General features: G+C 52.0%; 218 protein-coding genes, 1 tRNA gene, 2 other RNA genes and 3 riboswitches (1 of these 224 running past the window's edge). Of the genes, 138 read left to right on the top strand and 83 right to left on the bottom strand.

Annotated elements, in window-relative coordinates; translation table 11 throughout:
* The first annotated feature begins 224 nt into the window (after nt 1-224).
* Both AC6CHM_RS06665 and AC6CHM_RS06660 read left to right on the top strand, forming a co-directional pair.
* Nucleotides 225-446, top strand: a complete 222-nt coding sequence (locus tag AC6CHM_RS06665; protein ID WP_115052488.1) for a hypothetical protein — start codon at nt 225-227, stop codon at nt 444-446.
* Between the two features lie 69 nt (nt 447-515).
* The gene (locus tag AC6CHM_RS06660; RefSeq protein WP_115052489.1) at nt 516-1,118 is read left to right on the top strand and encodes an isochorismatase family protein; all 603 of its coding nucleotides are present in this window, start codon (nt 516-518) and stop codon (nt 1,116-1,118) included.
* A 2-nt stretch (nt 1,119-1,120) separates the two neighbouring features.
* Here AC6CHM_RS06660 and AC6CHM_RS06655 read toward each other — a convergent pair whose 3' ends face one another.
* On the bottom strand, nt 1,121-1,333 hold the full coding sequence (locus tag AC6CHM_RS06655) for a hypothetical protein (protein WP_115052490.1): 213 nt from the start codon (nt 1,331-1,333) through the stop codon (nt 1,121-1,123).
* Between the two features lie 230 nt (nt 1,334-1,563).
* Between AC6CHM_RS06655 and AC6CHM_RS06650 the strand changes: the two genes are divergently transcribed.
* Complete coding sequence (locus AC6CHM_RS06650; protein ID WP_498172446.1) at nt 1,564-2,016, top strand: hypothetical protein; 453 nt, start codon at nt 1,564-1,566, stop codon at nt 2,014-2,016.
* A gap of 373 nt (nt 2,017-2,389) precedes the next feature.
* On the opposite strand, the gene AC6CHM_RS06645 is transcribed toward AC6CHM_RS06650, so the two are convergent.
* Nucleotides 2,390-4,522, bottom strand: coding sequence for a sensor histidine kinase (locus AC6CHM_RS06645; RefSeq protein ID WP_307279335.1), 2,133 nt, complete (start codon nt 4,520-4,522; stop codon nt 2,390-2,392).
* Nucleotides 4,523-4,742: 220 nt separating this feature from the next.
* Between AC6CHM_RS06645 and AC6CHM_RS06640 the strand changes: the two genes are divergently transcribed.
* Both AC6CHM_RS06640 and AC6CHM_RS06635 read left to right on the top strand, forming a co-directional pair.
* Nucleotides 4,743-5,246 carry a peptide deformylase gene (locus AC6CHM_RS06640; protein ID WP_336439753.1) on the top strand — a complete coding sequence of 168 codons (504 nt, stop codon included), beginning with the start codon at nt 4,743-4,745 and terminating at the stop codon, nt 5,244-5,246.
* A gap of 134 nt (nt 5,247-5,380) precedes the next feature.
* Complete coding sequence (locus AC6CHM_RS06635; protein ID WP_498172445.1) at nt 5,381-6,772, top strand: GGDEF domain-containing protein; 1,392 nt, start codon at nt 5,381-5,383, stop codon at nt 6,770-6,772.
* On the opposite strand, the gene AC6CHM_RS06630 is transcribed toward AC6CHM_RS06635, so the two are convergent.
* Complete coding sequence (locus AC6CHM_RS06630) at nt 6,765-7,781, bottom strand: LacI family DNA-binding transcriptional regulator (protein WP_498172444.1); 1,017 nt, start codon at nt 7,779-7,781, stop codon at nt 6,765-6,767. The genes AC6CHM_RS06635 and AC6CHM_RS06630 overlap by 8 nt on opposite strands.
* Nucleotides 7,782-7,962: 181 nt before the next feature.
* Here AC6CHM_RS06630 and AC6CHM_RS06625 point away from each other — a divergent pair, with 181 nt between their 5' ends.
* From AC6CHM_RS06625 to AC6CHM_RS06610, 4 genes are all read left to right on the top strand, one after another.
* Nucleotides 7,963-8,991, top strand: coding sequence for an extracellular solute-binding protein (locus AC6CHM_RS06625; RefSeq protein WP_115053235.1), 1,029 nt, complete (start codon nt 7,963-7,965; stop codon nt 8,989-8,991).
* An 81-nt stretch (nt 8,992-9,072) separates the two neighbouring features.
* Nucleotides 9,073-11,292 carry an ABC transporter permease gene (locus AC6CHM_RS06620; protein WP_307279321.1) on the top strand — a complete coding sequence of 740 codons (2,220 nt, stop codon included), beginning with the start codon at nt 9,073-9,075 and terminating at the stop codon, nt 11,290-11,292.
* Complete coding sequence (locus AC6CHM_RS06615; protein WP_498172443.1) at nt 11,292-12,356, top strand: ABC transporter ATP-binding protein; 1,065 nt, start codon at nt 11,292-11,294, stop codon at nt 12,354-12,356. The genes AC6CHM_RS06620 and AC6CHM_RS06615 overlap by 1 nt, the downstream gene beginning before the upstream one ends.
* A 31-nt stretch (nt 12,357-12,387) precedes the next feature.
* Nucleotides 12,388-13,185 (top strand): inositol monophosphatase family protein, encoded by a 798-nt coding sequence (locus AC6CHM_RS06610; protein WP_498172441.1) that lies wholly within the window; start codon nt 12,388-12,390, stop codon nt 13,183-13,185.
* 15 nt (nt 13,186-13,200) lie between these two features.
* Here AC6CHM_RS06610 and AC6CHM_RS06605 read toward each other — a convergent pair whose 3' ends face one another.
* Nucleotides 13,201-13,347: a hypothetical protein gene (locus AC6CHM_RS06605; RefSeq protein WP_307279315.1), complete on the bottom strand. Its 147-nt coding sequence runs from the start codon at nt 13,345-13,347 to the stop codon at nt 13,201-13,203.
* A 300-nt stretch (nt 13,348-13,647) separates the two neighbouring features.
* On the opposite strand from AC6CHM_RS06605, the gene AC6CHM_RS06600 reads away from it, so the two are divergent.
* Entirely contained in the window at nt 13,648-15,462 is a 1,815-nt protein-coding gene (locus tag AC6CHM_RS06600) for an acyl-CoA thioesterase (RefSeq protein WP_307279312.1), read from the top strand.
* 52 nt (nt 15,463-15,514) lie between these two features.
* Here AC6CHM_RS06600 and AC6CHM_RS06595 read toward each other — a convergent pair whose 3' ends face one another.
* Together AC6CHM_RS06595 and AC6CHM_RS06590 are read right to left on the bottom strand one after the other, a co-directional pair.
* Complete coding sequence (locus AC6CHM_RS06595) at nt 15,515-17,806, bottom strand: putative bifunctional diguanylate cyclase/phosphodiesterase (RefSeq protein WP_307279308.1); 2,292 nt, start codon at nt 17,804-17,806, stop codon at nt 15,515-15,517.
* Between the two features lie 397 nt (nt 17,807-18,203).
* The gene (locus tag AC6CHM_RS06590; protein ID WP_115052498.1) at nt 18,204-18,512 is read right to left on the bottom strand and encodes an ArsR/SmtB family transcription factor; all 309 of its coding nucleotides are present in this window, start codon (nt 18,510-18,512) and stop codon (nt 18,204-18,206) included.
* An 85-nt stretch (nt 18,513-18,597) separates the two neighbouring features.
* Between AC6CHM_RS06590 and AC6CHM_RS06585 the strand changes: the two genes are divergently transcribed.
* From AC6CHM_RS06585 to AC6CHM_RS06570, 4 genes are all read left to right on the top strand, one after another.
* On the top strand, nt 18,598-19,698 hold the full coding sequence (locus tag AC6CHM_RS06585; protein WP_498172439.1) for an NADH:flavin oxidoreductase/NADH oxidase: 1,101 nt from the start codon (nt 18,598-18,600) through the stop codon (nt 19,696-19,698).
* 333 nt (nt 19,699-20,031) lie between these two features.
* Complete coding sequence (locus tag AC6CHM_RS06580) at nt 20,032-21,072, top strand: methionine ABC transporter ATP-binding protein (protein WP_162802500.1); 1,041 nt, start codon at nt 20,032-20,034, stop codon at nt 21,070-21,072.
* Nucleotides 21,062-21,727, top strand: coding sequence for a methionine ABC transporter permease (locus AC6CHM_RS06575; RefSeq protein ID WP_115052501.1), 666 nt, complete (start codon nt 21,062-21,064; stop codon nt 21,725-21,727). Before AC6CHM_RS06580 ends, AC6CHM_RS06575 begins: the two co-directional genes overlap by 11 nt.
* Before the next feature lie 23 nt (nt 21,728-21,750).
* The gene (locus tag AC6CHM_RS06570) at nt 21,751-22,533 is read left to right on the top strand and encodes a MetQ/NlpA family ABC transporter substrate-binding protein (protein ID WP_498172437.1); all 783 of its coding nucleotides are present in this window, start codon (nt 21,751-21,753) and stop codon (nt 22,531-22,533) included.
* Between the two features lie 57 nt (nt 22,534-22,590).
* Here the strand turns inward: AC6CHM_RS06570 and AC6CHM_RS06565 are convergent, their stop codons facing one another.
* The 9 genes from AC6CHM_RS06565 to AC6CHM_RS06525 form a co-directional block, all read right to left on the bottom strand.
* Nucleotides 22,591-23,661 (bottom strand): sn-glycerol-3-phosphate import ATP-binding protein UgpC, encoded by a 1,071-nt coding sequence (locus AC6CHM_RS06565; RefSeq protein ID WP_307279296.1) that lies wholly within the window; start codon nt 23,659-23,661, stop codon nt 22,591-22,593.
* A gap of 1 nt (nt 23,662) precedes the next feature.
* The gene (gene ugpE / locus AC6CHM_RS06560; RefSeq protein ID WP_498172435.1) at nt 23,663-24,511 is read right to left on the bottom strand and encodes a sn-glycerol-3-phosphate ABC transporter permease UgpE; all 849 of its coding nucleotides are present in this window, start codon (nt 24,509-24,511) and stop codon (nt 23,663-23,665) included.
* Between the two features lie 14 nt (nt 24,512-24,525).
* Nucleotides 24,526-25,416: a sn-glycerol-3-phosphate ABC transporter permease UgpA gene (ugpA, locus tag AC6CHM_RS06555; RefSeq protein ID WP_115052504.1), complete on the bottom strand. Its 891-nt coding sequence runs from the start codon at nt 25,414-25,416 to the stop codon at nt 24,526-24,528.
* Between the two features lie 66 nt (nt 25,417-25,482).
* Nucleotides 25,483-26,793, bottom strand: a complete 1,311-nt coding sequence (gene ugpB / locus AC6CHM_RS06550) for a sn-glycerol-3-phosphate ABC transporter substrate-binding protein UgpB (RefSeq protein WP_115052505.1) — start codon at nt 26,791-26,793, stop codon at nt 25,483-25,485.
* Between the two features lie 146 nt (nt 26,794-26,939).
* On the bottom strand, nt 26,940-27,539 hold the full coding sequence (pncA, locus tag AC6CHM_RS06545) for a bifunctional nicotinamidase/pyrazinamidase (protein WP_336439760.1): 600 nt from the start codon (nt 27,537-27,539) through the stop codon (nt 26,940-26,942).
* A 51-nt stretch (nt 27,540-27,590) separates the two neighbouring features.
* Nucleotides 27,591-28,751 (bottom strand): N-acetylglucosamine-6-phosphate deacetylase, encoded by a 1,161-nt coding sequence (nagA, locus tag AC6CHM_RS06540; protein ID WP_498172433.1) that lies wholly within the window; start codon nt 28,749-28,751, stop codon nt 27,591-27,593.
* Nucleotides 28,748-29,758 (bottom strand): SIS domain-containing protein, encoded by a 1,011-nt coding sequence (locus AC6CHM_RS06535; protein WP_336440194.1) that lies wholly within the window; start codon nt 29,756-29,758, stop codon nt 28,748-28,750. The genes nagA and AC6CHM_RS06535 overlap by 4 nt, the downstream gene beginning before the upstream one ends.
* Nucleotides 29,759-29,772: 14 nt before the next feature.
* Complete coding sequence (locus AC6CHM_RS06530) at nt 29,773-30,561, bottom strand: GntR family transcriptional regulator (protein WP_115052508.1); 789 nt, start codon at nt 30,559-30,561, stop codon at nt 29,773-29,775.
* Nucleotides 30,554-31,441 (bottom strand): BadF/BadG/BcrA/BcrD ATPase family protein, encoded by an 888-nt coding sequence (locus AC6CHM_RS06525; protein ID WP_115052509.1) that lies wholly within the window; start codon nt 31,439-31,441, stop codon nt 30,554-30,556. Before AC6CHM_RS06525 ends, AC6CHM_RS06530 begins: the two co-directional genes overlap by 8 nt.
* 198 nt (nt 31,442-31,639) lie before the next feature.
* On the opposite strand from AC6CHM_RS06525, the gene AC6CHM_RS06520 reads away from it, so the two are divergent.
* The 8 genes from AC6CHM_RS06520 (at nt 31,640) to AC6CHM_RS06485 (ending at nt 40,503) form a co-directional block, all read left to right on the top strand.
* Complete coding sequence (locus AC6CHM_RS06520) at nt 31,640-32,551, top strand: N-acetylmuramic acid 6-phosphate etherase (RefSeq protein WP_498172431.1); 912 nt, start codon at nt 31,640-31,642, stop codon at nt 32,549-32,551.
* Nucleotides 32,552-32,605: 54 nt separating this feature from the next.
* Nucleotides 32,606-33,865, top strand: a complete 1,260-nt coding sequence (locus AC6CHM_RS06515; RefSeq protein ID WP_498172430.1) for an ABC transporter substrate-binding protein — start codon at nt 32,606-32,608, stop codon at nt 33,863-33,865.
* Between the two features lie 143 nt (nt 33,866-34,008).
* Complete coding sequence (locus tag AC6CHM_RS06510) at nt 34,009-34,959, top strand: carbohydrate ABC transporter permease (RefSeq protein WP_336439766.1); 951 nt, start codon at nt 34,009-34,011, stop codon at nt 34,957-34,959.
* 10 nt (nt 34,960-34,969) lie between these two features.
* A complete protein-coding gene (locus AC6CHM_RS06505) occupies nt 34,970-35,809 on the top strand; it encodes an ABC transporter permease subunit (RefSeq protein WP_115052512.1) in 840 nt (279 codons plus the stop codon).
* On the top strand, nt 35,806-36,867 hold the full coding sequence (locus AC6CHM_RS06500) for a Gfo/Idh/MocA family protein (protein WP_115052513.1): 1,062 nt from the start codon (nt 35,806-35,808) through the stop codon (nt 36,865-36,867). Before AC6CHM_RS06505 ends, AC6CHM_RS06500 begins: the two co-directional genes overlap by 4 nt.
* 27 nt (nt 36,868-36,894) lie before the next feature.
* Complete coding sequence (locus AC6CHM_RS06495) at nt 36,895-37,896, top strand: ABC transporter ATP-binding protein (protein WP_115052514.1); 1,002 nt, start codon at nt 36,895-36,897, stop codon at nt 37,894-37,896.
* 101 nt (nt 37,897-37,997) lie between these two features.
* Entirely contained in the window at nt 37,998-39,059 is a 1,062-nt protein-coding gene (gene mgrA, locus AC6CHM_RS06490) for an L-glyceraldehyde 3-phosphate reductase (protein ID WP_307286163.1), read from the top strand.
* A gap of 133 nt (nt 39,060-39,192) precedes the next feature.
* On the top strand, nt 39,193-40,503 hold the full coding sequence (locus tag AC6CHM_RS06485; RefSeq protein WP_498172428.1) for a UDP-glucose dehydrogenase family protein: 1,311 nt from the start codon (nt 39,193-39,195) through the stop codon (nt 40,501-40,503).
* Nucleotides 40,504-40,511: 8 nt separating this feature from the next.
* Here AC6CHM_RS06485 and AC6CHM_RS06480 read toward each other — a convergent pair whose 3' ends face one another.
* The 4 genes from AC6CHM_RS06480 to AC6CHM_RS06465 form a co-directional block, all read right to left on the bottom strand.
* The gene (locus AC6CHM_RS06480; RefSeq protein ID WP_115052516.1) at nt 40,512-40,832 is read right to left on the bottom strand and encodes a lipid-A-disaccharide synthase N-terminal domain-containing protein; all 321 of its coding nucleotides are present in this window, start codon (nt 40,830-40,832) and stop codon (nt 40,512-40,514) included.
* A gap of 82 nt (nt 40,833-40,914) precedes the next feature.
* Complete coding sequence (locus tag AC6CHM_RS06475) at nt 40,915-42,564, bottom strand: thiamine pyrophosphate-binding protein (RefSeq protein WP_498172427.1); 1,650 nt, start codon at nt 42,562-42,564, stop codon at nt 40,915-40,917.
* A complete protein-coding gene (locus tag AC6CHM_RS06470; RefSeq protein WP_498172426.1) occupies nt 42,561-43,748 on the bottom strand; it encodes a CaiB/BaiF CoA transferase family protein in 1,188 nt (395 codons plus the stop codon). The genes AC6CHM_RS06475 and AC6CHM_RS06470 overlap by 4 nt, the downstream gene beginning before the upstream one ends.
* Entirely contained in the window at nt 43,745-44,686 is a 942-nt protein-coding gene (locus tag AC6CHM_RS06465) for an alpha/beta fold hydrolase (RefSeq protein ID WP_498172425.1), read from the bottom strand. Before AC6CHM_RS06465 ends, AC6CHM_RS06470 begins: the two co-directional genes overlap by 4 nt.
* 484 nt (nt 44,687-45,170) lie before the next feature.
* Between AC6CHM_RS06465 and ettA the strand changes: the two genes are divergently transcribed.
* The 3 genes from ettA to bluB all read left to right on the top strand — a co-directional run bounded on the left by ettA (nt 45,171) and on the right by bluB (nt 48,537).
* A complete protein-coding gene (gene ettA, locus AC6CHM_RS06460; protein WP_115052520.1) occupies nt 45,171-46,820 on the top strand; it encodes an energy-dependent translational throttle protein EttA in 1,650 nt (549 codons plus the stop codon).
* 99 nt (nt 46,821-46,919) lie between these two features.
* On the top strand, nt 46,920-47,528 hold the full coding sequence (locus AC6CHM_RS06455; protein WP_498172670.1) for an MOSC domain-containing protein: 609 nt from the start codon (nt 46,920-46,922) through the stop codon (nt 47,526-47,528).
* A 26-nt stretch (nt 47,529-47,554) separates the two neighbouring features.
* Nucleotides 47,555-47,747, top strand: a riboswitch (cobalamin riboswitch).
* A gap of 46 nt (nt 47,748-47,793) precedes the next feature.
* Entirely contained in the window at nt 47,794-48,537 is a 744-nt protein-coding gene (gene bluB / locus AC6CHM_RS06450) for a 5,6-dimethylbenzimidazole synthase (protein ID WP_498172423.1), read from the top strand.
* Here bluB and AC6CHM_RS06445 read toward each other — a convergent pair.
* Nucleotides 48,470-48,787, bottom strand: a complete 318-nt coding sequence (locus AC6CHM_RS06445) for a DUF2293 domain-containing protein (protein WP_115052523.1) — start codon at nt 48,785-48,787, stop codon at nt 48,470-48,472. The genes bluB and AC6CHM_RS06445 overlap by 68 nt on opposite strands.
* Before the next feature lie 128 nt (nt 48,788-48,915).
* On the opposite strand from AC6CHM_RS06445, the gene AC6CHM_RS06440 reads away from it, so the two are divergent.
* Both AC6CHM_RS06440 and metF read left to right on the top strand, forming a co-directional pair.
* Nucleotides 48,916-49,923 carry an ArsR/SmtB family transcription factor gene (locus AC6CHM_RS06440; protein ID WP_115052524.1) on the top strand — a complete coding sequence of 336 codons (1,008 nt, stop codon included), beginning with the start codon at nt 48,916-48,918 and terminating at the stop codon, nt 49,921-49,923.
* A complete protein-coding gene (metF, locus tag AC6CHM_RS06435; protein ID WP_115052525.1) occupies nt 49,923-50,849 on the top strand; it encodes a methylenetetrahydrofolate reductase [NAD(P)H] in 927 nt (308 codons plus the stop codon). The genes AC6CHM_RS06440 and metF overlap by 1 nt, the downstream gene beginning before the upstream one ends.
* A 493-nt stretch (nt 50,850-51,342) precedes the next feature.
* On the opposite strand, the gene AC6CHM_RS06430 is transcribed toward metF, so the two are convergent.
* Nucleotides 51,343-52,239: a DMT family transporter gene (locus tag AC6CHM_RS06430; RefSeq protein ID WP_337354781.1), complete on the bottom strand. Its 897-nt coding sequence runs from the start codon at nt 52,237-52,239 to the stop codon at nt 51,343-51,345.
* Nucleotides 52,240-52,418: 179 nt separating this feature from the next.
* On the opposite strand from AC6CHM_RS06430, the gene AC6CHM_RS06425 reads away from it, so the two are divergent.
* Nucleotides 52,419-53,654, top strand: a complete 1,236-nt coding sequence (locus AC6CHM_RS06425; protein WP_115052526.1) for an alanine racemase — start codon at nt 52,419-52,421, stop codon at nt 53,652-53,654.
* Here AC6CHM_RS06425 and AC6CHM_RS06420 read toward each other — a convergent pair.
* From AC6CHM_RS06420 to AC6CHM_RS06385, 8 genes are all read right to left on the bottom strand, one after another.
* Nucleotides 53,649-54,860 (bottom strand): lytic murein transglycosylase, encoded by a 1,212-nt coding sequence (locus AC6CHM_RS06420; protein WP_307279239.1) that lies wholly within the window; start codon nt 54,858-54,860, stop codon nt 53,649-53,651. The two genes, AC6CHM_RS06425 and AC6CHM_RS06420, sit on opposite strands and share 6 nt — an antisense overlap.
* 114 nt (nt 54,861-54,974) lie before the next feature.
* Nucleotides 54,975-55,793: a glycoside hydrolase family 25 protein gene (locus tag AC6CHM_RS06415; protein ID WP_498172422.1), complete on the bottom strand. Its 819-nt coding sequence runs from the start codon at nt 55,791-55,793 to the stop codon at nt 54,975-54,977.
* Nucleotides 55,794-55,901: 108 nt separating this feature from the next.
* Complete coding sequence (locus tag AC6CHM_RS06410; RefSeq protein ID WP_307279235.1) at nt 55,902-56,561, bottom strand: class I SAM-dependent methyltransferase; 660 nt, start codon at nt 56,559-56,561, stop codon at nt 55,902-55,904.
* A gap of 3 nt (nt 56,562-56,564) precedes the next feature.
* Complete coding sequence (locus AC6CHM_RS06405; protein WP_498172420.1) at nt 56,565-57,830, bottom strand: BtaA family protein; 1,266 nt, start codon at nt 57,828-57,830, stop codon at nt 56,565-56,567.
* Between the two features lie 166 nt (nt 57,831-57,996).
* Entirely contained in the window at nt 57,997-59,037 is a 1,041-nt protein-coding gene (locus AC6CHM_RS06400; protein WP_115052531.1) for an HlyD family secretion protein, read from the bottom strand.
* Nucleotides 59,038-59,044: 7 nt separating this feature from the next.
* Nucleotides 59,045-60,688 carry an MFS transporter gene (locus AC6CHM_RS06395; RefSeq protein WP_370878723.1) on the bottom strand — a complete coding sequence of 548 codons (1,644 nt, stop codon included), beginning with the start codon at nt 60,686-60,688 and terminating at the stop codon, nt 59,045-59,047.
* A 5-nt stretch (nt 60,689-60,693) separates the two neighbouring features.
* Nucleotides 60,694-61,140: a MarR family transcriptional regulator gene (locus AC6CHM_RS06390; RefSeq protein WP_115052533.1), complete on the bottom strand. Its 447-nt coding sequence runs from the start codon at nt 61,138-61,140 to the stop codon at nt 60,694-60,696.
* Between the two features lie 78 nt (nt 61,141-61,218).
* A complete protein-coding gene (locus tag AC6CHM_RS06385; protein WP_498172419.1) occupies nt 61,219-61,719 on the bottom strand; it encodes a GNAT family N-acetyltransferase in 501 nt (166 codons plus the stop codon).
* Between the two features lie 172 nt (nt 61,720-61,891).
* Between AC6CHM_RS06385 and AC6CHM_RS06380 the strand changes: the two genes are divergently transcribed.
* From AC6CHM_RS06380 to lpxC, 22 genes are all read left to right on the top strand, one after another.
* Nucleotides 61,892-62,248 (top strand): antifreeze protein, encoded by a 357-nt coding sequence (locus tag AC6CHM_RS06380; RefSeq protein WP_115052535.1) that lies wholly within the window; start codon nt 61,892-61,894, stop codon nt 62,246-62,248.
* Nucleotides 62,249-62,369: 121 nt separating this feature from the next.
* Nucleotides 62,370-63,089: a TerB family tellurite resistance protein gene (locus AC6CHM_RS06375; protein WP_337354508.1), complete on the top strand. Its 720-nt coding sequence runs from the start codon at nt 62,370-62,372 to the stop codon at nt 63,087-63,089.
* Nucleotides 63,076-63,840 carry an N-acetylmuramoyl-L-alanine amidase gene (locus AC6CHM_RS06370; protein ID WP_115052537.1) on the top strand — a complete coding sequence of 255 codons (765 nt, stop codon included), beginning with the start codon at nt 63,076-63,078 and terminating at the stop codon, nt 63,838-63,840. The genes AC6CHM_RS06375 and AC6CHM_RS06370 overlap by 14 nt, the downstream gene beginning before the upstream one ends.
* A 214-nt stretch (nt 63,841-64,054) precedes the next feature.
* Complete coding sequence (locus tag AC6CHM_RS06365; protein WP_115052538.1) at nt 64,055-64,813, top strand: transglycosylase SLT domain-containing protein; 759 nt, start codon at nt 64,055-64,057, stop codon at nt 64,811-64,813.
* Nucleotides 64,814-64,901: 88 nt separating this feature from the next.
* Nucleotides 64,902-65,335, top strand: an RNA gene (gene rnpB, locus AC6CHM_RS06360) — RNase P RNA component class A.
* A 363-nt stretch (nt 65,336-65,698) separates the two neighbouring features.
* Nucleotides 65,699-66,142: a division/cell wall cluster transcriptional repressor MraZ gene (mraZ, locus tag AC6CHM_RS06355; RefSeq protein ID WP_115052539.1), complete on the top strand. Its 444-nt coding sequence runs from the start codon at nt 65,699-65,701 to the stop codon at nt 66,140-66,142.
* Nucleotides 66,142-67,179 (top strand): 16S rRNA (cytosine(1402)-N(4))-methyltransferase RsmH, encoded by a 1,038-nt coding sequence (gene rsmH / locus AC6CHM_RS06350; protein ID WP_115052540.1) that lies wholly within the window; start codon nt 66,142-66,144, stop codon nt 67,177-67,179. The genes mraZ and rsmH overlap by 1 nt, the downstream gene beginning before the upstream one ends.
* Before the next feature lie 3 nt (nt 67,180-67,182).
* Complete coding sequence (gene ftsL / locus AC6CHM_RS06345; RefSeq protein ID WP_498172417.1) at nt 67,183-67,596, top strand: cell division protein FtsL; 414 nt, start codon at nt 67,183-67,185, stop codon at nt 67,594-67,596.
* Nucleotides 67,596-69,335, top strand: a complete 1,740-nt coding sequence (locus AC6CHM_RS06340; protein ID WP_115052542.1) for a peptidoglycan D,D-transpeptidase FtsI family protein — start codon at nt 67,596-67,598, stop codon at nt 69,333-69,335. Before ftsL ends, AC6CHM_RS06340 begins: the two co-directional genes overlap by 1 nt.
* A 72-nt stretch (nt 69,336-69,407) precedes the next feature.
* Nucleotides 69,408-70,877 (top strand): UDP-N-acetylmuramoyl-L-alanyl-D-glutamate--2,6-diaminopimelate ligase, encoded by a 1,470-nt coding sequence (locus tag AC6CHM_RS06335; protein ID WP_307279210.1) that lies wholly within the window; start codon nt 69,408-69,410, stop codon nt 70,875-70,877.
* A complete protein-coding gene (locus tag AC6CHM_RS06330; RefSeq protein WP_307279209.1) occupies nt 70,874-72,307 on the top strand; it encodes a UDP-N-acetylmuramoylalanyl-D-glutamyl-2,6-diaminopimelate--D-alanyl-D-alanine ligase in 1,434 nt (477 codons plus the stop codon). Before AC6CHM_RS06335 ends, AC6CHM_RS06330 begins: the two co-directional genes overlap by 4 nt.
* A 32-nt stretch (nt 72,308-72,339) precedes the next feature.
* A complete protein-coding gene (gene mraY, locus AC6CHM_RS06325; protein ID WP_115052545.1) occupies nt 72,340-73,422 on the top strand; it encodes a phospho-N-acetylmuramoyl-pentapeptide-transferase in 1,083 nt (360 codons plus the stop codon).
* 10 nt (nt 73,423-73,432) lie between these two features.
* Entirely contained in the window at nt 73,433-74,845 is a 1,413-nt protein-coding gene (gene murD / locus AC6CHM_RS06320; protein ID WP_307279203.1) for a UDP-N-acetylmuramoyl-L-alanine--D-glutamate ligase, read from the top strand.
* Nucleotides 74,845-76,002 carry a putative lipid II flippase FtsW gene (gene ftsW / locus AC6CHM_RS06315; RefSeq protein ID WP_307279196.1) on the top strand — a complete coding sequence of 386 codons (1,158 nt, stop codon included), beginning with the start codon at nt 74,845-74,847 and terminating at the stop codon, nt 76,000-76,002. Before murD ends, ftsW begins: the two co-directional genes overlap by 1 nt.
* Before the next feature lie 3 nt (nt 76,003-76,005).
* Nucleotides 76,006-77,133 (top strand): undecaprenyldiphospho-muramoylpentapeptide beta-N-acetylglucosaminyltransferase, encoded by a 1,128-nt coding sequence (murG, locus tag AC6CHM_RS06310; protein ID WP_498172414.1) that lies wholly within the window; start codon nt 76,006-76,008, stop codon nt 77,131-77,133.
* Entirely contained in the window at nt 77,130-78,530 is a 1,401-nt protein-coding gene (gene murC / locus AC6CHM_RS06305) for a UDP-N-acetylmuramate--L-alanine ligase (RefSeq protein ID WP_498172413.1), read from the top strand. The genes murG and murC overlap by 4 nt, the downstream gene beginning before the upstream one ends.
* 45 nt (nt 78,531-78,575) lie before the next feature.
* The gene (murB, locus tag AC6CHM_RS06300; protein ID WP_115052550.1) at nt 78,576-79,550 is read left to right on the top strand and encodes a UDP-N-acetylmuramate dehydrogenase; all 975 of its coding nucleotides are present in this window, start codon (nt 78,576-78,578) and stop codon (nt 79,548-79,550) included.
* A gap of 405 nt (nt 79,551-79,955) precedes the next feature.
* Nucleotides 79,956-80,882, top strand: coding sequence for a D-alanine--D-alanine ligase (locus AC6CHM_RS06295; protein WP_440805691.1), 927 nt, complete (start codon nt 79,956-79,958; stop codon nt 80,880-80,882).
* On the top strand, nt 80,870-81,811 hold the full coding sequence (locus AC6CHM_RS06290) for a cell division protein FtsQ/DivIB (protein ID WP_115052552.1): 942 nt from the start codon (nt 80,870-80,872) through the stop codon (nt 81,809-81,811). The genes AC6CHM_RS06295 and AC6CHM_RS06290 overlap by 13 nt, the downstream gene beginning before the upstream one ends.
* Nucleotides 81,808-83,130 carry a cell division protein FtsA gene (gene ftsA / locus AC6CHM_RS06285; protein ID WP_115052553.1) on the top strand — a complete coding sequence of 441 codons (1,323 nt, stop codon included), beginning with the start codon at nt 81,808-81,810 and terminating at the stop codon, nt 83,128-83,130. Before AC6CHM_RS06290 ends, ftsA begins: the two co-directional genes overlap by 4 nt.
* A 67-nt stretch (nt 83,131-83,197) precedes the next feature.
* On the top strand, nt 83,198-84,886 hold the full coding sequence (gene ftsZ, locus AC6CHM_RS06280; RefSeq protein WP_115052554.1) for a cell division protein FtsZ: 1,689 nt from the start codon (nt 83,198-83,200) through the stop codon (nt 84,884-84,886).
* Nucleotides 84,887-85,031: 145 nt separating this feature from the next.
* Nucleotides 85,032-85,952 (top strand): UDP-3-O-acyl-N-acetylglucosamine deacetylase, encoded by a 921-nt coding sequence (gene lpxC / locus AC6CHM_RS06275; RefSeq protein ID WP_498172411.1) that lies wholly within the window; start codon nt 85,032-85,034, stop codon nt 85,950-85,952.
* A 1-nt stretch (nt 85,953) separates the two neighbouring features.
* On the opposite strand, the gene AC6CHM_RS06270 is transcribed toward lpxC, so the two are convergent.
* Complete coding sequence (locus AC6CHM_RS06270) at nt 85,954-86,844, bottom strand: LysR substrate-binding domain-containing protein (protein ID WP_440805697.1); 891 nt, start codon at nt 86,842-86,844, stop codon at nt 85,954-85,956.
* Between the two features lie 108 nt (nt 86,845-86,952).
* On the opposite strand from AC6CHM_RS06270, the gene AC6CHM_RS06265 reads away from it, so the two are divergent.
* The 8 genes from AC6CHM_RS06265 (at nt 86,953) to AC6CHM_RS06230 (ending at nt 96,569) form a co-directional block, all read left to right on the top strand.
* Nucleotides 86,953-87,342 carry a tautomerase family protein gene (locus AC6CHM_RS06265; RefSeq protein WP_115052557.1) on the top strand — a complete coding sequence of 130 codons (390 nt, stop codon included), beginning with the start codon at nt 86,953-86,955 and terminating at the stop codon, nt 87,340-87,342.
* A gap of 17 nt (nt 87,343-87,359) precedes the next feature.
* Complete coding sequence (locus AC6CHM_RS06260) at nt 87,360-87,782, top strand: cupin domain-containing protein (RefSeq protein WP_115052558.1); 423 nt, start codon at nt 87,360-87,362, stop codon at nt 87,780-87,782.
* Nucleotides 87,779-88,348: a DUF4865 family protein gene (locus AC6CHM_RS06255; RefSeq protein WP_498172409.1), complete on the top strand. Its 570-nt coding sequence runs from the start codon at nt 87,779-87,781 to the stop codon at nt 88,346-88,348. Before AC6CHM_RS06260 ends, AC6CHM_RS06255 begins: the two co-directional genes overlap by 4 nt.
* Nucleotides 88,349-88,527: 179 nt before the next feature.
* The gene (locus AC6CHM_RS06250) at nt 88,528-89,430 is read left to right on the top strand and encodes an outer membrane protein assembly factor BamD (RefSeq protein WP_115052560.1); all 903 of its coding nucleotides are present in this window, start codon (nt 88,528-88,530) and stop codon (nt 89,428-89,430) included.
* Between the two features lie 23 nt (nt 89,431-89,453).
* The gene (recN, locus tag AC6CHM_RS06245; RefSeq protein ID WP_498172407.1) at nt 89,454-91,124 is read left to right on the top strand and encodes a DNA repair protein RecN; all 1,671 of its coding nucleotides are present in this window, start codon (nt 89,454-89,456) and stop codon (nt 91,122-91,124) included.
* A gap of 109 nt (nt 91,125-91,233) precedes the next feature.
* Entirely contained in the window at nt 91,234-93,378 is a 2,145-nt protein-coding gene (ligA, locus tag AC6CHM_RS06240) for an NAD-dependent DNA ligase LigA (protein WP_498172405.1), read from the top strand.
* On the top strand, nt 93,375-94,079 hold the full coding sequence (locus AC6CHM_RS06235; protein WP_115052563.1) for a DUF2461 domain-containing protein: 705 nt from the start codon (nt 93,375-93,377) through the stop codon (nt 94,077-94,079). Before ligA ends, AC6CHM_RS06235 begins: the two co-directional genes overlap by 4 nt.
* A 225-nt stretch (nt 94,080-94,304) precedes the next feature.
* Complete coding sequence (locus AC6CHM_RS06230) at nt 94,305-96,569, top strand: TonB-dependent hemoglobin/transferrin/lactoferrin family receptor (RefSeq protein WP_498172403.1); 2,265 nt, start codon at nt 94,305-94,307, stop codon at nt 96,567-96,569.
* 53 nt (nt 96,570-96,622) lie between these two features.
* On the opposite strand, the gene AC6CHM_RS06225 is transcribed toward AC6CHM_RS06230, so the two are convergent.
* The gene (locus AC6CHM_RS06225; RefSeq protein ID WP_115052565.1) at nt 96,623-96,967 is read right to left on the bottom strand and encodes a cupin domain-containing protein; all 345 of its coding nucleotides are present in this window, start codon (nt 96,965-96,967) and stop codon (nt 96,623-96,625) included.
* Nucleotides 96,968-97,103: 136 nt separating this feature from the next.
* Between AC6CHM_RS06225 and AC6CHM_RS06220 the strand changes: the two genes are divergently transcribed.
* Together AC6CHM_RS06220 and AC6CHM_RS06215 are read left to right on the top strand one after the other, a co-directional pair.
* Nucleotides 97,104-97,850, top strand: coding sequence for an AzlC family ABC transporter permease (locus tag AC6CHM_RS06220; RefSeq protein WP_498172401.1), 747 nt, complete (start codon nt 97,104-97,106; stop codon nt 97,848-97,850).
* Nucleotides 97,850-98,143 (top strand): AzlD family protein, encoded by a 294-nt coding sequence (locus tag AC6CHM_RS06215; RefSeq protein WP_307279148.1) that lies wholly within the window; start codon nt 97,850-97,852, stop codon nt 98,141-98,143. The genes AC6CHM_RS06220 and AC6CHM_RS06215 overlap by 1 nt, the downstream gene beginning before the upstream one ends.
* Nucleotide 98,144: 1 nt before the next feature.
* On the opposite strand, the gene AC6CHM_RS06210 is transcribed toward AC6CHM_RS06215, so the two are convergent.
* The 4 genes from AC6CHM_RS06210 to AC6CHM_RS06195 form a co-directional block, all read right to left on the bottom strand.
* Nucleotides 98,145-99,983 carry an aminopeptidase P family protein gene (locus AC6CHM_RS06210; protein ID WP_498172669.1) on the bottom strand — a complete coding sequence of 613 codons (1,839 nt, stop codon included), beginning with the start codon at nt 99,981-99,983 and terminating at the stop codon, nt 98,145-98,147.
* A 99-nt stretch (nt 99,984-100,082) separates the two neighbouring features.
* Nucleotides 100,083-100,808, bottom strand: coding sequence for a hypothetical protein (locus AC6CHM_RS06205; protein WP_336439789.1), 726 nt, complete (start codon nt 100,806-100,808; stop codon nt 100,083-100,085).
* 27 nt (nt 100,809-100,835) lie between these two features.
* On the bottom strand, nt 100,836-101,210 hold the full coding sequence (locus tag AC6CHM_RS06200) for a hypothetical protein (RefSeq protein WP_498172399.1): 375 nt from the start codon (nt 101,208-101,210) through the stop codon (nt 100,836-100,838).
* 81 nt (nt 101,211-101,291) lie between these two features.
* Nucleotides 101,292-102,167, bottom strand: coding sequence for a 50S ribosomal protein L11 methyltransferase (locus AC6CHM_RS06195; RefSeq protein WP_115053243.1), 876 nt, complete (start codon nt 102,165-102,167; stop codon nt 101,292-101,294).
* A gap of 114 nt (nt 102,168-102,281) precedes the next feature.
* On the opposite strand from AC6CHM_RS06195, the gene AC6CHM_RS06190 reads away from it, so the two are divergent.
* The 5 genes from AC6CHM_RS06190 (at nt 102,282) to AC6CHM_RS06170 (ending at nt 105,083) form a co-directional block, all read left to right on the top strand.
* Nucleotides 102,282-102,914 carry a DapH/DapD/GlmU-related protein gene (locus AC6CHM_RS06190; RefSeq protein WP_498172398.1) on the top strand — a complete coding sequence of 211 codons (633 nt, stop codon included), beginning with the start codon at nt 102,282-102,284 and terminating at the stop codon, nt 102,912-102,914.
* 86 nt (nt 102,915-103,000) lie between these two features.
* A complete protein-coding gene (locus AC6CHM_RS06185; protein WP_337354524.1) occupies nt 103,001-103,483 on the top strand; it encodes a CreA family protein in 483 nt (160 codons plus the stop codon).
* Between the two features lie 103 nt (nt 103,484-103,586).
* Nucleotides 103,587-104,210 (top strand): N-acetylmuramoyl-L-alanine amidase, encoded by a 624-nt coding sequence (locus tag AC6CHM_RS06180; RefSeq protein ID WP_498172397.1) that lies wholly within the window; start codon nt 103,587-103,589, stop codon nt 104,208-104,210.
* Between the two features lie 191 nt (nt 104,211-104,401).
* Nucleotides 104,402-104,653, top strand: a complete 252-nt coding sequence (locus AC6CHM_RS06175) for a type II toxin-antitoxin system RelE/ParE family toxin (RefSeq protein ID WP_115052573.1) — start codon at nt 104,402-104,404, stop codon at nt 104,651-104,653.
* On the top strand, nt 104,646-105,083 hold the full coding sequence (locus AC6CHM_RS06170) for a helix-turn-helix transcriptional regulator (protein WP_307279127.1): 438 nt from the start codon (nt 104,646-104,648) through the stop codon (nt 105,081-105,083). The genes AC6CHM_RS06175 and AC6CHM_RS06170 overlap by 8 nt, the downstream gene beginning before the upstream one ends.
* Nucleotides 105,084-105,087: 4 nt before the next feature.
* Here AC6CHM_RS06170 and AC6CHM_RS06165 read toward each other — a convergent pair whose 3' ends face one another.
* Nucleotides 105,088-107,529, bottom strand: coding sequence for an ATP-dependent helicase (locus AC6CHM_RS06165; protein ID WP_115053246.1), 2,442 nt, complete (start codon nt 107,527-107,529; stop codon nt 105,088-105,090).
* Between the two features lie 258 nt (nt 107,530-107,787).
* On the opposite strand from AC6CHM_RS06165, the gene AC6CHM_RS06160 reads away from it, so the two are divergent.
* Entirely contained in the window at nt 107,788-110,130 is a 2,343-nt protein-coding gene (locus tag AC6CHM_RS06160; protein ID WP_498172396.1) for a glucose/quinate/shikimate family membrane-bound PQQ-dependent dehydrogenase, read from the top strand.
* Nucleotides 110,131-110,310: 180 nt separating this feature from the next.
* Nucleotides 110,311-110,844, top strand: a complete 534-nt coding sequence (locus AC6CHM_RS06155) for a glyoxalase superfamily protein (RefSeq protein ID WP_498172395.1) — start codon at nt 110,311-110,313, stop codon at nt 110,842-110,844.
* Between the two features lies 1 nt (nt 110,845).
* On the opposite strand, the gene AC6CHM_RS06150 is transcribed toward AC6CHM_RS06155, so the two are convergent.
* Complete coding sequence (locus tag AC6CHM_RS06150) at nt 110,846-111,316, bottom strand: Lrp/AsnC family transcriptional regulator (protein WP_115052576.1); 471 nt, start codon at nt 111,314-111,316, stop codon at nt 110,846-110,848.
* Between the two features lie 145 nt (nt 111,317-111,461).
* Here AC6CHM_RS06150 and AC6CHM_RS06145 point away from each other — a divergent pair, with 145 nt between their 5' ends.
* The 6 genes from AC6CHM_RS06145 to AC6CHM_RS06120 all read left to right on the top strand — a co-directional run bounded on the left by AC6CHM_RS06145 (nt 111,462) and on the right by AC6CHM_RS06120 (nt 120,106).
* Complete coding sequence (locus AC6CHM_RS06145; RefSeq protein WP_498172394.1) at nt 111,462-112,373, top strand: DMT family transporter; 912 nt, start codon at nt 111,462-111,464, stop codon at nt 112,371-112,373.
* Nucleotides 112,374-112,413: 40 nt separating this feature from the next.
* Entirely contained in the window at nt 112,414-113,301 is an 888-nt protein-coding gene (locus tag AC6CHM_RS06140; RefSeq protein ID WP_336439798.1) for a dienelactone hydrolase family protein, read from the top strand.
* 109 nt (nt 113,302-113,410) lie between these two features.
* Entirely contained in the window at nt 113,411-114,364 is a 954-nt protein-coding gene (locus tag AC6CHM_RS06135) for a hypothetical protein (protein ID WP_115052579.1), read from the top strand.
* An 8-nt stretch (nt 114,365-114,372) separates the two neighbouring features.
* The gene (locus AC6CHM_RS06130; RefSeq protein ID WP_498172392.1) at nt 114,373-114,756 is read left to right on the top strand and encodes a DUF2185 domain-containing protein; all 384 of its coding nucleotides are present in this window, start codon (nt 114,373-114,375) and stop codon (nt 114,754-114,756) included.
* A gap of 120 nt (nt 114,757-114,876) precedes the next feature.
* Nucleotides 114,877-116,286, top strand: coding sequence for an FAD-binding oxidoreductase (locus tag AC6CHM_RS06125; protein WP_115052581.1), 1,410 nt, complete (start codon nt 114,877-114,879; stop codon nt 116,284-116,286).
* Nucleotides 116,287-116,389: 103 nt separating this feature from the next.
* Nucleotides 116,390-120,106, top strand: a complete 3,717-nt coding sequence (locus tag AC6CHM_RS06120) for an AsmA family protein (protein ID WP_498172391.1) — start codon at nt 116,390-116,392, stop codon at nt 120,104-120,106.
* A gap of 3 nt (nt 120,107-120,109) precedes the next feature.
* Here the strand turns inward: AC6CHM_RS06120 and AC6CHM_RS06115 are convergent, their stop codons facing one another.
* The 5 genes from AC6CHM_RS06115 to AC6CHM_RS06095 form a co-directional block, all read right to left on the bottom strand.
* Nucleotides 120,110-120,595: a VOC family protein gene (locus AC6CHM_RS06115; RefSeq protein WP_115053247.1), complete on the bottom strand. Its 486-nt coding sequence runs from the start codon at nt 120,593-120,595 to the stop codon at nt 120,110-120,112.
* A gap of 74 nt (nt 120,596-120,669) precedes the next feature.
* The gene (locus AC6CHM_RS06110) at nt 120,670-120,903 is read right to left on the bottom strand and encodes a ribbon-helix-helix domain-containing protein (RefSeq protein WP_115052583.1); all 234 of its coding nucleotides are present in this window, start codon (nt 120,901-120,903) and stop codon (nt 120,670-120,672) included.
* Nucleotides 120,900-121,091: a DUF4169 family protein gene (locus tag AC6CHM_RS06105; RefSeq protein ID WP_115052584.1), complete on the bottom strand. Its 192-nt coding sequence runs from the start codon at nt 121,089-121,091 to the stop codon at nt 120,900-120,902. Before AC6CHM_RS06105 ends, AC6CHM_RS06110 begins: the two co-directional genes overlap by 4 nt.
* An 8-nt stretch (nt 121,092-121,099) precedes the next feature.
* Entirely contained in the window at nt 121,100-121,693 is a 594-nt protein-coding gene (locus AC6CHM_RS06100) for an SspB family protein (protein ID WP_336439802.1), read from the bottom strand.
* 270 nt (nt 121,694-121,963) lie between these two features.
* On the bottom strand, nt 121,964-122,671 hold the full coding sequence (locus AC6CHM_RS06095; protein WP_498172389.1) for a TetR/AcrR family transcriptional regulator: 708 nt from the start codon (nt 122,669-122,671) through the stop codon (nt 121,964-121,966).
* A gap of 306 nt (nt 122,672-122,977) precedes the next feature.
* Between AC6CHM_RS06095 and AC6CHM_RS06090 the strand changes: the two genes are divergently transcribed.
* Entirely contained in the window at nt 122,978-124,183 is a 1,206-nt protein-coding gene (locus tag AC6CHM_RS06090) for a Bcr/CflA family efflux MFS transporter (RefSeq protein ID WP_115052587.1), read from the top strand.
* A gap of 50 nt (nt 124,184-124,233) precedes the next feature.
* On the opposite strand, the gene AC6CHM_RS06085 is transcribed toward AC6CHM_RS06090, so the two are convergent.
* The 6 genes from AC6CHM_RS06085 to ssrA form a co-directional block, all read right to left on the bottom strand.
* Complete coding sequence (locus tag AC6CHM_RS06085) at nt 124,234-124,779, bottom strand: AAA family ATPase (protein WP_498172387.1); 546 nt, start codon at nt 124,777-124,779, stop codon at nt 124,234-124,236.
* 170 nt (nt 124,780-124,949) lie between these two features.
* Nucleotides 124,950-125,216 (bottom strand): hypothetical protein, encoded by a 267-nt coding sequence (locus AC6CHM_RS06080; RefSeq protein WP_307279082.1) that lies wholly within the window; start codon nt 125,214-125,216, stop codon nt 124,950-124,952.
* Nucleotides 125,217-125,258: 42 nt separating this feature from the next.
* Complete coding sequence (locus AC6CHM_RS06075; RefSeq protein WP_115052589.1) at nt 125,259-126,029, bottom strand: DUF899 family protein; 771 nt, start codon at nt 126,027-126,029, stop codon at nt 125,259-125,261.
* Nucleotides 126,030-126,067: 38 nt separating this feature from the next.
* Nucleotides 126,068-126,541 carry an SRPBCC family protein gene (locus AC6CHM_RS06070; RefSeq protein ID WP_115052590.1) on the bottom strand — a complete coding sequence of 158 codons (474 nt, stop codon included), beginning with the start codon at nt 126,539-126,541 and terminating at the stop codon, nt 126,068-126,070.
* Entirely contained in the window at nt 126,525-126,875 is a 351-nt protein-coding gene (locus AC6CHM_RS06065) for an ArsR/SmtB family transcription factor (protein WP_115052591.1), read from the bottom strand. The genes AC6CHM_RS06070 and AC6CHM_RS06065 overlap by 17 nt, the downstream gene beginning before the upstream one ends.
* A 147-nt stretch (nt 126,876-127,022) precedes the next feature.
* Nucleotides 127,023-127,381: a transfer-messenger RNA gene (ssrA, locus tag AC6CHM_RS06060) on the bottom strand.
* Nucleotides 127,382-127,474: 93 nt separating this feature from the next.
* Here ssrA and AC6CHM_RS06055 point away from each other — a divergent pair.
* Nucleotides 127,475-128,062: a tyrosine phosphatase family protein gene (locus AC6CHM_RS06055; RefSeq protein ID WP_115053249.1), complete on the top strand. Its 588-nt coding sequence runs from the start codon at nt 127,475-127,477 to the stop codon at nt 128,060-128,062.
* 13 nt (nt 128,063-128,075) lie between these two features.
* Here the strand turns inward: AC6CHM_RS06055 and AC6CHM_RS06050 are convergent, their stop codons facing one another.
* Entirely contained in the window at nt 128,076-128,282 is a 207-nt protein-coding gene (locus AC6CHM_RS06050; protein ID WP_498172385.1) for a hypothetical protein, read from the bottom strand.
* Nucleotides 128,283-128,527: 245 nt separating this feature from the next.
* Here AC6CHM_RS06050 and AC6CHM_RS06045 point away from each other — a divergent pair, with 245 nt between their 5' ends.
* The 8 genes from AC6CHM_RS06045 (at nt 128,528) to AC6CHM_RS06010 (ending at nt 135,686) form a co-directional block, all read left to right on the top strand.
* Nucleotides 128,528-128,839 carry a DUF2853 family protein gene (locus AC6CHM_RS06045; RefSeq protein ID WP_115052593.1) on the top strand — a complete coding sequence of 104 codons (312 nt, stop codon included), beginning with the start codon at nt 128,528-128,530 and terminating at the stop codon, nt 128,837-128,839.
* 115 nt (nt 128,840-128,954) lie between these two features.
* On the top strand, nt 128,955-129,749 hold the full coding sequence (locus AC6CHM_RS06040) for a thymidylate synthase (protein ID WP_115052594.1): 795 nt from the start codon (nt 128,955-128,957) through the stop codon (nt 129,747-129,749).
* A gap of 60 nt (nt 129,750-129,809) precedes the next feature.
* Nucleotides 129,810-130,802 (top strand): DUF4424 domain-containing protein, encoded by a 993-nt coding sequence (locus AC6CHM_RS06035; RefSeq protein ID WP_498172383.1) that lies wholly within the window; start codon nt 129,810-129,812, stop codon nt 130,800-130,802.
* A complete protein-coding gene (locus AC6CHM_RS06030; protein ID WP_115052596.1) occupies nt 130,799-131,302 on the top strand; it encodes a dihydrofolate reductase in 504 nt (167 codons plus the stop codon). The genes AC6CHM_RS06035 and AC6CHM_RS06030 overlap by 4 nt, the downstream gene beginning before the upstream one ends.
* A 291-nt stretch (nt 131,303-131,593) precedes the next feature.
* The gene (gene hflK / locus AC6CHM_RS06025) at nt 131,594-132,700 is read left to right on the top strand and encodes an FtsH protease activity modulator HflK (RefSeq protein WP_115052597.1); all 1,107 of its coding nucleotides are present in this window, start codon (nt 131,594-131,596) and stop codon (nt 132,698-132,700) included.
* Nucleotides 132,700-133,644 (top strand): protease modulator HflC, encoded by a 945-nt coding sequence (gene hflC / locus AC6CHM_RS06020; protein WP_115052598.1) that lies wholly within the window; start codon nt 132,700-132,702, stop codon nt 133,642-133,644. Before hflK ends, hflC begins: the two co-directional genes overlap by 1 nt.
* Before the next feature lie 15 nt (nt 133,645-133,659).
* Complete coding sequence (locus AC6CHM_RS06015) at nt 133,660-133,845, top strand: DUF2065 domain-containing protein (protein WP_115052599.1); 186 nt, start codon at nt 133,660-133,662, stop codon at nt 133,843-133,845.
* A gap of 347 nt (nt 133,846-134,192) precedes the next feature.
* A complete protein-coding gene (locus AC6CHM_RS06010; protein ID WP_370878872.1) occupies nt 134,193-135,686 on the top strand; it encodes a DegQ family serine endoprotease in 1,494 nt (497 codons plus the stop codon).
* 167 nt (nt 135,687-135,853) lie between these two features.
* Here the strand turns inward: AC6CHM_RS06010 and serB are convergent, their stop codons facing one another.
* On the bottom strand, nt 135,854-136,741 hold the full coding sequence (gene serB / locus AC6CHM_RS06005; protein WP_498172381.1) for a phosphoserine phosphatase SerB: 888 nt from the start codon (nt 136,739-136,741) through the stop codon (nt 135,854-135,856).
* Nucleotides 136,742-136,755: 14 nt separating this feature from the next.
* Here serB and miaA point away from each other — a divergent pair, with 14 nt between their 5' ends.
* Entirely contained in the window at nt 136,756-137,649 is an 894-nt protein-coding gene (miaA, locus tag AC6CHM_RS06000) for a tRNA (adenosine(37)-N6)-dimethylallyltransferase MiaA (RefSeq protein WP_498172379.1), read from the top strand.
* Between the two features lie 4 nt (nt 137,650-137,653).
* On the opposite strand, the gene AC6CHM_RS05995 is transcribed toward miaA, so the two are convergent.
* On the bottom strand, nt 137,654-139,504 hold the full coding sequence (locus AC6CHM_RS05995) for an ATP-binding protein (protein WP_498172378.1): 1,851 nt from the start codon (nt 139,502-139,504) through the stop codon (nt 137,654-137,656).
* Between the two features lie 358 nt (nt 139,505-139,862).
* Between AC6CHM_RS05995 and AC6CHM_RS05990 the strand changes: the two genes are divergently transcribed.
* The 24 genes from AC6CHM_RS05990 to AC6CHM_RS05875 all read left to right on the top strand — a co-directional run bounded on the left by AC6CHM_RS05990 (nt 139,863) and on the right by AC6CHM_RS05875 (nt 161,443).
* The gene (locus AC6CHM_RS05990; RefSeq protein WP_307286106.1) at nt 139,863-141,665 is read left to right on the top strand and encodes an acetolactate synthase 3 large subunit; all 1,803 of its coding nucleotides are present in this window, start codon (nt 139,863-139,865) and stop codon (nt 141,663-141,665) included.
* A gap of 17 nt (nt 141,666-141,682) precedes the next feature.
* Entirely contained in the window at nt 141,683-142,255 is a 573-nt protein-coding gene (gene ilvN, locus AC6CHM_RS05985; protein WP_115052604.1) for an acetolactate synthase small subunit, read from the top strand.
* Nucleotides 142,256-142,371: 116 nt separating this feature from the next.
* Nucleotides 142,372-142,965, top strand: coding sequence for a LysE family translocator (locus AC6CHM_RS05980; RefSeq protein ID WP_498172377.1), 594 nt, complete (start codon nt 142,372-142,374; stop codon nt 142,963-142,965).
* A gap of 37 nt (nt 142,966-143,002) precedes the next feature.
* Complete coding sequence (gene nthA / locus AC6CHM_RS05975; protein ID WP_498172376.1) at nt 143,003-143,623, top strand: nitrile hydratase subunit alpha; 621 nt, start codon at nt 143,003-143,005, stop codon at nt 143,621-143,623.
* Complete coding sequence (gene nthB, locus AC6CHM_RS05970; protein ID WP_498172374.1) at nt 143,620-144,279, top strand: nitrile hydratase subunit beta; 660 nt, start codon at nt 143,620-143,622, stop codon at nt 144,277-144,279. The genes nthA and nthB overlap by 4 nt, the downstream gene beginning before the upstream one ends.
* The gene (locus tag AC6CHM_RS05965; RefSeq protein ID WP_336439811.1) at nt 144,266-144,622 is read left to right on the top strand and encodes a nitrile hydratase accessory protein; all 357 of its coding nucleotides are present in this window, start codon (nt 144,266-144,268) and stop codon (nt 144,620-144,622) included. Before nthB ends, AC6CHM_RS05965 begins: the two co-directional genes overlap by 14 nt.
* Nucleotides 144,619-145,065, top strand: coding sequence for a hypothetical protein (locus AC6CHM_RS05960; RefSeq protein ID WP_115052608.1), 447 nt, complete (start codon nt 144,619-144,621; stop codon nt 145,063-145,065). The genes AC6CHM_RS05965 and AC6CHM_RS05960 overlap by 4 nt, the downstream gene beginning before the upstream one ends.
* A 61-nt stretch (nt 145,066-145,126) precedes the next feature.
* The gene (locus tag AC6CHM_RS05955; RefSeq protein WP_122083390.1) at nt 145,127-146,254 is read left to right on the top strand and encodes an ATP-dependent DNA helicase; all 1,128 of its coding nucleotides are present in this window, start codon (nt 145,127-145,129) and stop codon (nt 146,252-146,254) included.
* Between the two features lie 109 nt (nt 146,255-146,363).
* Entirely contained in the window at nt 146,364-147,104 is a 741-nt protein-coding gene (locus AC6CHM_RS05950) for a pyridoxine 5'-phosphate synthase (RefSeq protein ID WP_115052610.1), read from the top strand.
* A 140-nt stretch (nt 147,105-147,244) separates the two neighbouring features.
* Nucleotides 147,245-149,170, top strand: a complete 1,926-nt coding sequence (locus AC6CHM_RS05945; protein WP_115052611.1) for a potassium transporter Kup — start codon at nt 147,245-147,247, stop codon at nt 149,168-149,170.
* 23 nt (nt 149,171-149,193) lie between these two features.
* Nucleotides 149,194-150,417, top strand: coding sequence for an FAD-dependent oxidoreductase (locus AC6CHM_RS05940; RefSeq protein WP_498172371.1), 1,224 nt, complete (start codon nt 149,194-149,196; stop codon nt 150,415-150,417).
* 78 nt (nt 150,418-150,495) lie between these two features.
* Complete coding sequence (locus AC6CHM_RS05935) at nt 150,496-151,146, top strand: TetR/AcrR family transcriptional regulator (protein ID WP_498172369.1); 651 nt, start codon at nt 150,496-150,498, stop codon at nt 151,144-151,146.
* Between the two features lie 60 nt (nt 151,147-151,206).
* Nucleotides 151,207-152,226: a ketol-acid reductoisomerase gene (gene ilvC / locus AC6CHM_RS05930; protein ID WP_113097408.1), complete on the top strand. Its 1,020-nt coding sequence runs from the start codon at nt 151,207-151,209 to the stop codon at nt 152,224-152,226.
* 555 nt (nt 152,227-152,781) lie between these two features.
* Nucleotides 152,782-153,897 (top strand): endonuclease/exonuclease/phosphatase family protein, encoded by a 1,116-nt coding sequence (locus tag AC6CHM_RS05925; protein WP_307286070.1) that lies wholly within the window; start codon nt 152,782-152,784, stop codon nt 153,895-153,897.
* Nucleotides 153,898-153,900: 3 nt separating this feature from the next.
* A complete protein-coding gene (locus AC6CHM_RS05920) occupies nt 153,901-154,614 on the top strand; it encodes an NUDIX hydrolase (protein ID WP_307286067.1) in 714 nt (237 codons plus the stop codon).
* A gap of 52 nt (nt 154,615-154,666) precedes the next feature.
* The gene (locus AC6CHM_RS05915; RefSeq protein WP_307286626.1) at nt 154,667-155,605 is read left to right on the top strand and encodes a PhzF family phenazine biosynthesis protein; all 939 of its coding nucleotides are present in this window, start codon (nt 154,667-154,669) and stop codon (nt 155,603-155,605) included.
* 112 nt (nt 155,606-155,717) lie between these two features.
* Nucleotides 155,718-155,793: transfer RNA gene (locus AC6CHM_RS05910), tRNA-Lys, on the top strand.
* 85 nt (nt 155,794-155,878) lie between these two features.
* Nucleotides 155,879-156,223 (top strand): RidA family protein, encoded by a 345-nt coding sequence (locus AC6CHM_RS05905; protein ID WP_008123603.1) that lies wholly within the window; start codon nt 155,879-155,881, stop codon nt 156,221-156,223.
* 167 nt (nt 156,224-156,390) lie between these two features.
* On the top strand, nt 156,391-156,669 hold the full coding sequence (gene rpsU / locus AC6CHM_RS05900) for a 30S ribosomal protein S21 (RefSeq protein ID WP_115052617.1): 279 nt from the start codon (nt 156,391-156,393) through the stop codon (nt 156,667-156,669).
* Nucleotides 156,670-156,849: 180 nt separating this feature from the next.
* A complete protein-coding gene (locus AC6CHM_RS05895; protein ID WP_498172367.1) occupies nt 156,850-157,419 on the top strand; it encodes an NADPH-dependent FMN reductase in 570 nt (189 codons plus the stop codon).
* 45 nt (nt 157,420-157,464) lie between these two features.
* A riboswitch (TPP riboswitch) is annotated at nt 157,465-157,585 on the top strand.
* A gap of 102 nt (nt 157,586-157,687) precedes the next feature.
* Entirely contained in the window at nt 157,688-159,505 is a 1,818-nt protein-coding gene (gene thiC / locus AC6CHM_RS05890) for a phosphomethylpyrimidine synthase ThiC (RefSeq protein ID WP_498172366.1), read from the top strand.
* A gap of 1 nt (nt 159,506) precedes the next feature.
* Nucleotides 159,507-160,502 carry a glycine oxidase ThiO gene (gene thiO / locus AC6CHM_RS05885; protein WP_498172364.1) on the top strand — a complete coding sequence of 332 codons (996 nt, stop codon included), beginning with the start codon at nt 159,507-159,509 and terminating at the stop codon, nt 160,500-160,502.
* Nucleotides 160,471-160,668, top strand: coding sequence for a sulfur carrier protein ThiS (gene thiS, locus AC6CHM_RS05880; RefSeq protein ID WP_115052620.1), 198 nt, complete (start codon nt 160,471-160,473; stop codon nt 160,666-160,668). The genes thiO and thiS overlap by 32 nt, the downstream gene beginning before the upstream one ends.
* Nucleotide 160,669: 1 nt before the next feature.
* Complete coding sequence (locus AC6CHM_RS05875; protein WP_498172362.1) at nt 160,670-161,443, top strand: thiazole synthase; 774 nt, start codon at nt 160,670-160,672, stop codon at nt 161,441-161,443.
* Nucleotides 161,444-161,448: 5 nt separating this feature from the next.
* Here the strand turns inward: AC6CHM_RS05875 and AC6CHM_RS05870 are convergent, their stop codons facing one another.
* Nucleotides 161,449-162,045: a class I SAM-dependent methyltransferase gene (locus AC6CHM_RS05870; RefSeq protein ID WP_498172360.1), complete on the bottom strand. Its 597-nt coding sequence runs from the start codon at nt 162,043-162,045 to the stop codon at nt 161,449-161,451.
* Between the two features lie 12 nt (nt 162,046-162,057).
* Nucleotides 162,058-162,507 (bottom strand): RrF2 family transcriptional regulator, encoded by a 450-nt coding sequence (locus AC6CHM_RS05865; RefSeq protein ID WP_115052622.1) that lies wholly within the window; start codon nt 162,505-162,507, stop codon nt 162,058-162,060.
* A gap of 302 nt (nt 162,508-162,809) precedes the next feature.
* Between AC6CHM_RS05865 and AC6CHM_RS05860 the strand changes: the two genes are divergently transcribed.
* The 4 genes from AC6CHM_RS05860 to cysW all read left to right on the top strand — a co-directional run bounded on the left by AC6CHM_RS05860 (nt 162,810) and on the right by cysW (nt 166,056).
* Complete coding sequence (locus tag AC6CHM_RS05860) at nt 162,810-163,001, top strand: hypothetical protein (RefSeq protein WP_115052623.1); 192 nt, start codon at nt 162,810-162,812, stop codon at nt 162,999-163,001.
* 251 nt (nt 163,002-163,252) lie between these two features.
* Complete coding sequence (locus tag AC6CHM_RS05855; RefSeq protein WP_498172358.1) at nt 163,253-164,260, top strand: sulfate ABC transporter substrate-binding protein; 1,008 nt, start codon at nt 163,253-163,255, stop codon at nt 164,258-164,260.
* Nucleotides 164,261-164,363: 103 nt separating this feature from the next.
* On the top strand, nt 164,364-165,206 hold the full coding sequence (gene cysT, locus AC6CHM_RS05850) for a sulfate ABC transporter permease subunit CysT (RefSeq protein WP_307286041.1): 843 nt from the start codon (nt 164,364-164,366) through the stop codon (nt 165,204-165,206).
* Complete coding sequence (cysW, locus tag AC6CHM_RS05845) at nt 165,190-166,056, top strand: sulfate ABC transporter permease subunit CysW (protein ID WP_498172356.1); 867 nt, start codon at nt 165,190-165,192, stop codon at nt 166,054-166,056. Before cysT ends, cysW begins: the two co-directional genes overlap by 17 nt.
* Here cysW and AC6CHM_RS05840 read toward each other — a convergent pair.
* The 5 genes from AC6CHM_RS05840 to AC6CHM_RS05820 form a co-directional block, all read right to left on the bottom strand.
* A complete protein-coding gene (locus AC6CHM_RS05840) occupies nt 166,053-166,613 on the bottom strand; it encodes an RBBP9/YdeN family alpha/beta hydrolase (RefSeq protein WP_498172355.1) in 561 nt (186 codons plus the stop codon). The two genes, cysW and AC6CHM_RS05840, sit on opposite strands and share 4 nt — an antisense overlap.
* 136 nt (nt 166,614-166,749) lie before the next feature.
* On the bottom strand, nt 166,750-167,694 hold the full coding sequence (locus AC6CHM_RS05835; RefSeq protein WP_115052627.1) for a lysylphosphatidylglycerol synthase domain-containing protein: 945 nt from the start codon (nt 167,692-167,694) through the stop codon (nt 166,750-166,752).
* Nucleotides 167,695-167,736: 42 nt separating this feature from the next.
* The gene (gene ybaL / locus AC6CHM_RS05830) at nt 167,737-169,500 is read right to left on the bottom strand and encodes a YbaL family putative K(+) efflux transporter (protein WP_115052628.1); all 1,764 of its coding nucleotides are present in this window, start codon (nt 169,498-169,500) and stop codon (nt 167,737-167,739) included.
* A gap of 186 nt (nt 169,501-169,686) precedes the next feature.
* Nucleotides 169,687-172,221, bottom strand: coding sequence for a protein translocase subunit SecD (gene secD, locus AC6CHM_RS05825; protein WP_115052629.1), 2,535 nt, complete (start codon nt 172,219-172,221; stop codon nt 169,687-169,689).
* A 92-nt stretch (nt 172,222-172,313) separates the two neighbouring features.
* The gene (locus AC6CHM_RS05820; RefSeq protein ID WP_307286033.1) at nt 172,314-172,739 is read right to left on the bottom strand and encodes a hypothetical protein; all 426 of its coding nucleotides are present in this window, start codon (nt 172,737-172,739) and stop codon (nt 172,314-172,316) included.
* A 195-nt stretch (nt 172,740-172,934) separates the two neighbouring features.
* Here AC6CHM_RS05820 and AC6CHM_RS05815 point away from each other — a divergent pair, with 195 nt between their 5' ends.
* From AC6CHM_RS05815 to AC6CHM_RS05800, 4 genes are all read left to right on the top strand, one after another.
* Nucleotides 172,935-173,642 (top strand): 2OG-Fe(II) oxygenase, encoded by a 708-nt coding sequence (locus tag AC6CHM_RS05815; protein WP_498172352.1) that lies wholly within the window; start codon nt 172,935-172,937, stop codon nt 173,640-173,642.
* Nucleotides 173,643-173,707: 65 nt separating this feature from the next.
* A complete protein-coding gene (locus AC6CHM_RS05810; RefSeq protein ID WP_336439824.1) occupies nt 173,708-174,940 on the top strand; it encodes a urate hydroxylase PuuD in 1,233 nt (410 codons plus the stop codon).
* Nucleotides 174,933-176,240, top strand: a complete 1,308-nt coding sequence (gene guaD, locus AC6CHM_RS05805; protein WP_498172350.1) for a guanine deaminase — start codon at nt 174,933-174,935, stop codon at nt 176,238-176,240. The genes AC6CHM_RS05810 and guaD overlap by 8 nt, the downstream gene beginning before the upstream one ends.
* Nucleotides 176,241-176,296: 56 nt before the next feature.
* A complete protein-coding gene (locus AC6CHM_RS05800) occupies nt 176,297-177,508 on the top strand; it encodes an NAD(P)/FAD-dependent oxidoreductase (RefSeq protein ID WP_498172348.1) in 1,212 nt (403 codons plus the stop codon).
* Between the two features lie 2 nt (nt 177,509-177,510).
* On the opposite strand, the gene AC6CHM_RS05795 is transcribed toward AC6CHM_RS05800, so the two are convergent.
* Genes AC6CHM_RS05795 through AC6CHM_RS05785 form a run of 3 tightly spaced genes read right to left on the bottom strand, consistent with a single transcriptional unit; the run spans nt 177,511 to nt 181,353 of the window.
* A complete protein-coding gene (locus tag AC6CHM_RS05795) occupies nt 177,511-178,098 on the bottom strand; it encodes a sarcosine oxidase subunit gamma family protein (protein ID WP_115052635.1) in 588 nt (195 codons plus the stop codon).
* Nucleotides 178,091-181,078 (bottom strand): sarcosine oxidase subunit alpha family protein, encoded by a 2,988-nt coding sequence (locus tag AC6CHM_RS05790; protein WP_498172346.1) that lies wholly within the window; start codon nt 181,076-181,078, stop codon nt 178,091-178,093. The genes AC6CHM_RS05795 and AC6CHM_RS05790 overlap by 8 nt, the downstream gene beginning before the upstream one ends.
* Nucleotides 181,078-181,353 (bottom strand): sarcosine oxidase subunit delta, encoded by a 276-nt coding sequence (locus AC6CHM_RS05785; RefSeq protein WP_498172345.1) that lies wholly within the window; start codon nt 181,351-181,353, stop codon nt 181,078-181,080. The genes AC6CHM_RS05790 and AC6CHM_RS05785 overlap by 1 nt, the downstream gene beginning before the upstream one ends.
* Nucleotides 181,354-181,587: 234 nt before the next feature.
* On the opposite strand from AC6CHM_RS05785, the gene AC6CHM_RS05780 reads away from it, so the two are divergent.
* The 7 genes from AC6CHM_RS05780 (at nt 181,588) to AC6CHM_RS05750 (ending at nt 190,401) form a co-directional block, all read left to right on the top strand.
* A complete protein-coding gene (locus AC6CHM_RS05780; RefSeq protein WP_498172344.1) occupies nt 181,588-184,077 on the top strand; it encodes a mechanosensitive ion channel family protein in 2,490 nt (829 codons plus the stop codon).
* Between the two features lie 127 nt (nt 184,078-184,204).
* The gene (locus tag AC6CHM_RS05775) at nt 184,205-184,468 is read left to right on the top strand and encodes a hypothetical protein (protein WP_115052638.1); all 264 of its coding nucleotides are present in this window, start codon (nt 184,205-184,207) and stop codon (nt 184,466-184,468) included.
* Nucleotides 184,469-184,674: 206 nt separating this feature from the next.
* The gene (locus AC6CHM_RS05770) at nt 184,675-186,111 is read left to right on the top strand and encodes a UbiA family prenyltransferase (protein WP_498172666.1); all 1,437 of its coding nucleotides are present in this window, start codon (nt 184,675-184,677) and stop codon (nt 186,109-186,111) included.
* Nucleotides 186,108-187,430 carry an FAD-binding oxidoreductase gene (locus AC6CHM_RS05765; RefSeq protein ID WP_498172342.1) on the top strand — a complete coding sequence of 441 codons (1,323 nt, stop codon included), beginning with the start codon at nt 186,108-186,110 and terminating at the stop codon, nt 187,428-187,430. The genes AC6CHM_RS05770 and AC6CHM_RS05765 overlap by 4 nt, the downstream gene beginning before the upstream one ends.
* An 84-nt stretch (nt 187,431-187,514) precedes the next feature.
* The gene (locus AC6CHM_RS05760) at nt 187,515-187,943 is read left to right on the top strand and encodes an EamA family transporter (protein WP_498172341.1); all 429 of its coding nucleotides are present in this window, start codon (nt 187,515-187,517) and stop codon (nt 187,941-187,943) included.
* 13 nt (nt 187,944-187,956) lie between these two features.
* Entirely contained in the window at nt 187,957-188,952 is a 996-nt protein-coding gene (locus AC6CHM_RS05755) for an NAD-dependent epimerase/dehydratase family protein (RefSeq protein WP_498172339.1), read from the top strand.
* 12 nt (nt 188,953-188,964) lie between these two features.
* Nucleotides 188,965-190,401: an aspartate aminotransferase family protein gene (locus tag AC6CHM_RS05750; RefSeq protein WP_498172338.1), complete on the top strand. Its 1,437-nt coding sequence runs from the start codon at nt 188,965-188,967 to the stop codon at nt 190,399-190,401.
* Between the two features lie 45 nt (nt 190,402-190,446).
* Here AC6CHM_RS05750 and AC6CHM_RS05745 read toward each other — a convergent pair whose 3' ends face one another.
* Nucleotides 190,447-192,150 (bottom strand): hypothetical protein, encoded by a 1,704-nt coding sequence (locus tag AC6CHM_RS05745; RefSeq protein ID WP_498172336.1) that lies wholly within the window; start codon nt 192,148-192,150, stop codon nt 190,447-190,449.
* Between the two features lie 378 nt (nt 192,151-192,528).
* Between AC6CHM_RS05745 and AC6CHM_RS05740 the strand changes: the two genes are divergently transcribed.
* Nucleotides 192,529-195,042: a GcvT family protein gene (locus tag AC6CHM_RS05740; protein WP_498172335.1), complete on the top strand. Its 2,514-nt coding sequence runs from the start codon at nt 192,529-192,531 to the stop codon at nt 195,040-195,042.
* 123 nt (nt 195,043-195,165) lie between these two features.
* Complete coding sequence (locus tag AC6CHM_RS05735; RefSeq protein WP_115053258.1) at nt 195,166-196,017, top strand: DUF1194 domain-containing protein; 852 nt, start codon at nt 195,166-195,168, stop codon at nt 196,015-196,017.
* Nucleotides 196,018-196,022: 5 nt separating this feature from the next.
* Here the strand turns inward: AC6CHM_RS05735 and AC6CHM_RS05730 are convergent, their stop codons facing one another.
* Nucleotides 196,023-197,021, bottom strand: a complete 999-nt coding sequence (locus AC6CHM_RS05730; protein ID WP_115052644.1) for a GlxA family transcriptional regulator — start codon at nt 197,019-197,021, stop codon at nt 196,023-196,025.
* Nucleotides 197,022-197,239: 218 nt separating this feature from the next.
* Nucleotides 197,240-197,500, bottom strand: coding sequence for a hypothetical protein (locus AC6CHM_RS05725; RefSeq protein WP_115052645.1), 261 nt, complete (start codon nt 197,498-197,500; stop codon nt 197,240-197,242).
* Nucleotides 197,501-197,637: 137 nt separating this feature from the next.
* Between AC6CHM_RS05725 and AC6CHM_RS05720 the strand changes: the two genes are divergently transcribed.
* The gene (locus AC6CHM_RS05720) at nt 197,638-198,546 is read left to right on the top strand and encodes a LysR family transcriptional regulator (protein ID WP_115052646.1); all 909 of its coding nucleotides are present in this window, start codon (nt 197,638-197,640) and stop codon (nt 198,544-198,546) included.
* Here AC6CHM_RS05720 and AC6CHM_RS05715 read toward each other — a convergent pair.
* The 9 genes from AC6CHM_RS05715 to AC6CHM_RS05675 all read right to left on the bottom strand — a co-directional run bounded on the left by AC6CHM_RS05715 (nt 198,536) and on the right by AC6CHM_RS05675 (nt 206,697).
* The gene (locus tag AC6CHM_RS05715) at nt 198,536-199,258 is read right to left on the bottom strand and encodes a copper homeostasis protein CutC (protein WP_498172334.1); all 723 of its coding nucleotides are present in this window, start codon (nt 199,256-199,258) and stop codon (nt 198,536-198,538) included. The genes AC6CHM_RS05720 and AC6CHM_RS05715 overlap by 11 nt on opposite strands.
* The gene (locus AC6CHM_RS05710; protein ID WP_115052648.1) at nt 199,255-200,169 is read right to left on the bottom strand and encodes an ROK family protein; all 915 of its coding nucleotides are present in this window, start codon (nt 200,167-200,169) and stop codon (nt 199,255-199,257) included. Before AC6CHM_RS05710 ends, AC6CHM_RS05715 begins: the two co-directional genes overlap by 4 nt.
* Nucleotides 200,170-200,235: 66 nt before the next feature.
* Nucleotides 200,236-202,263 carry an ASKHA domain-containing protein gene (locus AC6CHM_RS05705; RefSeq protein ID WP_354344525.1) on the bottom strand — a complete coding sequence of 676 codons (2,028 nt, stop codon included), beginning with the start codon at nt 202,261-202,263 and terminating at the stop codon, nt 200,236-200,238.
* Between the two features lie 141 nt (nt 202,264-202,404).
* Nucleotides 202,405-203,367 (bottom strand): methyltetrahydrofolate cobalamin methyltransferase, encoded by a 963-nt coding sequence (locus tag AC6CHM_RS05700; protein ID WP_115052650.1) that lies wholly within the window; start codon nt 203,365-203,367, stop codon nt 202,405-202,407.
* A 10-nt stretch (nt 203,368-203,377) separates the two neighbouring features.
* A complete protein-coding gene (locus tag AC6CHM_RS05695) occupies nt 203,378-204,250 on the bottom strand; it encodes a methylenetetrahydrofolate reductase (RefSeq protein ID WP_498172332.1) in 873 nt (290 codons plus the stop codon).
* A gap of 16 nt (nt 204,251-204,266) precedes the next feature.
* Complete coding sequence (locus AC6CHM_RS05690) at nt 204,267-204,569, bottom strand: virulence factor (RefSeq protein ID WP_115052651.1); 303 nt, start codon at nt 204,567-204,569, stop codon at nt 204,267-204,269.
* A gap of 119 nt (nt 204,570-204,688) precedes the next feature.
* Nucleotides 204,689-205,360: an exopolysaccharide biosynthesis protein gene (locus AC6CHM_RS05685; RefSeq protein WP_498172330.1), complete on the bottom strand. Its 672-nt coding sequence runs from the start codon at nt 205,358-205,360 to the stop codon at nt 204,689-204,691.
* 68 nt (nt 205,361-205,428) lie between these two features.
* Entirely contained in the window at nt 205,429-206,004 is a 576-nt protein-coding gene (locus AC6CHM_RS05680; RefSeq protein ID WP_307285970.1) for a DUF4893 domain-containing protein, read from the bottom strand.
* A gap of 69 nt (nt 206,005-206,073) precedes the next feature.
* Complete coding sequence (locus AC6CHM_RS05675) at nt 206,074-206,697, bottom strand: DUF1638 domain-containing protein (RefSeq protein ID WP_354344033.1); 624 nt, start codon at nt 206,695-206,697, stop codon at nt 206,074-206,076.
* 68 nt (nt 206,698-206,765) lie between these two features.
* Between AC6CHM_RS05675 and AC6CHM_RS05670 the strand changes: the two genes are divergently transcribed.
* Nucleotides 206,766-206,921 (top strand): entericidin domain-containing protein, encoded by a 156-nt coding sequence (locus tag AC6CHM_RS05670; protein ID WP_115052654.1) that lies wholly within the window; start codon nt 206,766-206,768, stop codon nt 206,919-206,921.
* 75 nt (nt 206,922-206,996) lie between these two features.
* Here the strand turns inward: AC6CHM_RS05670 and AC6CHM_RS05665 are convergent, their stop codons facing one another.
* Entirely contained in the window at nt 206,997-207,695 is a 699-nt protein-coding gene (locus AC6CHM_RS05665) for a corrinoid protein (RefSeq protein WP_336439836.1), read from the bottom strand.
* Nucleotides 207,696-207,940: 245 nt separating this feature from the next.
* Between AC6CHM_RS05665 and AC6CHM_RS05660 the strand changes: the two genes are divergently transcribed.
* Together AC6CHM_RS05660 and AC6CHM_RS05655 are read left to right on the top strand one after the other, a co-directional pair.
* Nucleotides 207,941-209,530: a trimethylamine methyltransferase family protein gene (locus AC6CHM_RS05660; protein WP_498172328.1), complete on the top strand. Its 1,590-nt coding sequence runs from the start codon at nt 207,941-207,943 to the stop codon at nt 209,528-209,530.
* Nucleotides 209,531-209,694: 164 nt separating this feature from the next.
* The gene (locus AC6CHM_RS05655) at nt 209,695-210,294 is read left to right on the top strand and encodes a hypothetical protein (RefSeq protein WP_354344028.1); all 600 of its coding nucleotides are present in this window, start codon (nt 209,695-209,697) and stop codon (nt 210,292-210,294) included.
* Nucleotides 210,295-210,297: 3 nt separating this feature from the next.
* On the opposite strand, the gene bmt is transcribed toward AC6CHM_RS05655, so the two are convergent.
* Nucleotides 210,298-211,311: a betaine--homocysteine S-methyltransferase gene (gene bmt / locus AC6CHM_RS05650; RefSeq protein ID WP_498172326.1), complete on the bottom strand. Its 1,014-nt coding sequence runs from the start codon at nt 211,309-211,311 to the stop codon at nt 210,298-210,300.
* A gap of 90 nt (nt 211,312-211,401) precedes the next feature.
* Nucleotides 211,402-212,238, bottom strand: a complete 837-nt coding sequence (locus AC6CHM_RS05645) for a helix-turn-helix domain-containing protein (RefSeq protein ID WP_336439838.1) — start codon at nt 212,236-212,238, stop codon at nt 211,402-211,404.
* Between the two features lie 117 nt (nt 212,239-212,355).
* Here AC6CHM_RS05645 and AC6CHM_RS05640 point away from each other — a divergent pair, with 117 nt between their 5' ends.
* On the top strand, nt 212,356-213,381 hold the full coding sequence (locus AC6CHM_RS05640) for a fatty acid desaturase (RefSeq protein WP_498172325.1): 1,026 nt from the start codon (nt 212,356-212,358) through the stop codon (nt 213,379-213,381).
* A 9-nt stretch (nt 213,382-213,390) separates the two neighbouring features.
* On the top strand, nt 213,391-214,158 hold the full coding sequence (locus AC6CHM_RS05635; RefSeq protein ID WP_115052661.1) for a PhnD/SsuA/transferrin family substrate-binding protein: 768 nt from the start codon (nt 213,391-213,393) through the stop codon (nt 214,156-214,158).
* Here the strand turns inward: AC6CHM_RS05635 and AC6CHM_RS05630 are convergent.
* The 5 genes from AC6CHM_RS05630 to AC6CHM_RS05610 form a co-directional block, all read right to left on the bottom strand.
* Entirely contained in the window at nt 214,135-216,711 is a 2,577-nt protein-coding gene (locus AC6CHM_RS05630) for a GcvT family protein (protein ID WP_498172324.1), read from the bottom strand. The genes AC6CHM_RS05635 and AC6CHM_RS05630 overlap by 24 nt on opposite strands.
* 59 nt (nt 216,712-216,770) lie before the next feature.
* On the bottom strand, nt 216,771-218,351 hold the full coding sequence (locus AC6CHM_RS05625; protein WP_498172323.1) for a trimethylamine methyltransferase family protein: 1,581 nt from the start codon (nt 218,349-218,351) through the stop codon (nt 216,771-216,773).
* A 159-nt stretch (nt 218,352-218,510) separates the two neighbouring features.
* Nucleotides 218,511-219,566, bottom strand: a complete 1,056-nt coding sequence (locus AC6CHM_RS05620) for a quaternary amine ABC transporter ATP-binding protein (RefSeq protein WP_370878870.1) — start codon at nt 219,564-219,566, stop codon at nt 218,511-218,513.
* A gap of 7 nt (nt 219,567-219,573) precedes the next feature.
* On the bottom strand, nt 219,574-220,461 hold the full coding sequence (locus tag AC6CHM_RS05615; protein WP_115052665.1) for an ABC transporter permease: 888 nt from the start codon (nt 220,459-220,461) through the stop codon (nt 219,574-219,576).
* A 123-nt stretch (nt 220,462-220,584) separates the two neighbouring features.
* Complete coding sequence (locus AC6CHM_RS05610; RefSeq protein WP_115052666.1) at nt 220,585-221,589, bottom strand: ABC transporter substrate-binding protein; 1,005 nt, start codon at nt 221,587-221,589, stop codon at nt 220,585-220,587.
* 573 nt (nt 221,590-222,162) lie between these two features.
* On the opposite strand from AC6CHM_RS05610, the gene AC6CHM_RS05605 reads away from it, so the two are divergent.
* Nucleotides 222,163-222,300, top strand: coding sequence for a hypothetical protein (locus AC6CHM_RS05605; protein ID WP_163025467.1), 138 nt, complete (start codon nt 222,163-222,165; stop codon nt 222,298-222,300).
* Between the two features lie 311 nt (nt 222,301-222,611).
* Here the strand turns inward: AC6CHM_RS05605 and mmsB are convergent, their stop codons facing one another.
* Both mmsB and AC6CHM_RS05595 read right to left on the bottom strand, forming a co-directional pair.
* Entirely contained in the window at nt 222,612-223,502 is an 891-nt protein-coding gene (gene mmsB / locus AC6CHM_RS05600; RefSeq protein WP_115052669.1) for a 3-hydroxyisobutyrate dehydrogenase, read from the bottom strand.
* Between the two features lie 27 nt (nt 223,503-223,529).
* A complete protein-coding gene (locus AC6CHM_RS05595) occupies nt 223,530-224,696 on the bottom strand; it encodes an isobutyryl-CoA dehydrogenase (RefSeq protein WP_115052670.1) in 1,167 nt (388 codons plus the stop codon).
* A gap of 108 nt (nt 224,697-224,804) precedes the next feature.
* Here AC6CHM_RS05595 and AC6CHM_RS05590 point away from each other — a divergent pair, with 108 nt between their 5' ends.
* The 6 genes from AC6CHM_RS05590 to cobN form a co-directional block, all read left to right on the top strand.
* A complete protein-coding gene (locus AC6CHM_RS05590; protein ID WP_498172322.1) occupies nt 224,805-226,262 on the top strand; it encodes a cobyric acid synthase in 1,458 nt (485 codons plus the stop codon).
* Nucleotides 226,263-226,322: 60 nt separating this feature from the next.
* A riboswitch (cobalamin riboswitch) is annotated at nt 226,323-226,555 on the top strand.
* 49 nt (nt 226,556-226,604) lie between these two features.
* The gene (locus tag AC6CHM_RS05585; RefSeq protein WP_115052672.1) at nt 226,605-226,784 is read left to right on the top strand and encodes a CbtB domain-containing protein; all 180 of its coding nucleotides are present in this window, start codon (nt 226,605-226,607) and stop codon (nt 226,782-226,784) included.
* 125 nt (nt 226,785-226,909) lie between these two features.
* Nucleotides 226,910-227,629 carry a CbtA family protein gene (locus tag AC6CHM_RS05580; protein ID WP_498172321.1) on the top strand — a complete coding sequence of 240 codons (720 nt, stop codon included), beginning with the start codon at nt 226,910-226,912 and terminating at the stop codon, nt 227,627-227,629.
* The gene (gene cobU / locus AC6CHM_RS05575) at nt 227,629-228,153 is read left to right on the top strand and encodes a bifunctional adenosylcobinamide kinase/adenosylcobinamide-phosphate guanylyltransferase (RefSeq protein ID WP_115052674.1); all 525 of its coding nucleotides are present in this window, start codon (nt 227,629-227,631) and stop codon (nt 228,151-228,153) included. The genes AC6CHM_RS05580 and cobU overlap by 1 nt, the downstream gene beginning before the upstream one ends.
* 4 nt (nt 228,154-228,157) lie before the next feature.
* Complete coding sequence (gene cobW, locus AC6CHM_RS05570) at nt 228,158-229,210, top strand: cobalamin biosynthesis protein CobW (protein ID WP_115052675.1); 1,053 nt, start codon at nt 228,158-228,160, stop codon at nt 229,208-229,210.
* Nucleotides 229,211-229,221: 11 nt separating this feature from the next.
* Nucleotides 229,222-230,686, top strand: partial view of a cobaltochelatase subunit CobN gene (gene cobN, locus AC6CHM_RS05565; protein ID WP_498172320.1) — the 5' portion only. 2,267 nt of this gene lie beyond the right edge of the window; the window shows 1,465 of its 3,732 coding nt (coding positions 1-1,465); its start codon is at nt 229,222-229,224; its stop codon lies off the right edge, out of view.

Below are 230,686 nucleotides of genomic sequence, written 5' to 3'. Positions count from 1 at the left end.
TACGACAACAGCGGCGCAGATCCAAGCTATTCTTGTTGTCACGTCCCGTCTCCTTTTCCTAGCCTTACGTCGATTGCAGCACCGCGCTCCGGTCGGCGAGCCATGACCTGAATTTTGTTGAAGGAGCAAACCTCTTGAGTTGGAAACGGTTCCTGCAATGAATCAGTTCCCTTGGCTGCAACCCTTGCTCGATAAAAAGGTTGTAGTAGCTGGGAGGACTGATCATGGAACAGCCAGATCTGGTTTCGAAATACAGAGCTTCTTTGAAAGAAGGGGATGATGTGAAAATTCTCAGGCACGAGTTGGCCTCGGGTTGCCCAGACGATAGCAAGTGGAGGCAGGCGAAAGTCATTTCAAGTTCGGAAACAGCGCTAACAGTGGTTTATGATGATGGCAGTCAGGAGGTTGTCGAATGGAATTCAGGCCGTGTGCATTCCGCTACCTGATGCTGATTTGAGCGTGATCTGCGTTCGCAAATTTAACCACGTCCTTCAACGTTACACTGCATTGTTGACATGGCTTCGGGATTGAGATTCGGACCTATCGGAGAAAACACTGTGCATCTGTGTGTGGATATGCAGTGCCTTTTTACAGGCTCGAGCCCTTGGGCGATGCCGTGGTTTGAGCGCGTTTTACCCAATGTGTGCCTGCTGGTTGAGAAGCGGCCTACTCATACAGTGTTTACGAGGTTCATACCTCCTTTATCGCCGGAAAATTCGGGCGGAGCTTGGGCTCGGTATTATAATAAATGGCGTTGCATGACGCTTGACCAGCTCCCTCCTGAAGATGTGAATCTGGTCGCTGAACTCGAATTATTTGTTCCGCCAGCGCGCGTCGTTGATAAGAGCGTTTACTCTCCTTGGCACTTTACCCAACTCCACCAGACGCTGCGGATGGCTAATGTCGATACGCTATTGATTTCGGGAGGAGAGACGGATGTCTGCGTCTTGGCAACTGTTCTTGGTGGCGTTGATCTGGGCTATAGGGTAATTCTGGTCAGTGACGCAGTTTGCAGCTCGTCGGATCAAGCTCACGATGCGATGCAGGGTTTTTATGCTGGACGGTTATCTCTTCAAGTCGAGACAGCAGAAACGCAGGTCATTTTAAGCAATTGGTGATGCTAATCCAAGCGTTCAATCTGTCCATCATTCATTTTGAAGACGCCGTCCTGACCGCCCTGCCGGTTGAAGTCCCGTTCCAACTCTTCCCACCGCCCAAGCAAAACCCCGCATGTGCTGCAATAGATTGGCGTGTCGTTTTGCACATCTTTCGGAATTTTCAGATAGATGGTGCCGCAGTCTTTACAGTCCAATTTATGATCCAGGCGTTCCATGATGTCACCTCCAAGCGGAGATTGCGCTTGGTTAAGAATGAAGTCTATAGGCAATCATGGCCGCTTTCTTGTACCACATCAATGCCATGTAAACCGGCATTTTTTTGAGGGACGACGGTGCCAATTATCTGGAGGCAAATGCTGGGGTTTCAGCTTTTTTCGCCTTTTGCCATGCGTTCTGCTGGCGTGCCGACGGCAGGATGACGATCACGTGTGTAGGTGTCTATCCTTTGAAGATCATCGTCAAACTTCACCTAGGGCAGATGCATGCTCCAATACCCGTGGACGGAGGGCGGAAACCTCTCGGGACGGTCAAAAAATCCTATTGTAAGGTAAAGTTCGTCGGCAATTCCGGTGTCTTGATATCCGATGGATGTGCCGCAACGTCCACAAAAACTACGCTCAATGCCAAGCGTTTTGGAAAAGGTTTTGAGTTCACCAGAAAGGAGCTGAAACTGCGATGGCCGATAACCAACCCATACAGTGAGTGGGCTGCCAATCGCCTTCCGGCAATCGTCATCGTGGTCGAAATTAACCCAGAAAGGCTCTCCCTTAAGTTCCGCTTTGATATCTCGCAAAAAAACACGAGCATGTTTCGATACGTTCACTCACGGCCCGACCTCTGTTTTTCAATCGATCAGCAACAGACATTACGCCAGAGCAGAGCTCAGCGGACATGGTGAGTTTAATGTCGTTATTCCTGGTGTCTATACAGCCAAGAGCACTGCCATCACTGCAAAAGCTCCGAACAAAATCATGGAGCAGGTTATGCCGTTGGAAAGGTCACCATTTTGCTTTATGTGCCGCATCATATCGACTCCTCCTGAGCGAAACTGGATAATCCAGAATGTCCTCAAACGATCACGTGACTACCTTGGCTAGCGCCAATGTCGTTGGTCGATTTCATGATCCTGTTTCCGTTTGGCTGCGAAATACTGTTTTCGCGCTTCAGATACCGGAGACGCAACTATAATCATTTTATTAATCTTGTTCAATTTTTACGGGCCTAATACATCATCACATTTTGATGTGCGTCATGAAAGATCGTGATGCAGTTTAAGCCGCAGAGGTTTCAACAAGTCTAGGAAAGACCATTCGCATCAGTGCGCCGCGTCCGCCATGAAAGTTTGCGGGCGCGTCCAGCAGTTCCAGATGGCCACCATGGTCTTCAATGATCTTATTAACGATTGCCAGACCAAGTCCGGTGCCTTTTTCTCGGGTCGTAACGTATGGCTCAAGCAGTTGATGGCGGTTTTCCGCGGGTAATCCCTTACCATTGTCCAGCACTTCGACCAGGATTGAGGCGCCGGAGCCCTTTGCACGAACAAGAATGTGTCCTTGATCAATGATGCCTTGCTCAAGTACCGCATCGATTGATTCAGATGCGTTCTTGATGATATTCCCGAAAGCTTGGCCGAGCAGGCGATTGTCGAAATTGCCAAGAAGCGGCTCATCGTCGAACTCATGCTCGAATGTGATGCGATTATTGCTGATTTCCACGAGGAATGAAGCGTCTTTAAGCACGTCTACTACATTTGTGGTGACGAATTCCGGTTTTGGCATTCGAGCAAAATCTGAAAACTCGTCAACCATACGGCCAATGTCACCAACCTGACGAATAATCGTGTCGGTGCATTGATCAAAAATTGCGCGATCTTCAACAATAACTCTACCATAGCGGCGGCGGATGCGTTCGGCAGACAATTGAATGGGGGTAAGCGGGTTTTTGATTTCGTGTGCGATACGTCGGGCCACATCTGCCCAGGCAGACGAACGATGGGCTGCTACGAGATCAGTTATGTCATCAACTGTAACGACATAAGAAGCGTTTTTGGCGTCGGCATCTTCGCGCGTTATTTGAACATTGAGCGAGCGGGCAATGCCATTGCGGGTAATGCTGATCTGTCTGCGGCTTGATGATCGATCGTTGATACCGGCCAGAGCAAAGATTTCGCTGATCTCCGGAAACACCGAGGTAAGCTGCTGACCGAGGGTTTCCGATACATTGATATCAAGCATGTTTTCAGCAGGGCGGTTCAAACCCGCAATTTCGCCATTTGCATTGACGCTGATAACACCGGCGGTGACGCCCGATAGCACCGCCTCCGTAAAACGCCTACGTTCGTCAATCTCATCCTTGGCTGACGTGAGATCATCGTGCTGGGTTTTTAGCTGTCCGACCATGTTGTTGAATGTCTGCGACAACGCTCCAATATCGCCGTCGGAACCTTTTACAGGCACGGAAATATCGAAATTGCCAGTCGCCACCTCTTCTGCTGCGCTAATAAGGGCGCGGATCGGCTGCACGACACGATTTGCAACAGCGATACCTGTCCAGACAGCCGTCAATAGAAGCAACAAGGTTAGCTCGGTGTACAGGAGCGCATAGGCAATTTGTGTATTAGACCTGTTACTGGCAAGTAATTGATATTCCGTATTATTATCGTTCATAATACGCATATTGTTGAGGGCGGACGAGTCTACCGAGCGTATTGTGTAAAGGTAGAGATCAGGCAGAGCCTGCGTTTTGATCACAGCCCCTACAAGATTGGTTGATCCTGGCGGAATCAAAACTGGGCGATCACCGGCTGCACCGCTAATCGCTTTCAGGGGCACCGCCGGCAAGACCAAATCGTTGAACAATCGCGCGCTGACGACGACTTCTCCCGTGGATTTGACGAGCGAGGCACCCAGCAGATTATTGCGATCAGCGTCATATGTTAGCCAATCCGAAAAAGCGCCCCTATCAAGATTGTAGAGCAGCCTGCGCTGATCAAGTTCGATGACCATCGATAAGGTCGTGGACAAAAGGCTTTGGGCATTGTCTTCGGTATAAGACTGCGCAGCTTTGATCGACATGTCGATGATCTGATTATTCTCGGGATTAATCCAAGAATTCAGCCGGTTGTCGAGAACGATAAGCGAGAAGCAAGCAACTATAATTGATGGAATCGAGGCAATCAGAGCAAAGATAATAGTGATGCTGGTATGCAGGTCACGATTCTTCTCTTTGCTCTTGAAAAAAATCAGTTTTCTTAACGTTGCATAAGACAGATAAATGAGCACGAGAATTGATATAGCATTCGCCCCGACGATGACCTGCGTAACAGTCTTCGTCGGAGAAATTCCGGTTATACCCATCATGACGACAAAGGAGATGATCGTGGTCGCCAGAACCAAGAGCGTCATTCCTAACGCACCCTTGGGTAATACCTGCGGTTTCAATATGCTTTTGTCGCCCGGCATCCGTCAGCCTCTTTGTGCCGCTCGAATTTATCGGAGCGACGACATTTCGATTATCGCTCCCAGCTTCCCTTGTAAAGCAAGCTTCCCGCAGGACATTGCGCTATAGCGGCGAGAAAGGTTATTTCATGACCTCTCTCGCCCGTCTGCCTAATGGAGAATTGCGTTGACAAGAAGAAGGGTTTTAACGTTTCCGGATGCTGGTTTGCGAGCGATTGCCAAGCCCGTGAAAGAGTTCAATCAACATTTGCAGGAATTGGCAGATGATCTCTTGCAGGCAATGCGAGCGGCACCTGGAATTGGTATTGCTGCCCCTCATATTGGTGTGCTGGAACGCGTTATTGCTATAGAGATTCCTGGAGGGGCGGGACCATCAATTTATGTTAATCCCATGGTGGAATGGTCGTCCAGCGAAACGGCGCGGTATGACGAAGGAAGTATTTCCATGCCGGGCGTCACGGAATCCATAGAGCGCCCTGCTGCAATCCGGATACGTTATCAGGACTTGTCGGGCCGCGAGCAAACGGAAGCCGCCGATGGTCTGCTTGCAGTTTGTCTGCAACATGAGATTGATCAACTCGATGGGATTTTCTGGATTTATCGATTATCCAAATTGCGACGGGATCGGATCGTCAAGCGCTTCGGTAAGATCGGAAACATTATAGAATAATTTTCTGGCAGCGTGGCGATCTATTGGGTAGCTGATTTGATCTAGAACAATCTATCGGCGCAATCACATAGTATTATTCTTGACTGCACCTTTCTTCTTTAGGCAATGTGAGGTTGCAAAGTGGAAGTAGAGCCATGCCAATCAGCAAGTCGCGACAATCACCCTTCAATATAGCGAATGAAAGTGGTGGTGATCGTTTGCTTCAGATTGAAGCAGTCTATGACAGGGTGCCGGTCGGCCTTTGCTACCTCAATCAAGATGGTTTGATTGTCACGATCAATGACCAACTGTCTCGCTTGCTAGGTGTGGAAAGCAAGATAGCTGTTGGCCGTAACATAGAGGACATTGTTCCACTCCACGCTCCGCTTTTGCGCAAAGGCTTGGCAGCGGCCAAGAGTGGAGAAGTCATTGCGGATGGTGAAGTCGAGATCGCTGAAGAAAGCTTCATGGTTTCTGCTGCTGCTGTGATGAATGATCTGGGCCAGTTTGCCGGTATTTCAGTTGCCTATACCAATATTACCGAATTACGCCGGGCCACCCGCAAGTTACAGGAAACTGAACAGCGGACTGCCTATGCCCTTGAGAATGCCGGCCAATGGATATGGGATCTGAATATACCAGCCAACCAGGTGTGGCGCTCACCACAATATCGCATTCTACTCGGGCTTGACCCGAATGCGGCTGAAAAGCCAAGCGTTGGCTGGGACATTCTGCACCCGGACGACCGGGCACACACACTCCAGGCATTCGATGATGCACTCAGTGGCAAGAACCCGCTTTTTGAAGCAATCTATCGCGTAAAACGGCCTGATGGCGGCGATACTTGGATATTAAGTCGCGGCAAGATTGTTGAATATGACGCCAACGGTGCGCCGTTGCGCCTGCTGGCGACCAGTGTCGACATCAGCATGCAAAAGCGTATCGAAGAACAACTTTCGAGCACGGTCGAATTGAGATTGAAGCTCGAAGAGAAACTCTTGGCTGCTAATCGCAAGCTCAGGAATCTTTCTGAGCGCGATCATCTCACCAATTTGCCGAACAGACGAAAATTTGCTCATCTTTTGCGGCAAGCATTTGGACAGGCTCATGATGTCCACAAGGATCTCGCCGTGATAATGGTCGATATTGATCACTTCAAAACCTATAATGACTTTTACGGGCACCTCGCAGGCGATGACTGTCTTATTCATGTCGCTCGCAGCTTGAACAAGGTTGTAAAACAGACAAGCGGATCGCTGGCTCGTTTCGGGGGTGAAGAATTCGCCGCGCTCTTATCCGGTGTTTCCAAGCACGAGGTGATGAAAACCGCAACTCAGATGCTTAATTCCGTCACTGCAATGAAAATTAAACATGAGGCGAGCCCGAGTGGATTGGTATCGATTAGCCTCGGTATAGCGATACTTGACGAAAACAATAGAGCGGCAATCGCCGGGCCGGACGATCTTTTGAACCTGGCCGACACTGCACTCTACCAGTCCAAACGCGATGGACGTGGGCGAGTTAGTCTTTGGGGAGCATTCAGCTAACTTGCTGATGATTGCCTCGAACGGTTTTTCGCCAAACCAGGGGAGCATTGAAAGTCTGGGATTTGACGTTCTGGGTATCGGCGGCTTCGCTCAACCACAACAGGCTCGCCTGAACGATTTGATCAATCGGTTGAGCAAAAGTGGTCAGTTCATAGGAAGACCAGCTAGCTTGCTCAATGTCGTCGAAGCCGATCACGCAAAGATCTTCGGGTATCCGGACGCCAAAATCTTGCCTGGCACTATCTATAAATCCGAGCGCCATCAAATCATTGACACAAAAAACGGCATCCGGTCGGTCAAAACTGGTTAGAAGGGAGTGCGCAGCATGCCTGCCACTCTCGTAAACCGTATTACCATGGCTGGTAACTGTCACATTGAGACCAAAACTTGCTGCCGCAGCCAGGAAGCCGTTTTCCCGGGCCATCAGGCTCGGCGTTCCCACTTCTGAGTTGACAAACGCAAGTGCACGGCAACCCGCTCTTAAAAAGGCATTTACAGCTACCTTGGCTGCCTGATGGTCGTTGAGATTGATGTGAAAAGGACCATTAATGTTATCGTCGCGATTGATGAGAACGATCCTCTGTCCGCTGTCGAGGCACAGCTTTGTGATCGCTTTGTCAGGAAGTCCCGAAAGCAATATTGAAGCATCAGCGCGATAGTTCAATGTTTGCCGTAAAGCTGCATCAACACCGCCGTCTGAACGATCGGTATTGATGAGCATTGATATTTTTCCGGCTTTTTGCAGTTCGTGAGAGAAAGCGCGAACGAGCCGTGCACGATATGGCGTGTCCATTTCAGATACGACGAGACAGACAATACCGCTTTCGCTGCGCATGAGGCCCCGCGCGAGCTGATTGACGTGGTATCCCAGAATTTGAGCCGAATTCATGACGCGTTTGCGCGTATCTTCTGAAACGCTCGCGCCAGGCGTAAACGCGCGAGAAACTGCTGATCGCGATACGCCCGCATGACGTGCGACGTCATTAGCGCTGACAAATGACTTGCTCAAAAAGTCCTCCCTTAGCGTGATTTGCACGCGCTTGCGTACAGCACAACTGCATTCATATGCAAATTTATCGGAAGTATTCAAGTTCCTTACTTGACAATGGGACTTTGCATGTGAAACTTTTGCACACGCTTGCAAAATGCGTGCGGCATGGAGGTGCCGTGTTATCCAGGGAGGAATAATGATGCGTTCAGTGTTCGCAATTGCCGCTGCTTTTGCTTTTGGACTTCAGATGGTGCCGGGCGAAGCCAAGGCAGCTGGAAATCTCAATTTGATCTGCTCGGCCGATGTCGTTATCTGCGAAATGATGAAGGACAGGTTTGAGAAAGAAAAGGGGATCTCCGTGAATATGGTGAGACTCTCGTCTGGAGAGACCTATGCCAAAATCCGCGCAGAGGCGCGTAATCCAAAAACCGATATTTGGTGGGCAGGGACCGGTGATCCTCACCTTCAGGCTGCTTCCGAAGGCCTGACGCAGGAGTATAAATCTCCGCTCCTGGACCAGCTGCAGGATTGGGCCAAAAAACAGGCTGAGAGCGCTGATTATAAAACAGTGGGCGTTTACGCCGGTGCGCTTGGCTGGGGATACAACACGGAAATCGTGAAAAAGAAGGGTCTCAAGGAAGCCAAATGCTGGGCTGATTTGGTTGATCCTGCCTTTAAGGGCGAAATTCAGATGGCAAACCCCAATTCCTCGGGTACGGCCTACACGGCCTTGGCATCTCTCGTGCAAATTATGGGAGAAGATAAAGCCTACGAATATTTGAAGCAGCTCAATGCCAATGTCTCACAATACACAAAATCCGGTTCGGCGCCGGTTAAGGCTGCGGCCCGCGGTGAGACTGCGCTCGGTATTGTGTTTATGCACGATGCTGTGGCGCAGATATCGGAAGGTTTCCCCATCAAGGCTGTCGCACCATGCGAGGGCACCGGCTATGAGATCGGCTCGATGTCGATCATCAAGGGGGCTCGCAACCTTGACGAAGCCAAGCAGTGGTATGATTGGGCCCTGAGTGCTGAAACGCAATCGCACATGAAGGATGCAAAATCCTTCCAGCTGCCTTCGAACAAGAGTGCCGTCGTTCCGCCGGAAGCTCCGAAGTTTGAAGACATCAAGCTCATTGATTACGACTTCAAAACCTATGGTGATCCTGCCAAGCGTAAGGAATTGCTTGAGCGTTGGGACAAGGAAATCGGCGCAAGCGCTAATTGATTGTCTATTAATCTGGAGCATGCCCGGAGAGTTTCCGGGCATCTCTCGCCATATTTTTGAAGATAGCGCGCGGAAGGCCTTATGGAACGCAGTGACCGGAGATTGAACATCGCTCTCGGTATTGGGCTTACGGGTCTGATTCTATTGCCTTGGTACAAAGTTGAAACAGGTTTTTACGGGTTTGATTGGCTCGATGGTTTTCCAGCTAGTGCGGCAGGACCGGGGCTCGTCCAGATATTCGCCTATGGCCGATGGACTATCGCGATCATCGCGCTGATCTTTGCGGTTGGCCTTATTGCGCGAACCTTGACCGTGTCGAAACTTCGATCAAATCTTCTTGTTGCTGCTGGAGCCGCCGGTCTTATATTTCTGGTTCTTCAGGGGCTCGCTGTCGGTTTTACCGGGTGGACCTGGCTCATTAGCGAGCATTTGTTCGGTCCACTTTCTGATGGACAGCCATCGATGGGCGCCGGTGCCGGTCTGGTCGCCCTGTCTTTTGTATTGCTGTTCTCGTTCGGCCTTGCTGAAAGAGGCGTATTGAGAGGCGATGCGTTTGTTGTGGCATCCATCGCATTGCTCATTTTCCTGGTGGCAATTTTTGTCTTCTATCCGGTTGGAAGCATGCTTGTCGGAGCATTTCAAAGCTTTGACGGTTCATTTGACCCGTCCGGATTCATCCGCAACATTCAAGACCCATCAATCTGGAGTCTGGACTGCGTTATAGGGGGAAACCGCTGCGGCATCGCATGGCGCACGCTTCTGCTGGCGATACTGGCAGCATTTGGATCTACTTTGCTTGGGCTTTGTTTTGCGCTCGTTGCAACGCGTACGCGATTTCCCTTCAAAAAGGGCCTTCGTCTGCTGACTATTCTGCCGATCATCACGCCGCCCTTCGTCATCGGCCTTGCGTTGATTCTCCTCTTTGGTCGCGCAGGCGTTGTCACCCAACAGCTATCGAGCCTTTTCGGGATTGAGCCGGGCCGCTGGCTTTACGGTCTGACCGGGATATGGATCGCTCAGGTTTTGTCGTTCACGCCAATTTCATTTCTCGTTCTTATCGGTGTGGTCGAAGGCGTAAGCCCGTCGATGGAGGAAGCCTCGCAAACCCTTCGGGCAGATCGCTGGCGTACATTCTGGAAGGTGTCGCTTCCCTTGATGAAACCCGGCCTGGCAAATGCTTTCCTGATCGGCTTCATCGAAAGCATGGCCGATTTCGGCAATCCGCTTGTGCTCGGAGGCAGTCACGGCGTCCTTTCAACGGAGATATTCTTTGCTGTTGTCGGCTCGCAAAACGATCCGTCACGCGCCGCGGTACTCGCGATAATTCTTCTGTTCTTCACTCTGTCAGCCTTTTTGGCACAGCGCTTCTGGCTATCCGGCAAGAGTTTTGCAACGGTGACAGGGAAGGGTGATTCAGGTGCTCATATCGCCCTTCCAAAATCACTATCGATTGGTGTCCATGCGATTGTTATACCGTGGATCATTTTCACGCTCGTTATCTATGGAATGATCTTCTTTGGCGGTTTCGTGCGCACCTGGGGGCTTGATAATACGCTGACCTTTGACCACTACCAGCGGGCCTTTTCATTCACTTTCGCTGATGGCGGAATCTCCTGGACTGGCGTCGCCTGGAACTCTTTCTGGACGACCATCAAGATCGCCTTGATCGCAGCGCCTTTGACAGCGGCTGTTGGCTTGCTGACGGCCTACCTCATCGTCCGGCAGCGTTTCGTTGGCAGAAACATATTCGAATTTGCGCTTATGATGAGCTTCGCTATCCCGGGTACCGTTATAGGTATCAGCTACATTATGGCATTTAATCTCCCTCCGCTGGAAATGACCGGAACCGCGCTGATACTGGTTGCGTGTTTTGTCTTCCGTAATATGCCGGTAGGTGTGCGGGGCGGCATTGCTGCCATGAGCCAGCTCGATAAAAGCCTCGATGAAGCCTCGCTGACCTTGCGCGCCGCCAGCTTCCGGACAATTCGCAAGGTGATTTTGCCCTTGCTGCGCCCAGCGATCGTTGCAGCGCTCGTCTATTCGTTTGTTCGGGCCATCACCTCGATTAGCGCGGTCATCTTCCTCGTCAGCGCTGAATACAATATGGCGACCGCCTATATTGTCGGCCTTGTCGAAAATGGTGAGTACGGCGTGGCGATTGCTTACTCTTCCATGCTCATCATTGTCATGATTGTTATCATCACCTGTTTCCAGCTTTTGGTGGGAGAGAGGAAATTGCGCCGCGAGAACCGTGTTGCAACTGCTTTCATACCATCTGCATCTCCAGAGAAGGCCGCGTAATGGCACCGAATGTTACAGGATCAGTTGTTTTCTCCAACGTCAAAAAGCAGTTTGGCACATTTACCGCCATACATAATCTGTCGCTCGACATAGAACCCGGAACCTTGGTCACCCTTCTCGGGCCGTCCGGTTGTGGCAAAACGACCACGCTGCGCATGCTTGCCGGTCTGGAGCATCCAACTGCCGGACGGATACTGATAGGCGGCAAGGATGTTACGATGCTCCCCGCAAACGAGCGGGACGTTTCAATGGTGTTCCAGTCCTATGCGCTGTTTCCGCATATGTCAGTTCTGGAAAACGTGGCATACGGCCTTGAATCGTCAAAGATGAAAAAAGCGGAGGCGAGGGAACGGGCAGAAGAGGGGCTGAACCAGGTTGGACTTGCTGGCTATGGCCAAAGATTGCCGGCTGAGCTTTCTGGGGGGCAACAGCAACGCGTTGCGGTTGCCCGCGCTCTGGTTCTGGAACCACAAGTCTTGTTGCTGGATGAGCCACTATCCAATCTTGACGCACGGTTGCGCCGCCGCGTGAGAACAGAAATTCGCGAACTGCAACAACGCCTTGGCTTTACAGCCGTTTACGTAACACACGATCAGGAGGAGGCCTTGGCTGTATCCGATCGAATTATTGTGATGCAGAACGGCGTTGTGGCGCAGCAGGGTTCTCCGCGCGAACTTTACGAAGCACCTGTGTCTTCGTTCATTGCCGATTTCATAGGCGAAGCCAATGTTGTGCCTTGTGAAGTGCTTCGCACCGAAAATGGCCAAGCGATCGTACAAGTTGGAAAGCTTGAACATAGCGTTCCGGCTCGCAGTCATTCTGTACCCGGTCCGGCCAAACTTGCGGTGAGGCCGAATGCCATCACTTTATCGGCTGCGGAGAATGCTGCGTTTCCCGGGAGAATCAAGTTTATGGCCTATCTTGGCGATCACGTGGAATACGAAGTCGAGACGGAATCTGGCACGCTCTTTGTCGTCGATCCGGCGGTAGATCAGCGCTTGGAACCAGGGACCAATATTAGCATCGGATTTCACCACCGTGGCATAGCACTCATCAATAGTTGAACGACCACTATTTATATCAGGGGAACAGATAATGATATCGCATGCCGCCCATCTTGAAGACCGCTTGGATTTGGCCCGAAAGATGGCAGTTGAAGCCGGAGTGCTTGCACTGAAATATTTCAATGCGCGAGAACAGTTGATTGTCGAGACAAAAGCCGATCCTCAAGATGTCGTGTCTATCGCAGATCGGGAAGTAGAAGAGCTTATCCGGTCCCGGATTATCGGAAGCTTCCCCGATGACGCTATATTGGGCGAAGAATACGGCGTTAGCTCCGGTACATCTGACTATACGTGGGTTATCGATCCGATCGATGGTACCAGCCCATTCGTCAATGGCATGCCTAGCTGGTGTATTTCGATTGCTGCGCTCCACGGCGAAGAAATCGCCATCGGCGTAATCTATGTTCCATGCAATGACGAGCTATATGCGTCAGCGGTGGGAATGGGCGCGCGACTGAATGGCAAGCTGCTGACGCTTAATGGCGAGCGAACAATCCGTGACGCGGTCACAGGAATAGGTGCGAACCATCATGTGAGCCCGGCAAGTGTCGCTCTTATTGTCGAAAAGCTACTGGATGCTGGTGGAAACTTCATCCGTAACGGTTCTGGTGCGCTGATGCTCGCCTATGTGGCAGCCGGTAGACTGGTAGGCTATTACGAACCCTACATGCACGCTTGGGATTGTATGGCTGGATATTGTCTCGTTAAAGAGGCTGGTGGCTGGCATCATCCATTTCCGGTCAAGGGTGACGGGCTTACAAAGGGAGCGCCCGTCCTTGCCGCTGCCCTGGGCGCCGTTAATGATTTGCGGGAAATTGCAAACCTGTAAGCGGTTCGACGCTCGTTAGTTTTCCTGAATGGAAATCCCGCTCTCATTGATCTTAAGCTCGATGCCATCGGGCTTTGACTCTTTGTCGTAAATGTAAAATCCCAAACCTGCGACCAGAACGATCAGCCCGCCGATGACCAGTAAAAGCATATTGCGATTCATGAATATTCCTTCCTGCCACAATTATAGATCATCCGACTGTTATGGTGGCAATAGCACCCGCCCTCAAATTTGAAAGCATGTCGCCATGAAGATGTGTTATTGGTCTGACATTAGGCAGGTGATACGCTCAAATAGGCACAAAAACCTCTTTAGATGAAGTAATTCTGCCTTCAAATTGAGCACGTTAAAAAAGTACGGTTTCATGATGCGCGCATGGGGCGCAAATCATTGACTTATCACGGCGAATAACATCGATTAATGTTGGTGTGTGGGTCACCGGTTTTGGAAAAGCTGGATATCATGAAGTTTGTGCGGGATTTACTTTGGGCGCCGACAATTGGCCTCTCTTGGCTTTGGGGATTGGGATTCTTTTATTCCATTCATGTCACGCTGACATATGGCTGGCTGGGCTTCTTTGGATTTGCAATAGCCAATGTCGGGGGGCTTTGGTTATTCGGTTATATTCTAGGGCGTACCAAACGCTCGCCGGACCAGATTATCAAAGATATTGAAGGCCGCTATGCGGGCGTTTTCCTCCTGTTTCAGATGGCCGCGCTGGTTGTAACAATCTTCGGATTTGTCGCCTATCTCTGGCAGCCCGTAGTTGGTGAAGGTTCCGGTCTTGGTGTCGCTCTTCTGCTTCTGTTTGCCTGCGCTATTGGCCATGCACTGAACTTGCAGCAATTGAAGTTGCTGCACATTGTTTATACGGGGGTTGGTGTGACCGCCGGCATAGTGCTTTACTTGGGGCTGGCAAAAACCTCGTCTTATCCTGGCGTTCCATTGCAAAGTTTTGATGCGCGTTTCTATGGCCTGATTATGCCAACGCTGATCGGCTTTTTACTCGGGCCATGGTTGGATATACAGCATTGGCAACGTGCTGTGACTATCAAGCGCGAAGGGGGAAATGTTGGGCTCGCTTACGGCATGGGAGCCTTGCTCTTTTTTGGGTTTCTGTTTCTCAATGCACTGACGGCGTCAGCCGTAGGCCCTATTGGCAGCATTCTTTCCATTGATGGTTTGCCAAGCGCGCAAGGGGCAGTTTCAGCAGCAACGGTACTGGCTGCTGAAAATGGCCAGCCCTATCTTGCAGTGGCCTTCGTGATTTGGACAACGATAGCCATGGCGTCGACCGTTGACAGCTTTTACTGTGCAACTTCGTGGTTTTTGAAGGGAAAAAACCTGCGTAGTAACAGTCCGTTGCTTGCGCTCATTCCGGACAACATTGCGTCTTCACCGCTCTGGCTGCTGATTGGAGCAACATGGGTTTCCTATGCTGCCGTGCCAGCAAATTTTTCGCTGATGTATTTTATGATGCCGTTTGCGACACTGTTTGTCAGCGCGTCGGCAAATCTTGTTTGTGAGGCTTTGGGAGCGAAGGCGCGCTTCGATCCGGTTTTGAGTTTCATGATTGGATGTGGATCATCGTTGATTTTTGTAATTGGCTATGTCGAGCCAATTCCGGGTTTCTTGGTGATATCGCCATTCATTGGTCTTATCGGTGCTCTTCCAGTTATTATCGAGCTGGTCGGGCCGCGCTCTAAAGCCATCCCCGTGGACATTGTCGATCAACCCTTGCGTATGGCGATGTCTGCACCTTTGATGTCGTCGGGTAATGAAGAAACAACACCTTCACATGGCTTCGATGGGGAGTGGTTCGTTATGCAGCTTGTTCCGACCTACGATGATACCAACTCGGTCGGTAATGTATATTTTGCAAATTATGTACGCTGGGTCGGCAAAGCGCGCGAGTTGTTTTTCAATGTCTGCATGCCGGATTTTGATCTTGCTACTACTCGCTTCTATATTCTTACCCGTTCCTTCACGCATGATTACCGGCGGGAGTCGAAAGAGTTCGAGCAGATTACTGTCAGGATCAAGATTGCTCGTCACAATCGAAAGTTCGTGACTTTAAGTCACGAGATTCACAGCCGTTCGCAAGGCCTTCTAGGGCATGGCGAGCAATCATTGATGTTTGTTGACAGGGACAATTATAACCCGCTCGACATACCCGGAGAGGTCATCAAGGGCTTTTTGGCATACTGGCCAAAAGACTCGCGTCTGTCACCTAGCTACCACCCGAAAACGATTGAACAGTCAAAGCGACAAGCCTGATATCGAGCGTGCCCAATCAGGATCGATCCATGTACTCTAAGAAAAATTTGCTCTAGCTTGCGACCTGATATCTTTCGCGATCAAATTCGAGCAGGGCAAAGGTTTTCTCTACCGGCTCGGCTGGGCTGAAAAGGAAGCCTTGCACCTGATCGCAGCCCTCCTTTTGAAGGCATGCAAGTTGCTCGCGCGTCTCGACACCTTCAGCAGTAATCTTCATGCCCATGCTTGCCCCCAGACCCATGACCGCTCTGATAATTGCCAAGCTACCGCGATTATGTGGAAGGTCGCGAACAAAAGACTGATCGATTTTGATTTTGTCGAAGGGCATTTTTCGCAGGTAGCTCAGGCTGGAATATCCGGTACCAAAATCATCAAGCGCAACGCTGACACCCATGGCGCGGAACTGCCGGAGCAGCGAAATAGCAGCGACATTTGCTTCTAGAAATACGGATTCCGTGATTTCCAGTTCGAGCCTGCTGGGATTAAGTTTGTTCTTTGTCAGCGCATCGCGCACAATCGAGGCAAGATCGGAATGGCGAAACTGGATCGCCGAGATATTGATTGCCACATGGATATCGGCGGGCCAATCGACCGCTGTCCGGCACGCTTCCTGAATGATCCATTCCCCAAGCGGAATAATGTTACCGGTTTCCTCTGCTATGGGAATGAAGACCGTCGGCGAGATAAATCCGTGAACGGGATGCTTCCATCGCAACAGCGTTTCAAACCCGACAGTCTTGAGCGTTGAGGCCGAAACAATCGGCTGGAAGTGCAAGATGAATTCGTTACGGGCCAAAGCACCGCGCAGGTCCATGGCGAGTGCACGCTTGGCTTCTATCCGAGCATCCATTTCGACTTCATAGAACCGATAGCTGTTACGCCCTTCATTCTTGGTACGGTAAAGCGCCAAATCTGCACAGCGCATAATATCATTGACGCTATCGGTCGGGGCAATCGCAATGCCAATGCTGATATGGATGTTGATCTGGATGCCGTCGATCCAAAATGGCTGCGAAATATTGTGTACCAGTTGATGGGCAAGTTCCGTTGCCGCGGCGTGGTCGGCGCCATTTGCCAATATGGCAAATTCGTCTCCCGACAAACGAGCAACGGTGTAGGTGGACGGCGAACTGCCCCGGAGACGGTCGGCGACCTGTTTCAGCAATTGATCGCCAATGCCGTGGCCGAAACTGTCATTAACGGTCTTGAATTCATCAAGATCTATGCAGAACACAGCGAAGCTGCGCAGGCCGTGTTCCAGGTTCTTTGTCGCCTCGCTCAATTGATCGTTGAACAATGTACGGTTGGGCAAATCAGTCAACACGTCATAGCGCGCTAGATAAGACAATTGGTCTTCGGATTGTTTTGCCGCAGTTACGTCCGACCCAACGCCGCGATATCCGACGAATTGGCCGGCATTATCGAAAATTGGTTTGCCCGTAAGCGACCACCAGCGTGTTTCGCCCTTGATATTCACCGGCAGGATATGGTTGCGGAAAGTTGTTCGGTTTTCGATTGCCTGCCAAATCGAACCGACCTTTATCGCTGCGTCTGCATGCGATTGGTCTATCTTGAAAAGCTGCGCGAAAGGCATGCCCTGCAGGTCGCGCATTGCTTTCGCGGAAATCTGAGCAAGGCGAGGCGATGTATGCTGTAGTTTGAGATCAGCATCAGTTTCCCAGATCCAATCACTGGCATTTTCTTCAAAATCATAGAGTAGCAGGCTGATAACCTCTTTTTGCTGCTCCACCTTGATCTGATCGAGAGTCCTCATAACAATGAGATTGCTCATGTGAACAATGGTGAACAAAATGAAAAGCGCGTAGAAGGCCAGCAAAATTGCGATGAAAAGGAAAAAATCCTCGCCGGTGGAGGCTAATGCGAAAAAGGAGCCGGTGATGATCGTGCCGGAATAAGCGATCGCTGCAAGCGGCACGACGGCTACCCCAATGCCCGTCGCCATCAGACCCGCGGCGGTACAAGCTATGAGGAGCCGGTGATAGGCGTCGGCATCCAGGAAAAGCATCAGTGGTATGCTTCCAAGGCAAATGCCATAGAGAGCAGATACGATGATGAGGTACTTTATGGCATCAAAGCCCAGTTCCTTTACTTTCGGAACATTATACCATTGCCAGCAGGCAAATAGGGAAACGGCGGTCATGAAAGCGACGACCAACGCCAGGCCAGCCAAATAGGGGCGGGGGCCGAGGTCCCAGAAAACGTAAGTGACAACGAACACAACACACATTGCCACCAGAACCGTGAAAGGCGCCAGCCTGAGTGCAACGTCCATCTGCTCCGCGTAAACACGGCGTTTTACAACGGGATTTATGTTTCCGCGCATGCCGAACATCGATCGGACAGCGTCAAAAGTATGGAAGCTTGACAGTCGCACGCGGAGCCTCGGCAAGATAAAACGGACCAGTCAGTCTTATCCGTTTTGAGTTCTGTATTCGTTAAAATACTTCACATTCTTTATATTAGTTACCAATGTCTTTAAGGCAGAAAAATCTAGACAATTGAGGATAGATGTCAAGTGCAACATATGTATCATTGGTTGGAATCTAATTGTTGACTGCATATATCGGCAAAATAACAATTTATTATTTATTATCGTATACTTCCTGCGCAAAGTATAGTCTTTATAGAATTCACTCTTGTTTGACTTGTTGATAAGCGGAATTTGGCTTGAAGCCTCCATCCCTTTAGGAAATGTGACGGCTCAAGCTGAAGTTTGGGGCTCAAATATTTGGCGTGGCATTGAGAATTGCCGTCAGTAAGCCAGGGAAAACGTTCTCCAGATCATGTGATCGAAGCTCGTTCATATGGGATGTCCCTTCGTTGCGGGTTTTTACAACGCCCGACTCCCGCAGAATACGGAAATGATGGGACATGCTTGACTTGGGGCGACCGCCATCAAGCGCTGCACATGTGGCTTCACCTTCACGGGCCAATTGCCGGACAATTGAAAGTCTAACCGGATCGCTCAAAGCGTGAAGTACGGATTCAAGCCGAATATCCGACGAAGAAGGATGCACAAACTGTCTCATGATTCCTTGATAACACAAATTTTTGTGTATTGCTATTGTTCGAATAATATCGAACAATCGAACAATTGCAGTTTGGAGAAGACCTATGACCACTCTTTTTGAGCCCTTTACCCTTAAGGGCGTCACGCTACGTAATCGCATCGCAGTATCACCAATGTGCCAATATTCCGCGGTCGACGGTGTAATCAATGATTGGCACCACGTACATTTGGGCGGTTTAGCCAGAGGAGGTGCTGGCCTTGTTATCGTGGAGGCTACGGCCGTCACTCCGGAAGGCCGGATTACTCCGGCTTGCTCTGGACTATGGAACGATACCCAAGCAGCAGAATTGGCTAAGGCGGTCAAAACGATCAAAGCGGCGGGAGCAGTCGCAGGTATACAGATCGGACATGCCGGACGTAAGGCAAGTGCAAATCGGCCATGGGAAGGGGACGATCACATCGCTTCCGATGATCCGCGCGGTTGGGAAATCATTGCGCCTTCCGCGATAGCTTATGGCGGCGGCTTATCGAAGATACCTCGGGAAATGACGCTGGCCGAAATAGAAGGCATAAAAAATGCTTTCGTTGACAGTGCAACACGGGCTCTTGCGAGTGGCTTCGAGTGGTTGGAACTACATTTTGCGCATGGTTATCTTGCCCAAAGCTTCCTGTCCAAACATTCCAACCAACGTACAGATGCCTATGGCGGCAGTTTCGAAAACCGCTCGCGCTTTCTTCGTGAAACGCTGCAGGCAGTACGCAAGGTCTGGCCGCAGAACTTACCCCTGACAATGCGCCTTGGCGTGATTGAGTATGATGGCAATGATGAAGAAACAGTGGCGGAAGCAATCGAGCTGATAAAACTGCTAAAGGCCGATGGATTGGACTTCATTGACGTCAGTATGGGCTTCTCCGGTGGCAAAGCCAATATTCCTTGGGGCCCTGCTTTCCTTGGTCCTCTTGCTGCCCGTGTTAAAAATGAAACCGGCCTGCCGGCATCAACATCCTGGTACATCAGCACCCCGCAACAGGCGGAGGGTCTTTTGCGTGATGGATCGGTTGATCTTGTCATGCTTGGTCGCCCGCTGCTCGACGAGCCTCATTGGCCTTATCGCGCAGCCAAAGAACTTGGCGTTGAAAAGCCGTCATGGATTCTGCCACCAGCATATGCCCATTGGTTGGAGCGATACCGCGCTGCAGCATAATAAATTAGATAACAGCCTAATTGGCTACGATAGCCGCGATCTTTAGAACAAGATTCCGGCCCGCGTTAAATTTGAGAAATATCTTGCGTGTCGATTTCGGCAGGCATCACCTATGTTGATGGCAACGGCACATAGCTGCCATCAACAATCCGAAGTTGAAATGTTCATGTCTGTTGTCAAGGCCTATCGAAAATCGCAGATCGTCTATATAGACGGTCGCAAACAGACAACAGGGCGGTTGTGCGAGCGCCGCAAATGAATATGGCAGTTATGAATAAAACGGCACAAAGCCCCCTCGATCTGCGGCCAGGCGATGGATCGACCGCCAAGCCTATGGTTGAGTTTCAACAAGTATCAAAACGTTTTGGCGCTGGCAGCAGCGGAGCCGAGGTTGTTGCACTGGACGATGTCGACCTCATCGTTCCTCGTGGCTCAGTAACTGGCATCATCGGCCGTTCGGGGGCAGGTAAATCGACGCTTATCCGCTTGGTTAATGGTCTTGAAAAACCTACCTCCGGTCATGTCCTGGTTGATGGTACGGATGTAGCAGGTCTGGATGAGAAGAACCTTCGCTCCGTACGGCGCTCGATTGGCATGATTTTCCAGCACTTCAATCTTCTGTCTTCCCGGACTGCCTTTGATAATATTGCGTTGCCTTTGGAAATTGCCGGTATCGACAAGCAGACGATCGAGAAGAGGGTAACCCCTCTGCTTGATCTGGTCGGGCTTTCCGATAAACGTAACCGCTACCCTTCTGAACTGTCTGGCGGTCAAAAGCAGCGTATCGGTATTGCCCGCGCCTTGGCGACGGAACCCAAATTATTGCTTTCGGATGAGGCGACCTCGGCACTCGATCCGGAAACAACGCGCTCCATCCTCGCGCTTTTGACGAAAATCAATCGCGATCTGGGGCTTACAGTTCTTTTGATCACGCATGAAATGGAAGTGATCAAAACGATAGCCGCTCATGTGGCCGTTATTGATGGTGGCCGCATTGTCGAGCAGGGTGCAACATTCGATGTGTTCACCGGCCACAAGCATGAAACGACACGGGCACTTCTCGGCGGCTTGGCTGGAATGCATCTTCCCGAGTTTCTCACAAGCCGCATGACCAACGTTGCCACACCTGGCTCGCATACCATCTTGCGAGTTATCTTTAAGGGGGAGAACGCAACGGAGCCTATGCTTGCGCGGCTTGGCAGTGATCTGGGTATTGAGGTCAATATCATGGCTGGAGCAGTCGACGAGATTGCAGGCAGACCCTTCGGCATGCTGGTTGTCTCGCTCTTGGCTGATCTGGAAAAAATAGATTTAGCACGCAATTTCCTCGCCGATCATGGTCTGTCATCGGAGGTGTTGGGCTATGTCCGCTGATATTCTGGCTCTTTTATTCAAGGCAACAGGACAGACACTGTACATGGTTGCCGTGGCCGGCCTGATAGGGTCGTTATTTGGCATTCCGCTTGGAGTATTTCTGGCAACGAGCGGTCGCGGTGAACTTTTTCCAGCTCCTTCAATAAACAAGGCGTTGGGACTTGTCGTCAATGCCACTCGGTCCACGCCGTTTATCATCTTGGTTGTAGCCATCATTCCATTCACGCGGGCTATTGCAGGCACCTCCATTGGTACAACGGCCGCGATTGTTCCGCTGACCATTGCAACGATACCCTTTATTGCCCGCTTGGTTGAAACGGCGATTCGTGAGGTCGATCCCGGTCTTACTGAAGCTGCGCGTGCTATGGGTGCTAGTCCGATGCAGATCGTTTTCAAGGTTCTGCTTGCCGAAGCCCGGCCCGGTATCGCTTCAGCCCTAACGCTTACGATCGTCAGCCTCATTGGCTATGCGGCCATGGTCGGCGCAATCGGCGGTGGCGGACTAGGCGATCTTGGTATCCGATATGGTTACCAACGTTTCATGCCGGACGTGATGGCCATCGTCGTGGTCGTCCTCATCGTGCTCGTGCAATTGGTGCAGAGCGCGGGTGACCGGCTAGCTCGTCAATTCGACAAGCGTAATCGACCAAAGTAATCATTCTTGAACAGGAGTATAAAATGCTGAAAAAGATTCTTGGCGTCGCCGCCTTGGCAATGAGCCTAAGCGCGACTGTGGCTTTGGCCGAAACAATCAAGATTGGTGTGACACCGGGCGAGCACGCGCAAATTCTGGAAAAGGTTGCGGAAGTTGCAAAGCCCAAGGGTCTTGATATCGAGATATTGGAATTTTCCGATTATGTCGTGCCAAACCAGGCACTGAACGATGGCGAGCTCGATGCCAACTCTTTCCAACATAAGCCATATCTCGACAATCAGATTGCAGATCGCAAATTCGACCTTGTTGACGTCGCTTACACGGTCAATTTTCCGATGGGCATCTATTCGAAAAAAGTGAAGAGTTTCGATGAGTTGGCGGACGGAGCTACAATTGCGATTCCGAACGATCCGACCAATGGCGGACGTGCTTTGCTTATTCTGGCTGACAAGGGTGCAATCAAGCTGAAAGACGGCGTGGGCTTGAAAGTTACTCCAGCCGATGTGACGGAAAACACCAAGAGCTTTAAATTCGTTGAACTCGATGCCGCTCAACTGCCACGTTCCATTGATGACGTTGATGCAGCAGCAATCAATACCAATTACGCGCTTGAAGCCGGTCTTGATCCGATGAAGGACACGATCTTGAAGGAAGGCGAGAAGGCACCCTACATCAACCTGATTGCAGTCCGCACCGCGGATAAGGACAAGCCTTGGGTAAAGACATTGGTCGAGTCCTATCACTCGGAGCCTGTAAAGCAGTTCATCTTGGACAAGTATAAGGGCGCTGCCGTTCCAAGCTGGTAATCAATATTGCCAGCCCGAATGAAGACCTCCCTTGGAAACGGGGGAGGTTTTTTGCTTTCAGATACGTTTTCCTGCCTCATTAAAGAGATGCAGCTTTTCCTTTGGAATTATCACGCGCAGATGATCGTCAGTCTGTGAGGTAGAGCGTCCGGACACACGGACAACGACACGTTCACCGCCAATAATGCCATAAACATAGCTCTCCGCACCGACTGGTTCTACACCAAGAACCTTCAGATCAAGCGCCAAACCACCAATATGAGTGTTGGTTCCTGCTGATACTTCCAGATCTTCAGGACGGAAGCCGATGACAGCGCCCGATGTTGGAACCGCCAGACCTTGAGCACCAATACGCGTGCCATCCTTGAGGATGAGTCCCGAACCATCGGCCGTGACAGGGACGAGGTTCATGGGCGGCGCGCCAATAAAACTTGCTACGAAGGTGCTTGCCGGTTTCTCGTATATATCCAGCGGAGCTCCGATTTGCTCGACCGCACCGCCGTTCATGACTACGAGTATGTCTGCAAGCGTCATTGCTTCCAGCTGATCGTGGGTAACGTAAACGCTGGTCACGCCCAGTTGGCGTTGCAGGTTTTTAATTTCCACTCGCATCTGGCCACGCAGTTTTGCATCCAGATTGGAAAGCGGTTCGTCAAAGAGGAACACTTTCGGACTGCGTACAATGGCGCGCCCCATTGCGACACGCTGACGTTGGCCACCGGAAAGCTCCTTGGGGCGTCGCTCGAGAAGCTGAGTCAATTCAAGGATTTGTGCGGCGTCCCTAACGCGTTTGTCGATCTCGTCTTTAGGCATGCCGCGGTTACGCAGCCCGTATGCCATGTTATCGTAGACCTTCATATGCGGATAAAGCGCATAATTCTGGAAAACCATGGCGATGTCCCTTTCAGCGGGACCGAGATTATTAACGACTGTGCTATCGATTTTCACAGTGCCGTCCGTAATGGATTCCAAGCCGGCAATCATTCGAAGCAGAGTAGATTTTCCGCAGCCCGATGGACCGACCAGCACGCATAGCGCACCGTCATTGATAGAAATATTTACGCCCTTTACCGCTTCAACGGAGCTTCCATAGACTTTGCGGACATCGGTTAGTTCTACACTTGCCATATTATTTCTCCGTTTCAACCAGTCCGCGCACAAACCAGCGTTGCATCAAAACAACGACCAGAATTGGGGGCAGGATGGCGAGAATGCAGGTGACCATCACCAGATGCCATTGTGTGTTGGCGTCTGTGAAGTCGATCATTTTGCGCAGCCCAATGACGATGGTCGCCATATCGTTGCGATTGGTCATGAGCAATGGCCAGAGATATTGGGTCCAGCCATAGATGAAGAGGATGACGAACAGGGCCGCGATATTGGTCTTCGACAAGGGCAGCAGAATATCCTTGAAGAAGCGCCACGGGCCAGCCCCGTCCACGCGGGCTGCTTCAACCAGCTCGCCTGGAATTGTCATGAAGAATTGTCTGAACAAAAGTGTGGCCGTAGCCGAAGCCATGAGGGGAAGGATAAGGCCTGTATAGGTATCGATCAGTCCAAGGTCGACCATAATTTTGTAGGTGGGCAGAATGCGCACTTCGACGGGCAGCATCAGCGTTATAAAGATGAACCAGAAGAAAAACATGCGTCCCGGAAAGCGGAAAAATACGATCGCGTAGGCGGACAAGATGGAAATGATGATTTTGCCGATGGCAATGCCGAGCGCCATGACAAGCGTGTTGAGCAAAAGACGGTCAACGCCAACGCCGCCGATCTTGCTGATGCCACCGAAAAGAGCGCTGGAATAATTCTCCCAGAAATGACCTCCCGGCAACAACGATAGTGGCGGACGGATAATATCCTGCAATGTCTGGGTTGACGCTACAAAGGTGTAGTAGATTGGAAATACAACGATCAAAATGCCGACAATCAAAATGATATGGGCGATGATGCGGCCTATGGGGTTGTTTTGAATCATGACTCTGGTTCCCCTCAGCCGTAATGGACTTTGCGCTCGACATAGCGGAATTGTACCGCTGTCATAGCAATGACAATTACCATCAGAATAACGGATTGCGCCGCCGAGTCGCCAAGGATCAGGTTGACGAACCCGTCATTGTAGACCTTGTAGACCAGAGTTTCTGTTGCTTTTCCCGGACCGCCCCCTGTAACGGCATGAATGATGCCGAACGTATCGAAGAAGGCGTAAACCGTATTAACGACCAGCAAGAAAAATGTCGTTGGCGCGAGAAGCGGGAATATAATGGTCCAAAAACGCTTTGTTTCTCCGGCGCCATCAATGGCCGCAGCTTCGATCAGCGATTTAGGAATGGACTGCAGGCCCGCAACGAAAAACAGGAAATTGTAGCTAATCTGTTTCCAAGAAGCGGCAGCAACGACAAGCACCATCGCCTGATCACTATTAAGCAGCGGATCCCAATTATATCCCGTCGAGCGAAGGAGATATGCCAATGTACCCATTGAGGGGTTGAATAGAAACAGCCAAAGCATGCCGGCAATCGCAGGAGCTACGGCATAGGGCCATATCAGCAATGTCCGGTACACGCCTTTGCCACGTATGACTTTATCGGCCATCACCGCAAGCAACAGTGCAAAGGCCATGGCAATCAAGGCCGTGGCAATCGAGAATATCACAGTCACCTGAAGGGAGTTCAGATAATTGGGATCGTTCAGAACGCGTTTGAAATTGGCTAGCCCGACAAATTGCGTCGACAATCCAAATGGATCCTCCCGCAATACGGACTGCTGAATGGCTTGCGATGCAGGCCAGTAAAAAAAGACGGCCGTGATTGCCAACTGAGGTGCCAGCAGAAGGTAGGGCAGAAACTTGTTGGGAAAAGTGACACGCGTTGACGATGCCATGATGCCTCGCTTTAAACAAAGCCCGCCCGTATGAGATTATACGGGCGGGTATCTTTGACGGCTTAGTTACTGGCCAATGGCCTGCTTGATTGCTGCGTTGCCACGCTCAACGGCCTTATCAAGTGCCTGTTGAGCGGTCTGCTTGCCAGCGAGCATGTTCTCGTATTCTTCGTTCAGAATATCGCGGACCTGCGGCAGGTTTACGAGACGAACACCCTTTGAGTTTTCGGTCGGTGCCTTGCCCATCATCTGCTTGATCGGAATTTCACGAGCAGGATTCTTTTCGTAGAATCCGGATTTCTTCGTGTCTTCATAGGCAGCCAGCGTAACTGGCAAATAGCCCGAAACCTGATGCAGCCTTGATTGGATTTCAGTCTTAGACAGGAAGTTGAAGAAGGCAGCCACACCTTTGTACTGTTCGTCTGATTTGCCGGCAAACACCCAGAGGCTCGCGCCGCCCGGTATGGTGTTTTGTGGCGCGTTTTTGGATTCCGGTTCATAAGGGAGCTGACCGGTACCATAATTCATGCCGGACTTGATGATGTCGCCAAGGCCGCCCGAGGAATCATTGTAAATGCCGCATTCACCAGATGTGAATAGCTGCTTGGCTTCAGATGTGCGTCCGCCATAACGGAACGTGCCATCTTTCGCCAGATCAGCAAGTTCCTGGAAATGCTTGACGAAAAGAGGCGAGTTGATCTTCAGCTCAACATCGACGCCGCCGATGCCATTTTCATTGCTGCCCCAGGAAATATCATTCCATGCAGCATAATTTTCTGTATGAATCCAAGTCATCCAAGCTGTTGTGTAACCACAATTAGCGGCGCCGCTTGTCTTGATTTTCTTCGCAGCTTCCCAAACTTCTGGCCAAGTTTTTGGAGGAGTATTCTCATCCAAACCAGCCTTTTTGAATATATCTTTGTTGTAATAGAGGATTGGCGAAGAGCTGTTATAGGGGAATGACAGCATAGTGCCGTCCGGCTTTGAATAATAAGCCACGATGCCCGGCAGATAGAGGCTTTTGTCAAACTTGGTTTCGCCCATCGAAAGGATGTCGGCAACTGGTTTGATCGCGCCTTCCGCTCCCATCATAACGCCTGTACCGGCATCAAAAACCTGAAGGATATCTGGAGCTTGTTTTGCACGGAAGGCGGCAATGCCAGCATTGAGCGCTTCCGGATAGGTACCTTTGAACACAGGCACAACTTTGTATTCGCTTTGGCTTTCGTTGAACTCTTTTGTCAAAGCCTGCACGACTTCGCCGTTGGCGCCAGGCATTGCATGCCACCAGCTGATTTCGGTAACAGCAAACGATGCAGATGATGAGGCCAACAAAATGCCGAAGGCCACGGTGAGTTTGGTGCCGTGATTAGTCATTATAATCTCCCATAGTGAGGCGTCGTCTTTAGCGCGCTTGGGCTAAGTATCCTCATTATGTGACAGAGAAACAACAGTTATTTGACTTTGGGCAAATGATGCAGGTCAGCCTGTGGAAAAAATGCGCAGCTGTTCACTTTTTTGCTCTAAATCAGCGTGACACCAGCTTTGCGCATTGTGATGGTCATTGCTGCGAGCGAACCACCAAGATCGATCGCCCGGCAAGCGTCAAGTAAGACTTCTGCGGAAAATCCCTGGGCGGCGGCATCAAGGGCGGAGTAAGCCACACAATAATCTGTAGCGAGACCCACAAGCGTCACATGAGTGATTCCACGCTCTCGCAGATAACCAGCAAGGCCAGTTGGCGTCACATGGTCGTTCTCATAAAATGCCGAATAGCTGTCAATGTGCGGGCGAAAGCCTTTTCGAATGACAAGCTCGGCTTTTGTCCATTCCAGATCAGGATGAAAATCGGCGCCATTTGTGCCCTGTATGCAATGATCCGGCCAAAGAGTCTGCTCGCCGTAGGGCATGGCAATGGTTTCAAAGGGCGCTTTTCCCGGATGGCTTGATGCGAAGCTCGAATGAGCTGGTGTGTGCCAGTCCTGCGTCAGGATAACTCTGTCAAAGCGGAGTATCAGCTTGTTGATGATCGGAACAATTTCGTTGCCACCAGACACGGCTAGGGCACCGCCTTCGCAAAAATCGTTCTGAACATCGATGACGATCAATGCGTCCTTGGCCATGATGCACTCCTGTAGAATGGCGTGGAGTCTATGGTCAATTAGAGCCGGACGTCAACGCGCATAGTGAAGGTCACCGCCAATCCAGACGTGATCAACGTCAAGATTCTCAGTTAAATGGACAATATTTGCCTCATAGCCCGGCAATAAGCGGCCATGGGTGTGATCAATGCGAATACTCTGGGCAGGATAAAGCGAGGCCATGCGCAATGATTCATCAAGTGTAAACCCCAATTGCTGGTGCACGAAGCGTACGGCCGAGATCATATCAAGATCGGCACCAGCAAGTGTGCCGTCTTCAAGCGTCAGGCGGCCACCGGCGCGCGTTATGGTTCTGCCGTTAAGGGTGAATGACGTGATGTCCGTGCCTATTGTAGACATTGCGTCAGTCACCAGAAATATCTTTGCTGGGCCTTGTTTGGCTCGCAGCGCAATCGACATGGACGCTTTGTCGACATGAAAACCATCGGCAATCAGTCCGGCTGACAATTCTCCCGATTGCAAAGTCGCACCCACAACGCCAGGGCTGCGATGACCAAGCTGGCTCATTGCATTAAAAAGGTGTGTGACCATTGATGCGCCAGCCGCTTGCGCAGCCAAGGCTGTTTCATATGATGCCCCGCTGTGACCAAGGCTAACAATGACGCCTGCGTCGACCATTGCCTTGATTTTTTCCGGCGATACCGTTTCGGGGGCGACGGTGGTGAGAAGTACCGGAATCTCCTGAACAGCTTCGATAATTGCAATCAAATCTGCATCGTCCATAGGCCGGATCAGCTTGGGATCGTGCGTGCCTTTGTGGCTAACAGACAGATGAGGGCCTTCGAGGTGGAGACCAATAAATCCAGCGACTTTTTCCTGTGCCGCTGCTTTACTCGCCGCAATAGCCGCTGCCGTCGTTTCCGGCGTATCTGTAATCAGCGTTGGCAGCAGAGCCGTTGTTCCAAAAGCAAAATGTGCATCGCAGATGGTCCGGATAGCGTCGATACTCGGCCCGTCATTGAGCAATACCCCGCCACCGCCATTCACCTGAACGTCGATGAACCCGGGTACAAGTTTTCCCCCGTTCATCTCAACCCGGCGAATATCCGCAGTTAGAGCGCTTGTAGCTTCGATGCTTTTAACTGTGCCGTGTTCCACAACCAGTGCGGCGTTTTCGTGCCAGTTTTCTCCATCGAAAATGACGGCACCGGTAATGGCGTAGACGGTACTCATATGGTCTCCGTCACTTTTCGCAAGTGAGGCGGTTCATCGGGATTAAAGCCACGGCTACGGGCAAACCCTTCTACAAATGCGTAGAATGAAACGAGCAGCGCCAGCGGATCGGTGAGTGGATGCGACGTAGCGACAAAGGGCAGGGCCGTTGCCTTTGACGGCTTGTTTGATGTCAGGAAGACAGCAGCACCCTGATCGGCAAGACGATCGGCGGCATCGACGAGCGATGCTTCTGCGGCGTCCCTTGCGGCAAGCACCAAAACTGGAAAGCCTTTGCCGACAATTGCCTTTGGCCCATGCATCACTTCTGCGGCGCTGTATGATTCCGCGTGAACACCGCTGGTTTCCTTGAATTTCAAGGCAATCTCATTGGAAATGGCCAGAGAAGGTCCACGCCCAAGAATAAAAAGCGAGTTTTCGTTTTCCAACGCCGCTGCGAATGGCGACCAGTCGCACATCACGGCCTTCGCCATTGCCGAGGGAAGGTCATCGATGGCGGCAAGCAGCTTTTGATCGTTGGTCCAATGCCCGATCAAAGCAAGGCCTGCAACTGCGGAACTCACGAAGGATTTTGTCGCCGCAACACTACGCTCTGGACCGGCAAGTATATCGATTGGCAGATCGCTTGCATTGGCAAGATCGGAATTAATTACATTTGTAATTGCGATGGTAAGTGCGCCGCTTTCGCGTGCTGCCTTTGTCATGCTGACAATATCGGGGCTCTTGCCGGATTGCGAGATGGACAAAGTGGCCGCGCTACCCAGTTTCAAGGTTATGCCGTAAATGGAAGCGACCGATGGCCCAAGTGATGCAACTGGAATACCTGCCGTTAACTCGCTGGAATATTTCAGGAATGCCGTGACATGGTCTGACGACCCCCGTGCTATGGATGCCAGAAATGGTGGATTTTTTTCGCGCAGCTTTGCACCAGCTGCGGCAAGCGTGGCGCGGGAGCTATCCAGAAAACGAGTTGTCACGTCGGGAATCGACAATATCTCTTCCCGCATCAATGTTGCCTTGTTCAAAGTACTGCTCCTGATATTTCCGAACTGTCGCCGAGTTTCAGCTCAGCAACAAACTCATAGGCGTCTGCGCGATAAATGGACCGGGTGAACTCAATCACTTTTCCCGAATCAAGATAGGAGATTCGCTCAATATTCAAACTGGCCGAACCGACAGGAACCTCAAGCAATTTTGCATCGTTCTCTTTAAGTATTGCTGCCGAGATACGCTGTATCGCGCGAACGGGACGATTGCCGCTGGCGGCCAGCACTGCATAAAGCGACAGAGTAACCAGTTCCGGATTGGGCAAAACATGCACGGACAAAGCGGCTCTCTCGATTGCCATAGGCGTATCATTGGCAACACGCAGGCGGCTGATCCGGGATACTCTTTCGCCAGAAGTCAGACCCAGCGTCACCATTTCCTCAGGCGAGGGTACATAGATGCCACGATCAAGCCATGTCGAGCGAACAACCATGCCTCGCCGCGCCATATCTTCCGTAAATGATGTCAGATGTGTCAGCGATTGCTCCACCCGAGCAGAGCGAGGCGCGACGAATGTGCCGGAGCCGTGACGCTGTATGAGTAAACCATCACTCACCAAACCCTGAACGGCTTTGCGAACAGTTACGCGAGAAATATCGGCAATTGCGGCAAGCTCGCGTTCCGGCGGCAATGCGTCTCCGGGTTTCAGTAAGCCATCAAGCACGGCATTTTCAATTAGCCGCTGCAATTTTACATAAAGAGGGCCACCGGCAATCGATCCGTCATTGAGGGTCGGAAGAATATTAATCAGGCCGTCAGACATGAATATACTCCGCCGATTTTGAAGCGAAATTCAAAACTGCGAGTTGCACCGCTCCGGCAAGAGCGTCGTTCAGCGGTTTTTGTAGCTTCTCTTGATAGCGCGCTGACAGGCGCTTTTCATAGAGCGGACCAAGGCCGCCCAGAAGGGAAAGGCGTGTCTGTCGTGCTGACATGATAGTGTCGAGGCCCTGCTCAATCTGGTCTATGGCGGTTTGTAGGATAGCAAGAGCAACCGCATCTTCGACGGCAGCATAGTCGAATATCATCGGCACGAGCGTTCCGAAGTCGCTCGGAGTTGCCGCATGCGCAAATCGTACAATGTTATGCGGGTTGTTTTCATAACGCTGCATGACGGCTTGTGTAAGTTCGGATGCAGGGCGGAAACGATCATATGCCAAAAGCGTTTCCTCGAGCAGATGTCGACCTAAACGTGCGCCGCCGCCGAGATCGCCGACCTTGAATCCCCAACCGCCCGCGAACTGGACCTTATCTCCTTCGCGCGCAATAAAGAGCGAGCCCGTTCCCAGAATGACGACTGTACCGTCATTATTGCCTATTGCGCCCTGAAGCGCGATCAAGCCATCTGATAAAACCAATGCATCCTTGAACGGGAGTGAGGCTTTCAAGTTTGCAGCGTTGTCGCCAACATTCGCGCCGGCGAGCCCCAACACTGCGGACAGAGAACCTACGTGTGATTTATCGATGCCTGCGCTGGCAAATGCAGCATCAGTGGCGTCCATTATATTGCCGCGCGCCATATCCATATCGGTCATGACATTGGCGGAGCCGCTCTTGCCTATACCAAGGATGCGGCCGTTCAGATCGGCCAATGCCGCTCTGCAACCTGTTCCACCGCCATCGATTCCTAGGAGATAAGTCACGACAAATAGCCCTCCATAAATAGAATACCAATAAAGTACCAATAGCCAAGCGTTAATTTACGTATTTTCAAATTTTTCTATAATTCATTGTTATATATGCATAAAATTACACCGATGCAAATGACTGCAGGATTTTTTTAAGATTTACTGGACAAGTGGTATTTTTTTGGCATTAATTATAAAAACGAGGAGAGCAGAGTGGAACCTAGCCGCACCGAGCAACGCAATGATAGAGCGACCGGTCTTGACGAGAAGTCGCCGGACGTTGTTGTACGTTTGCTGCTTGATGCGCAAATCGCTGCTGCAGAAGTCGTCGCTAATGCGTTGGATCCAATTGCGGAGGCGGCACAGATCGCTGCTGAAACCATTTCGGGTGGCGGCAGGTTGGTATATGCAGCTGCAGGAAGTTCAGGTCTCATGGCTCTGGCCGATGCGCTGGAAATTCCTGGCACCTATGGTATCGCCCCGGACAGGATTGTCATTCTGATCGCTGGAGGTATTGCCAGCCTTAATCGTCTTGCCGGAACCTATGAGGATGACGTTAGTCAAGCTGCCAAAGACATCGCCGAGGCAGGCTTGAGGGCAGGCGATTGTCTGATAGCGGTGTCGGCAAGCGGTACAACGCCTTATGCTCTGGCAGCAATTGACGAAGCCAGGAAGCGCGGGCTTAAAATCATTTCGATTGCCAATAATCGTAACGCACCGATCTTTGACGGTGCTGATGTTGCCATTGCATTGGAAACTCCGGCGGAAATGGTCGCGGGTTCGACCAGGATGGGTGCCGGTACGGCGCAGAAAATCGCCCTTAATTTGTTATCTACCCTGATGGCGATCCATCTTGGGCATGTACATGACGGCTACATGGTCAATCTGGTGGCGGACAACATTAAATTGCGCGAGAGGGCGGTTCGGATTGTCTCGGCAATAAGCGTTTGCGATCCGGGTGAAGCTGCAAAATGGCTTGATGCAAGCGGAGGCTCAGTAAAAGAGGCGGTACTACTCGCTGCCGGCGCAAAAGATGCGAACAAAGCAACAAGAATTCTCGAAAGCAATCAACAGAGGCTTCGCCCGGCGCTTTCGGAACTGAAAGAGATCCTTGGGTCCCGCTAGGGGCCCGGGCTCTCATTAACGGCACTACTCATGAGGGTGCAACAGGAGACTAAAATGGGAAGCAAGACACTAAAATCACTGCTAATGGCGACAAGCATCCTGGCAACAGCCGGTTTTGCTCGTGCCGCTGATACCGAGCTTACAATTGAAAGCTGGCGTACGGATGATCTTGCCATCTGGCAGGAAAAGCTGATCCCAGCGTTCGAAGCAAAGAATCCCGGCATCAAGGTTAAATTCGCGCCAACACCGCCCACCGAATATGATGCCGCCCTTGGTGCGCGTTTTGATGCAGGCAGCGCTGGCGATATCATCACTTGCCGTCCGTTTGACAAGTCGCTTGAACAGTTCAAACGCGGCAATCTCGCCAGCCTCACTGATCTCCCCGGCATGAAAAATTTCTCCGACGTTGCCAAGGCTGCGTGGACGACTGACGATGGCAAGGACGCATTCTGCGTACCGATGGCCTCGGTTATTCATGGGTTCATCTACAACAAGGATGCCTTTGATAAGCTTGGCATTGCTATTCCGACGACCGAAGCTGAATTCTTTGCAGCGCTAGACAAGATCAAGGCCGATGGCACCTATATTCCAATGGCAATGGGTACCAAAGACCTTTGGGAAGCCGCAACCATGGGCTACCAGAATATCGGCCCGACATATTGGAAGGGTGAAGAAGGCCGCGCCAAGCTGATTAAGGGCGAGGAAAAGCTGACGGACGCTCCTTGGGTCGAGCCTTACAAGGTTTTGCTAAAGTGGAAAGATTATCTGGGCGACGGTTTTGAAGCTCAGACCTATCCGGACAGCCAGAATCTGTTCACCTTGGGTCGTGCTGCAATCTATCCAGCTGGTTCATGGGAAATTGGCCTTTTCAATACGCAGGCTCAGTTCAAAATGGGGGCATTCCCGCCACCCGTGAAAAATGCTGGCGATGCATGCTACATCTCGGATCATAACGATATTGGCGCGGGTCTGAACGCCAAGAGCAAACATCCGGAAGAAGCCAAGAAGTTCCTCGATTGGGTCGCTTCGCCCGAGTTCGCCGACATCTATGCCAATGCGCTGCCTGGCTTCTTCAGCCTGAACTCGACGCCGGTAAAGATGCAGGATCCATTGGCGCAGGAGTTCGTTTCCTGGCGCGAAAAGTGCAAGCCAACAATCCGTTCAACTTACCAGATATTGTCGCGCGGCACACCTAATCTCGAAAACGAGACATGGGTAGAATCTGCTAACGTGATCAATGGTACCGACACGCCTGAAGCAGCAGCCAAGAAGCTGCAAGACGGTCTGGACAGCTGGTACAAGCCTGCCAAATAAGCACTTGATCATAAACGGGGCATCGCCTGATGCCCCGTTTATGCTTTGAGTAAAACGTCGATTATTCGACTTGATGGTTTTCCACGGCAGTCGCACGCCGTTTCATGATGCGGCCAAAACCAAAAGCAGGGGTTCTGTTATCCATGAGCACAGTCGAGCAAGCATCGGCCGACCGCGGCAACGATAAGCGTCCTTGGCGCTGGCACATATTGGTATTTTTGACACCAGCTTTGCTCGTCTACACGGCGGTGATGATCCTTCCGCTCATCGAAACACTGCGTCTTTCGCTGTTCAACGTTAAAGACGGCCAAAGCGTCTTTGTGGGCTTGGACAATTTTGCTGTGCTGTTTGGAGATCCGCGTTGGGCGGCAAGCTTCTGGAACGCACTGAAGAATAACTTCATCTTCTTTTTCATTCACATGGTCGTGCAAAATCCAATCGGGGTTGCATTGGCAGCGCTTCTATCCGTGCCAAAATTGCGCTTTGGTGCCTTCTATCGCACCGCTTTGTTTCTGCCGACGCTGCTTTCATTTGTCATTGTCGGGTTTATCTGGAAGCTCATTCTTTCACCGATATGGGGCGTCTCGCCATTCCTTTTGGATTTGATTGGCCTCAAATCACTTTTCTCGCCATGGCTCGGTAAGCCCGGTTCAGCATTGATTGCGGTGTCACTGATTTCAGTGTGGCAGTATGTCGGCATACCGATGATGTTGATTTACGCGGCGATGCTGAACATTCCGGACGAAGTTCTGGAAGCAGCAGAGTGCGACGGTGTTACCGGATGGAGCCAATTCTGGAAGATCAAGCTTCCGCTGATATTGCCCTCAATCGGCATCATCTCGATCCTTACTTTTGTGGGCAATTTCAACGCGTTCGATCTGGTTTATACCGTGCAAGGTGCACTGGCAGGGCCGGATGGAGCGACCGATATTCTCGGAACGTTGCTTTACCGTACATTCTTTGGCTTCCAGCTTCAGATCGGTGACAAGTCCATGGGCGCAACCATCGCGACGGTGATGTTCCTCATCATCCTCTCTGGCGTTTGCCTCTATCTGTTTGCCATTCAGCGGCGCATGCGCCGGTATCAGTTTTAGGATTACGATCATGGCAAAAACCACGACATCCCCAGTTCGGACCGGTCTCGTCCACCTCGCGTTGATAACTTACACGCTTATCGCGTTATTCCCCGTGTTCCTGACCGTCATCAATTCTTTCAAGGATCGCGCCTCTATTTTCCGCGATCCTCTGGGCCTACCTACTCCATCGGTTTTCAGTCTCGTTGGTTATGAAACAGTGCTGAAGCAAGGCGATTTCATACTCTATTTTCAAAACAGTTTTATCGTCACTGCCGTATCGATCTTTTTCGTTCTGTTGTTTGGGGCAATGGCAGCCTTTGCATTGTCGGAATATCGTTTCCGCGGCAACACCCTGATGGGACTTTATCTTGCACTTGGTATCATGATCCCAATTCGGCTGGGCACAGTAGCGATCCTGCAGGGAATGGTAGCGGCCGGTCTGGTGAATACGTTGACCGCGCTCATTCTGGTTTATACTGCACAGGGTCTTCCACTAGCCGTATTCATCCTTACTGAATTTATGCAAACGGTTTCCGATGATTTGAAGAATGCCGGACGTATCGACGGCCTTTCGGAATATTCCATATTCTTCCGTCTTGTTTTGCCGTTGATAAGGCCAGCCATGGCAACTGTCGCTGTCTTTACCATGATACCGATCTGGAACGATCTCTGGTTCCCGCTGATCCTTGCGCCCAGCGACGCGACCAAGACGATTACGCTTGGCAGTCAGGTCTTTATCGGTCAGTTCGTGACTAACTGGAATGCTGTTCTTGCTGCACTTACTCTGGCGATTGTGCCGGTGCTTGTCCTTTACCTTATCTTTTCGCGGCAGTTGATCCGCGGCATCACAGCAGGAGCCGTGAAATGAGCGAACAAAAGCCGATCCGCGTTCTTGTTGCCGGGCTTGGCAATATGGGCCGCAGTCATGCGCTCGCCTACCATAATAATCCGGGATTTGAGATCGTTGGGTTGGTAAACAGATCTGTCGTGCCCTTGCAGCCGGAACTTGAAGGGTACACGATTCACCAATCATTTGAGGCAGCCTTGGCGGAGCTCAAACCGGAACTGGTGTCCATCAATACTTATTCCGACAGCCATGCAGACTATGCTGTGGCGGCAATGAAAGCGGGGGCGGATGTCTTCGTTGAAAAGCCATTGGCTACAACAGTTGCCGATGCGGAGCGTGTGGTAGCTGCCGCCAAGCAATATGGCCGTAAACTGGTGATTGGTTACATATTGCGCCACCATCCGTCATGGGTTCGGCTGATTGAAGAGGCCCGAAAACTCGGCGGACCTTATGTTTTCCGGATGAATCTCAATCAGCAATCCAGTGGTGCAACTTGGAACACGCATAAGGCGCTTATGCAGACAACGTCTCCAATTGTCGATTGCGGCGTGCACTACCTCGATGTGATGTTGCAAATCACCGATGCAAAGCCGGTTCAGGTACGCGGCATGGGCGTGCGGCTATCGGATGAGATTGCGCCAGACATGTACAATTATGGTCATCTCCAGGTTCTGTTCGATGATAGGACTGTGGGGTGGTATGAGGCCGGCTGGGGTCCGATGATTTCGGAAACCGCCTTCTTCGTGAAAGACGTCATATCTCCCAATGGTTGTGTCTCCATCGTGATGGATCAGAATGCCAAATCAGATGACATCGATTCCCATACCAAGACGTCAACGATAAAGTTGCACTCAGCAGCAATGGATGCAGATGGTCGTTTTACCAAACAGGACGAGTTGCTGAATATGGCTGGTGAGCCCGGCCATCAGGAGCTGTGCGATCTTGAGCAAGCCTATGTCCTCAAGGCAATCCGGGAAAATATTGATCTTACACGTCACATGCAGGATGCGGTGCGCTCTTTGAGCGTGTGTCTTGCAGCCGACGAAAGCGTTCGTACCGGTCAGCCAGTAAACCTATAAATTTATCCAAGAAACGGGAACAAGACATTGGGTTCTTTGAAGATCGAAAATATCGTTAAGTCTTTTGGCCATGTGGACGTACTGAAAGGTATTGACCTTGAGGTAGAGGACGGCGAGTTCGTCATTTTTGTCGGACCATCGGGCTGCGGTAAATCAACGCTGCTGCGTATCATCGCTGGTCTGGAAGACGCGACGGCTGGCGAAATTCTTATTGATGGCAAGAAGGTCAATAATACGCCGCCAGCCAAGCGGGGCATTGCGATGGTATTTCAGACCTATGCGCTTTATCCACATCTGTCGGTTCGCGACAATATGGGTCTTGGGTTGAAACAGGCCGGAAAACCCGCAGACGAAATCAAGGAGCGCACCAAAGTCGCATCCTCCATGTTGTCGCTTGACGATTATCTTGAGCGTCGTCCTTCAGAGCTTTCAGGCGGGCAACGCCAACGTGTTGCTATCGGGCGTGCCATAGTGCGCGAGCCCAAGCTGTTTCTTTTTGACGAGCCATTGTCAAATCTTGACGCGGCCCTACGCGTCAATACACGATTGGAGATCGCTCGGCTTCATCGCCAGCTTAAGGCGACCATGATCTATGTGACACATGATCAGGTTGAGGCAATGACGCTCGCCGATAAGATCGTCGTGCTGAACAAAGGTAAGATCGAGCAGGTAGGTTCGCCTATGGAGCTTTATAATGCTCCGCAGACCGTATTCGTTGCCGGCTTTATCGGATCGCCGCAGATGAACCTGATTGACGCGGCAAAGCTTGGCCATACCGATGCGAAAACTATTGGTATTCGCCCGGAGCATATTCAGGTCAGCAGCACATCCGGAGAATGGAAGGGCTCGGTCATCCATGTCGAACATTTGGGTGCTGATACAATCATCTATCTCCAAACGGACTTTGGACCTTTGACGGTCAGACTGTTCGGAGAGCATCAGTACGAAGTTGATGGCATTCTATATGCAACCCCAGATGCCGGGCGCACTTATCGCTTTGACAACGAAGGACAGGTCATCAAATCGTGACGATTCATGTCATGACATCATAGACTGTTTGGGTCATAGTCGCCGCCGCGCAGAGTCTCTTCGTGCGCGGCATACTTATTGACGAGAACAGGATCGATGTTATGGGCTATATCCCGGATTCCAAGCGCTACGACACTATGAAGTACAATCGCTGTGGTCGCAGCGGCCTAAGACTGCCAGCGATTTCTCTCGGCCTTTGGCACAATTTCGGCGATGACACACCCCATAATCTCAAACAGGCAATTTGCCGTCAGGCATTCGATCTCGGCATTACCCATTTCGATCTTGCCAATAATTACGGACCACCTCCCGGTTCTGCCGAGACAGCTTTTGGCGAAATCCTGCGTACGGATTTCAGAGCCCATCGCGATGAGTTGATTATCTCTTCCAAGGCAGGATATGGCATGTGGCCAGGCCCCTATGGCGAATGGGGTAGCCGGAAATATTTGATTGCCAGCTGCGACCAGAGCTTGAAGCGTCTGGGCCTCGACTATGTCGATATTTTCTACTCCCATCGTTTCGATCCAGATACGCCGCTTGAAGAAACGATGATGGCCTTGGACCATATTGTGCGGTCTGGCCGCGCTCAATATGTTGGGCTTTCCTCGTATAATTCTCATCGCACGCGCGAAGCGGCTGCCATTCTTGAAGAACTTGGCACGCCATGCCTTATTCACCAGCCAAGCTACTCCATGATTAACCGCTGGATCGAGGAAGATGGTTTGGTTGATACTTTGGAAGATCTGGGAATTGGCTCGATTGTATTTTCGCCGCTGGCTCAAGGAATGCTGACAGACAAATATCTCAAGGGTGTTCCTGAACAGAGTCGTGCTGCACAAGGAAAATCACTCAATCCTGACTTTCTTAGCGATCAGAATATCGCCAATATCCGTTCACTAAACGAGATTGCTTCGCGCCGCGAACAAACGCTCGCTCAAATGGCGTTGGCGTGGGTTTTGAGGAAAGGTCGTATTACGACGGCTTTGATTGGTGCGAGCAAGCCGCAGCAGGTCATTGATTGTGTAAAAGCGCTCGACAATCTTGAGTTCAGCGACGAGGAGTTGGCTCAGATTGATACCTATGCGAACGATGCCAATGTCAATCTTTGGGCTGCTTCGGCCGAACGAAAAGGGCCCGAGCGCAAGCCGGTCAAATTGGACTGACACGTCAGACAGAACAATGCTTCGGCGGCGGAGTAGGTCGCCGGGCACGTAAGCAATTGGCAGAACGCGCCAATTGTGCGAAATGTCTGCGCCAGAACAGAAATAGCCTGAACAAGCGGAATGGAACTTTTCAATGAAGATTGCGATGATCGGGACCGGATATGTCGGTCTGGTGTCGGGAGTGTGCTTTGCCGAATTCGGCTTCTCTGTCACATGCGTTGATAAAAACCCGGCTATTGTCGAGCGCTTGCAGGCGGGCGAAGTTACCATTTTCGAACCTGGCCTCGATGAATTGCTTGCGCGCAATGCGCGCGACGGCCGCCTGACATTTACCACCGAACTCGCTGAGACAGTTGCAGATGCCGACGTGATATTCGTAGCGGTCGGCACGCCATCGAGGCGCGGCGACGGCGAAGCAGACCTGCAATATATCTACGCGGCAGCCGATGAGATCGCTGCGGCGATGAAGCCAAATGCTGTCATTGTGATTAAGTCCACAGTGGTGGTCGGCACCAATGCCATCGTGCGCGACCGCATCTCCAAGGCCCGGCCCGGTGTGCCGTTTTCCATGGTGTCCAATCCGGAATTTCTTCGTGAAGGTTCAGCAGTTGAAGACTTTCTTCGACCGGACCGCGTTGTCGTCGGTGTTCATGACGATGCGGGAGCAGCTGCCATGAAGCGCGTTTATCGTCCGCTTTATCTGCGTGAGACGCCAATGATTGTGACCACTTTGGAAAATGCTGAAATCATCAAATATGCGGCCAATGCCTTTTTGGCCATGAAGGTCACCTTCATCAACGAAGTGGCAGACCTTTGCGAAAAGACAGGCGGAAATGTGCAGGATGTTGCCCGTGCCATCGGCATGGATAATCGCATCGGCTCAAAGTTCTTGCATGCCGGTCCGGGTTTCGGCGGTTCGTGTTTCCCGAAGGACACACGAGCTTACGCTGCAACGGGACGCAAGATGAATGCGCCTCAAACGCTGATCGAACAGGTTGTCACTGTCAATGAGCAGCGCAAACGGTCAATGGCTGAGCGGATTGTTGAAGCTGCGAAAAAGAGCGGGACCAAATCGATTGCCGTGCTTGGCATCGCATTCAAGCCGAATACGGATGATATTCGGGAGGCTCCAGCACTTGATATTATTCCAGCCTTGCAGAATGCAGGTCTTGCCGTGCGGGCGCATGATCCAGAAGCGCGCAGCGCTGCCGAGCCGGCTCTGCCCGGTGTTATCTGGTGCACCTCTGCCTATGATGCGATTGAAGGCGCCGGCATTACCGTGTTGCTGACGGAGTGGAACGCATACCGCGCACTTAATCTGAAAAAAGTCTCAGAATTGATGAGCGGCAATATTCTCTTCGACCTGCGTAATGTCTTTAATGAACAGGAACTCGAAGGCTCGGGCCTTGAATATTATTCAGTCGGCAGACCGCTTGTTAGGTAAGCCACCGCTTACACATCTTGAGTGAGTGCTCGCTTTTCATTGGCGATCAGCCAAAGGTTGCGGATATAGACAAATAAACCGAAGCCTTGGCCAGCTATGAATACAGGGTCCTTGCGGACGATCGCATAGACAAAAAGCAGCGCTCCGCCAAAAAGCGAAAAAAACCAGAAGGCTACAGGCATTACGCTTTTCTTTGCTTTTTCGGACGCGAGCCACTGGACGACGAAGCGCATGGTGAAACATCCCTGAGCGAAAAAGCCCAGCAAAATCCAGGCGTCAAACTGTTCGATAAAAACCGTATGCAGCCAATTGGAAAATGCTTCGGCCATTGCTGGTCTCCATATTATTCAGGGAGGGCTTTCCCTCTCGCGCGGGCTCAATATCACTGAATGACGCTCTGCACCATTGGGATTATGTGCGGTTGCGGATGTCACTCAATGATTTGGCCGGAGTGATCGCTTCCGGGTCCAAACGAATTTCGATGATCGCAGGCTTTCCGCTTTGTACCGCGCGTTGCCAAGCCCCTTCAAACTCACTGGTAGTTTCCACGGTTTCGCCATGACCACCATAGGCTCTTGCCAGCATTGCGAAGTCAGGATTGGTCAGGTCCGTGCCTGACACACGTCCAGGATATTCGCGCTCCTGATGCATGCGGATAGTGCCATAGATGCCATTATTGATGACGAGAACAATAATGGGCAGGTTGTACTTCACCGCAGTGGCGAAGTCCTGACCGTTCATGAGAAAGCAGCCATCGCCGGCGAAACATACTACCATGCGTTCAGGATGAATTTGTTTTGCAGCAACCGCCGCGGGTAGGCCATAGCCCATTGATCCTGATGTGGGAGCGGCTTGCGTTGCGAAACGGCGAAAACGATGGAACCGATGCAACCAGGTCGCGTAATTGCCGGCACCATTGGTCATGATTGCGTCTTCGGGCAGGACGGTTTCAAGATAGGACATGATTGGTCCCATCGCGACTTTGCCCGGTCCGCTTTGCGGAGGCGTGGACCAATCAAGATAGGATTTATGGGCAGTTTCTGCTTCACCGGGCCAATTAATATTGGATGGCGGTGCGAGATGTTCGACCACCTCAGCAAATGCGTCTGGCGCCGAATTGATCGAAAGAGCAGGCCGGTAAACCCGACCCAATTCATTTGCATCCGGATGGATATGGATGAGGGTTTGCTTGGGATACGGGCTGTCCATGAGTGTGTAGCCGGAAGAGGGCATTTCACCAAACCTTCCGCCTACAAGAAGTAAAACATCAGCTTCTTTCACCCGCTTGGCCAGCGCCGGATTAATGCCGATTCCGACATCGCCTGCATAGTTGGGATGTAGATTATCGAACAGCATCTGCCGCCTGAAGGAGCAACCCACGGGAAGGTGCCACTTCTCGGCAAAACGGGTGATTGATGCAACGGCATCTGCGCTCCAACGGGCCCCCCCCAATATCATGAATGGTTTGGAAGCAGCCTGTAATATGTCGGCAAGCTTTTCTATGCTGGCGGCGGACGGGCCGGTTTCTACGGGTTGCCATGCTTGTGCCGTCACGGTTTCTACCATGTCCGTGAGCATATCTTCAGGCAAAGCAAGAACAACCGGGCCTGGCCGTCCGGAGGTCGCGACAGAAAATGCTCGGGTTACGAATTCGGGAATACGCCGGGCATCATCAATCTCTGCGACCCATTTCGCTGTATCGGCAAAAAAGCGGCGGTATTCTACCTCCTGAAATGCCTCTCGTTCGCGGGCATCACGCTGAACCTGCCCGATGAACAGGATCATTGGAGTTGAATCCTGCATGGCGATATGTATGCCGGGTGAAGCATTCGTCGCGCCAGGTCCGCGTGTGACAAAGCAAATTCCAGGCTTTCCTGTGAGCTTGCCCCAAGCCTCCGCCATCATGGCGGCCCCGCCTTCCGCGCGGCAGATCGTTATGCCGATCTTCGCGTCATAAAGCGCGTCCAACACAGCCAGATAGCTTTCACCCGGTACGCAAAAGAGACGCTCCGCACCATTTGCGGCCAAAGCTTCAACGATCAATTCACCGCCCGTCTTCATTCGGATGCGTCCTTCAACTGTTGGAGTATATCGGCAGTGTGTTCGCCTAAGCGAGGCGAGGGCCGTGTGTAGGTCAATGGTGTTTGTGACATGATGATCGGCGTTCGCACAGAAGGGATAGAACTGCCATGGGAGTCTTCCAGGTCAAGTCGCAATTGCCGCGCCACGATCTGCGGATCGTCGAACATCTCACCAATCTTGTTGATCGGTCCCGCTGGCACCGCATTTTTGGCACAGGCGTTTAGCAGCTCAGCCCGGGTTCTTTTTGAGGTTTCCGTGCTGATGAGCGTTGTTAGTATCGTGCGATTTTCAAGTCTGGATCGGTTTGTGAGAAACCGCTCATCGCTGGCCCATTCCGGATGCTCGATGATTGAACAGAATCTGGCGAATTGCCCATCATTGCCGACAGCAAGGATCAGGTGTCCGTCAGATGTGGGAACAACCTCATAAGGGGAGATATTCGGGTGTGCATTGCCCATACGGTTCGGGCTTTTCCCCGTAGCCAGAAAATTCATTGCCTGATTGGCCATCACAGCTGACTGGACATCGAACAGCGCCATATCCACCATTTGACCTTGACCGGTCTTAGCGGCATGGGCAAGGGCGGCCTGAATGGCAATGACCGAATAGAGTCCGGTAAATACATCCGCGACTGCCAAACCTACTTTTTGAGGCTGGCCATCAGGGTCGCCCGTCACCGACATCAGGCCGGACATTCCCTGAATGATAAAGTCATAGCCAGCCTGCGATGCATATGGGCCGGTCTGGCCGAAACCTGTTATTGAACAGTAGACTAGTCTCGGGTTCTCAATGCTTAGGCTGGCGTAATCCAGTCCGTATTTTGCCAGTCCGCCCACCTTGAAATTTTCAAGCACAACATCAGCTGTCCGGCAGAGCGCTTTTACGGTTTCTTGTCCCTCAGCGGTTGTAAAATCGACCGTGATGGAGCGCTTGCCTCGGTTGCAAGAGTGAAAATACGCTGCGGAAAGGTTCTCGCCTTCTGCGCTGGTGATGAAAGGGGGCCCCCAGCCGCGTGTCTCGTCGCCGCCGGAGGGATTTTCCACCTTTATGACATCGGCTCCAAGATCAGCGAGAACCTGTCCGGCCCATGGGCCAGCCAGCACTCGGGCTAGTTCAATGACGCGTATGCCTTTAAGCGGGGCTGCCGCTTGCTCAGCAATCATCGGCTTGCCTTTGACGCTGTGTGGATAGCCCAATTGGCAAATTCGCTCATGATGAGTTCACGGTTGATTTCGTTTAGGCCCTCATGGCGCGTATCGGGATATATTTTGGTCGTAACGTCTGTAAAGCCGAGCTTGCGCATTCTATGGTCCAGATGATTGACGGAAGTGCCTTGTGCTGTCGCCGGATCTTTGGCACCGCCAACGAGGTTGAAGGGTAGGTTGCGACGCAATTTACTCAACAAGCTATCCTTTGCTCCGGTGAATACCAAATCGAATGTATCACGCCACATGCTCACAGTAGGGCTCCAGCCGCAAAGGGGATCCTTCACGTACAAATCGACCTCAGCAGAATCCCGCGAGAGCCAGTCAAAATCCGTTCGCGGATTGGCTACACTGCGATTCCATTCCTGAAATGTAAGTTTTGGCAGCAGCATGCTTGGGACATCAGAACCTAAAAACATACGTTCAGCCAGTAATAGGCATTGGGCGAACCTTCCCAACATTCCGGCCGAAAAATTTGCGTTCCAGACTGCAGCCGCATCCACTTTTTCTTGATGTTTGAAAACGTAATTAAGCGCGACAAGTCCGCCGAGGGAATGCCCGAAAATGATCAGGGGTAAATCCGGATAGCGTAGGCGCGCTTCATTGTTGACCGCATCAACATCGCGCAACACGGCGTCCATCCCATCTTTTGCAGCAAAGCGTCCCGCCGGTGCGTCTTGTGCTCTCGTCAGGCCATGCCCCCGATGATCATGTGCATAAATGTGAAAACCATGCTCGCTCAGAAATCCTGCAAAACGTTTGTAGCGCAAAGAATGCTCGGCCACTCCGTGATTTATTTGAATGATCCCGCGAACCCGACCCTTTGCGGGCATGTGTCGTATTGCAAGGGCTGCACCAGTACTGGTGGTCAAAACGTCGGTATCATCAAAACTCATGGCAACCTCTTTGCGAGAAGCCCAGTTGAGAGGGTGCCGTAAAATTAGTCAATGTGGAAAACAATCTACAAACTATTCTTAATTTTGGACTATTGTGCTCAATTATTAGTCAGGTGATTTGGTGTGCAATTTTATTTTGCAAAACCCCTTGCAAACCCGTTAAACTTGCCGCAGAACTTTAAACCTGAAGCATATGAGTTTCGCGGGTATTGCAATTTTGCGGTGTAATCGCGAATCGGATGATGTTGTTGCAATGACGAAACGTATTTCGTCTAGTTAGTTTACATGGCCGCTACCGGGAGAAGAGGACGCTTCCTGTTGCGGCACCAGAGGGGAAACCGGGTGACGGAAATATCCGCGCCCGGTTTCGCTCGTTTGGCGAAGGTCGAAATTGATGGGCATCCATTGCCACGGCTGAGGCTTTCGCCTACATACGGCGCAAATTCATTCAAAAGAAATCCCGAGCATCGGAGTGACGCGCGTTATGGCACGCCAATTCATCTATCACATGTCCGGCCTGAACAAGGCATATGGAACCAAGAAGGTTCTTGAGAATATCAACTTGTCCTTCTACCCAGACGCCAAGATTGGTATTCTGGGTCCAAATGGCGCCGGTAAGTCTACAGTTCTGAAAATCATGGCTGGTCTGGATAAGGAATATACAGGCGAGGCTTGGTTGGCGGATGGCGCTACCGTTGGCTATCTGGCGCAGGAACCTTATTTGGATCCAGCCAAGGACGTTATGGGCAATGTCATGGATGGCGTAGCCGACAAGAAGGCCATTCTCGATCGCTACAATGAATTGATGATGAATTACTCCGACGAGACCGCCGATGAAGGCGCCAAGTTACAGGATGTCATCGATTCTCAAAACCTCTGGGACCTTGAATCGCAAGTTGAGATGGCGATGGAAGCACTTCGTTGCCCACCCGGCGACAGCGAAGTAACCAATCTTTCCGGTGGTGAGCGCCGCCGTGTTGCTTTGTGCCGCTTGCTGCTGTCGCAGCCTGATCTTCTTCTGCTCGACGAACCGACCAACCATTTGGACGCTGAAACGACCGCCTGGCTTGAAAAACATCTGCGCGAATATAAGGGCTCCGTGCTTCTGATTACGCATGATCGCTACTTCCTAGACAATGTGACCGGCTGGATTCTCGAACTCGACCGTGGGCGCGGCATTGCTTATGAAGGCAATTACTCTGCCTATCTTGGTGCCAAGTCCAAGCGCATGCTGCAGGAAGGCCGTGAAGATGACTCCCGTCAGAAAGCTCTCGAGCGCGAACGCGAGTGGATTTCCGCCAGCCCGAAAGCACGTCAGGCAAAATCGAAGGCGCGTATCAAGGCCTATGATGCGCTCGTTGACGCCGCTAACGACCAGCGCCCCGGCGATGCCCAGATTCTGATACCGGCGGGTGAACGGCTGGGTCAGGTGGTTATCGAAGCCGAAAATCTCACCAAGTCTTTCGGTGATCGTGTGCTGATCGAAAACCTGACTTTCAAACTGCCACCCGGCGGTATTGTTGGCATTATTGGTCCGAACGGTGCGGGTAAAACCACTCTGTTCAAGATGATCACCGGTCAGGAAAAGCCGGATTCCGGCACTATTCGCGTCGGCGAGACTGTTAACCTCGGATATGTCGATCAGAGTCGCGATCACCTGAAAGCCGACAAGAATGTCTGGGAAGAAATTTCCGGCGGGACTGACATCATCAAGCTTGGCAAGCATGAGATGAACTCCCGCGCTTATGTTTCAGCATTCAACTTCAAGGGTACCGACCAGCAGCAGAAAGTTGGAAATCTTTCTGGTGGTCAGCGTAACCGCGTGCATCTGGCCAAGATGCTTCAGTCCGGTGGCAATGTTCTGCTCCTCGACGAACCGACAAATGATCTGGACACGGAAACCTTGGCAGCACTTGAAGATGCCTTGGAAAAATATGCAGGTTGCGCCGTGATCATCAGCCATGATCGCATGTTCCTTGACCGTCTCGCGACGCATATCCTGGCTTTCGAAGGCGATAGCCATGTCGAATGGTTTGAAGGCAATTTCGAAGATTATGAAAACGACAAGATTCGTCGTCTCGGTCCCGATAGCGTCAATCCAAAGCGTCCAAGCTACAAGCCTCTGACACGCTAAGTATAGGTGGGGAACCGCAAGGTTCCCCGTTGTCTTTGCTGGTGTAATCGCCAGATAATTTGCCGCTTTTCTAAAGCAGGGAACTCTTTGGAGCAAATGATGACTGACCTGTTCGTTAATCGTGACGAAATAGTCCCTTCGCGTAAGGTCAGTGGTCGTGTGATCGGGCTATTTGAGGCACTCGACAGGGATTTTGTCACTTCTCCAACAGATTCACTGGAACTGACTTTTGACGGTATTGTCGGTGACTTTCACGCGGGTCAGACGCGTCGCTCTGGCGGACGTGAGCCTTGGTATCCGCGTGGCACCGAGATGCGCAACGAACGCCACCTTTCCATTCTAAGTGCCGACGAGCTTGACGAGATCGCAGCAGGCATGGGCTTGCCTCAGCTGAAAGCTGAATGGATCGGTGGAAACATGGTGATTTCCGGTATTCCATCCCTTTCGATGCTACCACCCAGATCGCTGATGTTTTTTGAAGGTGGCGTGACGTTGAAAGTCGATGGACAGAATGCGCCCTGCAAGATTGCTGGTCGTTCTATTGCTTCGCATGCGGGTACTCCTGACGAAACCACCACTGCATTGGATTTTGTACGCGTGTCCAAGCGCTCGCGGGGTATCGTCGCTTGGGTTGAAAAGCCCGGGATCATACGCGCCGGTGAAAAAGTTGATATTCGTATTCCCGAACAGTGGATTTACAGGGTCTAAGGCTTGCGCCAAGTGCCTTTTCATGGCGAATAGAAAACAGGTCCGGTGCCAGCAATTTAGACGATTGCGGAGAATCGGGAAGCCGGTGAAAATCCGGCACGTGCCCAGCGCTGTAAGGGGAATGACCGTGCATTATGCCACGGTGGCCGAGAGGCCACAGGAAGGCGCACGGTTCAGCTGAACCCAAGTCAGAAGACCGGCCGGACCCCATAGCCCAAGCTGCGCGGACGGCGGCGAGGGCCTCAAGCGTTGTTAGGAGCAAACAATGCACGAAGCTTTTGATAGTCCGGTTCCAGCGGGTGATTTTACTGACGATGAGCGTGCGGCCGTTTATAAGGCGATTTATACCCGGCGAGACGTCCGCGATCAGTTTTTGTCAAAACCGATCGCCTATGATGTTTTGATGCGATTGCTCGATGCGGCGCACCATGCTCCATCTGTAGGCTTCATGCAGCCTTGGAACTTCATCACAATTCGCGATATGGCCCGCAAGAGGCAAGTGCACCGCGCTTTCGCCAAAGCCAACGAGGAAGCCAAGGCCCTGTTTCAAGATGAACGCCGGGCGCTGTATGCCTCTCTCAAATTGGAAGGCATCCTTAAAGCGCCGGTCAATTTATGCATCACCTGCGACCGGACACGCGGTGGAACGGTCGTGCTCGGTCGCACCCACAACCGCCAGATGGATGTCTATAGCACCGTTTGTGCAGTCCAAAATTTGTGGCTTGCTGCCCGTGCTGAAGGTATTGGCGTTGGCTGGGTGAGCATCTATCACGACAATGACATGCGCCAAATATTAGGTATTCCGGATCACGTTGAGATTGTTGCCTATCTATGCCTGGGCTATGTCGACGAGCTTTTTGATGCACCGGAGCTGGAAAAAAAGGGCTGGCGCAAAAGAATCCAATTACAGGACCTTATTTTTGAAGAAGGCTGGGGCCAGCTCAGCTCAGATCTTCCTCATCCGGATCCAGAAGACGTGTTGCCCGCCATTCCGTCAGTTTGCGATTAATCGCATCAAGCACGAAGAAACGAGCGGACTCTTTGTCATAGCCTTCGTCGCGCAGCGCATCATAGTCTGTATGTTGATGCCGCACATGGGCAATAGCGGCCAACCATACGGCAATCGGCGGCGGCAAGGTCTTCATGTGGGGCGCACCTGCGGCCGCGCGTATTGGTTCCGAATCGGAATAGGGAACGGCGGGTAAAAGCAAGGTCAGCGCTTTGTTGATTGAACGCTGACGGTTCGTTCCTGCACTCATTGATGTCTTTCTAATTTGATTCTGGCGCCTATTTCAGACGCGGCAGAAATTGTCGTCAATGGCAAAAACCTCTTGCCAATCGTCGCCTCATGACATAAACATATCTTTATGTCTTTTGAGGATTGGTTATGGACAGGCACAATCTTAATCTCGACCTGATGGTTGATACGTTGAAAGCGGCAGCTGAGCCTAGTCGGCTACGCATTCTTGCTTTGTTGTCGCGTGGTGATCTAACTGTTTCCGACCTCACATCCATTTTAGGACAATCTCAGCCGCGAGTGTCACGACATCTGAAATTGCTCTTTGAGGCAAGTCTTATCAACCGCTATCAGGAAGGCTCCTGGGCCTATTTCCGTTTGGCGGAATCATTGATTGTGGGAGATATTGCCCGTTCCCTGCTAGATCGCCTGGATTGTTCTGATCCCCTGCTGGAGCGTGACCTTGAACGTCTTTCCTCTGTGAAGCTTCAGCGCCGTGAACGTGCGGCTGCCTATTTTAGCGCGAATGCTTCAAGCTGGGATGCTATCCGCTCGTTGCATGTTCCAGACGGCGCTGTGGAAGAGGCCCTTACCAAGATCATAGGTGCAAGACCGTTTCAAGCGATGCTCGACGTCGGTACGGGTACCGGGCGCCTGCTTGAGCTCTTTGCTCCGCTCTACTTGCGCGGTGTCGGTATCGATATCAATCGCGACATGTTGACGATTGCCCGGTCAAATCTTGAGAAGTCCGGCATTGCCAACGCGCAAGTCCGTCAAGGTGACGTCTATTCCTTGCCGGTAGACAGAGAGTCTTTCGATCTGGTGACAATCCATCAGGTCTTGCACTTCCTTGATAATCCGGCCGAGGCCATTCGTGAAGCTGCACGTGCCTTGCGTCCTTCCGGCCGAATGTTGATCGTCGATTTTGCTCCACACGAACTTGAATTTCTACGCGACAGACATGCCCATTTGCGCCTCGGTTTTCATGATGGACAGATTAAAGACTGGCTGACGGAAGCCGGACTGACGCTGGAACAGAGCATGGAATTACAACCAAAAGATAAAGACAAACTGACTGTTAAATTGTGGCTGGCACGCGACCCACGCTTGCTAATTGCCGATCCTGTTTCAACCTCCCGCGTTACGGAGAGTGTCTAATGAGTTTTTTCCGCCAATCCCGCCGTGCCGATCTTGGTAGCAATATCAAGGTTTCATTCGAGTTCTTCCCGCCAAAGACCGAGGTGATGGAAGAGCGTCTCTGGGAGACTGTAACGCGTCTGGCTCCGCTTAATCCCGAATTTGTCTCTGTGACATATGGGGCAGGTGGCTCAACTCGTGAACGCACAGCCCGCACGATCAAGCGCATCTTAACCGAAACCGATGTGAATGCAGCGGCACATTTAACCTGTGTTGATGCCACGAAGGAAGAGGTGGACACGGTAATCCGCGAATTTGCCGCCATGGGTGTCAATCGCTTTGTCGCCTTGCGCGGCGATCCGGCAAGCGGCGTAGGTGCTCATTACAAACCGACACCGGGTGGGTATGAAAACGGTGCCGAACTTGTCGCTGGATTGAAAGCTTTCGCTGACTTCGATATTTCGGTGTCTGCATATCCCGAAAAGCATCCCGAGAGCCCGGATTTTGCTACCGACATCGATATGTTGAAGCGCAAGGTCGATAATGGCGCGACGCGTGCCATCACGCAGTTCTTCTTCGAGAACGACCAATATGAGCGCTATGTTGAAAAGGTGCGTCGTGCCGGAATCTATATTCCGATTTTGCCTGGCATACTTCCAATCCATAATTTCACCCAGGTTACCAATTTCTGCTCCAAAGCTGGTACTCACATACCTACATGGTTGGCAGAGCGGTTTGATGGATTGCAGAATGACGAGCAGACTCATGCTCTGGTAGCTTCAGCCGTCGCAGCGGAACAGGTTCTTGATCTGGTCGAACGTGGCGTGCAGGATTTCCATTTTTACACGATGAACAGGGCTGATCTCGCCTTTGCGATCTGTCATCTCATCGGTATTCGTCCGGAAGCTGTAGCACTCCAATCCAATCTGGCCGGTGCGGCAGCTTGATAACAGCTTGTAAAAGTGAAACGGCCCGGTTGCTATAACCGGGCCGTTTCTTTTGTTTCACTCACTTAACGGTCAGAGACCATATCCGTAGCGCTCATATTTCAATTCAAGGTATCAGTCCTACGACCATTGCACCAATAAATGCGAACGCTGCACAGATCATAAGGACATTCATCGATCGAGTTAGTCCCATCGCTTGTCTCCTGCAGTTAACCCCCATAACATAGCGCAAATTCGCCACAGAAAAAGCCCAAATATTACCGAACGATGACAAAGAGTGTAGAAATTTTTTCTACAGCAACGATAAGTTTTTGAAACTAAACGTATTTAAACGTTTGAAAATGTCGAAAAAATCGAAAAAATTCTTTGCTGGCGGTAAAATTTTGCAGTGCAATAAAATTATCGCAGTTCTCGTTAGCGTGTTGCTTTGCCACATTTCGAACAGGATTAAGCCTTGGAGTTTCGGGCTAACTACAGAAATTTTATGACAATTCTATCTATTCGGCTTTCTGGAAAGCGCTAGAATACGGCCATCAATGATCAGCAGACCCAAAGCGATGAGGGCCATTCCGGCAATGTCTTGCACCGCCAGTTTCTCGCTAAGAAAAATTGTTCCAAGTAAAACGGCGCTGACCGGAACAATCAGGGTGACGAGGGAGGCATTGGTTGCTCCCGAAGCTTTCACGATTGAAAAGAACAGGATATAGGCGAAAGCTGTCGATAGCAGCCCCAATCCGAGAATGGCGGACCAGACGCCCAGGCTAATCCCATCCAAATGCGGCATGCCGTCATGGAGGAGTACGACAGGGATCATGATAAGAGTGGATGCTGTCATCTGTCCGGTTGCCGTTACTGTTGGCGGGATGCCTTTAAAGCGTTTGGCCAGGATGCTCGCGAAGGCGTAGGATATAGTTGCGGTTATGACAGCAAGCTCGGCCCATAGCGGCCCGCCAAGGCCAGTCAAAATTCCAGGCCCGATCATGACCACAATACCCACGATACCCATGAAAATGCCGGCAAGCTTGGCTGCCGTAACCTTTTCGTCGGCGGTCAGTATGGTCGCCAATATGACCGTCCAGATAGGGGTCGTTGCATTGAAGATAGAGGCAAGACCAGCACCTAGCGCTGTTTGCCCGATGAAAAGCAAAGAAAAGGGAATGACATTGTTCAACAGGCCGAGTCCGGCAAAACCGAGCGCGTGGCGACGATAGTCCCAGAAATTAACACCGCGGCTTCCAAGATAAATATGCAGCGCCAGGGCTGCTATGACAACGCGAAACAACACCAGCGTGAGGGGTGGAACGACTTGTACAGCGATGCGCGCGAAGAAGAATGATCCACCCCAAATAGCACCTAACAACAGCAATTGCAGCCAGACAAATCCGGACATGGAAAGGGTCGGCGGCACTTTGGCATCAGCTACGGACACGGCAATTACCCTTTCATGGTAAGCAGATTGCAAATCCTTAGCCATTTTATGGCGAGTCGCCACCCGATTCTTGCAACAAGTCGCGACTTTCATCCGTCACTTTCCCTTGCTAAGAGTCTGGAATGACGCAAGACACACAGATGCAACGATTCGCCACCGCCCGTGATGCAGCGCTTGAATTGCGCCCGGATCAACCGGTTTATTGCTTCAGGCCTCAGGTCCTCATCGAGGACGCTCATAACTTCATGAAGATGTTTCCTGGCGAGACCGCTTATGCGGTTAAAACCAATGGTGAAAATCTGGTGCTGGAAACACTCGCCCGTAACGGCATCAATACATTTGACGTGGCCTCGCCGGGGGAGTTCGCAGCTGTTCGAAAAGTGGCACCCAATGCGCATATGCTCTACATGCATCCGATCAAAGCGCAATCGGACATCCGTCTGGCTCTTGAAACCTATGGTATCCGCATCCTTGCCGTAGACCATGAAGATGAGATCGCCAAGGTGACCCGCATTGTGCGGGCTTTGGATATCGATCCGGGCAGCATAACTCTCTACATTCGGTTGCAGACAAAGGGACATGCAGCATACGAGCTTTCAAAGAAATTCGGTGCTGCTCCGGCCCATGCCGTGGAATTGCTGCAGCGTTCAGAAAAAATTGGCTACAAAGTCGGCCTTTGCTTCCATGTTGGCAGTCAGATTGAAGATCCCGATACCTACGAACGCGCATTGCGCGCTGCCGATTGGGTCAGAAATCGCGCAGGAGTGACATTGGCAGGGCTTGATGTGGGCGGTGGTTTCCCGGCCGAGTATGGTCATGATCCCAAGCGCAAACAGGTCGAAATGCCCTCGCTCGGGCAATTAATGTCGCGTTTGCGCGGCGATATCAATGAATATGGTTTTGGAGATTTGCCGCTGGTTGCCGAACCCGGACGGGTTATTGTTGCGCGGGCCTTTTCGCTGATTGTTCGAGTGCTTCTGCGCAAAGGCAGACGGCTTTACATCAATGATGGTATCTGGGCATCGCTTTCGGATTCCTGGACTGGAAAAATCACTTTGCCAGCCCGGTTTATCCCAGACCCTGCCAAGAAACATCGCAATGGCAATCCTGAAACGATTGTGCCTTTCCGTGTTTGCGGGGCAACTTGCGATTCCGTTGATATTTTGTCCCGCCCATTCTGGCTGCCGGAAACCGTGGATACCGGCGACTGGATCGAGATTGGCAATATCGGTGCCTATTCTCTGTCGTTGCGTACCCGGTTTAACGGTTTCTACCCCGATACATTTGTCGAGGTGGAAACACCGTTTGAGGCGGGCGGACGGCCGGAAGGGTTTGCTTCGCTGGAGACGATGGAATACGCCTCACAAGACCTATAGCTTGTTCAGAAGTTCCGGTGTTGGCCAGGAATCGGCTGGCAGGCCTAGCCGCATTTGTTCCTCGCGGACGGCGTCGCGGGTAAGAATGCCGAACACGCCATCAATTTTCGGGCCCATATCGTGGCCGCGCGCTGCCAGCTTGTTCTGCAGTTCTTTCATCTGTTCAGGGTTGAGTCCCTGTTCGGGCGTTGTCTGCTCCAACGGGCCTGCCCCTGCCAGCCGCGTAGCGAAATAAGCGGCCGTGGTCGCGTAGATGATGGACTTATTCCATTCTACAAAGATATCGAAGTTTGAATAGGAAAGGAAAGCTGGACCCTTTCGGCCCATCGGCAATAATAGCGATGCGTCGCCATCATCCGGGCCAAGCGGCCCCTTTAGGCCGGTTACACCCCATTCAGCCCATTTGGAGTGTGGCAGACGATTGGTGCGGATGGCGTTCTCCCATGGGAGTTCTTTGGTGAGTTTGACCTCTTCGAGCCATGGCTCGCCTTTGCGCCAGCCAAGATCGCGCATAACACGGGCGGCGGTCATGATCGCATCGGGTGCGGAGCCTTTCAGGTCAACCTTGCCATCACCGTCGCCATCAACGCCACGCTCAAGATAATCGGTCGGCAACATCTGCATTTGGCCAATTTCGCCAGCCCACGCACCGGTCGTCTTTGCATCAACAACGCCGCTGTCAAATAGCTTGAGCAGTGCAATCAATTGCGGGCGGAAAAGTTCAGGCCTACGGCAGTCGAAGGATAGCGTCAGAAGGGCATTCAGCGTATCGAAATCGCCCTGGACGGCACCAAAATCCGTCTCGAGGCCCCAAAAGGCCGAAATCACAGGACCGGGGACACCATATTCGGCCTCGGCTTTGGCAAAAGTATCGGCATATTTCTTCAGATTGGCTGCGCCCTGCTTCAGGCGGTAATCAGCAACCATGCGAGATGAAAACGTCAAAAATGTCTGGCTGAAAACGCCCTGCGCACGGTCGCGTTCCAAAACCTTGTCGTCCATCGAAGCCTTGAAAAGCTCGCTGATGCCTTTATCGCTGACACCCGCTGCCTTTGCTTCGGCGATCAAGCCATTGAACCAGGGTTCAAGTTCGCCTCCACAGGCGGGTTTGGCGACAACAGGTTGAGCTGGTGCAACCTGATCCAGAGCTTGAGCACTGGAAATGGTAAGCAGACTTGCGGCGATGGCGATCGATATTTTATTCATTGGGAAATCTCGTTGATGACGGGCGCGCCAAGGCACGCACACTTTCCCTGCTAATGCACGATAACCGTCGTCAGGTGAAGTCACAGAATAGAGAGAACTGTTCGACTCAAAGCTTTATCGAACCTTGTTGCGCGCCAGCCACTGTTTCCATGCGCTTTCGCTGCCGGCAAAAACATTGATATCGGCATCTCCGCGTATGCCGGGGATGGAACCCGTTCCGGTATATTGCCAGAAGGTCCAAGGATGCGGTCCATATTTCTCATCAGGATGCCCCGCAACCGAGCGAAGCCAGAAAGGATAATCGGCGAGTTGGCGCAAATCATTGTCATCAAAGAAATCGACAGTGGTATAAATGATGGGGCGCTTGCCGTAGTGACGCTGTACGATGTCAATGAAGGTGCGCATCTCGCTGCGAACAATTGCTGCATTCGGTCTCAGCTTGCAGGTGGGTGATGCGGCGTTCCATTCCATATCCAGTACTGGCGGCAGGGCACCCGGGTCATTCGGCACATTGCGGATGAACCAACGGGCCTGATCGGCGGCAGAGCGGCAGAAATAGTAAAAATGGTAAGCACCACGCGGAACACCTGCAGCTCTTGCTGCTGCCCAATTTTCTGCAAAGCGGTCATCGACCCGGTCACCACCTTCCGTGGCCTTGATAAAGGCAAAAGAGATGCGGCTCGAGCGTGCAGTCTGCCAGTTTATGGTGGATTGATATTTGGAAACGTCCGTGCCGTGTATCGGATAATGCCAAGGTGTTTTTCCGGTCCATTCATGTGGATCGCTATCACCGTAGCGCGGTGCCTTGACATTGCCGGAGGGCGCATCCATCTGGCGTGTCGCGGAGGGTTTCCTGGCGTCCTCAAAATTATAATCGACGGTCGTACAGCCGGTTAAAACGAGTGTCATCAAAGCGGCTGCAAGACGTTTCATATAAAATTTCCGCGGCTAGATCATTGTTCGGCATTGGTGCGATCTTACAGATGCACTATTATGCTTAACAGATCATGAGCGGTCGCGCTGACCCACGTGGGATCGAAATTACATACCGTTCCGGCGTATAGTCGTTATCCAGGCAAATCCGCGATAAAGCCGTTGTTTCTGCACTGTGGCATTGTTTTTCAATGCAATGGATTCGGCAATATCGAACAGATCATTGCGCGGCGTGACATGATACCAGTCCAGCCACTTATAGAGTGCTTTGCGGGAAACGGACGGCAGATCGGCCAGATCACCGAAGTCAACAATATGAAGAGAGCCGTGCGGAGCAAGGTGGCTGACCGCTTCATGCATTACCAACTGCCATTGCGGGATCATTGAAACGGCGTAGGAGATAAAAATTCGGTCAAAATGCCGACGCGCGAAAAGAGCTTGGGGATTAAAGTCGGCTGCGTCTGCATAGGCGAGCTTGGCCCGCTTACCAAGACCGGCTATCTCTATTTTCTTATGCGCGGTTGCGAGCATTTCGTTCGAAATATCAATGCCGTAGAGGGAAGTCTTTGGATAAGCCTCGCCAGCAAGAATCAAATTCCGGCCTGTTCCGCATCCAATCTCGAGGATCGAGCCGCGTTCTGGCGGATTGAGACCGGCAATCATGGGGTCGCGGCCCAGCAGATAATATTTACGTGTTACATCGTAGAAATGGCGTTGATGCCGATAGACGCGATCCATAAGAGGACCATGTTCGATCTTCGTAAACATGATTCAGCCTCGGAATGTGTACAAATGAAATCCGCCATAAATAGAAGATCGGTCGCGCGCATGAAGCGTTTTCGACTGATCTTCCTTGTATTCCCACTGCGCTAGCGTTGCGTCATCGACACGGCCCGGCAAAAGAGAGGGCTCGGCGGCTGTGCGGAAGATTACCCGCGCGCCGGGAGCGGCTGTGCGGGTAATTTCAGTCCAAAGCTCATTGAGCTGCGTATCGTTCATCCAGTCTTGAGCATCCAGCAATATGAAGCGATCCACTGAATTTTCAGGCTTTGCGCTCAGAAACTCCGTGTAGGACGCATTGACGACGCTCATTCGGCCGGCACGTTCACGCACTGCCGCAAAATTGTTGCGGGATAAATAAGGCGGTAGCGGACCGGTCTCCGCATTGTCGCTATAGCCGCGGCCAAAGGCTTGCCAAGCAAAATAGTTTTCTGAAAGCGGAAAACCGCAGGCGAGTTTTTCAAGGCGCCCACGCAATACCTCAGCCATATCGCCGTTTCCTGCAGTTGCAAGGGCATCATACTGCTGTGGTGGAATTCCGAGGCCAAAAAGCGAAGACTTCCGTGCGGTCGCCCAGCGGATCATACGTTTGTCAAAGAGCGGGGCGAGGGCGGTGTCGAAATAAACCCGTTGTTCGGCAAGTGTCGATGCCTTCAGAATATCGCGCGGGTCAATACCGTAGAGTCTGGCAACGCGATGCCCCATGCCGATAAACAGGCCAAGCAGGCCATGGCGGTAAAGGTCGCGCGAAAAAATGGAGATACGCCGCCGGCCGGACACCATCCGCTTCTCCCAATAGGAGCGGCTGGTTGCATCAAGGTGCGGCCGGATGAAGCGTTCATAGGCCGTTAGATTGGATTTGCTGTCGGCAGTTCCATAGAACCGATAAAAGGCATCGTAATTGGGAAGATTGACGACAGCAGCAAGCTTGAGGCGGTTGAAGGCAACGTGAGCCGTATTGAGATCAACGGCTTCAACACTGGCAGGATCAGCCGTCAAATAGGACATGGCATTACAGCCGCCGGATGCAATCGTAACAATTCGATGACCGGCACCAATCTGCAGGGCCTCCATATCAACTTCCGGATCTTCCCATATTTGCGGATAGACCAGTCCCTTGAAAACGTGAGCAAATAGTCTTTCAGACAATCCGGCGCGTGATAGAAGCCGGTTTTGCCGAACAGCCCTGTTCAGTTTTTCATTGCCGATATGCGAGCGAGGAGGCGGCGTATTTGCAGACTGTCGAGCAACTGGCATCCAAACGAATCCCCTTTATTGGAAATTCCTGCTCGCCTAGCACCCGCATGTAACAAGTTGGTGACGCCGCTGTGACGTAATGGATGAAGCTGATGACAATTTGATTCAAATTTTATTGATAAGTATTGGTTTTCGAATCTGATTCTTCCGCCTTGTGCTGACGCTGTCAGCGTTGGGGCGGTTCAGTTCGTACCACCACCGACATTCCGGGGGCGAGATATTGTGCCAGGTCCTGTCCGGGATCGACTGATATGCGTACAGAGATACGTTGCGCGACCTTTGTAAAATTTCCGGTGGCGTTGTCAGGTTTGATTACGCTGAATTCAGAGCCGGCTGCCGGTGCAAATCGTTCAACCTTGCCGGACAGTCTTTTGCGATTGAGAGCGTCGACTGTGAACGTGATCGGCTGCCCCAGTGCAATATTGCTAAGCTGCGTTTCCTTGAAGTTTGCGATAATCCAGACGTCGCTGGGGACAATTGCCATGAGCTGCGTTCCGGCACTGACATATTGGCCGAGCTTGACACCAACTTCGCCAAGAGTGCCATCCCGTGGAGCTACAATTTTAGTGTTCGACAAATCGATATCAGCCAGTTCAACGGCTGCCTTTGCGCCTGCGACTGCTGCTTCCAACGAACCGCGACTGACCTTAATGGTTTCAAGATCCTGATTGGACACTTCCAGTGCTGCTTTGGCCTGAGTTACAGATGCCTGGGCTTGCTCCAATGCTGTTTCACTTTGCTCTGCGTCACTCTTTGTCAAAACACCCTGACGGGCCAATGGCTCGATGCGGGCCCAATTGGCTTGTGCTCGCCGCAATACAGCCTCGGCGCTGTCGAGTTGTGCCTGGCTGGATCCAATGCGTGCCTCGGCGGCACGTTGCTGCTGTGTTGAGTTGTCAAGAGCGGCTTGCTGACTGGCGAGAGTCGCTTTTGCCTGATCCAGTTTTTGCGCAAAAATCCGGTCGTCAATTTTGGCCAGAAGTTGGCCCTGTTTGACCTTGTTATAATCCTGAACCGGAACATCAACGATATAGCCGCTCAACTGCGGACTAATCAGAGTGACATAGCCCTTCACATAGGCATTTTCTGTTATCTCGATATCGCTCTGAAATGGTGGCAGGCGCCAGGCATAAAGCACAAGCACGAGCCCGGAAATTCCAATAAGGATGGCAATTATCGTTGCCGAATGGCGCATATATTTAGACATCATCTGATCAACTCGTTTGAATGGCGAGAACGGTTTCCCGGTTGCGGAAAAGTGCGCGCAGGGAGACGTGCGTTAAAAGAATAATGAGCGCGAAAAGCGAAATACCGGCAATGAGCAGAAACGCATCATTATAGGCGAGGATATTGGCTTCACGCGTCGTTTGTTGGGAAAGCAGCGCTATTCCTTCTGCGTTTAACAGGGTGCCGTCGGTAATCGATCGGCTATAACCCGCTGTCAGTTGCCCAACACGCTGAACCACAAGCGGATTAGATAGGACAATGCTTTCTGCCAGGATATTGGAATGGAATTTTTCGCGTATCGTTATGAACGTACCGAAAACCGCTTGCCCGAAAAGCCCCCCAAGACTTTGTGTGGCTAGAAACACGATAATGAAACTGAGAATGTAGTTTGGCCCGCGTTTCAACGCTGAACTTAGCCCGACGGACATGGCTGGCGGCAAGAAGAGAGCTGTGGCAGCGGCTATGCAAGCTTGACTCGCATACATTTGCGCTGGGCGCGTGAGGTTCGTTGATTGGCTGTCCATATAGGAGCCGGCAATAAGAAACATCAAGGCAACGGCATGGATCGCAGGCACTCTTTCGGGTGTCATCACTGCGGCACATGAGAGGCCCGCTACAATCATTGCCGCCATGGAGACCATATAGATCATGCTGATTTGATCGTTTAACAGGCCCAGATTTTGAAAGAAATTATTGGCGACAGTTGATTGTTCGGAGACGACAAGCCTGAAAAGCAGAATTGTTCCGGCGAAATGAACGATCTCCTTGCTGGCAATCCAGCGGATATCGAGGAGGGGTTTTTCCCGGTTGAGCTCAATAATGACCGCAGCCGTAATGGTGACGACTGCAATAGCCAGAAGCACACCAAGCCAAGGGGCTTCAAACCACCAATAAAGCCTACCGGTAACGAGCGTCACGGCGATACAACCGAAACCGATGGCTATCAAAAGATAGCTGATAATATCCAATTTCTCGATGACCTTTGCCCTTGGTATGGGTGTCAGAGGGAGAAGATAGATAACGCCAAATGCGATAAGGGCGAGAGAAATTTCGAACGTATATAATCCGCCCCACTGGCCGATATCCAACAGCGTGGGCGAAAGCAGGCGAGCCAGAGGCGAGGCCAGCGATATATTCGTTAGCACCAGACATATGGCTATTGTCATCTTGCGCGCCGGTGTGAACGCCTCAAGCATGTAAAGGAAGGCAAGACTCGACAATGGAGCTGCGGCAATGCCGCTGACAAAACGAATGATGATGGCCGATTGCAAATCTGTGACCACCAGATGCAGCAGCGATACAAGCACGAAAATTGCCAAGCTTAACTGGGCAAAATTTCGCAAGCCATACTGATTTCTGATCTTGATAAGTGCAATCGACAGGCTGACATTGGGTGCCATATAGGCAGCGATCAGCCAGGTGGTTTCGGTGTTTGTTGCACCGAGATAGCCCTGAATCTGCGGGATATTTGTAGCGATCAGATTCATTCCAAGGCCCTGCGTCATCGATAGCAGAGTTGACGCGCCAATATAGGCAGCCGAGCGGAGCGGATGCATAGGAACGGGCGCCGCAGGGGGAGGCGGTGCAGTTTTGATCGGATCATAACCGACAAACTCAGCTTCGGGGAGCATGTGGCTCAGTCCCTCTCGTCGAGTTCGTTGATATTGCGGTTAATTGACCGAAGGACATCTATTGTGTTCTGCAGGTCTTCGCTCTCGATACCCGCCAGGACATCAGCGCGCAGCTTTTGGGCAAGATCATTGACCTTTTTTGCTAATGTCCTGCCGGTCACTGTGATGTGAATTTCCTTGGCGCGCCGGTCCCCTTCTGCCTCTTTGCGTTGAATGAATCCCTGACTCTCAAGACCGTCAAGCAAGCGCACCATGGTGGGTGTTTCTATATCCAGCTCTTCTGCAAGCTCCTTTTGATTGAGCACTGCAAGCCTGTCGAGCAGCAACAATGTCCGCGCTCTGGCTTGTGTCAGTCCTAATTCTTTCACACGCGAATCAAAATGCGTGCGCAGCTTTCGGCTGGCTCTGCCCAATTCGTCCACAAAAATGAAATGTAAGCCACGATGTGCCATAAGATAGCCGTATAATAAGTAGGTTGCTAATTATTAATGTGCGATATAACTCCAAACGGATTGGATTTCAAGGTCGTGTTAGCGTAGATCGAGACGCAGGAGTTCGTCCGTATAAGATTTGCCGTCGATACGCAGGGCATCCTTCTCCACGCCGAACACCTCAAAACCCAAGCTGAGATAGAGCGTGCGGGCTGTAATATTGGCAGCCATGACGGTCGCGTGTAATGTATCAACGTGATTTCGAGCGTAATCGATAACTGCCAGCGTCAGTCTTTTTCCGAGCTGATGCCCGCGCCATCTCTCATCCACATAAACACCCCAAAGCAAACCCTTGTGGTTTTGCTTTGTCTTGGAGTTTGCGGCAAAGCCTGCAACGCCGATCAGTTCACCTTCAGCAAATGCACCGAAAACGGCGTTTGGCAGAGCGTCAAGGCGGCAGCGAATTTCGGCCATGTCGAGATCGGCCTCTTCTTCATAGCTTGAGCCGAATGCTTCCGGCGCCGCTTGCAATCCATGTAAGCGCAGTCGCTGGAATTGCTCTGCATCCTTCCTGTTCAATACCCGGATCGAAATATTCATATTCGGACTCCAAATATCACATCATGACAGGCAGATGACGAATGTCGCCATGTTTACAAAGAGATATCCACATAAGAGTTGAATGAAAATGAAAATAGAACTCCATTCCGCCTTATTTCAGATAGAGTGGATTCGAGGGGCCACTTGAGTACCTAGGAGAGGATTAAAACACATGAAGAATAAATTTGTTATCGCCTTGGCAGCTGTATCGTTGTTTGCTTTGGCTGGCTGCGGTGAAAGCGAGCAGAAGACCGAAACGCCACCTGCTACAACTGAAGCACCAGCTCCAGCACCGGCGCCGGCTCCAACAGCGGTTGAACCAGCAAAGCCAATGACTGCTCAAGACGCGATGAAGACCATTAAAGAGCAGGCTGCAACCATGACTGCTGAGCAAAAGCAGGCTGCCGTCGAAACCGCCCGCAAGGCAGCTGAAGAAGCCGCAAAAGCGGCGGGACAAACAGCCGATCAGGTTAAAGCCGCTGCCGACGCAGCTGAAAAAGCCATCAAGGATGCGCTTGGCGTTCAATAAAATTCAATTGGCAGGTACGGCAGGCCTCATGTTTGCCGTACCTGCGCCCATCTATGTCAAACAGTTTTGATGAATAATTATCTCTCTCGCAATTGCGAAAAACTTTGAATAAAATAGAGCCATGTCTATTTGGCGCCGCATCAGCGATTTCATCACCACCACAGCAGTCGATGCATTCTCCAGCATTATCGAGGCTGTACGTACCGCATTTGAAGGCGATCCCGAAACGCGGCGACGCGTTGCGTTTTCGATAGCAATGATTGCCTTGTCGGCCAAAATGGCCAAGGCAGATGGCATTGTATCGCAAGCCGAGGTTAATGCGTTCCACGACATTTTTCATGTGCCTGAGCAGTATCAGGACCAAGTCACCAGATTATATAATCTGGCAAAGCAGGATGTCGCGGGTTACGAGGCCTACGCAACGCAGTTGGCTTCACTTTGCGGTTCCGGTCACCGGAACTGTCAAATGCTGGAAGATGTTCTTGATGGGCTTTTCCATATTGCCAAGGCCGATGGCGCATTGCACGACAAGGAATTGACATTTCTCGGCACGGTTGCGGAAATCTTTGCCCTTGATGAGGAAAAGTTTGACCGTGTCCTTGCGCGGCATGTCGGGCGTGGACAGGCAGACCCATATCTGGTCTTGGGTCTGGCGCGGAATGTAAATTTTGAGACTGCGCGCAAGCAGTATCGCGCGCTGGTTAGGGAAAATCATCCGGATATGTTGATTGCCCGAGGTGTGCCGGAAGAATTCATAGCTATCGCCAATCAACGTATAGCGGCTATCAATGCGGCTTGGGAAAAAGTCGAAAAAGACCTGAAGGCATATGAACGCGTTTAAGCCCGATCATTTAAACGTGGCAGTTCACGCGTCGCCAAATTTCGGTCCCCGCAAGGATGGCAAGCGCCCGCATATTCTTATCCTGCATTATACCGGCATGGAGACGGGCGAAGCTGCCGAAAACTGGCTGGCAAACCCGGAAAGCGAAGTTTCCGCGCATTATGTCGTGCATGAAGACGGCAGGATCGTGCAATTGGTTTCCGAAAGTGAGCGCGCCTGGCATGCCGGAAAGGGCTCGTGGAAGGGCGAAACGGATATTAATTCTTGCTCAATCGGGATTGAAATCGTCAATGGCGGCCCGCTACTTGGATTCCCGGTGTTTCCGGGCGAACAGATCGACGCGGTTATCGACCTTTGCAAAGGCATAATCTCGCGCAATGGAATTCGCCCTGAAAATGTCCTTGCTCATTCAGATGTCGCACCTGCACGCAAGATCGACCCCGGCGAGAAATTCCCTTGGCCAGTGCTATTTAATTCCGGCGTGGGGCATTGGGTCGATCCGGCTCCGGTGCGTGGTGGTCGGTTCTTTTCTGCTGGTGATCAAGGGCAGCCAGTGGAGGCTTTGCAGTCCATGCTGGCTCTTTATGGCTACGGCGTACCTATTGATGGGGTCTTCGGAAATGCGACCGAATTGAGTGTTTTGGCCTTCCAGCGCCACTTTCGGCCGGCAAAAGTGGACGGAGTCGCGGACATGTCAACCATTGAAACGCTGCACAAGCTACTTTCTGCACTCCCGGCATTGTCAGCATAACGTATTGAACGTTAAAGCCTTTTCTGAGGGAAATTGTGCGATGCAGCATATATATTACAATGGGTTACACAAAGTTATTTGATGTATCAATATTCGGCTGCATTGGGCCGTCACATCCTAGCCCAGTGTTTCGGGCAGCCCATTTTGGATTTTTGGGCTCGGAACGTTCCCGGCGCGCATCTTTCGTGCGGCCCAAGAAATTAAACGGAAAACGATGACAAATAGATTTGGTATGATTTGCGCCCTTGTTGGGGCGGTGGCTTTGTTTGGTTCAAATTCAGCATTCAGTAAACCGGTCGAGGCCCAGCCGACAAACCTGGCAGATTATCTGAAGGCAAAGCGTGTTGAAGCCGACAAGAAAAAAACGACCGAAAAAACTGCAAAGAAGGTTGATGGAAAGAGCCAGGGCAAGAAGGTAAGTGCCAAGGTTTCATCCGGTAAAAAGGCTGCAGTAAAAACTCAGCGTATCTCAAAAAAGATTTCTGGTTCCAAGCGTCCGGTCGTTCAGGCAAAAGCCCGTTTCAAGACCACGACGGTAAACAGCCGCATTGATACAATGACAACCGGCAGCATTGCATCTGCCGCCTCTGCTGGTGGTTCGACCAAATATTCCAGCATCATCTCTTCTTACGCAGCGTCTTACGGTGTTCCGATTGCACTTGCTCATGCGGTCGTCCGCGTGGAAAGCAACTACCGGGCTGACATGACTGGCCGTGCTGGTGAGGTTGGTTTGATGCAGATCAAATATTCGACGGCACAGGGCTTGGGCTACACAGGTAGCCGTCAGGCGCTCTATAATCCCGATACGAATATTCGTTGGGGTATGAAGTATCTTGCCGGAGCCCATAAGCTTGGCAATGGCACGACTTGCGGCACGATCCTGCGCTATAATGCAGGGCACGGCGCCACCCGGATGAATCCGATTTCGGCCAATTATTGTGCCAAGGTCAAACTGCAAATGGCGGCCAACTAAGCATTCGCTTGTTGCTTTGAGGAAGGCTGGATGACTATCCAGCCTTTTTTCATTTGCCTTTTCTGGAAGATAGGCATTTATACGGGCGCCAGCTGGCCGGGCAGCCGCGCATGTCATAAGCCGAAAGGCGGCATGTGAGGAAAGTCCGGGCTCCAGGGAAACACGGTGCCGGATAACGTCCGGCGGGGGCGACCCTAGGGAAAGTGCCACAGAAAGGAAACCGCCCCGTCTTTCGTTGTGCCGCGTCTATAATGGATGGGACACAAGGAATGACGGGGTAAGGGTGAAAGGGTGGGGTAAGAGCCCACCGCGCAACTGGTAACAGGGGCGGCAAGGCAAACCCCACCGGGAGCAAAACCGAATAGGGACGGCGTGCCTGACGAAAGTCAGGCGATCAGTTTCCGGGTCAGTCGTCCGGGTAGGTTGCAGGAGGCGGATGGCAACATCCGTCCAAGATGAATGGCTGCCGCGCCGGATGCAAATCCGGCCATACAGAACCCGGCTTACAGGCCAGCTGGCACTTTAAACTCTGCGATTATTTATCATTCTCCCCGTAAGGGAGGGGACTGGTTTGCGATTCCTAACGCTTCATTAAGCTTAATGATGGATAAATTCAGAATCGCCGGCAGTGTGCTTGGTTTTGCCAGCTACTTCCATCCTGTGTACTCTAATCCCATTGACGCCCATAGTGCCCCATGATATCGATTGATTTCATCAGTAGCGTTCAGTCGACACGGTGTTTCCCGACATTGGATCTTGCCATGCAGGGCCGGCATTTCGCCGGAGTTTCGACGCGCGCTTATGAGATTCTGTCTCCTCGGTTGCAGGGAGAGGCAGGGGCAGAACGATCAGAGACCCTTGAGGTCAGAACGGCGGGATTAAGCTTTGAACCGGTTCCTCGGGCATATGACGAACAGGATCGACGCAAAGGGGCGGGTTTCCGTTCCGGCTCAGTTTCGTCTGATTGTGCAGTCCGCCGGTCATACGGAGCTTTATGCCCTGCGCTCTCTTCATCTTCCTGCTCTGGATGTGGGCGGACCGGAACTGTTGACCCGATTCGACAAAAAGCTGGAAAGCGAAGATCCGTTTGCGGAGACAGCGGACGATATGTCGTTTTATCTTCACGCGGACGGCGGCTTCCTCAAATTGGACGCAGATGGGCGGATTACGGTGACGGATTTCCTGCGGGAACATACGGGCATCTCCACAGATGTGACCTTTGCGGGGGCGAATACGCATTTTCAAATGTGGCAGCCGGATCAATTCGAAGCGCATCGCAAAACAGTTCGGGCCCGGCTCGCGGAAAAACGCCGTCTGGAGGCGAATTGATGACCGGTTCTGACGCGGATAATGGCTCAAAAAACGCAGATGATCGTCATGTCCCGGTTCTGCTTGATGAAGTCATTGCTGCCTTGCAGCCGGATAAGGGCCAGCGAATTATCGATGGAACCTTTGGAGCTGGTGGTTACACTAAGCGTATTCTTGAAACGGGCGCTGACGTAACGGCAATTGATCGCGATCCTTCTGCGATCGAAGCTGGCCGTGCCCTGGAAAAAGACTACGCGGGAAGGCTGACCCTCGTTCAAGGCACTTTTTCGACGCTGGATCAGGTTGCCCTTCTGGGTGCTCCCGATGGCATTGTTCTTGATATCGGTGTTTCGTCCATGCAAATTGACGAAGCCGAGCGTGGCTTTTCTTTCCAAAAAGATGGACCACTCGATATGCGCATGTCGAGTTCGGGTCCGAGTGCTGCTGATGTGGTCAATCGTCTCAAAATTGGCGACCTCGCGCGCATTTTCAATTTTCTTGGGGAAGAGCGCAACGCGGGCCGTATCGCCCGTATGATCGACAAGCGGCGTGCGACGGAGCCGTTTCATCGTACCCGCGATCTGGCCAATGCAATCGAAGCTCTGGTTGGTCGAAATCCGAAAGTTCCGATTCATCCGGCGACGCGTGTCTTTCAGGCGCTGCGTATTTTTGTGAATGATGAGCTCGGCGAATTGGTGCGCGCATTGCATGCGGCTGAACGTGTGTTGAAGCCCGGCGGACGGCTCGTTGTTGTAACATTCCATTCGCTTGAAGATCGCATCGTTAAACGCTTCTTTGCAGATCGTTCAGGCGCAGGCGGCGGCTCGCGTCATTTGCCGCAGGTCGAGCAGCGCCGCGCCACATTTACCCCGGTTGGCAAGGGGATCGTTGCGCCGACAGAGGCGGAGGCGGCGCGCAATCCGCGGGCACGTTCCGCCAAGCTTCGCGCAGGCATCCGCACGGATAGTGCGCCGCTTGTCGAAGATCATGCGATTTATGGTTTGCCTAATCTGCCCATATTTCATGAAACCCAGTCTCAGAAGAAAATGGGGAGTTGACCAGTGCTGCGTACCTTCGACATCATTTTGATCGGGTTGATGATAGCGGCGGCGTCGATAACCTATAAGATCAAGCACGACGCCGAGAAGCAGATGAATCAAGTGACGAAGCTTGAGCGCATGATCTCGGATGAGAACGATACGATTGATCTCTTGAAGGCTGATTGGAGCTTGCTCACCCAGCCAAACCGTTTGCAAAAACTGATAGAGACCTTCCAGGGTCAGCTTGATCTTCAACTCGTTGAAGCCAATCAGATTATAGACATCAATGATCTGCCCCAACCAAAGCCGGTTGTTTTTGACTCTGTCGCAGACATCATCACCGAAGCCAGCGCCAAGGACTTGAAGCCGGATTCTACGTTGACCGGCAGCGTGGCAAAAAAGGTTAATCCCGCACCAAAAGGAGCTGCACAATAATGGCTGCTGTTTGGATCAAGCGGAAGAAGATCGATCTGGAGTCTGGAACTGCACCGGCCTTTGCCGTGGATGCAAAAAAGAAGAAATCAGGCAATCGCGCGCGCAACCGTGTTGTCATGGCCATTGCTTGCTTCATAGGCATATATAGCGTCATCGGCGGAAGACTGATCTATTACGGGATTCAGGAAGATACGACCGGATATAATGGCCCAACTGGTACGGTGCTGGCTGCGCGACCGGATATTCTTGATCGAAATGGCGAAGTCTTGGCAACCGATATCAAGACGAATTCGCTTTATGCTGAACCGAAGAAGATCATTGACCCTGATGAAGCCATTGAGCTGCTTTCGACAGTGCTTCCTGATCTCAATTTCGAGCAGACCTACAGCCGGCTGAAAAGCAAGGCAGGATTTGCCTGGTTGAAACGTGGCCTGACGCCACAGCAAAAGAGCCAGATCATGGCTCTGGGCATACCTGGCATCGGTTTTCGCACGGAGAAAGCACGGTTCTATCCAGGTGGTCCTACCGCTTCGCATATTCTTGGTCTCGTAAATATCGACAATCAGGGGATTGCCGGTATGGAGAAATATATCGACGAACATGGCCTGTCGGATCTGCGTGACGCAGGACTTGCAGACAGCCGGTCGCTTGAGCCCGTCAGGCTTTCGATTGATCTGCGTGTGCAGCATGTGGTGCGCGATGTGGTTGTTCAGGCCATGCAGAAATATAGCGCCATCGCCGCTGGTGCAGTCGTATTGAACGTCAAGACTGGCGAAGTTCTAGCCATGGCATCGGCCCCGGATTTTGACCCGAATAATCCATATAATGCTCTGGAAAAAGACCGGCTTAACCGCATGTCTGCCGGTGCCTTTGAGATGGGTTCGACAATCAAAAGCTTTACCACGGCAATGGCGCTGGATTCCGGCAAGGTCAATTTGCAAAGCACATTCGACGCGCGCCGCCCGATCACTATTGGCCGCCAGACGATCCGGGATTTCCATGGCAAGGGCCGGGTTCTTACCCTGCCTGAAGTGTTCATTTACTCATCCAATATCGGGTCGGCAAAAGAGGCCGATGTTGTTGGCATTGACGGTCATCGTGAGTTCCTGCACCGCATGGGCCTCCTTGACCGTATGGTGACAGAGCTGCCGGAAGTGGCCCGGCCAATGGAGCCAAAAGTCTGGAAGAAAGTGCATTCCATCACTATCGCATTCGGTCATGGAATGGCGACGACACCCTTGCAGACTGCGGTTGGAGCGGCTGCTCTCATGAATGGCGGTCGCCTGATGCCTCCGACATTCCTGCCGCGTACCATGGAAGAAGCCAATAAAGTCGCCAAACAGGTCGTGAGCGAAAAGACCAGCGAAGATATGCGTTATCTGTATCGCCTGAATGCTGAAAAAGGTTCCGGTGGTTCGGGTAATCGCGCAACGGTGCCTGGCTATCGCGTTGGCGGTAAAACCGGGACAGCGGAAAAAGTCGTCAATGGACGGTACTCCAAGGATGTCAGGTTCAACGCGTTTGTCGCCGCATTTCCGATCGATAAGCCTGAATATGTGGTGTTGACGATTGTAGACGAGCCGAAGGCCGAGGCAGGTAAAATCGGCGCTACTGCCGGTTTCAATGCAGCGCCTATGGTTCAGGAAATCATCCGCCGTTCAGCCTCTTTCTTGGGCGTGCAGCCGGATTTCAACGAAGAACAAATATCTGCTCCAATGATGGTGAACTTTAACCAATAACACTCGGAAAACGAATCAATAAGAGGCGTTTTTCAACCGAACTCATGGGAAAGAACAGGTTCCGGTCCGGCCATGAAATTGAAAGAATTGAACGGCATCCCTGCCTTGGCAATCTCCGAATTTGGGGAAAGAGCCATCACTGGTCTGACATCGGACTCCCGACAGGTTCAGAAGGGATACGTTTTTGCCGCCCTCAAAGGGGTAAAGGCTGACGGGATAGCCTATGCTCAGGATGCTGTAAAAAGAGGCGCGTCGGTTATCATCGCGTCGAGTGGCGCCAAGCTTGGAAATATTGGTGCGCCGATCATTTATGTTGACGATCCGCGCCGTACACTGGCGCTTGCCGCGGCGAGTTTTTATGGAAGCCAGCCTGATGTGATGGTCGCTATCACCGGGACGAGCGGGAAAACCTCTGTTGCCTCCTTTACGCGGCAGATCTGGGCGCAGGCAGGTTTCGCATCCGCCAGCATTGGCACTACAGGCGTCATCTCGCCGACACGCGATGATTATGGTTCTCTGACAACGCCGGATCCGGTTGAACTCCACAAGCTGTTGAGTGAACTTGTGGAGGAAGGCGTTACCCATGCGGCTATGGAAGCGTCATCTCACGGTCTCGATCAGCGCCGTCTTGACGGTGTAAAGCTCACAGCCGGTGCGTTCACCAATCTCGGCCGGGATCATATGGATTACCACCCCACGGTCGAAGAATATCACGCGGCCAAGCTGCGGCTTTTCACAGAACTCCTGCCGAAAGATGCGCCCGCGGTCATTTTTGCCGACGATCCTTTTTCCAAGGCGACAATCGCCGCAGCGGCGGAAGCTGGCTGCAAAGTATTGACTGTCGGTCGCAAGGGCGAATTCATATCGCTGAAGCGGGTTGAACATGAACGTTTCCGCCAGCACGTTGAAGTGCATATTGCGGGCGAGATTTATGAAATAACATTGCCGCTCGCTGGTGATTTCCAGGTCGCCAATGGGCTCGTTGCTGCGGGTCTTGCCATCGCAACGGGCGTTCCGGCAGCAGCGGCGATGCGTGGCCTTGAGCGCCTCAAGGGCGCTCCGGGACGGCTTGATCTGGTGGGGGCGACGGAAGAAGGAGCGCCCGCCTATGTTGATTATGCGCACAAGCCTGATGCGCTTGAAAATGTACTGACGTCAGTGCGCCCATTTACGACTGGCCGCGTTATCGTGGTCTTTGGTTGCGGTGGTGATCGTGACAAGGGCAAGCGTCCGATGATGGGCGAAATCGCTACGCGGTTAGCAGATGTCGTTATCGTTACGGACGACAATCCACGCTCTGAAGTGCCCGCAACCATACGCGCCGAAATTCTCGCGGCTGCTCCCGGAGCCCGCGAGATCGGCGACCGGCGCGAAGCTATCCGCGAAGCCGTTGCAATGATGAAGTCGGGCGACACCTTGATCGTTGCGGGAAAAGGTCATGAAGAAGGCCAGACTGTCGGCGACGTCGTGCTGCCATTTTCGGACCACGTTGAAGTAGCTCAGGCATTGAAAGACCGTATACCACAGGAGGGCGGTATATGAGTCTTCTATGGTCTTCCGATGCCATGATCGCCGCCATGAATGGCAGGCCGGTCGGTAAACTTCCGGAGGGCATCACCGGCATTTCCATCGATACGCGGACATTGCGCGATGGCGAGGCGTTTTTCGCAATCAAAGGCGACGCCTTGGATGGTCATGACTATGCCACCGCCGCAATTGCAGCGGGTGCGGCGCTTTTGGTCGTTGCAGAGGCCAAATTGCCTGCTCTTGGCAAGCTGAAAGCTCCTATGATTGTTGTGGACGATGTTTTGGCCGCCATGACGCGGCTTGGCATTGCCTCGCGCGAGCGCTCTCACGCACAGATTATTGCGGTAACTGGCTCCGTCGGCAAGACGACAACAAAAGAAGCACTGCGTCACGTTCTTTCCGAAGTCGGTAAGGTTCATGCCTCGGTTGCATCGTTTAATAATCATTGGGGCGTGCCCCTGACGCTTGCACGCATGCCGCAGGACACGGATTACGGCGTCTTCGAAATCGGAATGAACCATGCCGATGAGATTCGTCCGCTGGTTAAAATGGTGCGCCCACACGTGGCGATCATTACATTGATTGCTCCGGCACATCTTGGCCATTTCAAAAACCTTCAGGAGATTGCGACAGCCAAGGCGGAAATTTTTGAGGGCCTGCTGCCCGGTGGCTATGCTTTGCTCAATCGCGACGACAAGCACTACAAGTTTCTGGAGAAACTTGCGCTTGAAGCCGGTGTCGAGCACATCAAATCCTTTGGTGAGAATGCCAGGGCTGATTATCGGCTGATGAAGCTCAAACTGCACGACGCCTGTTCGTGCATGACTGCGCGGCTTGCCGGCGAAGAGGTTGTCGCAAAAGTTGGCGCACCTGGCCGCCACATCGTTCAGAACGTTCTGGCGGTGCTCGGTGCTGCACATCTCACAGGCGCTGATATGGCCAAGGTTGCCTTGGCGCTTTCATCGCTTCGCGCTGAAAGCGGACGTGGTGAGAGACACACGCTTGAGATCGCAAAGGGCACATTTACGCTAATTGACGAGAGCTATAATGCAAATCCCGCATCAATGCGCGCAGCTGTCGAACTTCTCGCGTCTGCAACCCCGACAGGCAAAGGGCGCCGTATTGCCGTTCTAGGCGATATGCTGGAACTGGGAAAACAATCGCCCAGGCTGCATGCCGAGCTATCGTCAGTTATTGCGGCAAACAATATCAACATGGTTTTTCTCGGCGGACCGGAGATGGCGGCGCTGAAAGCAGCCATGCCGGTTGAAATTCGTGCCGAATACAGGCAGAGCGTGGAAGAGTTGCAACCGCAATTGCTGAATACGATCAGAGCTGGTGACGTGATCATGATCAAGTCGTCCAAGGGGACCGGCTTCTCCCAGATCGTCAAAACGCTCTTGCAGAAATATAACACCGCCGAACCTCTCGCTCCTGCCGAGTGAGCCTGCGGGGGATGGGGAAAGGGCACTAATCAATGCTTTATTATCTTGCCGGCCTGGCGGAACAGCTACAGTTTCTCAACGTGTTTCGTTATATCACGTTCAGGACCGGCGGGGCGCTGATTACCTCCGCGCTCATTGTTTTCCTTTTCGGGCCACGGATCATTGATTCCTTGCGCGTCCGTCAAGGTCGCGGCCAGCCAATACGCGCAGATGGCCCACAGACCCACTTCAAGAAGGCCGGTACGCCAACAATGGGCGGACTGATGATTATGACGGGCATTATCATTTCATCATTACTCTGGGCCAACTGGTCCAATATTTATGTATGGGTTGTGCTGCTCGTCGCCTTGGGTTTCGGTGCAATCGGCTTCTATGATGATTATCTGAAGGTCAGCAAGCAGGCGTCCAAGGGTTTTTCCGCCCGCGCGCGTCTTGGCATCGAATTCCTTATTGCAGCCATTGCCGGTCTGACGATCATGTGGGCAGGGCAGGAGCCTTTCTCCTCGTCACTCACATTTCCTTTCGCCAAAGAGTTTATACTCAACCTTGGAATTTTCTTCGTTCCGTTTGCAGCCTTCGTCATGGTTGGCGCGGGCAATGCAGTGAATTTCACCGACGGTCTTGATGGTCTGGCAACAGTCCCGGTCATGATTGCTGCTGCCTCCTTCGGCGTCATTGCCTATCTGGCGGGTAACGCGATTTTCGCGGACTATCTGCAGATTCACTTCACTCCCGGCACGGGTGAACTCGCCGTAGTGCTCGGTTCTGTAATCGGAGCGGGGCTCGGCTTCCTCTGGTTCAACGCGCCGCCTGCTGCGATTTTCATGGGTGATACAGGTTCGCTGGCCCTTGGCGGATTGATCGGCGCTGTCGCTGTCGCTACCAAGCACGAGATCGTGCTTGCCATTATCGGCGGCGTTTTCGTCATGGAAGCCATGTCCGTGATCATCCAGGTTGCCTCGTTCAAAATGACGGGAAAACGGGTTTTCCTTATGGCGCCGATCCATCACCATTTTGAAAAGAAGGGCTGGACCGAAAGTCAGGTCGTGATCCGTTTCTGGATTATTGCCGTGATCCTCGCGCTCATCGGTCTTTCAACTCTGAAACTGAGGTAGGGCTGCAAGTATGATATCTGCCCACTCCATGAAGGACAAAACCGTCGCGCTCTTTGGGCTCGGCGGTTCGGGCATTGCAACGGCCCAAGCCATTATTGCTGGTGGTGCGAGGGTTATTGCGTGGGACGATAATCCTGACAGCGTAATGCGCGCCCAAGCCGCAGGCGTTACAACCTCTGATTTGCGTAATGTCGATTGGAAACAGTTTTCCTCTTTTGTCTTGTCCCCAGGGGTCCCATTGACCCATCCGCGTCCGCATTGGAGCGTTGATCTTGCGCGGGCAACCGGGGTCGAGATTATCGGTGACATAGAATTATTCGTGCGGGAGCGTAATCTTGTCCTCGCAGATAGCCCGGGTGCGGAGATACCGTTTATCGCCATCACCGGCACGAATGGGAAATCCACTACTACTGCTCTTATCGCCCACATCATCAAATCATCGGGTCGCGACGTGCAACTTGGCGGCAATATTGGCACAGCAATCATGACGCTGGATCAACCGGAAAACGGGCGTATCTATGTGGTTGAATGTTCTTCATACCAGATCGATCTGGCGCCTTCGATCAATCCGACTGCGGGTATTTTATTGAACCTTACACCGGATCATCTGGATCGCCACGGCACCATGCAGCACTATGCCGAGATCAAGGAAAGACTGGTGGCGGGAAGCCAAACTGCGATTATTGGCGTTGATGACAGTTTTTGCGCTGCAATTGCCGACCGGCTGGAACGCGCTGGAAAACGTGTCGCGCGGCTTTCCAAGCGTATGCCCATAGCGGAAGGTTATTTTGCTGAAGGAAGCCAGTTGTTCCATGCCCATGACGGTGTGACGACGGCAATTGCTTCGCTTGAAGGGATAGGGTCGCTGCGCGGCGAGCACAATGCGCAAAATGCTCTTGCAGCTTTTGCCGCGTGCCGTGCGGCTGGTCTGTCGGCTGAAGAGATCAATGCTGGTCTGAGAACGTTTCCTGGTCTTGCTCATCGCATGGAGCAGGTTGCCAAGCTAGGCTCGACACTCTTCGTCAACGACTCCAAGGCGACAAATGCCGAAGCTGCAGCGCCTGCATTGTCTTCCTTTCCACGTATTTACTGGATCGCTGGTGGGCTGCCTAAAGAAGGCGGCATCGCTTCGCTGTCGGGTTTCTTTCCGCGTATCGCTAAAGCCTATCTCATCGGCGAAGCTGCCCCGCAATTCGCGGCAACCCTTGGTGATACCGCACCTTATGAGATTTCCGGTACAATTGACGTTGCCGTTCGACATGCTGCATTGGACGCAAGCAAAGACGAAGCCGGCGAGCCTGTGGTTCTGCTGTCTCCTGCCTGCGCCAGCTTCGATCAGTTTCAGAATTTTGAAAAACGCGGTGAAGCTTTCCGCTCTGCCGTTCTTGCGCTTCAGGGCGCATCACCTATTGGGGGTCTGTAATGGTAAGTCGTATTGACCGTGGTCCCGTTGCTGAGTGGTGGTGGACGATTGATCGCTTTCTTCTGGCTGCATGTCTGAGCCTGATGGGCCTTGGCATTTTGTTGTCTTTTGCCGCAAGTCCCGCTGTTGCCGAACGCATCGGGCTTGAGAGCTTTTATTTCGTCAAGCACCAGTCCATGTTCATGGTTCCGGCTGTGATCGTCATGTTTGCGGTATCGTTTATGGCGCCAAGAACGATTAGGCGATTTGCGATCATCCTGCTCGCCGGTGCGATATTTGCCATGGTGCTTGCCCTGTTTTTCGGCATTGAAGTCAAAGGCGCACGCCGCTGGATTTCGCTCGCGGGCATATCGGTGCAGCCGTCCGAGTTCATGAAACCGGCATTTGTGATCGTTTGTGCCTGGCTTTTTGCCGAAAACGAACGCCGCAAGGATATCCCTGGCAATTTCTTTTCGATGGTTCTGTTCGGCGTTGTTGCTGCCTTGCTGATTGCTCAGCCCGATCTTGGTCAAACGATCCTGACTGCGGGTACATGGGGTGCCATGTTCTTCATGGCTGGTGTTCCGTGGATATGGATCATTGCTTTGGGCGGTCTTGGTGTGGCCGGGTTCTTTGGCGCTTATACGGTTTTTCCGCACGTTGCCGGCCGTATTGACCGCTTCATGACGGGCGAGGGCGACACGTTTCAGGTTGATGCCGGACGTGAAGCCATCATCCGCGGCGGCTGGCTCGGCCAGGGCCCAGGGGAAGGAACCATCAAGCGTATCATTCCGGACAGTCACACCGACTTCATTTTCTCGGTGACTGCCGAAGAATATGGAATCGCGCTCTGTCTCTTGATCGTTTTGATTTTCGCTTTCATCGTTATTCGCGGTCTGTCGATAGCCTTGAAGGAGCGTGATGACTTTACACGTCTTGCTGTGTCCGGGCTGGTGATCCTGTTTGGTTTTCAGTCCATCATCAATATTTCGGTCAATCTGCATCTTATGCCTGCCAAGGGTATGACGCTGCCATTTATCTCCTATGGCGGTTCTTCGCTTATCTCCGTGGCGATCTCGACCGGATTATTGCTGGCTTTGACCAGGCGCAGGCCAGAGGGTCGCCGCTCCGCAACTTTGGGAAATTCGCAGAGACCTGCCATGATGGGTGCAGGATAGCCAATGACCAAGGGAGTTATTTTTCTTGCCGCCGGTGGTACCGGCGGCCATCTTTTTCCGGCTGAATCGCTAGCTCACGATCTGATCGAAAGAGGTTGGGATATTCATCTTGCCACTGATGATCGTGCGCAGCGATTTATCGGCCACTTTCCGGCAAGTCAGATTCATGTTGTTCGTTCCGCGACAATTGGCGGGCGAAACCCGATCGCTTTGGCGCAAACATTCTGGAAGCTTTGGCTTGGCAACCTTGATTCCCGCAGATTGTTTCGCTCTTTAAAGCCCAAGCTTGTTGCCGGTTTTGGTGGCTATCCGACATTGCCGCCACTTTACGCTGCAACCGCGCTGAAAATTCCGACGCTCATTCATGAGCAAAATGCCGTGATGGGCCGTGCCAACAAAGCGCTTGCCACGCGCGTCAATGCCATCGCCGGAGGGTTCCTGCCCGATCACGGTGGGGCTTTTTCAAGCAAGACAATTGTTACTGGAAATCCTGTGCGCCCTGCCGTGCTCGCGGAGGTAGGCAAGCCGTACAAGGCATCGCAGGCACATCAGCCATTTCACTTTCTGGTTTTTGGTGGCAGCCAAGGTGCCCAGTATTTTTCGACGGCGATACCGGCAGCTATAAGTTTGCTTGCGCCGGATTTGCGGGCTCGCCTTGTCTTGACCCAGCAGGCCCGCCCGGAAGATGAGACACAGCTTCGCGCCGCCTATCAGCAGGCGGGGATCAAGGCTGATGTGGCGGTGTTTTTCACCGATATGGCACGCCGCATATCAGAATCGCACTTTGTTCTGTCCCGGTCTGGTGCTTCCACTGTTTCCGAAATCGCCGCTATCGGGCGGCCAGCCATCCTGGTGCCATTCCCGCACGCGCTCGATCACGATCAAGCCGCCAACGCGGCTGCGCTGCAGGCGGCAGGCGGAGCCGACGTCATCAAGCAGTCGGACCTTTCGCCGGAGCGTATTGCAGCGATCCTCACCAGCGCCATGAATGAACCGACGCGTCTGGCATTTATTGCCGAAAAGGCACGTTCAACAGGCAAACCGGACGCAGCAAGGTTGCTTGGCGACCTCGCAGAGGCTATTGCAACCGGCCAAAGCGTCGAAGAATTTAAAAAAGGAGTGCGTCCATGAAGATGCCGCTCAATATAGGTCTTGTCCATTTTATCGGTATCGGTGGTATCGGAATGAGCGGCATTGCCGAAGTGCTTCATAATCTTGGCTACAAGGTTCAAGGATCCGATCAGGCAGACAGCGCCAATGTGCAGCGTTTGCGTGAGAAGGGCATAGAGATATTCATCGGTCACGCAGCGCCCAATATCGGCGATGCAGAAGTCGTCGTGGTTTCGACAGCTATCAAAAAATCCAATCCTGAACTCATGGCGGCGCGCGAGAAATTATTGCCGATTGTCCGCCGTGCAGAGATGCTGGCCGAGTTGATGCGGTTCCGTCAGGCAGTTGCTATCGGCGGCACCCATGGCAAGACGACTACAACTTCAATGGTGGCAACGCTGCTTGATGCCGGCAAGCTCGATCCAACGGTGATCAATGGTGGTATCATCAACGCCTATGGTACTAATGCGCGCATGGGTGCTGGCGACTGGATGGTCGTCGAGGCTGATGAAAGCGATGGCACATTCCTGAAATTGCCGGCAGACATTGCAGTTGTCACTAATATCGATCCAGAACATCTTGATCATTACGGCACATTCGATCGGGTGCGTGAAGCATTTCGCCAATTTGTTGAAAATGTTCCGTTTTATGGCTTCGGCGTCATGTGTCTTGACCATCCGGAAGTTCAGTCTCTCGTCTCGCGTATCGAGGACCGGCGCGTTATCACCTATGGTGAAAATCCACAGGCCGATGTGCGTTTTGTCAATCTGGTTGTCGACGGCGCGAGTTCACGTTTCGATGTGCATATCGCCAAACGCAAGACCGGCGAAGTAACCGAGATCACGGGACTACATTTGCCCATGCCGGGCAGGCACAATGTATCAAACGCCACGGCGGCTATTGCTGTGGCACATGAACTGGGCATTTCATCGGCTGATATTAAAAAGGGCCTGTCATCATTCGGCGGTGTAAAACGGCGCTTCACGCATACCGGTTCCTGGAATGGCGTCGATATTTTCGACGATTATGGTCACCATCCGGTCGAAATCAAAGCGGTGCTGAAAGCCGCACGCGATTCCGCCAAGGGCCGCGTTATCGCTATTGTCCAGCCGCATCGTTTCACACGGCTTGCCAGTTTGTTCGATGAATTTGCCTCATGCTTCAACGATGCCGATACAGTTATCGTCGCTCCGGTTTATACCGCTGGCGAAGATCCTATCGAGGGCGTTACATCGGAAACATTGGTTTCGCGGATCAAGACAGCAGCGCACAGAGACACGCGCTACATCAATGGCTCGCAGGAAATTGCTCCGTTGATCGCTGATATCGCCAAGCCGGGCGACTTTGTGATCTTTCTTGGGGCTGGCAACATCACACAATGGGCCTATGCCTTGCCAAAAGAACTGGCGGCGCTCTAGATTTGGCAGTTGCCCTTGAGAGGGTAGAGCTGCTGAAAGGATAAAATGTCTTCACTTGTTGATGGAGAAGCCCTGCTTTCGAAGCTGGGAGACCGTTTTGCTGGTTTGCGTGGACGGCTTACGCCCAATATGGGCATGGAGAAAGTGACCTGGTTTCGCGCAGGCGGGCCCGCTGAAGTCATGTTTCAACCCGCCGACGAAGAAGATTTGGCAGCGTTCCTGAAAGCAGTTCCAGAAGAATATCCGATTCTGACCGTGGGCATCGGCTCAAATTTGCTCGTGCGGGATGGTGGCATTCCGGGTTTCGTTGTGCGCCTTTCGGCAAAAGGTTTTGGTGAAGTAGAGCGCGTGGGCGAAACGCAACTGCGTGCCGGTACGGCGACGCCTGACAAGCGTGTCGCCTCTGCCGCTTTGGACGCGGGCATTGCCGGGTTCCATTTTTATCACGGCATACCCGGCGGAATTGGCGGCGCGCTGCGTATGAATGCCGGCGCCAATGGCGTTGAGACCCGTGAGCGTGTGGTTGAGGTGAGGGCGCTGGATCGCAAGGGCGAGTTGCATATCCTTTCCAATGCCGACATGGGTTATGCCTATCGTCATTCCGGTGCCGCCAGTGATCTGATTTTTACCTCTGCTCTTTTCGAAGGAATGCCGGGTGAGCGGCCGGAAATTCAGGCCGCGATGGATGCCGTCCAGCATCATCGTGAAACCGTGCAGCCAATTCGAGAAAAAACGGGCGGCTCTACGTTCAAAAACCCTGAGGGCTCATCTGCCTGGAAGGAAATTGATGCGGCAGGCGGTCGTGGCTTGAGGATTGGCGGCGCTCAAATGTCGCCGATGCATTGCAATTTCATGATTAATACCGGTACGGCCAATGGCTATGAGCTGGAGACCTTGGGCGAAACGATCCGTTCGCGTGTCCTCCAAAACTCCGGAATTCGCCTGCACTGGGAAATAAAGCGGCTTGGTCTTTTCCGTCCGGGTCAGGAAGTGCACGAATTCATGGGGCAACTGCTCTAGCCTGGACACATATTGTGCGTGGTTCGACAGGGCTCACAATAAGGAAGGTGGTTGGATTGCATATTAGTCGCTGCCAACCTCGCAGGATATAAACCTCCTGCAAATAATAACCTCCCTCATGGTGAGCTCGCGCGGCCGGAATTGCGCTCCTGACACATTTTTTTACACGAAATATCATTGTTGAATCATTGGGGACTTGTCAGCGAATCAACTCTCTGATTCTTTAGGGGCAAGCGTTAACTGATTTGAGTCGGCTGGTTCTGCCAGTCTTGGGTATCTGCGGTCCTGGCCGCCGGATGTGCGACGACTCATGCCTTTTTCCGCCCGCGCATGGCTGCGAGAATTTCGTGGGTTTTTAGTTTCCGGTCATGCGTCAGATGGGGATGTGTTTGAGGGGATGCCTTAATGGCGAAAAAGCATGTTGCGGTGCTGATGGGCGGATTTTCTTCGGAACGTCCCGTTTCGCTGTCGTCAGGCAATTCCTGCGCCGATGCCTTGGAGGCTGAGGGCTACGCAGTCACCCGTGTAGATGTATCCCGCGATATCGCCAATGTTCTGCAAGAACTTAAGCCCGACGTTGTGTTTAATGCCCTTCATGGCCCGTTTGGCGAGGATGGTACCATTCAGGGTATCCTCGAATATCTACAGATTCCCTATACCCATTCGGGGGTGCTTGCTTCCGCTCTGGCGATGAACAAGGAGCAGGCAAAAATCGTTGCCAAAGCCGCGGGTGTGCCTGTAGCTGAAGCGAAGGTGATGGATCGCTCCGAATTCACAGCCAAGCATCCGATGAAGCCGCCTTATGTCATCAAGCCAGTGAGCGAGGGGTCGAGCTTTGGCGTCGTTATCGTCAAGGAAGATCAGTCGCATCCGCCGCAGGTCGTTACCTCCGATGAATGGAAATTTGGCGGCTCGGTGATGGTCGAGCGCTACATTCACGGGCGTGAGTTGACATGCGCGGTGATGGGCGATGTTGCCATTGGGGTCTGTGAAATCATCCCGGTTGGGCACCAGTTCTACGATTATGATTCAAAATATGTTGCAGGCGGATCAAATCATGTGGTTCCCGCAAAAATTTCACTAAAAATTTACCAAAAAATACAAACACTGTCTCTCAAGGCGCATCAGGCAATTGGATGTAAAGGGATCAGCCGGTCGGACTTTCGTTACGACGACCGGTTTTCCGAAGATGGCGAGCTTATTTGGCTGGAGGTGAACACTCAGCCAGGCATGACTCCCACATCACTTGTACCTGATATCGCCAAAGCTGCAGGGCATACCTTCGGTGAATTGTTGAGTTGGATGGTGGAGGACGCATCGTGTTTGCGTTGAAGGGCAAAAATACGCACCGCCTCGGTGCTGCGCCGATGTCTTCGGACAGGTCGGTGGCTTTTGGCCGTTTTCGCATGGTCCTGCCAAAGTTTCTTCGCAAGCCCGTCCGTGTTTTCTTGCGGGTGGTAGATGGGGAAGTTTCTGTCCCGAATCACATCGGCACAATCGGGGCGGTCGCTTTCCTTGCATTGACCGGAGCCTATGGCGCGATCCTGGGTGGTCATGCGCCGGAAGTCGTCAAGGTTACGACATCCACGTTCGGCTTTGCCATCGAAGATGTAAAAGTTGTCGGCAATAAAGAAACATCCGAGATCGATATTCTCGGTGCACTTGGCCTTGACGGCGAAACATCACTGGTAGGTTTGAGCGCTTCTGATGCGCAGGCAGCTGTCGCTGGCCTTCCTTGGGTTGAGAGCGTGGATGTTTTCAAGGTCTACCCGAATACAATCCAGATCTCGATCCATGAGCGCACGGCATTGGCTGTCTGGCAGAATGGTACGGAACTGAACGTTATTGATGCCGATGGGCGGATCATTGTTCCTTTCACCGGCGGACGCAGTGCGCTCTTGCCGTTGGTCATCGGTGCGGGTGCTGATCAGCAGGTAAAACTTCTGATGGCGCAGATGGCTGCCTATCCGAAGATTGCCCAGGATGTTCGAGCCTATGCTCGTGTGGGTGATCGCCGCTGGGATCTCGTTCTCAAAAATGGCGTAACGCTCATGCTGCCTGAGCACGGCGTTTCTGAGGCCTTGGCCGATATTGCGGGCATGGAAGCAAAGGCAGGTCTGTTGTCTCGCGATATTGCCTCTGTCGATTTGCGGTTGGATGACCGCGTTGTTGTAAAGCTGACACCGGAAGCCATGGTGCAGCGTGTTGAGTATCTGAAGGCGCGCGATAAGGCGCCCAAGCGTTCGGAGAAGCGTGTATGAGTATTCTGAACGGAAAAAGCGCATCATCAGGAACGTCTTCCGCAAAACGGACGCGTTCCTTGACGGTTTTGGACATAGGTTCGAGCAAGGTGTGCTGCATCATTGCTCGTCTGCGTCCGCGCGAGGAAAGTGCGCATTTGCCGGGCCGCACACATCGCATTGAAGTTTTGGGTATCGGCCATCAGAAGTCGCGTGGCATCAAGTCTGGCGTCATTGTCAATCTTGACGCCGCAGAGCAGGCTATCCGCCTCGCTGTCGATGCGGCGGAGCGTATGGCTGGCCTGACGGTCGATTCGATGATCGTCAATATCTCGGCGGGGCGCCTGAAGAGCGAAAGCTTTTCAGCAAGCATCAATCTTGGCGGTCATGAGGTCGATCAGGCTGATATTCGCCGCGTGCTTGCTGCCGGTGCCAAGCAGGCTTTGGCAACAGAGCGTCATCTCGTTCACTCGCTGCCGATCGCTTACGGGCTTGATGGCGAGCGCGGTATCCGTGATCCGCTTGGCATGATTGGCGATACTCTTGGCGTTGATATGCATGTTCTGACCGCAGATGCGGCTCCACTGCGCAATCTTGAGCTTTGCGTCAATCGCTGCCATCTGTCCGTCGAGGCAATGATCGCCACTCCCTATGCAAGCGGTCTTTCTGCTCTTGTTGATGATGAAGCAGAGATGGGCGCTGCCTGCATCGATATGGGTGGCGGCACAACGACGATTTCAGTCTTCTCTGAAGGCAAATTCATTCATGCTGATGCAATCGCCATTGGCGGCAATCACGTGACCATGGATGTGGCTCGTGGCTTGTCGGCGCATATGGATGATGCGGAGCGCTTGAAGGTCATGCATGGTTCGGCGCTTCCAAGCGCTGCCGACGACCGTGATCTCATCAGCGTTTCGCCGCTTGGCAATGATGCCCGCGATGTTCCCAATCAATATCCGCGCGCAGTTTTGACGCGCATCATTCGTGCCCGTGTTGAAGAGACACTGGAACTGGCGCGCGACCGCCTCAATCAATCCGGTTACGGCCAGATTGTCGGCAAGCGCGTTGTTCTGACGGGCGGTGCAAGTCAGCTGGCAGGGCTGCCCGAAGTCGCCCGCCGTATTCTGGCTCGCAATGTACGAATTGGCCGTCCCCTGGGCGTTACGGGTCTTCCCGAAGCGGCAAAGGGTCCGGCTTTTTCTGCAGCGGTTGGTCTTCTGATCTATCCGCAGGTAGCAGGTATTGAAGAGCGTTCTGTAAAGGCCGGTTCATCATCGCTGATGACAGGTACGGGTGGGCGTTTTCAGCGTATCGGCCAGTGGCTGAAAGAGAGTTTTTAATTAATCGGGGAAACCCAAAAGAAATTACCGCAGCGGCGACGCGGTAAAGACAAAAAGGAACGGACAAATGAGCATCAATCTGCAAAAGCCGGACATTACCGAGCTTAAGCCCCGGATCACCGTTTTCGGTGTTGGCGGCGGCGGCGGCAATGCGGTCAATAACATGATCAATGCCGGCTTGCGCGGTGTTGAATTCGTTGTAGCAAATACAGACGCACAGGCATTGGCGCAGTCCAAGGCGGAGCGCCTGGTTCAGCTCGGCGCTTCGGTTACCGAGGGGCTGGGTGCCGGTTCGCAGCCCGAAGTTGGCCGCGCTGCCGCTGAAGAGTGCATTGACGAGATCAATGATCATCTTCAGGGTACGCATATGTGCTTTGTTACTGCCGGTATGGGCGGCGGTACCGGTACTGGCGCTGCCCCTGTCGTAGCTCGCGCTGCACGGGAAAAGGGCATTCTGACAGTTGGTGTTGTTACCAAGCCGTTCCATTTCGAAGGTCAGCGCCGTATGCGCACCGCAGATATGGGCATCGAAGATCTGCAGAAGAATGTCGACACATTGATTGTCATTCCGAACCAGAACCTCTTCCGCATTGCCAATGACAAGACGACTTTCGCCGATGCTTTCGCGATGGCCGATCAGGTTCTTTATTCTGGCGTTGCCTGCATCACCGATTTGATGGTCAAGGAAGGCCTGATCAATCTCGACTTTGCTGACGTCCGTTCTGTCATGCGCGAAATGGGCAAGGCAATGATGGGCACAGGCGAAGCCTCCGGCGATGGCCGCGCAATGGCCGCTGCTGAAGCTGCGATTGCCAACCCGCTTCTGGACGAGACGTCCATGCGTGGTGCCAAGGGCTTGCTCATCTCGATCACCGGTGGTCGCGACATGACCCTGTTTGAGGTTGATGAAGCTGCAACTCGTATCCGCGAAGAAGTTGATCAGGATGCCAATATCATCCTCGGCGCTACTTTCGATGAAAGCCTTGAAGGCATCATCCGCGTTTCGGTTGTTGCCACTGGCATCGACAAGCAGGTTGGAGATGCGGCGCCAGCGCCGATCGAGTTTCGCCAGCCGCTAAAGCCAATGCCAAAGCCGGCACCACAAGTAGTGGCCAAGGTTGAAACAGTGGCTCGTCCGCCTGTTCAGCAGTCGGTATCACCGGTCGCCGAGGCGGTGCGCAATGCAGGGCTTGATGTAGCGCAGCACGCACCACAGCCTGTCCAGCAGGAATTCCGTCCGCAGAGCCGCATTTTCCAGGCTCCTGCTCCGGAAGTATTTGATGCACCAGTCGCAGCAGCACCACAGGCGCCAGTCTATCAGCCAGCACCTCAGCCTGCACCGCAAATGGCTGAACCTGCACCGCAGCCAGTTGCACCACGCATGCCGAATGTTGCTGATTTCCCGCCGCTGGTTCAGGCTGAACTCAACGCCCGTGATATGGGGTCGCGTGACCATTCCCGTGATCAGGCTGCTCACGAAGCCCACGAAGACCGTGGCCCGATGGGTCTGCTCAAGCGCCTTACCGCTGGTCTGACACGCCGCGAAGATGAGACTGCTCGTCTCGAGCCAGCTCAGCCTCGCGAACCAGCAATGCGCCCGGCAGAACCACGCCGTCCGCTTTCGCAAGATGCTTCCATTTATGCACCTCGTCGTGGACAGCTTGACGAACAGGGCCGCGTACAGCCGCAGGCGCGTCAGTCTTCGGAAGACGATCAGTTGGAAATTCCCGCATTCCTTCGCCGTCAGGCCAACTGATCTGACTGCAGTCATCTTCAAAACTCAAATTCCGCCATTGTCTCAATGGCGGAATTTTTCGTTTAATTCATTGAAAAATACTATAAACGACTTAGCTGATAGCCAGGCGCCGCACAGATGCGATGGATGACTACGAGGGTTTGTATTGCAGGATTTCCAGACCACGATTGCGAAACGCATTTCTGTCTCGGGCGCAGGTGTACATAGCGGCGCCCCGGTCACGCTTTCCTTTTTGCCTGCGGCAGTCAACACCGGCATTGTTTTCAATGTGATTGACAGCGCAGGTGTCCGCCACCCAATCAAAGCGCTGGTTTCGGAAGTTGGCGCAACAGACCTTTCGACCAAGTTGGCAAATGTTGAAGGTATCACCATCAGCACCATTGAGCACGTGATGGCGGCCATTGCAGGTTCTGGCATTGATAATATGGTGCTCGAGATTGATGGTCCAGAAGTGCCCATCTTCGATGGATCATCAGCCGCTTTCCTGGAAGCCTTTGATGAAGCGGGGTTGAGCCAACAGTCGGCCAAGCGCCGCTATATCCGCATTCTTAAATCTTCGCGCGTAGAATCCGGCGCATCATGGGCGGAGTTCATTCCTTACGAAGGCACACGTTATGAAGTCGAAATTGACTTTGAAACGCCTGTCATAGGTCGTCAGAAGTTCGCGGGCGACATGGATGACGTGGTGTTCCGCAAAGAGATATCGCCCGCGCGCACATTTGGATTCATGCGGGACGTAGAAAGACTCTGGGCCGCTGGCCTCGCGCTTGGATCATCGCTTGATAACTCCTTGGTCATTGGTGACGACAATACCGTCATTAACCCCGGTGGATTGCGGTATCCGGATGAGTTTGTTCGCCATAAGACATTGGATGCGATCGGAGATCTATCACTGGCGGGCGCACCCTTTATTGGCTGTTTCCGCTCCTATCGGGGCGGGCATCGTCTCAACACGAGCGCTGTGCGTGCTTTGCTCGCCGATCCGTCGGCTTTTGAGATTATAAAGATGCAGCACAGCGGTCCTGTGGGTGCAAGCAAGGCAGTCAGTGCTGCTTCAACCGTATAAATCATTTAATTTGCGGTATTGAGTTGATGGATTGCAGCAGAATGGCCGCAAGCCGGGCTGTGGCTGGCTCAGGCTGCGCCTCTGACCGATGAAGCATCAAGCCGAGCGAGGGCAGGGATGGCAGCCCGTCCTCCTGCGGTCCCAGACGCTGTACCGTTGTTGGTAGTCCAAATGGCGTTCGTATCGTCACGCCCAGACCTGCAGCCGTTGCGGCCCACAATCCGGTCAGGCTTGGGCTGATAAATGACAGACGCCAGGGAATGCCGGCGCGATCCAGAGCGTTGACAGCGGCCGTGCGCAAAAGACATGGTGCTTCCAGCGAAATTAAAGGTAAGGGATCTCCGCCATTCTGCCAGTTTCTGGATTCTCCAGCCGGACCTATCCAGCACATTGGCACATCCAGGACATGTTCGTAATGCGGTGTTGTAGAGGCCCCGCTGCTCCATGCCAGCGCGAGATCAAGACGCCCTGATGTAATCCGATCAAGCAGGTCGGCATTTCGCGTTACGCGCGCTTCAATGCGCACTTTAGGATGTGCTCGGGCAAATTGGCCAAGAACGTCGGTCAGCAGGCTTTCGCCAAAATCCTCCTGTAAGCCAAGCCTCACCCACCCTTCGAGCTCACTTCCATGGACAGCCGTAATTGCCTCATCATTCAGATCAAGCATGCGGCGCGCATAACCGAGCATGGTTTCGCCAGCTTCGGTTAGGGCAAGTCCACGACCGGCTTTGACGAAGATGGCTGTCTCGGCTTGTTGTTCGAGCTTCTTTAGCTGAGCGCTGACTGCTGATGTCGAACGGCCAAGGCGCTCCGCTGCCTTGGCAAAACTGCCCAACTCCATCCCGGTAGAGAAGGTCCGCAGCACGTCCAGATCAAGTGTGATCTTTCTCATTTGAAACAATCCACATTTTTAGGACTATTAGTCCTGAATAATCTGATTTTCAGGATCATTGTGGGAGCTTATTGATATGGCGTCAAGCAATTCATGAAAGGAAGTCAAATGCCCTTTACCCGCATCTCCCTGCTGGAAGGTAAATCTCCTGAGTACCTCAAGGCGCTGTCGGACAGTTTCCATCAGGCAATGGTTGAAACATTCAACGTTCCCCTGACTGATAAATTTCAGGCCATTCATCAGCACCGGCCAAATGAACTCATCATTGATCCAACTTACTTCAGCGATGGTCGCTCGGATGATTTCGTTATCTTTACAATAACGATTGGCAAGCCGCGCGATACAGCTACCAAGCAAGCTTTCTACAAGCGCGTCGTCGAGCTTCTGGGTAAGTCGCCCGGTATTCGGCCGCAAGACATTATGATTGTGGTCAGCACATCGACACGCGACGAGTGGTCATTCAGCAATGGCGATACGCAAATGGTTGAGCCAGCTTGAGCGAGGTTAGCGAGATTATGAACAGTCCAAAGCGCTGCCCGCAGCAAATGACCGTTCGTCGGGCAGGCCAATCCATCGCACCGGCCCCCGCCAATATTTCCACGGCTCCCTTCTGGGCACAGATGTTGCTGGAAAGCGATGTGGATGGCGAAAATAATGTCATGCAAGCCTATGTCGAACCTGGTGTCATCACCAATTGGCACACACATCCTCGCGGACAGTTCCTCTATGTTCTGTCCGGCGTTGGGTTTGCCCAGTGCGACGGCGGTCCCATGGTTGAATTGCGCGCGGGAGATTGTGTCTGGTTTGCGCCGGATGAGCGCCATTGGCACGGAGCAAGTCCGACCAGCACTTTTTGCTACATCAGCATTCAAGCAACCCAGGATGGGACCGCTGTATCCTGGCTTGAACCCGTTATTCGCGAGGAGGCCGCGCAATGATTGCGATGCAGTATAGTTTTACGCTGCCTGCCGATTACGACATGGGCATTATCGATCGGCGCATCGCAGAAAAGGGGCCCTTGCTGGATAATTTCCCCAATCTTGCATTCAAGGCCTATCTGACAGCGCGACGCGACGACGAACGACAAATTCGTGAAAACCTCTATGCCCCGTTTTATGTGTGGCGGCACGAAGCTGGATTGAACGATTTTGTTTGCGGCAATGGCTTTGATGCGGTCAGCCAGTCATTCGGGCGGCCAAGCATTAAGACATGGATAGTATGGCAGGCAGAAATATCAGCTGCAATATCATCGGCTGCTTTCGCCACAAGAGAAATACTGCCGATAGAACCCTATTCATCGCTTGCGGATTTGCGATGCCGCGAAGCAGAAAAGGCTTTGGCCGATGTTAAAAAGGGCGGAGCGCTCGCTGCGGTTTCGGCTTTTGACCCTACTTGCTGGACGCAGATACGTTTTCGATTATGGAAAGAAGAGCCGAAATCGACAATAAAAACAGGCTTTCAAGCCTATAAAGTCGGTCATCTTTCTCTGCCAAAGATCGACTAATTCCCGCTCCGCCACAAATTTGGACGATTGCATGGCAATAACATTGCTGATTCCTGTCGCTTGTGGTTTATGAACGCCCAACCGACGGTAAGATTGTCTATGTCTAGAGCATGGCGCGAAAACGTGATATCGGGTTTCGCGACAATGCTCTTAAATTATAATGTGGGGCCGGAGACAGCATGGCGAATAGCAGAACGCTTATCAGCGCAAGGTTTGGAAACGCAGGGTTTGGCGGAAAGGTCCGTGCAGCTCTTCTTCTTTTTCCGATTGCCGGCGCTGTTGCAATCTCGGGTTGCGCATCCAAGGACGATGATCTTGATCTTTCTGCCTATGTGGACACGATTGAGCCTGCCGACGTGCTTTACAATCAGGCTTTGGCTAATTTGAATTCGGGTCGCCTTGATGAGGCAGCCAAGAAGTTTGATGCGGTCGACCGTCAGCATCCTTACTCTGAATTTGCACGTAAATCTCTGGTCATGGGCGCGTTCGCTAATTACCGCAGCGGTAAATATGACGATGCCATCGCCATGACGAAGCGTTATATTGCCCTTTACCCGACGCAGCCCGAAGCTGCATATGCTTATTATATAACCGGCCTTTCCTATTACCGGCAAATTCCGGACATTACGCGCGAGCAGAGCATGACCCGCAGGTCGATTGCCGCGTTTCAAGAGGTCGTGCAAACCTATCCTGACTCTGAATATGTTGAAGACTCAAAAGCAAAGATCCGTTTCGGCCGCGATCAGCTCGCAGGCAAGGAAATGCAGGTCGGCCGCTACTATCTGGAGCGCAAGGATTACCTCGCATCGATCAAGCGTTTCCGTGGTGTCGTTGAACAATATTCCAATACCCGTCACATCGAAGAAGCGCTCGCGCGTCTCGTTGAAGCCTATTACGCGCTCGGCTTGACGAGCGAAGCCCAAGCTGCTGCTGCCGTTCTTGGTCAGAATTATCCTGACAGCGATTGGTACAAGGACAGCTACAAGCTGCTGCAAAGCGGTGGTCTCGAGCCGCGTGAAAATGCAGGCTCATGGCTTTCGAAAGCGGCTACAGCAATTACTGGCGGCAAAGAAGGCGCTTAAACTAGAACTCAACCTGAGCCATCATGCTTTCGCATCTGTCGATCCGCGATATTGTCCTGATTGAACGGCTCGACATCGAGTTCGGCGAAGGTCTGTCCGTGCTTACGGGTGAAACTGGCGCCGGCAAGTCCATCCTGCTTGATGCCTTGTCACTGGCGCTCGGCGCACGGGGCGACGCGTCTTTGGTCAGGCACGGTGCCGAGCAGGGGCAGGTTACCGCAGTTTTTGACGTCGCGGGCAGTCATCCGGCTCGTCTGCTTTTGCGTGAAAATGACATTGACGATGATGGCGATATCATTTTGCGGCGCGTGCAGAATGCGGATGGTCGTAGCCGGGTTTTTATCAATGATCAGGCCGCCAGCGTTACCATGCTCAAAGAGCTTGGGCGGCGGTTGGTCGAAATTCATGGCCAGCATGATGATCGCGCGCTAATCGATATCGATATTCATCGTACATTGCTTGATGCCTTCGGTGCTTTGGAGACAAAAGCAAATCTGGTCCGGTCGCTGCACAAGAAATGGCGCGAGGCCGAGCATGCTCTGGTTCGCCATCGGGCCAAGGTTGAGGCAGCGGCACGTGAAGCCGACTATCTGCGTGCTTCGGTGGAGGAGCTTTCCAAGCTCGATCCGGAACCGCAGGAAGAAGAAATGCTGGCGATAAAGCGCACAGAAATGATGCGCTCGGAAAAAATTGCCGGTGATGTCAATGAGGCCAATGATATTTTGTCAGGCAATGCCTCGCCGGTACCATCGCTTGCCAGTCTTGTTCGGCGGCTTGAGCGTAAAGTACCCGAAGCGCCGCATTTGCTTGAACCAGTCGTCAAAGCCATTGATGAAGCGCTGAATTTTCTGGCCGAAGCGCAAAATGGTGTTGAGCAAGCAATTCGCGCGATCGACTTCGACCCGCGTGTTCTGGAGCAGACGGAAGAACGCCTGTTTGCGCTGCGTGGTGCGGCGCGTAAATATTCGGTGGCAGTGGATGATCTATCGGCACTGCGGGATCGCATGGACGGAGATCTTGCCGATATTGACGCCGGAGCCGAACGTCTGGCAGCACTGGAAAAAGAAACCCTTGCGGCACGGGATGCCTTTGATGAAGCTGCCCTGTCGCTCTCCGCTCACCGTCATGAAACAGCCGAACATCTAAAACAGGCCGTCATGGCCGAGCTTCCCGCCCTCAAGCTTGAACGGGCGGAATTCATTGTCGAGATGACGACGGATGTGAATAATCGCACAGCAGATGGAATTGATACGGTTGAATATTGGGTGCGAACCAATCCTGGCACGCGCGCAGGGCCAATGATGAAGGTTGCATCGGGCGGCGAGCTTTCACGCTTTCTGCTTGCGCTCAAAGTGGCGCTGGCAGATCGCGGATCAGCTCCAACACTGGTTTTTGACGAGATTGATACGGGTGTTGGCGGTGCCGTAGCCGATGCAATCGGCCAGCGGCTTCGGCGCTTGTCCGGCAATGTGCAGGTACTGTCGGTCACTCATGCGCCGCAAGTTGCGGCTCGGGCCCAAACACATTTTCTCATCGCCAAATCCTCTGCGGGTAATGATCGCGTGGCTACATCGATCCGGGCAATGGAAACGGATGATCGTCAGGAAGAAATTGCGCGCATGTTGGCCGGTGCAAGTGTCACCGATGAGGCGCGCGCTGCCGCGGTGAGATTGCTTCGGGAAAACGCTGCTTAGTTCAACGCTAAAATATAAGGATAGATCGTTAATTACGCTCGGCGATCTAGACAGTGCCAATTTGGGGTTTTTCGGCTAATCTCCCGCCGAATCCAGCAGTAGGCAAATCATGGCAGATAAAGCAGTAGAAAAACTGACCGAAGCGGAAGCAGCCGAGGAACTTGGTCGGCTTGCAGCGGAGATTGCTCAACACGATTATCGTTATAACACCGAAGATGCACCGATAATTTCTGATGCGGAGTACGATGCCCTGCGTCGACGCAATCTGGCTATTGAGCAACGCTTTCCGCAACTGAAACGCGAAGATTCACCATCCAACAAGGTTGGCGCCAGTGTTTCGGAGAAGTTCGGCAAGGTCACCCATTCCATCCCGATGCTGTCGCTGGACAATGCATTTCATGACAGCGACGTGGAGGATTTCGTAGGTCGTATCCGTCGCTTTTTAAAACTGGGTACCAATGCGAGCGTGGCTATTACTGCCGAACCAAAAATTGACGGGTTGTCGCTCTCTCTGCGCTACGAGCTGGGCCGGCTGGTAACTGCCGCCACTCGCGGTGATGGAACGACTGGCGAGAATGTCACGCTGAATGCGCGTACAGTTGCCAGCATTCCCAATGTGCTTGATGGAAATCCGCCCGAGGTGCTCGAAGTGCGCGGTGAGGTTTATATGAGCCATGCCGATTTTGCAGCTTTGAACGAGCGCCAGGCCAAGGATGGTAAACAGATCTTTGCCAATCCGCGCAACGCCGCTGCCGGCTCGTTGCGCCAGCTGGATTCCACCATTACCGCCTCGCGGCCTCTACAGTTCTTTGCCTATGCATGGGGTGAGGTGAGCGAAATGCCCGCTTCCACACAAATGGGCATGGTGGAGGCTTTCAAATCCTATGGTTTTCGCGTGAACCCGCTGATGCAGCGTTTCGAAAGCGTTGAAGGCCTGGTCAAACATTATCACCAGATTGAAGAGCAACGCGCGCTCCTCGGCTATGACATTGATGGCGTGGTCTACAAGGTCGATGATTTAGCGCTACAGCAGCGTCTCGGTTTCGTCTCACGCAGTCCGCGCTGGGCAATTGCGCATAAATTTCCAGCTGAACGCGCCATGACGATTCTGCGCGGTATCGATATTCAGGTGGGTCGCACAGGCGCTCTGACCCCTGTTGCCAGACTTGAGCCTGTTACAGTTGGCGGCGTTGTGGTGACGAATGTCACACTGCATAATGAAGACTACATCAAAGGCATCGGCCAGAACGGCCAACCGATCCGTGAAGGTCGCGATCTGCGCGTCGGCGATACGGTGGTGGTGCAGCGCGCAGGCGATGTCATCCCGCAGATCGTTGATATTGTGGCGGATAAGCCTCGCGGAAGCACGCCCTATATATTCCCTCACACATGTCCGGCCTGCGATTCTCATGCAGTGCGCGAAGAGGGGGAGGCCGTGCGCCGCTGCACTGGCGGATTGATCTGCCCTGCACAGGCCGTCGAACGCCTCCGTCATTTCGTTCAGCGCAACGCATTTGACATTGAAGGTCTTGGTGAAAAACAGGTCGAATTTTTCTTCAAGTCAGATGATCCGGCGCTGCACATAGGCACGCCCGCCGACATTTTCACTCTAAAGAAGCGCCAGGCGGGCTCGTTGGCCAAGCTTGAAAATATTGATGGCTTTGGCGCAACTTCGGTCAAGAAACTCTACGATGCCATCGACGAACGTCGTGAGGTTTCGCTCAGCCGCTTTATCTTCGGTCTTGGTATTCGTCATGTGGGCGAAGTGAATGCCAAGCGGCTGGCAAAGGCTTATCGCTCCTATGAGGCGCTTGCCAATGCCGCAATCGCAGCCGTCCCCCCGAAGGACAAAGGGGACAAGGGTAATGATGCCTGGCGGGAATTGAACGATGTTGAAGGCATTGGCAGTATTGTCGCGGAGGCGCTGGTCGATTTTTATGCGGAGCAGCACAATCGCGATGCGCTTGCAGCGCTCCTCAATGAAGTCACGCCTCTTGATGAAGAAGTGCGTATCGTCAGCGACTCGCCCGTGGAGGGAAAAACTATTGTGTTTACCGGCTCATTGGAGCGCATGTCACGTGATGAAGCCAAGGCCATGGCAGAGCGTTATGGCGCCAAGACCGCAGGCTCCGTTTCAAAGAAAACCGATCTTGTTGTTGCCGGTCCGGGCGCGGGTTCGAAACTGACACAGGCACAGGCATTGGGCATCGAAGTCATTGATGAAGACGCATGGTTTGAACTGGTGGGCGCATGAGCGAGACTGTTTTCAAGGGATTTGGCGACAAAGCACTGCCTTTTCTCAAGGCGTTGGATTTTCATCAGAATCGCGAATGGTTTCTGGAAAACAAGGATCTGTTTGAGGCACATCTTTACGAGCCTTTGGGAGATCTCGTCGATGATCTGATTGTGCGGTTTGAAAAAGCCGGATTGCCATTTAAAGGAGATCGCAAAAAATCGCAGTTCCGCATCAAGCGCGATACGCGCTTTGCCAAGGATAAAAGCCCCTATAACCGGCATCTTTCAGCACTGCTTTCTCCTGATGGAAGCAAATGGAGCGAGAGCGGTTGTTTCTACGTGTGTGTCGGTCTCGAAGAATACAGGGGGTGCTACGCCGCCGTTGCGTTCTGGCAGGGAAAGCCCGAGCTTTTACTCGCGATGCGCAAGGCAATCGTCGCCAAACCGGAAAAATATCGAGCAATGGTCAAAGCCCTTGCCAGTAATGGTTTGGAGCTTCGGGATATTGACCGTCTGAAGCGCACCCCCCGTGGGTTTGAGGAGGTGACGGATGCCGATCTTATTGAAGCATTGCGCAACCGGCATTTCATGGTGCGCCATACGATTGAACCTGCGAGAATTACATCTCCGGAGCTGGCGGATGACCTGTTTGATTTTGCATTGCGCGCCAAGCCGCTTATTGATTGGGGCAGGGCAATTCAAGGCACGCTCCCTGCCTAAAAAGCTTGTTGCAGTTAGCAATTGTGTCCTTCTTGTCACATATGTCTCTTCGCTGAAACATATGGAAATATTCTGTGCAATTAATCTTGACTTAAATGGTAAAGTTTAAGTAGCTAGCGCCAGTTGCACGTAATTGCGTGCATTATTCGCTCAGCAAGCCACCGACATCTCGCGATCGCCTATCGCAGGTCCAGCCAGCCAAGCATTCTCTCGCGGGGACTTGTTATGGTTTTGGGTAAGATTCTGTTTGCACGCCTTATGTGTGGTAGCGCCGGTACGATTTTGGCGCTTGGATTGGGCTCGGGGATTGCGGCGGCGCAGACCGCTCCTGCTGATGGCGAGAATATCACGCTTGCACCCATCGTTCTTAAAAACAAACCGGGCGGCGACGAAGCGACTGTCCTGACAAATACAGTTGACCGCGAAGTTATCCAAAGCCGTATGGTCCAAGACTTTGAAGACCTCGGCCGACGGGTTGATGCAGGTGTTAATTACAATTCCACCTCCAAGAGTATCAACCTCCGCGGGCTGGATCAGAATCGCGTATTGACCACCCTTGATGGAATTCGTGTGCCATGGATTTCCGATCCACGCAGCACGCAAGGCGGGTTGGATACGTTCGGCTTTGACGGCCTTTCCAAGATCAACATCACCAAGGGTACCGATTCCAGCCGTTATGGCTCTGGCGCACTTGGTGGGGTTATCCAGATTCACACGCTGGACCCTGCCGATATTATTGGTGAGGGGAAGAATTGGGGTGTCTGGACCAAGGGCACCTATGATGATTCAAGCCGCAGCTGGCGGACAAATATTGCGGCTGCAACGCGCATCAATGACACTGAGTTGCTTGTTCAGGGCGGCTACACGACAGGTCATGAAAAGGACCGCATGGGTGATATTGGCGGTTACGGCGCCGGACGCACAGAGCCGAATCCTCTCGACGTCGACCAACGCAATTTGCTGGTAAAGCTCTATCAGAACGTCGAGGGTGGCCATCGTTTTGGTTTGACTGGAGAAATCTCCAATCGCGAACAGGACGGCGAGAACTTCATTGGCACAACGTCTTCCTATGAGCGTGGGAAATTCCAGTCGGGCGAAGAGTCAGAGCGTATCCGCATTTCGGGCAGCTATGATTATGTCGCGCCGGATAAAACCGGCTGGCTCGATGAGGCGCACGCCATCGCTTACTGGACCCGGCAGACTCTGAATAATACCACTGATGCAATTCGCCTGCGGGACAGCAGAGCGTCCATCATACCGCGTGATCCTTTCCGCTATGGCTATCCTTTCGGCATCTATAAGCGCGACAATGAGTTGGAGCTTGACGCTTACGGCTTTACCGGCAATGCGAGCAAGACTGTCGAGATTGGCAGCATTGAGCACAAGTTCCGTATTGGAGCAGAAATTTACCGCCAGGATCTCCATCAATATTCAGCGGGTGTGGACAATTGTCCGGATGTTGATTGGACAAGAATTCCCTCACCATTCGGCCCGCAATCGTGCAAAATGCTGCACTCGAATGCGTCCGATATGCCTGATGTGGAAACAACTGGATTTGGCCTCTATGTCGAGGACGATATCGAGCTTCTCAACGGCAAGCTGACGCTGACGCCGGGTGGTCGTTTTGACTGGTATGAGCACAGCCCGCAGTCGACAGCAGGTTACGAGAGGGGGCCGAATTATGATGGCGGCTTGCCTGCGTCAAACAGCGATTCCCGTTTCACGCCCAAGCTTCGGGCGACATGGCACGCAAATAATAATCTCGATTTCTATGCTCAATGGGCGCAGGGCTTCCGCATGCCCTCGGCGATGGAGCTTTACCAGAATTATGGCGCTCCCGGTTCCTATGCGAGAATCGGTAATCCGGACCTGAAGGCAGAGACCAGCAATGGTTTCGAAATTGGTACCAAATATGATGATGGCACCTATGCGCTGTCAGCCAGCATATTCAACAATTACTACCGCAACTTCATCCATGACGTGACTATCGCACCTCCCGGTGGCGAGTATCCGGTTGGTGGTATTACGGGCTATGAGAACCTTAGCCGCGTACAGATTTATGGTGCGGAACTGAGTGGGCGCGTGAACTTCGCTAATAATTGGACGACATGGACATCCATTGCGTTTGTTGAAGGCAAGGACACCAAGACAGATGAGTATCTGAACTCTATTCCACCAATCCGCGCCATTGTTGGTCTTGGCTATGCGGCTGATAGCTGGGGCGCCGATGTGTCCCTGACCATGGCTGCCAGACGCGACAAGGTAAGCCAGGGTGGTTTTGTTGCCCCAGGTTATGGCATTGTCGATACAACTGCCTATTGGGAGCCGAAATTTGCCAAAGGCATGAAGCTGCAAGTTGGTGTATTCAACGTATTCGACAAGAAATATTGGTCCGCAACCGACGTACCAGACAGCATCAACCTTGCTATAGCAGACCGCTATTCCGAAGTTGGCCGTAGCTTCCGTGTGTCGCTGACACAGAAATTCTGATTAAAATTGGCATGGCTCCCTGCCCAGGCGGGGAGCCGTACCGCATAATTAAGCTACTCCAGCCATTCAGTGACGAACACTTCATTGGCGTGAATATCGATCGTTTCCAGCGCGCCTGGTCCCAGATTTTTGAAATTGTGCGGCGTGTTCGCCGGACACACCACGATTTGCCCTTCCTCGGCATCGATTATTTCCTCCCCCACCGTGAAGCGCGCCCGCCCTCTGCGTATGATGAAGGTTTCAGTATAGGGGTGTTTATGCAATCGCGGTCCGGCGCCGACGCGTTCCTGATTGTTGAATATAATCGACACATTGGTGCCATAGGGCTTGCCGGTAATTTCCCCATGCCAGCTTAGCGGGAGATCTTCCCAAACTTCCCTATTAATAATATGCGCCATGATTTCTCCTCCGCTCTTCAACTGGAAATCTAGAGAGCCGAGACATCACCGACAAGATGCGACCGTGTCTGAGATTGATGATAGCCATCAACAAAACTAACGTGACAGAATAAGCTCGGTGGCCTAGATGGGGGACATGGATGAACATATATATCGGCAGAAGCCATCGCAGGCTGTTCCAGTGAGCAAAAGCACGCAATTTTGGGAAGGGTTTGCCAAAGGGCTGCCGATCATGATTGCGGCCGCGCCATTCGGGGTATTGTTTGGTGCACTTGCGATTGATCAGGGCTTTTCCCTGTTCGAAACTGTACTCATGAGTGCTGCCATATTTGGCGGTGCCAGCCAAATGGTCGGAATTGAGCTGTTTGGACAGCATATCCCTGCTTGGCTCATCGTCTTTTCCATCTTCGCGGTTAATTTCCGACATGTTCTTTATTCGGCAGCGGTTGGCCGTCGTATCGGACATTTCAAGCCATTAGAAGCAATGCTCAGCTATTTTTTGCTGACTGATCCGCAATATGCTGAAACCGAAAAGCGTGCAGAGTCCGGAAAGCCGGTAACCTTCATCTGGTATCTCGGCGTTGCTACACCAATCTATGTAATGTGGGTCGTTGAGGCTTTTATTGGCGGGCTTTTTGGTAATCTCATTGCGGATACGCATGCGCTGGGTATCGATATGCTGCTTCCCATTTACTTCCTTGGATTGGTGATGGGGTTCCGCAAACGGACCAATTGGGGACCGATTGTCATTACCAGTGCCATTGCATCAATCATTGCCGCAAAAACCATTGGATCGCCCTGGCATGTCAGCATAGGTGCCGTCGCGGGTATCCTCATGGCGGTCATTCTTGCCAAGCCTGAGCCGGCAAAGGAAAAACGCTGATGTCATCGATTTTCTGGATCATTATTGCGGGCGCGGTTGCCACTTTTCTAACCCGCATAGGCGGCCATCTCGTGCTTTCGCGCTTTGAGCGGGTGCATCCACGCGTTGAAGTCGCGTTGAATGCAGTGCCGGCAGCGGTCTTGACGACGCTTGTTGCGCCCGCCGCGGCCAATGCCGATTGGCGAGGCCTTGTGGCACTTGCCATTGCCGGACTTGTGTCACTGCGCTTCAATGCGCTGACCATGTTTTTGATTGGCGCAGCAGTCATCATCCTGCTGCGCCAGTTTACCTGAATTATCCTTCGTGGCCGAATGGTTCTGTCGCATTGACGAGCCATTCGCGCGCTTCACCGCTGGTGTGAGGCAGTAATTTTTCCCGGACCTTGGCATGGTAGGCATCAAGCCATACCAGTTCTTCGCGAACAAGCAGGCTTGTATCGATGAGCCGCTTGTCGATGGGGCACAGGGTAATTGTCTCAAACCCCATCATCGGCAAATCGCCACCTTCAGGCACTTGTGGCTCCGTAACAATCAGCAGATTTTCTGTGCGTATGCCATAGCCACCCGGCTTGTAATATCCAGGTTCATTAGAAAGAATCATGCCCGGCAAGAGTTCCTGTGTGCCCCGCTTCGAAATATTTTGCGGGCCTTCATGCACGGAGAGGAAAGAGCCGACACCGTGCCCTGTGCCGTGGCCGTAATCATAGCCCTGTTTCCACAAAGCAATGCGGGCAAGAACGTCAATGTCCATGCCGCGCGTTCCTTTCGGAAAACGTGCGGTTGAAATGGCAATCATGCCCTTCAAAACCAGTGTGAACTTCTTTTTCATATCCGCTGTTGGCGTGCCAACCGGCAATGTCCGGGTAATGTCGGTTGTACCATCGCGATACTGGCCGCCACTATCAATCAAATAGAGCTCCCCATCCTGCAGCTTGCGGTTTGACTCCGTGTTGACGCGATAATGCGCAAATGCGCCATTTGGGCCAGCACCGGAAATGCTGTCGAATGACAGATTTTCGAGCGGCATCTGGAAGCCTTGAGCAATCTCGTGGCGCGTTTCTTCGAGTTTGGTCGCAGCGTCGATTTCGTCAATCGTGCCCGGTGCTTGATGGTCAATCCATGACAGGAAGGACACCATGGCCACGCCGTCACGCTCATGCGATTTGCGTGCGCCTTCCAGCTCGGTTTTGTTTTTAATGGCACGCGGCAGGCGCGCGGGGTCGAGACCTTCGACGATTTTGCCGCCAGCTTTTTCGATGATCAGCCGCAGCTTTTCCGCTGCCAGCGCCGGATCGAGCATGACAGTGTGACCCTGTGCAGCAAAATCGGCAACGTCATTATCGAGCGTCGACGGCGCGCGCAATGTGGCGAGCTGGGTCAAGTAGGCTTCTGTTTCCATTGGCAGCTTGCGCTTGTCGATGAAAAGCAAGGGCTCGCCATTTGCGGGGATGAGTGCAAAGGCCAAGGGCAAAGGCGTATTGCTCACATCATTGCCGCGAATGTTGAACGTCCACGCAATCGAGGATGGGTCTGTCAAAATGGTTGCATCCGCTTTGGCTTTGCCGACAGCATCCGCCAATTCATGCAGTTTCACTTTGGCAAGCTTGCCGGCATATTTTTCCGGCTGGATCGTCACTGCTTCAAGCGGTGGGGCAGGCTGATCGTCCCAGATAAGATCGACAAGATTATCCTTTACGGCGACGAGGCTGCCGCCATTTTTCTCCAGCGCTTCGCGCAAGGCTTTTGTTTCGCTGATTGTGTGCAGCCATGGATCAAAGCCGATGGTCAGCGGACGCTCAATACTGCGCAGCCAAACCGCAGGCGGCGTATCGATAAGGCTTTCAATCGTAAAGACGGAAGGGTCGGTTTGATCTGCCGCCTGTAAAGTGTAACGCCCATCGACGAAAAGATGCGCCCTGTTCTTCAACACCAGAACAACGCCCGCAGAACCGGTAAAGCCCGTCAGCCAAGCCAGACGTTGCGCGCGGGCAGGAACATATTCACCCTGATGCTCGTCTGCACGGGGCACGAGAAAACCATCGAGCTTCAAGCCTTCGAGTTCAGCTCGTAATTTTGCAACACGCGGTGCGCCGGTAGCAGGATTGCTGGACACCTCAAACGACTGGAACATGATGATATCGACCTCTTTTGTTTGGGTCGAAACCTATCTTCCCCGTTTGCTCTGCGCAATGGAGCATTGAATTTAGCAACCGGTTTAATCGCTCGAGGTGTTTTAGTCTTTGAGTTCAAGCGGAAAGGGTGTGGGCTCCCAGTATTTTCGATATTTGAGACTTTTAATAGTTATAGCCTCTAATTCATGTAAGATTTTTGCCAATTCACGCCGGTCGCCTGCAATCAAAGCGGGATAAAATGTCGGGTTCCAGTACATCATGTCTTTGCGAAGCTCGCCCTGTCGGTAGTCCGGTCCATCCATAATGCGTATAGCTTCTTCAAAGTCACCAAGAGCCGTAGCCATCATCAAGCGGGCATAATACTTAAATTCAAATGGTGTAAAATTATTCTCGTTCCGAGAAGCGAATTCGACCACTTCCTCCAGTTTTGTTATTTTGCGCAAAGGCACCAAGGCATCTTCAATGACACTCAGCATGATTTCCATATTTTCGGGGTTGTCAAAATGCCAGCCGCCAAAGAATGGCTTGATATCCATCTTGATAATAGCTTGTGCCCGCTCGTTGGTATCACCTTTAAGGTTGGAAAAAATTGGGTGAATAAGTCTTGTATTGCCCCAGCCATAGTGAAATCGGTCGATGCCCATAAAAATTATACCAACATCGATTGTTGGCGCAAAGATTTTTGGATTTCCGCTGCGAGCCAGATATACGCCACGGGTGAAGTGATTGATCGGCGTAAGTACGAGATGACGCCCTGCCAACGCCAGATCTGAATGGCGCTGGAGAAGCGGTTTAAGGGCCTGACGTACTTGTGCAACTGTCGTCATTCGAATGGTTTTATCCCACTTCATTCTTCAACAGCGTATGGATCGCAGTGCCGAAGAGCCAAAATTGGAGAGGGGGCCTGCGGTTCTGGCAGCCTTGTCCAACAATTGTTGAACAGTCAAAAAAATTTGGACAGTATTATATGACCTCTTCTCGGGAAAGTGCACCACTGCAGTTTTAACTACAGCCTTTTCTTTGGTATAGGAGCGAGCACGTGATGAAATGATTGGCACAAATCTGGTATCAATGCCAATATCCGCGACAAGTTCATTGTGCTGGCGAATTTGCATGCGGGGAAAGGTATTAAGTGGAGCCAGCCGCATATGTTTAAGATTGGCGCTATCTGCTGCGACTTGGTTTCTGAGGTGGTGGATTTCAGTCAGATAGGGAAATAATGCGCTCATGAAATAAATCCTCGTTAAAGGATATATTCCTATATCGAGATAAAGCTGTCAATTATACCAAAGAAGCATTTAGCCCATGGGTTAGTAAGTTGCGCGCGCTTTCAAATGCAGCGTTACCCAGCCTTCGCGGCGGAGGGTCTTCACGTGGAAAAGCCCCTGCACACGATAGGCGGCGAGTACTTTTTCGCGTTGGGTTTCCAGAATACCCGAAAGGATCAGCGAGCCGCCCCAGCCAAGATGTTTGCGCATTTCGGGCGCGAGCATCATCAATGGCCGTGCCAGAATATTGGCGACAATCAGGTCGAAGGGCGCCGAACCGCGCATCGCCGGATGATGGAAGCCGGTTGCTGTTTCGGTGCGAACCCGCGAAGCAACACCGTTCTTCACCACGTTTTCCCGTGCAACAGCAACAGCGACAGGATCGATATCTGTCGCCAGAACGGGAATAGGCGCGAGCTTTGCAATGCCGATGGCCAGAACCGCACTTCCTGTTCCAAGATCAAGCGCATTGCGTGGGTGTTCGCGGCGGATCACTTCGCCGATCATATCAAGACAGCCGGATGTTGTGCCGTGGTGGCCGGTGCCAAAGGCCTGTCCGGCATCAATTTCAATGCCGAGATCATTGATACGGCGCTTGTGGCGATCATGAGAGCCATGCACAAAGAATCGCCCGGCGCGCACCGGCTTCAAGCCTTCCAGTGAATGCGCAACCCAATCAATATCGGGCACCTGTTCGCGCTCGACGGGCCAATTCTTGCCAACGGTGTCGATCATGCGAGTTTCAATTTCTTCCGGTTCAAACGTATAGACCGAAACTTCATATATCTCGCGATCCTCATCGATCTCCGCTGAGGAGATTGGCAGGCCATCATCTTCGAAAGCATTTTCCAGCAAGATAAACAGCCGCTCGGCTTCGGCCTTGCCGGCAGTAATGAAAAGGCGGGTCTGGGTCGTCATGGGCGTTTGCTTTCGGAAAGGCATGTGTTGGCTACCCCTATCAGGATTTTCGCCATAGGCAACGGTGCATCATTTGTGCAAAAGAATTGCACTGACCTGATCCGGGAAACCGCAATGACTGAAACTGATGATCCTCGCTTTCTCAACCCGCAGCCGCGCATCCATCCGAGCGCGCATCTGAAGGGCGTCAAGCTTGGCAAATATGCGGAAGTGGGCGAGCGCGTCATCCTACGCGACGTTACCATGGGGGATTTTTCCTATATTGAGCGTCACAGTGAGGGCATATATGCTGATATTGGCCGGTTCTGCTCCATTGCTCCCAATGTGCGTATCAATGCTCTCGAACATCCTATGGAGCGGGTGACAACCCATAAAATCAGCTATCGTCCCAATGAGTTTTTCAAATTTCAGGGCATAGATGCTGATTTTCGTGCGCGCAGACAAGGCAAGCGCGTCAGCATTGGTCATGATGTATGGATCGGTCATGGCGCGGTTATCATGCCAGCAATTACTATTGGCCATGGCGCGGTCATTGGTGCCAATGCCGTCGTTACCAAAGATGTCGCGCCCTATATGATCGTAGTTGGTAATCCTGCAAGGCCCATTCGACCGCGCTTTTCACAAGAGATAACCATCCGCCTGATCAAGCTTGCCTGGTGGGATTGGCCGCATACGGTTCTATTTGATGCAATTGCTGATATCCAGTCACTGAGCATCGAGGATTTTCTCGCCAAGTGGGAACGTTAGCGGTCCATCCTCGTTCTGGTTGCATTCCACCTGCTCAGTCCCCAACTGAGGCTTATGAGTTCTGCCACAATTTTCTGGAGATTTCGATGAAGCGCACTCTTGCTGCACTGGCCCTTTTGGGCGCTGCCATTTTGCCTGCCCATGCGGAAGAGGTGGGGAAGGTCGGGGTTGATTGGCTGGGCAATGATATTGTCATTGATGCTGTGACGGACCCCAAAGTTCAGGGCGTCACCTGCCATCTCGCCTCGTTCTCACGCGGCGTCATTGATCGGCTGCAAAAGGGTAACTGGTTCGAAGATCCATCCAATGCCTCCATTTCATGCCAGCAGACAGGCCCGGTCGTGATCGGTGATATTGAACTGGATGAAGGCGGCGAACGCGTGTTTTCCGAGCGCACCAGCCTGATCTGGAAGAAGCTGATTATCACCCGCATTTATGACAAGGCGAACAACACGCTGATTTATCTGGCTCACGCCAGTCAGGTTCAGGATGGTTCGGCCAAAACATCCATATCCACAATCCCGCTATTTGCAGGCAATGCTACCTGGACAAAGGGCAAGCCGGAATAATCAGAAAACCTTAAAGGTGCCGCTACAAGCGGCATCTTTTCATTGACGAATAGGAATTAAAACTTATTATATGGATACTCATATTATTTTGAGGAATTTTTTCATGAATTTCGCGGTTAAAAGCCACAGACTACATGTCGGATCCAGTGCGATTCCCTTCATCCCATCGCCCAATATTGGTGGGCAGCTTTCCCCGAAATTTCTGATCATTCACTATACGGCCAGCGGTCCTGACTCGGATATTGCCAGCTATTTCGCTAGAAAATCGGCTAATGTTTCGGCCCATCTAGTTATCCGTCGTGACGGGACTGTAAAGCAATGTGTTCCATTCAACAGGGTGGCGTGGCATGCGGGCAAAAGCCAATGGACGGGGAAAAATGGCGTGTTCTATTCCGGCTTGAACAATTCCTCGATCGGCATGGAAATGGAAAATTGGGGGCCACTCAAGAAAATTGAGGACCGCTGGATTTCATGGACGGGCGTTGATGTTGTTCATTCCAATATTATCGAGGCGCGCCACAAATTCGGTGTGCCGGATTGTGGTTGGGAAGTTTTTACCAAGGCGCAGATTGAAACAGCGCAAGCGGCAGCGCGGGCAATATGCGCCGCCTATAGGATCGAAGATATTGTAGGCCATGACGAGATTGCTCCCGGGCGCAAATCAGACCCCGGACCCGCTTGGGACATGGCAGCGTTCAAAACAAAGGTTGGTTTGGTCAGTCTCTAGAGCGTTCTGCGTTCTGATAGATTCAAAACGACGCTCTAAGTCTTTGTTTTTACGCAATTCCGGACGGAAAACTGCTACACACTTTTCCGGGAATTGCTCTAATTGTAGCAATTGCTTGTTTGGGCATTTCGAAAAGGCACAGTGGGATAATTGAAGTCTATTGCATTTTATAGCTATTGGTAATAGTTGTAATGAGAAATATTGCATATAGCAAAGAATCGTCGCAGTTGCTGCGACGAATACCGAAGAACGAAGCTGAAAAAATTATGAGGAAAATCCGTGCTTATGCGGATGATCCTGCAAGTTTGAAAAATAATGTGAAAACCTTGCAGGGCTTGGGGCTAAAGCGCCTTCGGGTTGGTGAGTGGCGCGTTATTTTTGATGAGGATGGAAACGTGCTTACAATCGTTAAAATCGGCCCGCGGAGTAGTGTCTATGATTGAGGCAAAAATGGGTGAATTGAAGGTAAGCTATATAATGCCTCCGGGCAGTGATCAGCGTTATGCGATGATTTCAGAAGACGATTTTCTCGCTTTGAAAGCAATTGTCACCCGTTTGGATGATGTCTCGCTTGGCAAAGATAGTCATTCCATAAAGGAACTTGTGGAAGCATTGAACATTCGAGATGCTATCGCAAGGGGCGATGAAGAAACATTTCCCGAAGATGTGGTGTTCGCTCTCGTGCAAGGTGAGAATCCGGTAAGAGTTTTCCGGAAGTGGCGCGGCATGACAGCCGTGGCGCTGTCGCAGGCAGCAGGAATTTCGCAACCATATCTTTCCGAAATTGAAAATGGTTCAAAAGATGGATCATTATCAGTGATGAAACGTATTGCGACGATATTAAATGTGACACTTGATGATTTGGCAGGATAATCGTTCAAATCCCCTTCACGAAACTATCCAGCACGCGTTTTTGTCCGGCCTTGTCGAAGTCGATCGTCAGCTTGTTGCCTTCGATGGATGAGACATTGCCATTACCGAATTTGATATGGAATACACGGTCGCCAACATCGAAATTTGATGGCGTTTCACTGACGGATTTGGCGACGAGTTCACCATCAATCATGCGTCCTTTAACCGAGCCGCGCCCTGCGCCATGGCCGGAATCCGTCTCGCCATAGCCTATTCGCTCCACACGTGCGCCCGAGCGCGAGCCCCAATTATTGCGTGTGGCGTCAGAACGGTTTTGCTGGGCTCTTTGCCAACCGGGCGTTGAGTAGCTGTTTTCAAAAGGATCGGCGCGATCAAAGCGCGATTGGCCGTAGCCGCCGCGCCCGCCATATCCACCATAGCTATCGCCACCGGCGATTACTTCAACATGCGCTTCGGGGAGTTCTTCAAGGAAGCGGGAAGGGATGGTGGATTGCCACAGACCATGGATACGGCGGTTGGAAACAAACCAGATATGCAGGTTTTTCTTGGCGCGCGTCAGGCCGACATAGGCAAGACGGCGCTCTTCTTCCAGCCCGGAGCGTCCCCCTTCATCCAGCGCACGCTGATGCGGAAACAGACCCTCCTCCCAGCCGGGAAGAATGACCGTTTCAAATTCCAGCCCCTTTGCCGAGTGCAGCGTCATGATGTTTACAGCATCAAGATTTTCGTTCTGCTCAGCATCCATGACCAGCGCGACATGCTCAAGGAAAGAGCGCAGTGATTCATATTCTTCCATAGAGCGGATAAGCTCTTTAAGGTTTTCGAGGCGACCCGGTGCTTCGGCTGAGCGGTCTGCCTGCCACATCGCGGTATAACCGGATTCGTCGAGAATCTTTTCCGCCAGTTCCGTGTGGGGTACGGAATCAATTTGTGACTGCCAACGCCGGAAGTTTTCCACCACTTCGCGTAAAGCCGAGCGCGGCTTGGGCTTCAACTCCTCAGTTTCAACAAGATCTGCGGCTGCATCAAGCATGCCGATGTCCTTGGCGCGGGCATAATCATGCACCTGCCGGATTGCAGCTTCGCCAAGACCGCGCTTGGGATTATTGATAATGCGCTCCAGCGCCAGATCGTCGGAACCCTGCGCAACAACGCGGAAATAGGCCAGCGCATCGCGTATTTCCATGCGCTCGTAAAAGCGTGGACCACCGACAACGCGGTAATTCAGACCTAGCGTGACAAAGCGGTCTTCAAACTCGCGCATCTGAAAGGAAGCGCGCACAAGAATGGCAATATCATTGAGATTGTGGCCTTTGCGCTGCGCTTGTTCGATCTCTTCGCCGACTGCCCGAGCCTCTTCCTCGGAATCCCAGCCGGCATGCACATTGACCTTGGCATCTTCCGGGTTTGGGGCATCGGTGAAAAGCGTTTTGCCAAGCCGTCCCTCATTATGGGAAATGAGATGTGATGCGGTGCCAAGAATATGCGCGGTAGAGCGATAATTGCGCTCCAACCGGATCACGACTGCGCCCGGGAAATCCTTTTCGAAGCGTAGAATATTGTCTACCTCTGCCCCGCGCCAGCCATAGATCGACTGGTCATCATCGCCGACACAGCAGACATTCTTCGAACCCTGCGCGATCAGGCGCAGCCACATATATTGCGCGGTATTGGTGTCTTGATACTCGTCGACGAGAATATAGCGGAACTTGGCGTGATATTCCTTGAGGATGTCGGGATAGGCACGGAACATCCGGATTGGATGGCATAGCAAATCGCCAAAATCGCAGGCATTCAATGTTTTCAGACGGTTCTGGTAGGCGGTGTAAAGTTCGCGGCCCTTACCATTGGCAAACGACCGGGCATCGCCTTCAGCAATTTCGGAGGGTCCAAGCCCTTTGTTCTTCCAGCCATCAATCATCAGCGCAAATTGCTTGGCGGGCCAGCGCTTGTCATCCAGCCCTTCCGCCTGAATGATCTGCTTGATCAGCCTTATGACATCATCCGTATCAAGAATGGTGAAATCGGAGCGCAACCCCACGAGCTCCGCATGGCGGCGCAATAGCTTGACGCCGATGGAGTGGAACGTGCCGAGCCATGGCATGCCTTCGACAGCACCGCCGACGAGGACGCCAATGCGCTCCTTCATCTCGCGTGCTGCTTTATTAGTGAAGGTGACGGCGAGTATCTGGCTTGGCCAAGCTTTGCCGAGCGAAAGGATATGCGCAATACGGGAAGTCAGAACCCGTGTTTTGCCAGTGCCAGCACCAGCCAGAACGAGTACAGGCCCTTCGGTGGTTTCAACCGCCAGTCGCTGTTCGGGGTTAAGTCCATTGAGATAAGGTGGTGCACTACGCGCCTGCATGGCGCGTGCAGCTATGCCCGAAGGCTGGCGGGGCGCATCAGGTTCGTCGAAAAACGGAATATCGTCAGGTAATCCAGACATTTGAACCCAATGTAGTGATTCGGTACCGAAAAACCAGAAAAATGCGATACAAAAAGAGAACAATTGCAATTAGCCCCCCACTTTCAATTGAAGTGGGCGGTTGAAATATCAAGTCAGGATATTGCGTCACTCGATTTATGAGCCTACCCATTTTGATTAATGACTCGTGACTTCAAGGTTTTGACAGCCGATGGCAACATTCGTCGCCTCATGTCAGGATCATCTGGTTTTGATTGAGATCGGAAAGGGACTTTCCTCATGGCAATCACTCTCACGGCACTCGTTTTCCTTCTCATTGGCGCGGCTCTTGGCGTCGGCGGTGTATGGCTCGCTGTCCTGGGCGGCAGTTGGTATTATATCATTGCTGCGCTTGCGTTCCTTGTGGTTGCTTTTCTGCTCTTCCGTAGGCGGTCATCCGCTCTGCTGCTTTATGCTCTGCTGGTGGTAGGAACGCTTGGCTGGGCCATTTGGGAAATCGGCTTCGACTGGTGGCAGCTTGCGCCACGCGGCGGCGTCATCATGATCCTTGGGCTGTGGCTGCTCACACCATGGATCAGGCGGGGCTTGAATTCATCTGCAAGCGGTGCTGGTTCTTCCTCCGCTGTTCCGGCTCTGTCGTTGTCCGTTGCTGTTGTTGTGGCGCTGGTTGTTGCAGGCTATTCGATGACCCAGGATCCGTTGCAAATTACGGGTGAATTGAGCAGGGAAATTGTCTCGGATACTGTCGATCTGGGCGGCAATATGCCGGAGGGCGATTGGCACCAATATGGGCGTACGCCCTATGGTCAGCGTTATTCACCGTTGAAGCAGATCACCACCGAAAACGTTGACAAGCTGCAAGTCGCCTGGACCTATCAGACTGGCGACGTCAAGTTGCCGGAGGATGTTGGCGAGACCACTTATCAGGTCACGCCGCTCAAGGTTCGCGGTACACTTTTCATCTGCACGCCGCACAATTGGGCCATCGCGCTTGATGCGGCAACAGGCAAGGAAAAGTGGAAGTTTGATTCCAATTCCGGCATGAATCCCGATCGTCAACATCAGACCTGCCGGGGCGTTTCCTATTATGCCGATCCTGCTGCCACACCAGGCAAGCCTTGTGCCGAACGCGTCTATCTGCCGACGTCCGACGCGCGTTTGATTGCGCTTGATGCGGCCAATGGCCAGATTTGCTCGTCCTTTGCTGACAAAGGCACGCTGCATCTTGAAAAAGGCATGCCCTATAACCCCGCAGGCTATTACTATTCCACATCGCCGCCCGTTGTTGCGGCGGGAAAGATCATAATCGGTGGCGCGGTCAATGATAATTATTCGACGAAGGAACAGTCCGGTGTCATCCGCGCTTTCGATATCAATACTGGCGCGCTTGTGTGGAACTGGGATTCCGGCAATCCGGATGTAACGACACCTTTGCCGGATGGACAGACCTACACGCATAATTCTCCCAATAGCTGGTCTGTTTCCAGTGCCGATGAAAAGCTTGGTCTGATCTATGTACCTCTTGGAAATCAGACACCTGACCAGCTTGGTGCTGGGCGCTCCGCAAATGTGGAGAAATTCTCGTCCTCAATCGTTGCGCTTGATCTTAATACCGGTCAGATGCGCTGGGTGCGCCAGACTGTCCATCATGATCTTTGGGACATGGATGTTCCTGCACAACCAACGCTAGTTGATATCAATACGGTCAATGGCACAGTGCCGGGACTGGTAGGACCAACCAAGCAGGGCGATCTCTATGTTCTCGACCGCCGTACGGGCGAGCCGATCATTCCGATCAAGGAAATTCCCGCGCCGACAGGCGCTATCGAGGGTGACTTTACCTCTCCCACGCAGCCGATTTCGGACCTGACATTCTCGCCGCCACCTTTGACGGGCAAGGATATGTGGGGCGTGTCTATGTTCGACCAGCTCGTCTGCCGGATCGAATTCCTGAAATTGCGCTATGAAGGGCGCTATACTCCGCCATCATTGCAAGGATCACTCGTCTATCCGGGTAATTTTGGCGTGTTCAACTGGGGCGGCGTCGCAGTTGACCCGGAACGGCAGATCATGTTTGGCATGCCGACATATCTTGCCTTTACCTCGCGTCTTGTGCCACGCGCCGATGTGCCTCCGCCCGGCGTTGGCACCAAGGGCAGCGAGCAGGGGCTTAACCGCAATGAGGGCGCTCCTTACGCTGTGGTGATGGGTCCATTTGTTTCACCGCTTGGCCTGCCTTGCCAGTCGCCGCCATGGGGCTATGTCGCCGGTGCCGATCTGCGCACGGGCAAGATCGCTTGGAAGCACCGCAATGGCACTGTGCGGGATTCCTCGCCAGTGCCATTGCCATTCAAGGTTGGGGTGCCGGGCATTGGCGGTCCGATCATCACAGCCGGTGGCGTTGCGTTTCTCGGGGCCGCGGTTGATGATTATCTGCGCGCCTATAACGTGACTGATGGCAAGCAGCTTTGGGAGGCTCGCCTTCCTGCCGGTGGCCAGTCAACGCCGATGACCTTCTCCTTGGATGATGGCAAGCAATATGTGGTCATCGTTGCGGGTGGCCATGGTTCGGTCGGCACAAAGCCGGGGGATTATGTCATCGCCTATACTCTGCCAAAATAAGATTGACGGTAATCCGAAGCAGGAATATTGCTGCAAGCGGCTGATACAGCCAGCCGCTCGCGGCCTTCGGGTTACGGTGAATGTATCGAATAAATAAGCTTGGCTTCATCCTTTGAAAGGTGAACTGGTCGGCAATGCGAGCACTGACTTTCCAGATTCACCGACGACGAAGGAATGATTATGCGTACTTTCAATGACGCCAAGGCTATTGCCAAATCGCTGCGCAACGCTCTGGACGAAAAGAATATCAAAATTTCTCACGGTGAGGGGCTTGAACTCGTCGCAGCCGGTTTCGGTTTCGATAGTTGGAATGTGCTTGCGGCCAAAATTGCCGATGAACCAGCCGCGAAAGAAGGTATCTCGTTCGGACCTGCCAATCCCATCCTCCGTATCTTTGATGTTTCTAAAGCCCGGGAATTCTATCTCGATTTTCTTGGCTTCACGCTCGATTGGGAGCATCGGTTTGGAGACAATTTTCCGCTTTATTGTCAGGTATCACGTTCCGATCTGACACTGCATCTTAGCGAGCATTCAGGTGATGCCAGCCCCGGCGCGCGGGTCTATGTCCGCATGACAGGCATTGAGGCTTTCCATAAGGAACTGCATTCCCAAGACTACCGTTTCATGAAACCTGGTCTTGAAGAAGCACCCTGGGGACGAGAAGTCACCGTTACTGACCCGTTCAGCAATCGGATTACCTTCTGCGAATCCTGATTCAGCGCTGCGGTAGTTTCAAGGGACTGTTGGTCTTGATTGTGCGAATGGCAAAGTTTGAGCGAATGTCCGATATGCCGGGCAGGACCAGCAGTTTTTCCGTAAGAAACCGCTCATAGGCGGAAAGGTCTTCCACCACCACCTCAGCAAGAAAATCCGCGGTTCCTGAAATAAGGAACGCGCCGGTCACTTCCGGCATGGCGATCAAAGCCGCTTGCTGAAGTTCGGAGTTTGCCTTGCTGTGCTGTCCCACCTTTATTTCCACGAAGACGGTCAGTCCAAGCCCGACTTCCTTGCGATCAATATCGGCGCGGTAACCTCGAATGACGCCGGACTTTTCCAGATTTCGGATGCGCCGCAGGCAAGGAGAAGGTGACAGATTCACCTTTTCTGCAATCTCGACATTTGTGGCCCGTGCATCACCTTGCAGTGCCTCAAGAATACCAATATCGAATTTATCAAGATTTGGCATATTCTGCCTTTAACAAGGTTAAATCTTATCGAAAGTAGCTGAAATCATAGGCTAAGTGGCATCAACTTGCAAGGACATGCCAGAGGCATTCGCTCTATATTACTCCCATGGAAACACATTCAGACTAATCTGAAAGGATATTTCAATGGTTGCGATCTCACCCGAAATCAACAAATCTGCCTCTCTGGCTCCCGGTTATGCCGGCGCTTTGGTTACGGTCTTCATCTGGGCAACGTGGATCATTGCCACCCGCCATTCCAGCGGTACGCATCTTGGTACTATCGATCTTGGGCTCATTCGTTACGGTCTTCCCGCGCTGGTGCTGGCGCCGGTCTGGCTGAAGACGGGCTTGCTGCCCCGCAATGTTCCCTTGGCGTTGCTCGCAATCATGGTTTGTGGCGCGGGCGTATTGTTCTTCCAGATCACCACCTTCGCCATTCATTCGACGCCCGCCGCCGCCGTAGGCGTGCTGCTCGGCGGTTCAATGCCCCTTGCAGCCGCACTGATCGGGGTTGTCCTGTTCGGCGAACGCCCGGATGCTGCACGCTGGCTTGGCCTTGCTGCCATTGTTGCCGGGCTTGCCATTCTGCTGACGCTAGCCATCGGCAGCCATCAGATTTCATGGATGAGCTTTGTGTTTCTGCCATTCGGCGCATTGCTATGGGCTGGTTATACCCACGCTTTCAAGCGTTCAGGTCTGACTGCTCTACAGGGTGGCGCTTTGATTGCTGTCTGGTCATTCATCATCCATCTGGTGCTGGCTGCTTTTTTCGGCACAACGATCATGGATGTACCGCTGTCTGAAATCGGCTTGCAGTTTTTGAGCCAGGGTGTGCTCTCCGGGCTGGCTGCTATGCTTGCCTACGGAATAGCCGTTCGCTCGCTTGGTGGCAGTCAGGCTGCCGCGTTCAGCGCGCTCACTCCGGTGCTTGCTGCTGTGGGTGGCTCCATCTTCCTTGACGAGGCGCTCGGTGTCTGGGAAATTGCGGCAGCAATTATCACGGGACTTGGTGTTGCTCTTTCTACCGGCATCCTGTCGCATCGTGTCAGGACTTGATTGGAGGAGGGCGGCTCATTTCCTCTAAAAGGATTGTAAAATGAGCGAACCAACAAAGCATCCGAATATTACACAGGCGATGGTCGACGCGTTTGATGAGTATACTCACCTGACGCTCGACCGCCGCTCTTTCATGGACAAGCTCACAAAGCTTGCAGGTTCGGGCGCTGCTGCGGCAGTTATTGCTCCCATGCTCGCAGCAAATTCTGCTCAGGCTGCAATCATCTCACCGGAAGACAAACGGCTCTTCACCAAAGATCTCGTATTTGCAGGGCCTTCCGGCGATATCAAGGCCTATCTGGCTGTTCCTGCCGATGCGTCTGGTAAGCTTCCAGCAGTTGTCGTCATCCACGAGAATCGCGGGTTAAACGGCCATATTCGCGACGTTGCCCGGCGTATGGCCCTTGAAGGTTTTGTGGCAATGGCGCCGGATCTTCTGTCATCAGCGGGCGGGACGCCCGAGGACGAGGAAAAAGCCCGTGGCATGATAAGCGCGCTCGATTCAAAAACCGCGATTGCAGAGGGCGTCGCCTCTCTGGACTATCTTGCCAAAATCAAATCATCGAATGGCAAGGTTGGCGCTGTTGGTTTCTGCTGGGGAGGTGGCATGGTCAACGATCTTGCTGTCAATGCGCCACAGCTTGGGGCAGGCGTAGCCTATTATGGTCGTCAGCCAAAATCGGAAGACGTGGCAAAGATCAAAGCCCCCCTGCTTTTGCAATATGCGGGTCTCGATTCACGGATTAATGCCGGAATTGAGGATTACAGGAAAGCGCTTGAAGCCAATGGAAAGACCTTTGAGATTCATGTCTATGAAGGTGCGAACCATGCTTTTAACAACGACACTTCTGCTGCGCGCTACGACAAGAAGACTGCCGATCTTGCATGGAGCCGCACGGTTGAGTTTTTCAAGAAGAATTTGAGCTGAGAGCAATTCAACGCAGCTGTACGAATGGTCGACCGGACTTGCGAAACCAATCGCTTGCCGGATCGTTCTGTGCTTACTATTTGTGCGTTAATAAAACAGGATTTGATAAATGCAGTTTGTTGGACGGGTCTTCGGCCTCTTGTTTGTTTTGTTGGTGATCGCCCAACCCGGATTTGCGCAAGAAGCGGTTTTTCCAAGTGGATCAGGTATTGGCTTGGTTCCGCCAGCCGGTTTGGTACCATCTTCCAGTTTCAGCGGTTTCGAAGACCCAGCCAAGGGCACATCTATCGTCGTGACCGAACTTCCCGTTGATGCCTATGCCACAATCGCTGCGGGGTTTAATCGGGAAGGCCTACTGGCTACGGGTATAGAAACCATATCCGGGCCTGAGGAATGGTCGGTGCAGGGCGCTGTTGTTTCAAAACTGATCCGCGCCAGTCAGGTTGCAGCTGGCGTCAAATATCGCAAGTGGATTGTGCTTGTCGGTGCCGAAAGCACAACTGCAATGGTGACGGTCCAGATACCGGACGGTGCCAAAGGTGCGTTGTCGGATGCCGATGTGGAAAAAGCTCTGCGCACGTTGGTTGTTCGCGCGCCCGCAAGCTTGCCGGACCAGATTGCGTCTTTGCCCTTCAAAGTTGCAGATACGTCCGGTTTTCGTCCCGTGCGTGTTATTGCCGGAGCCACCTTGCTTTTGACCGAGGGGCCGAATGATGTTGCCATCAACTCGATGCAACCAATGGTGATTATTGCTTCAAACCTGAATACAGCGCCTGAGGCCGCCACGCGGCTGGAGTTTTCGAAAAAGGCCTTCGCATCGCTAACCGGAATCAAGGATGTCCAGTCCGATAACGAGACAAGCAGCGAGGTCGATGGCGCGGAATGGATCGAAATCGATGGAACAGCGACAGATTCCGCCAGCGGCGATGCGCTTTACGTGGCCCAGATCGCGCGGTTTGAAACCAATCGCTATGTGCGCGCCATCCTCATCGTCAATGCTACGGAAAAGAGCAAATATGCCGACCGCTTCCGGAAGCTAGCCAAGTCCATGACGATCAACTAAAATCGGCTATGGATAAAAGTTACCGACTCACCAAGGAAGAAATACGGCCACTGATACGCAATTATGGTGGTTGCATTGCGACTGACACGATAACGATTGACGGCTATCCAGTGCGTTTCATGTATCGCGAAGATCCTGATAATGATCTTGATAGCGGTTGGCGCTTCCTCTCCGGCTTTGAGAGCGACGACTATATGGAAGATCCCGAGAATAGTGGCATCTTCGACGTTAATACCATCGCAAACTATGATCCGAGTATTATTCCTCTTCTGGATTCGCCCGTTGGCAGTGTTTTTGAAAAAACTGGTGAGCAGGAACGCTTCGTTGCAGTAACCGACTGGTCACCTGGTGAAGACGATGATGATGATGATGATGATGACGACGAAGATTAAGGCGCGGAAGAACTGACGCCTGCGGCCTTTCGTGTAACGCAGAGTTACAACTAGACAAGGCCCGTGTATTGCCTAAAAATACCATTCTGAAGAGAATCCAACAAAAGGCTGGAAACTGGAATGGCATTGGCAGACGCAGGTGCATTGCTGCGCAACGAAAACGGTATTGCAACCGTAGTATCCATCCTCAAAAAGCGCTTCGGCGATAATGCCCAAGGCGGAAAATCCATTCGCGAGCAGCACGCCCATACCACAAGCTATGTGCCTAATCAGGCACCTGATCTGGTTGTATTTGCCGAGTCTATCGAAGACGTGCAGGAGGTCGTCCGCCTCTGCGGCGAATGGCAGGTGCCTGTTATCGCATTTGGAACTGGAACTTCGCTCGAAGGCCAGGTGAATGCGCCGGCCGGTGGCATATCAATCGATCTTTCGCGGATGAACCGTATTCTCAAAGTCTATAATGACGATTTGAATGTCGTTATAGAGCCGGGCGTCACACGCAAGGAGTTGAACGAATATCTGCGTGATACTGGTCTGTTCTTTCCTATTGATCCTGGTGCAAATGCGAGCCTTGGGGGCATGGCTGCAACCCGCGCGTCAGGAACAAACGCTGTCCGCTACGGTACGATGCGGGAAAATGTCTTGGCTCTTAAGGCCGTGATGCCGGACGGCAGGCTTATTACAACGTCGAAGCGGGTGAAAAAGACTTCGGCGGGTTACGATCTGACGAGGCTTTTGATTGGTTCTGAGGGAACGCTTGGTATTATCGTTGAGCTGACGTTGAAATTATACGGCATCCCACAGGCCATTTCGGGCGGCATTTGCGCTTTTCCTGATCTGGAAAGCGCCTGCAATACGGTTATTGAGACGATCCAGATGGGCATTCCCGTTGCGCGCATCGAACTTGTCAATGAGCTCGAAATGACGGCAATGATTGCCTACTCCAAGCTGGATTATGATCCTGCGCCTTATCTGTTCCTAGAGTTTCACGGCAGCGAGACGAGTGTGGCGGAGCAGGCGGAGTTGTTCGGAGAGATTGCAGCTGCCAATGGCGGCGGCGAATTCAAGTGGACTGCCAATGTTGAGGAGCGGGAAAAACTTTGGGCCGCCCGGCATAATTCCTACTTTGCCTGCATGACATTGGCGCCCGGCAAGCAATCGCTGTCCACTGATGTCTGCGTGCCAATTTCTCGTCTGGCCGAATGCATCGTCGAAACCGAAAAGGATATTGAGAAGAGCGGCTTGATTGCACCTATCGTCGGTCATGCTGGTGATGGCAATTTCCATGTTCTTGTGCTTTTCGATGAGAAGAATCCAGCTGAAATCGAAAATGTGGAGGCATTTGTGGAGCGCCTCAATCTTCGTGCTATCGCGATGGATGGAACGTGCACCGGCGAACATGGGATCGGGCAGGGGAAGATAAAATTTCTTCGCGCTGAACTCGGCGGTGCCGTTGATGTCATGGAAACGATCAAGCGGGCTATCGATCCGGGGAATATCATGAATCCCGGCAAGATCTTACGCCTTTAGGTTCGCATTTTGATTCCGGGTGTTAAAGCATGGTGTAAGCATTGCAAATCGCGCATAGAAACGGTCATGTCTCGGCACTGCCATAAAGTCGTTTCTATGGTGATTGGCGCGAACCTATCGGAGTAAGACACTGGCACGTTTGTTTGTTTTCATCGGTGGATTGTTGGTACTGCTGCTGACCGCAGCGCTGGTTGTGCCATATTTCGTCGACTGGGCCGGCTATCGCTCTTCGTTCGAACGTGAAGCATCCACATTGCTTGGCCGTCCCGTGACTGTTGCCGGAAGCGCGAGTGCGCGGCTTTTGCCGTTCCCATCCGTTACCTTTTCGGATGTTCGTGTCGGTGACCCGGGCGTTGAACCGGTAATGACCATCGAGAAATTCTCCATGGATGCCGAGCTTGCTCCCTTTCTGCGCGGTGAGATTCTCATATTTGACATGCGGCTGGAAAAACCGGCTGCGACAGTGCGGATAAGTGAAGGGGGCGTAGTCGATTGGGCAATCCGGCCGCGCACTCCTTTCCAGAAAACGCAGGTCAAGCTGGAGAATTTGCGGATCAACAGTGGTTCGCTGATCATTCGCGATGCTTCGACGGGGACAACGCGCTCAATCTCCGATTTGAATGCCACCATGTCTGCTGACGATCTTTCCGGGCCATGGAAATTCGACGGGAACTTGTTCTTCAACGGCAAAAAAATCTCCGTTTCCTCTTCGACCGGCGCATTGAAACCGGACGGATCGTTGCAAATGCACGCGCGTGTCATTCCGGACAATATTCCGGCTGCGATGGAAACGGACGGCCAGATAACGCTCGATCAGGGTGCGTTGAAATATGCCGGCCGCATCGACATTCGTTCTCGCGACGAAGTCGCTGATAAATCAGAAGGAAAAGCAGGATCGGCAGACAAGCCGCTGCTCTCCAGTCTTCGCCTGTCCGGACAATTTGAAGCCGATCATGCCAGGATAACCATACCGGAGTTTCATATGGAGCAGGGGCCGGTGGCGGACCCCTATGTGGTCAATGGCAACGCCCATTTTGACTATGGCGATAATCCGCGATTTGAGGTGAAAGCCGATGGTCAGCAAGTAACATTCGGCAATCAGGAGGCAGAGCAGGCAAACGCCAAAGCAAACCCTGAAACCGCGGCTCAGCGCCTTGGTATATTCCGGCGTTTGATGGATCAGCTTCCTGTGCCGACCATGCCCGGAAGAATAGATTTGAAACTGCCTGCTATCGTTGCCGGCGATACGACAATTCGTTCGGTAACGATTGATGCAGCACCCGCAGCCGGTAATTGGGTAATAAATCAGCTCAAGGCGGAATTGCCAGGACGTACGCAATTTGAAGCAAAAGGCGTCTTGCAGGTTGGCGATAATTTCGGCTTCGATGGCAAATTGCTTGTCGCATCGCGCCAACCTTCCGGACTTGCCGTCTGGCTGACAAACACAGTGGACGATTCCATTCGCCGTATTCGCGGTGCCGGTTTCTCCGGCGATGTGAGTCTGCATGATGAATTGCAGAAGGTCGATAATCTTGAGCTTGCGCTCGGCGGTGCCTCGTTGAAGGGAACGCTGGTTCGTAGCGCCAAGGGCGATTCACTGCCGCTGACGCAATTGAAACTGGAAGGCGGGGCGCTCGATGCAGATGCGCTGGAGGCTTTCGCGGCATTGTTCAGCAGCAATGCATCAAATGGCAGTTCCGCAATATTAAACGGGCAGGACCTTGATGTTGACCTGAAAGCGGGACCGGTCGCCCATGGCGGATTTGTCGCTGAAACGGTGGATACGGCGTTCCGTCTGCGGGAAGGTGTGTTCGATATTGATCGCCTGACTATTGGCAGTGTCGCTGGCACCACGATCACCGCCACCGGCAAGCTGGAGCCCTTCAAGACGGAGCCATCAGGGTCGGTTGACGCAACATTGCTGTCGGATGACATGGCGCCCTTTGTCGATGCGCTTGCACAGCGTTTCCCGGACTTCCCGTTTCTCGTTGCCATGAAGGAGCGGTCATCACGCTTCCCAGGTCTTTTCGAGGATACGCAGATGAGTGTCCTCGCCAATACGCTGCATGGAAAGTCTGGAACAAATGAGTTTTCCTTGAGTGCCGCGGGAAAGTCGGGTGGGATGAACATCACTCTTTCCGGCACAAGCACCATGAATGAGGAGCAATTGCGCACACTCGAACTGACCATGAATGCGCGTACCGATCATGCCGAAGGGCTGATGGCCTTTATTGGCTTGCCAGCATTGCCGCTTGGTCTTGCCGGAGAGTTGGAAGCCGATATCGCCCTTAAAGGAAACCAGAATGCCGGATTTCAGACGCAGCTCGCTTTGAAAGCGCCGGACGGTCGCGCATTACTGGATGGTAGTTTCCGCTATGCGGATGGTAGCCTGAACGGGGAGGGACGGGCATCGCTCAAGAGCAGCGATATCGATGCCTATCTCGCAACGGCAGGCTATTCGGTGCCAGGCTTCGGGAACGGCACGCCGATTGATGCAGCCAGCAGCTTTTCCCTTAACAATGGCAAACTCATGCTGCCCGATCTGAGCGGGCAGGTGAACGACACAAAAATTGGAGGGCACATCGGCTTCGTGCTCGACAATGGCGTGCCAAATGCGCAAGGCGATCTCACGCTCGCTCAGATTAATCTTGATGCCGTCACGCAATTTGTTCTTGGCACAGGCAGTACGGATGGCGATGGCAAGTCGCAGTGGCCGCAACAACCATTTCTTGCCAGCCCGCTTTTCCCGATGGGCTTTGACCTCAAATTGCGCGCAGAAACTGCCGATACGGGGATTATAGGCGAGATAGGCAATTTTCAAACCAGTGCTACGCTGAAAGACGGTGCTTTGCGCCTTGATGATGTCAAGGGTAACCTTTTCGGCGGCAAATTGGCTGGCATGTTCGAGCTTCGCAATACAAGCGGTACCGGCTTGGCGACGGGCCAGTTCACGCTTGATCAAGCGGGCATTGACGAACTCTATCAGCCGGAAACGGGTATTGCTGCTGTTCAAGGCAAGGCAAAAATTTCGGCGTCCGTCAATGCAACGGGCACGTCGATGGCAGAATTGGTCAAATCCATCGCTGGCTCTGGAGTCGTGGCGGTAAGCGATCTTACGATCAACGCGCTTAATCCGGCAGCGTTGGTGCCGATTTTGGCGGATGTCGACGCCATGGAAGGGCCCGTTACAACCGCCACCATCGATGCGATCATTGGTAAATATCTGAATGCCGGAGCGTTGAAGGCAACTGCCTCTGAAATTCCCTATACGATTGCTGGAGGAGTGGCGCGCACATCGACATTCCAGTTAAACAATGGGGATGCCCGGCTTTTTGCTGATTTGCGGATAAATTTCCCGGAAATGATGGTGGCTTCCCAAGGCAAACTGACATTTGAGCCCGGAAAGACCGTTGTCGTCGGTGCTGACCCCGTAGTCGAGTTTACGCTGGATGGCCCATGGCATGGCCCTGCGGTCACCTTTAATCGCCAACCGCTTGAGCAGTTCCTGACCCAGCGCGCGCTGGAGCGCGAGCAGCAGCGGGTGGAAACACTGCAGGCATCGCTGGTGGAAAAGCAGCGTTTGCGCCGCGAGACGCAATTGTTTCAGGCGCTTGCGGAAGAGCGGGTGAGGGTCGCGCGCCTCAAGGTTGAGCAGGAAGCGCGCGAGGCGGCGGAAAGAAAAGCGGCCGAGGAAGCAGCGCGCAAAGCTCTTGAGAATCCACCTGCCGCCCCTCCGCCAGCGCAGCCGCAAGGCGCCATTGACCGGCAGTCGCTCGATGAGTTTTTGCAAACCATCGAGCCGAATGCCGTTCCGCAGTGATCTTTACTCGCCCCTAAAAGCCGCTTCCAGCTTGCTGATGTCGAGCTTGTGCATTTGCAGGAGTGCTCCCAAAAGGCGGTCAACCTTTGTCTGGTCCTTGTCTTGCATCATTTGACCAAGCACCGAAGGCACGATCTGCCATGACAGGCCAAACTTGTCCTTTACCCAGCCGCATGGGCCGATTTCACCGCCATTTGCAGTTAACTTCTCGGTGAGCTCATCTATTTCAGCCTGGGATCCGCAATCGATTATAAGAGAGATGGCCTCGTTGAATTTGAATTCCGGACCGCCATTCAGTGCCAGATATTCCTGACCGGCGATTTCAAATCGAGCGGTCAGCAAAGACCCTTCCGGTCCCATGCCGCCTTTGCCCCAATAGCTCTTTTCCAGAATCTTTCCATTTTCAAAGATGGAAAAATAGAACTCCATCGCTTCTTCGGCATTGCCTTCGAACCACAAGCATGGAGTAATTTTTTGTTTGATTGGCATGTCATTCCCTTTCATTACAATTTGAACTGCCTGAAAGACGAAGGAAGACTGACCAATCCTACATGATGCCGGAATTATTTTTGCGTAGACATGCCGCCACTTTGCACCCAAGCCAATACGTATAATCGCAATGCGGATGAAAGGCTGGAGTCGCGATCCCGATCTTTGTCGACCTGTGCGATAAGTGCCGCCAGCGTCATTTGGCGGGTTTGTGCAATGGAGGTGATAATTTCATAAAAGGGATCTTCGAGCGAAAAGCTGGTGCGGTGCCCGTGAATTGTCACCGAGCGCTTCTGGACAAGACTCACTTGTCGTCCAAGGGCTTTTCCAGCCGGCTATCGTCCAAAAACCGCTCTGCTTTAGCGGTTAATGCAGTTTCGAACTTCTTCTCAGTCTTGGTGCGCCCGAACAAGATGCGGTTCTGAGCCGCAACCTGTTCTTCAGCATCTTTGGCTTTGCGTTTCCTGACCTGCCGCAGGTTGACGATTTCGGCCATGGAGGTCGTTATTTCTTCTTGCGGAAGGAGTCGAGCGATACCACCGAAGCAGAAGCTTTCTCGCCATTATCGTCTGAGCTTGCATCGGCTGCCGCTTCCGACTTTCCGGATGGCTTGGCCGGTTTCTTGGCGGATTTTGCCGGAGGCTTTGGCTTGGCGCTGGTCGAAGCGAGCTTGGGACCGTCAGCAATGTCGGTTGGCGCTATGCTGGTGATACCTTGGTCATTGTCGCCAACGGTTTCTTCAACCTCCACATCGAACTCCAGCTCGAAGTTTACAGAAGGGTCATAGAAACCGCGAATCGCGGAGAATGGCACGACGAGTTTCTCCGGCACATCGCCAAACGATAGGCCGACTTCAAGATGGGTGTCTGTGACCTGCATGTCCCAGAATTGATGTTGAAGGACAATCGTCATCTGTTCCGGATATTTTTCGTGAAGCCGCGTCGAAATACGCACGCCGGGTGCGCCGGTCAAAAAGGTGACGAAAAAATGATGGTTGCCCGGCAGGCCTGCTTTGGCAACTTCGCCTAGCACTTTACGGATAACGCCGCGAAGCGCTTCCTGGGCAAGTATATCGTAACGGATCATATCTTGTGGCATGCACTCTTATCCCATGGATTCCCCCCTGCCTGTCAAGCGGAGATAGAAATCGTATCCGACCATTATGGCGCATCGCTAATGCATTTGCGACCGATTGTCAGCAATGGGTGCAAATATATCCAGCAAACAGGATATCGATGTCTGTGAAGCGCATTATCAAGAGTATTTGCGGCAAATTTTACAGCGGCTTGGCGTCAGACAACCAAGGACCACAATAAATGAGCAAATTGTACTTTGCTGGTAGACGCTTTCGCAATTCAAATGTGGAAGTCAGCTGACAGCCATCAGGACAGGAGCCGGTTGGCTGCTGGTTTCCTGTACACGCGGACCATAGGCTCGCAAGAAAGTTTCAACGGCATTTTTGGCAGCGGTCTGCAGTTCTTCTTCTGTCGGTTTGCCACCAAACAGATAAATCATTTGAAGATCGGCATTCACCAGCGCCAGAAATTGGCGGGCGGCAAGGTCAAAATCATCGATTCGCAATGCACCCTTGTGGGCGAGCTTTGCAAACAGCGCGCCAAGCGTCGTGCTTATTTTGCATGGACCGTGCTGGCGCCATCCTTCGAACAAATGCGGATATCTCTCGCCCTCGGACTGGACAAGCCTGCGTAGGAACTTTCCGTCATCGTTGCACAGGCAATTTTTTGTCAGCCTTATGGCGAAATCGGCCAAATCTTGTTGCAGATGATCGGGCTTGTCGGGAAAGGTCGAAAGTGTAGAGAAAAGCGTGGCGTTTGCCCGCTCCATAACATCTTCGATCACTGCGACAAACAGCGTTTCTTTTTCGCGGTAGTGGTTATATATTGTCTGGCGCGAGACGCATGCTTCAATGGCAATTTCATCAATACTGGCTCCGGAAAAGCCTTCCCGGCAAAAAACATTTGCTGCGGCATTCAGAATAGACACACGTTTTGAACATTGACCGCGTTGTGTGGGACCGGTGTCTTTGCGTGCAGTTGATGGTCGGCTTAAAGCCATCGCGTGATTTTTCATAGGCCCAAGATAATGCGTCTTGACGTGTTAGACAATAGTGTCTAATTTTACACCTGTGTCCAAATATATTGACGCAGTATTTTCCATGAGCGCCATGCTCCTCCCAAGCAGACGCCTTCATGTTTAGCGCAGTGCCCAAAACCGGATTTCTGGCTGTCCGGGGGTAGCTGCGAAGAAATTTCGGATAGGGCAGGGTGTTTCATCAAATTGAGACGGCCCTGCTCTATCAAGACCGTTCAATTCGTAAATGCAACGCGCTCCTGTGCCGCGATTGCTTGAAAGAGCATCACCATGAAGTCCTCCTTCCTACGTTATGCAATCATCCTTGGATTGCTGTCGGCCATCGGTCCTTTTGCGATCGATATGTATTTGCCTGCGCTTCCATTCATCGGTGCCGATCTGGCGGCGGGTGAAAATGCCGTGCAAATGAGTCTTTTGGCCTTTTTCCTGTCCTTTGCCCTCTTCCAGATCGTCTATGGTCCGCTCTCGGATATGTGGGGTCGCAAGCTACCTCTCTATATGGGGATCGGTCTGTTTACGGTAGCCAGCATTGGCTGCGCCCTGGCAACAAATATTGAGACGCTGGTCGCATTCCGCTTCCTGCAGGGAATTGGCGGTGCAGCAGGTATGGTCATTCCACGCGCTGTTGTACGTGATATGCATACTGGTGTTCAGGCCGCCCGCCTTATGTCGCTGCTGATGCTGGTGTTCAGCATTTCTCCTATTCTAGCGCCGTTGACAGGCAGTGCGGTTATTCACTTTTTTGGATGGCGCGGCGTATTCTGGGCCGTAATGATTGCCGCCCTTATCGGTCTGGTTTTGCTGTCAACACAGCTTGAAGAAACCCGGCCAAAGGAAGCGCGTGCGGAAAGTAGCTTGCGCAGTGCGCTTACTGCTTACGGAATTCTGCTGCGTGATCGCAACTTTATGGTCTTGTCGATGATTGGCGGTTTTGGCATTGCGAGCTTCCTCGTCTATCTTGCCAATTCGCCTTTTGTCTTGATTGACCACTACGGCCTGACACCAACGCAATATAGTATTGCTTTCTCGATCAACGCGGTTTCGTTTTTCACCGTGTCGCAATTGACCGGTTGGCTTGGCAGTCGCTTTGGTCTGGTGCGTGTCATGCGTATGGCAGTTACGGGCTTTGGCATAACATTGGCCGCCATGGTTGTTGTCATGGGCGCCGGCTTTGATCAATTGCCGGTTCTGGCTGCATTCCTCTTTGTCGGCTATGGCTTCCTCGGCCTTGTTATCCCGACAACCGGTGTTCTTGCATTGGAAGAGCACGGAGAAATTGCCGGTTCCGCGTCGGCTCTGTTGGGTACTTTGCAGTTCGTGATATCGATCATCGCCATGATTGTTGCGGCGCTTTTCTTTACAGGCAAGCCACTGCCGATGGCCGCCGGTATTGCCATGTGCGCCGTGATAGCTTTCGCCGTCACACAACTGACGATCGGCCGCCGTCCTGTTGAAGTCGGTGCTGCTGCCGAGTAATTCTGAGTTTCAGATCTGCAAAAAGGCCGGGATGCAAATCCGGGCCTTTTTCATGATAGGTGCTCAAGGATAAAGTCGGCCCGGTGACTGGCTGGCAATCGAGGCACTTCGATCAGGTCATAGCCAAAATGCCCATAGGCTTTCACCATGGCATGATAGGTCCGGACAGCCTCCGCAAATGTTTGTTTGCGTTCCCTATCTTGCTCAAAGATCTCTTCCCAAGGGGACAGTATGAAAGCCAGCGGGTTATACCGGTATTGTTCGGCAGCGTTTTGAACATGTGCGGGCACCGCAAGCTGCGATAGTTGCAGATATCCTGCGATGTCCGGGATGCCGCGATCGAAAAAGATCATCCCATCTACTTCTTGTGCAATCTCGTAAGATCGCAGTTCCCAACAAAGCATCAGTTCGGAGAAAAGGGCAGGGTCTTTCCAAGGAAGCGCTGGTCCTTCAATGCTTGTTTGCTGCTGGATAATCGCTCGCCCAGCTTCGACCGAGGCAGCGTGACCGCGTTGTTTCAGCTCTTCAATGAGAGTTGTTTTTCCTGAGCCCGGGCCGCCTGTGAGGACGACAAACCTTTCATTTAGAATGTGCATGGATAGCTCCTGCTGACGCGCGCTCACGGCTATCAGCTTCATAGATTTACGAACAGCAGACGCGGAACGCCACTAGCTTTAAGGGAATTTGGGGGGGGAGGGTTTTGGCGCTTGATCAGCGAACCATGTGAATGATTTAACCAACCATATCGAAGAAACTCAAGCGATTTTCATTGTCCGGAGGATTTTTTATAGCTCGCATCAGTTAGCTGGATGGGTTTGGCTCCATTTGCTGGCACGCCGCTGCAAATGGGCTGCGCGAGAATTTCAGCCAGTACAGAACGCTCATTATTGGCGGCCCTGTTGAAATAGTGCCGGACATGCTCTGCCGCGAAAGCTGAGCCCACAATCACGGTGATGGACGCGATGGCATAGGCAAGGAGGCGCAGCCGCCGGGCGAGAATGTTTTTCAAACTCGCCCGGGTTGCGGTTGCCATTGCGATGCACAGTGCAATGAGTGTGCAGCACATGGTGCAAAGTCAGCTATGTGTCGAACAAGCGCATGCAGCGGCTTGCTCGTGGATTGGCGCCGGCGGATTGCTGGTCCGGCCATTGGTGTTTTTCAGCCGCGCCCAATCGCCAAGATTGAAATGCGGACCATTTTCATTGCGGCCCTTTGGCATGATGTCGAAATAGGCGTAGACACCAAGGAATTGCTCATCACCGCGGCCAAATGCTGAATAGGTATGATAGATCTGGCCGTCTTCATCCTTGTAGAACACGCTGCCGCCCGACAAATCGTCGATCCCCGGGTCGCCATATTCATAATTGTAGAATGCCGTGCCTTTCTCTCTTTCCTCCGCAGTAAATGACACGTCAAAATCATAGTTGAAGTCGTTATTGAAAGACGACACCCAGGGAAAGTTCCAGCCCATGGATTTACGGGCAGCTTCGATTTCAGCAATTGGCGCCCGCGCAATGGCGACATAAGACACGTCATTATTTGCCAAATGCCGTAAAATGCCTTCCACGTGATCTACAACGAGGCCGCAACCGAAACATGGTTTTTCCTGACCGGGTGCCAACATGAAATGCTTGATGAAAAGCTGGCTGTGTCCGTTGAACAAATCAGAGAGCGTTACCTTTCCTGAAGGGCTATCAAAGACATAATCCTTTTCGATTTTTACCCAAGGCAGCGCGCGTTTTTCCGCACTCATGCGCTCTTGCGCTTTGGTAAAGGCTTTTTCTTTTTCGAGCAGTGCAGTGCGCGCTTCGAGCCATTGTTCTCGTGATACGATCTGGTGTTGCATGATCATCTCCTGTTGCTGTTGCTTCGTCGCTGCTGATTTCAGGCGAGCAGTTCTTCCAGCCTGTCGAAGGCGCTGTTCCAACCCTGCCGGTGGCCTTCACAATTTTCCACTGTGTCGAACTCGGACTGTTGAAACTGCATTTTGGTCTTGCCGGCCAAGTCTTCGAAATCGATTTTGACAAGCGTTTCCCTGCCTGCTTTTCCGTCTTCCTGATCCCATGCAAATGTGAAGACGAGCCGTTCGTCTGGTACGACCTCATGATAGATTCCGCCGTGCCAAAGTTCCTCGCCATTTGCCGCCGAGTCCAGGCATGCCCGCCATTTGCCACCGGGGCGAACATCCGCTTCCACGAAACTTGCGGGATAGTCCCGGGGCCCAAGCCATTGCAGCATTCGTTTCGGGTCGGTGAACGCCTTGAAAACTACGGAACGTGGGGCATTGAAAACCCGATTGATAGTCAGGACGCGCCCGGCAACAGTGTTTGCTATTTCGGCACTATTGTTCTGAATCATTTTTCTTGTCCTCCACCTGTAGCTCTTCCAGATATTCTTCCAACCGGTCGAAGCTGTTTTCCCAGAAGCGTTTATAATGTTCGATCCAGGTCTCGACTTCCTTCAGCGGTGCAGCATTGAGGCTGCATGGCCGCCACTGCGCTTCCCGGCCACGAATGACCAGGCCTGCGCGTTCCAAAACCTTCAGATGTTTTGAAATAGCGGGGCCTGACATTTCGAAAGGTTCTGCCAGTTCCGTTACCGAAGTTGTTCCGAGTGAAAGCCGCGCAAGAATCGCACGGCGGGTAGGGTCGGCCAGCGCAGAAAAAATATTGTCGAGGCGGTCAGTTTGCATTGCTGTAGAACCATTCGGTTATTTAACTTAATGGTTATATACGCCTGACAAACGCGATCGTCAAGCAGGACTTTGCAAGCGCAAAGGCAGCAGGAGGTCACAACGCAGAAATGCGAAGGAGTGTTTTAAAGATTTTGAAGGAGAGGAAGTGGAGGTTTCTGTTGCCAGGTACCTCCGAACCCCGCCTAGAAGTGCGAACCCCTAGGACTTGATTTGAAGCTATAGCACTGCATTAAGCAGCGATACGTGCTTCCGCATAGTTGTCGTTTGCAACTACTGAGTTAGCCCGATAACGGTGGTACAATGCCGGGCAAAAGTTCGATCTTTACACCCTTGTCGATCCTATTTCGCCCCCGCCACAAGGCAGCGTTGTTCTGCTGCATTGTGGTGGAGGCGCCGGGTACCGCCCCCGGGTCCAATGGGCTTATTTCATCGTCCGTTTATCACCATAGCTGGCCGAAGCCAGCGGAACGTATATAGGTGTGCCGCATAATTAAATCAACGCGCAAATCATTGATTTTCCGGTTGATGCAAGTGTAGCGGCGACTGCTCGGTTCCCTTATAAGCAGAGCCAACAGTCACCAGAAAGCGGTCAGATCATGCAGACGTTGAAAATATCCACGCTTACAATATGCGGTATCGATGAACTTCCCGGCCAAAGGGAGCGCGGCGTCAGCCATGTGCTTTCAATCGTTGATCCCGACTGGCCAGAGCTGGAAGCGTTTCAGTCCTATGGTGTCCATGACCGCACAATCCTGCAATTTCACGACATTATCGACCCTGCGCCAGATCGTGTTCTACCTCAGCAACATCATGTGACGGAAATACTCAACTTCGGCTCACGCTTGCTTCAATCGGCAGAAGATCGCGTTGAGGGCCACCTGCTTGTGCATTGCCATATGGGCGTTTCACGCTCGACTGCCGCTATGCTGACGCTTATGGCGCAAGCCAGTCCGGATGAGGCTGAAGATCGGCTTTTCGAGAGACTGCGAACAATCCGGCCTCAGGCCTGGCCGAACTCATTGATGGTTGGCTATGCCGATGAACAATTGGGCCGTAAAGGCAGGCTGGTTTCCGAATTGCACCGCCACTATGCAGTCCAGCTGAAGCGCGATGCAATGTTCGAAGAGTTGATGACACGCATTGGTCGCACGCGTGAATTGGAAATGGGCAGATCGGCGGCCTGATAGCTCTGCACGCTTACTCAGGGACAAGGCCGTCAAAGACTTCCAGCATAGCATCGGCAATGGCCCTGCCCAGCGCTGCTCCGGACTCTTTCAATCCGGCCTCATCCATATCGCGCGCGGCGAGGGCAAGAGCGGACCCTTCGGATCGCACTATCTCCTGCGCGCGCTCAATCGCCCACATGGCAAAATCGCTGCGCGTCGTAATTTCCACAGTATCCATGGCGGTGCCTTCCTGTCATTTGATGCCGCTGTACTATCCTTTGGCGGACGATTTCGAAAGCGGTTTCGCGATAAAGCCTGACATCGGCCGAGCCAAAGAGTGATTGACTTGGGGGTATTGCTGAGGAATGTTCCTTTTGTCTAGCGTGGACATTGGCCAGCCTGTTTTCCGCAACGCGCCATGTCTTCATTGTCAGGGGAGGTTGCAATGCAGCGCATTGGGCCTAGCAATCAGGAGATTTTTACATGAGTGACTATCTAACCGATGTCCGTCATTACGATGCTGCGGCTGATGAAGCTGTCGTTGCAAAGATCGTCAAACATCTCGGCATTGCTCTACGCAACCGGGATTCATCACTGGTATCCTGTTCTGATCCTGAAGAATTGGCGCGCGTTCGCACCAATTGGGTGGAAAAGAAGCTTGGCCTGACAGATGTGGCCAAAGCCGATGCCGCAATCGAGTCCGTATGCGCAACAATGAAGGACGACCGTACCAAGAGCCGCGTTACATTTTACTATCTGACCGCTAAGGCTCTTGGAGCGTTGGGTAGCATCTGATCTTCGCCTCAAAAGAGAAAGCCTTGTGGGAATCCGCAGGGCTTTTCTGTTTGCAGTGCTGTGGATCACGCACAAGTTTTACTATTTAGTCAGTCGAATCTGCTAAAGAGAAACGATGCGCACTTATCTTGATCTTCTACAGCACGTCCTTGACAACGGTGCCGACCGTGGTGATCGCACGGGCACGGGCACGCGTTCGGTTTTCGGCTATCAAATGCGATTTGATCTGGCCGCAGGGTTTCCCGTTCTCACCACGAAGAAACTGCATCTCAAGTCGATTATCCACGAGTTGTTGTGGTTCCTGAAAGGCGACACCAACATTGCCTATCTGCGTGATAATGGCGTAACGATTTGGGACGAATGGGCTGACGAAAACGGCGATCTCGGCCCCGTCTATGGCTATCAATGGCGCTCATGGCCGACACCGGATGGCGGGCATATTGATCAGATTGCCGGGCTACTGAGTGCCATACGGAACAACCCCAATTCACGGCGTCTGATCGTTTCGGCATGGAATCCCGCGCTTGTAGACGAGATGGCGCTGCCGCCATGCCACTGCCTGTTCCAGTTTTACGTGTCTGACGGCAAACTGTCCTGCCAGCTTTACCAACGATCCGCCGATATTTTTCTGGGCGTTCCGTTCAACATCGCCTCTTATGCACTGTTGACGATGATGATCGCTCAGGTGACAGGTTTGAAACCGGGTGATTTTGTTCACACTCTGGGCGATGCGCATCTTTATGCAAACCATTTCGAGCAGGCGCGATTACAACTTGCGCGCAAGCCGGGTCCATTGCCTATTATGCAGATCAATCCTGATGTGACTGATCTCTTTGCTTTTAAATATGATGACTTCCGTCTCGTTGATTATGTCGCTGAGCCGGCCATTAAGGCGCCCATCGCCGTCTAGAGCAATTCATGACATCGTTTTAGTTGAAAATGCTCTGGACCATCTTCGCGGAGAGTGAAAATGACTGTCAGATTGTCTCTCGTCGCTCTTCATACATTGCTGCTTCTGATTTCATCGCCAGGTCTGGCTAATGATACAACCGCATCGGTGGGAACTGGCGGTCTGATCTACACGCGCAATTCGATCATTTCCATGGAACAGGAAGACCTGTTCATTTCGGAAAACGAGATACGCGTCGATTATGTGTTCAGAAACAATTCGGATGGCGATGTGGAGAACATTATTGCTTTCCCCATGCCTGATCTCGAACCCCGTTACGAATCCGATATTGCCATTCCGGATATGGGCTCGGACAATTTTCTGGACTTTACAGTCGCCATTGATGGCAAGCCGATCAAGCCCGAGTTGCAACAGCGTGGCCTGGCCGGCGGTCTTGACGTTACTGACGCCCTCATGTCGAGGGCAATTCCAGTGTCACCGCAAAATGCTTCGGTCCAAGCGGCGATTGACAAGTTGGATGCCCCCACAAAACAGGATTGGCTGAAACGCGGTATTCTCCAAAATAGTGATGATTCTGAATTTGCACCGGGCTGGTTGCTCAAGTCGACCTATTGGTGGGTGGGCCATTTTCCGGCAGGAAAGGATGTGCGTGTATCGCATCGCTACAAGCCCAGTGTCGGCGGAACTGTCAGCCTGAATTTTGATCCCGATGATAACAGTACCCATGGCCCCAATTTTGACCACGCGCAGAAGTATTGCCGTGACAAGAGCTTCAATCAAAGCGTTGCAAAAATCGTCAAGAAGGCTGGGCCCGAGCGAACCGTGCTCTATGAAAACTGGATATCATATATCCTTACCACAGGCGGTAATTGGGCAGGCCCTATCAAGAAGTTCAAACTTACGATCGATAAGGGCGACACGGAGAATCTGATCAGTTTTTGTGGGCAGAATGTCAGAAAAACCGGTCCCACAACCTTTGAGATGACTGCTGAAGATTTCTGGCCCGAGCGCGATTTGGAAATACTGCTTCTGAAGAGGAATAAGTCTGAATGATCAGCTTTGTAGTTGCCATTGCGCAGAATGGTGTGATTGGACGGGACAATGATCTGCCATGGCGATTATCTTCGGATTTGAAGCGGTTCAAGGCGATTACCATGGGCAAACCCATCATCATGGGTCGCAAGACATGGGATTCGCTTGGCAAGCCTTTGCCGGGACGCACAAATATCGTCATTACGCGCGATCCAGCTTTCAATGTCGAGGGGGTAGTCTCGGCCAGGTCCGTTGACGAAGCGCTGCTGATTGCGGGCAGCCACGCGGGCGCTGATCAGGTCAATGAGATTTGCATTATCGGCGGCGGCGAGATCTTCCGGCAATGCCTCAACCGCGCTGACAGGTTGTATGTGACATGGGTGCTTGCGAGCGTGGAAGGCGATGTCCATTTTCCCGAGATCGATCCTGCCATCTGGTCGGAATCGTCCAGCGAAGAATTTCCCGCTGGGGAAAAAGACAACTATCCGACACGCTATGTCGTCTACGAGCGTCGCCATTAAGCTTGCCGACACGCCTCATATTATGAAAATATTGTGATAACTGACGATAATTGTTTGGTTTTTCAGCAAAAGGCTCAGAAAAGCGTCGGTGTGCGTTGAAAGCCAACCTCGCCATCCCTATAAACGGGATGTTGAGCTACTGCGTCCCGTGTCAGAATGGCGACGCAAAGGTCTCAGTAGAGCGTTAAAATAGCGCATGGCCCATTCTAAAAATCGATTCCGGTTTTTAGGGGCATGTGCTGCGAGGGGTAGCCACAGGGTGGTGATTTTCGTTCAAATTAAGAGGTAGGAATGCCCTGGAGTAATCAGAACGGTGGCGGCGGCCCTTGGGGCGGTGGCGGTAATAATAATGGCGGTGGTGGTGGCCCTTGGGGTCAAAAACCGCAAGGTGGCGGTGGAGGCAAGACTCCTCCGGATCTCGAAGACATTTTCCGCCGCGGTCAAGATCGTCTGCGGCAAGCAATCCCCGGTGGCACCGGCGGTAGTCCAGCTATCTGGGGCCTGATCGGACTTGCCCTTGTGGCTTTCTGGGTTTTCCAGTCTGTTTATACTGTTCAGCCAGACGAACGTGCAGTCGAACTGCGTTTTGGTAAACCGAAGACCGATATTTCCGAGCCTGGCTTGCATTTCCACTTCTGGCCAATCGAATCCTACGAAAAGGTGGAGATTGTTGAAAAGCAGAAGAATATTGGCGGACAAGGTACACGCGGCGCCAAGGAAGGCCTGATGCTTTCGGGTGACCAGAACATCGTCGATGTTCAGTTCTCGGTGCTTTATCGTGTTTCCGATCCGGTTTCCTATCTGTTCAAGGTCGAAAATCCGGAAAATCTGGTACAGCAGGTTTCTGAAAGCGCTATGCGCGAGATCGTTGGCCGCAGCCCAGCTCAGGATATTTTCCGTGATAATCGCGCAGGCATTGCCAACGACGTGCGCAACATTATCCAGAAAACGCTTGATGAATATGGCGCTGGCATTGCTATCAATGCTCTTTCAATTGAAGATGCAGCTCCACCGCGCGAAGTTGCAGACGCCTTCGACGAAGTTCAGCGTGCTGAACAGGACGAAGATCGTTTCGTTGAGGAATCCAATCAATATTCCAACCAGAAGCTTGGTCAGGCTCGCGGTGAGGGCGCGCAGATTCGTGAAGATGCTGCGGCTTATAAAAACCGTATCGTTCAGGAAGCAGCGGGTGAGGCCCAGCGCTTTACCTCAGTCTACGATGAATATGTCAAGGCGCCGGAAGTTACCCGTAAGCGTCTTTTCCTTGAAACCATGGAGCGTGTGCTGAAAGACTCTACCAAGGTCATTGTTGATCAGAACGGGCAGGGCGTTGTTCCCTATCTACCATTGCCGGAACTGAGCAAACAGGCGAAACCCGCGACCGGAGGAGCACAGTGATGAACCAGAATCGTCTCCCGATTTATGTCGGTGTAATCCTCTTCGCTGCGCTTCTTGTTTATGCGTCAATCTTTGTTGTACGCGCCGGTCAGCAGGCCATCGTTCTGCGCTTCGGTGAAATTGTCGATGTGGAATCCGAGCCCGGTATCTATTTCAAAATGCCTTTCGGCTTTCTTGAAGCAGATAATGTTCAGATGATCGAAAATCGTGCTCTCAGCTTTGAACTCGATAATATCCGTGTTCAGGTTTCGGGCGGCAAGTTCTACGAAGTCGATGCCTTCCTCGTCTATCGCATCACCGATCCTCGTAAATTCCGTCAGACCGTTTCGGGCGACGTGACTCTGGCGGAAGCCCGCCTACGCACACGTCTTGATGCAGCCCTGCGTGGCGTTTACGGCTTGCGCGGCTTTGAAGCTGCTTTGTCGGATGAACGTGCAGGCATGATGCTTGAGGTGCGTGAACAATTGCGTCCTGACTCTGAATCGCTTGGATTGCAGATCACCGATGTACGTATTCGCCGTACGGATCTAACTCAGGAAGTATCCCAGCAGACCTTTGCCCGTATGAGCGCCGAACGTCTTGCTGAAGCTGAACGTCTGCGTGCGCGTGGCCGTGAAGCTGCACAGCGGATCAAGGCGATTGCCGATCGTCAGGTGGTTGAGATCGTTGCCGAAGCCCGCAAGGAATCGGAAATTATCCGCGGTCAGGGTGAAGGCGAACGCAGCCGTATCTTCGCGGATGTATTCTCGAAAGATCCCGATTTCTTTGCTTTCTATAGGTCAATGTCGGCGTATGGCACTGCACTGGAAAACACCGGAACGACGATGGTACTTTCACCTAACTCCGAGTTTTTCCGTTACTTCCAGGATGCTGGTGGAGCATTGCCGCCAGTTAGCGGTTCCACACCGCCTGCGCCTGCTGCAACAACACCTGCCCCTCAATAGGGGCAGGATCGGCTGATGACTGATTTTTTGGATGCCGTCGGACTGTTCCTTGTTTTTGAAGGATTGCTCTACGGGTGTTTTCCAATTGTAGCCAAACGGGTTGCTCGCGATGTCAGCGAGCAACCCGATGGTTTCCTGCGTGTAGCTGGCGTTGCATCGATCGCAATTGGCGTGGCCGTTGTTTGGCTGGTCCGCGGTTAGAGCTGGATGTTGCTGTCGATCTCAATCAGCAAATCTTGAGTTGAACTCCAACCAAATAAACGCTGAAATAGCTAGAGCAGGTTTTGTTTATAGAGAGTCATATTCTGCGGGTCAGGCAGTTCGTTCGATGGAACCACATCGACCTCGCTGCCTTCCGCGTGGATTGTCTCGTCATCCGTGAAACAGAATTGGCTCTATATAAATAAAATTTGCACTGTCCGGCCATACTTTCGACCATAGTGGTGGTTCTGCTGGCCTGAAATATTCCGACCTTATTGAAAAGGCCTGTTGTCATGGTTTCTAGCACTGCCCGCAAAGCACTCCGTTCTGCTACAGCCGCAATTGCATTGACTGCCTTGGCAGCCACGGGATTTCCACCGGCACTCGTCACGGTGGCAAATGCGCAGACGCAGGCGCCAACTGTTCCCAATAGTGCGCAGCCAAGAGCGCAGGGCCCGGCTTCTGTGGCCGATCTTGCCGAGGGTCTCCTGGGCGCTGTGGTGAATATTTCCACATCGCAGACCGTTAAGGGACAGGACGGGGATTCTGGTCCGATCCCGATGCCGAAAGTTCCCGAGGGCTCACCCTTTCAGGAATTCTTCAATGACTATTTCGGTAAGCAACAACCGGGGCAAAACAATCCATCCCGACAGGTGCAGTCATTGGGTTCAGGTTTCGTCGTTGATGCCCAAGAGGGCATTATCGTAACCAATAATCATGTGATCGCTGATGCAGACGAAATCGAGGTCAACTTTAGTGATGGCTCGAAACTGAAAGCCGAATTGGTCGGTAAAGATACCAAGACGGACCTTGCCGTTCTCAAGGTTGATCCGAAGAAGCACAAGCTTGTTGCTGTGAAATTTGGCGATTCTTCGAAAACGCGCATTGGCGATTGGGTTATGGCAATCGGTAATCCCTTTGGTTTCGGTGGCACTGTGACAGTCGGAATTGTTTCTGCACGCAACCGCGATATTAATTCTGGCCCCTATGACAATTTTATCCAGACCGATGCAGCGATCAATCGCGGTAATTCCGGCGGGCCACTGTTTGATATGTATGGACAGGTCATCGGTATCAATACCGCGATTATCTCGCCTACCGGTGGCTCAATTGGTATCGGCTTTGCCATTCCTGCCGAATTGGCGTCCGGCGTGATTGCCCAATTGCGGGAATTTGGTGAAACTCGTCGCGGCTGGCTGGGTGTGCGTATTCAACCCGTGACGGACGATATTGCGGAAAGTCTGGGGATGACCACCAGCAAGGGTGCATTGGTTGCCGGTATCATTGATGGCGGTCCTGTCGCCAACGGCTCCATCCTTGCAGGTGATGTGATTATTCGCTTCGATGGCAAAGAAGTGGCAACTGTCAAAGATCTGCCGCGCGTTGTTGCTGAAAGCCCCGTAGGCAAGGAAGTGGATGTCGTCGTTGTTCGTAAGGGCAAGGAGCAGACAGTGAAGGTCACGCTTGGTCGTCTGGAAGACAGTGAACAAGCTCCCAAGAAACCTGTTGATTCTGATCAGGATGAAGACGGCGCCATTCAGGGCGTTGATGTCTTGGGGATGACCTTGGGCGTGCTGGACGAAGATACCCGCAAGTCATTCGGGATCTCCAAAGAAGTCGAAGGTGTGCTCGTAACAGAAGTCCAGGATGACTCGGTTGCAGGCAATAAGCGGATACAAGCCGGGGATGTAATTGTCGATATTGCACAGGAGACAGTTTCGACTCCGGAGGATGTTGCGGCACGTATCGAAAAACTGCGCGATGAGGGCCGCAAGAATGCGCTCCTCATGCTCGCATCCAAGACGGGCGAGTTGCGATTTGTAACTTTGCAAATGGACTGAGCACTGGGAAGCGCAATCTGCGTACGAAAGTGCCCTGATCGGACGAGGTTTTTACCGATACAGGTTCATTTCGAAGCATAATTCCTGAAAGTTGCTGAAAAATGCTCGATTTTTGCTGAAATTTTTCTACCAGAGCGTGAAAAATAGTTGCGGGTAGGCGAGTGCGCTTAGATAAGGAAGTCGGACTTTCGGTAGCCTTGAATATAGAGCAGAGCGGTCAAATCCCCGTGGTCGATTCGAACCTTGGCCTGTTCGGCAACTACTGGTTTTGCATGAAGAGCGACACCCGTTCCTGCAAGTTGCAACATATCAAGATCATTAGCACCATCGCCCACTGCGATCGCTTCTTCCGGCGCAAAGCCAAAACGCTCGCAAATGTTGCTTAATGCCGCCACCTTCGCAGCGCGGCCAAGAATGGGTTCCTGGACTTTGCCTGTTAGCGTTTCTCCATTGTTTATCAATATGTTAGCGCTATTTTCGTTAAACCCGATCATCTCGGCGATACGTTGTGTGAATACGGTAAAGCCGCCGGAAACGAGAGCGGTGTAGGCGCCGTGTTTCTTCATGGTTCTGACAAGTTCCGGTCCGCCCGGCATCAATGTAATCCGGCTTGCGATCACTTTATCGATGACCGAATATGACAGACCCTCCAGTAGGGCAACGCGCTCCCGCAATGCTGGTTCGAACTCGATTTCGCCATTCATGGCTCGCGCGGTGATTGCCGCTACCTCATCGCGCAACCCGGCTTCCTCGGCCAGTTCATCAATACACTCCTGCTGAATCATGGTTGAATCCATGTCTGCAATCAGAATTTTTTTGCGCCTGCTATCCTGATTTTGAATAACAATATCAATTGGTTCACCGTCCAGCGCGCGAGCAAGTAGGCCTCTGGCTTCGTCAAGGTCGCTGGTGTCTTTCAAGGTGATGTCACAGGCAATTCCATCGGCCAGCCAATAAAGACCTGTTGCATTGACTGCAGCCGAGGCTTTAATCCCCAATGATGGTGTAAGATTGGATGCGTCAGGATTTGCAATGAGCGTAGCCATTAGAGGCATGGGGCGATTTCCATTTGGGCAGTGATTTGAACAGACAGATAATCCTGATAGCCGGACCAACGGCCAGCGGCAAGTCAGCGCTCGCGCTTCGTTTAGCCGAAGAATTGAATGGCGTAATCATCAATACGGATTCCATGCAAGTTTACAATGTGCTGGAACAGCTGACCGCGCGTCCGGGCAAAGCTGAGTTGGAGCGAGTGCCTCATTATCTTTATGGACACGTCTCGCCCTCCTTAGCCTATTCGACAGGGCGCTGGTTTTCCGATGTCGAGGGACTTTTGAAGTCTCCGGAACTCTTTGAAAAGACTTTGATTTTTGCTGGCGGTACCGGGCTTTACTTTCGTGCACTCCTCGGCGGTCTTTCAACGATGCCGGCTATCCCAGAGGCTGTCCGCTCTTTTTGGCGCAAGCAGGATGGTGAACTGGGAGCGGAAAAACTCCATGAAATGCTGGTGCTGAAAGACCCTTTGGCTGCCGCATCACTTCGCCCGACGGATAGTCAGCGAATTGTTCGTGCGCTTGAAGTTTTCGATACTTCAGGCCGCTCCATCATTGAATGGCAGAAGGAAACTGGCCGGGCGTTGATTAATGCTGCAACTGCCAGAAAGATCATTATTGAACCGGATCGGCAGTGGCTAGGTTCGCGTATTGCCAAGCGTTTTGAAGCAATGATGGAAGAGGGGGCTATCGAGGAGGTCAAGTCCTTGTTATCGCTTGGACTTTCACAAGAACTGCCAGCCATGCGCGCCATTGGCGTTAAGGAAATAGCAGAAGTATTGGCCGGAAGAATAAGAGCCGAGCAAGCTGCGGAACTTGCGACAATTGCCACGCGGCAATATGCAAAACGGCAAATGACCTGGTTTCGCAATCAACTTGGCAACGATTGGGAAAGAGTGCCATATCCCTGATTTATCAGGTTTTATCGTTGCGGAATGTTCGGATCAGATCGCTTGCACGAAAGCCTTCAACAGTGGGCTGGCTTTGTTCCGTCCGCACGACCGGTTCCGTACTGCGCCATGGAATTTTTTCCGGCTGCGGTTTGGGTGCGGCCAAGGGGGACTCAAAGGTTTGAAATGCCGAGTCTGTATCGTCTTTCGCCATGCCGTCAGCGGCATTGAGCTGGCGCATTCGCATTAGCACGCTATCAAGACTCAAGTGCTGACTGTCTGGTTTTGCCAATTCTTGCTTCTTCGTCATATTTGCCGCAGGAAGGTCTTCCGGGGCTATCGTCTCGAATATCATACGCATCGGCGTGGGAACTGCTTCACCAAAGGCAATGGCCTCACGATTTGCGATTGATGACAGAAAGCCGACTGTACTTTGTGAAGCGCCGGTGATTGCGCCACGAATAATTTCCTGATCGCGTTCGTTTCCCAGCCGCATGGCGAAAACAGTACTGCATTGCGATAGAATCGTGGAATCGAGTTCTCCCGGACGTTGCGTGATCACACCTAGATAAACCCCATATTTTCGGCCTTCCTTTGCTATACGGGCGATCGCTTGCCGGGTTGGCAAAAATCCGGCGTCCGGGTTTGCTGGAATGTAGCGATGCGCCTCTTCGCACACGACCAATGTCTGCAGGGTGCCATCGCTTGAAACAGCCAGATCAAAGGCCATTCGGCACAATACGGACGCAACAGAGTTCACGACTTCTGATGGCAATCCGGCCAGCTGAAAAACGCAGATAGGTTTATCATTTGCCGGTATGCGGAAAATATGACTGATGGTCTGCCGCATAGTGTCCATTGTCGTTGGGGCGGTAAACATGAACCGATAACGGGGGTCAGCGATCAATGCCTGAAGACGTTGTTTCAGAGCCTTCATGACTGGCCTATCGGTCTTGCCTTCAAGTTGGCCAATGCGTTCATCAATCAACTTGATTAGGTCAGCTATTCGATAGGGTGCCGGCGTATCAGCCGTCATCGATGTGTAATCCCGGTCTCTTTTTAGGAGTGAAGGAGCTACGGGTTGCTCTGAATTTGCAAATTGTTCCTTGGCCATGGGGATCAAATCCCTCAAGGCATCTACTTCACCGGCGATGACAGGGCGTCCCCGGAATACGGCCTCCGCAAACTCTTCGAGTTTGAACAACCAGTAGGGCATATCAAACGTATTATGGTCTATTGAGATTGCATTTTTGGGAAATGCGCTGGCAAATTCATTATGTGGATCAAGGATCAGGATTCGAAGTTCTGGGCGCTGCTTGATGATTTTGCGCAAAAGAAGCGAAACTGCGCTCGATTTTCCGACGCCTGTGCTGCCAAGAACGGCAAAGTGGCGGGTAATCAAACTTTCGATGGAAATCAGGGCAGGGATCGATGCGTTCTGCGATAGATGTCCTATTGAAACTGCATTCTTGAGACTTGCGGTGTAAATCGTGGCCAGATCAGTTGCGCGAATACGATGCGCTATCGCCCCCATATGAGGATAGTTTGCGATGCCCGACGAAAATGTCAGTTTGTCATTCGTATCCGTGTTGACCTGTCCGACAAGTTCGACGTGCACATGCACATCCTGATCCGAACCTGAAACCCATCGGGTTTCAGGCAAATCAACTTTGAATATCAGCCCGACTATCCGGGCGTTGTCGACTTGAATGGAGATAAGTTGCCCGACGGTCCAGTAATCGTCGGAAGCACCTATTGACGGACCTGTTTGGGCATAAATGACAGCTGTCCGGCCATTGCATTCAATAATGTGACCATCAGCTCTGTTGCGAACAAATGGCCGCGGTTCTCCGGTAGGCATGGCTTCAGCGCTCATCGGCTGTTTGTCCCAATTAGATTGCCCGTCGGATGACAGAGGCCAGATGGCTATTTTGCATGCAAGGAATTGAAAATACCTTAGCGACCCAATGCTAAATCGCCGTGACCGCAATCACCTGACTTGATTTGCACTTTGCCGGTTGACGGATTGAAATCACTAAATTATCGTCCGCGACCATGAAAACAGTTCTTATTGTCGTGGGACCGCGTATGGGCAGGGTGTTGTAAGCACCCGGCGAAAGCTCCCATGCGCGAAACACAGGCTCCCTCGGGGGCCTTTTTTATTTTCTACATCTCAGTTAAACGAAAGCACCTTCTGAAAGGCTTTGCGCCGCAGAATAGACGGGAAGAGACCGATGACAGCAGATAAACAGGATAGCAGTAAAACTTCGCAACGACGTGAGATGACTGGCGCCGAAATGGTCGTGCAGGCTCTTATCGATCAGGGCGTGACCGATATTTTCGGATATCCCGGTGGTGCTGTGCTTCCGATCTATGATGAACTCTTTCAGCAGGACAAGATCAACCACATTCTCGTTCGCCATGAGCAGGGCGCTGGTCATGCGGCTGAAGGATATGCTCGTTCCACCGGCAAAGTCGGTGTCATGCTGGTTACTTCCGGTCCAGGTGCAACCAACGCCGTTACCCCACTTCAAGATGCGTTAATGGATTCAATTCCGCTTGTTTGCATCAGCGGACAGGTTCCAACCAGCTTGATCGGATCAGATGCTTTTCAAGAATGTGATACCGTTGGGATTACGCGTCCTTGCACCAAACATAACTGGCTGGTGAAGGACGTAAACGATCTCTCCCGTATATTGCACGAAGCGTTTCACATCGCTCGTACCGGACGTCCTGGTCCAGTTCTGGTTGATGTTCCCAAGGACGTTCAGTTCGCTACGGGCATTTATACACCTCCTGAAACCAGTCCGCGGACCAGTTATCGTCCTACCATCCAGGCAGACCTCGAAGCCGTAAAGCAGGCTGTAGCGCTGATGCTGACGGCAAAGCGCCCGGTGATTTATTCGGGTGGTGGCGTCATCAACTCCGGTGATGAAGCAAGCAAATTGTTGCGCGAGTTGGTACAGCTGACGAATTTCCCCATCACGTCGACATTGATGGGGCTTGGTGCTTATCCGGCTTCGGGGAAGAATTGGCTGGGAATGCTCGGCATGCATGGCACGTATGAAGCCAATATGACCATGCATGACTGTGATGTCATGGTGAACATTGGTGCACGTTTTGATGACCGCATTACAGGGCGCCTGAGCGGATTCTCACCAAATTCGAAAAAGATTCACATCGACATCGATCCATCATCAATCAACAAAGCCGTTCGGGTCGATATTCCAGTGATAGGTGACGTTGCCTCGGTGCTTGAGGATATGATCCGCTTGTTGCGTGCTTCCTCAACCAAACCTGACGCGAAGGCGATTGACGATTGGTGGTTGCAGATTGACAAGTGGCGTAGCCGAAAATCCTTGTCTTATACCCGCAACAAGGACGTTATCATGCCGCAATACGCGCTTGAACGCCTCTATGCTCTGACCAAGGATCGCGACACCTACATTACGACGGAAGTCGGACAACATCAGATGTGGGCGGCGCAGTTCTACGGCTTTGAAAAGCCAAACCGCTGGATGACATCCGGTGGGCTTGGCACGATGGGATATGGTTTGCCGGCAGCGCTGGGGGTGCAGATCGCCCATCCTGACTCGTTGGTAATCGATATTGCTGGCGATGCGTCTGTGCAGATGACCATGCAGGAAATGAGCGCGGCAGTTCAATATGAGGCGCCGATCAAGATCTTTATCTTGAACAACCAATATATGGGTATGGTTCGTCAGTGGCAGCAATTGCTGCACGGCAATCGCTTGTCGCATTCCTACACAGAAGCATTGCCGGACTTTGTCAAATTGGCGGAAGCTTATGGTGGCCATGGTATTCGTTGTGAAAAGCCTGGCGATCTCGACGACGCTATTCAGGAAATGATTGATGTCAAAAAGCCTGTGCTTTTCGATTGCCGCGTTGCCAATCTGGCAAATTGCTTCCCGATGATACCATCAGGCAAAGCCCACAATGAGATGCTTCTGCCTGACGAAGCCACCGATGAAGCCGTTGCAAACGCTATTGATGCCAAGGGCAGACAGCTCGTTTAAGAACCCGGAGAAATAGAATGAACGCTCAAAATCTAGCCTCCGGCTCAGCATATTTCATCGCCAAGGAGACTGAACTACCTGTTACGACTGTCTTGTCCGTCCTTGTGGATAATGAACCTGGTGTACTCGCACGCGTCATCGGTCTCTTTTCCGGACGGGGCTACAATATCGAAAGCCTGACGGTTTCCGAAACGGAGCATGAGCAACATCTGTCACGCATCACCATTGTGACACGAGGGACGCCGCATATTCTTGACCAGATACGCCATCAGCTAGAGCGCATCGTGCCGGTGCACCGTGTTGTGGACCTCTCTGTCCGTGCTGATGAACTCGGCCAAGCAGGGCCAATCCAGCGCGAGCTGGCACTGGTCAAGGTTGCTGGGCTTGGCGAGCACCGAAATGAAGCATTACGTCTTGCGGATGCTTTTCATGCAAAAGTTGCTGATGCCACAACCGAGCACTTCATTTTTGAAATCACCGGCAAAGGTTCGAAAATCGATCAGTTTATTGCGATCATGAAGCCGCTTGGTCTTGTTGAAATCTGCCGGACCGGTGTTGCTGCAATGAACCGTGGTCCTTTGGGAATGTGATCTGTCAGAGGATCAATTCTCTTTTTTGTCAGGGGTAAATTGTATCCCTGACAAGTTGGATATTGAGCGGTGGCAGGCCAGATCTTAATATTGGATTTTCATTGACTGGTTCTTAAATGGCGCTCGATGTTTTCCTGACACTACTTCTTTTTGCTTTCGTGACCTCGATAACGCCGGGACCGAACAATTTAATGCTGCTGACCTCAGGCGTTAATTTCGGTTTCAGGCGATCCATTCCGCATATGTTCGGCATTGGCTCTGGCTTCTTCACCCTATTGATTGGTGTCGGTTGCGGGCTTGGCGCACTAATTGAAACCATGCCTGTGCTTTATACCGTCCTGAAATTCGTAGGCGGAGCCTATCTTCTTTATCTTGCTTATAAAATTGCGATGTCTCGCTCCATAAGCAATGTTGATAGCAGGGCTCGGCCAATGACGTTTGTGGAAGCGGCAGCCTTTCAATGGATCAACCCCAAGGCGTGGGTGATGGCCGTTACAGCCATGGCGACCTATACCTCGCCGGATGCCTATTTCACGACGATGATGATAGTCGGCATAGCCTTTGCTGTCGTCAATATACCATCAGTATCGAGCTGGGCCGCATTTGGCCAGATCATGCGCGGATGGCTTGCCGATCCAGTAAGACTCAAATGGTTCAATATCATTATGGCCGTTCTCTTGGTGGCAAGTCTTTGGCCTATGTTGAAGTGATCTTGCATCTAAGGCTTTAGGTGCATAGGATTTTGCCATGCCACATGATCACGACGACCATCACCATGATAATGAGCTTGACCCCATGGCTGCGCGAGTGCGTGCGCTGGAAACGATCCTGATCGAAAAGGGTTTGATCGATCCCTTGGCGATAGATGCCATAGTCGAGACTTATGAAACCAAGATCGGCCCAAGAAATGGCGCCAAGGTAGTAGCAAAAGCGTGGAGCGATCCTGAATTTTCAGACTGGCTCCAGCGGGACGCTACGGCGGCTATCGCTTCACTTGGATTCACCGGTCGGCAAGGCGAGCATATGCAGGCTGTATTCAATACGGCCGATACACATAATCTTGTCGTTTGCACACTTTGCTCTTGTTATCCGTGGTCAGTGCTTGGATTACCTCCAGTCTGGTACAAATCGCCACCTTATCGATCACAAGCCGTGATCGACCCTCGCGGTGTTCTCGCCGAATTTGATCTGGTTCTGCCTCAAACCACCCAGATACGGGTGTGGGATTCAACCGCTGAGCTGCGCTACCTGGTGGTGCCACTGCGCCCTGAAGGTTCCCATGACCTGAATGATGAGCAACTGGCCGCTCTCGTTACGCGGGATTCAATGATCGGGACCGGACTGCCTTTGACGCCGGGGCATACATGAACGGGCCGCACGATCTTGGCGGGCAGATGGGATTTGGTCCCGTTGCCCCTGAAGTCAACGAGCCATTGTTTCATGCAGAATGGGAAAAAAGGGCGTTAGGCATCACGCTTGCTGCGGGTGGCATGGGGCATTGGAACATTGATGAAAGCCGTCATGCTCGAGAAAGCCTGCATCCAGCCGATTATTATTCGTCATCCTACTATGAAATTTGGATCAAGGCTTTGGAAGTTCTCCTGGAGCGACATGGGTTCGTTTCAGATGACGAATTGAGAATGGCGCGGTTTTTAACAAAGGGCGCGACTCCAAAACGTGTCTTATTAGCAGAAAGCGTACCCTCCGTGCTCGCTAAAGGTGGTCCATGCGACAGGGAGATGAAGTCCGAGCCTCGTTTCCAAGCGGGTGATCGAGTGCGAACCCGTAATCTAAATCCTAAGACTCATACGCGCCTACCACGCTATGCGCGGGGCAAGACCGGTATCATCGAAGCTGTTCGCGATGGTTTCGTGTTTCCTGACACGAACGCGCATGGCCAAGGGGAAAACCCTCAATATGTCTATACCGTCGTGTTTCAAGCTTCAGAAATTTGGGGTGTTGCCGCAGATCCTTTGTTGACCATCAGTATTGACGCTTGGGAGGATTATATTGAGCTTGCATGATCTGATCGGTAATTCCGCCGCCCCTGGAGGAGAAGCAACGGTTTTTGCGCAACCTTGGCAGGCAGAAGCATTTGCAATGGTGGTCGCGCTACATGAGCGTGGATTGTTCAGCTGGGCCGAGTGGGCACAGGCTTTATCGTCCCAACTAAAACAGTCGGACGAGCTGGAAGACCCTAGCGACTATTATCAATGCTGGCTTGCTGCGTTGGAATCGCTCATAACGGAAAAGAAGGTTGCGCCAAAAGCGGATATAGATTTGCTGACGCGTGCCTGGCAACGCGCTGCCTTGGCAACGCCTCATGGGCAGCCTATCAGGCTGGAAAATGATCCTGATCGGGTATGAAAACTATGCTGACAGTATTGCGAAGTATTTCTGTTCTTGCTGCCCTTGTTGGAGGACTTGTGGTAACGCAGGCCCTTGCACAGGCAGATATTTGGCCTACGCCTAATGAGGAAGAGCTCCGTAAGATCGTCACAGGGGCAACGCTTACCGGTGAAGTCAAAGCGCAGCCGCCCTTTAATTTCAGCGAGTATCTTGGCGCTGACGGCACATCACGCGGCAAGATGATCGAATGCTGCAAGCCCGACGAGCTCGCAACAAAGGGCATGTCATATTCGGGGGAGTGGGCGCTGGACCAAGGTAGCCTATGTTTCACTTATGAAGGTGAGGAAAAGAAAATTTGCTGGAAGTTGCAGGTCAAGGGCGACCGTTTTCGTATGTTAGACCAGCAATTTGGCCTTGCCGGCGAAGGACAGATCCGTTCCGGGAATCCTGATAATCTATAGTCTAATGGCCTTTGTCAGCATTTTCCTTGCCCTTTGATTACGAATCCTGTCTCTCAGGATCATGCAACTGTCACCACAACAGGATGAGGCCTTACAGGCCGTCTCAAAATGGCTGAAGGGCGGACGAAGTCCGATTTTCAGGCTGTTTGGCTATGCCGGCACCGGCAAAACAACGCTTGCGCGTTATTTTGCGGAACATATCGAAGGCGATGTTCAATTTGCTGCGTTTACGGGCAAAGCTGCGCAGGTTTTGCGTTCCAAGGGCGCCAAGAACGCGCGCACGCTGCATTCGCTTATCTATAGGCCGCGCGGTGAAGAGGCTGTCGAAAACGAAACGACAGGCAAAACCAGCATCGCGCCAACCTTTTCGCTCAATAGGCAGAGTCCTGTAGCAAAGGCAAAATTGATTGTCGTTGATGAGTGCTCGATGGTTGATGAGCAATTGGGGCGGGACCTTATGAGTTTCGGAACGCCAATTCTTGTTTTGGGTGATCCGGGACAATTGCCGCCCATATCCGGCGGTGGCTTTTTCACCGAACATGAGCCTGACTTTCTATTGAGTGAGATTCATCGGCAAGCGCGTGACAATCCAATTTTGCGGTTGGCCTTGGACGTTCGTGAGGGGCGCGAATTTGAATTTGGCGATTATGGTGCCGCCAAGGTGATTTCCAAGTCAGAGGTTACTCAAGAGCTGGTGCTGGGGGCAGATCAAGTGCTCGTGGGTACGAACCGAACCCGCAAACGATATAATCAGCGCTTGCGAGAGCTCAAGGGATTTTCGGCTGCCTTTCCGCAGGCAGGCGATAAGCTGGTCTGCTTGCGTAACGATCCAGCCAAGGGGCTTCTCAATGGTTCGCTTTGGAAGGTGATGACCTCTTCACGCGAGACAGTAAAACCTGGCATCAACTTGCTGATCGCACCGGAAGATGAAGAGCCAGGACGGGGTGTCGCGAAAATAAAATTGCTGAAAGCGCAGTTTGACGATCCCGATGTGGAGATACCGTGGCAAACAAAGAAGCGTTTCGATGATTTCGATTATGGCTACGCGTTGACTACTCATAAGGCACAGGGTTCACAGTGGAACGAAGTGGTGCTGTTTGACGAGAGCTATGCGTTTCGAGACACGCGGGATCGCTGGCTTTATACGGCTATAACCCGTGCAGCCGAACGCTTGACTGTTGTCCGATAAATTCAGGTGGTTAAGTTGAGGGTTTGCGCTGCCGTCGCAAAGATAAGCATGTCTAGCGTCTCCAAACTCATGTACAACAAAACCCAAATACACTGCTCCGGATATTTTCATGACCGCATCTTTGTCTGTTAATCTGAACGCAATTGCTATGTTGCGGAACCGCCGTGATCTGCCTTGGCCAAATGTCATCGGTATCGGCCGTATAGCATTGGCTGCGGGGGCTTCCGGACTGACGGTGCATCCCCGGCCCGATGAACGGCATATCCGGTTTGCCGACCTTCCGGAAATTCGTGCCCTCATTGATGATGAGTTTCCTGAAGCAGAGTTCAATATTGAAGGTTATCCAACCAGTGAATTTCTCGAACTGGTTACCAGGAATGAACCAGAGCAGGTGACGCTGGTGCCGGATGATCCAGCCCAATCGACGTCCGATCATGGTTGGGACTTGGAGCGCAACGCAGAATTTCTGACGCCTATTATTCGGGATTTGAAAAACCGCGGCATGCGAGTCTCCCTTTTTGTTGATCCGGATCCGGAGACGCCGCTGGCCGCAAAAGAACTTGGCGCTGATCGAATTGAACTTTACACTGGCCCTTATGGCTCAATGTATGATGACCCAAACGGCGCGCTAATTGAACTTGAGAAGCTGGGCGTTACGGCATCTGCAGCAGCGAAAGCGGGTATTGCGGTGAATGCCGGACATGATCTGACGGTAGCAAATTTACCTGCGCTGGTGAAGAAAGTGCCAAAACTTGCCGAAGTTTCCATTGGTCACGGCCTCACAGCGGATGCTTTAATACATGGGATGGCGGGCTCTGTGGAAAGATTTCTCAATGCGCTCAAGGTATAATGCTTTGATTTAGCATGCTAATCTGCTGTCATGCATTTTTGCATAACGCAAAGGATGAGATATGTTAAAATGGCGATTGATATTGCGGTGCAACACGACTAACTCGTCCGCCCACGCTGTAGGAGCGAGGGAAAACTTTTATGAATGACCAGCAAGCGGTCGGCGATGATTGCGATAACGGTTCGGTAAGTTACGAGCCAGAACCGCATCACAAGGAAGCCTTTCCAGTTCTCGTTCTGGGCGCGCTTGGTGTTGTCTATGGCGATATCGGAACCAGCCCGATCTATGCTTTTCGCGAAGCGTTGCATGCTGCCTCCCTTGATGGCAGCTTGAGCCGTACTGACGTGCTCGGCGTCGTATCCATGATTTTTTGGGCATTGACGGTCATTGTTACCATCAAGTACGTCACCTTCGTATTGCGCGCAGATAATGACGGCGAAGGCGGTATCCTATCCTTAATGGCCCTGGCCCGGTCCAGCTTTAAATCACGGCCGCAACTTATCTTGGGGCTTGGTATCATTGGCGCTTCCCTGTTTTATGGGGATGCCGTGATAACGCCTGCGATCTCTGTTCTCTCGGCCGTCGAGGGACTTGAGATAGTAACGCCAACATTAAAACCATTTATCGTCCCGATAACGATTGTCATCCTCCTAACCTTGTTCTCCATCCAAAGGTTTGGGACAGCGAGCGTAGCAAAGATATTTGGACCGATTACGTTGATCTGGTTTCTTGCAATCGGTTTTTTCGGCCTGCTGCACATTGCCGACGATCTCAGCATTTTTGCGGCTGTTAACCCATACTATGCGTTCGAATATATCATGGACAATCCGGGTACCGCTTTCCCCACCATTGGAACTGTGTTCCTTGCCGTGACGGGTGCGGAAGCGCTTTATGCCGATCTTGGCCACTTTGGACGCAAACCGATTGCTACCGCTTGGATGTGGGTTGTTTTCCCGTGTTTGCTGCTCAATTACTTTGGGCAGGGCGCCTTCATCCTCGCTTATCCGGATGAAGCAAAAAATCCATTCTTCGAGATGTTCCCGCATTGGGCACTCTTACCGATGGTTGTGTTGGCGACTATGGCCACTGTTATCGCCAGCCAGGCCGTTATTTCGGGCGCATATTCATTGTCCCGTCAAGCTGTGCAATTGAACCTTCTGCCGCGCCTGAATATCGAGCACACGTCAGAGAAACAGTCAGGCCAAGTCTACCTGCCAAAGGTCAACGCACTTCTCGGTATTGTTGTTATACTGCTTGTTTTGGGCTTCGAGCGCTCTTCAAATCTGGCATCCGCATACGGTATTGCCGTTACTGGAAATATGCTAGTAACGACAATCCTGCTTTTCATTGTCATGACCCGCATCTGGAAATGGAGTTTGTGGTTGGCAACCAGTCTGACCGCGTGTTTCCTCATCATCGACCTTGTTTTTGTAAGCGCCAATTTGATTAAGGTCGTAGATGGAGGCTGGGCGTCTTTGGTCGTTGCTTTCCTGGTTGTTCTTATCATGTTTACCTGGGTTCGCGGCAGCCGGAAGCTCTTCGAGAAAACTCGCAAGGGCGAAGTTCCGCTGGCTTTGATCTCAAAGAAAATGGCTGAAAATCCGCCTACCCTGGTCCCGGGCACTGCGGTTTTCCTGACTGGCGATCCGAAAAGCACGCCAACAGCGCTCATGCACAGTCTTAAGCACTACAAGGTTTTGCATCAGAACAATGTGATCCTGACCGTAATCACCGCTCCATCGCCTTTGGTGAAAAAGAGTGAGCGGGTGCGGATAGAACCTATCAACGACCTGTTCATGCGGGTAACCTTGACGTTCGGCTATATGGAGCGACCAAACATTCCCAGGACGCTCGCGATTTGTCGTAAGCAAGGATGGAAGTTCGATATTATGACGACTTCATTCTTCCTGTCCCGGCGGTCCTTGAAGGCTTCGGCGCGCTCTGAAATGCCACGCTGGCAGGACCGTCTTTTCATTGCTCTGGCAAGAAGCGCCAGCGATGCGACTGAATATTTTCAGATACCAACAGGACGCGTCGTCGAGATTGGAACGCAGGTCAATATTTAGCCCGCATTAGCAAACTGGTCCGCATGAAAAAATTACAGATCGCTATTGTTGGCGCAGGACCGGCTGGATTGGCCGCCGCGCTCTACCTTAAGCGTTCGGACAATCATGTTACATTGTTTGAACGGTTTGAATCGGCTTCTGCGGTTGGTTCAGGTCTTATCCTTCAACCCACGGGACTGACGGTTCTTGACGATCTCGGGTTGTTTGAGATGATCCGGGGTTTGGGTAGTCGCATCGACAGACTTTATGGTGCGGATGCACATTCTGGCCGCACTGTTCTTGACGTGAGATACTCTGCGCTTAAGGGTGGGCGTTATGGCATTGCGGTTCACCGGGCGGCTTTGTTTGGTGTGCTTTACGATGCAGTGCTACGCGAAGCTATCGATATTGAGACGAATATTGATGTTGTTTCAATGGAAGTCGGAGCTGGTTCCGCTTGGCTCATAACGGATACTGGCCGCCGCGTCGGGGCCTTTGATCTGATTGTTGATGCCAGCGGATCGAGATCGAAAATAAATAAATTTGCATACAAGAGCCGCGACCCGAAGCCGCTGGCTTATGGGGCTTATTGGGCCTCGCTCAAATGGCATCCGGATGCCTTTGATGAGCGTTCGCTGCAACAGCGTTATCGCAAAGCAGGAATAATGATTGGCGTGCTGCCGATAGGCAAAGCAAGCGTTGCTGGCGAGAAGAGCGCTGCCTTCTTCTGGAGTACCAAGCCAGACGAAGACGCAAAATTGCGTAGTGCCGGAATGACGCAATGGAAAGACAATATATTGTCACTTTGGCCGGAATGTTCGGTTTATCTCGACCAGATCGGCAGCTTCGATGATATGGCATTGGCGCGTTATGGCCATCATACACTCCCTTTCCCAATCGGGCGTCACCTTTCGGTTATTGGCGATGCAGCACATTCGACGAGTCCCCAATTGGGGCAGGGTGCAAATATGGCTTTGCTGGATGCCAAGGCTCTCGCTCATGCGCTGCATTCTTCATCAGACCTTGCAACAGCATTGTCGCTATATGCATCGTCGCGACGTGGGCATATACGGAGTTTCCAAGCGTTGTCGCGCGCATTCACGCCATTTTATCAATCAGACTCCAGAATATTGCCCTTCATCCGTGACCGCTTGGTACCAATAATTTCTGGCATTCCGCCAGCGCCGCAATTATTGGCAGCAATGGTTTCAGGCACGCTGATAGATCCATTTGGACCGATCGGATTGCGTGAGAAAGTCTGGAGCTGAATTTTCGGCCTAACGCTTGTCAAACCCTGGGACATGTATTAAAAGCCAAGCCGTAACGTACGGTACGGTACGGTACGGATGGAGGATGTGTTGAAAGCAGAACTGGAAATCAGCGAAACGGCATTAACGGAACGTCAGAAAGACGTCCTTGATGCTGCGCTCGCGCTTCTGGTTGAAGCTGGCGACAAACTCACAATGACAAGCGTGGCGCGCCGTGCAAGCTGTTCGAAAGAAAGCTTATACAAATGGTTTGGCGACCGCGATGGCTTGCTGACGGCTACAGTCCAGTGGCAAGCCTCCAAGGTCAGGGGAGTACCCGTCAGCCGCAATGCATTTGATCGCGATGCGCTGGTAGCTGGTTTGGAGCGTTTCGCGGCCGATTGGCTGCGGGTTTTGTCGGGTAAAATCTCAGTTGCATTGAACCGCGTTGCTGTCACGCATGCCGGCACAGACAAGCACGGACTTGGTCGCGATCTTGGCGGTATCGTTCTGGAGAATGGCCCATTTGCCATGGCTCGCAGGCTCGAGCCCGTTCTGCTGCTTGGCCGGGAAGCGGGGTTGCTTAAGTTCGAACAGACCGATGAGGCATTCCGTACATTTTTTGGTCTGGTTGTTCGCGATTTGCAAATTCGTCTGCTGCTAGGAGATCGCTTCGAGTTGGGCGAGGCAGCTATTGAGCGTGACGCAAAACGGGCCACTGAACAATTTCTGGTTCTATACAAACCTTGAGAAAAACCGGTCAAGCGACTGGAAAACAATACTGATTGAAACATAGGAAGGAATAACAAAATGCGCGTATATTATGATCGTGATGCGGACATCAATCTGATCAAGTCGAAGAAGGTCGCCATCATCGGCTACGGTTCGCAGGGGCGTGCGCATGCGCTCAATCTGAAGGATTCCGGTGCAAAGGATGTCCGCATTGCTCTGCGTCCCGGTTCAGCAACAGCGAAAAAGGCTGAAGCGGACGGATTTCAGGTCGTCAGCGTTGCCGAGGCAGCCAAATGGGCCGACCTTATGATGATGGCAACGCCTGATGAATTGCAGGCCGATATCTACAAGGACCATATCGCCGATAACATCCGCGACGGTGCTGCGATCGCTTTTGCTCATGGTCTTAACGTTCACTTCGGTCTCATTGAGCCGAAGAAGACTGTTGACGTTGTTATGATCGCGCCAAAGGGCCCCGGCCACACGGTTCGTGGTGAGTATCAGAAGGGCGGTGGCGTACCATGCCTCATCGCTATTCATCAGGATGCATCCGGCAACGCACATGATCTCGCTCTATCCTACGCTTGTGGCGTTGGTGGCGGTCGTTCGGGCGTTATCGAAACCAATTTCCGTGAAGAATGCGAAACCGATCTGTTCGGTGAACAGGTTGTTCTGTGCGGCGGTCTCGTTGAGCTGATCCGCGCCGGTTTCGAAACATTGGTTGAAGGTGGCTATGCGCCTGAAATGGCCTATTTTGAGTGCCTGCACGAAGTAAAGCTCATCGTTGATTTGATCTATGAAGGCGGTATCGCCAACATGAATTATTCGATCTCGAACACTGCAGAGTGGGGTGAGTATGTATCCGGCCCACGCATCATCACGGCTGAGACAAAAGCAGAGATGAAGCGCGTTCTGACCGACATTCAGACCGGCAAGTTCACTTCCGATTGGATGCAGGAGTATAAGGCCGGCGCATCGCGCTTCAAGGCCATCCGTCGCAACAATGACAAACACCAGATCGAAGAAGTTGGTGAGAAGCTGCGCGGCATGATGCCTTGGATCGGTAGCAACAAGCTGGTCGATAAGGCAAAGAACTAAGAAGATCAGAACACAATTTTAAAGGCCACCGGCGAAACCCGGTGGCTTTTTTGTGCCTTTAGATCCGGCGAAGCCACTGAATTTACATTACAAATTGCATCGTTCTCGCGGACGGTTATATGGCTTATAGGTATTGTCGAAAGCTCGATAGGACTGATAGGCCGCGCGACATTTCTCAGCCTGCGTAGGACCGTTATTTCCGGTCGGTCGGTTAGCTCGTCCATTGTAGCAGTTTCCTGTCGAACAATCCCGCAGACTATCCCGATACGGACTATTATTGCGCAGGATCGTTGGGGATCGCGGCACCACATCAAGCCCTCGCGGAGCCGGTCGATATGTCTGGATTTCTCGCGCGAAAGCAGTCGGCATCTGGCCGACCATTTCTAAAACCAGAAGAGCCAGCGCCATCTTAAGAAATTTCATTGTTTCAAGCTTCCGGTTATTCATAGGGTTGATATAGGCGCTTGTGATGCCAATCGCTACTGGCAGCAACGGGGTAATGCGGGTAGGCTATGAGCGCATAGAGCGTCATTGATCTTAATCCAGAGTATTTGCATGTCAGTTCGCATTGCTACCTTCAACGTTGAAAATCTGATGAATCGCTTCGACTTTTCCGGTTTCAAAAATAATCTTAACAAAGACAGAGCCTTGCAGCTCTTTCAGATAGATGATGAGGCGCAATACCGGCAACTCGAACAGGCTCGAGCTATTGCTTATGCCGATGACACACGCCAGCTGACCGCATTGGCGATCGCCGAAACTCACGCGGACATTCTTTGCCTCCAGGAGGTGGACAATATCGGCGCGCTGAATGCTTTCGAATTCGGCTATTTGTTCAAGATGGTGGGTGAGGGCTATCGCCACAAATATATGGTCGAAGGAAATGACAGCCGTGGCATCGACGTTGCTGTCCTGATGCGAGATCAGACACGTGACGGTTTACCGATCGAATTTGTTGCGATGACGAGTCATGCCCATCTCACATATAATGATTTTGGTATTTATAGCTCTGACCTGGCGTTATTGGGTATCGAATCCTACCAGCGAATATTCAAGCGTGACTGCCTAGAGATCGACGTGCGCATCGGTGGAAAGCCGTTGACGCTTTTTGTCAGTCATTTCAAATCCATGGGCACGCCTCGCAACGGCATGGATGGGCGGGCTGCTTCCATGCCCGTCCGAGTTGCGGAGGCAAAGGCCGTGCGCCGTATCATCGAAGACAAATTTGCCAGCAGTGGGGGATCAGCTGATAAGAGTTGGGTCATCTGTGGTGATTTCAATGATTATCGAGAGCGTGTTCTTATCAAGGGGGACACGCTGGTTGGGTACATGTTCGAGCCGGTTAAAGAGATAGAGAGCAGTCTTAACATCCTGCTTGAGGGTGGCTTTTGTGAAAATCTGGTAGAAAGACGCCCCGAAATGGATCGCTGGACGCTTTATCACACGCGAGGACCCAATGAACGGCACTTGTGCCAGCTTGATTATATCTTGGCGTCACCGTCCTTGGCGCAGAATAACATGCAAGCTGTTCCCGACATCATCAGACAAGGACAGCCATTCCGGGCAGTATTCCCACCTGATCAAAAGTTTGAACGTTTTCCTCGTATTGGCTGGGATCGCCCCAAGGCCAGCGATCATTGTCCTGTCGTAGTTACGTTTGACATGGTTTGAACAATGAAAGCCTCTCCCGAGAAGACGGTGATTGAGCTCAAACATGCCGCGATACGGATAGAAAGTGGCTCGCTCACCTATGAATTAGAAAACAAGTCTGAAATTGGGGCAAATTGGGAAGAGGAAATTAGAGCCAATCCTACTCTTTTCAATGGCGATTTCTTTATGGCTGAGCAGGCTCACGTCAACGGTGATGCCTTCGAAGCGGTCTATAAACGCACGCGTTTCAAAACGATGATGCACTGGAAGAAGAATCGGACATCACTGAAGCCTTGGCACGTTTATGCAGTAGGCGTGATCGTCTCTAACGACAATAAGCTGATCGCCGGTCGAATGGCCAGTTCAACGGCGGCGGCAGGGCGTGTCTATTTTCCGGCCGGTTCCTTTGATGAAGGTGATGTGCGCAACGAAATTATTGATATTGAAGGGAATATGAGGCGTGAGGTTTTGGAGGAGACTGCTATTGATTTAGCGGATGCTCAGGGCTTTGACAGCAATATTTATCTCGTTACCGCGGATCGCAGCATTGCATTGTTTCGTCGCTATTATTTTGATTTGTGTTCCCAAGAATTGTTGACGCGCATACGTCGCCATATCGCTGCAGAACTTATTTCGGAGCTCGACGATGTTGTTGCAGTGGCTTCATCGGCTGATATGACCGATACAACACCTGTTACATTCCGCGCGTTCGGCGACTGGCATTTCAGCCAAATGTAACCGTTACAAGGTTTGACTTGCGCCACTTTAGGGTTGGTCTATTTTTCATCAAATTGAAAAAGGGGCAACGCCCATGACCTTCCGCCGTTATGAAATATATGATGTCTTTACTTCCGAGGTCCTGAAAGGGAATCCATTGGCAATCGTTCACGATTCGCAGGGCCTTGATGATGAGGCGATGCAGCGTATCGCCCGTGAGTTCAACCTGTCGGAAACAGTTTTCGTGCTGCCGGCGAAAAACGCCGCTCATACAGCATGGGTTCGCATTTTTACGCCGGATTATGAGATGCCGTTCGCCGGGCATCCTACGGTTGGGACAGCTGTGTCACTTGCGCAAAATCGTTTTGGTGAAGTTGAAAACGATCAAGATGCGCTTATTATTTTGGAAGAGCAGGTTGGACCTGTTCGGTGCGGCGTAAGACTGGGAAAACACGGGGCTTTTGCGGAATTTGACCTCCCTAAATTGCCGCAACGGGTAGACTACAACTACGACAAGGTTGCCATAGCGCGGGCACTGCGGTTAGAGCGCGACGAGATTGGTTTTGAAAACCATGTTCCCAGCATTTGGGATGCCGGTGTACCATTTTTACTTGTGCCGATACGTGGTCTTGCATCAGCTGCTCGAATACGGATCGATCAGGCTGCAATGCAGCGGATAGCACCCCGAATTGGCCATAGGCAATTGCCGGTTTATGCTTACTGCCGTGAAACCGTAGGGCATGAGAACGATTTTCATTCGCGTATGTTTGTCAGTGACGAAGGAACTTATGAAGACCCTGCAACCGGCTCAGCGACAGCTGCGTTTGCCGGTGCAATTCACTTGTTCGATGAACCGCTTGATGGCGTACAGCGATTTTCTATTGAACAAGGCTATGAGATGGGCCGGCTGTCGAAACTTGAGCTAGAACTCGATATTAAGGATAAGGCAATCATAAGCGCACGAATCGGTGGCGCGGCGATCAAGGTGGCAGAGGGCAAGTTGTTTGTCTGAGAACGAAAATTTCATCTTCTTGCCGATCAGCGCGATAAAGTTTGGTGAAGGGCTGGACAGGCAAGATTTGCCCCGTTATAGAGCGCTCACTGTCGTCGCGGAAGCGGCTGACGGGCACATAGCTCAGTTGGTAGAGCAGCTGACTCTTAATCAGCGGGTCGTAGGTTCGATCCCTACTGTGCCCACCATTTTTCTGAAACGAGGGCCGTATGGCCCTTTTTTCTTGCACCAAGCAAGCCTCGGCTTGTCCGAAACCTTCCACAGGAGATTTTCATGAGCGTTCGTCGTATTGAAGCAGGCCCTCGCATGAGCCAGGCCGTGATCCATGGTAATACAGTCTATCTGGCCGGTCAGGTAGGTGGTCCGGGCAAGAGCGTAACAGAACAGACTAAAGACGTCCTGGCCTCGGTTGATCGTTTGCTCAAAGAGGCAGGTACAGATAAGTCGAAGTTGTTGCAGGCCATCATCTGGCTTGATGACATGAAGGACTTTGGCGAAATGAATGCAGTATGGGATGCATGGGTTGATCCGGCCAATGCTCCAGCACGCGCGACAGGTGAAGCCAAGCTTGCAACACCGGAATATAAGGTTGAAATCATCATCACGGCTGCAATCTAAAGATTGCGTATCCAAGTTTAATTGCTTGGGTGCACTGGATTTTTGGCGCGGGAATGAATAAAGTCCGCGCTTCTCCGGATTGCCGTTGTGGCAATTCTTCAAACGCTTGTCTGATTGTGGCCAGTTTTGGTACTGCAAGACGAGGCAAGCATGGGTAAGGAAAACGATTGCAAGTTCTCGTCCGTGATAACAATGTTGAACAAGCCCTACGGGTCTTGAAGAAAAAGATGCAGCGCGAAGGTCTATTTCGCGAAATGAAGGCCCGTCAGGCTTTCGAAAAGCCTTCTGAACGTCGTGTTCGCGAAAAAGCAGAAGCCGTTAGCCGCGCCCGCAAGGCCGCCCGCAAGCAGGCTCAACGCGAAGGCTTGTTGCCTGGACCAAAGAAAAAAGAACGTGTTGCACGCCCTGGCGCGCCAGCAGGTAACGACTATAATAATAATCGCTGATATCTGACGGGCTTTAACGCCCTTCATTGTGACGACAAACCCGCATGGCCAAAACGCTATAGCGGGTTTCGTTTTTGTGGGACTGCGCAGACATTCCGGGCAGTTTCAAAAAAGTGCCTTCTTGTGCGATGGGTCAATGTCTTTACTTATCGATTATCGCAGTTTTGGAGATATGATCCTATGGCACTCAAGCTCAATATTATAATCGCAAGCACGCGGCCCGGGCGTGGTGGTCCTGCTGTAGCAAAGTGGTTCAACGAATTCGCCAAGCAGGATGGCAAGTTCGACCCTGTGCTTATCGATTTGGCTGATTTCAAGTTGCCGGTCTATGACGAACCGAATCATCCCCGCATGAAAAAATACGAACATCCGCATACAAAGAAGTGGAGTGAGGCGATTGAGCCGGCCGACGCTTACATCTTTGTAATGCCTGAATATGACTACAACGCGCCACCTTCGCTCATCAATGCCTTAGTCTATTTATGGAATGAGTGGAACTACAAACCTGTAAGCTTTGTAAGTTATGGCGGTGTTTCCGGTGGTTTGCGTGCTACCGAATCGGTCAAAGGGTTGATCTCGGCACTCCGTATGGTTTCGCTTGCAGAAAGCGTTCCCATTCCTTCGTACCAGCAGTTTATCAACGATGATGGCGTGTTCACGCCAAATGAACTGATAACTACCAGCGCCAGCACGGTTTTGACTGAACTTGCAAAATGGGCAGGTGCTCTGAAACCGCTTCGCGCTTCGTAATTTTATGAAGCGCTTGACAGCAATACGTCAGGCGGTTCACTTTAGGCCATTCACCAGGGGAGTCCCGACAAGGGGCTGAGATACTGCTTCAGGCATAGCCAAGCGCAGTGACCCGTTGAACCTGATCCAGTTCACACTGGCGTAGGGACGGTGCAAAGGTTATCGCGCATAGTGCATTCGCACTGAATCCATGATTGGATTCGCGAGGCTTCTTTCATCCTTCCGGCTCAGAACTGGGTTTCCTGCAATAACGCAAAGGAACCTGACGATGACTGCTGTAACAAAAATTACCGAGGCCCCGAAAGTTTCAACCGGGCCGCTTCCCGCCTCAATCAAGATTTATAAACCAGGGCAGATACATGCTGATATTCGCGTTCCCTTGCGCGAAATTGCGGTTCATCCCACCGCTGGTGAGCCAAACCTTGCGGTTTACGATTCATCCGGTCCCTACACTGACGCAACTGCAAGTATCGATATCAATAAAGGGATCGCACGTGTTCGTGAGGCATGGAAAATCGGTCAACAGGCCGATAGCTATTCCTATAAGGGGCGAATAATCCAGTCAGCTGACAATGGCTTCGCCACGGGCGAGCGGCTTACAAGAGAATTTCCTGTTCAATATCAGCCACGCCGCGCTTACGACGGAAAAGCGATTACGCAGCTTGCTTACGCCCGCGCGGGAATTATTACGCCTGAAATGGAATATGTCGCCATAAGGGAGAATCTCGGTCGGGAAGCCGCACGGAACCAGGTTCGGGATGGCGAGTCATTCGGTGCATCGTTACCGGATCATGTGACATCGGAATTCGTACGGGAGGAAATCGCCAGGGGGCGGGCCATCATACCTGCCAATATCAATCATCCTGAGCTTGAGCCTATGATCATAGGTCGGAATTTCCTCGTGAAGATCAATGCCAATATCGGTAATTCCGCCGTCACATCGTCGATGGAGGAGGAAGTCGAAAAGATGGTTTGGGCTATCCGCTGGGGTGGCGATACGGTGATGGACTTGTCGACCGGGCGCAACATCCACAATATTCGCGAGTGGATTATCCGTAATTCGCCGGTTCCCATCGGAACTGTCCCGCTATATCAGGCGCTGGAGAAGGTTGGCGGTATCGCTGAAGATCTGACTTGGGAAGTTTACAGAGATACGCTGATCGAACAGGCAGAGCAGGGCGTCGACTACTTTACTATTCATGCCGGTGTCCGACTGCATTATATTCCACTGACGGTTAATCGTGTCACGGGCATCGTCTCGCGAGGCGGTTCAATCATGGCAAAGTGGTGCCTGCATCATCACCGGGAAAGCTTTCTTTATGAGCATTTCGAGGAAATCTGCGATATTTGCCGTGCTTATGATGTCAGTTTTTCACTCGGTGACGGATTGCGACCCGGTTCAATAGCCGATGCAAACGACGCGGCGCAGTTTGCTGAGCTTGAAACATTGGGTGAACTGACTCAGATCGCTTGGGCCAGAGATTGCCAGGTTATGATCGAAGGTCCCGGTCATGTGCCGATGCACAAGATCAAAGAGAATATGGACAAGCAGCTTGCTGTTTGCGGAGAGGCACCATTCTACACGCTTGGACCGCTGACGACAGACATTGCTCCCGGCTACGATCATATTACCTCTGGCATCGGTGCTGCAATGATCGGCTGGTTTGGCACGGCGATGCTTTGTTATGTTACGCCTAAAGAACATCTGGGATTGCCCAATCGAGACGACGTAAAGGTCGGCGTTATTACCTACAAGATTGCTGCACATGCGGCGGATTTGGCCAAGGGGCATCCGGCGGCGAAGCTTCGAGATGATGCTCTATCCCGTGCGCGCTTTGAGTTTCGCTGGGAGGACCAGTTTAATCTCTCTCTTGATCCTGAGACGGCGAGACTCTACCACGATGAGACCTTGCCGAAAGAAGCGCATAAGGTTGCGCATTTTTGCTCAATGTGCGGGCCGAAGTTTTGCTCAATGCGCATTTCACACGACATTCGTGCGGAGGCTCAAAAAGAAGGCATGGCAGCGATGGCGGAGAAATTCCGCACAGGCGGCGAGCTCTATATGCCGCTCAATGCCGGGGAATGAGGTGAATATTCTGGTGAAAGGGGCCGGCGTTGCCGGCCTCACAGTTGCTTATGAGCTTCGAGCACGTGGAGCCGAAGTGACGATACTAGACCCCTTTGGCGGCGAAAATTCTGCAGCCTCCTGGTATGCCGGTGGCATGCTCGCACCTTGGTGTGAGCGCGAAAGCGCTGAACAGGCTGTCATTGATCTTGGAATAAACGCGGCCAATTGGTGGGAGTCTGTAATTCCCGGATCCGTGAGTCGCAAGGGAACGCTGGTGGTGGCCACACCGCGGGATGTAAAAGAACTGGAGCGCTTTGGCGCGCGGACGTCGGGCTTTGTGCGCATTGGTGAGGAAGCAATTTCGCTCTTGGAACCCGATCTTGGCGCAGCGGCTTTCCGCAAGGGATTGTTCTTTGAAAGTGAGGCGCATCTGGCGCCACGTCAGGTTCTAACGGAATTAAAGGCAAAACTCGTTGGGTTAGGCGCCCGCTGCGAAACTGGGACGAGCGCCGCTGAAATTTCCAGCTTTGAATGGGTTATCGATTGTACTGGAATCGCGTCTCCAGATATTGATTTGCGGGGCGTGCGTGGCGAAATGCTCATCTTGCGCAGCAAAGACATATCACTGTCACGACCCATACGGCTTATTCACCCGCGGTTCCCGCTTTATATTGTGCCCCGACCGGACCACACTTTCATGGTGGGCGCGACGATGATTGAGAGCGATGCAAATGGACCGGTAACGGCGCGCTCAATGATGGAATTGTTGAACGCTGCCTACACTGTTCACCCGGCATTTGGTGAAGCCGAAATTATCGAAACCGGAACAGGCGTTCGCCCAGCCTACCCAAATAATCTGCCGCGCGTGGTTAAAACGGGCAATTGCATCAGCATTAACGGACTTTATCGACACGGTTTTCTGCTTGCGCCAGCGATGGCAAAGCAGGCTGCCGACATGATCCTGAAAGAAAGGAGTATACGCCATGAAACTCACCGTGAACGGACAGGCGCATGATGTCTCGGCGCAAACTCTTGAAGCGCTGTTGTTAGAGCTTGAATTTGAGGGTGAATGGCTCGCAACAGCAGTCAATAGTGAGCTTGTACGAGCAAACGAGCGGCAGAATCACACTCTAAAGAATGGTGATCGCATCGAAATTTTGACCCCGAAGCAGGGTGGGTGAAATGTTGAAACTTTATGGCGCCGAAATATCGTCTCGCCTTTTGCTTGGTACGGCGCAGTATCCATCTCCTGCAATTCTTATAGATGCGATTAAAGCTTCAGGAACAGAGATCATAACCGTGTCGTTGCGCCGCGAAATGGCTGGCACGAAAACTGGCGACGGATTTTGGTCCTTGCTTCGTTCCTTGAAATTGCGTGTGTTGCCTAATACAGCCGGGTGTCACACAGTGAAAGAAGCTGTGCTGACTGCGCATATGGCGCGTGACGTTTTTTCTACAGACTGGATCAAGCTTGAAGTCATTGGTAATCACGACACTCTACAACCCGATGTTTTCGCTTTGGTAGAAGCCGCAAGGATTTTGAGCGAAGATGGCTTCAAGGTGTTTCCCTATACAACCGATGACCTGGTCATCGCTGAACGGTTGCTGGAAGCGGGCTGCGATGTTCTCATGCCGTGGTGCGCACCTATTGGTTCAGCCATGGGACCGCTCAATTTGCATGCATTGCGCTCGATACGCGGGCATTTCCCTGAGGTTCCGATTATTATCGATGCTGGCTTGGGTCGGCCGTCGCATGCAGCGGCTGTGATGGAATTGGGATTTGATGCGGTCCTTCTCAATACAGCGGTAGCCAAGGCAGGCAATCCGCCAGCAATGGCACAGGCTTTTGCCAAAGCTGTTGAGGCTGGCCATCAAGCTTATCAAGCGGTCGTGCTGGAGCCGCGCGATATGGCTGTGCCGTCAACGCCTGTAATAGGCAAGGCTGTATTTACATAGGGAGATTACCTGGCCTTTGTAGCAATAACATCGAGCCATTCCGTCGGCTCATTATCGTAACCACTTCCCATATAATTCTTGATCTCGACCAAAGACCAGCTTGAGCCATAAGCCTGCCTAAGCCATTCAGGGGAGGGGTAGTTATAATAACGGCCAAACTTGTCGCGCCCTTCCTGCTTTCCAGCCTTGTAACTGGCATAAAACACACCGCCCGATTTAAGCGCTCGCTCGATACGCTGAAGAATAGCGGCAAGGTTTGGTCGCGGAACATGTAAAAGACAGGCGTTGGCCCACACAGCATCAAATTTGCTGCGATCCTTGATTTGATCGAACTTCAATACTTTTGCAGGAACGCCCAGACGTTTCTCAGCTTGATAGGCAAGTTCTGGGCTGCCATCGGTAGGTGTAACGTCAAAGCCTAGAGCGAGCATGCGGGCACTGTCATCGCCGCCGCCGCAACCAAGTTCTAGAATGGAGCAATTGCGAGTAAGACGAATAAGAAAGGAATCCAATCGTTCGTATGATCTATGTTCAATGCGATTGGCATAGGTCTCAGCTTCTTCTGAATAAAATCGAAGAGTATCTTGATCTTCAGCGACCACCACATCGTCCTTTTACATATCAAGAATGGCGGGTATTTTCCCCTTTTCGCCATAGATCAGACAATCGGCAATGGTCGTTTTGTCGAGTACCCCGCGTGTTACATTCGCAACTTCGTTGAAAACATGGCGGATTTCACAGGTATCTTCATCGCTGCAGTCCTCGCAGCGCCGATAGGCAATTTTACTCAAACACGGAAGGGAAGCTATGGGGCCGTCTATCAGGCGCAGAATTTCGCCGAAAGTAATGTCGTCCGCACCTTTCAGAAGAAGATAGCCACCCATCTTGCCTCTTCGGCTCATGACAATGCCTTCACGCTTTAGGTCTAGCAAAATCTGTTCGAGAAATTTCTTTGGAATATTTTGCTCTTCTGCAATATCCGAAATGAATAAAGCTTTTTCAGAGTCGGCGCGTGCGAGGACGACAAGCGCGCGGAGAGCATATTTTGCTTTTTGCGATATCATTCTTCTTAGCCTACAACCTTCTGGGTGCAGTCATAGCCCTTCGATAAACATTTCCTAGTATAAAAACGTAAAAAATGTGAGTTTTTTTGCGGCGCCCGAATGTCTCAATAATGGCACGTAATGCTCTGAAAAATAATAATTCATTAAGGTTTTTGCTTTGGAAAATACCTTTGTGAAGCCATTTTGATACACGATTAAATCAGTCGTGATTATTGACAAACAATTTCAAGGCGTCATCATTGTCGTTCTATTGCCCGTCAATGGTAAGCCACTTTACAGCCGAGTTATTTTTGGAGGTCGCAATGTATAGTGAAGTCTCAAACATCTTCAATCGAGCGGAGCGTTTATGGCGTGAGGTATTTACGTCTGATAACATCAAATTCGATGCTCGTAATTCTGAGAATTGCGCAGATGATAAAGCTCCTGTGAAGAAGCGGCGCAACTCGGGCGAGGAAGATTTTCTGTGGTGCTGGCAGCATCGTGGTTTTTGGTAAACCGACAGCCTGAGACCCGAAGTATATCAATTAATGCGGGCGGCCTGGAGCATCGCCGTCGTTTGCCCTGATTTTCCCAGTTCATAGTATTTTGTTTCTATTCTTTGCGGTTCCTTGGAAAGGTAACCCTTCCTTCCGCCCGTTTTTACCGACAGTCTTAGAATAATTGTCCGTGAAGCCGGAGAGCAGGCGGATTGGGTGTGGCTTGAAAAGTAGATTGGGCGATTATCGCCTCCGACTGGGAGAATTTCATGAAAAAATTGGTTGCTTTTGCGGCTTTGGCGCTGAGCTTTGCTTTAACTCCTGCACAAGCGGCAGAAGAGCCTACGGAAATTCTCAATGTCTCTTACGATATCTCCCGTGAACTTTACGAGCAGATCAACAGAGCTTTTAGCGCTGCTTACAAGGTACAGGTCGGTAAGGACATTACGGTAAACCAGTCGCATGCGGGCTCATCGAAGCAGGCGCGCTCCATTCTTGAAGGCCTTGAGGCTGACGTTGTAACGTTCAATCAGGTGACCGACGTGCAAGTGTTGCACGATAAGGGAAATTTGATCCCAGCCGATTGGCAATCACGCCTTCCCAACAATTCATCGCCATATTATTCCCTTCCTGCTTTTCTCGTGCGGGCCGGTAATCCAAAGAATATCAAGAACTGGGATGATCTTGTTCGTGATGATGTAAAGGTTGTTTTCCCCAATCCGAAAACATCCGGTAATGGTCGGTATACTTACTTGGCCGCCTATGCCTATGCGCTTGAAGCAAACAATAAGGATCAAGCAAAGGCTCAAGAGTTCGCGAAAAAGTTGCTTGCCAATGTTCCGGTGTTTGACACTGGCGGTCGCGCTGCCACCACAACTTTCGCTGAACGCGGGATTGGCGACGTGCTCATCACGTTCGAGGCAGAGGTGCTGGGCACTCGAAAGCAGCTTGGCGAAGACAAGTACGAAGCGGTCATTCCACCGGTAAGCTTGTTAGCTGAGTTTCCAGTATCTGTAGTCGATAAAGTTGCGGATAAGCGCGGATCACGTGCAATTGCTGAAAGCTATCTGAAATTCCTTTACACCTCGGAAGGCCAGGACATCCTCGCGCAGAATTATAACCGTGTGCATGATGAAGCAGTCAAAGCCAAATACGCCTCGCAGTTTCCAGAAACCCGTCTTTTGACTGTCGAGGATGTGTTCGGAGGCTGGAAGAAGGTCACCACAGATCATCTGGCTGAAGGTGGTATTCTTGATAAGGTATTCACCAAGCGCTGAATCAAAGGTAAATCTCTATACAGACGGCGCGGCAGCCAATCCGCGTCGTTTTTCGTTGCAACAGATCACTTGCGTTAAAGTCTGGATGAATTAAGAACCTCGCATGTCATTGTTTTCCAAGTCCAGTCAGCGCGGAATTTTGCCCGGTTTCGGTCTCACTCTTGGAGTGACGTTATTTTATTTTACGTTGATTGTGGCTCTGCCATTGCTGGCAATGCTGTACAAATCCTTCAATCTGGGTTGGGCGGATTTCTGGAGTATCATCTCTTCTGAACGGGCCGTCGCAACCTATCGCATAACAGTCAGTGCAGCTTTGTTGGCCACCTTGCTGAATGCGCTTTTTGGGATGCTCCTAGCGTGGGTATTGGTGCGTTACGAGTTTCCCGGAAAACGACTTCTTGATGCGGTGGTCGACTTGCCTTTCGCTTTGCCTACGGCCGTTGCTGGGTTGGCATTGGTCACCGTATTTTCCGCCAATGGCTGGTTCGGACGGTATTTGGAGCCGCTGGGTATCAAAATCGCATATGCACCTTTGGGAATTGCGCTCGCGATGATGTTTACCAGCATTCCCTTCGTTGTCCGGACGGTTCAGCCCGTTTTGGAAGATGTGGCAACAGATGTAGAAGAGGCTGCCCGCTCTTTGGGTGCCACAAACTGGCAGATATTCGCAAACATTATCTGGCCCGCCATTTTTCCGGCATTTGTCGCTGGTTGCAGCCTTTCATTTGCAAGAAGCTTGGGAGAGTTTGGTGCCATCGTCTTTATTTCGGGCAATTTGCCGTTTGAAACAGAAGTAATGTCTCTTCTCGTCTTTATCCGGCTTGATGAATATGACTATCCCGCAGCTGCAGCCATAGCGACAGTTATGTTGGTCATAGCGTTCGTCATGCTTTTCGTAACAAACTCAATACAGGCCTGGCAGCTGAAATATGCAGAACGTAACTAATCTTGCTGCGCCCGTCGGGAGCCTGAAGCCGTCATCGCGACACGGCAAAAAGCCCGTGCGATTGTCCCAGCGGCTTTTGGTAATTTCCGCGATTTTGCTGTCTATATTGCTTATCGGCGTACCGCTGCTCGTTATTTTCACCTACGCATTTCGGGAGGGTATGACGGTTTATTTGACTCAGATAAGCCAACCCGCAACTCTGCACGCGATTTGGCTAACTGTCTTGACCGCGATCGTCGTAGTGCCGATCAACATGGTGTTCGGGATTTGCGTGGCATGGTTGGTTACGCGCTTTAGATTTGCCGGACGAGGGTTGCTGATTACATTTATCGAGATACCTTTTTCGGTCTCGCCAATCGTTGCGGGTGTGACCTATCTCTTCCTATATGGGAGTCAGGGCCTGCTTGGACCGTTGTTGGAGAACTACGACATAAAAATTATGTTTACGGTTCCCGCCATCTTTTTGGTGAGCCTTTTCGTTACAAGCCCATTCGTTGCACGCGAGCTTATTCCCCTGATGCATGCTCAAGGTAGCGAAGATGAGGAGGCGGCAATCACCCTTGGCGCCAATGGCTTGCAAACATTCTTTTACGTTACATTGCCGAATATCCGTTGGGCTCTTCTTTACGGTGCGGTGCTATGCAATGCTCGCGTGATGGGCGAGTTTGGTGCCGTTTCAGTTGTTTCCGGCGCCATTCGGGGGCAAACCAACACTCTGCCGTTGCAAATTGAGCTGCTATTCAATGACTATAATGTCACTGGTGCATTTGCAGCCTCATCTACATTGGCGCTGATTGCTGTCGTGACATTAGTTCTCAAATATCTGCTTGAACGCAAGCAATTGGCTTAGGCAGCGCGTTGTGCGCGAAAACTCTGGTGAGGCCTGCGCATTGAATCTGCCAGGACATGTCCTTCTGGCCACGAGCCGAAACCGCTTTCAACATTAATGTGCCCTGAATTACCCATATCAACGAAACCGGAACCCCAGATATTCGCTAGGGCCTGTGCTTTATTGAAAGACATATAAGGATCGTCACGGCTTGCCACGACCACAGAAGGGAAGCTCAGTTTATGGCGCGGCAAGGGCGCGAAACTTGCAAACTTTTTGTCCCAAGCGGCCATACGCTCTGCGTCTGCGGGTGCCACGAGCACAGCGCCCGCTACATGCGCAGCTGAAGGCCTGCTCGCAAGGTGAGCCACCAAAATAGATCCTAGACTATGGGCCACAAGAATGGCACCGGGCGTTTCGGCAAGAGCGGCCTCCAATACATGAAGCCATTGGGATAGATCCGGATTGTCCCAGTCATCCTGTTCAAGGAGCTGCGATGTCTCATCCTCAAGCAACCACTGGCGTTGCCAATGGCCATTTTTTGAGCCGCGGTATCCCGGAATAATCAATGTTGTCATTGTGGCACTCCACGTTGAAGTCTGCCTTCAAAATAGAGTGGGGCGCTGTGCTCTTAAAGAAACTGCGCACCAATTTGTGGCTTATCTGGAAAATATTTCCTACGTGAAATCGCTCAACCTGAAAATGGTCCGATGTTCATTCTTCTTTCTTATACCAGCGCAGGAGCAATTGCGAACGTTCGAAGACGAGCACAACCACCAGCGAAAGAGCAAATGGAATCAACAAGTAGAACAGACGGAATATGATGAGAGCAGCAAGCACGTCGGCTTGATTCATGTCCGGGAGGCCCGTCAGAAAGACGAGTTCAAGCACGCCTAATCCGCCCGGTGCATGCGATATCAGTGCGGCAGAAAAGGATACAAGAAATATGCCAAGGATAATCATAAATCCGGGATTACCGGCTTCTGGCAATGTGAAATAAATAATTGCAGCCGCGCCGATGAGCTCCAGTGGTCCTACGATTAATTGTTGCGCGACAACAGTCAGCCGGGGATATTCAAGGGTAAACTGGCGAATGCGTAGCGGCTTAAAGTGCAGCCAGCTGCCGAAAGCGTAAAGCAAGATAAGTGACAGCGAACCAAGACCGAGAATATAACTTAGTGAAAGCGGTAATTCCGAATTGAACCGCTGTAGAATTTCCGGCTCAATCAGAAGCACGATGGCGCTCAAACTCATAACGCCAACTAGAAAAGTGAATGAGCAAAAGGCAATCAGGAGCGCTATTTCCGGCCCGCTCATCCCTTGCGAGGAATAAGCGCGGTACCGGACGACCGCGCCCGAAAGCACGGAAGCACCTATATTATGGGATAGGGCGTAGGTCGTGAACGAACAAAGGGCTATAAACACCCATGAAATCTTGCGGCGAAGGTGCAAAAGCGCGATGCGGTCGTAACCAGCAAGGGCGGCATAGGCCACTAGCGACGCTAGAGCAGCCAGTACCCAACGATGCATCGATATAGCTTTAAGGCTGTCGACCACATCATCCAGCGAAATACTACGCAACTCCTTGTAAAGAAGCCATGCAGATATGCCGACTGCGGCCAACCCTACGACCGGCCAAATGTAATCTTTAAGTTTCATTGTCTTTCCTGCCCGGCCTTCGTAATCATCATTCTTTTAGTTTTAGGTTTCGGTCAGTGGTCCCTCTGGCTTTGGCTCATCCAAACTCAGTATATGCGAAACAATTCCTCGCGCTATCTCGCGTTCTCCCATGATCACGGCGTCAGCGCCCAGATCCTGCAAATGCTGAACCTCCGCATCGGAATGAGCGCGGGCAAGTATGCTGATAACTGGATTGGCGGCGCGGGCTTTGACTACGATTTGTCCTGCCTCGAACGCATTCGGGATAGCGAGAATAAGCTGCCGTGCACCGGCTAGATTGGCAGCAGCGAGAATATCACCGTTTGCAGCATTCCCGACGATTGTTTCAATGTTATCGTCCCGCAATTTGGCAACTGTCTTGTCGGCGTCTTCTATAACAAGGAATGGCTTTCCGACCTCTTTCAGCGCATCTCCGACCAGACTGCCAACTCGCCCATAACCAACCAGCACAGCGTGGTCGGTAAGCAATGTGGGACGAATTTCCTCTACATCCGTTTCGTCTGCTTTCGGAGTATCCGCCTCCGCCGCCGGTTCTGTAGCTGCGGGCGCTCGCTTTTCTAACCAAGGTTTTACATAGGTTACCCCTGCAAAAACCAACGGATTCACGAGAATTGAAAGAATGGCGCCGCCAAGAATGAGGTCGCGCCCTTCCTCTGGAAGCATGCCCAGACCGACACCGAGTTCCGCCAGAATAAAGGAGAATTCGCCAATCTGGGCGAGACTGGCAGAGATGATAAGCGCAGTTCCGGTTGGATAGCCAAATGCAAGCACGATGAAGAAGGCAGCCAGCGATTTGCCTATGACAATGATCGCCAGCGTTGCAAGAAGCGGCAGGGGGTCGTTTATAATTGTCATCGGATCGAACAGCATACCGACCGAAACAAAGAACAAAACCGCGAAAGCATCGCGTAGCGGCAGCGATTCTTCAGCGGCCCGGTGGCTCAATTCAGACTCGCTCATGATCATGCCGGCGAAGAACGCACCCAGTGCAAACGATACGCCAAAGAGTTTTGCTGCGCCAAAAGCCACGCCAAGCGCAATTGCTAAAACTGCAAGCCGGAAAAGTTCGCGTGAGCCGGTGTGGGCAATGGCATGGAGGGTCCACGGAATAACGCGACGGCCCACAATCAGCATAACGGCAACGAACGCCGCAACTTTACCGAGTGTCAGGGCGATCACGCCGCCAATACCGAGATTGAAATAGGCTGCTATGGGATCGCTATTGGCGTGAATTGGCCCGCTGGGCGTGTCGCCGCCATTAAGTGCACCAGCAATTGCAGGCAGCAGAACAAGCGCCAACACCATGGCGAGATCTTCAACGATAAGCCAGCCGACAGCAATGCGACCGCGTTCTGTCTCAATGAGCCGGCGCTCTTGCATTGCGCGAAGGAGAACAACAGTACTGGCAACAGATAGGGCCAGACCAAAAACAAATCCGGCTTGAAGGCTCCATCCGAGAATCCAGGCAAGTCCCAGTCCGAGAAGCGTTGCAGCCAGAATTTGGACAATGGCACCGGGAATGGCGATCGCTCGCACGGAAAGAAGATCTTTAAGAGAGAAGTGCAGCCCGACACCGAACATCAACAGAATAACGCCGATTTCGGCGAGTTCGGCTGCCAAATCTTGATCGGCAACAAAACCGGGAGTGTGTGAACCAGCGAGAACACCGGCAACAAGGTAACCGACAAGGGGAGGGATACGCAGACGGTTGGCAATCGCACCGAAAATAAAGGCTAGTACAAGGCCTATGACGATGGTCGCAATCAGCGGCGTTTCATGAGGCATATGTCGGCTTCTCCCCCTTGAGGTTTGTTAATGGAAGACACTCGTATCAATTGATTGATCGTTGTTTGTAACAGTATTGCCTACCGGGTCCGGCTTGCAAACCGTTTTCGTTGTTTTGCGGCGCAGGAAAGACGATTTTTTCCATGCGCCGCAAATATTTAGCGACAAATATTAAATTGCGCGCTTTCAGCCTTGGGTGACTGCCTTGTCAGTAGAACCGATGCGATGGGCATGGTTCTTTTCCCACCATGTCCCGAGAAGGAGCAAGATTGGCGCTGCGATAAACAGCGACGAACTCGTTGCGATAATGACGCCAAACAACATAGGGAGCGCGAAGTTCTCTACTGCTTTTCCGCCCCAGATTGCCATTGGCAGCATGGCGAGGAAGACGGTCAAGGACGTGTAGATACAACGCGCCAAGGTCTGGTTGATCGACAGATCAATGATCTGGCGCAGAGGCATCTTTTTGTGGATTCGCAAATTTTCGCGCATTCGATCATAGACGACCACCTTATCGTTCACGGAATAACCGATAATCGTCAACAATGCCGCGATGGCTGTTAGGTTGAAATCGAGACCCAACAGGGCAAAGAAGCCGACTGTTTTCGTTGTGTCGAGGATCAGGGTCGCAATGGCGCCCAAGGCAAAGTGCCATTCAAAACGCCACCAAATGTAAAGCAGCATTGCAAGGCTGGCGAGAACAACCGCGATAATACCTGAACGCGCCAGTTCTCCACTGACTTTCGGTCCAACAACTTCGGAACGCTCAATCTTTACACCCGGATCAAGCTCTTCAACAGCAGCTTTGACCTTTGTTACAGCTGCAGTCTGCGCCTCTTCGCCACCTTCCTGACGCTGCACGCGGATCAGGACCTGGCTATCGCCGCCAGCTTGCTGCAATGCGACTTCACCGAGTCCCAATCCTTCCAGCTTTTCGCGCATCGAAGCGAGTTCCGCTGGTTTGGATGTGGTGACTTCGACCTGGATACCACCCTTGAAGTCGATACCATAATTGAGGCCGGGATGGATAAACAGAATGATGGATGCGATGGAGAGAAAGATAGAAACACCAATGCCGAAGAATCGAGCATTCATGAAAGAGATATTGGTGTTTTCTGGCACAAGCTTGAACAGGTGCTCGATGTGAATTGTCTTCATCTTGCGGCGGCGAACGATAGCCATCGTGATGATGCGAACCACCGTAACCGCTGTGAACATGGACACGAGCGCGCCAATGATCATTGTAATTGCAAAACCGCGTACAGGCCCGGTGCCGAAAAGGAACAGGAGGAAGGTTGCGATAAGATGCGTGGCATTGGCATCAATAATGGTCGAATAGGCAAGCTTAAAGCCACGATCCACTGCGGCCATCGCGCCTATGCCTTTGCGCGCCTCCTCGCGGATACGCTCGTTGATAAGGATGTTTGCGTCGACCGCAAAGCCGATACCAAGGATGATAGCGGCGATGCCGGGGAGTGTAAGCGTTGCGCCGATCAAACTCAGAATTCCGAATGTCAGAATAACATTCAGTGCAAGAGCAAAATTGGCGATCAGACCCCAGCCACTGTAAAGAATGAAGATAAAGCCGACGACAAGCGCAAAGCCAATCAAACCGGTCAAAAGGCCCATTTTGATGACGTCGCCGCCAAGATCCGGACCAACAGTTCGTTCTTCAATGACGGTCAGAGGTGCAGGCAGAGCGCCTGCGCGAAGAAGAGCGGCAGTAGTAACAGTGTCCTGAACGGTGAAATTGCCGGTTATTTGGCCTGAACCGCCGGTGATCGGTACCTGAATGACAGGCGCTGTCAGGACTTTCCCGTCAAGTACAATCGCGAAGGGACGGCCGACATTCTGGCTTGTTATCTCGGCAAATTGACGGGCACCAATATTGTCAAACCGAAAGGATATGATCGGCTGGTTGGTCTGCTGATCAAAAGCGGCGCGTGCGTCCGTGAGGCGTTCACCGCTAAGTGCAACGCGATCTTCGACGGGATAAGTCACGCCCGGCTCTTTAGCGTCAGGAAGAATGGAAACGCCCGGGGGAGGTGCTTCCCCTGTGTTGCGGTCGGCAACCATATGGAACGTCATTTTGGCAGTGCTGCCGAGCAGCGCGCGCAATTGGCTTGGATCCTGTAGCCCTGGAAGCTGGACAACGATACGGTCTGAACCGACGCGTTGGATGGATGGTTCGGCAACGCCGACCTGGTCAACACGTCGACGAACGATCTCCAAGCTCTGGGTCAGCGCATTGTCGAGCTTGTCCTTCATGCCCGCATCAGTAAGCGTAAGGCGGATTTGGTTGTCATTGGTTGCTATATCAATATCGCTAACCGGCGCCGCAAATCCGATCTGCGCAACCTGTGTCGTCAGCTCGCGAAGTGCTGTCGTCGCGGCATCACGTTGCGCAGGATCGGTGATTGTAACGACAACGCTGTCGCCAGCGATCCGAACAGATTGTGGTTGAATTTTTGCTGTGCGCAAACGACCGCGGGCATCATCCAGGATGGAACGAATGCGATCCTTTTTCAGCGCGGCAGCGTCGACTTCCAGGACAAGATAGGAGCCGCCGCGAAGATCGAGACCGAGCGCAACCTGTTTTTTAGGAAGCCAGTTCGGCATCGCATCAAGCTGTGCCTTGGTGAACATATTAGGGAAGGCAAGAACAATGCCCGCAAGGATAATAAAAATATAGGTCCAAAGAACCCATCTAGAAGTGCGCATATCTGTGTTCCATTACGAAAAGCGGGGCACGCTGCCTTGACTGACGGCTGCCGGAATTTGGTTCATCATTTCCCTGATGAGAAACGGAGATATCAAGCGGTGAGCGGCGGCGCTCTAGCGCTGAAAAATGAATGATAATCCAGTATTCGACTGGACCCAAGCTGTTCTGGCTCTGCCACAACTTTTTGAACTATAACGAGTTGCGATTCTCCGGGCAAAAGTCCGTCTTGTGATCCGGCGTCAGCGTGCAATCCGCTTTTTATCTTCAGATGCAGCGTTTCGAGAGCAACGACCCGCAACGGTCGCTGGGCTGGCACGGATGAGCTATCAACTTCACGAGCGATTCGTGTCGTGTTCTTTATGGGGGTGCGAATATCCGTTGATGAGATATTTGCATCGCGATCGACCACACAGCCAGCACCAAATGTCGCGCTAAGAGTGGAGAGAATCCAGAAAATAGAAATCAGGAGCGGAGCAGTGCCGCGTGTTCCCGTCTTCCTATTTCCAAACAAATTCATGGTTTATCCCGTAACAACAGAGCGGGGTGCAAAGCACCTCGCTGCGTCCTTCTTTATGAAGTCTGACTCCCCGAGTCACTTAAAATCGTCGTGTAATGTGTAAATGCCAGCAAAATATGGCGTTCAGCAGGAAACGGGTGGAAGAATATCCACAATGCGGCACGCTGCTCCCGGATAAGAACTGAGGAGATTTACGTGTTACATAAATTAGATACTTCCAAAATAAACTGGGCCGCGGCCGAAACTGAACTCGATGATTTCGGCTGCGCGCTGCTGCCCGGTCTGCTGTCTCAGGCAGAAACTCGACAGATCGCAATCGCATATAAAGATGATAACCAGTTCCGGAAGCGCATTGTCATGGCGCGACATGGCTTTGGGCGTGGCGAGTATAAATATTACAACTACCCGCTACCGGATGTCATCCAGGAACTGCGCTCCACGCTTTATCCACCGTTGGCAAAAATCGCAAATCGTTGGAACGAATGGATGGGCATCGACATTCGCTATCCCGATCAGCACAAGGCCTTTGTTGAAAGATGCCATGCGGCTGGGCAAGACCGCCCCACGCCACTTCTTCTGCAATATCGCGAAGGCGACTATAATTGCATGCATCAGGATATTTATGGTGAACACACTTTTCCGCTACAGGTTGCGATTCTATTGTCACAACCTTGGGATGATTTCAGCGGAGGCGAGTTCGTTCTGACCGAGCAGCACCCACGGATGCAATCGCGTGCTGAAGTCGTTTCTCTTAAACAGGGCGATGCGGTGATCTTTCCGGTCAGTCAACGCCCGGTGAAAGGCTCGCGAGGATATTACCGCGTGAATATGCGTCACGGCGTAAGCCGTTTGCGTTGGGGACAGCGGAATACGTTAGGGATTATTTTCCACGATTCCCGATAGCCGGACCAGTTGCATCGGCTCGCGAACGACCGCATTGTAGCGCGGTATGGACGTGTGGGGTGTCGATGGATTATCTGATTTTCTGGGAATGGCTCAGTTTTGCTGCCCGTTGGCTACATGTGATCACAGCCATTGCGTGGATAGGGTCGTCATTCTATTTCATTGCTCTTGATCTTGGTCTGCGACGCCACGCCAATCTGCCCCAAGGGGTAAATGGTGAAGAATGGCAGGTCCATGGCGGTGGCTTCTATCACATTCAAAAGTACATGGTCGCGCCGCCCAATATGCCTGAGCATCTGATCTGGTTCAAATGGGAATCCTATGCCACTTGGCTCTCCGGATTTACATTGCTTTGCATCGTTTATTATGCGGGTGCCGATCTTTATTTGATAGATCCCAATGTCTTGGATGTGTCGACGCCCGTCGCGATTTTAATATCCCTTGTTTCGCTTTTTATCGGCTGGCTGATTTATGATCTGCTGTGCCGTTCTCCGCTTGCCTCCAACGATACCGCACTGATGATCGTTCTTTATGGGGTGATCGTTTTTATGGCTTGGGGTTACACGCATCTCTTTACCGGACGGGCTGCTTTTCTGCATCTCGGCGCTTTCACCGCGACAATTATGTCAGGCAATGTTTTCCTGTTGATTATCCCTAATCAGAAAATCGTTGTTGCTGATCTCATCGCTGGAAAGACACCTGATCCAAAGCTTGGGAAACAAGCAAAACAGCGATCAACACACAATAATTATCTGACGCTCCCAGTCATTTTCCTGATGCTGTCCAATCACTACCCCCTTGCGCATTCCACGCAGTTTAATTGGGTTATTGCCGCGCTGATCTTCATCATGGGTGTTCTTATCCGGCATTATTTCAATTCCAAACATGCGGGAAAGGGCAATCCGCATTGGACGTGGCTTGCAACAACCATTCTTTTCATAATTGTCATCTGGCTGTCGACTGTGCCCAAAGTGCTGACTGGAGAGGAAAAGGTTTCTCGCGCTGCTCAACCATTTCTTGCAGCACGTAATTTCGAGCACGTTCGGGATACTGTCATGGGACGTTGTTCAATGTGCCATGCCGCAGAGCCGTCTTGGGAAGGTATTATGCTGCCCCCAAAGGGCGTGCGCCTCGACACAGCCGAACTGATCGCGACCCATGCCAACGAGATTTACATTCAGGCCGGGGTGAGCCATGCAATGCCTCCCGGTAATCTGACCCGGATAACCGATGATGAACGTGCGCAAATCGTTGCGTGGTATCGTGATGGAACATTGAGAAAACCGGCAAATGACTGAAATATTGCTCCGCGGACGGGTCCTGACTTTCCACGATGAACCTTTGGAAGGCGAAGCCAGCACGGATACGTACGCATATATAGAAGACGGTGGTCTGCTGATACGAAATGGCAAAATAGTTGCACTGGACGACTATTCAGCTTTGCGGGCAGGCGAGGGACGAAATGTCGAAGTCGTAGACCATCACCCGCATCTTATCGTGCCAGGTTTTATTGATTGCCATATTCATTATCCCCAGATGCAGGTGATAGGATCCTATGCCGGGGCATTATTAGAATGGCTCGATAAATATACCTTTGTCGAGGAGCAAAAATTTGCAAATCAAGGACATCCGGAACGAATAGCCTCCGCTTTTTTTGATGAGCTAATCCGGCATGGGACGACGACTGCCGCCGCCTATTGTTCTGTGCATAAAGCGTCCGTCCAAGCCTTCTTTACTGAGGCGCATAAGCGCAATATGCGTATGGTCGCGGGCAAGGTGATGATGGATCGCAATGCGCCATCAGGTCTGCTGGATACGCCGCAGTCGGGTTATGACGAGACCAAGGCTCTGATCAATGAGTGGCATGGGAAGGGTCGTCAGCTTTACGCTATAACGCCACGGTTCGCACCGACATCGACACCCGAACAGCTCGAGATGAGTGGCGCGCTGGTGCGTGAATTTCCTCAACTGCACGTGCAGACACATCTGTGCGAAAATACGGCTGAGATCGCTTTCGTTGCAGAGCTCTTCCCCTGGAGCCGTGATTATACCCATGTTTACGAACATTACGGGTTGCTTGGTCCCAAGACATTGCTTGGTCACTGCATTCATCTGACCGATGCCGAGATTGGTGCCATCGCCAATAGCAAATCAGTTGCAGTCTTCTGCCCAACCTCGAATCTCTTTATTGGTAGCGGGCTTTTCGATCTTGGCCGATTGAAAAAATCAAATGTCCGGAATGCACTCGCCACGGACGTTGGAGGAGGTACATCCTATTCGATGCTACGCACAATGGATGAGGGCTATAAGATACTAAACATCCAAGGGCAGCGGTATCATCCGCTCAGATCCTTCTATCAGGCGACGCTTGGCAACGCTCGTGCTTTATCTTTGGACGGTGTTATCGGATCATTCAAACCTGGTGCGGAGGCTGATTGCGTTGTTCTTGACGCACGCGCCACATCCGCCATGCGCGTGCGGATGGAGACGATAGAGACGTTGGTCGAAGAGCTGATGTTGTTGCAAACGATGGGTGACGACAGAAGTGTTGCAGAAGTCTACGTAACAGGAAAAGCATCCAAAAGCACGTTGACCTAGGAACGAAGCTTGGTGTCGGACGTTTCGAACGAGCACTGCATTGTTCGGGAATTTTCATGACAACACAGCATCGGCGTTTGAGAACCGGCCAGCCAATCTGGTTGGGTAAACCCGCAACAGGCGTGAAATTTGATGCTTTAATGGATGATATCAGTGTCGATATCGCCGTTGTCGGTGCGGGGATAAGCGGTGCACTTATAGCCGAGAATCTTACGGAGGCTGGCTATAGTGTGGCAATTTTCGATCGTCGCAAACCAGTGATGGGTTCGACACCGGCGAGCACAGCCTTGTTACAATTCGAGATTGATATGCCGTTGCATAAATTGGCAAAGCGCATCGGCCTAAATAACGCCGAACGCGCATGGCGATGCTCGAAACTGGCGGTCGATGCGATGCGAGAGCGAACTCGAAATTTGGGCATTTCGTGTGAAATGAAGAATAGGGATTCGCTTTACATCGCTGGTGATGTGCTGGATGCGAAGGGGCTGCATCGGGAATTTCTTGCCCGCCAGCGAGCAGGTATTGAGACGACATTCCTCCCCCAAGCTAACCTTCAGACAAGATTTGGAATAGACCGTGAGGCAGCACTTATGAGCTTTGATAATATCGAGGCTAACCCCCGTAAGCTTGCCCTTGGCTACTTGAAAAAGGCAATTGATAGGGGAGCTCACATTTATGCTCCTGTTGAAGTGGCAAATGTTGAGCCAAGATCGCGCGATGTTCTGGCGACAACCGTTGAAGGTCGGAAAATCCGCTGCAAATATCTTGTATCAGCGACCGGCTATGAACTACCCGCGCACATACCAAAAAAAGGACACCGTATTATTTCGACATGGGCACTTGCGACTGTGCCGCAACCTGAAAGGCTATGGCCAGAACGCTGCCTCATTTGGGAGGCTTCCGATCCCTATCTTTACATGCGGACGACGCAGGACGGGCGAGTTATAGTTGGGGGTGAAGATGAGGAATTCGAAGACGAGAGAAAACGTGATGCCAAGCTCTCATCCAAAACTCATACTCTATTGACTAAACTCAAAAAGATGTTCCCCAAATCAATAGCCGAAGCCGATTACGCTTGGACAGGAAGTTTTGGCTCAAGCACTACCGGATTGCCCTTTATTGGCGCAATTCCCGGAATGGATCGATGCTATGCAGTTCTCGGATATGGCGGTAACGGCATCACATTTTCCATGGTTGCATCACAGGTCATCCGCGGGCTGATAAGCGGAGATGGTCACCCCGACGAAGATGTCTTTGCATTCAAATAAGACTATTCCACACGATAGCCGACCTCTTCGGCTGCGTGCCCAAGGGTTAACCAGAAGGAACGCGCAAAAGAGCGGAAAACGTAAAGATCAAAACTATTTTCGTCTATACGTTGGATCAGAGTATGAATGTCGTGATGTAATGTTGCCCGGCCGGTTCCAACAGGAAAAGCATGTTCGGAGAAATCCAGTGCAAACAGCTTGGCTAGCACCCATTCCACGCGCGATCCGCTTATACGAATAACCGTACGCCCATGCGTTAACGCAACGATTGTTCCAAGATCGGTCGAAATGGCAGCGCGTAATCGCTGCTCAAGATCTGGAGTTGCTCCCGTAACCATGAAACGTCCTGGCGCAAAACCAAAAACAGATTTTTCGCCAGCAACCCGGCCATGCCCGGGCTTATTTTGAACGATAACACCGGTCGCACTGCCAATTGCCGTTAAAACCGTTGGAATGGTGTTGTTCCAGGCGGTCACCTGAATGAGAGAAATGTTGGTCCGCTCATGCAATGTTATGCCAACGCCGCCGGCAGCATTGCCATGATCTCCCGGGATAAACGTGACCCCAAGCGGTGATTGAAGATCAACCATGCATCCGACTCCCATCCTTGTCGAACATGTGGTGGCTCACGATCTCGACCGCGCCGTGCTTGTCGCGCAGGAGATCGGTAGCGAAGGCTCGTTTTCCGATCATCGATGTTCCATGTTTGACCAGTGCTAATGCGATGTATTTGCCCAATGCCGGCGAATAACACGCAGCCGTTACGTGACCGAAGCTGTCGGCGGGTTCGCGGGGTGTCTTATCTGACACAATGTGACTACCCCCGTTGATTGATTGATTATCGAGCGAAATAAGACCGACAAGTGATAACCGATGCTCGTCTTTCAGGCCGGGTCGATTAATCATGGCCGAGCCAATATAGGTTTTTTTCTTTGAGAGCATCCAGCCAAGATGAAGATCATGTGCTGTGGTTCGCCCATCGATCTCCGCGCCCGTCACGTGACCCTTTTCGATACGCAATGTTCCAAGTGCTTCCAATCCATAGGGGACAATGTCGAATTGTTTACCCGCAGCTATAAGCGCCTCCCAAATACGCGTTCCATGCCCAGCGCCAGAATAGACTTCGTAAGCCAGTTCCCCAGAGAACGACAGACGGCAGATCATCACCGGAATATCGGCAATGCGACCATGAACAATACCCATAAATGGCAAGGCCGTATTGTCCACTTTGGTTCCGGTAACGCATGTTTCGAGCACGGAACGCGATTTGGGGCCTGAAATAGCGGCTCCAGCCCAAACGTCGGTTACGGATGTGAGATGGACACGCAGTTCCGGCCATACGCAGTCGAGATAATATTCCAGATGTTGCATGACCGGACCGGCATTGGCCGTCGTGGTTGTCATCAAAAATTGGGTTTCGCCAAGACGCCATGTGGTGCCGTCATCAAAAACGATACCATCCTCACGTAGCATGAGACCGTAGCGCGCCTTTCCGACAGGAAGCGTCGAGAACATATTGGTATAAACACGGTCGAGAAATTCCGCCGCGTCGGGCCCCTGAATATCGATCTTGCCCAATGTAGATACATCGACAATGCCAACGCCCTCACGCACGGCGCGGGCTTCGCGCGTATATGCCTGCTCAATGGTTTCGCCGTGGCTACCATAGATCATGGGACGATGCCAAAGGCCGGCTTCGTAGGTCTTGGCGCCATTCGAGATGTGCCAATCATGCATTGGAGTCAGCCGATGGGGGCGCAGATCACCATAGCGCTCTCCAGCGATGGCGCCCATGGACACAGGCGTAAATGGCGCACGAAATCTCGTAGTGCCAGCATCAGGAATTGAGATGCCGCGAATGTCGGCCATGATGGCAAGGCCGGGCACATTTGAAGTCTTGCCCTGATCTGTTGCCATGCCAAGAGTGGTATAGCGTTTGAGATGCTCAACCGAATGAAAACCTTCGCGATAGGCGAGGCGAATATCACTTGCGGTTACGTCATGCTGGAAATCGACAAAAGCTTTCTGGGATTTTCCTGCTGGTTCGATCTCAAAGACGGGTGCAGGAGAACTATCCAGCATGGGTGCCTCCACACTCGGCAGAACAAGTCTGCTTTTGGCCGAGCCTTTGGTGGCCGCATCTGAAAGAACGCTGATTGTATCCATATAGCCAGCAGCTGACCCGGTGACGACCCAGTTCTGGTTGGGTTCTGGCGCGAGGAAAGCTTGTAAATCCTCATCCCACTCGGGTTTTCCACCGGCTTGGCTAGCAAGGTGAATGACCGGCGACCACCCACCGGATACACCCAGACAGTCAGTTTTTATCTCCCGCGGAGCACCAGATATCCGTCCTGTCGCCATATTGAAATGCTGGACAGTTATAGCGCTTAAGGATTTTCCAGCATAGGTGCCGGTGACGGCCGATCCGAGCAGCAATTCAGCACCGAGAATATTGGCAATATCCCTGCAAGCGCCAGATATGTCGGGACGGACGTCGACAATAGTGGTTACTGCAATGCCAGCCAGTGACAATGTTCGCGCTGCGTCATAAGCGCTGTCATTATTGGTGAAGAAGGCAACGTTCTTTCCCGCCGCCACGCCATACTCGACAGCAAAGCGGCGTACAGCGTCGGCCAGCATGACTCCGGGACAATCATTGCCGGGGAAAACGATTGGACGTTCGAACGCGCCTGTTGCGAGAATGGTTTTACCCGCGCGAATTACCCAATGACGTTGGCGCGGTTGTCCCTTGGTTCGGTTTGGCTTGTGATCAGAAACGCGCTGGACAGCTGTTAAAACGTTTCCGTCATAATATCCCCAGACAGAGGTGCGGGTCAGAAAGCGAACGTTCGGGAGATTTGCAAGAGCCTCGGCTTTTTCGCGTGCCCAAACTGCCGGATTACGTCCGTCAATGATTTCGCCGGAAGCTAATAGAGAGCCACCAGCGACAGGTCGCTCTTCCGCAATAATAACCCGTGCTCCGGTTGCGGCTGCGGCTTCAGCGGCGATAAGGCCTGCGGGGCCGCTCCCTACTACAAGCACATCGCAAAATGCATTCATTCGCTCGTAGCGGTCTGGATCAGCGGCGATGCCTGCTTTTCCAAGCCCCGCCGCGCGCCGGATAAACCGTTCGCAAAACATCCAGAAGCGAGTGCTTTTCAACGGGCCAATCGCCGGGCCCATAAAGGTTTTATAGTAGAAACCTGCTGAGAGAAGCGAGCCTGCCAGCTGGTTGACGGCCATCAGATCATGTTCAAGCGACGGAAAACGGTTCTGGCTTTGAACGGCAAGGCCATCAAAAATTTCCAGCTCGGTGGCTCGCACATTCGGCTCGCGAACATCGCCTGAAATGATTGTGACCAGCGCATTAGGTTCATCACTGCCTGCTGCAAGTAAGCCGCGCGGACGATGATATTTGAAAGAGCGTCCAAAAAGCGTGACGCCATTGGCAAGCAATGCCGAAGCGAGTGTGTCACCTGGATGGCCGCTATAGGCCCTGCCGTCGAATGTAAATCCAACGGATTTAGCGCGCTCAATCTGCCCGCCATTTGGAAGTCGCGAACTTGTCATCACTGATCTCCCGCTTGTTTACTGTCGCGAGCAAAGCCAACCGATGAAATCGAATGGGTCGACATATCGCGGGTAACGACCAGATGCTGACGGCAACCGCCCGTATGCAGCCAGAATTCGCGATGGGATTTTGCGGGATTGGAACGATCGTAAATATAAGCATTCCATAGGTTTTGGTCTGTCGAACTTGGATCAGGCCTCTTGCGGGTCGCGTCGCCCTGATAGGTAAACTCAATAACGTCGCGCGGACCACAATAGGGGCATTTGATAATCATTGTTTCATGTCCGATAAGCGAATCGCTGGAGTTATTATTATGATGGTGGCGTGAATCGCGTACAAACAGAAGACAGGATATGTAGGCTTTTGCAAAGACGCGAACCGCGGTTTTAACAATATGCTATTGTCAGCCGGGTACAATCATCAGTATAGCGGCGATGACTGTCATGGAACCGACCCCGTTTTTCTTGATCACGCCTTGATTGTGCCGAGAAGAGGGGGCAAGTCGACAATGAAACTCCCCCTGCATGGATTTGAACCTGTGATTTCTTCATTTCGGCAAATTATTCTCGCCTTCGCAATGCTTCTGGCCGTCGCCTTACAAACACATTCGACGTGGGCCCAGACTGCTGAGCAGCCAGTCGCCGCTGCTAGTTCTGGCATTGTTGCCGAACAGCGTCCCCTCATCGATGATCTAAAAAAGCAGATCTCCGGTTATCAGCAGAAATTCAAGGACAAAGCAGATGCAGATGCTGCACTGGCCGATCTACGTCTTGACTTGGAAGCGACGGCAAAAAAGCTTCTCGAGATCGGCGTATCATTTCGTCCTCGATTGACTGAAATCAACTCGCGTTTGGAACAATTGGGTCAGCCTCCCGCACAAGGGCAACCGGCCGAGGCGCAGATTGTCACTGACGAGCGGACAAGACTGACAACCGAAAAAGCGGAAATCAATGCTGTTCTTGGAGAAACCGAGGATCAGTTGATCGCCGTTAACAAAATGGTTGATGCTATCAGCGATGCCAGGCGGGAGCTGTTTGCGAACACACTGTCTCAACGCGTCGATATAAATTATTCGCTGGGGAGCGAAGTGGCGGAAGCTTACGGCCGCGAACTGCAAACGATGAACCAGCGCATATCATCATGGTGGCGCTTTGTTATCGCATTCAAATGGCAATCCATGCTGGCGGCGGCAGCAATGGCTGCCGTAACAGCATTGGTGCTGTTGATTGGCGGGCAGCGAGTCTTGGGTCATCTTTATTTGCGCGATGCAACGGTTGAGGCTCCCTCATATCTTAGCCGGTTGGCAGTGGCATTCTGGTCAACCCTTATGCGCTCGCTCACCGTTGTGGTTTTCCTTGCCACCACCTATTTCTTTCTCGACTATTTCAATGTCCTCAGAGAAGATATTGCTTCTCTTTTCTACACTTTATTCAGCGTTATCGGGATCGTCTATTTTGTTCACGCCTTGGCGCAGGCGGTTATCTGTCCGGGCGCGCCCAATTGGCGGCTTGTGCGGGTTGCTCCTCGGCCCGGTCGCATATTGATGGTTCTCATTACGGTAACCGCCACCATCACGGGCTTGGATTATCTGGCGGACACAATTAACCAGATCGCAACATCGCCTTTGTCACTGACAGTGGCCAAAAGCCTCTTTGCCACAATATTGGTTGGTCTTCTCATCTTTTCGATCGCCTTGCTAAAACCGCTGGAAGATCAGGAAACGGGTAAGGTCAAGCCATGGCCTAAGACCATAAGCTACTCGCTATACATTATCGCATTATTGCCGGTTGTTGCTGCCCTGCTTGGTTATATCGGGCTTGCGCGCTTTGTTTCGCAACAAGTCGTTATAAATGGTGCAGTCGTTGTTACAATGTATCTCGGTTTTCTGACCGCTCGGGCCGTGTCAGACGAAAATGCTCTGTCAAGCACAGTGTTTGGTAGGGCTATTCAAACCCGTTTTGGTATGGATGAAACAACGCTGGACCAGCTTGGGCTTGCAGCCAGTATTGTTATTTATGTGTTTGTCCTCCTGTTGGGCATACCGGTTATATTGCTGTTGTGGGGCTTCCAGTGGAGCGAAATGACGGCTTGGTTCCTCAATGTCGCCACTGGCTTTCAGATCGGATCAGTCAACATCTCGCTTGTGGCGATTGCCATAGGCATTTTGCTGTTTGCAATGTTCTATGCCTTCACGCGTTGGTTTCAGGGATGGCTCGATACAAAAGTCATGGCGCGTGGCAAGCTCGATTCCGGCGTGCGCAATTCCATCCGCACCGCAGTTGGTTATCTGGGCCTGGGTATAGCAGGTGTAATTGGTATTTCAGCCGCTGGTATCAATCTATCAAGTCTCGCTCTGGTTGCTGGTGGTCTATCACTGGGTATCGGTTTTGGTATGCAGGCGATCGTGTCCAACTTCGTTTCCGGTCTTATCCTTCTGGCCGAGCGTCCGTTCAAAGTAGGAGACTGGATCGAAACGGCCGGCGTTGGCGGTATTGTGAAGAAGATCAGCGTGCGCGCAACCGAGGTGGAAACCTTCCAGCGCCAGTCAATAATTATCCCGAACTCTTCGTTTATTAACGGCAATGTCGGCAACTGGACCCATCGCAACAAATTGGGCCGTGTCGAAATTTCGGTTGGCGTTTCCTACAAGTCGGACCCTAAACGCGTTTATGATGTGTTGATGGAAATCGCACGGGCACAACCTCTCGTGCTCAAAAACCCCGAACCGTTCGTAGCCTTCAAGGCACTAACATCTTCTACGATGGATTTTGAACTGCGCGTTCATCTTGCCGATCTGTCAAACTCCGGCACCGTTCAGAACGATATCCGGTTCGCGATGATTGATCGTTTTGCCGAGGAGGGGATAGAAATTCCCTACCCGGCACGGGACGTGAAGCTTAATCTGGAAGAGGCAGATGTTCTGATTGAAGCATTGACCAGCAGGATCAAGGCCGAGATCACGTCTGAGGGCAAGAAGCCGAAACCCAAACCTGTTTAGACCTTGGCAGAATGAAGGCAAAATAACGGAGTGTTCAGTTGCCGTTCAGTTTGTTGCCGCTATAACTGTTTGTGAAAGAGTAAGTTTGACTCTTGGTAACAGGGACGGTGGTAACACTGGAATGGATATGAACAAGGTTGCTATTGCTATTCTTATGAGTGCCATCTCTGCCGGGTCGGCTTTTGCCGCCAGTATCACAAATGGCGATTCATCTGCTCAGACAATTGTTGTCACGGAAGGTTCGAGCAAGACCGAGCTTCAGGTGGGAGCTGGCGAGACTGTCGATTTTTGCAGCAATGGTTGCTTTGTTACATTTTCCAATGGCGACCGTGAGGCATTGACCGGCGGTGAAACCGTCGAGATCAAAGGCGGCAAAGCCACCATCAAGTAGATTCTACAAATCAGATAACTATTTTATAGGCCGGCTGAGTCCTTCAGCCGGTTTTTTTAATTGTTGATTTACTGTCGCTATTACTTTCCCCGAAGAACTCGCCCCTGCTAGATAAGTTCATTGTTCATTTTATCTTTTACGGTAAGCACTGCACCAATGAATAATGTAAATGTCCCGCACGTGCAGGACTCCAGGGATTTGTCGTGATAGATTCTCCTTCGAGTAACAAAGGTTTGGACTTGGTCGTAGACCTTGATGGCACGCTGATAGCGACCGATCTTCTTTGGGAAAGTGTGTTTCAGTTACTGAAGAAGAATATGCTCTACATTTTTCTTTTGCCGGTTTGGTTACTCAAAGGGAAAGCAAATCTAAAACATCAGATATCGCAGCGCGTTACTATTGATCCCTCAACATTGCCTTATCGATCTGAGTTTGTTGAATATCTAAGGCAGGAACGCGATCAAGGCCGCAGACTGGTGCTCGCCACCGGTTCGGCACGCAGCTTCGCAGACAGTATCGCTGGGCATCTTGGGATATTCGATGCGGTTTATGCGACCGATGAAAACCGCAACCTGACGGCACACAAAGCAGCGTTTCTGTTGGAAACCTACGATAATGTGAAGTTCGCTTATGCCGGAAACAGTCGTGCTGACCTGCCGGTATTCGATGCAGCGAGCGAGGTCATCGTGGTCGCCCCGGATCGGGCAGCACGCAAATGGCAAAAAATGCATTCTACCCGGCTCTTCGAAGCACCCAAAACCAACTTCAAAACATTCCTGAAGATGCTTCGGGTCCACCAATGGATGAAGAACACGCTGATATTTGTTCCAGCCATTTTAGACCATATGTTGATGGAATGGCAGGTAATCGTAAATTCCATCTTTGCGTTCTTTGCGTTTTCCGCTGCAGCCTCGGCAATCTACATTATCAATGACTTGTTCGATCTTCCGCTTGACCGACAGCATGCCCGCAAGAAGAACCGTGCTTTCGCCAGCGGTGCTTTTTCTATTCGTTTCGGCCTTGTTGTTGCTGCGTCGCTTCTCCTGATAGCGGGGTTGTTCGCATCGCAACTGCACTGGACTTTTGGTGCCGTGCTAGCAGGTTATCTGATCACGACCACGGCCTATTCAATCTCAATAAAACGAATGTTGCTGGTGGATGTTTTTACCCTCGCAGGGCTATATACTTTGCGTATTCTTGCGGGTGCAGCGGCCAATCAGACTGAAGGCTCGTTCTGGTTGTTGGCATTTTCATCATTCTTCTTTTTGTCGCTGGCACTGGTGAAGCGATATGTGGAACTAAAAAATTCTGTCGTTGAGGAAAATAATCGCATTGCGGGCAGGGGATACCGGCGCGCTGATCGTGAAGTTATTGCTCAATGCGGAATCGCTTCGGCATTCGCTGCGGCCCTCGTTCTGGCGCTGTATGTGGACAGTGACGCCGTCGTAAGTCTTTACGCTTATCCATGGATGATCTGGCCGCTGTGCCCAATCGTACTCTACCTCAACATTCGCATCTGGATATTGGCATATAGAGGTGAAATGCATGACGACCCGGTTGTGTTTATCATATCGGATTGGCGCAGCCAGGTTGTAATAGCTATCGGAGCTGCTCTCCTTCTTTATGGCGGTATGCGCTCGTGACTGGAAATTATAACAGTTTTGGGTTGATCGACAGACGTCAACGTGTGGCTATTCCGCTTGAGCAAGCTCGAGAGCTTTTTGAAAACCAGCGTTATGACCCGGGCGGTTTTCTGGCGTTTGGCAATGGAAAGTCTTACGGCGACTCCTGCCATAATGATCAAGGAACGCTGATCGATATGCGTGCCAGCGATCAACTCATTGAGTTTGACACCAACACTGGTCGTCTGACGGCGCAAGCCGGAATAACGCTTTCCAGCATCATAACCATCGGAGCAAAGCACGGTTATTTCCTGCCGGTTACGCCGGGCACGCGCTTTGTAACATTGGGCGGTGCGATAGCCAACGACGTCCACGGCAAAAATCATCACCGGCGTGGAACGTTTGGCTGTCATGTTGAGCGCTTTGAGCTTCTCAGGTCAGATGGTTCCACGATCACATGCTCGCCCGAAACGAATTCCCGGCTTTTCGAGGCCACAATCGGTGGTCTGGGCCTGACTGGCGTCATTCTTGCTGCGACGGTTCAGCTTATGAAGGTCGGGTCTCTGGATGTCCTTGAGCGTATCCGCCCCTTTAGGAGTTTGGGAGAGTATTTCAGCCTTGCCGTTCAGGCCGATGCGGACAATGAATATTCTGTAGCCTGGGTTGATCAGCTGGCCTCTGGTGCTGATGCTGGCAGAGGCGTACTCATAAGTGGTAATCATGCTGACAATGGCAATTTCGCGGTGAGTACAAAACCCGGCCGGTTGAATGTACCATTCGACCTCCCGATTTCCGCGTTGAATTACCCCAGCCTAAAGCTGTTCAATGCCGCTTATTACAATCTGAAGGGCCGTCAACAGAAGTCAAATCTGAGCGGCTATCAAAACTTCTTTTATCCGCTTGATCAGGTTTTAAATTGGAACAGGCTGTACGGCAAAGCCGGTCTCTTTCAGCATCAAAGTGTCATTCCTGAAGCCGCGGCACCATCCGTAATACCAAACATGCTAAAAGCCACGCGCGATGCCGGGCAAAGCTCTTTTCTCACGGTGCTGAAAAGGTTCGGTGATATTCAATCTCCTGGAATCCTTTCCTTTCCTCAAGCGGGCTACACTCTCACCGTGGATTTCCCCAATCGCGGTCGCCGCACGCTTGGCTTGCTGGCTGAACTTGACCGGATGACAATTGCCAGTGGGGGGCGGGTCAATCCTTATAAGGACCAACGAATGAGCGCTGCGGTTTTCAAAGCCAGCTTTCCGCGCTGGAAGGAACTTGATCAGGAGCGGGACCCAGAAATCAATTCGAACTTTTGGCAGCGAACTGCCTTGGCTGGAGCAATGTGATGAAAGCATCAAACTTTAATAATGTGCTTGGTGTGTTCTCAAGACAGGATTGTTATCGATCGGGGGACATAAGGGGACATTTCAATGACTAAGTATATCCCGTTCATTCTGTTTACGGTGATGACAAACGCGGCTGCCCAGGTCCTGCTAAAATATGGAATGATAAGCTTGGGACCAATCAGCTTCAGTGCCGACACAATTATCCAACGCGTCTTTCAGATTGTATTCAATCCGTGGGTATTTGCCGGGCTTTTCATGTTTGTCATTTCCATGGCGTCCCATCTCTTTGTGCTTTCAAAGGTTGATCTTTCCTACGCTTATCCATTTCTAAGCCTTGCTTACGTCGTCGTGGCGGTCATCGCCTGGGCGCTGTTCAAGGAAGAGCTTGGAGCATACAAGCTTGCGGGAATTGCATTTATTATGGTGGGCACAATCCTTATCGCACAAGGCGGGCACGAGAGCGGATCGGCACTGGGTGCTGAGAAATCGTCAACGCTAAACACACCATCATAAGTGGAACCGAGGCATGAGACATATTATTTTTGGTGGTGACGGGTTTGTCGGGCGGCATCTCGCACCAAAGCTTGCGGCAGAAGGCGAAGAGGTGCTTGTCGCTGATATCGTTAAGAGCAGTCTGCCACATTACGGCGACGTCCAGTTCGTGCAATGCGATGTCACAGACACCAGTGCAATTGCCAACGTCGGAATTAAAGCTGATGACATGGTGTACAACCTGTCAGCGAAAATGCTGTCGCCGTTACAGGTCAGGGCAAAGCGACATGATTTCTTTTTCCCCGTAAACTACTACGGGACCGAAAATATCATCAAGGCTTTGGATAAGGCTGGCGCCAACAAGCTGGTGCACTACACGACGGATATGATTTACGGCCATACATATGTTTGGCCACAAACCGAGGAACATCCGGCTGCTCCACTTGGCGAATACGGATTGTCAAAGTGGAAGACAGAGGAACTGGCGATCGAGTGGCGCAAGCGCGGGATGAACATCTCCTTGTTTCGGCCCCGCTTGATTATCGGTCCCGGGCGGCTTGGTATCCTGGAAAAGCTCTTCAAGCTGGTGGATTACAATCTGCCTATCCCAATGATCGGTTCTGGCAAAAACCCTTATCAGTTCATTTCCGTGTTTGATTGCGCGGATGCGGCCTATGCAGGTTGGAAGGCAGGTGTTCCAAACGAAGCTTATAATCTTGGTTCACTCAACCCACCACCGGTTCGCAAGCTTCTGGGCGATCTTGTGAGGTTCGCTGATTCTAAATCATTGCTTGTGCCGACACCGGCTTGGGCAGTGAAACGCACGCTGGATTTTTTCGACATGATCAACATGCCCATCATGGATCCCGAGCAATATCTGATCGCTGATGAAATGTGCGTGCTTGATGTTTCGAAGGCGGAAAGACAATTGGGTTGGATTCCAAAGCATCGGGACGAGGACATGCTGATTGCGGCCTATAAAGAATACCGGCTGGTCAAAGAAGGCAAAGCGCCAATGGCAGCGCATTAACGGGGAATGGCGATGAGTAACGTTCAAGAAATGACAAAAGCCGATACGTCGGTTATCCGGCCGAACCTGTTGTCAGTCGATGATGCCAAGGCAATGACTTTGCCACGCATGACAGAAATCTTCACAAAGCATCTCAATCCGGGACAACTTCACTTCATGAAGTTGCTTGGCTTTCACAAGATCAAGATCGAACGGGCTGAGGGGATGTATTATTACGATCAGAACGGGCGAGCGATCCTCGATTTTTTCGGAGGATTCGGATCGCTTGCATTCGGTCACAACCACCCGAAGATCGTGGAAGCACGCAAAAAATTTCAAGATGAGAAGCGGCAGGAAATTGCAATCGCCTTCATGTCGCAATATGCCAGCGCGCTCGCTCATAATCTGGCAGCATGTTCGCCCGGCGATCTGGATATGGTATTTCTGGGCTCGTCTGGCTCTGAAGCGATGGAAGCGGCCATCAAGGTTGCCGAGCGTGCGGCAGGCCCAAAGAAACCCAAGATTGTTTATGCCGAAAACTCGTTTCACGGCAAGACCAAGGGCGTCCTGTCTATTACGGACGGTTCGCTTTACCGTGGCGAATTCAAGCTGGTTGACAATACGATCCGCGTGCCCTTCGGCGATATCAATGCCGTAGAAAATGCTTTCAAGTCGGATCCGGAGATTGGCGTCATTGTTCTGGAGACGATTCAGGGCGGCGGCGGCATTATTCAGGCTCCGAACGAATATTGGCAAAAACTACGAGCGCTTTGCGATCAATATGGCGTACTTTGGGTTGCCGACGAAGTTCAGTGTGGTTTTGGCCGATCCGGCAAATTCTATGCTTTTGAACATGCCGGCGTGGTTCCGGATGTCACCGCATTGGCCAAGTCGCTGGGTGGAGGCAAGGCGGCGGTCGGGGCGATGATCGCCCGGCGCGATGTCTATATGAAAGCCTATGGCACGCCGAAGACCGCTATGATCCATGCCATGGCCACTTTCGGAGGTATCGGGGAAGCATGCGTAACTTCGATCGAAGCGATAAATATTCTCTACGATGATAATCTGATCGCCAATTCAGCAGCGACGGGCGCTTATCTCCTGAGTAAGCTTGAAGAGTTGAAAGCAAAGCATCCAGCTATGATCAAGGATGTGCGCGGCAAGGGCCTTATGGTTGGCCTGGAGTTCCATGACTTCTCCAAAACCGTTCCCATTGTGTTGCGCCCCGTACTGGCCGTACTCGATGATAAGCTTAAAGGTTCGCTTCCTGGCTTTATCGGAAGTCATTTACTGCGCGACCATGGCGTGCTGGTTGCCTTCACCGAGTACAATCGCAATGTTGTCCGACTAGAACCTCCATTGATATGTGAGCGCGAACATGTCGATGAATTCATCAAGGCGTTGGATGAGGTTCTTTCACGTGGGATTGTGCGAATTGTGAAGGATTTCGTGAAAGCCCAAGTGAAATAGCCGCCGCGATAATTCTTTAGGGAAGCCGGCTTTGTCCGGCTTTTTCTATTGGGTTGGTAACCTCATTCCTGATCTGAGCAAGAGATCCCAACACTCGTTGAGTTTGATGATTGTCCGATCGTCCAGCGCTTTGGCGTAGATGTCTTGTAGTTGACGCCGCGCTGTTGTTGTCGGGCAAGTCGGCCGTAGTACACCGTCTGTGGCGCGCACAGAAGCTTCTACCAACGGCGTGAGCGTCCCGACTGTGCGGAATGGATCTGCACCAATTTGAATATGCCGCGTGGCATCCCGATCCAATATCCAGGGAAATGGATCAGTGAAATCAAGGTTCATCAAGCTATTGAGACGTATATTGTTTGTAGTCTCAAATTGCTTGATGGCTTTAACCGCATGGTCGACCGATAAAAGCCAGTACATCTGATAGTCAAGCTCGGCATAGAACCGCCAGCTGGGCAATTGCCCTTCATCAGCTAGCTGCTGATAGGACTTCACGTTTTGCGTATAATGGTCTTCCAGCAATAGAGCTCGGTCCATTATATCTGCACGCGTCGAAACCAGTCCCATTGTTTTTAATTCGGATACTGGGGCAGGGATATAATTGGGGGCAACGGCGACAAAACGCAAAGTGCCGTGGATGACCTTCGTTACCGTGGGAATGGTAGTGAAGGCGATAAGGCAAAAGATGATTAGCCGTTTTTTTTCGTCAAATGCCGTCGACTTGTAAATCATCGCCAGCAAAACCGGCCAAAGGAAGATAAACTCCTGACTGCCCGTGTTTTGCGTCTCAAGGAATGTCCCTGCAACCATTAAGACGCTGACCCATAGCCAATCCCGGTCGAGAAAAGACCTGCTTTTCTGCGACATTGTTGTTTGGGAATGGCCGCGCCAATCAAGCCAAAACAAAAAGATGATCAGACCGGCTGCAGCAATTATAACGTCGAGTTTATTCGAAAAGACCGTCAGAAAACGTGAAATCAATAGTCCTTCGTTCAAACTGACCAGCGCAATGATGTTTGCGATATAGGATGAGACCATTCCGTTATTGAGCTCAAGTCCCGCTAAGACAATCATGAAAACCGCGAGTGCCAGCATTACATGGCGTAGCAGGAAACGGCCTGTAAGTACGGCAAAAAGGCCAATCATTCCCCCCGCAAGAAATCCCGTGATCTTCGTGAAAAAAAGCGCAAGCATCGCCAGCGCCGCAATAATTGCTAAGGTGCGACCTCTCGGCAAAAATATAAGCGCGCTTGTTAAGATGTAGAGAAATAAAGACGTGTGGCGATTGTAGATGCCAAACCCACTCACGCCTGGATAGGAATGAAAGGCTTGAGTATTCATAGGACAAAGCGCAAAAATCAGAAAAGGTATTAGGATAGCCATAGCTAATTTGCGATTGTCTTTATCTACCACGGCAATAACTGCCGCCATCAGCGGCATTGCTGATATCAGGACAGACCATTGCGCCAGCAATGTCGGTTGCCCAGAGGGAAAAAGCGTTTGCAACCAATAAAACTGATAATATTCCATAGCGCCGACGGGGGCTTGAAAATCGACGGCGGGAATTTGTCCGAGCTTCAACCGCTGTGCTGCGTCCAGATATATGTAGGTATCCCAGTACATCGGGCCGATGGGAATAATGAGCGGTAAGCTCAGTAGAACGCAAAGAACCAGTGCAGTTAGAAACAGCAAACTCAATGGCGAAAAAAACCACGTAACCGATTGTTTCCTGCCCGTTGTCAAATCCACCATTTGCTTTCGCTTCAGTTCGTTCACTTTTTACAATTGATGATCAGGATCGCGTCAATTTTGCCCGGCAGCTTTGTCGCAAAGGCTTGCAAATGGATCACGGTCCCTTCGCCTTTGCTCATCTTGTCCAAACGAAAAAGCCTTGTACCATTTCACCGGGATTAACAGCTTATGACCCTACCCTTCAGTTCTCCATATTGCGTTAAATTGTATGGCTGATCTTCAAGTTTTTTAGTTAAGGCAGGCAGTGTTTACTATGCGTCGCGCCATGTTTTGGGCATGTCGCAAACAGGCCTTAGCAATGGACACGCAGAACGGCATAGTGCAAAAAATCATAGATGCCGTTCGAACCCCTCGATCGATACCAAAGGATGTTTAGAAATGAAAACTGAGGCGCGTGTTGTCGTTATCGGCGGAGGTGTGGTGGGTGTTTCAACACTTTATCACTTGGCCAAAAAAGGCTGGAGCGACGTTGTCCTGATCGAACGGAAAGAACTGACTTCCGGGTCCACCTGGCATGCGGCTGGCCTGCTTCCGCTTTTTAACATGAGCTATTCAGTAGGCCAAATCCACAAGTACTCAGTAAAATTCTATCAGGAGCTGCAGGAAGAAACCGGTATGAATGTCGGTTTTACCAATTGCAGCAATATTCGTCTTGCCCGTACCAAGGATCGCTGGGACGAGTACATGTATTATGCCGGTGTCGCTGAGACGATCGGAGTACCGGTGAAGCTACTGACACCGGATCAGGTAAAGGAAATTTGGCCTCTCGCGGAGATGGACGGAATTTTGGGCGCGATTCAGCATCCCGAAGATGGATATATTCAACCGGCTGATCTGACACAGGCGCTTGCCAAAGGCGCACGCGATCGCGGTGCAACGATCTATCGTTATACGACTGTGCTCGGCATCGAACAGTTGCCGTCCGATAAATGGCTGGTAAAGACCGATAAAGGCGATATCACCGCGGATCACGTTGTGTCCGCCACCGGTAATTTTGCTCGAAAGACCGGTAAAATGGTGGGTCTCGACGTGCCGGTTATTCCGGTCGAGCACCAATACATTGTTACAGAGCCTCATCCTGCTATCGTTGAACGCAAAGCAAAAGGCTTACCGGAGATGGGCGTTCTGCGCGAAAGCGATAGTTCCTGGTATATGCGCGAAGAAAATGGCGGGCTTTTGCTTGGGCCATATGAGCGCGGCGCTCCGGTCTGCTATGTCGATGGACCTTCAGATGGCAGCGAATACGAGCTTTTCCAGGAAGATTTGGACAGGCTGGAGCCTTACATTGAAACAGCCATTGCGCGGGTTCCCGCCTTTGGCGAAGTTGGCATCAAGAAGGTCTATAATGGTGCTATTGCTTATACGCCAGATGGTTCGCCGATCATTGGACCTGCGCCCCGCCTGAAAAATTTCTGGCTCAATGAAGGTCATTCCTTTGGCGTGACTGCGGCTGGCGGCGCTGGCTGGCAGTTGGCAGAATGGATTGTGGAAGGCGAACCCTCAATCGATATGATGGGCGTCGATCCAAGACGCTTTGGACCCTACGCAACTGAGGGTTACCTCAAAGAAAAGAACGAAGAGGCCTATGCGGAAGTCTTCTCGGTTCATTATCCGGATGAAGAACGCGGTGCAGCGCGCCCCTTGAAGCGCTCACCAACCTATGAGCGCCAGAAGGAATTGGGTGCTGTGTTCGGGACTGTCTATGGTTGGGAACGCGCCAACTGGTTTGCACCGATAGAATATGAACTGGACGTCGCAAAGCTGGACAAGCCGAACGTCCTGATGAATCACAATCATCCCAAGCCGATAAACGGCAGAGTAAAGGAATTGTGGTCATTTCGCCGTTCGAATTACTTCGAACATGTTGGCCTCGAGATCAAGAACGTTACCAGCAATGTCGGCCTGCTCGATATGTCGGCGTTCGCTAAAATGGAAGTGTCGGGTCCTGGTGCACGCCAATGGCTTGATTCAATTCTGGCGAACCGCATCCCCAAAAAACAGGGACGCATCGCACTTTGCCATCTTCTGACGAAGCAGGGTGGCGTTCGCTCTGAGTTCACGGTCTATGAGTGGGTGCCTGGCAAATTCTATTTGGTCTCTGCCGGGGCATATGAGAACCACGATCATGATTATCTCTATAAGCTATTGCCGACCGATGGCTCAGTATCGCTACGTCCCATCACGTCGACCTATGGGGTTTTGGTTCTTGCTGGACCAAACAGCCGCAAGGTGCTTGAGAAGCTGACACGTGCAGATCTTTCCAATGAAGCATTCCCTTGGCTGTCCGGTAAAGAAATAAGCGTAGGCACTGCGACTGCTCATGCCCTCCGAGTTAATTTCGTCGGCGAGCTCGGATGGGAATTGCATCACCCCATCGAACAGCAGAGCGCCATATACGAAATGTTGCTTGAAGCCGGCGCAGAGTTTGGCATCAAGCCATTTGGCATCCGTGCCATGACTGCAATGGCCGTTGAGAAGTCCTACCGTCTCATCCCACGCGAACTATCCATTGAGTATAATGCCTTTGAAAGTGGACTTGACCGGTTTGTTCATCCGAACAAGGGTGACTTTATTGGTCGCGACGCTGTCGTGAAGGCACGTGAAGACGGCTTGAAATGGAACTTCGTTACCTTGGAGGTGCATGTACCTGGCGTATCGGATGTCGACGCAAGGGGCAGTGAACCAATTTACTCCAAAGGCGAACTCGTTGGACGTGCAACTCACGGTACTTACGGCTGGCGCTTAGGTAAAAGTCTTGCGCTGGCAATGGTAAAGCCGGAATATTCGGCTTTGGGTACAGAACTCGAAATCAAGATTCTCGGTAAGACTCACAAGGCTACGGTCATTCCGGAATCACCTTTCGACACTGAAAATGAACGACTGAAGGCTTAGTAACCTTCGTTGGAAAATAAAAATGGCGCCGTTTGGCGCCATTTTTATTTTGTGTTCATTCAACTGCGCGTGAACGAGTACAAACCCGCTTTGCGTTATTTCATTTTGCGGTACACTTTCCATATGTCATCACAAAAGAAAGCTCTTTGCGGTTTTCTGATACTGGCGGCGCTCTTGGCCAGTTCCTTGGCGCGCTCACAATCAAACGAAATTGATGTGGATGTAGAGCTTGTTCTTGCGGTTGACGCATCGCGCTCGATGCAAAGTTTTGAGCAAAAAATTCAGAGAGATGGTTACGTTGCGGCTTTTCGGCAAAGAGACGTGGTTCGCGCCATTCAGGAGGGCGTTCATGGCAAGGTTGCGATTACCTATGTCGAATGGGCAGGCTCGACAATGCAACGGGTCATCGTTCCATGGATGGTGGTGGACAGTACAGAATCTGCTGAAAAGTTCGCATCCCTACTTGCGGCGCCTATCCCAACAACACAAAGCAGGACGTCTATCTCAGGCGTCATCGACTTTGGCGCCACCCTTTTCGATGATAACGGTTTTAAAGGGTTGCGCCGTGTCATCGATGTTTCTGGAGATGGTGCAAACAATAATGGACGCCCCGTACTTGAAGCCAGAAATGATGCGACCGCAAAGGGTGTAACGATAAATGGATTGCCCCTTATGACCCGGGGCGATTTTTACTCCGATTGGGCCGTCGAGGATTTGGATGTCTATTACACAAACTGTGTCATTGGCGGGCCCGGTGCATTCATGATTCCCGTCAATTCGTGGGATCAATTTCCTGAGGCGGTAAGACGCAAGCTTGTCCTCGAATTAGCGGGAGGTGCATTCGATGTGCACAAGGTGGATTATCGCTCATCAGATATGCCTCCTATCTCGGTTGTACAGAACAAGCGGGAATACGACTGTTTGTCCGGAGAGCGAATATGGCAAAAGCGGATGCAGGACTGGGAGTCCCGCTAACCTGACTAGGCAGCCATAAGCTGCTTGCGATCAGCGCGCTCCTGTTGTGGCGAGCGCCCATATAGTTCGCGATAGCATTTTGAAAAGTGTGAGGCAGAAACAAATCCGCAAGCTACCGCGACTTCAACAATGGGCATTGACGATTGGATCAACAGATGGCGTGCACGATCAAGCCGGATTTCCAGATAGTAGCGAGCAGGGGAACGCCCCATTTCCTGGCGGAACAAGCGTTCAATCTGGCGGCGAGACAGGCCGACATGATCGGCAATTTCTATCAATGAAAGTGGCTCGGAAAGTCGCGCTTCCATCAGCTCGATAATCGTAAGCACTTTTGAATTTTGTACACCTAGCCGCGCACGGAGAGGCAGACGTTGGCGGTCATGCGGACTGCGGACTCGATCGGTTAGAGCCTGCTCGCAAACGCGGTTGACGATATTATCGCCAAAATCATCACCAATAAGTTTGAGCATCATGTCGAGCGCAGCAGTGCCCCCGGCACAGGTGTAAATATTGCCATCGACCTCAAAAAGATCGGCATAAACATCAGCTTTAGGAAAGGCTTCCGCAAAGCCGGGCAGGTTTTCCCAGTGAATGGCACAGCGCTTGCCTGAGAGCAGGCCAGCCGCAGCCAGTATATGCGCACCTGTACATAGTCCACCGACCGCGACGCCGCGGTTGAATTCCTCGCGAAGCCAGGCAAAAACGGACTTGTTCTGGAACTTTTCAACGTGAACGCCCGAGCAAACAAAGACCATTGATGGACGGTCTTCGCCGGTCAAGTAACGCCGCTCATCTTCAAGCGAGGAATTGGCGGCGCATTCAACGCCATTTGATGCTGTTACCGGCTTTGCATCCACCGATGCGAGGCGCCAACGATATGCCTCATATCCCAACATGCGATTGGCAATACGCAAAGGCTCAATCGCAGTCGCAAATGCGATCATAGAAAAATTCGGAACCAGAAAAAATACGAAAGAGCGCTTGGTGAGACCGACTTGATCCATGTTGACCTATGTTCCCGTATCTGGCTTTAAGGCCATGTCGCACCTGAACCAGCATGTTCCGGCGGCGGGCGTGGTCTTTAGAGCTTTTTTTCAGATACAACCATAGAACTATTCTAAATGGAAGGGCTTGGCCCTGTGTCGCAAAAGCGCAGGTGTAACTAATATTAAAGGGAGCAGATAGTTCGTTATCTGCTCCCTTTTTTGAATTGGCCTCGCATTTAATTTGGCCGGCGTTTCATTTCATTGCATTCCTGCACCTGACGCTCGTACAGATCAGGCCAGCCAATATCTTGCCGAATACCTTCGGGCAGTGAATCAAGTGCACTTTCCGTAGCGTGAAATCTGCGGTTGCGAATAACGGAATCGCGTGCATTCAAAACAGCTCGCGCCAAGCCGTGTACGTGCTCGTTAATGGAAGCTGCAATACGCTCGGAAAATCCAATCTCGCCCTTATTATAGCCTTCGTCACAAATACTCATCTTCGTTCTCCTTTTTGAAAAGAAAGGTGCTTCATGCTTACCTTTCGATACACTTGACTATCGGCGCTAATTGATGTTCAATCAAACGAAATTAGAGAATGGTATAATTAAGAAAAATTGATCTGTGAGGATGTGACATGTCAGCACCAATGCATCACCCGATTCCGATCCTGGATCTGGACGTATTGCGCACATTTGCAATGATTGCCGAAACTGGCAGCTTTTCCAGCGCTGCCAATGCAGTCTTCCGCACCCCTTCCGCAGTTTCGATGCAAATCAAGAAGCTGGAAGAGGTGCTCGGTCATGTTCTGTTGGAACGTGACGCACGATCAGTAAAGCTGACCCCAAGTGGCGAGATATTGCTGGGTTATGCCAAGCGCATGCTCTCACTGAACCGCGAAACAGTTGCAAAATTTATTGCTCCGACAGTTTCTGGTGTTGTGCGGCTGGGAGCACCGGACGATGTAGGAGAAAGGGTGCTCCCGTTTGTCTTAAAGAGGTTTGCTGAGTCGCACCCGGATGTAACAGTCGACGTGGTTATCGATCAGAGCAACAACCTACGGAAGCGCCTTGATGAGCAGCGTCTCGACGTGACCTTGGTCAATGTCAATGAGACATTGGCGAAGCATGATGAAATTGAAGTTCTCATGACTGAAAAGATTATCTGGGCCGGAGCCAAGTGCGGTAATGCCCACGAACGCAGTCCACTGCCGTTGTCGATGTGGGAGGAGGGCTGCATCTGGCGTGCCAACGCCATTGAGGCATTGGAGAGCATGGGCCGCGATTATCGCGTCGCTTATATGAGCGCACATACGATGGGCCAGCGCGCAGCCATCGTTGCCGATTTAGCGGTCGCACCATTCTCGAAGTTTCTTCTGGATGACAATATGGTTCAACTTGGACCAGAGCACGGATTACCCGAGCTTGGTGAATCAAAGCTTGGTATGCTCGTCACCAAGAATGCCGGTGCCCACATTAAAGCAGTAGCTCAACATCTTCGCGTCTATTTCGAAGGGTATGAACGTACTGGCAAACTTACCTGCTGAGGCAATAGTTTTTCAAAGCTCTAACGAGATCCGGGCAAGTCTGCTTTTGCGAGGCGGTTTCAAAACCAAGCCGCCTTGCCGATTCACTGACAATGGGCCGGGAAACCGCGCAAGATGAATGTATTTCTGCAAAGGGAATGCGATCAAGGAGCATCTCGGCATTGTCGATGTTGACGCCCGATCCGGGCATGATTTTTATCCGTCCGTCAGCAAGCTCAAACGTTTTCTGCAGATCATCAACACCTTCGCGAGAAGTTGGCGCGCGTCCGGAGGTGAGGATTCTTTCAAATCCGAGATCGACTGCCATATTAATGGCATCTTCAAGGTCTGGCACGAGGTCAAATGCACGATGCAACGTAACACCCAGTCCGCTGCATTGCCGGATTAGCCGTCCAAGCGTCTTGTGATCCAACTCGCCGCTGATCAGGTTTGCGCCAAAAACAACACCTGAAAGACCGCTCGCACGAATAACATCGATTTCGCGAAGCATTGCATCGACATCAGTTTCGTTGAAAACGAAGTTTCCTGGACGGGGCCGGATCATCGCGTAGATAGGTATTGATGATGCAGCAGCTTGACCGATCAGGCCGGGAGTTGGCGTCAAGCCACCGAGCTCGAGTGCGGAACAGAGTTCCACGCGGTCAGCGCCACCCTTTATTGCCGCTGCCAACCCTTCAGGACTATCCACGCAAACTTCAAGTAAAACAGTCATTTAGGCAGTTCCATCAATCCTAGAACTCCAGCGCCGATCAAGCCGGGTTCAATCTTAAGTTCTGCCGGAATTACCAGCGGCCTGTCAGTTCGTCTTAAGATACGGCGGCGAACTGCTTCGTCCAGTTTGCCGATCAGGGAGCGGGAATTAGCGAGTCCTCCGCCAACTGGTACAATAGAGGCTCCGACTATGTTGAGTGTCATTGCTAATGGTGCGCTTACAATATCAACATAAACGTCAATCGTTCGAGCGGCTGCCTCGTCACCAGCATCCCAAGCTGCAATAATCTCTGTGCTGGCAAGCGAAACACCGTGAATATGTGCATGGAGCCGTTCCATGCCGCGAGCCGCTCCTACTGCATCAACGCAGCCAATCTGACCGCAACCGCACGCATAACGAGGTATGGCAATGGGCGGGTTGCCTGCAAGTGTCGCCGAAACAGGACCATGGCCCCATTCGCCTGCAAAACCTCCAGTCCCCTCGTGAATTTTGCCGTTTATAACCAGGCCACCGCCAACGCCTGTTCCCAGAATGATGCCGAAGACAACCCGATGATTGCGTCCAGCACCGACGACAGCTTCGGACAATGCAAAACAGTCAGCATCGTTTGCCACAAGCACTGGCCGTTTCAGTTTCTCACTAAGGTCCGCAACCAACCGGCGGCCATTTATACATGGGATATTGGCACAAGTGATCACGCCAGTGTCAGAGTCGACAACTCCCGCGATTGATATAGATATCAGACTTGTCGGAGCCACGCCGCCATCAGCTGCAATTTTTTCTATTGCCATGGCAAATAGATCGAAGTCGTGCAGGGGAGTAGCAACCTTGGACAAAGGGCGAATATCTTCTGGCGAATAGGCTATCGCACCCTTGATGGCTGAGCCACCAATATCAAAACACGCTATCATAGGTGGTAAGTTCCGGAATCACTCATATGAGGTTGTTTGATAGCGGAAATTACGAAAGTAACAAAGCTAATCACGTGATCGGCGGGCAGCGCGATCCTCACGTGAACGGCGACGCGGCGTGGCGTCACCTGCAATGCCATCCTCGCTGACATTTTTGCGTGGAGGCAAGGTAACGGCTTTGGACAGTTTTGGGAAAGGATCGACCTTATTAGGCATCGCCATTGCATAAACGAAATGTTCTTGGAACTTCGGTTCAAGAGCAGTTTCAATTTTCTCGATGCGAGTAACAGTGTCCTCGATTTCGCGGCGATAGTTACGGTTTAGCAGAGCCATGCGTGCGCCGGTACCCGCCGCGTTACCCACGGCTTGAACCTTGTCCAAATCGCAATCAGGGATCAGACCGAGAACCATGGCGTATTTCGGATCGATAAACGAGCCAAAGGCGCCGGCAAACCGTATTTGATCGACGTGATCAATGCCCAACTTGTCCATCAGCAACTTGACCCCGGCATAAAGTGCCGCTTTTGCCAGCTGAATGGCTCGGACATCTGTCTGGGTAATGGTAATTGTCGGCATACCTTCATGCAAAAGGTAGGAAAACGTGCGGCCAGTCGCCATAACGCGTGGTGATTTGGCAGCAAGGCTACCGTCGATCACGCCATCTTCGGAAATTATTCCAGACAGATACATCTCCGCAACGACTTCAATAATGGCCGAGCCGCAAATGCCGGTAATACCGCTTGCCGCCACAGCGTCATCAAAGCCCGGCTCGTCGGACCATTGTTCTGTGCCGATCACCCGGAAGCGAGGCTCCAGAGTTACAGGATCTATGCGAACCCTCTCAATGGCGCCGGGTGCTGCACGCTGACCACCAGAAATTTCTGCACCTTCAAAGGCCGGACCAGTCGGCGATGAGGCGGCAACTGTACGATGACGATTTCCCAGAACGATCTCGGCATTGGTGCCAACGTCAACCAGCAACATCATCTCTTCTTGGCGATGCGGGCCCTCCGCCAGAGTGGCGGCTGCAGCATCAGCGCCAACGTGCCCAGCGATACATGGCAGCATGTAAACACGGGTTCCGGGATTCATCGGAAGGCCAATGTCAGATGATTTGAGATGCACAGCGCCTGAAACCGCCAGCGCAAATGGCGCTCCACCTAGCTCTGTCGGATCAATGCCGAGGAAAAGATGGTGCATGATCGGATTACCGACGAAAACTGCATCGAGAATATCTTCGCGGGCAACTCCGCCTTCGGCGCAGACCCTGTCGATCAGTTCATTTATCGCCCCACGAACGGCGGTGGTCATGCCTTCGCGTCCGTCCGGATTCATCATGACATATGAGACGCGGCTCATCAGGTCTTCGCCGAAGCGGATTTGCGGATTGGACGTGCCCGCCGATGCGATGGTACGAACTGAAAGAAGCGACGACAGATGCATGGCAATCGTCGTGGAGCCTATATCACAAGCAATGCCATAGGCTTCATTCTTGAGGCCAGGCCACAAGCCGATCATGGTTGGGCGGGATGTCTCTTCATCATGGTGGATAGCGGCAGTGACGCCCCATTCGCCCTTGCGAAGTATCTTCTGAACATCGGCGAGAAGATAGGTGTCGACGTCTATATTGTGAAAGCCCCATTCCTTTTCGAGCGCAGCCTTCAGTCGGTCTAGATCGCCAAGCGGTTTGTGCATGTCGGGCTCTTCAACCTCGACATAGCACATGCGGATAGCGGGATTACGCTCGATCACGCGTGTGTCGACGTCTTTGCGTACGACCTGTGCATTGACTTGAACGTCTTGCGGAACGTCGACAACAAGATCGCCAAGGATTGTCGCCGAACAGGACAGGCGCCTGCCTTGTTTCAGGTCCCGCTTTTCCGCGTATCGTTGCTCTTTGGCGCCAAATTCCGAAATATGATCGTTGGAGGAGGTAATGCCATGTTTGGCAAAGCGGCCCTCCTGTACTTCGACCTGACAACGGCCGCAAATACCGCGACCGCCACAAACACTTTCGACATATACGCCGAGAGTACGTGCTGCATCGAGGATAGGAGTGCCAACTGCAAAGCGACCACGCTTTCCTGAAGGCATGAAAAGCACGAGTGCTTCTCTGGCGGAGCTTTCAGGTGTTTTAACGGGTGCGTTCAAGATCGGTACTCCAAAACTCATTAGGTGGAGGGCAGGGTGTAGCCTCCACCTATCTATGCCGGGCCGAGCGTCTGACGCAAACGGCTAGCTTGCGACGCCGCGTCGCGCATCTCGTCCACCACGGCGACGACCGCCACCGGATGAATCGGCAGGGACAGAAATTCCTGCTGTTGCACCTGCCGCTGCTGGCTGATGGTCACGGTATTTTTTGATCCAATAGGTGCAATTGGCATCAGTGCCGTTGAGAACATTGGCAGCGTGCACCGCTTCCATCTCCTGTGGGCGGCAGGGATTCATAATGGCCGACGTCATCCCAGCGCCGATGACCATTGGAATGAAACCGGCATTGATGCCATGACGATGCGGTAAACCGAACGAAATGTTTGACAGGCCGCAAGTGGTATTTACCTTGAGTTCTTCCCGCAGGCGGCGAAGCAGGGCAAATACCTGACGTCCCGCATCGCCGAGGGCTCCGATGGGCATGACCAGCGGATCGACAACAATGTCGTGGGCGGGAATGCCGAAATCAGCGGCACGTTGAACGATCTTCTTGGCAACCGCAAAGCGAACGTCCGGATCCATGGAAATGCCGGTCTCGTCGTTCGAGATGGCAACGACCGGGACATTATATTTCTTTATAAGCGGAAGAATTGCTTCTAGTTTTTCCTCTTCACCGGTTACTGAATTCACCAATGGACGACCTTTGGCAACACGCAGTGCAGCTTCGATAGCTGCCGTAACCGAACTGTCTATGGAAAGCGGCACGTCAACCAGATTCTGTACGATCTCAAGTGTCTTGACCAGAAGATCAGGCTCCGTAGCATTCGGATCCACCGCTGTTACCCCGGCATTCACATCCAACATGGTTGCGCCAGCGGCCACCTGTTCCAGTGCATCCCTGATGACAGTATCGAAGTTTCCAGCCACCATCTCTGCGGCAAGCTTCTTGCGCCCGGTAGGGTTGATCCGCTCGCCGATTACGCAAAAAGGCTGATCGAAACCTATGATGATCTCTCTGGTTGCCGAGGCAACGATCGTACGGGTCATGCAGAAATCCTTAATTGGCCGCTGAGTTGACTGCTAGGTAGGGTGTAGCGTTCAAGTTCCATGAACCACGATCAACCAGCCATTCGGATGATTTCTTCAGGCCACCAAACGGAAACACGTGTATCTGCTTGATCGCGGATGCCGGATTGGCAATCGCGTGCTGCTCGATTGGGCCAACTACACCCTCCGGAGAATGGCTTGTCGCGAGCGCAGTTAGCGAAAGCGCATTCTTCTTCAAGAAGCTGATTGAATTACCTACACCACACATTGCAGCATATTTAATCAGCGTTGTGATTTTTGCGGGGCCTGCGACGCCCAGATGGACTGGCAAATCCACGCCATGCTCGCGCAGCGATTCCGAATAACGGATAAAGCGATCAGCATCAAAACCGAACTGGGTGACTACCCGAATACGAGCACCGGTGCGTTCACCGAAATTCTTCTTGAGGCGAAGCGCCTCCAAAGCAACAGCTTCGGAAAACTCAGGGCTTCCTTCCGGATGACCGGCAACACCCATTTCCGTAATGCCATATTTATCAAAAAAACCGGTTTCAAGAACCTGCATCGTGGAAGAAAATTCACCGGCCTGACGCTCAAGACCACCGCCAATGACGAGGACATCTGTGACGCCAGCTTCCTGCGCAGCGCGTTGAATGCGGGTTTCCAAGGCAGCTTTTGTCGAAAGGCGACGCGAAGCGAAATGTGGAACAGGCTTATATCCAAGATCATGAATGCGCTTTGCAGCCGCTGTGAGCGTATCAATGCTATCGCTGCCCATGTCAGTGATATAAACACGCGTACCGGCCGGAAAAAGGCCCGGAAGATCTTGGGATTCGATAGCCTGGCGCGCTGCGACTTCGATTGATGCTGCGATTTTTGTCATTGGCTTCGCTCTCAACTCATGAATTGTCATGTCCACCTGCCTTTACAAGCGCCACAAGGCGTTCCCGGTCATAATCATTGTCAATACGGGCGAGGGCCGTATCAGCCTCAGTTTCAAGATCGTCACTGACAGGCACCGGCGTGCCGCGACGCCATTCGGCCAGATAAGCGTCAGAATCTTTGGCACCTATGCGCATCGCGCACATGTCGATAGCTTCAGTAAAACGAATGGGGAGTTCACGCTTTGCTGCCTGGCGGCCTTTTTTGACGGTCACTTGGGCGGGTATATCCCGCCAATAAACGACAATGAGATCAGCCATGCAAAAGGTCCTCCGACAACGTTCCTTGTGCCGGAAAATATTGGGCTAAGCTAGCTATCTCACGACGCACGGGCACTCAAATGCGACGTACCGTGGTGCTATTTTTGCGACAACTTATTTTAGAAGGGCCAAAAACTTGCTGCATAGGTAATAACGCTGGCAGCGATGAAGGCAAAACCAGCGACAATCGCAATTGAGACAACACCTATTGTAAGCCCTGCAAACAATAGTCGCCCATCGCGTTCACATAAGGCAATTCCGATAATTGCAGTTGCGAGCGCTGGGAGCCAGTTTGAAAGCGGCATCGGCAATACGACTGACATGCCGAGAATGGTAGTAAAAGCACCGAGCAAGCGGTCGCCTTGTTTCCGGCCGAACGGCCAGTTGCGCGGCTTTATAAAGCGCTCCAGCCATTGGAGTCTGGGCACGATCTTGTCGGAAACCTGCCTGAAACGTTCAGGCGAAATTGACTTTGTGCGCAGAAAAGAGGGCAGCCAAACGGAATCCCGTCCCATGACCATTTGAACCGACACAAGCACAAGGGGGATACCTGTGATTATTCCAGTGCCAGGGGGCAGTGGCAGCAGGTTCAAGATGGCAAAGAACGTCAACAGCGCAGCAAAACTGCGATCTGTAAATGCGTCCTCCAGTTCGGTGAATGAAACAGGAGCGGTAACGGAAAGAGATAAATCCTTGAAAACCTGAGAGAGAGGCCGCGGATCGTTGTCCGCTTGCATCTCTTCTATGTGGTCCTCAGGACTTGGTTTATGGTTTGCTTGAGTAGCAGTCATGTTCTCGTCTTGCTTGTGCTTTCGACGCATATGGCGTGAGCTTGGTGACATTGCAATGACGAAAGGGCTTAACGTTTTAATTCCAGAACATCCAAAATTGACTCGAGCGCTGGTGAGGGAAACTCAATCCGGAACGAGTTCGTTGACATTCGGTAGGCATAACCTACCTCGTCAGTATCAGCGCCAGAACCATATTTTTTCGGCTTTTCACCAGCAATAAAGCCACTTCCCAAATAGATCAGCCTTGTGTCACTATCAGTGAAGAAGCGACCTTTGGTACGCTGCGATCCGCTTATCTTTTCCAGCATCCAACCGGATCCATCATCGGTGACACGACATTTGAACCAGCTGTAAATTACCAGCGGCGTGGTTTTCCCAAGCTTTATTGTGCGGCATTGCCAGTTGCCGGTCATGTCAAAATTCTCACCAAATCCGAGAGTGGGCGCGGCAAGAATATCGTTGAGTTTGGCTATATCTGCCGGTTCTCCGCCTTTTCTTGCTTCGCTCAACGCCTGCGCTTTGGTTGTTTCATGCGAGGCGAGACGAACTTTGTCTGAAGCCGTGATGATTTTGTTGATGGTCCCATCCGCAAAAGCAGAATGTGCGATGCAGATCAGAAGAACTGTCAAAATGGGAAATCGCATGGAAAATTCCTGTTGGAATCAGAAAACAAAGAGAAATTAAACTCGCTGACATTGGAAGAGGCAAGCCGTTCAGTGACCGGCTGCCGCCTTCAGCGCAGGTACCAGGTCGCCATAGCCGGTAAGCCGACGCTCGTAAGCCAATCCCAAGAACTCTGCGGCTTTTTCAGCTTTTACGCTCAGTTCCGGATTGTCTGTTTGTGCCATATAGACCATCTTCTTGTAGTTGCCGAAATAGATGTCCCGCAATTCCGGATGGCGATCCAATCCCAAGGGTTTGACCATGAAGGCATCAAAATGGCGGGCAAGAAAATCTGTCATGAAAAATGATGTCATGTCATCATCCCATTGTGCGGCAAAGAGGTCGTTACCCGCATAGAATGAAAAGCAGTGAGGGCCAGCAATCCGTTCCACACCGTGCTTTTCGCAGACCTGATCCAGCAAACCGCCCGTTCCGCAGTCAGCATAACCGATGAAGATGTTTGTTATACCTTCGGCCTTGGCTTTTTGAATGGCTTGATCAACAGATGGCGCTATTTTGTCAGGGTAGTGATGATACTCCGCCGGCAGGCATATCAACTGTAAATGATCGAGGCAAAACTGTTCGCGAATGGCAAGCACTTCGCGTGCAATCATTCCGCAAGCAATGACCCGTACAGGCTCCGGTTGAATTGTGTGGTTTCGGCTAACATTCATGGAACCGATGTTGCTCCATCGCGTTATGCGAACGTTGGATTTAATTTATCAGAACGGGAGACATTTCCATGAAACTATCACACTTTGCTCCGATTGCAGCTATTCTTGCTGTAGTTACACTAGCGGGCTGCGCAAATACCATTCGGGGCGTGGGTGCCGATGCCGCAAATACTGTAAATGCAACTCAGAACGCAGGCCACCGCGTTGCAAATTCTGCTCAATAATTAAAGCGCCAATATGGCGCTTTCTCCCATTTTACTGAGAACGAGCGGCTGCATTATCATGCGGCCGTTTCGTAATCATGCGCCCGACATCTGATTATGTTTGCGCTTCATGTAGGATTTTGCAGTTTCAACGGCAACCGCCGCATCGCGGCAATAGGCATCCGCGCCGACTGCTTTGCCGAACTCTTCATTAAGCGGTGCACCGCCGACGAGTACCACATAGTCGTCCCGAATGCCTTTTTCCTTCATCGTGTCGATGACGACCTTCATATACGGCATTGTCGTGGTCAAAAGCGCCGACATGCCAAGGATATCGGGTTTGTGCTCTTCAATGGCCGCCAGATAATTTTCAACGGGATTATTGATGCCGAGGTCAATCACATCAAACCCTGCGCCTTCCATCATCATGCCAACGAGATTCTTGCCAATGTCATGAATGTCACCCTTAACAGTGCCAATTACCAGCTTGCCCTGCTTGGGCGCGCCGGTTGCAGCAAGGAGAGGGCGGAGGATGAACATGCCTGCTTTCATCGCATTGGCTGACAGCAAAACTTCCGGCACGAAGAGGATACCATCGCGGAAATCTTCGCCGACGATACGCATTCCCTCCACCAGCGCTTCAGTCAGGACCCTATAGGGCACCCAACCGCGTTCAAGCAGAATGTTTGTGCCTTCTTCGATCTCTTCCTTGAGGCCGTCATACAGATCATCGTGCATTTGCTCGACGAGTTCTTCGTCTGAAAGCTCCGAAAGAATGATTTCATCGTCGGCCATTTCTATGCTTCCTTTCGCGCCTCATGCAGATGTGAACAAGGGTTCTGGCGTTTCTCTATCATATCGGGCAAGTTGCTGAAAACACATTGCTTAAATGCGACCTCGTAAATGACGAAAACGACTGTTGGTTGTCTCCGATGCGCCACCGGGTGCCGCACACGGAAACGCTCTTGCAGGCTATGCGGTTAGGATTTGGTCTGTTGAAGGAAAAGCCTGCGCTCACGAAGCGCTGAGGAGATAAGAAAATGAGTGAGGATACGTCAGTTGATGCTTCCGCTGAGGCGGAAACAGGCGGTGGTGTTCGCCGCGGTCGTGGCGCAGGGGCTGGAGCTGCCGCGCGCCGTGCCGCACGGTCTGGTGGCGGGCCTGGAAAATCACTGACTTATATTACCCGCAAGATAAATACCTATGAGGTACTGGACGAGGAAGGCTTGGCGATTATCGAAGCCAATGCTGACACAGTGCTGGAAGAGATCGGTATTGAGTTTCGCGATGACGCAGAGGCCCTCGCACTGTGGAAAGAGGCTGGCGCTGATGTCAAAGGCGAGCGGGTCCATTTTCCAAAAGGTTTGCCACGCTCACTTTTGAAAACAGCGCCTTCAGTTTATACGCAAAATGCGCGCAATCCGGAGCGGTCGGTCCAGATTGGTGGGAAAGCGACAGTTTTTGCCCCTGTATACGGTCCCCCTTTCGTTCGCGACCTCGACGGCAATCGTCGCTATGCGACCATTGCCGACTTTCAGAGTTTCGTGAAGCTCGCCTATATGGCCCCCTCGATCCATCACTCGGGCGGTACCGTCTGTGAGCCGGTGGATGTGCCTGTAAACAAGCGCCATCTTGATATGATCTATGCTCATATCAAATATTCCGACAAACCATTTATGGGATCTGTCACTGCACCCGAGCGGGCTGAAGATACAATTTCCATGTGCAAACTTGTGTTTGGTGATGATTATCTTGACCAGAACACAGTGCTGACCAGCCTTATCAACGCAAATTCACCGATGGTTTTCGATGAGACGATGTTGGGCGCATTGAAAGTATATGCACGCAACAATCAGGCCTGCATCGTCACGCCATTCATTCTTGCGGGCGCAATGAGCCCGGTTACCGTGGCTGGGACGTTGACGCAGGTTCTGGCCGAGGTTCTGGCGGGGGCGTCGTTTACTCAGTTGATTCGTCCAGGCGCTCCGGTCATTTTCGGTACTTTTGCTTCATCTATCTCCATGCAATCGGGAGCACCGACATTTGGCACTCCTGAGCCATCGCTTGTGTCATACGGCGCTGCGCAACTTGCACGCCGGCTCGGATTGCCGTTCCGCACGGGTGGTTCGCTTTGCGCATCAAAGGTTTCCGATGCTCAGGCGGCCTATGAAAGTGCAAACACTTTGAATTCGACGCTGCTGGCGGGTACAAACTTTGTGCTGCACGCCGCTGGTTGGCTCGAAGGCGGATTAGTATCCTCTTACGAGAAGTTTATGATGGATATTGACCAGCTCGGCATGGCCCAGAAAATCGCCGAAGGCGTCGATCTTTCCGAAAACGGCCAAGCTATGGATGCCATCAGGCAGGTTGGGCCCGGCAGTCACTATCTGGGCTGCGACCATACACAGGCCAATTTCCAAACAGCCTTTTATCGTTCGAACATTGCTGACAACAATTCCTATGAGCAATGGCTTGCTGAGGGAGAAAAGCGTGCCGACCAGCGCGCCAACGAACTTGCCCGCCGTTGGCTGGAGACTTACGAGGCGCCGTATCTTGATCCGGCAATCGATGAATCGCTCAAAGAGTTTATTGCCAAGAAAAAGGCATCGATGCCCGACGCATTCACCTGAAAGAAGCCCGAAGACGGCCGGGCTAAAGTGGCCGATTTTATCCATAAAGACGTCTGGGCCTCGGCAGTGAAGGGGTAGGTTGTCTGGCAATGACTGCTGACATGAAGTTGGATTGGATTGCTGCGGAACTAAGGCCTTTTGGCCTTGTTCCGCGCGGTAGTTTTATGTTTGATGCAAAGACACCGGCGCCGAGCCTTGGTGAACATACCGATTTCAAAAGTGCGGTAATGATCGGGCATTTCGGCTCGACCATATGGCCGCACTTCGGTCAATGGCGGCAGTCGCAGTCAAATATGGCTGATCCGCTGGATAGTTGGTCAAAGGAAATACTAAACAAAGTCGCCACGCGTGTGGGGGCCTTTGCCGTTTTCCCTTCCGACCAGCCGTATCAGCCATTCCAGGAGTGGGCAAAGCGCACTGAAGGGCTTTCCGCTTCTCCGCTCGGGTTGCTGATTCATCCCCAATATGGACTGTGGCAGGCGTTTAGAGGTGCGTTACTGTTTGATAGCGCTCTCGAGCCTTCGCAACTGTCTCCAACCATTCATCCATGTGATGTCTGTTTGAATAAACCGTGTCTATCAGCCTGTCCTGTTCAAGCTTTTGACGGGATCGGCTTTGCGGTGGATCGCTGCCGGGACCACCTTTGGACTGACGGTTTCGAATGCATGGATAGAGGATGCAAAGCGAGGCTGGCATGCCCCGTTGGACGGGAACACGTATATGTATCCGATCAGCAGCGCTTTCACATGGCCGCGTTTGCGTAGGCTCTAACCGCGCCGCCCACGACGCTCGCGTTTGGGGGTGTTGTCGGCATGGGCAGCGAGCTTGTTGCGCATCGGCCCTATGACTTCAACAATTTCTTCCACCGTTGGCCGTGGTCCATGTGTATGGCTATCGAGCGCTTTGCGCATGGCTGCCAGATGTTCGAATGACGTACCGCAGCACCCACCGATGATTTTCGCACCGCCGTTAATTGCCATATGGGCATAGTCGGACATGAGTTCAGGTGTGCCGGAATAATAAATCTCGGCGCCGCGAAATTCCGGAATGCCGCAATTTCCCTTGATTACAATAGTGGCTGACGGATCGGCCTCGCTCATATCGAGCAGGGATGCCAATATATCCGAGGCACCGACGCCGCAATTGGCGCCAACCGCGACTGGACGTTCTGCCAAACCGTCTACTACGCCATGAATTTCCTTGGGTGGCAGGCCCATCATAGTCTTGCCGGCCGTATCAAAGGAGCCCGTATAGACATAAGGAAGACCGACTTTGACTGCTGCCTCCGCTGCTGCGCGAATTTCACCGGGCGCAGACATTGTCTCGATCCAGGCAACATCGACGCCACCAGCCTTCAAGCCTTCCAATTGTTCTGTGAACGCAGCAACCGCATCTTCTTCGGTGAGAGCGCCAAGCGGAACCAGCAACTCACCTGTAGGGCCTACTGAGCCTGCAACAATAACTTTCCGATTTGCCTTGTCGGCAACGCCTCGAGCCAATTCGGCCGCTGCCTTATTCAACGCGAAAACGCGATCTTGAGCATGGTGTAGTTTAAGGCGGTGCCGTGTGCCGCCAAACGAGTTGGTCAAGATAATATCGGCACCCGCGTCCACGAAGCCCTGGTGCAATGCGGTTATTTTTTCAGGTTGCGCTTCGTTCCAAAGCTCCGGTGCTTCACCTGCTTCAAGACCTGCAGCAAAAAGATTGGTGCCGGTAGCACCGTCAGCCAATAGCACACCCTTTTCAGCAATCAGTTCGGCAAGCGGGTTCGCACGGTTCATCGAAGTTGTCCTTTAATTGTATGATATGCTGATATAAAGAAATCTTTATATGTGGTCAATTCCCATATGCGACAAGGCCCGACGCTGTGGCTATTTTATTGTCAAGGACGAAACATAGCCGGCGACTTCGTGCGCGTTGACCTTCGCTACGCGTATCAGACCGTCAAAGTGACGCTGCATCGTCAATACAGATTCCGTTGTGTTGAGGACGAGGTACATACCGCCAACGAACAGGGCGACTCTGTAAGGTCCAAAAACCGTGTAAGGCACGGAAAATTTCTCGCGCCCATCGAACAGATAGAGACGGAAGGAGGGGTAAAGTTCTTCCAGCAACGACGACATATGTCCAAGTTGCTCAGCGCGAACGTCCTTGGTCAATTCGCTCCAGATTCCGTTCCCGGACGCAAAATCATTCAAAGTTTGAAACGGCATGCAGACTTCCATGTCTGTACCGGGTTGGCGGTTATAATCGAGACGAAAGGCCGTTTCGATCATTTGCGCCGCCGGATCGCGATGAACCATAGATGTTTCATAGGCGATGACGGCAGGGGTACGCAGCAAATCCGGAATACGCGCTGGCACATAGCGAATCTTGCTACCGGTTGCTTCAGCATGCCAGCGGACCAGAAGAGTGCGCTCGAAATTATCCGGCCCTTCCTCAATCTCCATGCTTGGGCGTAGCTCGCCGGTAATCCCTTCATCTTGACTAAGGCCCAGCAGCCAATCCAGGGAAACCGAATGTCGCTCAGCAATATTGAGCAAGGTTTCAACCCTGGGGAGCCGCGTTGACTGGCCAGATAAGAGCTGTGACAGCGCAGAACGGTCAATTCCAACCGATTGAGCGAATGCCGATTGATTCTCGCCGCTACGATTGAGAAGGCTTTTTATCCGCGTTTGAAACAGGCGCGAAAGATCTCGCTTATCCATCTGGTCATCGCTATTTGTTTATAATGTACAACAAATGCATTATTTGGTGCGCAAAATCAACACCTAGTCACAATTGTATCATTGCTGACAGTTCCTGACAGTGAGACCATGAAAAACATGGAATCAGAACGACATACCTCTCATTCATCCGCAAATCACAAACGGCACCGTATTGAATGGCCGACTATTGGTTTGATGGTGTTGTGTTACGGGCTTTGGATTTTTGCAGGGCTTTATCTTTATCCCTCAATGCCGATTTTGGCGCTTTTGCTGATGGCCCTAGCAGTCGCGTTTCATTCGTCACTGCAACACGAAGCCTTGCACGGTCATCCAACACGCAATGGGACAATTAACGAGCTGCTCGTCTCCGTACCACTTGGAATGTTCTACCCGTTCAGGCGCTATAAGCACCTGCATCTCAAACACCATGCTGATGAGCGCTTGACCGACCCTTATGATGACCCGGAAAGCTATTTTCGCGCGCTGGGTGATTGGAACAAACTGCCAAAGCCTTTGAAAATCTTGCTGAACTGGAACAATACGCTTGTCGGCCGGGTTATAATTGGCCCTGCATTAATGGTTGCCGGGTTCCTTATAAGCGAGTTCAAGCTCGTCTCTGGAGGGGAACGTAAGACACGCAATGCATGGGTTTTGCACTTGCTTGGTCTCACTCCCATGCTTCTTGTCGTCTGGGCTTTGTTTGATATTCCCCTCTGGATTTATACGCTCACCGCGGCTTATTGGGGATTATCAATCATCGCCATCCGTACCTATTGCGAACATCAATGGTCAGAGCGCCCTGATGGGCGGACGATAATTGTCGAGAAATCTCCATTGGCGCTGCTTTTTCTCAATAATAATCTGCATTTTGTTCATCATAAGCGCCCCACCGCACCTTGGTATGATCTGCCGCAAATCTATGATGAACAACGAGATGAATGGCAGCGGATGAATGGCGGCTACGTATTTCGTAACTATTTTGAAATTCTGCGCGCCTATGCATTCCGCAAGAAGCAAGAGGTTGTCCATCCCGTGCTAAGACGTGAGCCTGCGACAGCACGGGCTTTTCGTCCCCGGCGTCATGGCATCAGTATGCAGGGCGGTTCAACTTTACCTATTCCCGCAGAGCCACCGAAAGATTAAGTATAGCGCATGACTTTGGTGGCGGCTTTGCCGATGTATGATTGGCCGGAACGACGCGTGGAAGTGGATGCGCAATGGTCCCTCCTGCGTGACATTCTTCGCGCAGAAGGCTTTGATGCACCGGATCACCTGACAAGACGCAACGCCGACCTGCCTGCGGTTCCCGGGAGCATTAGAGATGCTGCAGGCAATATTATCGCCCCAGACCCGGCGACGTTGCCGCCAGATGAACTCGATCTTCCCACGCTTTGGCGTCATCCCGCTCTTTTATTCGCGCAGACCTGTTGGGGACCGATGGAGCTCGGGCTGCAACCACATGTCCGGCTTGTGGGACAGGACGACTACTCCGGCACAGAAGGCGGCAAGGAAGCGTTTTATTCCAGTCCGATTGTAATGAGGCGCGGTGAGGGTGTTGCCATAGCTGCTCCCCCCGACGGAAAGCCCCATCTGCCTTTGGATACAATCAGGCAAAAACGTCTCGCGTTTAACAGCCCCGATTCCATGTCTGGATATCTTTCTCTGAAGCGCGACCTTGAGGCTTTGGGCGAGACACTAGGTCTCTTCATTAGTCATTCCGAAACGGGTGGGCACCGGAAATCTATTAAGGCCGTAGCAACCGGTCGTGCGGACGTTGCTGCCATAGATTGCAAATCATGGGAGTTGGCCCAGCGCTATGACGAGGCGGCCAGTGCTCTTGTCGTTGTTGGCTGGACAGGCAGGCGCAAAGGCCTGCCTTTCATTTCATCGCGGGAATTACCCGCGCATCTTTTCACCTGATGGGTCGAATGGTGGCTCGATATTGATCCGGGCGGCTCTCCGGCGTCCAAGGATTTCCACTTCGAACAAGCCCTGGTCCTCATTTGCAGCAAGTTCTGCAGGCACATATCCCTGTGCCATGGAATGCCCTACATAGTGGGCATAGCCGCCGGATGTTACCCAGCCAACCACACGCCATTCGCCTTGCACGGCACCAATGTCTCCAGCATTGGCGACAACTGCACCTTCCTTATTGAAGCGCGGAGCACCGACGCCATGGCTGGCCTGAACGACACCGTAATCCTTGGAGACTTTTGCCCAAATGGGTTCATCCCCCATGACATCTGCTGCATCATCACTTGATGGTACATCAATGATAAGCGAGACACGGCGTAACTTCGTGCTGGTACCAGCATCGAAGTCTGCTTTTTCTCGCATTGCCATTTCCCTGCCAATGAAATCATTCTTGGAGAGCTTGACGAAGCGATCCATTGAACCCTCATAGGGACCGTAGATCGGCCGCAGTTCGCGATACCATGTTGGGAAATTCTTTTCGAGCCGCATGGAGAGCAGGGCGCGCATACCGAAATCGACAATATCATATTCAGCGCCAGCATCCTTGATCGCCTTGTAGACCAGCCTTTGATAGGCTGGTTCCATCCATATTTCGTAGCCAAGGTCGCCCGTATAGGAAATGCGGTTTACCCTGCATGGCGCGCCCCCAACGGCCATCTCCCGATAATCCATAAAGCGAAACGCAGCATTGGACACATCTTCATCAACAAGTTTGGCGAGAACATCGCGTGCTTTCGGCCCTGCAATCGACAAGCCGACCAATGTTTGATCAAAACGATGAATAGTAACGGAACCGTCTTTTGGCTGCTGCTTTTGGAACCAGCGCATGTGATAACGCTGTGCCGCTGATGAACCCCATATAACAAAGCGCTCGTCATCTGCCTTTGCAATCGTAAAGTCGCCGATAAGCTTGCCTTCGTGATTGAGCATCGGTGTCAGGACAAGGCGTCCCTTTTTCGGCATTGTGTTGGTCATCAACCGGGAAAGAAAGGCTTCCGCTCCGATGCCTGTAACCTCGTACTTAGCGAAGTTGGCAATTTCGGTAACGCCTACACGCTCACGCGTTGCCCGCACCTCTTGGCCAATATGCTCGAAATCGTTGGAGCGGTGGTAGGAAACGATGTCCTTCGCTTCTGTGTCTTTGGGTGCAAACCAGAGCGGTGTTTCCAGACCCCAGGAATCACCCATCACGGCATTTTGCGAGAGCATCGTTTCATAGAGCGGTGTGGTTTGTTGAGGCCGCGCGGCTGGTAGCTCTTCGTTGGGAAATCGTATGGAAAAACGGCGAGAATAATTCTCGCGAACCTTGGCGTTGGTATAGCGCAAGGTTGCCCATTCACCGAAGCGAGCGACATCCATACCCCAAACATCAAATCCGGGCTCGCCATGCACCATCCAGTTGGAGAGTGCCAGACCAACGCCACCGCCCTGACTGAAACCGGCCATGACAGCGCATGCGGTCCAATAATTGGTCAGTCCAGGGACAGGCCCCACCAGGGGATTGCCGTCTGGTGCAAAAGTGAACGGCCCATTGATAATTTGTTTTATTCCAGCCTTTTCAATGCCTGGAAAATGCTTGAACCCGACTTCCAAGGAAGGAGCGATACGATCAATATCCGGCGCAAGCAGTTCGTGACCAAAATCCCAAGGCGTATTGACCGGGGACCATGGCTTCGCGGCCTTTTCATAGGTGCCAAGCAGAATGCCATTGCGTTCCTGCCGCGTATAGATTTCACCTTTGAAATCCATTACGCCAATGAGTTCGCGACCGGTACTCTGGTTGAATTCCATGACCTCCGGAACATCTTCGGTCAGGAGATACATATGTTCCATGGCGAGAACGGGCAGTTCCAGTCCGACCATACGCCCCACTTCACGGGCCCAAAGACCGCCGCAATTAACGACATGTTCGGCTTTCACCGTTCCTTGCTCGGTAATCACATTCCATGTGCCATCAACCTCCTGCGTTAATTCGATGACGCGATTACGCAGCGATATTTCAGCTCCGAGTTTGCGTGCAGCCTTGGCATAGGCGTGTGTTGTTCCAGATGGATCAAGATGACCCTCGACCGGATCCCACATGGCGCCGACAAAGTTGCTTTCGTCCATTAACGGGAACATGGCTTTGGCTTCGGACGGTGTGATCAGTTCGGTATCCATGCCAAGGTAGCGTCCTCGTGCATGCGCTAGCCGCAAAAAGTCCATGCGTTCCGGGCTGTCGGCCATCATGACGCCGCCGGTTAAATGCAAGCCGCATGATTGACCGGAAAGCTCTTCAATTTCCTTGTAAAGGCTGACCGTATAAGCCTGCAGCTTGGCTACATTTGGATCGCCATTAAGTGTGTGAAAGCCGCCGGCAGCATGCCATGAGGAACCCGATGTCAACTCTGAGCGCTCGATCAGCAAGACATCAGTCCAGCCAGCACGAGCAAGATGGTAAAGGACTGAACATCCGACAACGCCGCCGCCGATGACAACTGCTTTAACGTGCGATTTCATGCAATTAAGCCTCTTGGGTATAAATATGATTCAAGATGTTGAGAAACTGAGTCAGCCAATTAGAAGTCGGTTGGAGCGCCGCCTTCAGACTTTCGTTTGGCTACGAAAGCATCGATTTCTTCTTCGATAGCCGGGTTGATCGTAGGTTTGACATAGGTTGCGAGCCGCTCTTTCCAGACCCGGTTTGCGCGCTCGATCGCTGTGGGGGATCCAGCTTCCTGCCAACTCTCGTAATTGCGCCAATCAGAGATGATTGGAGCATAGAAGGCTGTTTTGTAGCGCGATTGCGTGTGCGCCGTGCCAAAGAAATGTCCGCCGGGTCCAACATCGCGCATAGCTTCGACGCCAAGCGCATCGTCAGACAGATCAAGCGGGGTCAGAAATTCCGCCACCATTTGCAAGAGGTCGAAATCCAGGATCATTTTTTCGTAGGAGCAGCACAACCCGCCCTCGAGCCAGCCTGCTGAATGCAGCATGAAATTCGCGCCGCCTTGAATGGCTCCCCAAAGCGAAAAAACCGACTCATAGGCTGCCTGTGCATCGACCGTATTGGCCGCGCAAACATTGGAGGTGCGATAAGGAATGCCGTAGCGGCGGGCCAGTTGGCCGCCGACCATCTGCGCTTTCATGTATTCAGGTGTACCGAAGGCAGGAGCTCCGGATTTCATATCGACATTGGAGGTAAATCCTCCATAGCCGACAGGAGCGCCCTTCTTGACCATTTGAGTGAAAGAAATTCCCGCTAATGCTTCTGCATTTTGCTGCACCAATGCGCCGGCAATGGTAACCGGAGCCATTGCTCCGGCAAGTGTGAACGGTGTTACAATAACGATCTGACCGTTACCAGACATCTGGATAATGCCTTCCATCATCGGGATATCCAGTTTAAGCGGGGAGTTGGTATTGATAATCGTGTAGCAGGAGGCTTCCTCCTGTAATTGTTCACGGCTGATGCCACGAGCGATCCGTGCAATCTCTATTCCGTCTTCATTGCGTTCCTTACCGAGCGAATAAATATGGAATGGTTTATCTGTGAGCGTCGCAAGATCGCGGATGCATTCCAGGTGTCGCACAGACGGATGGATATCAATGGGTTCGACCGGATAACCACCCGTCGCATTGATGATATTATGCATCTGCGCCAGTTTGAGGAAATTGCGGAAATCCGCTTGATTGCCCGAGCGCCTGCCATTGTCTGTATCAGAACAATTTGGTGCTGAACCCATTTGTGCAAAAATAAGGTTATTGCCGCCAAAACGGACATTATGCGCCGGATTGCGCGCGTGAAGTGTGAATTCGGATGGCGCCTGTCCCACATATTCAAGGATCATATCCTTGTCGAAATGGACGCGTGCAGTGCCGGGGCGCACGTCAGCACCGGCCTTCTTCATGATTTCCCGGGCACCATCATGCAGAACGTCAACGCCAATCTCTTGCAAGACTCTCAGCGAAGCATTGTGTATCGATTCCAGCTCATCATCGGAGACCACTTTGGTCGGTGTCAGAGGAATTCTAAGCTGACGAGGGGGCGGCTGGTCGAAAGCGCCGCTTTCAATGCTGCGTGGGCGGGATCGGCCTCCGCGTCTACCATGATCTCGCGATGAACCAGTGTTTTCGATTTCAATCGCAGGTTCGCTCATAATGCATGCCCTCTATGACACCCTTGAAGGGCGATAGGATCACTATCGCCAGAGGTGAAAAAAGGATGCGTGGCGTGAGCGACTCCTTGGGCAAAGTAAACGACATTCGATGCTGATAAGGAGCGCTGTGCTTATCAGAGCGATCCTTTTGTAAGCCTATTATTCGGCAGCAGCGGCGGTCAGATGACTGATCGGTGTAACCATTGCCTGAATAAGACTATTCATGCTCAGAACGCCCAACGACTTACCATTTTCGTCAACCACGGTAGCGTATTGTTGGTTTGCGTCGGTCATTGTTTTGGCGGCTTCTTCCAGGGTAGTGCCGCTGGCAACCGAGACATGGCCGGCATCTGCGGGACCGCCGGTAGTTGTCGCTATGGTGTCCACCATGATCACGCGTCCGCGATTCACTTCCTTGACGAAGCTGGAGATATATTCATCGGCAGGCTGAAGAACGATGTCCTGTCCTGTCCCTTGTTGAATAACCTCGCCATCTCTCAAAATGGCAATACGGTCACCCAGGCGAAGCGCTTCATCAAGATCATGCGTGATGAAAACGATGGTCTTCTTGATTTCCTTTTGGAGATCCAGAAGGACAGACTGCATGTCCATGCGGATCAGCGGATCAAGTGCTGAAAATGCTTCGTCCATAAGCAGGATTGGCGCATCGTTTGTCAGCGCACGTGCAAGCCCGACACGTTGCTGCATACCACCGGAAAGTTGGTTCGGGTAGTTGTCCTCAAAGCCTTTGAGACCGACCCGTTCAATCCAACGGCGCGCCTGTTCTTCCTGCTTATCGCGGGAAATACCTTGGATTTCCAAGCCGTAGACGGTGTTGTCAAGAACTGTGCGGTGGGGCAGCAGTGCAAACTTCTGAAAAACCATCGCAGTCTTGTGCCGGCGAAATTGGCGCAAATCGCTTTCGTTCATCTGGCAGACGTCCGTACCATCGATGATAACTTCACCGGCAGTTGGATCAATCAGGCGGTTGATGTGGCGAATGAGAGTGGATTTGCCAGAGCCGGATAGACCCATAACGACCTGAATTCCACCCGCGGGCATATCGATATTGATATCGCGGAGGCCAAGCACGTGGTGATGCTTCTCGTTGAGCTCTGTTTTGGTCATGCCGTTTTTTACGGCCTCGACATATGCAGATCCGCGCGAGCCAAAAATCTTGTAAAGATTCTTGATCTTAATTCCCGCGCCTTGAATTGTTTGATCAGCCATGGACGACCTCCTGATGTTTTTGAAGACGCTTGCCATAGGCCTGACTAACGCGGTCGAAGATGATGGCAATGCCGACAATGGCAAGGCCGTTGAAAAGACCAAGGGAGAAGAACTGTCCATTGACAGAACGCAGCACCGGTTGCCCAAGTCCCTGCACGCCAATCATTGAAGCAATGACCACCATGGCGAGCGCCATCATGATCGTTTGATTAATGCCAGCCATGATGGTTGGAAGGGCGAGGGGGATCTGTACGTTTTTCAGGCGCTGCCAGCTCGATGAACCGAATGCATCGGCAGCTTCCAACACGTCCTTATCCACAAGCCGGATACCCAGATTGGTCAGGCGGATCATTGGCGGAATGGCGTAAATCACCACCGCGATAAGTCCGGGAACTTTGCCAATACCGAGCAGCATGACCACCGGTATCAGGTATACGAAGCTCGGCATTGTCTGCATCACGTCAAGTATTGGATTAACGATCCTCTGGAAACTGTCGGATCGCGCCATGATAATGCCGATAGGGATGCCAACGACGATGGATACGACTGTTCCAACAAAGATCATTGCGATGGTTTTCATCGCATCGCTCCACATATCGAAATAGCCGATCAGAAGCAGTGTAAGGATTGTTCCGGCCACGATCTTCCAGTTGCGGCTGGCAAGCCAGGCTATGCCTGCAATGAGCAGTACCATGATGGGCCAAGGCGTGCCTGTCATGAAACGTTCTGCTTGAATCAGAAAGTACTGCAGGGGCTCAAAGAATGATTCAATGATGTCGCCATATTCGCGCGTGAAAGCCTTAAAGCCCTCATCCATCGTTTTTTTCAAATTACGCAGCGTCTCATCATTCATGTTCGGGAATGAGTAGAACCAATCCATGCGTTGGTACCCCTTCTAAAGTCAAAAAAGCCTGGCTTTTTCATACGACCTTGCTGGCTGAATGCTGAGGCATCCAACCTGATTAAGATTGCTTGCGGCGGAGCTTGCTCCGCCGCAATTCAACTATTTAACTGCAGCCTTGATTTTCTCGGCAGCTTCAGGGGAAACCCACTTCGTCCAGGTTGCCTCGTTGTTCTGCAGGTAATATTTAGCACCGTCTTCGCCAGTGGCCTGATTGTCGACCATCCACGCGAGAAGCTTGTTTGTTTCTTCGGTCGAAATCTGACGCTTTTTCAGGTACTCAAAGGCTGGCCCAGCACGTTCAGAGAATTTTTTGGTGACGATCGTGTAAATGTCAGCAATCGGCCAACCATTTGGTTTTGGATCCGGGCAATCTGCGATGGAATTGCAGCGGTTCCATTCCTTTTCATCCCATGGAACGCCATTGTCCAACTTTACCATCGGATATTTGCCGAGAATGGCTGTCGGACCCCAGTAGTAGCCAAGCCAAGGCTCTTTGCGTTCGTAAGCTTTCGCTATCGAGCCATCAAGACCGGCTGCTGAGCCTGTGTCGACAAGTGTGAAACCATTCTTATCGCCCTCATAAGCCTTATAAAAGTTAGCGGTCGTGATCTGGCATGCCCAGCCTGATGGGCAATTATAGACGGCTCCCTTTTTAGGGTCTTCAGGCGAGGGGAACAATTCCGGATGCTTCATCGCGTCGGCGATGGTCTTGATATCCGGATGAGCATCAGCAAAATATTTGGGTACCCACCAGCTTTCAGTGCCGCCTTCAGTGATGGCTGGCGCTGCATAGACCAGCTTGTTCTCTTTGACAGCTTTTTCAAGCGGCTCGCGAACAGCATTCAACCAGCCTTCCGGTGCGATATCAGGCTGCCCTTTTTCGATCATGGAGGTAAAGGTCGGCACAGTGTCGCCTGCAACAAGCTCTGCATCGCAGCCATAGCCTTCGGTCAAGATTATCTTGTCGAGGTTGGCCAAGGCTTCGGCTGACTGCCAGTTCATGTTTGCGATTGTAACCGTACCGCAATCTTCGGCTGCTGAAGCTGATCCGGCATAACCGAATAATCCAGCTGCCAATATAGTTGAAGCAAGTAGCTTCTTCATGTTCTAAGTCTCCCACTCTTTTTTGACAGTTCACCCGAATGCGAATTTACCCGGTACTGCCATTACCAGTCATTCGCTTATGTGCCATTTGGCATCGTTATCCCGACAGAATGCAATGCTTTGATTGAATAAATGCGGTGTATCGCGACAAGGCCTATCGATAAAACGACGCCGGAAAAATGAATGAGGTGCCAAAACAACAATGCTCATAATGGCATCGTAACAAACCAATAGATGAAAGATCAACGCTTTCAGTGATTTTCTTTCAAAAGTTGATGTCGGTACGTGCCGATATCATCCCGTTACGGTTTTTTAGCTGCAACGACATGGCGCGCTAAATGCAGACACTGTGGGCAGTTCTCGACTTTCCTGTTAGCGCCATGCGCCGTCCGGAGGTTTTTCTGTTGAAAAGGCCCGCAGGGAAGCGCAGTTAACGCGAACTTTCATGGGTGCCATGCATTTTTGACGTGGCTACTAACGTAAATGCGACAAGATATGACGAATTACCGTGATCAAACTTTAAGCAATAAGCGCATTTGGAGTGCAACAACAGTTTCTCTTCGAGGTGCAGAAATGCTTTACATTTTCAATCGGAATAACGGCGTCCACATAGCGTGGAATGCAACTGAAAAGCGCGATACACCGCGCACCAATGCCAAGAGCGGCGTTGTGTCAGCTCTGTCATTCATCTGGACACGTTCGGCAGGCTAATTGTCATTGGCTTGCATGAAGCCGTTGCCTCGCCAGGTGACGGCTTTTTGTCATTCGAATTAGACTTTGGTGCGAATAACAAAAAACCGCTCTGCTCATTACAAAGCAGCGCGGTTTTTGCCAAAATAGATGTGGTATCTGTCGATTGATAAATTCGGCAGGAGATCCAACCCCGGTACGCAATACCTGATCCGGAGCGGTGAGCAGGGTCTTGATCTACTCACCCCTAAAGTTTTAACCGGACATCCTTACCGCGAGGTTATCGAGAACTTAATTAAACCTAAATTTTGCGAATTTCCGCATATGTGAGGTCAATCTTTGCGCTGAGTTGTGCGAAGATGATTGATGATGGCTGAAAAGTCCGAGCCTTCATTTCCCGCGGCACCAAATTCCGCATAGATGGCTTCAGCATGCGAGCCAAGTGGTGTCGCAGCGCCTACACTTTTCGCAGCGTCCTGTGCAAGCTTCAAATCCTTTAGCATCAACGCAGCGGCAAATCCCGGTTTGTAATCATTATTGGCGGGGGATGTGGCAACCGGTCCTGGAACGGGACAGTAGGTCGTTAGCGACCAGCATTGACCGGAGGAGGTGGAGGCGACATCGAAAAGCGCCTGATGGGAAAGTCCCAGCTTTTCCGCCAATGTGAAAGCCTCGCTAACGCCGATCATGGAAATGCCGAGGATCATATTGTTACAGATTTTTGCCGCTTGACCGTTCCCGGCATCACCGCAATGGACAATTTTTGCGCCCATGTGTTTCAAGACTGACTCGGCTTTGGAAAATGCTTCGGCACTACCTCCAACCATAAAAGTCAAAGTGCCAGCCGCCGCGCCGCCGATACCGCCGGAAACAGGCGCGTCAACGGAAAGCAGCCCATTCTTGTGGGCGATCTCATGTGCTTTGCGCGCAGAATCGACGTCAATCGTCGATGAATCGATAAACAGCGCATTCTGTTTTGCTGCTTTTGTCACGGATTCGTAGACTGAGAGAACGTGTTTCCCGGCTGGCAGCATGGTGATGACCACATCTGCATCAGCAACAGCGAACTCTGCGCTTGAGGCTACTGTCACGCCGTTGGCCGTGGCAACAGCCAAGTTGTCTGGCAAAAGATCAAAACCGAGAACTGTATGTCCAGCTTTGACCAGATTGGCGGCCATGGGGTTGCCCATATGTCCTAGGCCGATAAAGGCAATTATTGTCATCGCAGCACTCTCCCTGAATATCTTGTTTTAGTTTTTGATCATATGCCGCGCGATGATCACCCGCATAATCTCATTGGTGCCTTCCAATATCTGATGGACGCGCAGGTCACGAACGATTTTTTCAACGCCGTAATCATGCAAATAGCCGTAGCCACCATGGATTTGAAGCGCGTCATTGGCGATATCAAAGCCTTTATCGGTTACAAAACGCTTTGCCATGGCTGACCACTTGGACGCGTCATGGGCCTTCGCATCGAGTTTTGAGGCAGCTGTGTAGAGCAGCATTCGCGCGGCTGAAAGATCCGTCTCCATGTCAGCAAGCTTGAACTGCAATGCCTGAAACTGATTGATGGCCTTACCGAATGCTTTGCGCTCGGAAGCATAAGCAACCGCTTTGTCGAGTGCCGATTGAGCTCCACCCAAGGAGCATGCCGCGATATTCAGACGGCCACCATCAAGCCCTCCCATGGCTATTTTAAATCCATCACCCTCAGCACCAAGCCGATTTGCTACAGGAACCCGGCAATTATCGAATAAAACTGTGCGGGTGGACTGGGCGTTCCAACCCATCTTGAATTCATTTGCGCCAAATGACAGGCCCGGAGCATCCTTGGGAATGATCAGTGCAGAAATGCCCTTTGGTCCGGATTCGCCGGTGCGCACCATGGTGACATAAATATCGCTATCGCCTGCGCCGGATATGAATTGTTTAGCACCATTTAAAACGTAATGATCGCCATCCAGAACAGCTGTAGTTTTCAACGCCGCCGCATCGGAACCGGAGTTCGGTTCCGTCAGGCAATAGCTGCCCAGCCACTCCATAGACGTCAATTTGGGCACAAATTCTTGTCGTTGAGCTTGTGTTCCGAACAGGTCGATCATCCATGTCGACATATTGTGAATTGATATAAATGCTGAGAAGGCAGGGCAGGCCATTGAAAGAGCTTCAAATATCAGCACGGCATCAAGCCGTTTCAAACCCGATCCGCCAACATCCTCGCGCACATAAATGCCACCCATGCCCAGCGGACCTGTCTCGCGAATGACATCGGCGGGAAAATGCTTGTCGCGGTCCCAAGCGAGTGCCTTCGGTGCTACCCGATCAGCCGCAAAAGCGCGTGCCATATCCTGAATTGCCAGTTGATCATCATTGAGTTCAAATTGACCGGCCGCCGCATCAACGACTGCATCCATTATAGTTCCTCCCGAATATTACTGCCGGTCACTCTATCGGATGCGCGTAAGCGCGCAACGGCTTGCATGGGACTAGGAAGAGAAAGACATATCCGCTACTCAAAGCCCATGACACACGCAATCATGTTGCAAGGAACTGGCTCTGACGTTGGCAAATCCGTTTTGGTGGCGGGATTGTGCCGTCTGGCGCGCAATCGCGGTTTGAGGGTTTTTCCATTTAAGCCGCAAAACATGTCGAACAATGCTGCTGTTAGCGATGATGGTGGTGAGATTGGCCGGGCGCAATGGTTGCAAGCGCTGGCTTGTGGCGTGCCCTCGTCGGTTCACATGAATCCGGTATTGCTGAAGCCTCAGTCAGAAACGGGCAGCCAAATCATTGTCCAGGGCAAAGTTTGGGGACAGGCGAAGGGCAGGGATTATCAGCAATACAAGGCGGGATTGCTGAATGCGGTTATGGAGTCGTGGGATATCGTTCGTGCCGATGCGGACATAGTCATCGTTGAAGGAGCTGGATCGCCCGCAGAAATCAATCTGCGATCAGGGGACATCGCCAATATGGGGTTTGCCGTCAAAGCCAATGTGCCTGTGGTTCTGGTTGGCGATATTGATCGAGGCGGGGTGATAGCGTCGATTGTCGGCACGCACGCAATTCTTTCTCCTGAAGATCGGGATATGATTTCCGGTTATCTGATCAACAAGTTTCGCGGCGACATTTCGCTTTTCGATGACGGTTTGAAATCTATCACACAATTTACGGGCTGGCCGTCCTTCGGGGTTGTCCCTTGGTTGAAAGATGCCTCCCGTCTTCCGGCGGAAGACTCGGTTGTATTGGAACGGCTGGTCAAAGGTGATGGGCGGGCGTTGAAAATTGCCGTTCCAGTGCTTGATCGCATTGCCAATTTTGATGATTTCGATCCGCTGATAGCTGAACCGCAAGTCGAGGTCGTCATGATCAAAAGTGGAGAGCGAATCCCTGCAGATGCAGGTTTGGTCATTATTCCGGGCTCCAAATCCACCATTGGTGACCTTCAACGGTTCCGTGAAAATGGCTGGGACCGCGATCTTGATCTGCACAGGCGCAGAGGTGGTCATATTATCGGCATTTGTGGCGGCTTCCAGATGCTGGGTAAAACAGTATCTGACCCCCAAGGGATTGAAGGAAATATCAGGGAAATCAGAGGTCTTGGTTATCTCGATATTGATACAGTTATGGAGCCGGAGAAGACCGTGCGCAATGTCCAAGCCCATTCATTGCAGTTTGACATACCGTTGAAGGGCTATGAGATTCACCTTGGTCGAACGACTGGCCCCGATTGCATCCGGCCAGCCGTGAATATTGATGGCATAGCGGATGGTGCAATATCCGCTGACGGCAAAGTATTCGGTACCTATATGCACGGGCTTTTCAACGCGGACGCATTCCGGGCAGCATTTTTAAAGTCCATGGGAATATCTGCGGGCGCTCTCGATTATCACGCTGGTGTAGATGCGGCGCTTGACTCCATTGCAGCGCAATTGGAGTCAGTTCTGGATATCGAGGCATTGTTTGCGCTTAAACGTGTCTGACGGCGTAGGCAGCGATCAAGGTGTCGCAGATTCGTTTGACTTTTAGAGCGCTTGGTGAATAACGTTCAGCAGATGATTGGTTCCCGCATTGGCCAAAGGCCAGGGATCAAAAGGGAATGCGACGGTCGTACCCATTAGGGCGATCCCACCGCAGCCGACCCCGCGACTGTAGAGCGGTTAGGATATATGCCATGCTGAACGCGAAAGCGGACGGCAGTCACTGGGAAACCGGGAAGGCGGCATTTATCTTGCGACCCGCGAGCCAGGAGACCTGCCAATCACAGGGTAATAGTGCCCAAAACCGAGGGGGATTTTCCCTTCTGGCCCTGCACGGAGGTTGTTATGGCTACTGTTCGTACTTCTAATACGATTTCTCTCCCACTCGCATCGCGTCTGACGACGGCTGTTGTGTCATTGCTTCTCGGCGTGTTTATTATTTATGGCGTCGGTCTTTCACATTCTGAAACGCTGCATGACACAGCACACGACACCCGCCATTCATATGGATTTCCTTGCCATTGAGTCTTTGAAAGCTGAAATGCTGATTCAGCTATCGACCCTTAAGCATTGAAATAATGATGGTTTGTTTGGTCCGGGGCCTTTGCAGGTGCCCGGCGTCTCGCTTTTGGAATTGGGGAGTGGACTCCATGTTGGTCAAATATTTGCTGGCTACAATCATAGCCGGTCTGTTTGCCGGAATAATTCTAACACCGGCCATGTATGTAAAAAATGTACCGCTGATATTGCATGCGGAAGAGTATGAAAGTGCGGGCGGCGGAGGTCATTCCCATGATACGCCTGCCTCTGCGAGCGAATCTGCGGCGGTTACTCCGCACGAACATGCGGAAGAGGCGGGTCCCGAGCTGCCATTTGGACGTCTCGGTAATACGTTGTTGATCAATCTGGTGGCTGGAGCAGGCTTTGCGTTGATCACTGGTGCTGCGGCGCTTTTCCTCGGTCGGCGCATTACCCTTCAGAACGGAATCTATTGGGGGCTTGCAGGATTTTTCATCTTCAATTTTGCACCGGCGTTCAGCCTTGCCCCTGAATTGCCTGCTATGCCTGCAGCGGATCTGGCCATGCGGCAGACCTGGTGGCTGATAACTGTCATTCTGACGGCGGGCGGCGTGTATCTGATCGTACTGCGTGAGCAGATTTGGGCTAAGCTTCTTGGTGTTATATTGATTGTCGCTCCCCATATTTATGGCGCACCGGAAGCAGAAGATCTGACATCAGCGGTGCCTCCGACACTTGCCTCGGAGTTTGCCGTCTCAGCACTGGCAACCAATCTCTTCTTCTGGGTTGTACTTGGTACTGCACTGGGCTGGGCAATTCAGAATTATGCTTCATCGGAGCTTGAGCAGTAATGCAACCGCTGGAACGCGAAATTACCTTTATTCTTGGAGGCGCGCGTTCCGGCAAATCGTCCTTTGCCGAAGGTCTGATCGAATCATCCGGGTGGGATGCTATTTATCTTGCCACCGGCAGAGCGTGGGACGATGAAATGTCCGAGCGAATTGGGCATCATAGAGCGCGGCGCGGATCCCGATGGATTACAGTTGAAGAACCAATTGATCTGGCCGGAAAACTGGAAAGTCTTGCTGGTGTCGAAAAGGCAATCCTGGTCGATTGCCTTACACTGTGGCTGACCAATTTAATGATGGCCGAACGTGATATCGACGCCGAAATAGCACGTCTGATAAACACACTGAGCCATCTCGCGGGTGCCATTGTTCTGGTTTCCAATGAGGTTGGTCTTGGAATAGTACCGGAAAATCGCATGGCACGTGAGTTTCGTGATCACGCAGGCCGATTGCATCAAGCCGTGGCTGCCGCTGCGGCAAAAGTCTATTTCGTGGCAGCAGGGCTGCCGCTCAAAATGAAGGGATAACAAAATGCAGGGTCACAAGATTCCGGCAACGGTCATCACTGGCTTTCTCGGTTCGGGCAAGACTACCATGATCCGAAATCTGCTCGAAAATGCCAATGGCAAGCGCATCGCGCTGATCATCAACGAATTTGGTGATCTTGGCGTTGACGGGAATTTGCTCAAAGGCTGCGGTATCGAAGCGTGCCGCGACGAAGATATGATCGAACTTAACAATGGCTGCATTTGCTGCACCGTGGCTGATGATTTCATTCCCACCATGACCAAGCTTCTGGATCGACCTGATCGCTTTGATCACATTGTCATTGAAACGTCCGGTCTTGCTCTTCCACAGCCGCTGGTTGCCGCTTTTAACTGGCCGGAAATCAAGACACAGGTAACCGTTGATGGCGTTGTTACCGTTATTGATGCTGCCGCCGTGTCGGAGGGCCGTTTTGCAGATGATCACGATAAGGTTGACGCTCAGCGCGAGCAGGACGAGTCACTTGATCACGATAGCCCGCTGGAAGAGCTGTTCGAGGATCAAATTCGCGCCGCCGATCTTATTGTTCTGAACAAGACCGATCTTATTGACGAAGCTCAACTTGCCGGGGTCAAGAGTGACGTGCAGAGCCGCTCATCGCGTTCACTTAACATGGTTTCGGCTAGCTTTGGCAAGCTTAGCAATCAACTCCTACTTGGACTTGGTATTGGCACTGAAGAGGATATTGCGAACCGCAAGTCCCATCACGAGATGGAACATGAGGCAGGCGAAGAGCATGATCACGATGAATTTGAAAGCTTTGTCGTTGGGCTTGGGCCGGTTGCAGAGCCCAAATCATTTGTTGAGAAGTTGAAGCATGTGATCGTCGATCATGATGTCCTGCGGCTCAAAGGTTTCGTTGATGTACCCGGCAAGCCTATGCGCCTGGTCATTCAAGCCGTCGGATCACGCATCGAGCATTATTTTGATCGTAGCTGGAATCCGGGCGAAGAACGCCAGACAAGGCTCGTTGTTATTGGCCTGCACGATATTGATTCAGCAGCCATTACATCAGCTGTTAATGCTGCTGCAGCCTGATCGGAAATTGAATGCATCTTCTGCTGGCTCAAAAAGGAACGATTGCTGAAGGCACCGAGGCAATTGATCTCGGCCAGACACCGGGAGATGTACTGTTTCTTTCTGCTGCCGATACAGAACTTGCGAGCCTTGGTATGGCCCAACGGCAAGCTGGCAATGGCTTGTCGTTACGCTTGGCAAATATGATGGCGCTTGCGCATCCCATGTCCGTCGATGCCTATATCGAGCGGACAGCCCAATATTCCAAACTTATCGTTGTCAGGATTATCGGCGGCGAAAGCTATTGGCCTTACGGGTTGGAAGCGCTCCACGCCTGCGCTGTAAATCATAAGGTTCATTTGGCGGTTCTGCCGGGTGATGACAAGCCCGACCCGGGTCTGGACCGGTTTTCGACGGTTACGCGTCAGGATCGCGACGCTCTTTGGCATTACTTGCTGGAAGGTGGAGCGCAGAATGCGCATCGCTTTCTTGATTATTGCGCGGCAATGATCAATGGCGGAGATAAGCCGCAAGAGGCTGCACCATTGTTAAAGGCGGGCCTTTGGTGGCCGGGGAGCTCGGCTCCATCGCTAACCGAATTGCGCAAACACTGGGTGGCGGATGCTCCAATTGTTGCTATCTGCTTTTACAGGGCACTGGTGCAAAGCGGACAAATGCAACCCGTGGAAGCACTGGTTAGTGCGCTGAAGGCAAAGGGCCTTAACCCCTTGCCGGTTTTCGTTTCCAGCCTGAAAGATCCAGTCTCAGTTGCAACACTGACAGGTATTTTTAATGAAGCCGCGCCAGCAGTGGTCCTGAATGCAACTGGATTTGCGGTTTCGGTGCCCGGCGCGTCGCGTAAGCCCACCGTGCTTGAGCATGACGATGCTATGGTGCTGCAAGTCATCTTCTCAGGCTCAAGTGTCGATCAATGGCGCAATTCTGATCAGGGCCTTTCAGCGCGCGATCTGGCGATGAATGTTGCACTGCCCGAGATAGATGGCCGGGTTTTATCGCGCGCGGTGTCGTTCAAATCCGCACGCCATTATGATGAGGCGGTTCAGGCAAATATTGTTACGCATGAGCCTTTGGCCGATCGGGTTGAGTTCGTTGCAGCATTGGCTGCTGGCTGGGCTCGTCTTCGCGTCACAAAACCTGCCAAGCGTTTGACGGCATTGATCATGGCGAACTATCCAAATCGCGATGGCCGCCTTGGCAATGGCGTCGGCTTGGATACGCCAGCTGCAACGCGGCATATACTCGATAAAATGCGCGAGCAGGGCTATCCGGTCGCCGATATTCCTGCCGATGGCGATGCGCTGATTGATCATTTGATGGCGGGACCAACCAATTCCGCGAATGATGGGCGCGAGGTGCGCGAAACGATTTCTCTGCGAGAATACAAAGACTTCTTCGACACTCTTCCTCAATCGATTCAGGCCGCAGTAGTCGAGCGTTGGGGCAAACCAGAAGCCGACCCGTATTTCATTGCAGGCG

Source organism: Phyllobacterium sp. GQ127 (assembly GCF_059758635.1).
This window is presented reverse-complemented; position numbering and strand designations above follow the sequence as displayed.

Bases quoted from the DNA above. Each gene is read 5' to 3' on its own strand.
- AC6CHM_RS06665 (WP_115052488.1), top strand. From the start codon at position 225: ATGGAACAGCCAGATCTGGTTTCGAAATACAGAGCTTCTTTGAAAGAA.
- AC6CHM_RS06660 (WP_115052489.1), top strand. From the start codon at position 516: ATGGCTTCGGGATTGAGATTCGGACCTATCGGAGAAAACACTGTGCAT.
- AC6CHM_RS06655 (WP_115052490.1), bottom strand. From the start codon at position 1,333: ATGGAACGCCTGGATCATAAATTGGACTGTAAAGACTGCGGCACCATC.
- AC6CHM_RS06645 (WP_307279335.1), bottom strand. From the start codon at position 4,522: ATGACGCTCTTGGTTCTGGCGACCACGATCATCTCCTTTGTCGTCATG.
- AC6CHM_RS06635 (WP_498172445.1), top strand. From the start codon at position 5,381: ATGCCAATCAGCAAGTCGCGACAATCACCCTTCAATATAGCGAATGAA.
- AC6CHM_RS06625 (WP_115053235.1), top strand. From the start codon at position 7,963: ATGCGTTCAGTGTTCGCAATTGCCGCTGCTTTTGCTTTTGGACTTCAG.
- AC6CHM_RS06620 (WP_307279321.1), top strand. From the start codon at position 9,073: ATGGAACGCAGTGACCGGAGATTGAACATCGCTCTCGGTATTGGGCTT.
- AC6CHM_RS06615 (WP_498172443.1), top strand. From the start codon at position 11,292: ATGGCACCGAATGTTACAGGATCAGTTGTTTTCTCCAACGTCAAAAAG.
- AC6CHM_RS06610 (WP_498172441.1), top strand. From the start codon at position 12,388: ATGATATCGCATGCCGCCCATCTTGAAGACCGCTTGGATTTGGCCCGA.
- AC6CHM_RS06605 (WP_307279315.1), bottom strand. From the start codon at position 13,347: ATGAATCGCAATATGCTTTTACTGGTCATCGGCGGGCTGATCGTTCTG.
- AC6CHM_RS06600 (WP_307279312.1), top strand. From the start codon at position 13,648: ATGAAGTTTGTGCGGGATTTACTTTGGGCGCCGACAATTGGCCTCTCT.
- AC6CHM_RS06595 (WP_307279308.1), bottom strand. From the start codon at position 17,806: ATGCGCGGAAACATAAATCCCGTTGTAAAACGCCGTGTTTACGCGGAG.
- AC6CHM_RS06590 (WP_115052498.1), bottom strand. From the start codon at position 18,512: ATGAGACAGTTTGTGCATCCTTCTTCGTCGGATATTCGGCTTGAATCC.
- AC6CHM_RS06585 (WP_498172439.1), top strand. From the start codon at position 18,598: ATGACCACTCTTTTTGAGCCCTTTACCCTTAAGGGCGTCACGCTACGT.
- AC6CHM_RS06580 (WP_162802500.1), top strand. From the start codon at position 20,032: ATGGTTGAGTTTCAACAAGTATCAAAACGTTTTGGCGCTGGCAGCAGC.
- AC6CHM_RS06575 (WP_115052501.1), top strand. From the start codon at position 21,062: ATGTCCGCTGATATTCTGGCTCTTTTATTCAAGGCAACAGGACAGACA.
- AC6CHM_RS06570 (WP_498172437.1), top strand. From the start codon at position 21,751: ATGCTGAAAAAGATTCTTGGCGTCGCCGCCTTGGCAATGAGCCTAAGC.
- AC6CHM_RS06565 (WP_307279296.1), bottom strand. From the start codon at position 23,661: ATGGCAAGTGTAGAACTAACCGATGTCCGCAAAGTCTATGGAAGCTCC.
- ugpE (WP_498172435.1), bottom strand. From the start codon at position 24,511: ATGATTCAAAACAACCCCATAGGCCGCATCATCGCCCATATCATTTTG.
- ugpA (WP_115052504.1), bottom strand. From the start codon at position 25,416: ATGGCATCGTCAACGCGTGTCACTTTTCCCAACAAGTTTCTGCCCTAC.
- ugpB (WP_115052505.1), bottom strand. From the start codon at position 26,793: ATGACTAATCACGGCACCAAACTCACCGTGGCCTTCGGCATTTTGTTG.
- pncA (WP_336439760.1), bottom strand. From the start codon at position 27,539: ATGGCCAAGGACGCATTGATCGTCATCGATGTTCAGAACGATTTTTGC.
- nagA (WP_498172433.1), bottom strand. From the start codon at position 28,751: ATGAGTACCGTCTACGCCATTACCGGTGCCGTCATTTTCGATGGAGAA.
- AC6CHM_RS06535 (WP_336440194.1), bottom strand. From the start codon at position 29,758: ATGCGGGAAGAGATATTGTCGATTCCCGACGTGACAACTCGTTTTCTG.
- AC6CHM_RS06530 (WP_115052508.1), bottom strand. From the start codon at position 30,561: ATGTCTGACGGCCTGATTAATATTCTTCCGACCCTCAATGACGGATCG.
- AC6CHM_RS06515 (WP_498172430.1), top strand. From the start codon at position 32,606: ATGGGAAGCAAGACACTAAAATCACTGCTAATGGCGACAAGCATCCTG.
- AC6CHM_RS06510 (WP_336439766.1), top strand. From the start codon at position 34,009: ATGAGCACAGTCGAGCAAGCATCGGCCGACCGCGGCAACGATAAGCGT.
- AC6CHM_RS06505 (WP_115052512.1), top strand. From the start codon at position 34,970: ATGGCAAAAACCACGACATCCCCAGTTCGGACCGGTCTCGTCCACCTC.
- AC6CHM_RS06500 (WP_115052513.1), top strand. From the start codon at position 35,806: ATGAGCGAACAAAAGCCGATCCGCGTTCTTGTTGCCGGGCTTGGCAAT.
- mgrA (WP_307286163.1), top strand. From the start codon at position 37,998: ATGGGCTATATCCCGGATTCCAAGCGCTACGACACTATGAAGTACAAT.
- AC6CHM_RS06485 (WP_498172428.1), top strand. From the start codon at position 39,193: ATGAAGATTGCGATGATCGGGACCGGATATGTCGGTCTGGTGTCGGGA.
- AC6CHM_RS06480 (WP_115052516.1), bottom strand. From the start codon at position 40,832: ATGGCCGAAGCATTTTCCAATTGGCTGCATACGGTTTTTATCGAACAG.
- AC6CHM_RS06475 (WP_498172427.1), bottom strand. From the start codon at position 42,564: ATGAAGACGGGCGGTGAATTGATCGTTGAAGCTTTGGCCGCAAATGGT.
- AC6CHM_RS06470 (WP_498172426.1), bottom strand. From the start codon at position 43,748: ATGATTGCTGAGCAAGCGGCAGCCCCGCTTAAAGGCATACGCGTCATT.
- AC6CHM_RS06465 (WP_498172425.1), bottom strand. From the start codon at position 44,686: ATGAGTTTTGATGATACCGACGTTTTGACCACCAGTACTGGTGCAGCC.
- ettA (WP_115052520.1), top strand. From the start codon at position 45,171: ATGGCACGCCAATTCATCTATCACATGTCCGGCCTGAACAAGGCATAT.
- AC6CHM_RS06455 (WP_498172670.1), top strand. From the start codon at position 46,920: ATGACTGACCTGTTCGTTAATCGTGACGAAATAGTCCCTTCGCGTAAG.
- bluB (WP_498172423.1), top strand. From the start codon at position 47,794: ATGCACGAAGCTTTTGATAGTCCGGTTCCAGCGGGTGATTTTACTGAC.
- AC6CHM_RS06445 (WP_115052523.1), bottom strand. From the start codon at position 48,787: ATGAGTGCAGGAACGAACCGTCAGCGTTCAATCAACAAAGCGCTGACC.
- AC6CHM_RS06440 (WP_115052524.1), top strand. From the start codon at position 48,916: ATGGACAGGCACAATCTTAATCTCGACCTGATGGTTGATACGTTGAAA.
- metF (WP_115052525.1), top strand. From the start codon at position 49,923: ATGAGTTTTTTCCGCCAATCCCGCCGTGCCGATCTTGGTAGCAATATC.
- AC6CHM_RS06430 (WP_337354781.1), bottom strand. From the start codon at position 52,239: ATGTCCGGATTTGTCTGGCTGCAATTGCTGTTGTTAGGTGCTATTTGG.
- AC6CHM_RS06425 (WP_115052526.1), top strand. From the start codon at position 52,419: ATGCAACGATTCGCCACCGCCCGTGATGCAGCGCTTGAATTGCGCCCG.
- AC6CHM_RS06420 (WP_307279239.1), bottom strand. From the start codon at position 54,860: ATGAATAAAATATCGATCGCCATCGCCGCAAGTCTGCTTACCATTTCC.
- AC6CHM_RS06415 (WP_498172422.1), bottom strand. From the start codon at position 55,793: ATGAAACGTCTTGCAGCCGCTTTGATGACACTCGTTTTAACCGGCTGT.
- AC6CHM_RS06410 (WP_307279235.1), bottom strand. From the start codon at position 56,561: ATGTTTACGAAGATCGAACATGGTCCTCTTATGGATCGCGTCTATCGG.
- AC6CHM_RS06405 (WP_498172420.1), bottom strand. From the start codon at position 57,830: ATGCCAGTTGCTCGACAGTCTGCAAATACGCCGCCTCCTCGCTCGCAT.
- AC6CHM_RS06400 (WP_115052531.1), bottom strand. From the start codon at position 59,037: ATGTCTAAATATATGCGCCATTCGGCAACGATAATTGCCATCCTTATT.
- AC6CHM_RS06395 (WP_370878723.1), bottom strand. From the start codon at position 60,688: ATGCTCCCCGAAGCTGAGTTTGTCGGTTATGATCCGATCAAAACTGCA.
- AC6CHM_RS06390 (WP_115052533.1), bottom strand. From the start codon at position 61,140: ATGGCACATCGTGGCTTACATTTCATTTTTGTGGACGAATTGGGCAGA.
- AC6CHM_RS06385 (WP_498172419.1), bottom strand. From the start codon at position 61,719: ATGAATATTTCGATCCGGGTATTGAACAGGAAGGATGCAGAGCAATTC.
- AC6CHM_RS06380 (WP_115052535.1), top strand. From the start codon at position 61,892: ATGAAGAATAAATTTGTTATCGCCTTGGCAGCTGTATCGTTGTTTGCT.
- AC6CHM_RS06375 (WP_337354508.1), top strand. From the start codon at position 62,370: ATGTCTATTTGGCGCCGCATCAGCGATTTCATCACCACCACAGCAGTC.
- AC6CHM_RS06370 (WP_115052537.1), top strand. From the start codon at position 63,076: ATGAACGCGTTTAAGCCCGATCATTTAAACGTGGCAGTTCACGCGTCG.
- AC6CHM_RS06365 (WP_115052538.1), top strand. From the start codon at position 64,055: ATGACAAATAGATTTGGTATGATTTGCGCCCTTGTTGGGGCGGTGGCT.
- rsmH (WP_115052540.1), top strand. From the start codon at position 66,142: ATGACCGGTTCTGACGCGGATAATGGCTCAAAAAACGCAGATGATCGT.
- AC6CHM_RS06340 (WP_115052542.1), top strand. From the start codon at position 67,596: ATGGCTGCTGTTTGGATCAAGCGGAAGAAGATCGATCTGGAGTCTGGA.
- AC6CHM_RS06335 (WP_307279210.1), top strand. From the start codon at position 69,408: ATGAAATTGAAAGAATTGAACGGCATCCCTGCCTTGGCAATCTCCGAA.
- AC6CHM_RS06330 (WP_307279209.1), top strand. From the start codon at position 70,874: ATGAGTCTTCTATGGTCTTCCGATGCCATGATCGCCGCCATGAATGGC.
- mraY (WP_115052545.1), top strand. From the start codon at position 72,340: ATGCTTTATTATCTTGCCGGCCTGGCGGAACAGCTACAGTTTCTCAAC.
- murD (WP_307279203.1), top strand. From the start codon at position 73,433: ATGATATCTGCCCACTCCATGAAGGACAAAACCGTCGCGCTCTTTGGG.
- ftsW (WP_307279196.1), top strand. From the start codon at position 74,845: ATGGTAAGTCGTATTGACCGTGGTCCCGTTGCTGAGTGGTGGTGGACG.
- murG (WP_498172414.1), top strand. From the start codon at position 76,006: ATGACCAAGGGAGTTATTTTTCTTGCCGCCGGTGGTACCGGCGGCCAT.
- murC (WP_498172413.1), top strand. From the start codon at position 77,130: ATGAAGATGCCGCTCAATATAGGTCTTGTCCATTTTATCGGTATCGGT.
- murB (WP_115052550.1), top strand. From the start codon at position 78,576: ATGTCTTCACTTGTTGATGGAGAAGCCCTGCTTTCGAAGCTGGGAGAC.
- AC6CHM_RS06295 (WP_440805691.1), top strand. From the start codon at position 79,956: ATGGCGAAAAAGCATGTTGCGGTGCTGATGGGCGGATTTTCTTCGGAA.
- ftsA (WP_115052553.1), top strand. From the start codon at position 81,808: ATGAGTATTCTGAACGGAAAAAGCGCATCATCAGGAACGTCTTCCGCA.
- ftsZ (WP_115052554.1), top strand. From the start codon at position 83,198: ATGAGCATCAATCTGCAAAAGCCGGACATTACCGAGCTTAAGCCCCGG.
- AC6CHM_RS06270 (WP_440805697.1), bottom strand. From the start codon at position 86,844: ATGAGAAAGATCACACTTGATCTGGACGTGCTGCGGACCTTCTCTACC.
- AC6CHM_RS06265 (WP_115052557.1), top strand. From the start codon at position 86,953: ATGCCCTTTACCCGCATCTCCCTGCTGGAAGGTAAATCTCCTGAGTAC.
- AC6CHM_RS06260 (WP_115052558.1), top strand. From the start codon at position 87,360: ATGAACAGTCCAAAGCGCTGCCCGCAGCAAATGACCGTTCGTCGGGCA.
- AC6CHM_RS06255 (WP_498172409.1), top strand. From the start codon at position 87,779: ATGATTGCGATGCAGTATAGTTTTACGCTGCCTGCCGATTACGACATG.
- AC6CHM_RS06250 (WP_115052560.1), top strand. From the start codon at position 88,528: ATGGCGAATAGCAGAACGCTTATCAGCGCAAGGTTTGGAAACGCAGGG.
- recN (WP_498172407.1), top strand. From the start codon at position 89,454: ATGCTTTCGCATCTGTCGATCCGCGATATTGTCCTGATTGAACGGCTC.
- ligA (WP_498172405.1), top strand. From the start codon at position 91,234: ATGGCAGATAAAGCAGTAGAAAAACTGACCGAAGCGGAAGCAGCCGAG.
- AC6CHM_RS06235 (WP_115052563.1), top strand. From the start codon at position 93,375: ATGAGCGAGACTGTTTTCAAGGGATTTGGCGACAAAGCACTGCCTTTT.
- AC6CHM_RS06230 (WP_498172403.1), top strand. From the start codon at position 94,305: ATGGTTTTGGGTAAGATTCTGTTTGCACGCCTTATGTGTGGTAGCGCC.
- AC6CHM_RS06225 (WP_115052565.1), bottom strand. From the start codon at position 96,967: ATGGCGCATATTATTAATAGGGAAGTTTGGGAAGATCTCCCGCTAAGC.
- AC6CHM_RS06220 (WP_498172401.1), top strand. From the start codon at position 97,104: ATGGATGAACATATATATCGGCAGAAGCCATCGCAGGCTGTTCCAGTG.
- AC6CHM_RS06215 (WP_307279148.1), top strand. From the start codon at position 97,850: ATGTCATCGATTTTCTGGATCATTATTGCGGGCGCGGTTGCCACTTTT.
- AC6CHM_RS06205 (WP_336439789.1), bottom strand. From the start codon at position 100,808: ATGACGACAGTTGCACAAGTACGTCAGGCCCTTAAACCGCTTCTCCAG.
- AC6CHM_RS06200 (WP_498172399.1), bottom strand. From the start codon at position 101,210: ATGAGCGCATTATTTCCCTATCTGACTGAAATCCACCACCTCAGAAAC.
- AC6CHM_RS06195 (WP_115053243.1), bottom strand. From the start codon at position 102,167: ATGACGACCCAGACCCGCCTTTTCATTACTGCCGGCAAGGCCGAAGCC.
- AC6CHM_RS06190 (WP_498172398.1), top strand. From the start codon at position 102,282: ATGACTGAAACTGATGATCCTCGCTTTCTCAACCCGCAGCCGCGCATC.
- AC6CHM_RS06185 (WP_337354524.1), top strand. From the start codon at position 103,001: ATGAAGCGCACTCTTGCTGCACTGGCCCTTTTGGGCGCTGCCATTTTG.
- AC6CHM_RS06180 (WP_498172397.1), top strand. From the start codon at position 103,587: ATGAATTTCGCGGTTAAAAGCCACAGACTACATGTCGGATCCAGTGCG.
- AC6CHM_RS06175 (WP_115052573.1), top strand. From the start codon at position 104,402: ATGAGAAATATTGCATATAGCAAAGAATCGTCGCAGTTGCTGCGACGA.
- AC6CHM_RS06170 (WP_307279127.1), top strand. From the start codon at position 104,646: ATGATTGAGGCAAAAATGGGTGAATTGAAGGTAAGCTATATAATGCCT.
- AC6CHM_RS06165 (WP_115053246.1), bottom strand. From the start codon at position 107,529: ATGTCTGGATTACCTGACGATATTCCGTTTTTCGACGAACCTGATGCG.
- AC6CHM_RS06160 (WP_498172396.1), top strand. From the start codon at position 107,788: ATGGCAATCACTCTCACGGCACTCGTTTTCCTTCTCATTGGCGCGGCT.
- AC6CHM_RS06155 (WP_498172395.1), top strand. From the start codon at position 110,311: ATGCGTACTTTCAATGACGCCAAGGCTATTGCCAAATCGCTGCGCAAC.
- AC6CHM_RS06150 (WP_115052576.1), bottom strand. From the start codon at position 111,316: ATGCCAAATCTTGATAAATTCGATATTGGTATTCTTGAGGCACTGCAA.
- AC6CHM_RS06145 (WP_498172394.1), top strand. From the start codon at position 111,462: ATGGTTGCGATCTCACCCGAAATCAACAAATCTGCCTCTCTGGCTCCC.
- AC6CHM_RS06140 (WP_336439798.1), top strand. From the start codon at position 112,414: ATGAGCGAACCAACAAAGCATCCGAATATTACACAGGCGATGGTCGAC.
- AC6CHM_RS06135 (WP_115052579.1), top strand. From the start codon at position 113,411: ATGCAGTTTGTTGGACGGGTCTTCGGCCTCTTGTTTGTTTTGTTGGTG.
- AC6CHM_RS06130 (WP_498172392.1), top strand. From the start codon at position 114,373: ATGGATAAAAGTTACCGACTCACCAAGGAAGAAATACGGCCACTGATA.
- AC6CHM_RS06125 (WP_115052581.1), top strand. From the start codon at position 114,877: ATGGCATTGGCAGACGCAGGTGCATTGCTGCGCAACGAAAACGGTATT.
- AC6CHM_RS06115 (WP_115053247.1), bottom strand. From the start codon at position 120,595: ATGCCAATCAAACAAAAAATTACTCCATGCTTGTGGTTCGAAGGCAAT.
- AC6CHM_RS06105 (WP_115052584.1), bottom strand. From the start codon at position 121,091: ATGGCCGAAATCGTCAACCTGCGGCAGGTCAGGAAACGCAAAGCCAAA.
- AC6CHM_RS06100 (WP_336439802.1), bottom strand. From the start codon at position 121,693: ATGCCACAAGATATGATCCGTTACGATATACTTGCCCAGGAAGCGCTT.
- AC6CHM_RS06095 (WP_498172389.1), bottom strand. From the start codon at position 122,671: ATGGCTTTAAGCCGACCATCAACTGCACGCAAAGACACCGGTCCCACA.
- AC6CHM_RS06090 (WP_115052587.1), top strand. From the start codon at position 122,978: ATGAAGTCCTCCTTCCTACGTTATGCAATCATCCTTGGATTGCTGTCG.
- AC6CHM_RS06085 (WP_498172387.1), bottom strand. From the start codon at position 124,779: ATGCACATTCTAAATGAAAGGTTTGTCGTCCTCACAGGCGGCCCGGGC.
- AC6CHM_RS06080 (WP_307279082.1), bottom strand. From the start codon at position 125,216: ATGGCAACCGCAACCCGGGCGAGTTTGAAAAACATTCTCGCCCGGCGG.
- AC6CHM_RS06075 (WP_115052589.1), bottom strand. From the start codon at position 126,029: ATGCAACACCAGATCGTATCACGAGAACAATGGCTCGAAGCGCGCACT.
- AC6CHM_RS06070 (WP_115052590.1), bottom strand. From the start codon at position 126,541: ATGATTCAGAACAATAGTGCCGAAATAGCAAACACTGTTGCCGGGCGC.
- AC6CHM_RS06065 (WP_115052591.1), bottom strand. From the start codon at position 126,875: ATGCAAACTGACCGCCTCGACAATATTTTTTCTGCGCTGGCCGACCCT.
- AC6CHM_RS06055 (WP_115053249.1), top strand. From the start codon at position 127,475: ATGCAGACGTTGAAAATATCCACGCTTACAATATGCGGTATCGATGAA.
- AC6CHM_RS06050 (WP_498172385.1), bottom strand. From the start codon at position 128,282: ATGGATACTGTGGAAATTACGACGCGCAGCGATTTTGCCATGTGGGCG.
- AC6CHM_RS06045 (WP_115052593.1), top strand. From the start codon at position 128,528: ATGAGTGACTATCTAACCGATGTCCGTCATTACGATGCTGCGGCTGAT.
- AC6CHM_RS06040 (WP_115052594.1), top strand. From the start codon at position 128,955: ATGCGCACTTATCTTGATCTTCTACAGCACGTCCTTGACAACGGTGCC.
- AC6CHM_RS06035 (WP_498172383.1), top strand. From the start codon at position 129,810: ATGACTGTCAGATTGTCTCTCGTCGCTCTTCATACATTGCTGCTTCTG.
- AC6CHM_RS06030 (WP_115052596.1), top strand. From the start codon at position 130,799: ATGATCAGCTTTGTAGTTGCCATTGCGCAGAATGGTGTGATTGGACGG.
- hflK (WP_115052597.1), top strand. From the start codon at position 131,594: ATGCCCTGGAGTAATCAGAACGGTGGCGGCGGCCCTTGGGGCGGTGGC.
- hflC (WP_115052598.1), top strand. From the start codon at position 132,700: ATGAACCAGAATCGTCTCCCGATTTATGTCGGTGTAATCCTCTTCGCT.
- AC6CHM_RS06015 (WP_115052599.1), top strand. From the start codon at position 133,660: ATGACTGATTTTTTGGATGCCGTCGGACTGTTCCTTGTTTTTGAAGGA.
- serB (WP_498172381.1), bottom strand. From the start codon at position 136,741: ATGCCTCTAATGGCTACGCTCATTGCAAATCCTGACGCATCCAATCTT.
- AC6CHM_RS05995 (WP_498172378.1), bottom strand. From the start codon at position 139,504: ATGAGCGCTGAAGCCATGCCTACCGGAGAACCGCGGCCATTTGTTCGC.
- AC6CHM_RS05990 (WP_307286106.1), top strand. From the start codon at position 139,863: ATGACAGCAGATAAACAGGATAGCAGTAAAACTTCGCAACGACGTGAG.
- ilvN (WP_115052604.1), top strand. From the start codon at position 141,683: ATGAACGCTCAAAATCTAGCCTCCGGCTCAGCATATTTCATCGCCAAG.
- AC6CHM_RS05980 (WP_498172377.1), top strand. From the start codon at position 142,372: ATGGCGCTCGATGTTTTCCTGACACTACTTCTTTTTGCTTTCGTGACC.
- nthA (WP_498172376.1), top strand. From the start codon at position 143,003: ATGCCACATGATCACGACGACCATCACCATGATAATGAGCTTGACCCC.
- nthB (WP_498172374.1), top strand. From the start codon at position 143,620: ATGAACGGGCCGCACGATCTTGGCGGGCAGATGGGATTTGGTCCCGTT.
- AC6CHM_RS05960 (WP_115052608.1), top strand. From the start codon at position 144,619: ATGAAAACTATGCTGACAGTATTGCGAAGTATTTCTGTTCTTGCTGCC.
- AC6CHM_RS05955 (WP_122083390.1), top strand. From the start codon at position 145,127: ATGCAACTGTCACCACAACAGGATGAGGCCTTACAGGCCGTCTCAAAA.
- AC6CHM_RS05950 (WP_115052610.1), top strand. From the start codon at position 146,364: ATGACCGCATCTTTGTCTGTTAATCTGAACGCAATTGCTATGTTGCGG.
- AC6CHM_RS05945 (WP_115052611.1), top strand. From the start codon at position 147,245: ATGAATGACCAGCAAGCGGTCGGCGATGATTGCGATAACGGTTCGGTA.
- AC6CHM_RS05940 (WP_498172371.1), top strand. From the start codon at position 149,194: ATGAAAAAATTACAGATCGCTATTGTTGGCGCAGGACCGGCTGGATTG.
- AC6CHM_RS05935 (WP_498172369.1), top strand. From the start codon at position 150,496: ATGGAGGATGTGTTGAAAGCAGAACTGGAAATCAGCGAAACGGCATTA.
- ilvC (WP_113097408.1), top strand. From the start codon at position 151,207: ATGCGCGTATATTATGATCGTGATGCGGACATCAATCTGATCAAGTCG.
- AC6CHM_RS05925 (WP_307286070.1), top strand. From the start codon at position 152,782: ATGTCAGTTCGCATTGCTACCTTCAACGTTGAAAATCTGATGAATCGC.
- AC6CHM_RS05920 (WP_307286067.1), top strand. From the start codon at position 153,901: ATGAAAGCCTCTCCCGAGAAGACGGTGATTGAGCTCAAACATGCCGCG.
- AC6CHM_RS05905 (WP_008123603.1), top strand. From the start codon at position 155,879: ATGAGCGTTCGTCGTATTGAAGCAGGCCCTCGCATGAGCCAGGCCGTG.
- AC6CHM_RS05895 (WP_498172367.1), top strand. From the start codon at position 156,850: ATGGCACTCAAGCTCAATATTATAATCGCAAGCACGCGGCCCGGGCGT.
- thiC (WP_498172366.1), top strand. From the start codon at position 157,688: ATGACTGCTGTAACAAAAATTACCGAGGCCCCGAAAGTTTCAACCGGG.
- thiS (WP_115052620.1), top strand. From the start codon at position 160,471: ATGAAACTCACCGTGAACGGACAGGCGCATGATGTCTCGGCGCAAACT.
- AC6CHM_RS05875 (WP_498172362.1), top strand. From the start codon at position 160,670: ATGTTGAAACTTTATGGCGCCGAAATATCGTCTCGCCTTTTGCTTGGT.
- AC6CHM_RS05865 (WP_115052622.1), bottom strand. From the start codon at position 162,507: ATGATATCGCAAAAAGCAAAATATGCTCTCCGCGCGCTTGTCGTCCTC.
- AC6CHM_RS05860 (WP_115052623.1), top strand. From the start codon at position 162,810: ATGTATAGTGAAGTCTCAAACATCTTCAATCGAGCGGAGCGTTTATGG.
- AC6CHM_RS05855 (WP_498172358.1), top strand. From the start codon at position 163,253: ATGAAAAAATTGGTTGCTTTTGCGGCTTTGGCGCTGAGCTTTGCTTTA.
- cysT (WP_307286041.1), top strand. From the start codon at position 164,364: ATGTCATTGTTTTCCAAGTCCAGTCAGCGCGGAATTTTGCCCGGTTTC.
- cysW (WP_498172356.1), top strand. From the start codon at position 165,190: ATGCAGAACGTAACTAATCTTGCTGCGCCCGTCGGGAGCCTGAAGCCG.
- AC6CHM_RS05840 (WP_498172355.1), bottom strand. From the start codon at position 166,613: ATGACAACATTGATTATTCCGGGATACCGCGGCTCAAAAAATGGCCAT.
- AC6CHM_RS05835 (WP_115052627.1), bottom strand. From the start codon at position 167,694: ATGAAACTTAAAGATTACATTTGGCCGGTCGTAGGGTTGGCCGCAGTC.
- ybaL (WP_115052628.1), bottom strand. From the start codon at position 169,500: ATGCCTCATGAAACGCCGCTGATTGCGACCATCGTCATAGGCCTTGTA.
- secD (WP_115052629.1), bottom strand. From the start codon at position 172,221: ATGCGCACTTCTAGATGGGTTCTTTGGACCTATATTTTTATTATCCTT.
- AC6CHM_RS05820 (WP_307286033.1), bottom strand. From the start codon at position 172,739: ATGAATTTGTTTGGAAATAGGAAGACGGGAACACGCGGCACTGCTCCG.
- AC6CHM_RS05810 (WP_336439824.1), top strand. From the start codon at position 173,708: ATGGATTATCTGATTTTCTGGGAATGGCTCAGTTTTGCTGCCCGTTGG.
- guaD (WP_498172350.1), top strand. From the start codon at position 174,933: ATGACTGAAATATTGCTCCGCGGACGGGTCCTGACTTTCCACGATGAA.
- AC6CHM_RS05800 (WP_498172348.1), top strand. From the start codon at position 176,297: ATGACAACACAGCATCGGCGTTTGAGAACCGGCCAGCCAATCTGGTTG.
- AC6CHM_RS05795 (WP_115052635.1), bottom strand. From the start codon at position 178,098: ATGGTTGATCTTCAATCACCGCTTGGGGTCACGTTTATCCCGGGAGAT.
- AC6CHM_RS05790 (WP_498172346.1), bottom strand. From the start codon at position 181,078: ATGACAAGTTCGCGACTTCCAAATGGCGGGCAGATTGAGCGCGCTAAA.
- AC6CHM_RS05785 (WP_498172345.1), bottom strand. From the start codon at position 181,353: ATGATTATCAAATGCCCCTATTGTGGTCCGCGCGACGTTATTGAGTTT.
- AC6CHM_RS05780 (WP_498172344.1), top strand. From the start codon at position 181,588: ATGAAACTCCCCCTGCATGGATTTGAACCTGTGATTTCTTCATTTCGG.
- AC6CHM_RS05775 (WP_115052638.1), top strand. From the start codon at position 184,205: ATGAACAAGGTTGCTATTGCTATTCTTATGAGTGCCATCTCTGCCGGG.
- AC6CHM_RS05760 (WP_498172341.1), top strand. From the start codon at position 187,515: ATGACTAAGTATATCCCGTTCATTCTGTTTACGGTGATGACAAACGCG.
- AC6CHM_RS05755 (WP_498172339.1), top strand. From the start codon at position 187,957: ATGAGACATATTATTTTTGGTGGTGACGGGTTTGTCGGGCGGCATCTC.
- AC6CHM_RS05750 (WP_498172338.1), top strand. From the start codon at position 188,965: ATGAGTAACGTTCAAGAAATGACAAAAGCCGATACGTCGGTTATCCGG.
- AC6CHM_RS05745 (WP_498172336.1), bottom strand. From the start codon at position 192,150: ATGGTGGATTTGACAACGGGCAGGAAACAATCGGTTACGTGGTTTTTT.
- AC6CHM_RS05740 (WP_498172335.1), top strand. From the start codon at position 192,529: ATGAAAACTGAGGCGCGTGTTGTCGTTATCGGCGGAGGTGTGGTGGGT.
- AC6CHM_RS05735 (WP_115053258.1), top strand. From the start codon at position 195,166: ATGTCATCACAAAAGAAAGCTCTTTGCGGTTTTCTGATACTGGCGGCG.
- AC6CHM_RS05730 (WP_115052644.1), bottom strand. From the start codon at position 197,021: ATGGATCAAGTCGGTCTCACCAAGCGCTCTTTCGTATTTTTTCTGGTT.
- AC6CHM_RS05725 (WP_115052645.1), bottom strand. From the start codon at position 197,500: ATGAGTATTTGTGACGAAGGCTATAATAAGGGCGAGATTGGATTTTCC.
- AC6CHM_RS05720 (WP_115052646.1), top strand. From the start codon at position 197,638: ATGTCAGCACCAATGCATCACCCGATTCCGATCCTGGATCTGGACGTA.
- AC6CHM_RS05715 (WP_498172334.1), bottom strand. From the start codon at position 199,258: ATGACTGTTTTACTTGAAGTTTGCGTGGATAGTCCTGAAGGGTTGGCA.
- AC6CHM_RS05710 (WP_115052648.1), bottom strand. From the start codon at position 200,169: ATGATAGCGTGTTTTGATATTGGTGGCTCAGCCATCAAGGGTGCGATA.
- AC6CHM_RS05705 (WP_354344525.1), bottom strand. From the start codon at position 202,263: ATGCCTTCAGGAAAGCGTGGTCGCTTTGCAGTTGGCACTCCTATCCTC.
- AC6CHM_RS05700 (WP_115052650.1), bottom strand. From the start codon at position 203,367: ATGACCCGTACGATCGTTGCCTCGGCAACCAGAGAGATCATCATAGGT.
- AC6CHM_RS05695 (WP_498172332.1), bottom strand. From the start codon at position 204,250: ATGACAAAAATCGCAGCATCAATCGAAGTCGCAGCGCGCCAGGCTATC.
- AC6CHM_RS05690 (WP_115052651.1), bottom strand. From the start codon at position 204,569: ATGGCTGATCTCATTGTCGTTTATTGGCGGGATATACCCGCCCAAGTG.
- AC6CHM_RS05685 (WP_498172330.1), bottom strand. From the start codon at position 205,360: ATGACTGCTACTCAAGCAAACCATAAACCAAGTCCTGAGGACCACATA.
- AC6CHM_RS05680 (WP_307285970.1), bottom strand. From the start codon at position 206,004: ATGCGATTTCCCATTTTGACAGTTCTTCTGATCTGCATCGCACATTCT.
- AC6CHM_RS05675 (WP_354344033.1), bottom strand. From the start codon at position 206,697: ATGAATGTTAGCCGAAACCACACAATTCAACCGGAGCCTGTACGGGTC.
- AC6CHM_RS05670 (WP_115052654.1), top strand. From the start codon at position 206,766: ATGAAACTATCACACTTTGCTCCGATTGCAGCTATTCTTGCTGTAGTT.
- AC6CHM_RS05665 (WP_336439836.1), bottom strand. From the start codon at position 207,695: ATGGCCGACGATGAAATCATTCTTTCGGAGCTTTCAGACGAAGAACTC.
- AC6CHM_RS05660 (WP_498172328.1), top strand. From the start codon at position 207,941: ATGAGTGAGGATACGTCAGTTGATGCTTCCGCTGAGGCGGAAACAGGC.
- AC6CHM_RS05655 (WP_354344028.1), top strand. From the start codon at position 209,695: ATGTTTGATGCAAAGACACCGGCGCCGAGCCTTGGTGAACATACCGAT.
- bmt (WP_498172326.1), bottom strand. From the start codon at position 211,311: ATGAACCGTGCGAACCCGCTTGCCGAACTGATTGCTGAAAAGGGTGTG.
- AC6CHM_RS05645 (WP_336439838.1), bottom strand. From the start codon at position 212,238: ATGGATAAGCGAGATCTTTCGCGCCTGTTTCAAACGCGGATAAAAAGC.
- AC6CHM_RS05640 (WP_498172325.1), top strand. From the start codon at position 212,356: ATGGAATCAGAACGACATACCTCTCATTCATCCGCAAATCACAAACGG.
- AC6CHM_RS05635 (WP_115052661.1), top strand. From the start codon at position 213,391: ATGACTTTGGTGGCGGCTTTGCCGATGTATGATTGGCCGGAACGACGC.
- AC6CHM_RS05630 (WP_498172324.1), bottom strand. From the start codon at position 216,711: ATGAAATCGCACGTTAAAGCAGTTGTCATCGGCGGCGGCGTTGTCGGA.
- AC6CHM_RS05625 (WP_498172323.1), bottom strand. From the start codon at position 218,351: ATGAGCGAACCTGCGATTGAAATCGAAAACACTGGTTCATCGCGAGAT.
- AC6CHM_RS05615 (WP_115052665.1), bottom strand. From the start codon at position 220,461: ATGGATTGGTTCTACTCATTCCCGAACATGAATGATGAGACGCTGCGT.
- AC6CHM_RS05610 (WP_115052666.1), bottom strand. From the start codon at position 221,589: ATGAAGAAGCTACTTGCTTCAACTATATTGGCAGCTGGATTATTCGGT.
- AC6CHM_RS05605 (WP_163025467.1), top strand. From the start codon at position 222,163: ATGCTTTACATTTTCAATCGGAATAACGGCGTCCACATAGCGTGGAAT.
- mmsB (WP_115052669.1), bottom strand. From the start codon at position 223,502: ATGACAATAATTGCCTTTATCGGCCTAGGACATATGGGCAACCCCATG.
- AC6CHM_RS05595 (WP_115052670.1), bottom strand. From the start codon at position 224,696: ATGGATGCAGTCGTTGATGCGGCGGCCGGTCAATTTGAACTCAATGAT.
- AC6CHM_RS05590 (WP_498172322.1), top strand. From the start codon at position 224,805: ATGACACACGCAATCATGTTGCAAGGAACTGGCTCTGACGTTGGCAAA.
- AC6CHM_RS05585 (WP_115052672.1), top strand. From the start codon at position 226,605: ATGGCTACTGTTCGTACTTCTAATACGATTTCTCTCCCACTCGCATCG.
- AC6CHM_RS05580 (WP_498172321.1), top strand. From the start codon at position 226,910: ATGTTGGTCAAATATTTGCTGGCTACAATCATAGCCGGTCTGTTTGCC.
- cobU (WP_115052674.1), top strand. From the start codon at position 227,629: ATGCAACCGCTGGAACGCGAAATTACCTTTATTCTTGGAGGCGCGCGT.
- cobW (WP_115052675.1), top strand. From the start codon at position 228,158: ATGCAGGGTCACAAGATTCCGGCAACGGTCATCACTGGCTTTCTCGGT.